This is a genomic window from Pseudomonas sp. GM74 (assembly GCF_000282455.1).
GTDB lineage: Bacteria > Pseudomonadota > Gammaproteobacteria > Pseudomonadales > Pseudomonadaceae > Aquipseudomonas.
This window is the reverse complement of the sequence record NZ_AKJG01000041.1, coordinates 115344-294898: the sequence shown is the minus strand read 5'-3', so window position 1 is coordinate 294898 and position 179555 is coordinate 115344. Positions and strand designations below refer to the sequence as shown.

The 179555-nt window shown below is 61.0% G+C and carries 150 protein-coding genes, 2 tRNA genes, 2 pseudogenes and 1 riboswitch (1 of these 155 only partly in view); of the genes and pseudogenes, 61 read left to right on the top strand and 93 right to left on the bottom strand.

What is annotated here, in order from left to right:
- A partial coding sequence (locus PMI34_RS29250; protein WP_238538771.1) for a hypothetical protein occupies positions 1-326 on the top strand: 326 nt, incomplete at its 5' end.
- A 13-nt stretch (positions 327-339) separates the two neighbouring features.
- On the opposite strand, the gene PMI34_RS19895 is transcribed toward PMI34_RS29250, so the two are convergent.
- The 8 genes from PMI34_RS19895 to amaB form a co-directional block, all read right to left on the bottom strand.
- Positions 340-588 carry a hypothetical protein gene (locus PMI34_RS19895; RefSeq protein ID WP_008048120.1) on the bottom strand — a complete coding sequence of 83 codons (249 nt, stop codon included), beginning with the start codon at positions 586-588 and terminating at the stop codon, positions 340-342.
- A 295-nt stretch (positions 589-883) separates the two neighbouring features.
- Positions 884-1600 carry an ABC transporter ATP-binding protein gene (locus tag PMI34_RS19900; RefSeq protein ID WP_008048119.1) on the bottom strand — a complete coding sequence of 239 codons (717 nt, stop codon included), beginning with the start codon at positions 1598-1600 and terminating at the stop codon, positions 884-886.
- Positions 1597-2469, bottom strand: a complete 873-nt coding sequence (locus PMI34_RS19905) for an ABC transporter ATP-binding protein (protein WP_008048118.1) — start codon at positions 2467-2469, stop codon at positions 1597-1599. Before PMI34_RS19905 ends, PMI34_RS19900 begins: the two co-directional genes overlap by 4 nt.
- Positions 2466-3749, bottom strand: coding sequence for a high-affinity branched-chain amino acid ABC transporter permease LivM (gene livM / locus PMI34_RS19910; protein WP_008048117.1), 1284 nt, complete (start codon positions 3747-3749; stop codon positions 2466-2468). Before livM ends, PMI34_RS19905 begins: the two co-directional genes overlap by 4 nt.
- A gap of 3 nt (positions 3750-3752) precedes the next feature.
- Positions 3753-4667 (bottom strand): ABC transporter permease subunit, encoded by a 915-nt coding sequence (locus tag PMI34_RS19915; RefSeq protein ID WP_008048116.1) that lies wholly within the window; start codon positions 4665-4667, stop codon positions 3753-3755.
- A gap of 238 nt (positions 4668-4905) precedes the next feature.
- Positions 4906-6039: an ABC transporter substrate-binding protein gene (locus PMI34_RS19920; RefSeq protein WP_008048115.1), complete on the bottom strand. Its 1134-nt coding sequence runs from the start codon at positions 6037-6039 to the stop codon at positions 4906-4908.
- Between the two features lie 362 nt (positions 6040-6401).
- On the bottom strand, positions 6402-7685 hold the full coding sequence (amaA, locus tag PMI34_RS19925; RefSeq protein WP_008048114.1) for an L-pipecolate oxidase: 1284 nt from the start codon (positions 7683-7685) through the stop codon (positions 6402-6404).
- Positions 7686-7839: 154 nt separating this feature from the next.
- Positions 7840-9330 (bottom strand): L-piperidine-6-carboxylate dehydrogenase, encoded by a 1491-nt coding sequence (gene amaB, locus PMI34_RS19930; protein WP_008048113.1) that lies wholly within the window; start codon positions 9328-9330, stop codon positions 7840-7842.
- A gap of 174 nt (positions 9331-9504) precedes the next feature.
- Here amaB and PMI34_RS19935 point away from each other — a divergent pair, with 174 nt between their 5' ends.
- The 3 genes from PMI34_RS19935 (at position 9505) to nadE (ending at position 12696) form a co-directional block, all read left to right on the top strand.
- Positions 9505-10416: a LysR family transcriptional regulator gene (locus PMI34_RS19935; protein WP_008048112.1), complete on the top strand. Its 912-nt coding sequence runs from the start codon at positions 9505-9507 to the stop codon at positions 10414-10416.
- A gap of 221 nt (positions 10417-10637) precedes the next feature.
- Positions 10638-11864, top strand: a complete 1227-nt coding sequence (gene pncB, locus PMI34_RS19940; protein WP_008048111.1) for a nicotinate phosphoribosyltransferase — start codon at positions 10638-10640, stop codon at positions 11862-11864.
- A gap of 4 nt (positions 11865-11868) precedes the next feature.
- Complete coding sequence (nadE, locus tag PMI34_RS19945) at positions 11869-12696, top strand: ammonia-dependent NAD(+) synthetase (RefSeq protein ID WP_008048110.1); 828 nt, start codon at positions 11869-11871, stop codon at positions 12694-12696.
- Positions 12697-12779: 83 nt separating this feature from the next.
- On the opposite strand, the gene PMI34_RS19950 is transcribed toward nadE, so the two are convergent.
- Positions 12780-13976 (bottom strand): hypothetical protein, encoded by a 1197-nt coding sequence (locus PMI34_RS19950; RefSeq protein WP_008048108.1) that lies wholly within the window; start codon positions 13974-13976, stop codon positions 12780-12782.
- A 190-nt stretch (positions 13977-14166) separates the two neighbouring features.
- Positions 14167-14613 (bottom strand): azurin, encoded by a 447-nt coding sequence (azu, locus tag PMI34_RS19955; RefSeq protein ID WP_008048105.1) that lies wholly within the window; start codon positions 14611-14613, stop codon positions 14167-14169.
- A 344-nt stretch (positions 14614-14957) separates the two neighbouring features.
- Between azu and PMI34_RS19960 the strand changes: the two genes are divergently transcribed.
- The gene (locus tag PMI34_RS19960) at positions 14958-15545 is read left to right on the top strand and encodes a TIGR00730 family Rossman fold protein (RefSeq protein ID WP_008048102.1); all 588 of its coding nucleotides are present in this window, start codon (positions 14958-14960) and stop codon (positions 15543-15545) included.
- Between the two features lie 68 nt (positions 15546-15613).
- Positions 15614-15793, top strand: coding sequence for a hypothetical protein (locus PMI34_RS19965; RefSeq protein WP_007973286.1), 180 nt, complete (start codon positions 15614-15616; stop codon positions 15791-15793).
- Positions 15794-16018: 225 nt separating this feature from the next.
- Here the strand turns inward: PMI34_RS19965 and PMI34_RS19970 are convergent, their stop codons facing one another.
- From PMI34_RS19970 to rnr, 11 genes are all read right to left on the bottom strand, one after another.
- A complete protein-coding gene (locus PMI34_RS19970; RefSeq protein ID WP_008048096.1) occupies positions 16019-16909 on the bottom strand; it encodes a transglutaminase family protein in 891 nt (296 codons plus the stop codon).
- Entirely contained in the window at positions 16909-19395 is a 2487-nt protein-coding gene (locus PMI34_RS19975; RefSeq protein ID WP_008048094.1) for a circularly permuted type 2 ATP-grasp protein, read from the bottom strand. Before PMI34_RS19975 ends, PMI34_RS19970 begins: the two co-directional genes overlap by 1 nt.
- 88 nt (positions 19396-19483) lie before the next feature.
- Complete coding sequence (locus tag PMI34_RS19980) at positions 19484-22756, bottom strand: transglutaminase family protein (RefSeq protein WP_008048092.1); 3273 nt, start codon at positions 22754-22756, stop codon at positions 19484-19486.
- A 364-nt stretch (positions 22757-23120) separates the two neighbouring features.
- Positions 23121-25424, bottom strand: a complete 2304-nt coding sequence (locus PMI34_RS19985) for a YgiQ family radical SAM protein (protein ID WP_008048090.1) — start codon at positions 25422-25424, stop codon at positions 23121-23123.
- Between the two features lie 230 nt (positions 25425-25654).
- Positions 25655-27052, bottom strand: a complete 1398-nt coding sequence (gene dnaB, locus PMI34_RS19990; protein ID WP_008048089.1) for a replicative DNA helicase — start codon at positions 27050-27052, stop codon at positions 25655-25657.
- Positions 27053-27185: 133 nt separating this feature from the next.
- Positions 27186-27632: a 50S ribosomal protein L9 gene (gene rplI / locus PMI34_RS19995; protein WP_007973276.1), complete on the bottom strand. Its 447-nt coding sequence runs from the start codon at positions 27630-27632 to the stop codon at positions 27186-27188.
- Between the two features lie 19 nt (positions 27633-27651).
- Entirely contained in the window at positions 27652-28545 is an 894-nt protein-coding gene (locus PMI34_RS20000) for a hypothetical protein (protein WP_008048088.1), read from the bottom strand.
- 36 nt (positions 28546-28581) lie between these two features.
- On the bottom strand, positions 28582-28812 hold the full coding sequence (gene rpsR / locus PMI34_RS20005; protein ID WP_002551829.1) for a 30S ribosomal protein S18: 231 nt from the start codon (positions 28810-28812) through the stop codon (positions 28582-28584).
- Between the two features lie 28 nt (positions 28813-28840).
- Positions 28841-29263 carry a 30S ribosomal protein S6 gene (gene rpsF / locus PMI34_RS20010; protein ID WP_008048087.1) on the bottom strand — a complete coding sequence of 141 codons (423 nt, stop codon included), beginning with the start codon at positions 29261-29263 and terminating at the stop codon, positions 28841-28843.
- Between the two features lie 241 nt (positions 29264-29504).
- On the bottom strand, positions 29505-30269 hold the full coding sequence (rlmB, locus tag PMI34_RS20015; RefSeq protein ID WP_008048086.1) for a 23S rRNA (guanosine(2251)-2'-O)-methyltransferase RlmB: 765 nt from the start codon (positions 30267-30269) through the stop codon (positions 29505-29507).
- Positions 30266-32893 carry a ribonuclease R gene (rnr, locus tag PMI34_RS20020; RefSeq protein WP_008048085.1) on the bottom strand — a complete coding sequence of 876 codons (2628 nt, stop codon included), beginning with the start codon at positions 32891-32893 and terminating at the stop codon, positions 30266-30268. Before rnr ends, rlmB begins: the two co-directional genes overlap by 4 nt.
- Before the next feature lie 225 nt (positions 32894-33118).
- Between rnr and PMI34_RS20025 the strand changes: the two genes are divergently transcribed.
- The 4 genes from PMI34_RS20025 to PMI34_RS20040 all read left to right on the top strand — a co-directional run bounded on the left by PMI34_RS20025 (position 33119) and on the right by PMI34_RS20040 (position 36395).
- Positions 33119-33205: transfer RNA gene (locus PMI34_RS20025), tRNA-Leu, on the top strand.
- A gap of 167 nt (positions 33206-33372) precedes the next feature.
- Positions 33373-33459 (top strand) — tRNA-Leu (locus PMI34_RS20030).
- A 369-nt stretch (positions 33460-33828) separates the two neighbouring features.
- Positions 33829-34839: an extracellular solute-binding protein gene (locus PMI34_RS20035; RefSeq protein WP_008048083.1), complete on the top strand. Its 1011-nt coding sequence runs from the start codon at positions 33829-33831 to the stop codon at positions 34837-34839.
- Positions 34839-36395: an ABC transporter permease gene (locus PMI34_RS20040; RefSeq protein WP_008048082.1), complete on the top strand. Its 1557-nt coding sequence runs from the start codon at positions 34839-34841 to the stop codon at positions 36393-36395. The genes PMI34_RS20035 and PMI34_RS20040 overlap by 1 nt, the downstream gene beginning before the upstream one ends.
- 120 nt (positions 36396-36515) lie before the next feature.
- Here the strand turns inward: PMI34_RS20040 and PMI34_RS20045 are convergent, their stop codons facing one another.
- The 12 genes from PMI34_RS20045 to PMI34_RS20100 all read right to left on the bottom strand — a co-directional run bounded on the left by PMI34_RS20045 (position 36516) and on the right by PMI34_RS20100 (position 51521).
- A complete protein-coding gene (locus tag PMI34_RS20045; protein ID WP_008048080.1) occupies positions 36516-38450 on the bottom strand; it encodes a methyl-accepting chemotaxis protein in 1935 nt (644 codons plus the stop codon).
- 150 nt (positions 38451-38600) lie between these two features.
- On the bottom strand, positions 38601-39890 hold the full coding sequence (locus tag PMI34_RS20050) for an adenylosuccinate synthase (protein ID WP_008048078.1): 1290 nt from the start codon (positions 39888-39890) through the stop codon (positions 38601-38603).
- A gap of 54 nt (positions 39891-39944) precedes the next feature.
- Entirely contained in the window at positions 39945-41132 is a 1188-nt protein-coding gene (locus PMI34_RS20055; protein WP_008048076.1) for an ATP phosphoribosyltransferase regulatory subunit, read from the bottom strand.
- Between the two features lie 313 nt (positions 41133-41445).
- Positions 41446-42315, bottom strand: coding sequence for a protease modulator HflC (hflC, locus tag PMI34_RS20060; protein ID WP_007973264.1), 870 nt, complete (start codon positions 42313-42315; stop codon positions 41446-41448).
- A complete protein-coding gene (gene hflK, locus PMI34_RS20065) occupies positions 42315-43490 on the bottom strand; it encodes an FtsH protease activity modulator HflK (protein WP_008048073.1) in 1176 nt (391 codons plus the stop codon). The genes hflC and hflK overlap by 1 nt, the downstream gene beginning before the upstream one ends.
- A 96-nt stretch (positions 43491-43586) precedes the next feature.
- A complete protein-coding gene (hflX, locus tag PMI34_RS20070) occupies positions 43587-44888 on the bottom strand; it encodes a ribosome rescue GTPase HflX (protein WP_008048071.1) in 1302 nt (433 codons plus the stop codon).
- Between the two features lie 12 nt (positions 44889-44900).
- Positions 44901-45161 (bottom strand): RNA chaperone Hfq, encoded by a 261-nt coding sequence (gene hfq, locus PMI34_RS20075; RefSeq protein ID WP_007902656.1) that lies wholly within the window; start codon positions 45159-45161, stop codon positions 44901-44903.
- Between the two features lie 93 nt (positions 45162-45254).
- Positions 45255-46226, bottom strand: a complete 972-nt coding sequence (gene miaA, locus PMI34_RS20080; RefSeq protein ID WP_008048069.1) for a tRNA (adenosine(37)-N6)-dimethylallyltransferase MiaA — start codon at positions 46224-46226, stop codon at positions 45255-45257.
- On the bottom strand, positions 46226-48136 hold the full coding sequence (gene mutL, locus PMI34_RS20085; protein WP_008048066.1) for a DNA mismatch repair endonuclease MutL: 1911 nt from the start codon (positions 48134-48136) through the stop codon (positions 46226-46228). The genes miaA and mutL overlap by 1 nt, the downstream gene beginning before the upstream one ends.
- Positions 48133-49563, bottom strand: a complete 1431-nt coding sequence (locus PMI34_RS20090) for an N-acetylmuramoyl-L-alanine amidase (RefSeq protein ID WP_008048064.1) — start codon at positions 49561-49563, stop codon at positions 48133-48135. Before PMI34_RS20090 ends, mutL begins: the two co-directional genes overlap by 4 nt.
- A complete protein-coding gene (gene tsaE / locus PMI34_RS20095) occupies positions 49564-50034 on the bottom strand; it encodes a tRNA (adenosine(37)-N6)-threonylcarbamoyltransferase complex ATPase subunit type 1 TsaE (protein WP_008048062.1) in 471 nt (156 codons plus the stop codon).
- Positions 50022-51521, bottom strand: coding sequence for a bifunctional ADP-dependent NAD(P)H-hydrate dehydratase/NAD(P)H-hydrate epimerase (locus PMI34_RS20100; RefSeq protein ID WP_008048061.1), 1500 nt, complete (start codon positions 51519-51521; stop codon positions 50022-50024). Before PMI34_RS20100 ends, tsaE begins: the two co-directional genes overlap by 13 nt.
- Positions 51522-51584: 63 nt before the next feature.
- Here PMI34_RS20100 and queG point away from each other — a divergent pair, with 63 nt between their 5' ends.
- Positions 51585-52664, top strand: coding sequence for a tRNA epoxyqueuosine(34) reductase QueG (gene queG / locus PMI34_RS20105; protein WP_008048060.1), 1080 nt, complete (start codon positions 51585-51587; stop codon positions 52662-52664).
- Here the strand turns inward: queG and PMI34_RS20110 are convergent.
- Together PMI34_RS20110 and orn are read right to left on the bottom strand one after the other, a co-directional pair.
- The gene (locus PMI34_RS20110) at positions 52646-53257 is read right to left on the bottom strand and encodes a trimeric intracellular cation channel family protein (RefSeq protein ID WP_008048059.1); all 612 of its coding nucleotides are present in this window, start codon (positions 53255-53257) and stop codon (positions 52646-52648) included. The two genes, queG and PMI34_RS20110, sit on opposite strands and share 19 nt — an antisense overlap.
- 120 nt (positions 53258-53377) lie before the next feature.
- A complete protein-coding gene (gene orn, locus PMI34_RS20115) occupies positions 53378-53920 on the bottom strand; it encodes an oligoribonuclease (protein WP_008048058.1) in 543 nt (180 codons plus the stop codon).
- A gap of 106 nt (positions 53921-54026) precedes the next feature.
- Here orn and rsgA point away from each other — a divergent pair, with 106 nt between their 5' ends.
- From rsgA to PMI34_RS20135, 4 genes are all read left to right on the top strand, one after another.
- The gene (gene rsgA / locus PMI34_RS20120; protein WP_008048057.1) at positions 54027-55058 is read left to right on the top strand and encodes a small ribosomal subunit biogenesis GTPase RsgA; all 1032 of its coding nucleotides are present in this window, start codon (positions 54027-54029) and stop codon (positions 55056-55058) included.
- Between the two features lie 198 nt (positions 55059-55256).
- Positions 55257-55664, top strand: a complete 408-nt coding sequence (locus PMI34_RS20125) for a TIR domain-containing protein (protein ID WP_008048056.1) — start codon at positions 55257-55259, stop codon at positions 55662-55664.
- Between the two features lie 2 nt (positions 55665-55666).
- On the top strand, positions 55667-56626 hold the full coding sequence (locus tag PMI34_RS20130; protein ID WP_008048055.1) for a caspase family protein: 960 nt from the start codon (positions 55667-55669) through the stop codon (positions 56624-56626).
- Positions 56626-57117, top strand: a complete 492-nt coding sequence (locus PMI34_RS20135) for a toll/interleukin-1 receptor domain-containing protein (RefSeq protein WP_008048046.1) — start codon at positions 56626-56628, stop codon at positions 57115-57117. Before PMI34_RS20130 ends, PMI34_RS20135 begins: the two co-directional genes overlap by 1 nt.
- Positions 57118-57431: 314 nt before the next feature.
- Here PMI34_RS20135 and dinD read toward each other — a convergent pair whose 3' ends face one another.
- From dinD to motA, 4 genes are all read right to left on the bottom strand, one after another.
- Positions 57432-58298, bottom strand: a complete 867-nt coding sequence (dinD, locus tag PMI34_RS20140) for a DNA damage-inducible protein D (RefSeq protein WP_008048045.1) — start codon at positions 58296-58298, stop codon at positions 57432-57434.
- A gap of 143 nt (positions 58299-58441) precedes the next feature.
- The gene (locus tag PMI34_RS20145) at positions 58442-58711 is read right to left on the bottom strand and encodes a hypothetical protein (protein ID WP_008048043.1); all 270 of its coding nucleotides are present in this window, start codon (positions 58709-58711) and stop codon (positions 58442-58444) included.
- A gap of 411 nt (positions 58712-59122) precedes the next feature.
- The gene (motB, locus tag PMI34_RS20150; protein ID WP_008048041.1) at positions 59123-60169 is read right to left on the bottom strand and encodes a flagellar motor protein MotB; all 1047 of its coding nucleotides are present in this window, start codon (positions 60167-60169) and stop codon (positions 59123-59125) included.
- A gap of 3 nt (positions 60170-60172) precedes the next feature.
- A complete protein-coding gene (motA, locus tag PMI34_RS20155) occupies positions 60173-61024 on the bottom strand; it encodes a flagellar motor stator protein MotA (protein ID WP_008048039.1) in 852 nt (283 codons plus the stop codon).
- 167 nt (positions 61025-61191) lie between these two features.
- Here motA and PMI34_RS20160 point away from each other — a divergent pair, with 167 nt between their 5' ends.
- Genes PMI34_RS20160 through asd form a run of 3 tightly spaced genes read left to right on the top strand, consistent with a single transcriptional unit; the run spans position 61192 to position 64466 of the window.
- Positions 61192-62730, top strand: a complete 1539-nt coding sequence (locus PMI34_RS20160; protein WP_008048037.1) for an HDOD domain-containing protein — start codon at positions 61192-61194, stop codon at positions 62728-62730.
- 41 nt (positions 62731-62771) lie between these two features.
- The gene (locus tag PMI34_RS20165; RefSeq protein ID WP_008048035.1) at positions 62772-63596 is read left to right on the top strand and encodes a rhodanese-like domain-containing protein; all 825 of its coding nucleotides are present in this window, start codon (positions 62772-62774) and stop codon (positions 63594-63596) included.
- A gap of 9 nt (positions 63597-63605) precedes the next feature.
- Positions 63606-64466, top strand: a complete 861-nt coding sequence (gene asd / locus PMI34_RS20170) for an archaetidylserine decarboxylase (RefSeq protein WP_008048034.1) — start codon at positions 63606-63608, stop codon at positions 64464-64466.
- Between the two features lie 112 nt (positions 64467-64578).
- Here the strand turns inward: asd and serB are convergent, their stop codons facing one another.
- Positions 64579-65793 carry a phosphoserine phosphatase SerB gene (serB, locus tag PMI34_RS20175; RefSeq protein WP_008048033.1) on the bottom strand — a complete coding sequence of 405 codons (1215 nt, stop codon included), beginning with the start codon at positions 65791-65793 and terminating at the stop codon, positions 64579-64581.
- Between the two features lie 135 nt (positions 65794-65928).
- Here serB and PMI34_RS20180 point away from each other — a divergent pair, with 135 nt between their 5' ends.
- A complete protein-coding gene (locus PMI34_RS20180; RefSeq protein ID WP_008048032.1) occupies positions 65929-67446 on the top strand; it encodes an AhpA/YtjB family protein in 1518 nt (505 codons plus the stop codon).
- 249 nt (positions 67447-67695) lie between these two features.
- Here the strand turns inward: PMI34_RS20180 and PMI34_RS20185 are convergent, their stop codons facing one another.
- The 9 genes from PMI34_RS20185 to PMI34_RS20225 all read right to left on the bottom strand — a co-directional run bounded on the left by PMI34_RS20185 (position 67696) and on the right by PMI34_RS20225 (position 77125).
- Positions 67696-68409 (bottom strand): PqiC family protein, encoded by a 714-nt coding sequence (locus PMI34_RS20185; protein ID WP_008048031.1) that lies wholly within the window; start codon positions 68407-68409, stop codon positions 67696-67698.
- Positions 68410-68584: 175 nt separating this feature from the next.
- Entirely contained in the window at positions 68585-70852 is a 2268-nt protein-coding gene (gene parC / locus PMI34_RS20190) for a DNA topoisomerase IV subunit A (RefSeq protein ID WP_008048020.1), read from the bottom strand.
- 7 nt (positions 70853-70859) lie between these two features.
- Complete coding sequence (locus tag PMI34_RS20195) at positions 70860-71384, bottom strand: retropepsin-like aspartic protease family protein (protein ID WP_008048019.1); 525 nt, start codon at positions 71382-71384, stop codon at positions 70860-70862.
- Positions 71381-72370 (bottom strand): esterase-like activity of phytase family protein, encoded by a 990-nt coding sequence (locus tag PMI34_RS20200; protein ID WP_008048018.1) that lies wholly within the window; start codon positions 72368-72370, stop codon positions 71381-71383. Before PMI34_RS20200 ends, PMI34_RS20195 begins: the two co-directional genes overlap by 4 nt.
- The gene (gene parE, locus PMI34_RS20205) at positions 72370-74274 is read right to left on the bottom strand and encodes a DNA topoisomerase IV subunit B (RefSeq protein WP_008048017.1); all 1905 of its coding nucleotides are present in this window, start codon (positions 74272-74274) and stop codon (positions 72370-72372) included. Before parE ends, PMI34_RS20200 begins: the two co-directional genes overlap by 1 nt.
- Positions 74275-74324: 50 nt before the next feature.
- Entirely contained in the window at positions 74325-74933 is a 609-nt protein-coding gene (locus PMI34_RS20210; RefSeq protein WP_008048016.1) for a YqiA/YcfP family alpha/beta fold hydrolase, read from the bottom strand.
- A 203-nt stretch (positions 74934-75136) separates the two neighbouring features.
- Complete coding sequence (gene cpdA, locus PMI34_RS20215; RefSeq protein ID WP_008048015.1) at positions 75137-75952, bottom strand: 3',5'-cyclic-AMP phosphodiesterase; 816 nt, start codon at positions 75950-75952, stop codon at positions 75137-75139.
- A gap of 112 nt (positions 75953-76064) precedes the next feature.
- Positions 76065-76517: a DUF1249 domain-containing protein gene (locus tag PMI34_RS20220; protein WP_007977461.1), complete on the bottom strand. Its 453-nt coding sequence runs from the start codon at positions 76515-76517 to the stop codon at positions 76065-76067.
- The gene (locus PMI34_RS20225) at positions 76508-77125 is read right to left on the bottom strand and encodes an NUDIX domain-containing protein (protein ID WP_008048014.1); all 618 of its coding nucleotides are present in this window, start codon (positions 77123-77125) and stop codon (positions 76508-76510) included. Before PMI34_RS20225 ends, PMI34_RS20220 begins: the two co-directional genes overlap by 10 nt.
- A 225-nt stretch (positions 77126-77350) precedes the next feature.
- Here PMI34_RS20225 and PMI34_RS20230 point away from each other — a divergent pair, with 225 nt between their 5' ends.
- On the top strand, positions 77351-78097 hold the full coding sequence (locus PMI34_RS20230) for an RsiV family protein (RefSeq protein ID WP_008048013.1): 747 nt from the start codon (positions 77351-77353) through the stop codon (positions 78095-78097).
- Here the strand turns inward: PMI34_RS20230 and cytX are convergent.
- Positions 78066-79358 carry a putative hydroxymethylpyrimidine transporter CytX gene (cytX, locus tag PMI34_RS20235; protein WP_008048011.1) on the bottom strand — a complete coding sequence of 431 codons (1293 nt, stop codon included), beginning with the start codon at positions 79356-79358 and terminating at the stop codon, positions 78066-78068. The genes PMI34_RS20230 and cytX overlap by 32 nt on opposite strands.
- 106 nt (positions 79359-79464) lie before the next feature.
- Positions 79465-81354, bottom strand: coding sequence for a phosphomethylpyrimidine synthase ThiC (gene thiC / locus PMI34_RS20240; RefSeq protein ID WP_008048009.1), 1890 nt, complete (start codon positions 81352-81354; stop codon positions 79465-79467).
- Between the two features lie 165 nt (positions 81355-81519).
- A riboswitch (TPP riboswitch) is annotated at positions 81520-81625 on the bottom strand.
- Between the two features lie 204 nt (positions 81626-81829).
- Here thiC and PMI34_RS20245 point away from each other — a divergent pair.
- The gene (locus PMI34_RS20245; protein ID WP_008048007.1) at positions 81830-83269 is read left to right on the top strand and encodes a TolC family outer membrane protein; all 1440 of its coding nucleotides are present in this window, start codon (positions 81830-81832) and stop codon (positions 83267-83269) included.
- Positions 83270-83367: 98 nt separating this feature from the next.
- Here the strand turns inward: PMI34_RS20245 and waaA are convergent, their stop codons facing one another.
- Together waaA and PMI34_RS20255 are read right to left on the bottom strand one after the other, a co-directional pair.
- Positions 83368-84645 carry a lipid IV(A) 3-deoxy-D-manno-octulosonic acid transferase gene (gene waaA, locus PMI34_RS20250; RefSeq protein WP_008048006.1) on the bottom strand — a complete coding sequence of 426 codons (1278 nt, stop codon included), beginning with the start codon at positions 84643-84645 and terminating at the stop codon, positions 83368-83370.
- Between the two features lie 11 nt (positions 84646-84656).
- Positions 84657-85559, bottom strand: coding sequence for a LysR family transcriptional regulator (locus PMI34_RS20255; RefSeq protein ID WP_008048005.1), 903 nt, complete (start codon positions 85557-85559; stop codon positions 84657-84659).
- A gap of 103 nt (positions 85560-85662) precedes the next feature.
- Between PMI34_RS20255 and PMI34_RS20260 the strand changes: the two genes are divergently transcribed.
- The 4 genes from PMI34_RS20260 to PMI34_RS20275 all read left to right on the top strand — a co-directional run bounded on the left by PMI34_RS20260 (position 85663) and on the right by PMI34_RS20275 (position 89097).
- A complete protein-coding gene (locus PMI34_RS20260; RefSeq protein ID WP_008048004.1) occupies positions 85663-85995 on the top strand; it encodes a DMT family transporter in 333 nt (110 codons plus the stop codon).
- A gap of 116 nt (positions 85996-86111) precedes the next feature.
- Complete coding sequence (locus tag PMI34_RS20265) at positions 86112-87287, top strand: NAD(P)/FAD-dependent oxidoreductase (RefSeq protein WP_008048003.1); 1176 nt, start codon at positions 86112-86114, stop codon at positions 87285-87287.
- On the top strand, positions 87284-88096 hold the full coding sequence (locus PMI34_RS20270; protein ID WP_008048002.1) for an aldo/keto reductase: 813 nt from the start codon (positions 87284-87286) through the stop codon (positions 88094-88096). Before PMI34_RS20265 ends, PMI34_RS20270 begins: the two co-directional genes overlap by 4 nt.
- Positions 88097-88128: 32 nt before the next feature.
- Entirely contained in the window at positions 88129-89097 is a 969-nt protein-coding gene (locus tag PMI34_RS20275) for a hypothetical protein (RefSeq protein WP_008048001.1), read from the top strand.
- Between the two features lie 109 nt (positions 89098-89206).
- Here the strand turns inward: PMI34_RS20275 and hldE are convergent, their stop codons facing one another.
- The 3 genes from hldE to msbA form a co-directional block, all read right to left on the bottom strand.
- A complete protein-coding gene (hldE, locus tag PMI34_RS20280; protein WP_032829477.1) occupies positions 89207-90628 on the bottom strand; it encodes a bifunctional D-glycero-beta-D-manno-heptose-7-phosphate kinase/D-glycero-beta-D-manno-heptose 1-phosphate adenylyltransferase HldE in 1422 nt (473 codons plus the stop codon).
- Positions 90629-90772: 144 nt separating this feature from the next.
- A complete protein-coding gene (locus PMI34_RS20285; protein ID WP_008047998.1) occupies positions 90773-91477 on the bottom strand; it encodes a sulfotransferase family 2 domain-containing protein in 705 nt (234 codons plus the stop codon).
- A 184-nt stretch (positions 91478-91661) separates the two neighbouring features.
- Entirely contained in the window at positions 91662-93464 is a 1803-nt protein-coding gene (gene msbA, locus PMI34_RS20290) for a lipid A export permease/ATP-binding protein MsbA (RefSeq protein WP_008047996.1), read from the bottom strand.
- Between the two features lie 154 nt (positions 93465-93618).
- Between msbA and PMI34_RS20295 the strand changes: the two genes are divergently transcribed.
- Positions 93619-95481 carry an O-antigen ligase family protein gene (locus tag PMI34_RS20295; RefSeq protein ID WP_008047995.1) on the top strand — a complete coding sequence of 621 codons (1863 nt, stop codon included), beginning with the start codon at positions 93619-93621 and terminating at the stop codon, positions 95479-95481.
- Positions 95481-96704, top strand: coding sequence for an acyltransferase family protein (locus PMI34_RS20300; protein WP_008047993.1), 1224 nt, complete (start codon positions 95481-95483; stop codon positions 96702-96704). Before PMI34_RS20295 ends, PMI34_RS20300 begins: the two co-directional genes overlap by 1 nt.
- Before the next feature lie 68 nt (positions 96705-96772).
- Here PMI34_RS20300 and PMI34_RS20305 read toward each other — a convergent pair whose 3' ends face one another.
- The 14 genes from PMI34_RS20305 to glnE all read right to left on the bottom strand — a co-directional run bounded on the left by PMI34_RS20305 (position 96773) and on the right by glnE (position 114785).
- Complete coding sequence (locus PMI34_RS20305; RefSeq protein WP_008047990.1) at positions 96773-97657, bottom strand: glycosyltransferase; 885 nt, start codon at positions 97655-97657, stop codon at positions 96773-96775.
- Positions 97654-98808 (bottom strand): glycosyltransferase family 4 protein, encoded by a 1155-nt coding sequence (locus tag PMI34_RS20310; protein ID WP_008047988.1) that lies wholly within the window; start codon positions 98806-98808, stop codon positions 97654-97656. The genes PMI34_RS20305 and PMI34_RS20310 overlap by 4 nt, the downstream gene beginning before the upstream one ends.
- Positions 98805-100247, bottom strand: a complete 1443-nt coding sequence (locus tag PMI34_RS20315) for a PIG-L deacetylase family protein (protein WP_008047980.1) — start codon at positions 100245-100247, stop codon at positions 98805-98807. Before PMI34_RS20315 ends, PMI34_RS20310 begins: the two co-directional genes overlap by 4 nt.
- 8 nt (positions 100248-100255) lie before the next feature.
- Entirely contained in the window at positions 100256-101152 is an 897-nt protein-coding gene (locus tag PMI34_RS20320) for an antimicrobial resistance protein Mig-14 (RefSeq protein ID WP_008047979.1), read from the bottom strand.
- The gene (locus PMI34_RS20325) at positions 101152-102282 is read right to left on the bottom strand and encodes a glycosyltransferase (RefSeq protein ID WP_008047978.1); all 1131 of its coding nucleotides are present in this window, start codon (positions 102280-102282) and stop codon (positions 101152-101154) included. Before PMI34_RS20325 ends, PMI34_RS20320 begins: the two co-directional genes overlap by 1 nt.
- Positions 102266-104023: a carbamoyltransferase family protein gene (locus PMI34_RS20330; protein WP_008047977.1), complete on the bottom strand. Its 1758-nt coding sequence runs from the start codon at positions 104021-104023 to the stop codon at positions 102266-102268. The genes PMI34_RS20325 and PMI34_RS20330 overlap by 17 nt, the downstream gene beginning before the upstream one ends.
- A gap of 556 nt (positions 104024-104579) precedes the next feature.
- Positions 104580-106031 carry a lipopolysaccharide kinase InaA family protein gene (locus PMI34_RS20335; RefSeq protein WP_008047976.1) on the bottom strand — a complete coding sequence of 484 codons (1452 nt, stop codon included), beginning with the start codon at positions 106029-106031 and terminating at the stop codon, positions 104580-104582.
- Positions 106031-106783: a lipopolysaccharide kinase InaA family protein gene (locus PMI34_RS20340; RefSeq protein ID WP_008047975.1), complete on the bottom strand. Its 753-nt coding sequence runs from the start codon at positions 106781-106783 to the stop codon at positions 106031-106033. The genes PMI34_RS20335 and PMI34_RS20340 overlap by 1 nt, the downstream gene beginning before the upstream one ends.
- Positions 106780-107514, bottom strand: a complete 735-nt coding sequence (locus tag PMI34_RS20345; protein WP_008047973.1) for a lipopolysaccharide kinase InaA family protein — start codon at positions 107512-107514, stop codon at positions 106780-106782. Before PMI34_RS20345 ends, PMI34_RS20340 begins: the two co-directional genes overlap by 4 nt.
- Positions 107514-108320 carry a lipopolysaccharide core heptose(I) kinase RfaP gene (gene rfaP, locus PMI34_RS20350; RefSeq protein ID WP_008047971.1) on the bottom strand — a complete coding sequence of 269 codons (807 nt, stop codon included), beginning with the start codon at positions 108318-108320 and terminating at the stop codon, positions 107514-107516. The genes PMI34_RS20345 and rfaP overlap by 1 nt, the downstream gene beginning before the upstream one ends.
- Positions 108321-109442: a glycosyltransferase family 4 protein gene (locus PMI34_RS20355; RefSeq protein ID WP_008047970.1), complete on the bottom strand. Its 1122-nt coding sequence runs from the start codon at positions 109440-109442 to the stop codon at positions 108321-108323.
- Positions 109442-110503 carry a lipopolysaccharide heptosyltransferase I gene (gene waaC / locus PMI34_RS20360; protein WP_008047969.1) on the bottom strand — a complete coding sequence of 354 codons (1062 nt, stop codon included), beginning with the start codon at positions 110501-110503 and terminating at the stop codon, positions 109442-109444. The genes PMI34_RS20355 and waaC overlap by 1 nt, the downstream gene beginning before the upstream one ends.
- Position 110504: 1 nt before the next feature.
- Positions 110505-111539, bottom strand: a complete 1035-nt coding sequence (waaF, locus tag PMI34_RS20365; RefSeq protein ID WP_008047968.1) for a lipopolysaccharide heptosyltransferase II — start codon at positions 111537-111539, stop codon at positions 110505-110507.
- A gap of 306 nt (positions 111540-111845) precedes the next feature.
- Positions 111846-114785, bottom strand: a complete 2940-nt coding sequence (glnE, locus tag PMI34_RS20370) for a bifunctional [glutamate--ammonia ligase]-adenylyl-L-tyrosine phosphorylase/[glutamate--ammonia-ligase] adenylyltransferase (protein ID WP_008047967.1) — start codon at positions 114783-114785, stop codon at positions 111846-111848.
- A gap of 383 nt (positions 114786-115168) precedes the next feature.
- On the opposite strand from glnE, the gene aceE reads away from it, so the two are divergent.
- The 5 genes from aceE to msrA all read left to right on the top strand — a co-directional run bounded on the left by aceE (position 115169) and on the right by msrA (position 125116).
- Positions 115169-117814: a pyruvate dehydrogenase (acetyl-transferring), homodimeric type gene (gene aceE, locus PMI34_RS20375; protein WP_008047965.1), complete on the top strand. Its 2646-nt coding sequence runs from the start codon at positions 115169-115171 to the stop codon at positions 117812-117814.
- 11 nt (positions 117815-117825) lie between these two features.
- Positions 117826-119781, top strand: a complete 1956-nt coding sequence (gene aceF / locus PMI34_RS20380; protein ID WP_008047964.1) for a dihydrolipoyllysine-residue acetyltransferase — start codon at positions 117826-117828, stop codon at positions 119779-119781.
- A gap of 273 nt (positions 119782-120054) precedes the next feature.
- Positions 120055-121449, top strand: a complete 1395-nt coding sequence (locus PMI34_RS20385; RefSeq protein WP_008047963.1) for an alkaline phosphatase D family protein — start codon at positions 120055-120057, stop codon at positions 121447-121449.
- Positions 121450-121684: 235 nt separating this feature from the next.
- Positions 121685-124399 (top strand): putative bifunctional diguanylate cyclase/phosphodiesterase, encoded by a 2715-nt coding sequence (locus PMI34_RS20390; RefSeq protein ID WP_008047962.1) that lies wholly within the window; start codon positions 121685-121687, stop codon positions 124397-124399.
- 66 nt (positions 124400-124465) lie between these two features.
- Positions 124466-125116, top strand: coding sequence for a peptide-methionine (S)-S-oxide reductase MsrA (msrA, locus tag PMI34_RS20395; RefSeq protein ID WP_008047961.1), 651 nt, complete (start codon positions 124466-124468; stop codon positions 125114-125116).
- 83 nt (positions 125117-125199) lie between these two features.
- On the opposite strand, the gene PMI34_RS20400 is transcribed toward msrA, so the two are convergent.
- The 3 genes from PMI34_RS20400 to putP form a co-directional block, all read right to left on the bottom strand.
- Entirely contained in the window at positions 125200-126036 is an 837-nt protein-coding gene (locus PMI34_RS20400) for a 23S rRNA (adenine(2030)-N(6))-methyltransferase RlmJ (protein WP_008047960.1), read from the bottom strand.
- Between the two features lie 114 nt (positions 126037-126150).
- Positions 126151-126411 (bottom strand): hypothetical protein, encoded by a 261-nt coding sequence (locus PMI34_RS0127140; RefSeq protein WP_008047959.1) that lies wholly within the window; start codon positions 126409-126411, stop codon positions 126151-126153.
- Between the two features lie 103 nt (positions 126412-126514).
- Entirely contained in the window at positions 126515-127999 is a 1485-nt protein-coding gene (gene putP, locus PMI34_RS20405) for a sodium/proline symporter PutP (protein WP_008047958.1), read from the bottom strand.
- Positions 128000-128461: 462 nt separating this feature from the next.
- Here putP and putA point away from each other — a divergent pair, with 462 nt between their 5' ends.
- The gene (gene putA, locus PMI34_RS20410; protein ID WP_008047956.1) at positions 128462-132412 is read left to right on the top strand and encodes a trifunctional transcriptional regulator/proline dehydrogenase/L-glutamate gamma-semialdehyde dehydrogenase; all 3951 of its coding nucleotides are present in this window, start codon (positions 128462-128464) and stop codon (positions 132410-132412) included.
- Between the two features lie 256 nt (positions 132413-132668).
- On the top strand, positions 132669-134471 hold the full coding sequence (locus PMI34_RS20415; RefSeq protein WP_008047954.1) for an acyl-CoA dehydrogenase: 1803 nt from the start codon (positions 132669-132671) through the stop codon (positions 134469-134471).
- Between the two features lie 117 nt (positions 134472-134588).
- Here PMI34_RS20415 and PMI34_RS29710 read toward each other — a convergent pair whose 3' ends face one another.
- The 4 genes and pseudogenes from PMI34_RS29710 to PMI34_RS0127135 all read right to left on the bottom strand — a co-directional run bounded on the left by PMI34_RS29710 (position 134589) and on the right by PMI34_RS0127135 (position 137156).
- The gene (locus PMI34_RS29710) at positions 134589-135320 is read right to left on the bottom strand and encodes a methyl-accepting chemotaxis protein (RefSeq protein ID WP_443216123.1); all 732 of its coding nucleotides are present in this window, start codon (positions 135318-135320) and stop codon (positions 134589-134591) included.
- 132 nt (positions 135321-135452) lie between these two features.
- Positions 135453-136481: pseudogene (locus PMI34_RS29705) on the bottom strand (HAMP domain-containing protein); the annotation flags it as partial.
- A gap of 145 nt (positions 136482-136626) precedes the next feature.
- Positions 136627-136929 (bottom strand): cell division protein ZapA, encoded by a 303-nt coding sequence (locus tag PMI34_RS20425; RefSeq protein WP_007981180.1) that lies wholly within the window; start codon positions 136927-136929, stop codon positions 136627-136629.
- On the bottom strand, positions 136926-137156 hold the full coding sequence (locus PMI34_RS0127135) for a hypothetical protein (RefSeq protein WP_007971835.1): 231 nt from the start codon (positions 137154-137156) through the stop codon (positions 136926-136928). Before PMI34_RS0127135 ends, PMI34_RS20425 begins: the two co-directional genes overlap by 4 nt.
- Before the next feature lie 274 nt (positions 137157-137430).
- Here PMI34_RS0127135 and PMI34_RS29700 point away from each other — a divergent pair.
- The 6 genes and pseudogenes from PMI34_RS29700 to trxC form a co-directional block, all read left to right on the top strand.
- A pseudogene (locus tag PMI34_RS29700) lies at positions 137431-138201 on the top strand (MCP four helix bundle domain-containing protein); the annotation flags it as partial.
- Complete coding sequence (locus PMI34_RS29695) at positions 138184-139056, top strand: methyl-accepting chemotaxis protein (protein WP_443216122.1); 873 nt, start codon at positions 138184-138186, stop codon at positions 139054-139056. The pseudogene PMI34_RS29700 and the gene PMI34_RS29695, both read left to right, overlap by 18 nt.
- Before the next feature lie 273 nt (positions 139057-139329).
- On the top strand, positions 139330-141072 hold the full coding sequence (locus PMI34_RS20435) for a potassium/proton antiporter (RefSeq protein WP_008047945.1): 1743 nt from the start codon (positions 139330-139332) through the stop codon (positions 141070-141072).
- Between the two features lie 34 nt (positions 141073-141106).
- Positions 141107-144457, top strand: a complete 3351-nt coding sequence (mscK, locus tag PMI34_RS20440; protein ID WP_008047941.1) for a mechanosensitive channel MscK — start codon at positions 141107-141109, stop codon at positions 144455-144457.
- Between the two features lie 48 nt (positions 144458-144505).
- Complete coding sequence (gene selO, locus PMI34_RS20445; RefSeq protein ID WP_008047939.1) at positions 144506-145969, top strand: protein adenylyltransferase SelO; 1464 nt, start codon at positions 144506-144508, stop codon at positions 145967-145969.
- A 73-nt stretch (positions 145970-146042) separates the two neighbouring features.
- Positions 146043-146477 carry a thioredoxin TrxC gene (gene trxC, locus PMI34_RS20450; RefSeq protein WP_008047937.1) on the top strand — a complete coding sequence of 145 codons (435 nt, stop codon included), beginning with the start codon at positions 146043-146045 and terminating at the stop codon, positions 146475-146477.
- A gap of 41 nt (positions 146478-146518) precedes the next feature.
- Here the strand turns inward: trxC and PMI34_RS20455 are convergent, their stop codons facing one another.
- Entirely contained in the window at positions 146519-147289 is a 771-nt protein-coding gene (locus PMI34_RS20455; RefSeq protein ID WP_008016979.1) for a ParA family protein, read from the bottom strand.
- Between the two features lie 356 nt (positions 147290-147645).
- On the opposite strand from PMI34_RS20455, the gene PMI34_RS20460 reads away from it, so the two are divergent.
- From PMI34_RS20460 to PMI34_RS20550, 20 genes are all read left to right on the top strand, one after another.
- The gene (locus PMI34_RS20460) at positions 147646-148371 is read left to right on the top strand and encodes a beta-ketoacyl synthase chain length factor (protein ID WP_008047934.1); all 726 of its coding nucleotides are present in this window, start codon (positions 147646-147648) and stop codon (positions 148369-148371) included.
- Positions 148347-149156 (top strand): lysophospholipid acyltransferase family protein, encoded by an 810-nt coding sequence (locus PMI34_RS20465; protein WP_008047932.1) that lies wholly within the window; start codon positions 148347-148349, stop codon positions 149154-149156. The genes PMI34_RS20460 and PMI34_RS20465 overlap by 25 nt, the downstream gene beginning before the upstream one ends.
- On the top strand, positions 149137-149397 hold the full coding sequence (locus tag PMI34_RS20470) for a phosphopantetheine-binding protein (RefSeq protein WP_008047930.1): 261 nt from the start codon (positions 149137-149139) through the stop codon (positions 149395-149397). The genes PMI34_RS20465 and PMI34_RS20470 overlap by 20 nt, the downstream gene beginning before the upstream one ends.
- 9 nt (positions 149398-149406) lie before the next feature.
- Positions 149407-149661: an acyl carrier protein gene (locus PMI34_RS20475; RefSeq protein WP_007992314.1), complete on the top strand. Its 255-nt coding sequence runs from the start codon at positions 149407-149409 to the stop codon at positions 149659-149661.
- Entirely contained in the window at positions 149658-150203 is a 546-nt protein-coding gene (locus PMI34_RS20480) for a hypothetical protein (RefSeq protein WP_008047928.1), read from the top strand. The genes PMI34_RS20475 and PMI34_RS20480 overlap by 4 nt, the downstream gene beginning before the upstream one ends.
- Positions 150200-151879: an acyl-CoA synthetase family protein gene (locus PMI34_RS20485; protein ID WP_008047925.1), complete on the top strand. Its 1680-nt coding sequence runs from the start codon at positions 150200-150202 to the stop codon at positions 151877-151879. The genes PMI34_RS20480 and PMI34_RS20485 overlap by 4 nt, the downstream gene beginning before the upstream one ends.
- 173 nt (positions 151880-152052) lie before the next feature.
- Positions 152053-152787 (top strand): glycosyltransferase family 2 protein, encoded by a 735-nt coding sequence (locus tag PMI34_RS20490; protein ID WP_008047923.1) that lies wholly within the window; start codon positions 152053-152055, stop codon positions 152785-152787.
- The gene (locus PMI34_RS20495; protein ID WP_008047921.1) at positions 152784-153725 is read left to right on the top strand and encodes an LpxL/LpxP family acyltransferase; all 942 of its coding nucleotides are present in this window, start codon (positions 152784-152786) and stop codon (positions 153723-153725) included. Before PMI34_RS20490 ends, PMI34_RS20495 begins: the two co-directional genes overlap by 4 nt.
- Positions 153706-155250, top strand: coding sequence for an HAL/PAL/TAL family ammonia-lyase (locus PMI34_RS20500; protein WP_008047919.1), 1545 nt, complete (start codon positions 153706-153708; stop codon positions 155248-155250). Before PMI34_RS20495 ends, PMI34_RS20500 begins: the two co-directional genes overlap by 20 nt.
- Positions 155243-155668, top strand: a complete 426-nt coding sequence (locus PMI34_RS20505; RefSeq protein WP_008047917.1) for an acyl-CoA thioesterase — start codon at positions 155243-155245, stop codon at positions 155666-155668. Before PMI34_RS20500 ends, PMI34_RS20505 begins: the two co-directional genes overlap by 8 nt.
- Positions 155665-156369, top strand: coding sequence for an outer membrane lipoprotein carrier protein LolA (locus PMI34_RS20510; protein WP_008047915.1), 705 nt, complete (start codon positions 155665-155667; stop codon positions 156367-156369). The genes PMI34_RS20505 and PMI34_RS20510 overlap by 4 nt, the downstream gene beginning before the upstream one ends.
- Positions 156353-158692 carry an MMPL family transporter gene (locus PMI34_RS20515; protein ID WP_008047913.1) on the top strand — a complete coding sequence of 780 codons (2340 nt, stop codon included), beginning with the start codon at positions 156353-156355 and terminating at the stop codon, positions 158690-158692. The genes PMI34_RS20510 and PMI34_RS20515 overlap by 17 nt, the downstream gene beginning before the upstream one ends.
- On the top strand, positions 158689-159849 hold the full coding sequence (locus PMI34_RS20520) for a hypothetical protein (RefSeq protein ID WP_008047911.1): 1161 nt from the start codon (positions 158689-158691) through the stop codon (positions 159847-159849). The genes PMI34_RS20515 and PMI34_RS20520 overlap by 4 nt, the downstream gene beginning before the upstream one ends.
- Entirely contained in the window at positions 159836-161083 is a 1248-nt protein-coding gene (locus PMI34_RS20525; RefSeq protein WP_008047909.1) for an NAD(P)/FAD-dependent oxidoreductase, read from the top strand. Before PMI34_RS20520 ends, PMI34_RS20525 begins: the two co-directional genes overlap by 14 nt.
- Positions 161080-161805, top strand: coding sequence for a class I SAM-dependent methyltransferase (locus PMI34_RS20530; protein ID WP_008047905.1), 726 nt, complete (start codon positions 161080-161082; stop codon positions 161803-161805). Before PMI34_RS20525 ends, PMI34_RS20530 begins: the two co-directional genes overlap by 4 nt.
- Entirely contained in the window at positions 161805-162452 is a 648-nt protein-coding gene (locus PMI34_RS0127130; RefSeq protein WP_008047903.1) for a hypothetical protein, read from the top strand. Before PMI34_RS20530 ends, PMI34_RS0127130 begins: the two co-directional genes overlap by 1 nt.
- The gene (locus PMI34_RS20535; RefSeq protein WP_008047901.1) at positions 162449-163645 is read left to right on the top strand and encodes a beta-ketoacyl-[acyl-carrier-protein] synthase family protein; all 1197 of its coding nucleotides are present in this window, start codon (positions 162449-162451) and stop codon (positions 163643-163645) included. The genes PMI34_RS0127130 and PMI34_RS20535 overlap by 4 nt, the downstream gene beginning before the upstream one ends.
- On the top strand, positions 163642-164100 hold the full coding sequence (locus PMI34_RS20540) for a hotdog family protein (protein ID WP_008047899.1): 459 nt from the start codon (positions 163642-163644) through the stop codon (positions 164098-164100). The genes PMI34_RS20535 and PMI34_RS20540 overlap by 4 nt, the downstream gene beginning before the upstream one ends.
- The gene (gene fabG, locus PMI34_RS20545) at positions 164100-164828 is read left to right on the top strand and encodes a 3-oxoacyl-ACP reductase FabG (RefSeq protein ID WP_008047897.1); all 729 of its coding nucleotides are present in this window, start codon (positions 164100-164102) and stop codon (positions 164826-164828) included. The genes PMI34_RS20540 and fabG overlap by 1 nt, the downstream gene beginning before the upstream one ends.
- On the top strand, positions 164828-166054 hold the full coding sequence (locus PMI34_RS20550; protein WP_008047894.1) for a beta-ketoacyl-ACP synthase: 1227 nt from the start codon (positions 164828-164830) through the stop codon (positions 166052-166054). Before fabG ends, PMI34_RS20550 begins: the two co-directional genes overlap by 1 nt.
- Before the next feature lie 93 nt (positions 166055-166147).
- On the opposite strand, the gene PMI34_RS20555 is transcribed toward PMI34_RS20550, so the two are convergent.
- Both PMI34_RS20555 and PMI34_RS20560 read right to left on the bottom strand, forming a co-directional pair.
- Complete coding sequence (locus PMI34_RS20555) at positions 166148-166363, bottom strand: DUF6124 family protein (protein ID WP_008047892.1); 216 nt, start codon at positions 166361-166363, stop codon at positions 166148-166150.
- A 511-nt stretch (positions 166364-166874) separates the two neighbouring features.
- The gene (locus tag PMI34_RS20560) at positions 166875-167777 is read right to left on the bottom strand and encodes a LysR family transcriptional regulator (RefSeq protein WP_008047890.1); all 903 of its coding nucleotides are present in this window, start codon (positions 167775-167777) and stop codon (positions 166875-166877) included.
- A gap of 118 nt (positions 167778-167895) precedes the next feature.
- On the opposite strand from PMI34_RS20560, the gene PMI34_RS20565 reads away from it, so the two are divergent.
- Positions 167896-169176, top strand: coding sequence for an MFS transporter (locus PMI34_RS20565; RefSeq protein ID WP_008047888.1), 1281 nt, complete (start codon positions 167896-167898; stop codon positions 169174-169176).
- Here PMI34_RS20565 and gspM read toward each other — a convergent pair.
- The 13 genes from gspM to gbpA form a co-directional block, all read right to left on the bottom strand.
- Positions 169169-169600: a type II secretion system protein GspM gene (gene gspM, locus PMI34_RS20570; RefSeq protein ID WP_008047886.1), complete on the bottom strand. Its 432-nt coding sequence runs from the start codon at positions 169598-169600 to the stop codon at positions 169169-169171. The genes PMI34_RS20565 and gspM overlap by 8 nt on opposite strands.
- Complete coding sequence (gene gspL, locus PMI34_RS20575; RefSeq protein WP_008047884.1) at positions 169597-170703, bottom strand: type II secretion system protein GspL; 1107 nt, start codon at positions 170701-170703, stop codon at positions 169597-169599. The genes gspM and gspL overlap by 4 nt, the downstream gene beginning before the upstream one ends.
- Entirely contained in the window at positions 170700-171551 is an 852-nt protein-coding gene (locus PMI34_RS20580) for a type II secretion system protein GspK (RefSeq protein ID WP_008047881.1), read from the bottom strand. The genes gspL and PMI34_RS20580 overlap by 4 nt, the downstream gene beginning before the upstream one ends.
- The gene (locus PMI34_RS20585) at positions 171548-172090 is read right to left on the bottom strand and encodes a type II secretion system protein GspJ (RefSeq protein ID WP_008047880.1); all 543 of its coding nucleotides are present in this window, start codon (positions 172088-172090) and stop codon (positions 171548-171550) included. Before PMI34_RS20585 ends, PMI34_RS20580 begins: the two co-directional genes overlap by 4 nt.
- Positions 172083-172466: a type II secretion system minor pseudopilin GspI gene (gene gspI / locus PMI34_RS20590; RefSeq protein ID WP_008047878.1), complete on the bottom strand. Its 384-nt coding sequence runs from the start codon at positions 172464-172466 to the stop codon at positions 172083-172085. The genes PMI34_RS20585 and gspI overlap by 8 nt, the downstream gene beginning before the upstream one ends.
- Positions 172459-172926 (bottom strand): type II secretion system minor pseudopilin GspH, encoded by a 468-nt coding sequence (gene gspH / locus PMI34_RS20595; protein WP_081498051.1) that lies wholly within the window; start codon positions 172924-172926, stop codon positions 172459-172461. Before gspH ends, gspI begins: the two co-directional genes overlap by 8 nt.
- Before the next feature lie 3 nt (positions 172927-172929).
- On the bottom strand, positions 172930-173385 hold the full coding sequence (gene gspG / locus PMI34_RS20600) for a type II secretion system major pseudopilin GspG (RefSeq protein ID WP_008047876.1): 456 nt from the start codon (positions 173383-173385) through the stop codon (positions 172930-172932).
- 3 nt (positions 173386-173388) lie between these two features.
- The gene (gspF, locus tag PMI34_RS20605) at positions 173389-174597 is read right to left on the bottom strand and encodes a type II secretion system inner membrane protein GspF (RefSeq protein ID WP_008047875.1); all 1209 of its coding nucleotides are present in this window, start codon (positions 174595-174597) and stop codon (positions 173389-173391) included.
- 3 nt (positions 174598-174600) lie between these two features.
- Entirely contained in the window at positions 174601-176073 is a 1473-nt protein-coding gene (gspE, locus tag PMI34_RS20610; protein ID WP_008047874.1) for a type II secretion system ATPase GspE, read from the bottom strand.
- A gap of 3 nt (positions 176074-176076) precedes the next feature.
- On the bottom strand, positions 176077-177996 hold the full coding sequence (gene gspD, locus PMI34_RS20615) for a type II secretion system secretin GspD (protein WP_008047873.1): 1920 nt from the start codon (positions 177994-177996) through the stop codon (positions 176077-176079).
- A gap of 7 nt (positions 177997-178003) precedes the next feature.
- On the bottom strand, positions 178004-178543 hold the full coding sequence (locus PMI34_RS20620; protein ID WP_008047872.1) for a type II secretion system protein N: 540 nt from the start codon (positions 178541-178543) through the stop codon (positions 178004-178006).
- 7 nt (positions 178544-178550) lie between these two features.
- The gene (locus PMI34_RS20625) at positions 178551-179099 is read right to left on the bottom strand and encodes a cytochrome b (RefSeq protein WP_032829481.1); all 549 of its coding nucleotides are present in this window, start codon (positions 179097-179099) and stop codon (positions 178551-178553) included.
- Between the two features lie 77 nt (positions 179100-179176).
- A protein-coding gene (gbpA, locus tag PMI34_RS20630; RefSeq protein ID WP_008047870.1) for an N-acetylglucosamine-binding protein GbpA crosses the window boundary here: on the bottom strand, positions 179177-179555 show its end. 1088 nt of this gene lie beyond the right edge of the window; the window shows 379 of its 1467 coding nt (coding positions 1089-1467); the start codon falls outside the window, past its right edge; the stop codon is at positions 179177-179179.

Here is a 179555-nt window from a genome sequence, read left to right as displayed (position 1 = left end):
GTACCGCGAACTCTGATTTTACGACTGCTGCGCAGCCGGACGCAGCCTTCGGCAGCTGCTACAGATTGCGTTGTGGCTTAACTGATCGGCAGCAGGCAGCATGCCCGGCCTTGTTCACAGCGGCAACCACCGTTCAACCTGTTCAAAAAACGCTCAATCCAGGCAAGCCCTTGACCAACGTGGCCTACAGCCATGTGCGCGCACGTTATCCACAGGCCGGTCCACAGTCTTTGGGGGCAAGTGGAAAAGCTGCAAGCCGCTATCCACAAGGCTTTGCGCGGGGTTTTGAAACTTTTTTGCTTGACCCTCAACCGCCTGCTGTGTAGCCCTTGGCCATTTTCATGACTGACGGGTCAAACCAACGATGGCGCCAAGCCAGTAACCACGGCCTTCAGCCGAGTCTTTCCAGAGTTTAATCACAGACTTATCCACAGGCTTGTCCACGTCGATTTCACGCACTTGCGCCCCGAACAAAAAGGTTGACAAAGCGGCCTGCAAGCTGCGCAAAAACACATGATCAAAAAACAACCACAGCTCTGCAAGCCACGGTTTAAAAGGCCTGCAGCCAGCTACTCCCACGTTATTCACAGCCGGCTCCACAGCAAACGGGGACAAGTCAAAACCGTGACAAAACAACTATTTGCAGCGGCTTTATGTCGCGCTTTACGAGCTTGGGAATATTGTTTTCCACAATTTCTTTAAAGCGCATCGAGCCCCCTGTGGGAGCGGGCTTGCTCGCGATAGCGGTGGATCTGTGCTGATGATGTTGAATTTGACGCCGCATTCGCGAGCAAGCCCGCTCCCACAGGGGAATTGCGGTGTTTTGGAGATGTAAAAAAGCCCCGGCGATTGCGCGCCGGGGCTTGTGCATATCAAAGCAGACTCAGTGCCCGCCGAGATAGGCGTTACGCACATCCTCGTTGACCAACAGCTCCTTGCCGGTGCCGGTCATGCGGATCTCGCCGTTGACCATCACGTACGCCCGGTCCGACAACCGCAGGGCGTGGTTGGCGTTCTGCTCCACCAGGAAGATGGTCATGCCGGTCTTGGCCAGTTCCCGCAGGGTGGCGAAGATCTGCTTCACCACGATCGGCGCCAGGCCCAGGCTTGGTTCATCGAGCAGCAACAACTTGGGCCGGCTCATCAGGGCACGGGCGATGGCGAGCATTTGCTGCTCGCCACCGGACATGGTCATCGCCCGTTGGGTACGCCGCTCTTCGAGCCGAGGGAACAGCTCGAACATGCGCTGCATGTCCTCCTTGGCGTACTTGTCACCGATAGGGATGGTGCCCATCAGCAGGTTCTCCTCGACAGTCATGTCAGGGAACACCCGCCGCCCTTCCGGCGACTGCGCGATGCCGTTGGAGGCGATGTAGTGGGACGACTTGTGGGTAATGTCCACGCCCTGATAAAGGATCTGCCCGTCGGCGGCCCGTGGCTGGCCGAAGATCGACATCAGCAGGGTTGACTTGCCAGCACCGTTGGAGCCGATCAGGCTGACGGTTTCCCCTTCGTTGATGTGCAGCGAGACACCTTTAAGGGCCTGGATCGGGCCGTAAAACACGTCCAGATCCTTGAGTTGGAGGATGGGTTGGGTCATACCACCTCCTCTTCTTCGGCGCCCAGGTACGCGGCAATCACTTTCGGGTCGTTGCGGATGTCGTCGGGGCCACCCTCGGCAATGACGATGCCGTGGTCCAGCACCACGATGTGGTCGGAGATGCTCATAACCATGCCCATGTCGTGTTCGATCAGCACCACGGTCAGATCGTGCTCGTCGCGCAGCAGCCGGATCATCGCGCTCAGCGCTTCGGTTTCCTGAGGGTTGAGGCCGGCGGCCGGTTCGTCGAGGCAGATGATCTGCGGACGGGTGCACATGGCCCGGGCGATTTCCAGGCGGCGCTGCTGGCCGTAGGACAGTTCACCGGCCAGGCGGTTGGCGCAGTCCACCAGGTCCACCACTTCCAGCCAGTAGAACGCGTGGTCCAGCGCATCGCTTTCGGCCTTGCGGTAGCCCTTGGTGTTGAGGATGCCGGCGAGCATGCTGCGGTTGACCCACATGTGCTGGGCCACCAGCAGGTTTTCCAGCACCGACATTTCCTTGAACAGGCGAATGTTCTGGAAGGTCCGCGCCAGGCCGGCACGGTTCACCAGGTGGGTGCCGCCGAATGCCTTGTAGAACAGTCGACTGGCGAAGGATTTCGGCGAAACGAAATCCGTTGGCTTGAACGGCTCGCCCAGCAATTTGATGACGTTGGTCTGTTGCCCACGGATGTTGAGTTCGATCTTGCCGCCGGAGGCTTTGTAGAAACCGGTCAGGCAGTTGAACACCGTGGTCTTGCCGGCGCCGTTGGGGCCGATCAAGGCGAAGATCGAGTTGCGGTGCACTTTCAGGCTGACATCGCTCAACGCCTTGATGCCGCCGAAGTGCATCATCAGCTTTTCTACACTGAGTACGACTTCGCTCATGGCGCTACTCCTTTACGCGGGGTCACACCGGTACGGCTGATCCGAATCAGGCCACGCGGTCGCCAGATCATCATCAACACCATCAGGATGCCGAACAGCAGCACGCGGTACTCGGCGAAGCCACGCAGCAGTTCCGGGGCGACGGTCAGCACGAAGGCTGCGATCACCACGCCTATGGTCGAACCCATGCCACCGAGCACCACGATGGCGAGGATCAGTGCCGATTCGAAGAAGGTGAACGAGGTCGGGTTGACGAAGCCTTGGTAGGTGGCGAAGAACACCCCGGCCAGACCGGCCGTCGAGGCGCCGATGGTGAACGCCGAGAGCTTGACCAGCACGTGGTTCAGGCCCATGGAGCGGCAGGCGATTTCGTCTTCGCGCAGGGCTTCCCAGGCGCGGCCGACCGGCATGCGGGTCAGGCGATGCTTGATGTACAGCACGGCCAGCACCACCAGAAACAGCACTGCGTAGATGAAGTAGTACTTCACGTCCGGGTTGTAGGCGATGCCGAAGAACTCATGGAACGGCACGCCGCCATCCTTGGCCCGCTTGCCGAACTCCAGGCCGAAGAAGGTCGGCAGCGGTGCCGGCATGCCGTTCGGGCCGCCAGTGAGCGACAACCAGTTGTTGAGGATAAGGCGGATGATTTCACCAAAGCCCAGGGTCACGATCGCCAGGTAGTCGCCGTGCAGGCGCAGCACCGGGAAACCGAGGATGCAACCGGCCAGGCCGGCGGTAATCGCCGCCAGCGGCAACACCGTCCAGAAGCCCAGCCCAAGGTACTGATAACCGAGCGCCAGGCCGTAGGCACCGATGGCGTAGAACGCCACGTAACCGAGGTCGAGCAGACCGGCCAGGCCGACCACTATGTTCAGCCCCAGCCCCAGCAGCACGTAGATCAGCCCGAGGATGACCACGCCCAGCAGGTAGGAATTGGAGAAAAACGGCAGCACCACGGCGATGACAATCATCAACGGGATGATCCAGCGCAACCGTGACTTGTAGTCCGGCGCCAGCACATGCACCCCGGAGCCAGTCGTTTCAAAGCCCTCGAGGATTCTCAGGCCCTTGGCTGTCTGCAGGAACATGCTCAGGGCAAAGCGGCCGGCCATGACGATCGCCACGATCCACGCCACCCGGGTGGTTTCCAGGTTGAAGCCATAGCCATCGAGAACGACGCCGACAATCGGCCCGAACACAATCAGGGCAATGAGGCCGGCAAGAATCGCGTCAACCAGACTTTTTTTGATATCAATGGTTTTTTTAGTGGTTGAAGACATCGCTTACACCTTCGACACAAGAGGACGGCCGAGCAGGCCTTGAGGCCGAAAGACCAGAACGAGGACCAGCAACGAGAAGCTGAAAACGTCTTTGTAGTCCGAGTTCACCAGACCGGAAAACAGCGACTCGGAAATCCCCAGAATGATCCCGCCAAGCATCGCGCCGGGTAGCGAGCCAATCCCGCCGAGCACCGCGGCGGTGAACGCCTTGATCCCGATGATGAAGCCGGCATAGAAGTCGAATGTGCCGTAGTTCATGGTGATCAGCACGCCGGCCAGGGCCGCCATCGCTGCACCGATGATGAACACGTAGGAAATCACCCGATCGGTGTTGATCCCCAGGATCGAAGCCATCTTGCGGTCTTGCTGGGTTGCACGGCACATGCGGCCGAGCTTGGTGTACTTGATGATGTAGGTCAGCGCGGCCATACCGACGAACGCGGCGACCAGAATGAAGACCTTGGTGTAGGTCAACTGAACGAAACCGGTACCGATATCAACGCGCCAGGCACCCGAGAGCAGAGTCGGAACGCCTTGTTGCTTCGCGCCCTGGGAGATCTGTGCGTAGTTTTGCAGGATCAGGGAGATACCGATCGCACTGATCAGCGGTGCGAGTCGGGTGGAGTTACGCAGGGGTTTGTAGGCGACACGCTCGATGACCCAGCCATACACCGCCGTGACGACGATGGTGAAGATCAGTGTGCCAAGCATCAGCAGCGGGAAAGATTCGATACCGAAGTAAGCCAGCAGAGCCAGACTGATTGCCGCGAGGTAAGCGGAAATCATGTAAACCTCGCCGTGGGCGAAGTTGATCATGCCGATGATGCCATAGACCATTGTGTAGCCGATGGCGATCAGGCCATAGACCGACCCGAGGGTCAGGCCATTGACCAGTTGCTGCAGGAAAATACCATCCATAACGCAATCTCACGCAATGAGAACCTGCACATGTGGCTGTGCGGTTCTTCTAAGAAAATACAGATATACGTCGGAGCAATGACAACCACGATCAGGCTGGCCATCACCGCCCCTGTGGGAGCTGGCTTGCCAGCGAAAGCGGTGTATCAGCCAACATTGATGTCGACTGATCTGGCGCATTCGCGAGCAAGCCCGCTCCCACAAGGGGTCAGCGGGGTTCAGATGATCGAGTCAGCCCTTACTTCTGTTTTTCCAGCTGGTGGTATTTGCCATCCTTGTCCCACTGGTAAACCACGTAGTCGGAGATTTTCAGGTCGCCCTTGCTGTCCCAGGTCTTCTCGCCCATGACGGTCTTGACCGGGTTCTTCTTCAGCCATGCAGCCGCTTCTTCGCCCTTGTTGGACTTGGCGCCGTTGAAGGCCGCCGCCAGGGTCTGGACCGAAGCGTAGGCGTACAGGGTGTAGCCTTCAGGCTCGGTACCGGCCTTGCGGAAGGCGTCTACCACAGTCTTGCTGTCTGGCAGCAGGCGTGGGTCGGCGCCGAAGGTCATCAGCACGCCGTCAACGAATTGCGGACCGCCAGCGGTGGTCACCAGTTCGTCGGTCACGATGCCGTCGTCGGACATGAACTTGACGTCTTTGAGGCCTTGTTCACGCAGTTGACGCACCAGAGGACCGGCTTCCGGGTGCAGGCCGCCGAAGTAGACGACGTCAGCGCCGGCACCGCGGATCTTGGTCACGATGGTGCTGAAGTCTTTCTCGCCACGGGTCAGGCCTTCATACAGCACAGGCGTTACGCCGCGCTTGACCAGTTGAGCCTTGGTGGCATCTGCCAGGCCCTGGCCGTAGGTGTCCTTGTCGTGCAGCACGACAACCTTCTTGCCCTTGAGCACGTCGACGATATAGTCGCCGGCCACGATGCCTTGCTGGTCGTCACGCCCGCACATACGGAACATGGCGCTCAGGCCACGCTCGGTCACAGCCGGGTTGGTGGAGCCTGGAGTGATGGCGATGATGCCCGCTTCGTCGTAGATCTCGGAGGCCGGGATGGTCGACGAGGAGCAGAAGTGACCGACCACGCCGGCGACTTTCTGGTTGGTCAGGTCTTTGGCAACCGTCACAGCCTGTTTCGGCTCGCAGGCGTCATCGCCCTTGACCAGTACGATTTTTTCCCCGTTAACCCCGCCCGCCGCGTTGACCGCATCGGCCGCCGCCTGTGCACCCTTCATGTACTGTTCGCCAAATGCCGCGTTGGCACCTGTCATTGGTCCCGCTACGCCGATCTTGATGTCAGCCTGAGCAAACGCAGAAACACCCAGCGCAGTTGCCACTGCGAGGGCCAGAAAGCCTTTCTTGTAAAACGTCTGGGACATGAGGTGATGCTCCTTGGTTTTTTTAATTGGCACTACGACTTCACTGAATGCTCAGAGCAAGGGCCGTGCCATCGGTTTTTTATTCTGAAAAAAGTCGCTGCTTTCTTGTTATTTCGACTGTTTCGATCCCATTTTCATTGGGCGTGCAACCGTCTAGACCGCGGAAGGTAAAACCATTATTTTTTTGAGGCGCAACCCGACCGCGCCATCATTGCAACCTCGGCTTTAAACGACGTGCAACCAGCCTGTAACAACGTGCGTCACCGAAGTGCACACTGCTGGTGCGAGACTGCTACAACCCGCACCACTACAGGCTAGCTGCAGATCGAAAAAGCGCCGCTTCCCACTGCAAAAATCAGCCGTCAGATCACGATCCGCAGGCACTGGCCTGCGTGATACAGCGAGAATCCCGCCTCATACAGACAGCTGCGCAACCCCACCCCGGCCAATGGCTGCATGGGTGCGAAAGGAATCGGTAGTGCTTGAGGATTTCCGTTACACAGGTAATCGGCAAAGGCCTTGCCGACCACTGTCCCCGTGGTCACGCCCCGGCCGTTGTAACCGGTGACTGCCACTAAACCGGGCGCGGGTTCGAACAGACGCATCAAATGGTCGGGGGTAAAGGCGATGCAACCGGTCCAGGTGCACTCCCACTCCACCGGTTTCAGGTAAGGGAAGTAATGTTGCTGCACCCGGTCGGCCCAGGCCTTCAGGAACCAGGCCGGTTTCTGATTGCCGTTACCCAGACTGCCAAGCAACAGGCGACCGTCCTTGTCTCGACGGATACTGCTGAGCACTTGGCGGGTGTCCCAGGAACCCTGGCCACCGGGCAGGATTTGCCGGGCGGCCTCTTCGGTCAGTGGGGCCGAGGCCACCTGATAGTAATAACCGGGGAAGAAATTGCGCCGCAGTTCGGTCCAGTCGCCTTCGGTGTAGGCATTGGAGGCGATCACCACTTTCTCGGCCATGACCGAGCCCTGGGCGGTTTGCACAGACCAGCGCTGGCCCTGGCGTTCGAGTCGGGTGACCGGGGAATGATCGAATAATTGACCGCCCAGGCCGATGGCCGCCTTGGCCAGCCCCGTGGTATAGGCCATCGGGTTGAGCGTGCCGGCACGGCGATCGAGCAGTGCGGCGGCGATCTTTTTCGTGCCGGTGGCTTGCTCGCAAGCTTGCCCGGTGAGCAGTTCTACCGGTGCACCGCGACGTTTCCATTGTTCTTCACGACTGCGCAAGTCGGCTTCGCCACGGGCATTGTGCGCCATGTGCAGCGTGCCTTCACGGCGCAACTGGCAATCGATGTCGTACTTGTCCACAAGGCTGAACACCAAGGAAGGTGCCGCCCCCAACATGCGGTTGAGTTGGCTGCCGACCGCCTCGCCAAACCCGGCTTCGATCTCGTCCGGGGGAATCCACATCCCGGCATTGACCAGCCCGACGTTGCGCCCCGAACCACCATGGCCGGCGCGATGGGCTTCCAGCACACAAACGGTCTTGCCTTGCTCCAGCAGATGCACCGCCGCCGACAAACCGGTAAACCCGGCGCCGATGACGCAGACATCCACCGTGACCTCGCCCTTGAGGGCCGAATTATCCGGCCTTTGCGGAGTCAGTTTTTCCCACAGACATTCTTCGCGTAACGGCATTGCCAGACTCCAACAGAAACCTAACAAACACATTCATTCAATGTGGGAGCGGGCTTGCTCGCGAAAGCGTCGGCACATCCAGCATCAATGTGACTGATAAACCGCTTTCGCGAGCAAGCCCGCTCCCACAGGGGATCACTATCCGACTCGAGAATCAGTCAAACGTGATGCCCTGCGCCAACGGCAACTCCAGCGAATAGTTCACGGTGTTGGTCTGGCGGCGCATGTAGCCGCGCCATGCATCTGAGCCGGACTCGCGGCCGCCGCCGGTTTCTTTCTCGCCACCAAACGCGCCGCCGATTTCCGCGCCGCTCGGGCCGATGTTGACGTTGGCGATGCCGCAGTCGCTGCCCACCGCCGACATGAACTGCTCGGCTTCACGCACGTCGGTGGTGAAGATGCACGAGGACAGGCCTTGTGGCACGGCGTTGTTCAGGCGCAGGGCTTCCTGGAAATCGCTGTATCCGACTACATAAAGGATCGGCGCAAAGGTTTCATGGCAGACCACATCGCTCTGCTCCGGCATTTCGACGATGGCCGGCGACACGTAGTAGGCATTCGGGAATTTGTCTTGCAGCTGACGCTCACCGCCAAACACCCGGCCGCCTTCGCTCAAGGCCTGCTCCAGAGCGTCCTGCATATTGTCGAAGCTTTGCTTGTCGATCAGCGGGCCGACCAGATTGCCTTGCAGTGGATGGCCGATGCGTACTTTCGAGTACGCGGCTTTCAGGCGAGTAACGATTTCTTCCTTGACCGATTCATGGGCGATCAGGCGGCGCAAGGTGGTGCAACGCTGGCCGGCGGTACCGACGGCGCTGAACAGGATCGCACGAACGGCCATGTCCAGGTCGGCGCTTGGGCCGAGGATCATTGCGTTGTTGCCGCCCAGTTCCAGGATGCTGCGGGCGAAACGCGCGGCAATTTTCGGCGCCACTTCACGGCCCATGCGGGTGCTGCCGGTGGCGCTGACCAGCGCGACACGCGGATCATCGACCAGGGCTTCGCCGGCATCGCGACCGCCAATAATCACCTGGCTCAGGTGCGGTGGCGCATCGCTGAAGTTCTTCAGCACCCGATCGAACAGCGCCTGGCAAGCCAGCGCGGTCAGCGGGGTCTTTTCCGACGGTTTCCAGATCACCGGGTTGCCGCAGACCAGCGCCAGTGTGGCGTTCCAGGCCCAGACCGCGACCGGGAAGTTGAACGCACTGATCACGCCGACGACGCCCAGCGGATGCCAGGTTTCGCGCATGTGGTGGCCAGGACGCTCGGAAGCGATGGTCAAACCGTACAACTGACGGGAAAGGCCGACGGCGAAGTCGCAGATATCGATCATTTCCTGAACTTCACCCAGGCCTTCCTGGGTGATCTTGCCGGCCTCCCAGGACACCAGTTCGCCGAGGTCGGCCTTGTATTCACGCAGGATGTCACCCAGTTGCCGCACCAGTTCGCCACGGCGCGGTGCCGGAACCTTGCGCCACAGTTCGAACGCATGATCTGCGCGACTGATGTGCTGCTCGACTTCAGCGGCGCCTTCCCAGTTCACGGCGGCAATCGTGCTGCCATCGATCGGCGAATGCACCGGCACTTTGCCGTTCTGGTACAGGGCCGGGTTCACACCTAGACGATCAAGCAATGCGGCAACCATGGGTCACTCCTCAAGCAAAAGACAGAACACGTGCAGCCGGAAATTCACGGCTGATCAGACCTGTAGTTTTAGCTGCCCGGAGGTTACTCAACAAACGACCTTTAAGAGAGATATCATTCCGTTTATTCATGCTGTGCATTGCTGGCAATAAGAAACAAGAACCAAGGACCGCCCATGCTGAATAAACGCTACTTGCCATCGATCGCTGCATTGCAGTGCTTCGAGGCCGTCACCCGGCATTTGAGCTTCACCCGGGCCGCCGAAGAGTTGAACCTGACCCAAAGTGCCGTGAGCAAACAGGTCGCGCAACTCGAAGAGCTGTTGCAGCACCTGTTGTTTCGCCGGGTACGCCGCCGCCTGCAGATGACGCCGGCTGGCGATCTGTACCTGGTTGAGGTGCGAAAAATCCTCACGCAGGTCGAGATGTCGACCCATTACCTGCGTTCCTACGGTGGCGAAACAGAAGTCCTGCGGGTTTCGACGCCTCCCACCTTCGGCGCACGCTGGCTGGTGCCGCGCCTGAAAGGCTGGCGCCTGCGGCATCCATCGATCCATCTGGACCTGTGCAGCGAGCAGGAAGCCGACGATCTGCTGCAAGGTCGCAGCGACCTGGCGTTCTACTTCGGCCAGGGTTCACGGCCCGGCACCGAATGCCTGAAGCTGTTCGGCGAAGAACTGGTGCCGGTGTGTGCCCCCGGCAGCCTGCCGGATACGCCGTTTACCGATCCGACGCAACTGACTGACCTGGTTCTGCTGCAAAACGCTTCCCGCCCCCAGGCCTGGCATGACTGGTTCGACCACCAGGGTTACCACACCGAGCACAGCTACCACGGCCCGCGCTTCGAAACCTTTTATATGTGTATCCGCGCCGCCCAGGTCGGTTGCGGCGTGGCGTTGTTGCCGCGTTTTCTGGTGGAAGAGGAACTGGCTGACGGCAAGCTGGTCATTCCCTGGCAGCATGCAATGCCCAGCAGCGACGCGTACTACCTGGCGTATCCGGAGCATTCGGCGGAAGTGCCCAAGGTGCGGGACTTTGTGAAGTGGATGCTGGAGCAGATCGATAGCCCTGACTTGGCACCTGTTTAAGGTTGCACATATACCCTGTGGGAGCTGCGGTGCGGCGATCCGACTTGCCAGCGAAGAGGCCTGCACATTCAATATCAATGTTGACTGTACTTCCGCCTTCGCGGGCAAGCCCGCTCCCACAGGGATCTAGAGTGAGCCAAGAAATCGCTGGCAATCCAGCCCTCTGATATGCGCCACTAGCGCCATTGATCAATACCGCTGCAACGCTGGAGATTCCCGTTATGAGCGAGAGTGTGTTTGCCGATCGCATCGTGCAGAACCTGCTCGACACCGACTTCTACAAACTGACGATGATGCAGGCGGTGCTGCACAACTACCCGAACGTCGAAGTCGAATGGGAGTTTCGCTGCCGTAACGGCGAGGACTTGCGCCCCTACCTGGCGGAGATCCGTTTCCAGATCGAGCGCCTGGCCGAACTGAGCCTGAGCGCCGACCAGTTGAGCTTCCTGGAGCGCATCAGCTTTCTGAAGCCGGACTTCCTGCGCTTTCTCGGTCTGTTTCGCTTCAACCTGCGCTACATCCACACCGGCCTCGAAAACGGTGAACTGTTTATCCGCCTGCGGGGCCCCTGGCTGCATGTGATCCTGTTCGAAGTGCCGCTGCTGGCCCTGGTCAGCGAGGTGCGCAACCGCTATCGCTACCGCGAAGTCGTGCTGGAGCAGGCCCGCGAGCAGCTCTACCGCAAGTTCGACTGGCTGAGCGCCAACGCCAGCAGTGATGAATTGTCCGAATTGCAGGTGGCCGATTTCGGCACGCGCCGTCGCTTCTCGTATCGGGTGCAGGAAGAAGTGGTGAATGTGCTCAAGCACGATTTCCCCGGACGCTTCGTCGGCACCAGCAACGTGCACCTGTCCCGGGAACTGGACATGAAACCCCTGGGCACCATGGCCCACGAATGGATCATGGCGCACCAGCAACTCGGCCCGCGGCTGATCGACAGCCAGATCGCCGCACTCGATTGCTGGGTCCGCGAATACCGTGGCCTGCTGGGGATTGCCCTGACCGATTGCATCACAATGGATGCCTTCCTCGGCGATTTCGATCTGTTTTTCGCCAAGCTTTTCGACGGTTTGCGCCACGATTCAGGCGATCCGGTGGTCTGGGCGGAAAAAGCCATCGCCCACTATCACAAGCTCGGCATCGACCCGATGAGCAAGACGCTGACGTTCTCCGACAGCCTGACCCTGCCCAAGGCGCTGGAGATATTCCGGGCACTGCGTGGTCGGATCAATGTCAGCTTCGGCATCGGCACCAACCTGACCTGTGACATTCCGGGTGTCGAACCGATGAGCATCGTGCTTAAAATGGTCGCCTGCAACGGCCAGCCGGTGGCGAAGATCTCCGACGAGCCAGGCAAGACGCACTGTAAAGATCCTAATTTCGTCGCTTACTTGCGACACGTTTTCCAGGTTCCTGCCGCCCTTTCAAGTACATCAAGCAAGGAGTGAATTCATGCAAGCCGTACAGCGTGAGATTGCTGAACAGCTCAAGGTCCAGCCGCCATTCGCCGACGAAGCCGCCCTTGAGGCCGAAGTCGTCCGGCGGGTGACCTTCATTCAGGACTGCCTGGTCAATTCCGGGCTCAAGACCCTGGTACTGGGCATCAGCGGTGGTGTCGACTCCCTGACTGCCGGCCTGCTGGCCCAACGGGCCGTCCGTGAACTGCGCCAGCGCAGCGGCGACGCCGCCTACAAATTCATCGCAGTACGCCTGCCCTACGAAACCCAGTTCGATGAGCACGACGCCCAGGCTTCGGTGGACTTCATCAAACCGGACGAACGCCACACCGTGAATATCGGCCCGGCGGTCAAGGCCCTGGCCAATGAAGTGGCGGCCTTCGAAGGCAAACATGCGGTGTCGGTGGACTTCGTGCTCGGCAACACCAAGGCGCGCATGCGCATGGTCGCCCAATACACCATCGCCGGCGCGACCCATGGCCTGGTGATCGGCACCGACCATGCGGCGGAAGCGGTGATGGGTTTCTTCACCAAGTTCGGTGACGGCGCCTGCGACCTGGCGCCACTGAGCGGCCTTGTGAAAAACCAGGTCCGCGCCATCGCCCGCAGCTTCGGCGCACCGGAGTCGCTGGTGGAGAAAGTCCCGACCGCCGACCTTGAGGATCTGTCGCCGGGCAAACCGGACGAAGCCTCCCACGGCGTGACCTACGCCGAGATCGACGCCTTCCTGCATGGAAACCCGGTGCGTGAGGAAGCGTTCAGGATCATTTGCGACACCTACAACAAGACCCATCACAAGCGTGTGATGCCGTATGCGCCTTGATTGGTGATTGAATGAAAAAGCCCGCTGAAGTGTTGAGCTTCAGCGGGCTTTTTCTTTAGCGAATATTTAAACAATAACACCTGTCACTTTACCGGTTCGATTACCCGGACAACCCATGGCTCAGAGGTCAAACCACTTCCCATGACCACTCGGAATGTATGAAAAGCTACCGCAAGGTCTTTTACTTGAACAGACCAAGCGCCACTAGCATCCGTTACAAACTCCTCAAGCGTGCCTGAGTAATCGACAAGCTGTCCCGCCGCACCAGAAGTCGCGCGTCCCTCCAGCGTTACGCTGGTGCCGGTCGTGCTACCGCCGTTACCGATCGGATGACCCATGGAATCTTTTACGAGAAGGATTTTGGGGGCTATCTCCGGCATCACCGTAACGACCCACGGCGCTGATCCTTTGCCATCGTCGGATACCGCCAGAAACTCGTGTGTGCCGCTATTCAAACCGTCGAGCCGAGCACTCCAGTGGCGGTTAGCATCTACGTTGACGGTCGCTCTCAATTCACCGCGATCAAACAGCTTCAATCTCTGATTAGCCCTCGCACTTCCGACAAAAGACAATGACGTATCGGTGGTTATACCGTGGTTCGGAACAACGCCATTGGAATCTTGGATGTATTCAATGAGAGTGTCCTGTGATGCCACTACGAAAACGGTCCATATCGGTGACGATTGACCGTCAGATGTCATCACCTGGTACTCATGAAGGCCATCCTCTACTTCATCAAGCTGACCGTGCCAATCACCGTTTTCGTTCAGGCAAGTGACGATTTTTAAGAAGTCGCCGTCAAAAAGCTCTACCACTTCATTGTGAGGGTCCGCAGTTCCGGAAAAACGCAAACTCCTATCATCGGTGACACCGCCGTTTTCGATAATTTTACCCCGTGAATCGACCACCTTATCAATCATGGGTGCAGACGCTTTTTTTACGTGAACAATCCACAGCGGCGAGTGCTTACCATCAGAAGTGACTGCTGCAAATGCATGGGTCGTCACATCCAGATTATTTACAACAGCACTCCAATGACCGGTGGCATCTACGTTGACGGTAGCCAGTTCATCAGGCCCGTCAAAAATACGCACCTTTCCGTTGGCCTGTGCCACACCGACGAAACTCAATGAAGTTTCGCTGGTAGTCCCTCCAGAAGGGATGCTGACCCCCGCCAACGTCCTTACCTCCAGGATGACGGGCGTGAACCTGGGACTCGGGCGACTGGGGAGATGAGAACTCGATGCGGGACGGTGGGGAGCGATGGCTATATCGTTCATGAAAAACTCCTTTTTCCATAGTGATCGCACACCGATGTGCGACCTCAGACCATCTGACTCCTCATCCGTTTTACCGTCTACTGTCAGAAATAACAGGTGAGACCTACTATACGATCAGCGGTATAAAATTTGAGCCCAAAAAAACGCCGCTGCGGAATCCTTGCAGCGGCGTTTTCTTGACTGGAAACGGTCACTTCAGAGTAACAGTGCCTTTCATCATCGAGATGTGGCCAGGGAACGAGCAGAAGAACCCATATTTCTCGGCAGCATTGAGCTTCGACACATCGAAAGTTACCGAATCGGTTTCCTTGGCGCCGATGATCTTGGTGTGGGCGATCACGCGGGCGTCGCCTTCTTTCAGGTAGTTCTTGTCGATGCCGGCGCTCAGACCGTCAGTGGCGATCGGCTGCATGTCGGCTTCTTTGCTCAGCACCCAGTTATGGCCCATGACGTTCTTCGGCAAGCTGCCGGAGTGCTTGAGTTCCACGGTAAACGTCTTGCAGCTCTTGTCGATTTCAATCGCCTTCGTGTCGAAAGACATCTGGTCGGTGGAGTCGACGGTGACTTTGCACTCGGCAGCCATCAATTGGCTGCTGGCCAGCGTCAACAGGGATACCGCAACAAGTTTGGCAAACATGGTGAATCTCCAAGGCAGGGTTAACGAAATCGCGAATAAACAGAAGACTGCCTGAAAACTTCGCAAGTTCATATGACTTGAATCAAAAATTGTATACAACTTTCGGGCTATGACGCCGATGCAAATTATCTACCGCCCAAGTGTCTGGCCCGGGCCTATCATCAGGCCGTCCCCCTTCAAATGGAACGCCTGTCATGTCGATCAATAGCCTGTTGTGCAGCTTGCTCGCCGCCTATGCCTGCGGCGCCAGCGGTACGTACGAAACGCCAGAACTCGAAGTCTAGCCCTTGGAGTGCCGGGCGCCTGCCTTTACTCTGTGGCCGTGATCGACCATGGAGCAAGGCATGTCTTTAGCATCTGTTTGTGTATTTTGTGGTGCCAGCACCGGCACCAACCCGGCTTATCGCGAAGCCGCCGTAGCCCTTGGCCGGGCGTTGGCCGAGCGCAAGCTGACCCTGGTGTATGGCGGTGGCGCCGTGGGCCTGATGGGCATCGTCGCCGATGCGGCCCTGGCGGCCGGCGGTGAAGTGATCGGCATCATCCCGCAAAGCCTCAAGGACAAGGAAATCGGCCACAGCGGCCTGACTCGCCTGGAAGTCGTCGATGGCATGCACGCGCGAAAGGCGCGGATGGCCGAGCTCAGCGATGCCTTTATCGCGCTGCCCGGCGGCCTTGGCACCCTCGAAGAACTGTTCGAAGTCTGGACCTGGGGCCAGCTCGGCTACCACGGCAAACCGCTGGGTTTGCTGGAAGTGAACGGTTTCTACAGCAAATTGACGTCTTTTCTTGATCACATCGTCGGCGAAGGCTTCGTTCGCGGCCAGCACCGTGACATGCTGCAAGTGAGCGAATCACCGCAAACCCTGCTCGATGCTCTGGATGCCTGGCAACCGTCCGTAGCGCCAAAATGGGCCGAGCAAAAACCCAGCTAACGGCTCGGCACCGATACAGGGCAGAATATGCGCCGCTCAACCTCACCTTCGACCCCAGAGGATCGCCCATGGCTAAACCTAATTATTCCTTCGCCAAACGTCAGAGAGACTTGGCCAAGGAGCAGAAGAAAGAGGAAAAGCTTCAGCGCAAGAAAGCTACAGCTGAAGAAGCGGCACTGAACCCTGAGGGTGAAGTGGCGGCAGAAGACGATGTTGATGCACCGAAAGACTCGGCGCCCGACGCCTGAGAACCTCCGGGCCGGTTGATCTGATCTGGCCCACCGGATCTGTGTCCAGGGTTGGCAGCTTTGCTGCCGACCCTCACAGGCCAATCGTATGACTCCCCACTCTCGAATCAAAATGCAGTTCCCTGTGGGAGCGGGCTTGCTCGCGAAAGCGGTTTCACATCCAAAAATGATGTTGCCTGATACTCCGTCTTCGCGAGCAAGCCCGCTCCCACATTTTGATCGTTGTTATTCCAGTGGCATCACGGTTACCCGAACTTCCGGGTCGTGGTTCCCTCCTCCCAGAATCACCCCCCGCAACGGCGACACATCGGAAAAATCCCGTCCCCAGGCCAGGGTGATGTGCTCCAGCGCCGGTTGCACATTGTTGGTCGGATCGAAATCCACCCAACCCAGCACCGGACAAAACACCGAGACCCAGGCGTGGGACGCATCAGCACCGATCAGCCGTGGCTGGCCCGGCGGTGGCTGGGTCAGCAAGTAGCCGCTGATGTAGCGCGCCGCCAACCCTCTGGAACGCACGCAGGCGAGCATCAGGTGAGCAAAGTCCTGGCAGACCCCGCGCCGGCGCTCCAGCACCTCCACCAGTGGCGTCGCCACCTGGGTCGCTTCGGCATCGAAGGTGAACTCGCTGAAGATTTTCTCCATCAGCGCCTGCACGCCGAGCAGCAGCGGTCGACCCGCCGGGAAGCAGCTCTCGGAAAACTCGACGAAGTTTCTCTTCAAATGCACATACGGCGATTCAAACCGGTATCGGCAGGCTTCGAGCATTTCAGGCGACAGCGGTTGGCTGCTGTAGGTCAGCGCGCTACGGGTGTCTTCCCACGCCGGTGACAGATTGAAGTCCAACGCAGGCCGGGGCAGCACTTCAATGGTCAGGCTGGCGTTGACCAGCAATTCGTCGTGGGGACGCTCGAACGCCAGCCGGGTCAGTGGATTACCGAACACATCCAGTTCATCGCGACGCGAGGTCGGCCGCGGGCTGATCTGCAATTGCCGGTCGGTGCAGCGCTGCCAGGCACAAGGCCGTGGCCACAAATGCGCCAGTTGCTGGGCCAGGGACACCGGGCTGTCGTAGTGATAATGGGTATCGTGGAAAATCTGGTAATGAGCACTCATCAGACGGACACCGTGCGCTGGCTGACATCATCGACATGGGCGAAGTGCCGCAGCGCCAGGCGATCGGAAACCTGCCCGCTGGCGTCGGCGATCTCTTGCAGCAGCGCGGCCAGCCCTTCAATGGCGGCGCGAACACTGGCGTCGCCGAACAGCGGGTTTTCCAGGCAGCCCAGATCGAATCGCGCCAGACGCTCGACCAATTGCGGCAGCGCTGCTTCACGCGGCACGCCAAAATCATCGTTGAGGCGTTTGAGGGTGCCGGTCACCAGTTTCAACTGGAACAACACGGCGTGAGGGTTCTGCTCGTCGAGCAATAGCAGGTCGAGCACGGGGATCAATTGCGCCACCGCCAGGTATCGAGAACGGTAGGTGATGCTGCTGTTGCCCAGTTCCAGCAACCATTCCAGCCCGGCCTGATCGAAGGCCCCGGCGCCCCGCAGGAATGCCGCCAGGCTGCCGCTGAGAAACTGCAGGCGCTCGATCCGCCGGCCAATCATCAGGAAACGCCAGCCTTCGTCCCGGGTCATGTCGTCCAGGGCAAAGCCGGACAGCGCCGCCAGGGACATCACCAGACGGTTGAGGAAATCCAGCAACTCGCCGAAATCCGGCTCTTCGGTTTCCAGCTCCATGGCTTCGCGCTGCAACTCCACCAGCGCCTGCCAGTTTTCCCGCGAAAGTTTGCCGCGCACCTGTGAAGCGGCCCACTGCAAGCGTTGCAGGTTGGAACGCAGGCTGAACGGCCAGTCATCGCCGAGCAACGCCGCCAACAGGCGCTCCGGCAACTCGCCCTCCTCGGGCAGCAGCATCAGCCGTTCGCCGAGATCCACCGCGGCCTGCAGGGCTTGCGGGTCGTCGCCGTCGACATAGCGCGCCAGCATGATGCGCAGCAAACGGGCGCTGTCGTCGCAACGCTCGCAGTAACGACCGAACCAGAACAGGTTTTCCACCACCCGCGACGGCAGGTACGGATCGCGCCGTACCAGATCATGCACGCCGATGTTGCGCTGGGCCTTCCATTGTTCGCCACTGGGCGCACGCTCGCCCAGTACCCAGGTGTCCTTGCTGGCGCCGCCGCGCTGCATCGACACCACCTCGGCATCCGCTTGCGCGGCGACCCGGGTCAGGCCACCGGGCAAGACCCGATAACCCTCACGGCTGGCCACCGCATACACGCGCATGCCGATGGCACGGGGTTGCAGTTGACCGTCCTCGGCTTGCCAGATCGGCGCCTGGGACAATTGTGCGAGTTCTTGCGCCACATAGGCGTATGGACGCGCCTGCATGCGCTCGGCGAGTTCCTGGCGCTGTTTTTCACTCAAATCACGGCCAAATACCGGCGCAAAGCTCTGGGACGGAAACGCCGGCTTGATCAGCAACTCCGGAAGTTTCTCCAGGGCCTGGGCCAGAACCGGCGCTTCACCGCACCACCAGGTAGCGATGGATGGCAGGATCAGTTCTTCGCCAAACAGGAATTGATTGATTTTCGGCAGGAAACCCAATAAACCGGGGGATTCCAGCACTCCGCTGCCGAGGGCGTTGGCCACCAGCACCCGCCCCTGCCGCACGGCTTCCAGCAGGCCAGGCACGCCCAGGGCGGAGTCGGTTCGCAGCTCCAGCGGATCGCAGAAGTCATCGTCGAGCCGCCGCATGATCGCGTGGACCCGACGCAGACCACTCAGGGTTTTCAAGTAAACCGTGGCATCGCGCACCGTCAGGTCGCCGCCCTCCACCAGCGGATAACCGAGCTGGCGAGCCAGATACAGGTGTTCAAAATAGCTTTCGTTGAAACGCCCCGGTGTCAGCAGCACCACCAACGGTGCGTCTCCGTCACTCGGGGCCTGACGGGCCAGGGTTTCCTGCAAGGTACGAAAGAACCCGGCCAGGTGCTGCACTTTCAGATCGCGGTACAACTCGGGAAAGGCCCGGGACACAATCGTGCGGTTTTCCAGCGCATAGCCGGCTCCCGACGGCGCCTGGGTACGGTCCGCCGTCACCCACCAGCGACCATCGGGTGTGCGCGCCAGATCCACCGCATACAGATGCAGAAAGGCTCCGTCAGGCGGGCTGATGCCCTGGCAGGGCCAAAGGAAGTTGTTGTGACCGAACACCAGCTCGGCGGGCAGCAGACCTTCGGCAATCAACCGTTGCGGACCGTAAAGGTCAGCCAGCACGGCATTGAGCAAGCGCGCCCGCTGAGCGATGCCGGCCGACAACTGTTGCCACTCGTCAGCCGCGATGACATGGGGCAGCAGGTCCAGCTCCCACGGCCGGTCCGCGCCCTTGGGGTCGGCATAGACGTTATAGGTAACGCCGTTTTCCTGAATCTGCCGGGTCAGCAGGGCCTGACGCTGCACCAGTTGTGCCGGCGTGCTGCGTTGCAACTGCTCGAACAGCCGGCGCCAGTGCGGGCGCACGGCGCCACTGTCGTCGAGCAGTTCGTGATAGGTGCCCGCCGTCAGCGGGTAGCGGTCTAGCAGGTCAGGCATGGAAAGCTCGGCAAACAGCAATGAACGGTCAGACTAACGCAGGCTCGTGACACCCGGATATACGAAAAATCCGAGCGTCGCGTACGGTTTAGAAACGTCGCAAATCGAGTGTCATCGGCAGCTCGTCGCTGATTTCCATATTGGGCATAGGAAGTTTCCCTGGCGTGTGTCCGATGCGGAAGAAACGCGCCATTCGCCGGCTCTCCGCCTCATTGGCGTTCACCGGCAAGCTGTCGTAGTTGCGCCCGCCCGGATGGGCGACGTGGTACTGGCAACCGCCCAGCGAGCGCTGCATCCAAGTGTCGAGCAGGTCGAACACCAGGGGCGCATGGACCGGGATGGTCGGTTGCAGACAGTTGGCCGGTTGCCAGGCACGAAATCTCACGCCCGCGACGAATTCGCCTACACGCCCGGTGGACTGCAATGGCACCGGCACGCCGTTGCAGGTCAGCAGATAACGCTGGGGCGGCAAACCGCTGAGCTTGACCTGCAAGCGCTCCAGCGACGAATCCACGTAACGCACCGTACCGCCCATGGCGCCCTCTTCGCCCAACACGTGCCAGGGTTCAAGGGCCTGACGCAGTTCCAGCGCAATGCCACTGACGGCGTAGTCGCCAACCTTGGGGAAACGGAACTCGAGATGCGCGGCGAACCACTCGGCCCGCACCGGATAACCGGCGGCGTTGAGGTCGACGATGACATCGGCGAAGTCTTGCTCGATAAAGTGCGGCAACAGGAAGCGATCGTGCAGCTCCGTGCCCCAGCGCGCCAGCTTCGGCGGTGCATAGGGCTCGCGCCAGAACCGCGCGACCAGCGCCCGCAGCAACAGTTGTTGCGCCAGGCTCATGCGCGCATGGGGCGGCATCTCGAACGCACGCAGCTCCAGCAATCCGAGGCGCCCGGTGGCACCGTCCGGCGAATAGAGTTTGTCGATGCAGAACTCGGCGCGGTGGGTGTTGCCGGTCACATCGATCAGCAGATTGCGCAGCAGTCGATCCACCAGCCATGGCGGGCATGCCTCACCCGGTTGTGGCATCTGAGCGAAGGCGATTTCCAGTTCGTACAAGGCATCGTTGCGCGCTTCATCGACACGGGGCGCCTGGGACGTCGGGCCGATGAACAATCCGGAAAACAGGTAGGACAAGGACGGGTGGTTATGCCAGTAGCTGATCAGGCTGCGCAGCAGATCCGGACGACGCAGAAACGGCGAGTCCCCCGGAGTCGCCCCACCCAGCACGAAATGGTTACCGCCGCCCGTGCCGGTATGCCGGCCGTCGATCATGAATTTCTCGGTGGTCAGCCGGGTCTGGCGCGCTTGTTCGTAGAGGAATTCGGTGCGCTCGACCAACTCATCCCAGGTCGCGGACGGCTGCACGTTGACCTCGATCACCCCCGGGTCCGGAGTGATGCGCAAGTTGCTCAGGCGCGGATCGCTCGGCGGCTCATAGCCCTCCAGCAACACCGGGCACATCAGCTCTTCAGCGGTGGCTTCAATGGCAGCGACCAGTTCGAGGTAGTCCTCGACCCGCTCCAGCGGCGGCATGAACAGATACAACCGGCCTTCCCGCGCCTCCGCACAGAAGGCGGTGCGGGTCAGCCAGTCGGCGGATTCGTCGATTTTTGGCGCACGGTCTTCTGCGACTGCTGCGCCTTGGCTCTGAAGTTGTTCTGTTTCGGGCAGCGGCGGGAAGTCTTGATTCGGGTCCTGCGTATGGATGAACGGATATTCCGCCGCTTTCACCCAAGGCTGTGACCCCAGCGGCAAGCGATAACCCAGCGGCGAGTCCCCCGGCACCAGACGGCAGTGCTCGTCGCGCAGATACCAGCGCCCGCTCTGCCACTGGTCGCCCTTGGCGGTGCGAGCCAGCGGCAGGACCTGGCCGATGACCTTGCCCAAGCCTTGACTGAAGACCTTGCGCAAACGCTCACGCTCCAAAGGCTCCTCCAGACGTGAGTCTTCGGCGCTGACGTTTTGCGGCAGCATGCCTTCGCGCCAGAGGTAATAGAAATTGTCTTCGTAGGCTGGGAACACAAAGCGTGTCGGAATCTTCAGGCGTTCGGCGACACTCGCCAGAAAACGCCCGGCCAGTGCTCCGTCGGCGCCATAGTCTTCCTGCTCGTCGGCGATCAGCGCGCTGTTGTGCCAGATCGGCACGCCGTCACGGCGCCAATAGCAATTGAGCGACCAGCGTGGCAGTTGCTCGCCGGGGTACCACTTGCCCTGCCCGAAATGCACCAGCCCCTGGGGCGCGTAGTGTTTGCGCATGCGCCGGAACAGTTCGGCGGACAACCGTCGTTTATCCGGCCCCAGTGCGGCGGTGTTCCACTCGGCGCCGTCCGGGTCATCAATGGACACAAAGGTCGGCTCGCCGCCCATGGTCAGGCGCACATCGCCTTCCAGCAAGTCGGCATCGATCTGCCGGCCGAGTGTCTGGATCGCCAGCCACTGGTCGTCGGTGTAGGGCTTGGTGACCCGTGGCGCTTCCCAAATCCGCTCCACGGACATTTCGTGGCTGAATTCGCACTCGCAGGGTTCCACCAAGCCACTGATCGGTGCCGCAGAGGACGGATCGGGACTACAGGCCAACGGAATATGTCCTTCACCGGCAAACAGCCCGGAAGTCGCATCCAGGCCGATCCAGCCGGCGCCGGGCAAGTACACCTCGCACCAGGCGTGCAGGTCGGTGAAATCCACCTCGGTGCCGGACGGACCGTCGAGACTTTTGACATCGGCGGTCAGCTGGATCAGGTAACCCGACACGAAACGCGCCGCCAGCCCCAGGTTGCGCAGTAGTTGCACCAGCAACCACGCGGAATCGCGGCACGACCCGGAAGCCTGGTCGAGGGTGTGTTCAGGTGTTTGTACGCCAGGCTCCATGCGGATCAGGTAGTCGATGTCTTCGCTCAGGCGCTGGTTGAGCGCGACAAGAAAGTCCACGGCGGGCAACGGCGTGCGGTCGATGCCGTCCAGGTAGGCCTTGAACTTCGGCGTCAGGGGCAGGGTTTCCAGGTACGGCGCCAGCTCCTTGCGCTCATCCGCGGCATAGGCGAAGGGGATTTTTTCCGCGTAGGGCTCGAGGAAGAAGTCGAACGGATTGAAGATCGCCATCTCTGCCAGCAGATCGACTTCGATTCGCAATTCTTCGGTTTTTTCCGGGAACACCAACCGCGCCAGGTAATTGCCCTGAGGGTCCTGCTGCCAGTTGATGAAGTGCTGTTCAGGGGAGACTTTCAGCGCATAGGACAGAATCCGCGTGCGGCTGTGGGCGGCGGGACGCAGGCGGACGATCTGCGGGCCGAGTTCGACAGCGCGGTCATAGCGGTAATGCGTGACGTGGTGCAATGCGACATGAATCGACACGGCGTGCCTCCTGCGAGCCTTGAGCGTATGGGAAAGCGCGCAAGACTTATGCCATTCAGCAAGTGCTGGCGCTTTCTTCGGTTGCCTGAGGCAGTACAGCACCAAAATCGGGCGATGCAGGGAAATGGTTGAAGGCGATTGCACGTATATGTGGCAGCCAACTACGAAGTCGTCGCCTGAGTCGACCCCTTCGCGAGCAAGCCCGCTCCCACAATGTCCGAGTCGAATACAAATTTTGCGAACGCCTCTAAACCTGTGGGAGCGGGCTTGCTCGCGAAGAAGCCAGCAGCCCTCGCATACCTTTCAAGCCCGGAATGCAAAACGCCAACCCGAAGGTTGGCGTTCTGTTCAGCTCAAACGAGGCTTAGCGCGGCACGACCGGTTTGCGGGTCGGCTTGGGGCCCTTGCCCTTGGCCGCGTCCTTGCGCTCCTTGGCCGCCTGCTGGTTACGGGCAAACGCCGCAGCCTTGGCCTGTTCACGCTTGTCCCACGGGTTGCCGCCATCGCTGGCGCGCGGTGGCAGGCCGGTGTGCTGAGTCAGGATCTTGGTAGTCTTTTCCCCTGCAACCTTGTGGCTGCCGGCCGGCGTCGAGTTCTTGCGACGGGCGCTCTGGTAGCTGTCAGTCGACGGCTGGTGCAAAGGAATCAACTGGTTCTTGCCCGGCCCGATCAGGTCGGCGCGGCCCATGCGGGTCAACGCCTCACGCAGCATCGGCCAGCCTTTCGGGTCGTGATAACGCAAGAACGCCTTGTGCAGACGACGCTGCTCCTCGCTCTTGACGATAGTCACCGCGTCACTCTTGTAGGTGACCTTGCGCAGCGGGTTCTTGCCCGAGTGATACATCGCGGTGGCGGTGGCCATCGGCGACGGGTAGAACGCCTGCACCTGGTCGGCACGGAAGCCGTTGCCCTTGAGCCACAGGGCCAGGTTCATCATGTCTTCATCGGTGGTGCCCGGGTGGGCGGCGATGAAGTACGGGATCAGGTACTGCTCCTTGCCCGCTTCCTTGGAGTACTTCTCGAACATGCGCTTGAACTTGTCATAGCTGCCGATGCCCGGTTTCATCATCTGGTTGAGCGGACCTTCCTCGGTGTGTTCCGGGGCGATCTTCAGGTAACCACCGACGTGGTGAGTCACCAGTTCCTTGACGTACTCCGGCGACTCGACCGCCAGGTCATAGCGCAGGCCGGAAGCGATCAGGATCTTCTTCACACCCGGCAACTCACGGGCACTGCGGTACAGCTGGATCAGCGCCGAGTGGTCGGTGTTCAGGTTCGGGCAGATACCGGGGAACACGCACGATGGCTTGCGGCACGCGGATTCGATTTCCGGGCTCTTGCAGGCGATGCGGTACATGTTCGCGGTCGGGCCGCCGAGGTCGGAGATCACGCCGGTAAAGCCCGGGACCTTGTCACGAATCTCTTCGATTTCGCGAATGATCGACTCGTGGGAACGGTTCTGGATGATCCGGCCCTCGTGCTCGGTGATCGAGCAGAAGGTGCAGCCGCCGAAGCAGCCACGCATGATGTTCACCGAGAAGCGGATCATGTCGTAGGCCGGGATCTTCTCCTTGCCGTACGCCGGGTGCGGAATGCGCGCATAAGGCATGCCGAACACGTAGTCCATTTCTTCGGTGGTCATCGGAATCGGCGGCGGGTTAAACCAGACGTCCACTTCACCGTGCTTCTGCACCAGCGCACGGGCGTTACCCGGGTTGGTTTCCAGGTGCAGCACGCGGTTGGCGTGGGCGTAGAGCACCGCGTCGTTACGGACCTTTTCCACCGACGGCAGACGGATCACGGTCTTGTCGCGGGTCATGCGCGGGCTGGCCAGGATCTGCACGACCTTGGCTTCCTGCGGATCGTCAACCGGGCCCTTCTCCTGCTCGATGGCGCAGGCCTGGGTGTCCTGGGTGTTCACGTACGGGTTGATGATCTTGTCGATCTTGCCCGGACGGTCAATGCGCGTGGAGTCGACTTCGTACCAGCCTTGCGGCGTGTCGCGACGAATGAACGCGGTGCCGCGCACATCGGTGATGTCTTCGATCTTGTGACCGTAGGACAGGCGCTGGGCGACTTCGACAATCGCACGCTCGGCGTTGCCGTACAGCAGGATGTCCGCGCTGGCATCGATCAGGATCGAGTTACGCACACGGTCCTGCCAGTAATCGTAATGCGCGATGCGGCGCAGGGACGCTTCGATGCCGCCGAGCACGATCGGCACGTGCTTGTAGGCTTCCTTGCAGCGCTGGCTGTAGACCAGGCTGGCGCGGTCCGGACGCTTGCCGGCCAGGCCACCAGGCGTATAGGCGTCATCGGAACGGATTTTCTTGTCGGCGGTGTAGCGGTTGATCATCGAGTCCATGTTGCCGGCCGCGACACCGAAGAACAGGTTCGGCTCGCCGAGCTTCATGAAATCGTCTTTGGACTGCCAGTTCGGCTGGGCAATGATCCCGACGCGGAAGCCCTGGGACTCCAGCAGCCGGCCGATGATCGCCATGCCGAACGACGGGTGATCGACATAGGCATCACCGGTGACGATGATGATGTCGCAGGAATCCCAGCCGAGCTGATCCATCTCCTCCCTGCTCATGGGCAGGAACGGCGCTGGCCCGAAACATTCGGCCCAGTACTTGGGATAGTCAAATAACGGCTTGGCTGCTTGCATGTCGATAACCGGTGTTGGCTTTCATTGAATTTCGCGGGCGCGAAATATAGCACAAATTTTGACCAATTCCGACGGCTATGGTCGGAAATTGCGACGCCCCCATCGCTGGCAAGCCAGCTCCCACAGTGATTTATGGTGTACCTGCTAGCTTGGTATCACACAGCCCCCTGTGGGAGCGGCGGTGCGACGATTCGACTTGCCCGCGATGAGGCCCTGGCAGGCACTACAACTTACTCGTCATCATCGAAGTTATAGCTACCCGGCGCCAGGTTCTCGAAGCGGGTGTACTTGCCGATGAACGCCAGGCGGATAAAGCCGATCGGCCCGTTCCGCTGCTTGCCGATGATGATTTCGGCAATGCCCTTGTGCTCGGTTTCCGGGTGATACACCTCGTCGCGGTAAACGAACATGATCACGTCGGCGTCCTGCTCGATCGCTCCGGATTCCCGCAAGTCGGAGTTCACCGGGCGCTTGTTCGGCCGTTGCTCCAGGGAGCGGTTGAGCTGCGAGAGCGCCACCACCGGGCAGTTGAATTCCTTGGCCAGGGCTTTGAGGGATCGGGAGATCTCGGAAATCTCGTTGGTCCGGTTGTCACCGCTGGAACCCGGGATCTGCATCAGTTGCAGGTAGTCGATCATGATCAAACCGACGTCGCCGTGTTCACGCACCAGACGGCGGGTCCGGGCGCGCATTTCCGACGGGCTGATGCCGGCGGTATCGTCGATGAACAGCTTGCGGTCGTTGAGCAGGTTGACCGCCGAGGTCAGGCGCGGCCAGTCGTCGTCTTCAAGCTGACCGGAACGGACCTTGGTCTGGTCGATACGGCCAAGGGAAGACAACATACGCATGATCAGCGATTCGCCTGGCATCTCGAGGGAGTAAACCAGAACCGCCTTCTCGCTGCGCAACACGGCGTTTTCCACAAGGTTCATCGCAAAGGTGGTTTTACCCATGGATGGACGGCCGGCGACGATGATCAGGTCGGACGGTTGCAGGCCGCTGGTTTTCTCGTCGAGGTCGGTGTAGCCCGTGGACAGGCCAGTGATGGCGTTGTCGGTGTTGAACAAGGTGTCGATGCGGTCGATGGCCTTGGTCAGCAGGTCGTTGACGCCCACCGGGCCACCGGTTTTTGGCCGGGCCTCGGCGATCTGGAAGATCTGCCGCTCAGCCTCGTCGAGAATCTCGGCGGCAGTGCGCCCCTCAGGATTGAAAGCGCTGTCGGCAATCTCGGTACTGATACCGATCAACTGGCGCAACGTCGCCCGCTCACGAACGATCTGCGCATAGGCCTTGATGTTGGCGACGGACGGGGTGTTTTTCGCCAGTTCGCCGAGGTAGCCGAGGCCGCCGACTTGCGACGTCTGACCTTCCTTGTCCAGTTGTTCGGACAGGGTCACGACGTCGATCGGCATGTTCTGATCGGCCAGCTTGGCGATCGCACGGAAAATCAGACGGTGGTCATGCCGATAGAAATCGCCGTCGGAGACCTGATCGAGCACGCGTTCCCAGGCGTTGTTGTCCAGCATCAGACCACCGAGCACAGCCTGTTCGGCCTCGATGGAATGCGGCGGCACCTTCAGCGCGGCGGTTTGCAGGTCGTATTGCTCGGGAGCTAAGATTTCGTTCATGGCCACTTGGTTTTTTTTTGAAAGCAGGAATGTAAAAACTGGGATGCCAGAAAGACAAAGGGCACGACCTGTAAACAGGATCGTGCCCGATGTTACCGGCAAGCACCCGAGGGTGCCAGCCGACAAGTGCTGCTTAAGCTGCTACCACGACAACGCGTACGGTGGCTTCAACTTCGGCGTGCAGGTGCACGGCTACGTCGAATTCGCCTACGTTGCGGATGGTGCCGTTCGGCAGACGAACTTCGCTCTTCTGCACTTCAACGCCGGAGGCGGTCAGTGCATCAGCGATGTCGTGAGTACCGATCGAACCGAACAGCTTGCCTTCGTCGCCAGCGGTGGCAGTGATGGTCACTTCCAGCTCGGCCAGTTGGGCAGCGCGGCTTTCAGCCGATGCTTTGCGATCTGCTGCAGCTTTTTCCAGCTCAGCGCGACGCTCTTCGAACGCAGCCAGGTTGGCTGGGGTCGCAGCGGTAGCTTTGCCGTAAGGCAGCAGGTAGTTACGACCGTAACCAGCCTTAACGTTCACTTTGTCACCCAGGTTGCCCAGGTTGGTGACTTTTTCCAGAAGGATCAGTTGCATGTGAAAATCCTCTTAACTTTTAACCTTCACCGTTCGCGTTATCGGCATCTTTCGGTGCCGAACGACCGCGAAAATCAATCAGGCTGTCGACGATGGCCAGGACCACCAGCAACGGATAGATCAGTTGCATGAACAGCAACAGCGTCACGTACAACCCCACCAGCCAGAACCTGGCCAGTCGCTTCTGCGCCACCAGCCCGTGAATCAGGGCCAGCCCGGCGAACACCAGCGGTACGCTGCACAACGGCGTCAACATTGCCATCTGTGAACCGAGATTCGGCCCCAGAAGCATGCACACCAGCAGCAACATCGCCGGCAACAGCGGGAAGCGGATGGCGCGAAACTCGCGACCAAAACCGCCAGGGTTGTACAACAACGCCTGCCAGTAGCGCCCGACAAGCAGGCTCAGCAAGCTGACGATTTGCAACAACGCCGCAATCAGGCCGGTCAGGACCGGTGCAATCAGGGACGCGAAACGCGCTTGTTCGTCTACCGACAACTTCTGGTAGACATCGCCGAGTAGCGACGGCATGACTTTGATCAAAGCCTGCGCCAGCATCTCGATCTGGGGAGCAAAAGCTGTCCCCAACACCACTGAAAACACCACTCCCATCGCTATGCTGACCAGCAGCACGCGGTTCCAGGACTCGCTTGCGCGCAAAACCAACGCAAGGCTCGCAGACCCCAGCAGCACCAGAAGTGCCCGTGGGTCGTCGGAGTACAGCCACCAGGCCAATGCCGGCAGCAGTCCCAGAGCAAGAACGCCCAGGGCGTCCCTCAATCCGCGCCGCAGGAGCACAAGGCATCCGGCGGCAGCACCCAACCAATACAACAACGGCATCGCCGCGCATCCAGCCACTACGAGAGTGGCCTGCATACGGCCGCGCATGATGAACTCAGCTATGGCCCGCATGCATTCAATCCTTTGCTACGTGTCGACTGCCCGGTCTCAGCGGCCGTGGCTGTCGGTGTAGGCCAGCAGGGCCAGGAAGCGGGCGCGCTTGATAGCGGTGGCCAGCTGACGCTGATAACGAGCTTTGGTACCGGTGATGCGGCTTGGAACGATTTTGCCGGTCTCGGATACGTAGGCTTTCAGAGTGTTGAGATCTTTGTAATCGATCTCTTTCACGTCTTCAGCGGTGAAGCGGCAGAATTTACGACGACGGAAGAAACGTGCCATGTAATTGGCTCCTTAAAAGGTCCGTGGATTACTCGTCAGCGTTATCGCTGTTGTCGCTGTCATCACTATCAGCGCTTTCAGCGCCTTCGTGCTCAGGACGGTCGCGACGCTCACGGCGCTCACTGCGGTTTTCTTCAGCCTTGAGCATCTCGGACTGGCCGGTAACGGCTTCGTCGCGACGGATGACCAGGTTACGGATCACTGCATCGTTGTAGCGGAAGTTGTCTTCCAGCTCGGCCAGGGCCTTGCCAGTGCACTCAACGTTCAGCATCACGTAGTGAGCCTTGTGAACATTGTTGATTGCGTAGGCCAGTTGACGACGGCCCCAATCTTCCAGACGGTGGATTTTGCCGCCGTCTTCTTCGATCAGCTTGGTGTAACGCTCAACCATGCCGCCGACTTGCTCGCTTTGATCCGGGTGGACCAAAAAGATGATTTCGTAATGACGCATGAATGCTCCTTACGGGTTGTAGCCTGCCGCTCAAAAGCGGTCAGACAAGGAGTGAATGACACTTATGGACTTGTGGACGCTAGACACGTTGGTGCCTGCCATCACAGCAAGGGGCGCAATTGTAGAGAAGGGGCGAGGGAGGCGCAAGGTAATTGGTGAATATTTGAACAACAGCAGCTACAAGCTTCGAGCCTCAAGCTGCAAGCAGACCGCTTTTAGCTTGAGGCTTGCAGCTTGACGCTTACGACTTGCGCGAAGCCGCGGCTTTGACACTGCGCTGACGCTGCGCTTCAAACAGGCAAACACCGGTCGCCACGGAAACGTTGAGACTGCTGACGCTACCGGCCATCGGCAGGTTCACCAGGTAGTCGCAATGCTCGCGGGTCAGGCGACGCATGCCCTTGCCTTCGGCGCCCATGATCAGGATGGTCGGGCCGGTCAGATCCTGGTCATACAGGCTGACCTCAGCCTCACCGGCCGTGCCGACAACCCACAAGCCGCGCTGCTGGAGCTTTTCCAGGGTGCGCGCCAGGTTGGTCACGGCAACCAGCGGAATCACTTCCGCGGCGCCGCAGGCGATTTTTCGTACAACCGGAGTCAGGGTCGCCGACTTGTCCTTCGGCACGATCACTGCCAGCGCACCCGCCGCATCGGCCGAACGCAGGCAGGCGCCGAGGTTATGGGGATCGGTCACGCCGTCGAGCACCAGCAGCAACGGCGCGCCGTCGGTGCGATCGAGCAGCTCGTCGAGCATCGCCTCGCCCCAGACCTGGCTCGGACTCACGTCCGCGACCACACCCTGGTGCACGCCTTCAACCCAGGCGTCCATTTCACGGCGCTCGGCCTGGCCGACCTGGACCCGGTTTTCGTTCGCCAACTCGATCAGCGTCTGGACCCGAGGGTCATTGCGACCTTCGGCCAACCAGATCTGCTTCACGCGTTTCGGGTGGTGACGCAACAACGCTTCTACGGCATGCACGCCGTAGATCTTTTCCAACTGACTCATGGCTTGGCCTTAGGTTTACGCGCCCCGCCACTCTTGGCTGGAGCCGAGCCCGCTTTTGGCGGGCCTTTACGATGTTTGCTCGGTTTGGCTGGCTTGCCGCCGACGGCCTTGTCAGGCGTCGACCGGCTGGTCTTTCCCGCAGACGCCGCTTTACCGCCGCTTTTCGCACCGGCCAGCAGCGCCTGTTTCATTTCACGACTTTTGCGCACTTCGGCGTTTTTTGCCGCCGCATCGCTCGGACGATAGGCCTCGACAGCCTTTTCCTTGGCAGGACGACGACCGGTTTTCGCCGGGGCCGGTTCTGCCTCGACTTTCGCGGCAGGCGCTGTGGTTTCGGCACCGCGCTTCTTGCGGCCGATCGGCGCGCTGATGGTTTTTTCGGCCATCTCGAAGTCGATCTTGCGTTCGTCGAGGTCGACGCGCATGACCCGCACTTCCACGGTGTCGCCCAGGCGGAAGCTGCGACCGGTACGCTCACCGGCCAGGCGGTGGTGCACAGGATCGAAGTGGTAGTAATCGCCCGGCAGCGCGGTGACGTGCACCAGGCCTTCGACGTAGATATCGGTCAGCTCGACGAACAGACCAAAACCGGTCACGGCAGTGATCACACCCGGGAACGACTCGCCCACGCGGTCTTTCATGAACTCGCACTTGAGCCAGTTCACGACATCGCGGGTCGCTTCGTCGGCACGGCGCTCGCTCATCGAGCACTGCTCGCCGAGCTGCTCCAGGGCCGCTTCGTCGTACGGATAGATGCGCGCCTTCGGAATAGTCATCGCACCGGCACGACGAACGTGCGGGGTGTCCTGCTTCGAATGGATCACACTGCGAATCGCCCGGTGCGTGAGCAAGTCCGGGTAGCGGCGGATCGGCGAAGTGAAGTGCGTGTACGCCTCGTAATTCAGGCCGAAGTGGCCCTGGTTATCAGCGCTGTACACCGCCTGGCTCAACGAACGCAGCATGACGGTCTGGATCAGGTGGAAATCCGGGCGATCCTTGATACCGGCCAGCAGTGCCTGATAATCCTTCGGCGACGGGCCGTCCTTGCCTTTGTGCAGGGACAGGCCGAGCTCGCCGAGGAAAGCGCGCAGCTTTTCCAGTCGCTCCGGTGGCGGACCATCGTGAACGCGGTACAACGCAGGGATTTCGTGTTTCTTCAGGAATTCGGCGGTGGCCACGTTGGCCGCCAGCATGCATTCCTCGATCAGCTTGTGCGCATCGTTGCGCACGGTCGGACGGATTTCGGCGATCTTGCGCTCGGAACCGAAGATGATCCGGGTTTCCTGGGTTTCGAAATCGATCGCGCCACGTACGTGACGGGCCGCCAGCAACACCTTGTACAGCGAGTACAGCTGCTTGAGGTGCGGCACAACGTCGGTGTATTCACCGCGCAGCTTGCGCCCTTCGGTGGCTTTCGGAGTTTCCAGCATGGCGCTGACCTTGTTGTAGGTCAGACGGGCATGGGAGTGGATCACCGCTTCGTAGAAGCAGTAGTCGGTCATTTCGCCGGATTTGGAGATGGTCATCTCGCAAACCATGGCCAGGCGATCGACTTGCGGGTTCAGCGAGCACAATCCGTTGGACAGTTGCTCAGGCAGCATCGGGATCACGCGTTCGGGGAAGTACACCGAGTTGCCGCGAACCTGCGCTTCGGCATCCAGCGCCGAACCGAGCTTCACGTAGCTGGATACGTCGGCAATCGCCACGTACAGCTTCCAGCCGCCCGAGAACAGGCGCAGCTTGCCCGGACGGGCCTCGCAATAGACCGCATCGTCGAAGTCGCGGGCATCTTCGCCGTCGATGGTGACGAACGGCAGATGACGCAGGTCGATGCGCTTCTCTTTGTCTTTCTCTTCGACTTCCGGCTTGAGCTTGCCGGCTTCCTTGAGCACGGCGTCAGGCCAGACATGAGGAATGTCGTAGGTACGCAGGGCGACATCGATTTCCATGCCCGGCGCCATGTAGTTGCCCACGACTTCAACCACGTCACCTTGCGGCTGGAAGCGTGGCGTCGGCCAGTGAGTGATCTTCACTTCGACGAACTGACCGATCTGCGCGTTGGCGTTACGACCTGGCGTCACCAGCACTTCCTGCTGGATCTTCGGATTGTCGGCAACCACGAAACCGATGCCGCCCTCTTCGAAGTAGCGGCCGACGATGGTTTCGTGAGCGCGTGACACCACTTCGACGATCATGCCTTCGCGGCGACCACGACGGTCCAGGCCGGAAACCCGGGCCAGGGCACGGTCACCGTCGAACACCAGACGCATCTGTGCCGGGCTCATGAACAGGTCGTCGCTGCCGTCGTCCGGCACCAGAAAGCCGAAGCCATCGCGGTGACCGCTGATGCGACCCAGGATCAGGTCGAGCTTGTCCACCGGCGCATAAGTACCACGACGGGTATAGATGAGTTGAGCATCGCGCTCCATGGCGCGCAGGCGGCGGCGCAGGGCTTCGATCTGGTCTTCCGTGGTCAGACCAAACTCTTCGACCAGCTGCTCGCGGTTAGCAGGCGAACCTCGATCAGCAAGGTGCTGAAGGATCAGTTCACGGCTAGGAATAGGGTTTTCATATTTTTCCGCTTCACGAGCGGCCTCGGGATCGAGGGACTGCCAATCGGCCATTAGAGAGTTTTCACCTTGTCTATATGCGGGTTAGTTTGGCATAGGCGTAATGAAACGGGAAATTTCAGGCTAAGACGACCCATCTAAAGCCCTGTATCGACACCGTAAAGCTGTTTTGAAGACCGCTGGTGAAATTTTCCAGGTTTTTTTGACACTGGGGGTTTACAGTTAAAAAGACGCTCCGTATAGTGCGCGCCATCGACGACGGACAACGTTGCCGATACTGCCCAGATGGTGAAATTGGTAGACACGCCAGCTTCAGGTGCTGGTGACCTTACGGTCGTGGAAGTTCGAGTCTTCTTCTGGGCACCAATTTCGAGCTTGAGATTAGTTCAATTTCAAGGCTCACACAAAAACCCGCGAAAGCGGGTTTTTGCATTTTTGAGCACTGGTTTATTATTTTTAGAATCAGGGGTTTACAGATCAAAATGCTCTCCGTATAGTGCGCCACATCAACAGCGGCAACGCTGAAGATGAATGCCCAGATGGTGAAATTGGTAGACACGCCAGCTTCAGGTGCTGGTGACCTTACGGTCGTGGAAGTTCGAGTCTTCTTCTGGGCACCAATTCAAATTCAAGGTTACGACCTTGGATTTCACAGAAACCCGCGAAAGCGGGTTTTTGCGTTTCTGGCATTCGAAAAATCAACACATTCCCTGTAGCAGCTGGCGAAGCCTGCGTTCGGCTCGGTCCGCGCTCGGGCGCAGCAGTCGTAAAATCAGGCGATGGAGTGTGTCAGGATGACCTTGCACTCAGGATTGGCGACTGCTGCGCCCGAGCGCGGACCGAGCCGAACGCAGGCTTCGCCAGCTGCTACATGTGATGGCGTCGAACGCTCTAGCAAACCCTCGCCAACCTCGCAAGGCGCATTTGAGAAGCAGTATCGTTTATCATTGTTGCAAGTTTTTGCAATGCGACAGTGAGGAACCCTGCGAATGATGTTTCGAAATACCCTGCGCCGCGGCTTGACCATTACCCTGCTAGGCCTGGCACTCGCCACTCCCCTCACCCAAGCCGCCGATCCGGTTGCCCTGACCCTCTACAACGGCCAGCACAAAGAAGTCGGCGACGCGGTCGCCAAGGCCTTCGAAGCCAAGACCGGGATCCACGTCAATGTGCGCAAAGGCAGCAGCAACCAGCTCGCCAGCCAGATCGTCGAAGAAGGCAATCGCTCCCCCGCCGACGTGATCTACACCGAAGAATCCCCACCCCTGAACAAACTCGGCGAACAAGGCCTGCTGGCCAAGGCTGATGACGCCACGCTGGACGTTCTGCCCAAGGAATACGTGGCCGGCAATGGCACCTGGATTGGCGTGACTGCCCGGGTGCGCGTCGTTGCGTTCAACCCCAAGCTGATCGATGAAAAAGACCTGCCGACCTCGGTGATGGAATTCTCCGATCCAAAATGGCAAGGCAAGGTCGGCTTCGTACCCACCAGCGGCGCCTTCCAGGAGCAAGCGGTAGCGATCATCAAAGTGCACGGCATGGACGCAGCCGAAGAGTGGCTGACCGGCCTGCGTGCATTCGGCAAGACCTACAGCAACAACATGGTTGCATTGAAAGCGGTGGAGAATGGCGAAGTCGCCACCGTGCTGGTCAACAATTACTACTGGTTCGCCCTGCAGCGCGAAAAAGGCCAGCTCGATTCCAGGCTGCATTACTTCACTGGCGGCGATGTCGGTGGGCTGATCACCGTTTCCAGCGCTGCAGTCCTGAAATCCAGCAAACACCCAAAAGAAGCCCAGCAATTGCTCGCCTACATGGCCAGTGAGGAGGGCCAGCGCGTGATCACCCGGACCACCGCTGAATACCCACTGCACAAAGGCATGGAGTCTGATCGCGGGCTCAAGCCGTTCAGCGAACTGGAAGCACCAGAAGTCACGCCTGCCGACCTCGGCAACGCTGAAGAAGCGCTGGACCTGGAACGTGACGTTGGCCTGAATTGATGGGTGCCTCACTGTCCGCGCATCACGCGTACGCACCACGGCGCAAGCGACCGTCCATCTGGCTGATATTGCCTGTGTTGCTGCTGGTGGCGCTCAGCCTCCTGCCTTTGCTGTACGTCGGCCTTAAGGCTTGGCAAGCAGGCTGGGCAGAAGCGCTGCACTTGCTGTGGCGACCTTATGTGTTCGGCTTGCTGCGCAACACCCTCGCATTGATGATCGGCGTCACCGTTGCTTGCGGTGTAATCGGCCTGTCGCTGGCCTGGTTGCTGGAGCGCAGCAATCTGCCGGGCCGACGATTGTGGGGCGTGATCCTCTGCTTGCCGTTCGCCGTTCCGGCCTTTGTCAGCAGCTTCACCTGGGTTTCCCTCAGCGCTCATTTCGAGGGACTTGGTGGGGCTATCCTGGTGATGAGCCTGTCCAAATACCCGCTGATTTTCCTGCCCGTGGCGGCAACGCTGCGCAACCTTGACCCGTCCCTCGAAGAGTCCGCGCGCACGCTGGGACAGAATCGTTGGGGCGTATTTTTCAAGGTCACCCTGCCCCTGCTCTGGCCTTCGCTGCTGGCGGGTTCGTTGCTGATTGCCCTGCACATGCTGGTGGAGTTCGGCGCCTTGTCGATCATCGGCCTGCAAACCTTCACCACGGCGATCTATCAGCAGTTCGAACTGGAGTTCAGCAATGCCAACGCGGCGATGCTCTGCGCCGTACTGCTGATGCTGTGCCTGGCGCTGTTGTGGCTGGAGTTGCGCGTGCGCGGCAAGGGTCGACACGTGCGCACCGGCCAGGGCGCGGCGCGACGCGCGGAACAGGTTCAACTGGGACGCTGGGCCGTGGCGGGACAGTTCTATTGCCTGCTGCTGGCAATCATTGGCAGCGGGATTCCGCTGGGTATGCTGGCCTACTGGCTGGCGGCGGGATCATCGGCAGCCTTTCCCGTGACGGCTATCGGCGAAGCCTTGCTGTCATCCCTCGCCCTGTCGCTGGGTGGCGCGGCGCTGTGCCTTGTGCTCGCGGTGCCAGTAGGCCTTCTGGTCGTGCGCCACAAAGGCCAACTGGCGATCTGGGCCGAGCGCCTGCCGTATCTGCTGCATGCGCTGCCGGGACTGGTCATTGCCCTGACCCTGGTGTATTTCGCCCTGCACTACGTGCCGACGCTTTACCAGACTTCGGCATTGCTGCTGATCGCCTATGCCCTGCTGTTTCTGCCGCTGGCCCAGGCACCGATCCGCACCGCACTGAACAAGGCGGCGCCACAGCTTGAGGAGGCGGCACGCACATTGGGCGCCTCGTCATTCAGCGCTTTCTGCCGAGTGACGCTGCCGATTATTTTCCCGGCACTGGGGGCGGCTTTTGCCCTGGTGTTCCTGGATGCGATGAAGGAGCTGACGGCGACCTTGCTGTTGAGTCCGACAGGGCTTAATACATTGGCAACGGAAGTTTGGGCGCATACGGCGAACGTGGAGTTTGCGGCGGCTGCGCCTTATGCAGCGCTATTGATATTGGTGTCGGGGTTGCCGGTCTATCTGCTGACGACCCGGATGTATCTGAGCCGCTAAAACCGTATTCGCGAGCAAGCCCGCTCCCACATTGGCCCTTTGTGAACATCATATTTGTGTTCGACAGAGGACCACTGTGGGAGCGGGCTTGCTCGCGAAGAGGCCGGTACCAACAACCAATCAAGCCCTGAACTGTCCCAGACTCGCCTTCAACTGCGCCGCCAGACCATCGAGCACCTTACCGCTCGCCGTGGTCTCCACGACAGCCTGCGCCGCTTTCTCGGCCTGGGCATGAATGGTCTGGACCCGCCCCCGCACCGCCTGCGCGCCCTGCGCCTGATGCGCCGCCGCCTGGGTGGCCAGACCGATCGCCGCATGGACCTGCTCGACCGATGCCTGCACCGACTGCTGCAAACGCGCACTGTCACGCAGCACCAGCAAGCCTTCGTTCGCCTGGCGCCCGGCCTGACCAATCGCCGCCACCGCCTCACGCGCGCCCTGCTGCAACGCCACGATGTGCGCCTGAATATCGCCGGTGGAGCTTTGCGTCTTGCTCGCCAGCGCCCGCACCTCGTCAGCCACCACGGCAAACCCGCGCCCGGTCTCGCCGGCACGCGCCGCTTCAATCGCCGCGTTCAGCGCCAGCAGGTTGGTCTGTTCGGCAATCCCGTGAATCACCGTCAGCACCACCTCAATCTGCTCACTTTGCTGCGCCAGGCGCTCGATCACCTGGGCGCCAGTATTGACCTGACCCGCCAGCTCCTCAATCAGGCTGCCGACTTTCGCCGAAGTCCGGGTGTTTTCGTCAGTCGCCTGACGAATATCCACCACCTGCTTCAACGCCGCCTGCATGGCATGGCTTTCCGACTGGGCTTCATCAGCCATTTGCGACAGCGCGCGCAAACTCTCCGCCACCTCATCACGCTGCATGCCCGCCGCCGCATCCGCACCGGCGTTGCGCAAGGTCATGGCACCGATTTCCACGCCGGTACGCTGGGCCACATCGCCTGCCTCACGCACGATCGGCTGCAACTTATCCACAAAGCGATTGACCGCCGAGGCCATGTCGCCGATTTCATCCTTGCTGTTGATCTGCACACGCTTGGTCAGATCGCCCTCGCCCGCCGCCAGGTCATCCATGGCAACGATCAGCATTTTCAGGCGATTGACCACTCGGCGACCGAGCACCACCGCCAACAACAGCAGGACACCGAAACCCACCACCGCCAGACACACGCCGATGCGCCAGCGCAATGTGGTAGCAGCTTCCTGCACGGTGCTGGTGGTATTGGCCTTCATTTCAGCAGCGGTGGATTGCGCCGACTGCAGACGCGAGCGCATGGCCGTTGCGCTGTCGGCGGCCGCGCCTTTGAGGCTGTCACCCACCAGTTGATCGCTGCTGGCGATCAACGCCGAGAAGCGCTTGTCGAGGGCCGCCAGATCAGTCTCCACCGAAGCAGTCGAGACGCCCATCAGGACCTTGCCGATTTCTACGCCGTTAGGATTGATCGGGGCCTCGATGTAGAACACCGACGGATCGTTCTTTGCCGCATCCAGCACCTTGTCCAGTGCACGCTCGCCCTGGCCTTTTTCCAGCAGCGCCTTGTTGATCGGGTTTTCCCGATTGAGGTAGCGCGTCAAGTGCTGGCCTGTGGCGTCGTCATACACCACGAACAGCACATTGGGATTGCGCTGGGCCCGGCGGGCGAATTCGGAAAGTGTCGGAACGTCGTTGTCCCACATGGCGCGGGGCGCAACGGAGGCCAGAAGCTGCGCCATATCGCTGGCGGAGTCCTTCAGGTCCTTTTCCAGGGTTGAACGCAATTGCGCCTGCTCTTGCTCAAGACGCGAGGACAAACCAGCCGTGAGGCGCTGACGCGTACTGGTGGAGAGGCTATCCAGACTGGATGTGACTTCGCGCCCAGCCTGCTCAAGCTCAGCGGAAAGCTTTTGACTGTCCGCCCCCAGGCGCATGCCCAGATCGGCCTCCAGCGCGGTCACCGTGCTCCGGGTCAGAGCAACAGCTACCAGCACCTGCACCAAAAGGGCGATACCAAGGGTAACGAACACGGGCCGCAACAAACGGCTTTGTAACAACGAGAGAACGGCCGACATCTGAAATCCCTCTGCTTTGGCGCCATTAAATTGATAGCACGCCGGAAGCAATGCTTTTTTTAATGTTCACAGCAAAGGTCATGCCGTCCGACAGGCATAAACGACAAAGGCCCCAATTAAGGGGCCTTTGTGTTTTACATCAACGACTTATCAAGCAAACGGATGGCGCAGGACGATTGTTTCGTTGCGGTCCGGGCCCGTCGAAATAATGTCGATCGGCGCACCGATCAGCTCTTCAACGCGCTTGATGTAGGCACGGGCGTTAGCCGGCAGCTCTTCCAGGGTTTTGGCACCCACGGTCGACTCGGTCCAGCCTGGCACTTCTTCGTACACAGGCAGCAGGCCCACGTAGCTGTCAGCATCAGTCGGGGCAACGGCCTTGCCTTCTGCATCTTTGTAGCCGACGCAGATGTTGATGGTTTCCAGACCGTCGAGCACGTCCAGCTTGGTCAGGCAGATGCCCGAGATGCTGTTCACATCGATAGCGCGACGCAGGATGACAGCGTCGAACCAGCCACAACGACGAGCACGGCCGGTAGTCGCGCCGAACTCGTGACCTTGTTTAGCCAGGTGCGCACCGACTTCGTCGAACAGCTCAGTCGGGAATGGACCCGAACCTACACGCGTGGTGTAAGCCTTGGTGATGCCCAGGATGTAGTCCAGGAACATCGGGCCAACACCCGAACCGGTAGCTACGCCGCCAGCGGTGGTGTTGGAGCTGGTCACGTACGGGTAGGTACCGTGGTCGATGTCCAGCAGGGAGCCCTGGGCGCCTTCGAACATGATGTCTTTGCCAGCGCGACGCAGGTCGTGCAGCTCGGCAGTCACGTCCAGCATCAGCGGCTTGAGCAGCTCAGCGTATTCTTTGCACTCGGCCAGGGTCTTGTCGAATTCGATGGCTGGCTCTTTGTAGTAACCCACCAGCATGAAGTTGTGGTAATCCACCAGTTCACGCAGCTTGTCTTCAAAGCGCGGCATGTTGAGCAGGTCGCCCACACGCAGGCCACGACGTGCAACCTTGTCTTCGTAGGCCGGGCCGATGCCGCGACCGGTGGTGCCGATCTTCAGCTCGCCACGGGCCTTTTCACGGGCCTGGTCCAGCGCTACGTGGAAGGACAGGATCAGCGGGCAGGAAGGGCTGATACGCAGGCGCTCGCGCACCGGTACGCCTTTTTCTTCCAGCTTGGTGATCTCGCGCAGCAGGGCGTCAGGTGCAACCACCACGCCGTTGCCGATCAGGCACTGCACGCCTTCGCGCAGTACGCCCGACGGGATCAGGTGCAAGACAGTTTTTTCGCCATCGATCACCAGAGTGTGACCAGCGTTGTGGCCCCCCTGGTAGCGCACTACGGCGGCAGCATGTTCGGTCAGCAGATCAACGATCTTGCCTTTGCCCTCATCACCCCATTGGGTGCCCAGGACTACGACATTCTTACCCATAACACTTGTCCTCATTCGCGCAAACTTGGTGCCGGCGGCGGCCGGCAGGAAAACTCAAGAAGCCAGTGGCGATACTTGCCAAAGCCCGTTCTGCTGAATCAATTGCCGGTCGCAGTCCGCTTCACGGGCGGCGGCCAAAGGTTGCCCAGGCAAAGCCTGAACGACACGCTGACCCTCACTGCGCAACTGGCAAACCTGCTGCCAGAGTGCCGCATCCGTACTGTCAGGCATCCAGATACCGCCAGACGGTAGCTCGATCTCAGCACGCCCCAGGGTCACCAGGGTTTTCAAATCGGTAGAGAAGCCGGTTGCCGGACGGGCGCGACCGAAGTCGGCGCCGATGTCGTCGTAACGACCGCCCTGGGCAATGGACTGGCCAACGCCCGGCACGAACACGGCGAACACCACACCGGTGTGGTAGTGGTAGCCACGCAGCTCGCCCAGGTCGAAATACAGCGGCAACTCCGGGAAACGCACGGACAGCCGCTCGGCAATCGCCAGCAAGTCGTCCAGCGCCGCCAGAACAGGGGCCGGCGCCTTGGCCAGACGCTCGCGGGCAGCGCTCAATACTTCACGACCGCCACACAGGTCGACCAACGCCCGCAGCATGCCCGACAGATCGGCAGGCAAGCCTTCGGTCAAGGTAATGACCTCGTCGATCGCCTTGCGTTGCAAGGCATCGAACAACTGCTGCTCGACTTCACCGGACAAACCGGCCGCGCGGGCCAGGCCACGGTAGATACCGACATGGCCGAGGTCCATGTGCACATCCGGCACATCGGCCAGTTGCAGCATGGCCAGCATCAGGCTGATGACTTCGACGTCGCTGCTCGGACTGCCGTCGCCGTACAACTCGGCACCCAGTTGAATCGGGCTGCGCGAGGACGACAAGGCGCGAGGTTGAGCGTGCAGGACACTACCGGCATAGCACAGGCGGCTCGGGCCTTCACGACGCAGGGTGTGTGCATCGATGCGCGCCACTTGCGGCGTGATGTCGGCACGAAAACCCATCTGACGGCCCGATTGCGGGTCGATGACCTTGAAGGTGCGCAGATCCAGGTCCTGGCCCGCGCCGGTCAGCAGGGATTCCAGGTACTCGATATGGGGAGTCACGACAAACTCGTAACCCCAGCTCTGGAACAGATCCAACACCTGACGACGCGCGACTTCAATACGCGCAGCTTCCGGTGGCAGTACTTCTTCGATGCCATCTGGCAGAAGCCAGCGGTCTACCGTTGCCATTACGCCTTCCCCTATCTCCGGGCGACCAGCCTGTCGGCGAGCCTTGAGTGAAGCAGAAAATGATCAGCTTGTGCACAAACCACGCGCATGAGCGACGGAGCGAAAAGCCCTTCTACCGGCTTCGCCAACCACTTTCCTCGAAAAACCGTCGAGCCAATCGGCCCGGCATCTGCTTTAAAACAGCAATCAAACATGCAGACGCAAAAAAGCCGGGAATTTCCCGGCTGCCGCATCATACACACGTTTTCCCAAAGGATCACCCCGCCAGAGGTTTTAGCCGCCCGGCGGGGGGACAAATCAGGTCAACGCCGTATCAAGGCTTGGCTTTTTCCAGGTAGTGGAAGAAGTCGCTGCTTGGGTCGAGGACCATGACGTCGGATTTGTTCGCGAAGCTTTCACGGTAGGCGCGCAGGCTACGGTAGAACGCGTAGAACTCCTGATCCTGACCGTAGGCCTTGGAGTAGATCGCAGCGGCCTGGGCATCGCCGTCACCGCGAACCTCTTCGGATTCACGATAGGCTTCAGCCAGCAGCACGCGGCGTTGACGATCGGCGTCGGCACGGATGCCTTCGGCCAGCTCGTTACCCTTGGCGCGGTGCTCGCGAGCTTCACGCTCACGCTCGGTGCTCATACGTTCGAACACGCTGCGGTTCACTTCTTTGGGCAGGTCGATGGTCTTGACCCGAACATCGACCACTTCGATTCCCAGCTCTTTCTCGGCCATCTTGTTCAGCGAGGCCGTGATATCCGCCATCAGCGCATCACGTTCACCCGACACCACTTCGTGCAGGGTGCGCTTACCGAACTGGTCACGCAGACCCGATTCCAGACGACGGGACAGACGCTCGTCGGCGATCTGCTTGAGGCCGGAAGTCGCGGTGTAGTAACGCTCTGCGTCCTTCACGCGCCACTTGGCGTAGGCATCGACCATCACGGCTTTCTTTTCCAGCGTCAGGAAGCGTTGTGTCGGTGCATCCAGCGTCATCAGGCGTGCGTCGAATTTACGCACCTGGTTAACGTAAGGCACTTTCACATGCAGGCCTGGCTGAACATCGGTCTGGACCACGCGACCGAACTGCAGCAACACCGCACGCTCGGTCTGAGCCACGATGTAGAAGCAGTTCCAGGCAGCGATCGCCACGACGACGCCGACAATAAGGGCGATCAGCGATTTATTGCTCATCAGCGACTCTCCCTGGTACGTGCTGGCTGTTGCTGCAGATCAGCTGCCGCACGCGCATTCGCTTCATTGCTGGTGGCTGCCGCACTGCTCACCTGGGTGCTGGTGCCGCGACCACTTTCGACCATCTTGTCCAGCGGCAGGTACAGCAGATTGCTCTGGCCGTTCTTGTTGCCGGTCACGAGGACCTTGCTGGTGTTGCTGAAGACTTCCTGCATGGTGTCCAGGTACAGACGCTGGCGGGTGACTTCAGGGGCCTTGCGGTACTCGGCGACCAGCTTGGTGAAGCGATCGGCCTCACCCTTGGCGCGCGAGACGGTCTCGTCACGGTAACCATTGGCATCCTCAAGGATGCGCTGGGCCTGACCACGAGCTTCCGGCACGACACCGTTGGCATAGGTTTCGGCCTGGTTACGCGAGCGCTGCTCGTCTTCCCGGGCGCGGATCACGTCATCGAAGGCTTCCTGGACTTCGCGCGGTGCCGCTGCGCTCTGAACGTTGACCTGGGTAACGGTGATACCGGTGCGATAGGTGTCCATGAAGCGTTGCAGACGCTCCTTGATCTCGCTGGCCATCAACTCACGACCTTCGGTCAGTACCTGGTCCATCGCGGTGGAACCCACCACATGGCGCAAGGCGCTGTCGGTCGCGTGCTGCAGGCTGATTTCCGGCTGATCGACGCTCAGCACGAAGTCCTGCAGGTTGCTGATCTTGTACTGCACGGTCAGCGGCACTTCGACGATGTTCTCGTCTTCAGTCAGCATCTGGCCCTGCTTGGTGTACGCACGCTCACGCGTGACGTTTTCCATGTACTTCTTGTCGATCGGCGGGAAGTAGATGTTCAGGCCCGGACCCACGGTTTCGTAGTACTTGCCGAAGCGAAGCACCACTGCCTGCTCCTGCTCGTCGACGACATAAACCGCGCTGTACAGCCAAACGGCGGCCAGCACGACCAGGCCGATGCCGAGCAGGCCGCCAAAGCCGCCACTCTTGCCCGGACCACCGCCGTCGTCGCCACCACGTTTCTTACCGCCACCGAACAAACCGTTCAGGCTTTCCTGCAGCTTTCGGAAGGCCTCGTCGAGATCCGGTGGCCCCTTGCGGTCGCCGTTGTTACGACGTTTGCCACCCCAAGGATCCTGATTATTCGAGTTGCCACCCGGCTCATTCCAAGCCATAGCGCTCTCCATCTGATAAAGCAAAGACGCACCCACGGCGCGCCGACCAATGCTACAGAATGCCTGTCACCACGGCACAACCGCTTTCTCAGGCTTTTATTGCAAAGTGTGTTGCTCGATGAATTCCATCGGCTGCAATCCCTCGCGGCTTACCAGTCGATTCAACTCGACCCGGGGCAAACGAACGGCCAGCAAACTGATGCCTTCTTCGTCGTGTTCTTCTTTCTGCACCGCACCGAGTTCGAAGAACTGCGCACGCAGTCGAGCGAATCGTTGCGGCAAGCGCAAGGTACCGACAAACAAATCACTGCCCAGTAACTCGGCAATGGCTTGTTCAAGCAATTCCAGACCACTGCCATCACGTGCCGACAGCCAGACCCGTTGGGGCTTGCCGTTTTCGTCGCGCTGGATTTGTGGCTCAACGCCTTCAAGCAAATCGAGTTTGTTATAGACCTCGAGGATCGGCAAGTCCTGAGCACCAATCTCGCCGAGCACCACCATTACCTGCTCGATCTGCAACATGCGATCGGGTTCGGCCGCATCGATCACGTGCAACAACAGATCGGAGTTGCTCGACTCTTCGAGGGTAGACCGAAATGCTTCGACCAGCTTGTGGGGCAAGTGGCGAATGAAACCCACAGTGTCCGCCAGGACAATCGGCCCCAGATCGTCTATATCCAGACGACGCAGGGTCGGGTCCAGCGTGGCAAACAATTGGTCAGCTGCGTAGACGTCGGATTTCGTCACGTTATTGAAGAGCGTGGACTTGCCGGCGTTGGTGTACCCCACCAGCGACACGGTAGGAATATCCGCACGCGATCGGCCACGGCGCGACTGTTCACGCTGGCTGCGCACTTTCTCCAGCCGACCCTTGATCTGCCGCAGGCGAACCCGCAGCAAACGGCGGTCGGTTTCCAGCTGGGTTTCACCCGGGCCACGCATACCGATACCGCCACCTTGGCGCTCAAGGTGAGTCCAGCCACGAACCAGCCGGGTGCTCATGTGGTCAAGCTGGGCCAGTTCGACCTGGAGCTTGCCTTCATGGGTACGAGCGCGCTGGGCGAAAATATCGAGAATCAGACCGGTACGGTCGATCACGCGACACTCGAAAACACGTTCGAGGTTACGTTCCTGACTGGGCGTGAGGATGTGATTGAAAATCACCAGATCGGCCTGTTCGGCTTTGACCAGGTCGCGCAGTTCCTCGACCTTGCCACTGCCAATCAGGGTCTTGGCGGTTGGCCGATGACGCGGCACGTTAAAAAACGCGACGGTCTCGGCACCCGCCGAATTAGCCAATTCCTGAAACTCCTGCGGATCTTCGCGCGCCTCAGGGTCCTGTCCATCCAAGTGAACGAGGATTACTCGCTCACCACCACCGTGGCGCTCAAAGAACAAAGGAGACTCCTATCAGGCGTTACCTGGCTCAGCGTCACCTGCTTCGGATTCGGTTGCGCTAGGCAGACGAATTGGACGAACCGGCACCACTGTAGAGATCGCGTGTTTGTAGACCATCTGGCTTACGGTGTTTTTCAGCAGGATAACGAACTGGTCGAAAGACTCGATCGTGCCTTGCAGCTTGATACCGTTGACCAGGTAGATGGACACCCCAACTTTCTCTTTACGTAAAGTATTCAAGTAAGGGTCTTGTAGCGAATGCCCTTTTGACATGTGCCGCACTCCTTTAAGGATTCAATATAAAAAATAGGTAATCAGATGGCTTTGGCCGCCACACCCCCAAGGATAGACGGCAATTGCAAGGACTCAGCTCAATATGGAGATGGCCCCGAGGTATTTCAAGGCGCGCGGCAGATTGTCGCAATCGAGACTGTCCAGCCAATGCAGATCAGTCCAACTGCGCAGCCAGGTGAACTGGCGTTTCGCCAATTGGCGCGTGGCAATGATTCCACGCTCCTGCATCTCGGCTGACGTCAGTTTGCCATCCAGGTAGTCCCAGACTTGGCGGTAGCCTACTGCACGTATAGACGGCAACCCGGCATGCAGGTCACCTCTATTACGCAGGGCTACGACCTCGTCAATGAATCCCTGTTCCAACATTAAAGTGAATCTTTGTTTAATTCGCTCGTGCAGTACCTGGCGATTTGCCGGAGCAATGGCCAAGTTCGCGACAGTATAGGGCAATTGTTGCAGTCCCGAAGCGGCTGCTTCAGCACTTTGCACAGATTGTTGCAAACGCAGGGCGGTCATGCTTTGACCGCTGACACGATAAACTTCCAGCGCTCGACTCAATCGCTGGGGATCGTTCGGATGTATTCGCGCCGCGGACTCCGGGTCGATCACCGCCAATTGTTCGTGCAAGGCTTGCCAGCCAAGGCGTGTAGCCTCTTCTTCGATTTGCGCGCGGACCTCGGGATCGGCGGCCGGCATATCCGCCAGACCTTCGACCAAAGCCTTGTAATAGAGCATGGTACCGCCCACCAGCAGCGGAATTTTTCCGCGCGCGGTGATATCGGCCATGGCTTGCAGGGCGTCACGGCGGAAATCCGCGGCCGAATAGCTCTCGACCGGGTCGAGAATATCGATCAGACGGTGCGGATATTGCGCCAGCAGCTCTTTGGAAGGCTTGGCGGTGCCGATGTCCATGCCACGGTAGACCAGCGCCGAATCGACACTGATCAACTCGCAAGGCAGGACCCTGGTGAGTTCGATGGCCAGGTCGGTCTTGCCGGCGGCGGTCGGGCCCATCAGGAAAATCGCAGGTGGGAACTGGCTCATCAACGACCGCGCAAGAACAGTTTGTCCAGATCGTCCAGTCCCAGTTGGGTCCAGGTCGGTCGGCCATGGTTGCATTGACCGCTGCGCTCGGTGTTTTCCATGTCACGCAGCAGGCCGTTCATTTCCGGCAAGGCCAGGCGCCGATTCGCACGAACCGCGCCGTGGCAGGCCATGGTCCCGAGCAATTCGTTCAGGTGCGCCTGAATACGGTCGCTGGTGCCGAACTCCATCAGATCAGCCAGGACGTCGGCGACCAGCCGGTTGGCCTCGGCCTGCTTGAGCAGTGCCGGAATCTGCCGGATCGCCAGGGTTTCCGGGCCCAGACGCTGCAATTCAAAGCCCAGGCGCTGGAACCAGGCGACATGCTCCTCGGCGCAATCGGCTTCACGCTGACTGACGGCCAGGGACTCCGGCACCAGCAACGGCTGGCCGCTCAGGCCTTCGCTGGCCATCGCCACCTTCAAACGCTCATACATGATCCGCTCGTGGGCGGCGTGCATGTCCACCAGCACCAGGCCCTGGGCATTTTCCGAAAGAATGTAGATGCCCTTGAGTTGTGCCAGCGCATATCCGAGCGGCGGGATGTCGTCCTGCCCGGCCGGCAGCGCGACGGCATTGGCCTCGGGCAGCGGCGCAAAAAACTCGCGATAGGCGGCCTGAGCTTCGGCGACAGGCACACCGGACTGCGGACGCGGCGTGTATTGATACTGATAACCCGCGCCAGCGCCCGAACCCGCCGGCGCATTGAACGACGGCTGAGCCTGGGGCTGTTCCAGCAACGCATTGGCGGCCAGGCGCATTTCGCCCTGGGGCCCGAATTCACCGGCTTCGAGGCCGGTAGGCCGGACGATGGCCGTGGCGACCGGCGCCGCCAGTTGATCGTCGGGGCGCACATCGCCCAAGGCGCGGTGCAAGGTGCCGTAGAGGAAATCGTGAACCATGCGCCCTTCACGGAAGCGCACTTCGTGCTTGGTCGGGTGCACGTTGACGTCGACGCCGGTCGGGTCGACTTCGAAAAACAGCACGAAGGTCGGGTGCCGACCGTTGAACAGCACGTCGCGATAGGCCTGGCGCACCGCGTGGGCCACCAGTTTGTCGCGCACGGCACGGCCATTGACGAAGAAATACTGCAAATCGGCCTGGCTGCGGTTGAAGGTCGGCAAGCCGACCCAACCCCATAGATGCAGACCGTTGCGCTCGATTTCGATCGGCAGTGCCTGCTCCAGGAAACCCGGACCGCAGATCGCCGCCACGCGCCGGGCACGGGCCGCATCATCATGGGCTTCGTGCAGGCTGAGGATGGTCTTGCCATTGTGGCGCAGATGGAACGCCACATCGAAGCGCGCCAGGGCCAGGCGCCTGATCACTTCTTGCAGGTGATCGAATTCGGTTTTTTCGGTCTTGAGAAACTTGCGCCGCGCCGGCGTGTTGAAGAACAGGTCGCGCACTTCCACCGAAGTGCCCACCGGGTGGGCCGCAGGCTGCACGCGGGGCGCCATGTCTCGGCCCTCGGTCTCGACCTGCCAGGCCTGATCGGCGTCGCGGGTGCGGGAGGTCAGGGTCAGGCGCGCTACGGAGCTGATCGATGCCAGGGCCTCGCCGCGAAACCCCAGGCTCATGACCTGTTCGAGGTCCTCCAGGTTGCGGATCTTGCTGGTGGCGTGACGGGCCAGGGCCAGCGGCAGGTCATCGGCGGAAATGCCGCTGCCATCGTCGCGCACCCGCAGCAATTTGACGCCGCCCTGCTCCACATCGACGTCGATGCGTTTGGCACCGGAGTCCAGGCTGTTTTCCAGCAGCTCCTTGATCACCGAAGCCGGGCGCTCGACCACCTCACCCGCGGCAATCTGGTTCGCCAGTCGCGGGCTTAACAGCTCGATTCGCGCGCCGTTGTTCACGACCTGATTCATTCTTTGGCCGCCAATTCAGTGCCCGGAATGGTCAGGTGCTGACCGATCTTGAGCTCATCGCTCGACAGGTTGTTGGCACTGCGCAGGGTGGCGGGCGACACCTGATAGCGCACGGCGATCATCGCCAGGGTCTCGCCCGGGTTGACGCGGTGGTCACGCGGTCCCTGCACAATCTTGCCGGAGTCGCGCAGCCAGGCAATGTAAGTGCCCGGCGGCGGGTTCTGCTGGAAGAACTGGCGCACGCCGCTGCTGATCGAACGCGCCAGCGCCTGCTGGTGGCTCGACGCGGCAAGCTTCGAGGCTTCGTTGGCGTTGGAGATGAACCCGGTTTCCACGAGGATCGACGGAATATCCGGCGACTTCAGCACCATGAACCCGGCCTGCTCAACCCGTTGCTTGTGCAGCGGTGTCACCCGGCCGATGTTGCTCAAGACTTTCTGGCCAACGTTCAGGCTGGAGGTCAGGGATGCCGTCATCGACAGGTCGAGCAGCACGCCAGCGAGCATGCGGTCCTTGTCATCGAGGCTGACGTTGCCGGCACCACCGATCAGGTCGGAACGGTTTTCGCTGTCGGCCAGCCAGCGGGCGGTCTCGGAAGTCGCGCCGCGATCGGACAGGGCAAATACCGAAGCACCGAAAGCGGCGGCAGAAGGCGCGGCGTCGGCGTGGATCGAGACGAACAGGTCGGCGCCTTTCTTGCGGGCGATTTCGGTACGGCCGCGCAACGGAATGAAGTAGTCGCCGGTACGGGTCAGTTCGGCGCGGAAACCTTTCATGCCGTTGACCTGCCGTTGCGTTTCGCGAGCAATCTGTAGCACCACGTCTTTCTCGCGCTGGCCTCGGGAGCCGGAAGCCCCCGGATCTTCGCCACCGTGACCGGCGTCGATCACCACTACGATGTCGCGTTTGCCAGCCGGGGCTGGCGGCAATTTGATTGCAGGTTCCGTCGGCGTGACCGGCACGGCGGGCACCGTGGCGACCGACGGTGTCGGCGCTGGTGGAGGCGCGGCGTCTGCGGCGTTATCGAACAGATCGACCACCAACCGATTGCCGTACTGGGCGTTCGGCGCCAGGGAGAAGCTTTTCGGCGTCACGGCCTTCTTCAGGTCGATGACCACCCGCAGGTCGGTCGGCGTGCGTTGAGCCGAGCGCATGGCGGTTATCGGGGTATTCGAGGTGTTGACGTTGAGCGGCGCACCGAGGGTCGCGCCATTGATGTCGATGACCAGACGATCCGGAGCCGTCAGGGTAAAGACGCTGTGTTGCACCGGGCCGGTCAGGTCAAACACCAGTCGTGTGTTGTCCGGTGCCCGCCACAGACGAACACTGTTGACCTTCGAATCGGCCACAGCGTCGACGGTCACCGCCAAAAACAACACCCCTACGGCAGCCACCAACGCGCGAAAGCGCATACCTAACCCCATCATCTATTTGGATTCCAATGCCAAAGCGGCACACCAGGACTCGCCACGCGAACCCTGGGATAAAATTTTCAGCGAACGCCCGCTGTCTTGCGGGCTAATGGTAATGGTCAGGTCAGGCTTTGGCAAAAAGCCTGCACCTTTATCGGGCCATTCGATCAGACACAGGGCATCGTCTTCGAAGTAGTCGCGGATACCGAGGAACTCTAGCTCTTCCGGATCGACCAGACGGTACAAATCGAAATGAAAGGCGCGAATGTCACCGATCTCGTAGGGCTCGACCAGGGTGAAGGTCGGGCTTTTGACTGCCCCGACATGCCCCAGACCGCGGATGATGCCTCGGGACAACGTGGTTTTTCCCATCCCCAGGTTGCCCTCAAGGAAGATCAGGCCATGGCCTTGGGTGATTCGGGCAATGCGTGCGCCAAAGTCGCTCATGGCCTGCTCATCAGCCAGGTACAGGGTTACTTCAGACACGGTGCTTGCTCCTCCAACAACTGACGAATGACTGGAATCAGATCACTGGCCGCCAGCCCACGGCCCGATTTTCCTTGTTGCTCGCCGGCATTGGCGTGCAGCCAGACCGCCAGGCAGGCTGCGTCGAAAGGTTCCATGCCCTGGGCCAGCAATGCGCCGAGCACACCGGCCAGCACATCGCCCAGACCGGCGGTGGCCATCGCCGGGTGCCCCTGATGACACAGCGCCAGACGCCCATCGGGATGGGCGATCAGGCTGCCGGCACCTTTGAGGACGACGACAGCTGTATATTTTTTACTCAAGGCATGGGCTGCGGCGGGACGGTCAGACTGAACGTCGGCGGTGCTCACCCCAAGCAAACGTGCCGCCTCCCCCGGATGCGGGGTGATCACGCACCCCTTGGGCAGATTGACCTGCCCGCCAGCCAGCAGATTCAAGGCATCGGCGTCCCAGACTTGCGGCAACGGCGCATTGGCCGCAGCCGACAACAGGCTGCGCCCCCACCCTGCCTGGCCCAGACCCGGCCCGACCACCAACACCGATACCTTCTCAAGCAGCCCCATCAGTTGATTGGCCGACGACGTGCCCAGCACCATGGCTTCCGGAATCCGAGAAAGCGCTGGTGAAACATGTTCCGGACGGGTGGACAGCGAAACCATGCCCGCACCGCTGCGCAGTGCACTTTGCGCACTCAGCAAAATTGCCCCACCGTAACCGCGATCTCCACCAATGAGCAGCACATGGCCGAACTTGCCTTTATGGGATGCCGGCGCCCGGGTCGCCAGACGCGGCAGGTTAGCGATACTCAAGCGCCGAGCCGCGAACGCAGTGCCGTCGAGCAACTGCGGATCAGCCTGCAAATCGTTGAACACCAGCTCACCCGTCACATCCGCGGCATCACCGGTGAACAACCCCACCTTCAAGCCAATGAACGTGACCGTAAGGTCGGCATGCACGACACAACCAAGGATGCGGCCCGTATCCGCGCACAACCCTGACGGAATATCCACCGCAGCAACCGGCAGTCCGCTGGCATTGATTGCGGCGATGGCGCTGGCATACGGCTCACGGACATTACCGCTCAGGCCGGTGCCAAGCAAAGCATCCAGCACAATGCCGCGCAATCCGGATTGTGCCGTCCAGGGCTCGACGAGCACGTTTTCGGACACCGCCTCGGCATGGGCCAACGCCGCATCACCCTGCAAGCGCTGCGGATCCCCCACCGCCAGCACCCGCACCGACCAACCGGCGCGCTGGGCCAACACGGCCACCAAATACCCGTCGCCTGCGTTGTTGCCATGTCCGGCCAGCACGCTCAGTTCGTTCGCTGTCGGCCACTGCCGCACCAGCGCGCGCCACGTCGCCCGTGCCGCGCGCTGCATCAATTCGAAGCCCGCCGTACCGGCTGCGATCAGGCTCGCGTCGAGTGCTCGCACCTGGGCGGCGCTGTACAGCACGTCGGGTAATTCATCTTTAGTGTGTGGCATGCGTCTTCGGGCTCCGATGTCTGGCAGAATTATACGCATCTCAGTTCCGGTTTCTCTCGCCTCATGCCTGCTATTACCACAGACCTGTCCGCCCTCGCCCAATCCATCAAGGACTGGGGCCGCGAGCTGGGCTTCCAGCAAGTCGGCATCAGCGGCCTCGACCTGGCCGAGCATGAACAGCACCTGGAACGCTGGCTCGAAGCCGGCTACCACGGCGAAATGGACTACATGGGCGCCCACGGCAGCAAGCGCTCGCACCCCGAAGAGCTGGTACCGGGCACTTTGCGCGTGGTGTCCTTGCGCATGGATTACCTGGCCGGCGACACCCAAATGGCGAAAGTGTTGGCCCAACCGGAAAAAGCCTACGTCTCCCGTTATGCCCTGGGCCGTGATTACCACAAGCTGATCCGCAAACGCGTGCAGCAACTGGCGGAAAAGATTCAGGCCGAGATTGGACCGTTCGGCTTCCGTGCTTTTGTCGACAGTGCCCCGGTGCTGGAAAAAGCCATCGCCGAACAGGCGGGGCTTGGATGGATCGGCAAAAATACCCTGGTCCTCAATCGCAAAGCCGGCAGTTACTTTTTTCTCGCCGAACTGTTCGTCGACTTGCCGCTGCCGGTCGACCCGCCCCACGCCACCGAACATTGCGGCCGTTGCAGTGCCTGCCTCGACATCTGCCCGACCAACGCCTTCGTCGGCCCCTATGTACTGGACGCCAGACGCTGCATTTCCTACCTGACCATCGAACTCAAAGGCGCGATCCCTGAAGACCTGCGGCCACTGATCGGCAACCGGGTGTTCGGCTGCGATGACTGCCAGATTGTCTGTCCGTGGAACCGCTTCGCCCGCCCGTCCGGTGAGGGTGACTTCAAGCCGCGACACAACCTGGATAACGCCGGGCTGGCGGAACTGTTCATGTGGGATGAAGAGAGGTTTCTCAGCAGCACCGAAGGCTCGCCGCTGCGCCGGACCGGTTACGAAAACTGGTTGCGCAACCTGGCGGTGGGCCTGGGCAATGCGCCTTCAACGATTGCGGTGCTGGAGGCGCTGAAGGCGCGACGGGAGCATCCGTCGGAACTGGTGCGTGAACATGTCGAATGGGCGTTGCGGCAACACGCTGAACGTCAGGTTTCGTCGTTGTAGACGAACTTGGGCATTTCCCAATGAAAACGGATCGCCAGCAAGCGCAGCAGAAAACCGCCGAACAAAGTGATCAGAATCGATTGTTCACCGGGCAATTGCAGGTAGATACACAGCATGTAACACCATGCCGCCGCAAACGAAACGCTGGCATAAAGCTCACGCCGAAAAATCAGCGGAATATCGTTGCAGAAAATGTCCCGCAGGATGCCGCCGAAAACGCCGGTGATCACGCCGCTGACCGACGCCACCAACATGCCATGCCCCATTTCCAGGGCAGTGATGCAGCCGATCAGGGTGAACGCCACCAGGCCCATGGCGTCCAGCACCAGGAACAGTGAACGCAGATGCCGCATCCAGCGCGCCGTGAACACCGTGATCATGGCGGCAGCCGTGGTCAGCACCAGGTATTCCGGGTGTTTGACCCACGTCAGCGGGTAATGCCCGAGCAGCACATCGCGCACCGAACCACCCCCCAGTGCAGTGACGCAAGCGATCAGCACCACGCCAAACCAGTCCATGCCACGACGCCCGGCAGACAGGGCGCCGGTCATGGCTTCGGCGGTGATGGCGATCAGGTAGAGCATCAGCAACATGGTGGCGGTCCTTGCGAAAAGGCGCGCAGTCTACTCACTTCGCCGAGGCACCAAAAGAGGGCGCTACCCGACCACCGGTGGCGACTGTGCCTACGCCATCGTCGGAACGCCGCCCGTGAATTAGAACTTGATGAAATGCTTGCGGTAGTGCTGCAACTCGGCGATGGATTCACGGATGTCGTCCAGCGCCAGGTGGGTGCTGCCCTTCTTGAAGCTGTCACGCACGTCCGGCGCCCAGCGCGCGGCCAGCTCTTTGAGCGTGGACACGTCGAGGTTGCGATAGTGGAAATAGCTTTCCAGGGATTTCATGTGGGTATAAAGGAAGCGACGGTCCTGGCAGATGCTGTTGCCGCAGATCGGCGATTTGCCCTTCGGCACCCACTGCTCCAGGAAGGCGATGGTTTCGGCTTCGGCTTCGGCCATGCTGATACGGCTATCGCGAACCCGCTGGGTCAGCCCCGAACCGCCATGTTGACGGGTGTTCCACTCGTCCATGCCGGCGAGGATTTCGTCGCTGTGGTGAATGGCGATCACCGGGCCTTCGGCCAGGGTGTTCAGGTCACTGTCGGTGACGATGGTGGCCATTTCGATAATGACGTCGGTATCAGGGTTCAGACCGGTCATTTCCAGGTCGATCCAGATCAGGTTCTGCGGATTTTGCATGTTCGGCTCCTAAGCAATGCTGCGCAGTTTAGCCTAGGCCGGTGGCCGGGCGTGCTAAACTCGCGGCCGTTTTACCTAATCGCTGCATTCTTTATACGGAACACCCATGGCCAAACGCCAACTCAATCGCCGCCAAAACTGGCGCATCGAAAAGATTCAGGGCGAACGCGCTGCCCGCGCCGCCAAACGCGAGTCCTCGGCTGTCGAGGCACTTGAGGGCGGCGATCTGGGCCCGGAACAGCACGGTCTGGTGATCGCGCACTTCGGTGTGCAGGTTGAGGTCGAGGCCTGCGACGGCGAGCTCGCCGGTCAGGTGTTCCGTTGCCACCTGCGCGCGAACCTGCCGGCACTGGTGACCGGCGATCAGGTGGTGTGGCGCGCCGGCAACCAGGGCATCGGCGTGATCGTGGCGCAACTGCCGCGCAACACCGAGCTGTGCCGCCCGGACAGCCGTGGTCAGCTCAAGCCTGTGGCGGCCAACGTCGACATGATCGTCATCGTGTTTGCACCACTGCCCGAACCCCACGCCAACCTGATCGACCGCTACCTGGTGGCGGCCGAACATGCGGGCATCAAGCCGCTGCTGCTGCTGAACAAATACGACCTGATCGACGAAAACAACGCCCCTGCGCTGAATGCCTTGCTCGCCGTATACCGCACTCTCGGTTACCCGGTGCTGGAAGTGTCGGCGCATCACGGTAACGGTATGGAGCAGTTGCAGACGCAACTGGACGGACGCATCAGCGTGTTCGTCGGCCAGTCCGGTGTGGGCAAGTCGTCGCTGGTCAACAGCCTGCTGCCGGATGTCGAGACCCGCGTCGGCCCGCTGTCCGAGCTGTCCGGCCAGGGTACCCACACCACCACTACCGCGCGGTTGTTCCACTTCCCCGGCGGCGGTGAGTTGATCGACTCCCCGGGTATCCGCGAATTCGGCCTGGGCCACGTCAGCCGTGCCGACGTCGAAGCCGGCTTCATCGAGTTCAACGACCTGCTGGGTACCTGCCGCTTCCGCGACTGCAAGCATGACCGCGAACCCGGTTGCGCCCTGCTCAAGGCCCTTGAAGATGGCCGCGTGCAGCAGCAACGGATGAACAGCTACCGCTCGATCATCGCCAGTCTGCCGGAAAACGGCTACTAAACAGACATGCCGACCGCCCAGCTTTACGCGGGGTGGTCGGCGGCTGGATCTTCCCCCGCTTAAACATCAGACCTTTCTGTAAGGCGCCAGCGCGCGCACCTGTAGGACATTTCTCTTTCCGCTTCGGCCTCTTGTAGCCGACCTGTAATCGCCTAGTTTCAAACCCTCTTCGCACTCCAGCGACACCGAGGGACACCCATGCAAACCTACCATCTGTTCATCAGCCACTCGTGGAACTACTCCGACGCCCACGACAATCTCGTGCGCCTGCTCAACGCCAAGCCTGGTTTCACCTACAAGAATTTTTCGGTGCCGCCGGACAACCCGATTGTCGGCGCGAAAACCGACAAACAACTTGAGGAGGCCATCGAAAACAAGATCCGCCCGTGTTCGGCGGTATTGATCATGGCCGGGATGTACTCCACCTACAGCAAGTGGATCAACAAGGAAATCGAGATCGCCAAGCGCATGGGCAAGGTGATCATTGCGATCAAGCCGTTCGGCGCCGAGCGGATTTCCACGGTAGTACGTGAGGCGGCACATGCCGAGTGTGCGTGGAACACCAACAGCATCATCGATGCGATTCGCAAGCATACGGCGGTGTAACCATGCGCAAGGGACTGTTTATCGGCATCAACGACTACACCCATGTGTCGCGCCTGAGCGGTTGCAGCAATGACGCCATGGCCATGGCCTCGGTGCTGAAGACCGACGCCAATGGCGATCCGAACTTCAAGAACATCGTACTGACCTCTGCCGAGGACTACCTGAGCCGGGAAAAACTCGAAGACCAGATCCGTGAGCTGTTTGCCGGGGACTGCAATGTCGCGCTGCTGTATTTCGCCGGCCACGGCAGCTTCGACACCGACACCGACGAAGGCATGTTGATCCCGCAGGATTACAAGAGCGCCAAGGACGGGATACGCCTCAGCGACATTCTCAACTGGGCGAGCAAGGCCACGAAGATCAAAAACAAAGTGATCATTCTCGACTGTTGCCAGAGCGGCTCGGCCGGTGAACTGCGCGCCTTGCGCAGTGAAGGCAGCGTGGTCGGTGAAGGCATGACCATTCTGACCGCCTGCAAAAAGGAAGAGCCGGCAATGGAGGGCGCGCAACACGGCGTGTTCACCGGACTATTGCTCCAGGCCCTGCATGGTGGAGCAGCGAACATCCTGGGCAAGATCACACCCGGCAGCCTCTATTCGTTTGTCGACAACGCCCTCGATGCCTGGGAACAGCGCCCGGTGTTCAAGACCAACGTCTCGCAGTTCATTTCCCTGCGCGAAGTGTCGCCGCTGATTCCCAAGGAGATCCTGCGCAAACTCCCCGAATGGTTTGCCGAAGCGGAGTCGGTGTACCCCCTCGCCCCCAGCTTTGAGCCCACCGAGCCTGAATTCAACCCGGAGCACGGCGACGTCTTCGCCCAGTTGCAAAAGTGCAACCGCCACAGTCTGGTCGAACCGGTGGACGCCGAACACATGTACTACGCCGCCATCCACTCCACCGGCTGCCGCCTCACCGCCCTCGGCGCCTATTACCGCGAACTCGCGATCAAGGGACATTTCTGATGCCAGTGTTTATCAGCTACCGCCACATGGACCGCGCCCACGCGGTCAAGATCAACGCGCGCCTGATCCAGGCCAACATCAAGACCTACCTCGATGTGCTGGATGCCGAATCCCAGACCACCGACGACATCACCGGGGTGATTACCCGCAACATCAGCGAATGCACGCACCTGCTGGCAGTGGTCTCGGAGAAAACCGCCCTGTCCTGGTGGGTGCCGTTCGAAATCGGCGAGGCGACGATCACAAATCGGCGTATCTGCTCGTTCAAGACCGGCCCGACCGAGCTGCCGCTGTACCTGGACAAATGGCCGAAGCTGACCAGCGACCGGGACATCGACTTCTTTATCGATGCCTATCGCAACGAAGCAACGCTCAAGCGCTCGATGTCACTGGAGTCCATAACCGGTAACGAGTCGGTGCGCAGCGTCAACAAATCCAATGCGGATCGCTTTCACGCCGAGCTCAAGACCCGAATCATCCGCGGCTTCTGAGTCACTCCGCTCCCCGATCCGTCCTCTTGACCGGTCGGGGTTTCTCTCACCCGTCATCTGTAGGAACCAGCTTGCTGGCGATGGACTCCAGTACGCCGAGTGGATTCAGACAGCACGCGTTATCGTTGACGACCATCGCCAGCAAGCTGGCTCCTACAGGGGATCGTGCCCCTGCCGGCCTTCAAACCAGTGAAAGCCGCACAAAAAAGCCGACATCGCTGTCGGCTTTTTTGTCGGTCATGCTGACCAATCAATCGACACCCGAGGGAATCGATTCACTATTGCCAATTCAGTTAGCCTGGTAAGACTCAAACTCAACCATCGGTTGAATCATCTGCAGGAAGCTTGGTCGCCTGTTTCGCAATATTTTTCTCTTCGGATTTCACGCGACGTTCAAGCTTTCTTATGTCCTCTTCAGCGGGCAGCTCCTCGGGCTTGATGCCGCGCTGTTCCAACATATCTCGGACGCTCAAATTATTCTGGACATGCTCCTTGGCAATGGCCGGCTCGCCTTGCAGGTCCACCTGCAGCACGTTGTGATTAGTTATCTCATTAGCCAGGTTTTTGGCAGCAATAGTCAGCGTCGGTAAAAAATCAGCCAATGGACGGCTCTTAACGATGCCATACCTGTCCTTCATCGCCTGCGTGGTCTTGCCTCCGAACAATGCGGCATCTCCTCGGGAGCGAATACGGGCAAATCCTTCATCATCTACACCACGTTCGTAGATGTTCTGCGATAGTTCCTTCTCCGACTCACGCAAACGATCTCGAGCATCGAAGCGGGCCTGTAATCGCATTCGGTCTTCGATCAACTCCTGCTTGCGCGTTTGCAATGCGAAGTAGCTCTGAGCGAAAGCGATCGCTTGTTTACGCGGATCACCATTTTGGGCAATCAAGTAGCAGGCATAACGCGTGAGCATGAAGTCTTCGACAGGGCGCTTACCACCTTTGCCCACCTCGATCATTTTCGTGACGTCACGAAAATGATCGGAAGCCTCAACTCCTGTCGCTTCACAGGAGGCTATGGCACGCCTGATGGCGGTCAAAAAATTATCCCAGCGTGCGTAACCCAAGGGGGCCTGCAACTCGCGAGCGAACCAGAATTCGATGCCTTCATCAGGCACGCGATGTACCAGCGCGTCGAAACGCTGCTGCAGCAGTGGTAGTGATTGATTATCCATGGCAAATTCCGGGGCAGTCAGAGGGCGTCGATCTCGAAAGCTTTTCGACAGTAAATATCTGTCTGATAGTGATGGGCAGATTTCCGACCGCATAGCCTCAAATGTGTGACAAAAAAGCCGCGAACATTGCGGCTTTCCTGTTTTCAGCGTGCGGTCTTTTCCAGCTTCCAGCCCAGCGCATCCAGCGCGTCACAGCCCTCCTGTATCAGTATGTGTGCAGCACTGGCGAAATGTTCCAAATCGTGACCTTCAGCATCTTTCACGCACAAGCAGGTGACACTGTTGAGCAGGTTGCGTGCGGCCTTGATTCGGTGGGTGGCGGTTTCAAGAAGATCGGAAGCTCGAGCTTCAGTGTCGATGTACAGCGTGGTCCCGACGCTGAAGTTGCTTTGGAGCGGGTGGAATTGGGGCATGGTTTGAATTCCGTCTGAAAGATGAAACTCCCACCCTTTTCGCGGCTAATCGAATGGGGTGGCAGCTGTACGCGGGTTAGCCGACCGGTCAGAGGAACCCGGCACACCCGAAGGTGTCCCACGCACAGCCACCATAGACATATAGATGCCAGGCAGCAAAAAGCGCCGCGATTATACGGGCGCTTGTGCATTCCTCTCAAACGACCGGCTAAGGTCGATCACCGATTCGTCGGCGACAGGCGAACTGTACCTAGGCCCCAAGCGAAGTAAAACCCGGTTTACGGGTCTCAGACCCGTCCTACACAATTTTCGGACCAAACCTCATTTCTTGAGTTTTCTCGCAATGCAGTGGATCTGAATTCATTCTTACAAGCACAAAAAAGCCGACATCTCTGTCGGCTTTTTTGTCGGTCACTGCTTGGGCGCTTCAGCCGGTTTGGCTGGCTCACCCGCTTTCGGTGCCGGGTCGTCGAACAGGTTCAGACGCTCGCGCAGTTCGTGGACGGGCAGCGGTTCCTTGTCCGCCGGCAACGCGTTCGGGTTGACCGGCGCGGTCGGTGCTGCGTCTGGTGCAGCCGAACCTTGCGGTGCATCGGGAGCTGGCTCCGCGCCTTGCGAACCTTCGATCGCACGCTGGGCTTTCTTGGTCAGCACGACGATGTCGATACGGCGGTTGACCGGGTTGAACGGGTGCTCGCGATCAAACAACGCCGACGAGGCATAACCGACCACGCGCGCCACCTGTGCATCCGGATAGCTGCCCGCCACCAGCGCACGACGTGCGGCGTTGGCACGGTTGGCCGAGAGCTCCCAGTTACCGAAATCACCGGTGCCGGTATATGGCTTGGCATCGGTGTGGCCGCTGATGCTGATCTTGTTCGGCACCGCCTTGATGGTGTCGGCCATGGCCAGCAGGATGTCTTCGAAATACGGTTTCAAGCGGGCAGAGCCCGAGTCGAACATCGGACGGTTTTCCGCGTCCATGATCTGGATGCGCAGGCCGTCCGGGGTAATTTCGAACAGGATCTGGTCCTTGAACTTCTGCAACTGCGGATTCTCATCAACCTTGTTCTGCAGTTCCTGCAGCAACAGTTCGAGGCGTTCCTTTTCGACCTGCTCGGCCATGCCTTCGACCTGGTCGGTATCCACAGTGACCTTGTCCGGCTGCGGCTGGGACTTCACCTCGGGGTTGAGGGTGTTTTCCGGCGCCATGGTCGGCGTACCGCCCAGATCGATGATGTACGGCGTGCCGCTTTCGGAAAAGCCGATCGGGTCCTTGAAGTAACCGGCGATGGCGATCTTCTGTTCCGGCGTGGCGGTGGACAGCAGCCACAACACCAGGAAGAACGCCATCATCGCCGTGGCGAAGTCGGCGAAGGCGATTTTCCATGCGCCCCCGTGGTGCCCGCCGGCAATGCGCTTGACGCGCTTGATGATTATCGGCTGATTATTTTCCATTTCTTAACGACCGCGAACCGCTTGTTCCAGCTCGGCGAAGCTTGGACGGTGCGCCGGGTACAGAACCTTGCGCCCGAACTCCACGGCCAGCGATGGCGGCATGCCGGAAGCCGAAGCCACCAGCGAAGCCTTGATGGCTTCGTAGACGTTCAGCTCTTCCTTGGCATCGTGGGCCAGGGAATGGGCCAGCGGGCCAAAGAAACCGTAGGCGGCGAGAATACCGAAGAAGGTACCGACCAGTGCCGCACCGACGTGCAGGCCGATGGACTTCTGGTCACCTTCACCCAGCGAAGCCATGGTCACCACGATACCCAGTACCGCCGCGACGATACCGAAACCGGGCATGGCGTCGGCGATGCCGTTAACCGCGTGGGAGGGGTGTTCCAGGTCTTCCTTGAGGCTGAACAGCTCCATGTCGAACAGGCCTTCCAGCTCGTGCGGGGCCATGTTGCCGGAGGACATGATGCGCAGGTAATCACAGATGAACGCGGTCATGCGCTCATCCTTGAGGACCGTCGGGTACTTGGCGAAGATCGGGCTCGCGGCGGCATCTTCGATGTCGCCTTCGATGGCCATCATGCCTTCGCGGCGACTCTTGTTGAGGATCTCGTAGATCAGGCCCAGTACTTCAAGGTAGAAGCCGTGGTTGAAACGCGAACTGAACATGCTCAGGGACTTCTTGAGCACGTGCATCGTCATGTAGCCGGGGTTGGCCTGCAGGAAGGCGCCGAGGGCCGCACCGCCAATGATCATGACCTCGAAAGGCTGGATCAGGGCGGCAATCTTGCCGTGGGAAAGCACGTATCCGCCAAGCACGCTCGCGAATACGACGATGATGCCGATAATTTTAGCCATAGGTTAGGAGAGCACTTACTGAGTCGGGTTCAAGGTCATATTCGGAAGTTAAAAAATCTCTTCTTCTACTTATCGGCAAAACTGCGCCAGACTATAGCCAGTTCAGGCGAAAAGCTAATTTGACCCCTTCCGGGCACAGGTAATGTTGACGATGATCGCCTCCCACCATGGTTAACGAAACGAACGCTCCAACCCCGAAACCGACGACGCTCGAAGGCTGGGTCAAGCTTCTCGATGGCGTGCGCCTGCCGGTTCCGCAAGCCAGTCTCGACCGGGTCTGCAAGGCCATCGGCGACAACCGCAGCTCGCTGCGCGATATCGCCGACCTCATGCAAGGCAGTCCGGCCCTGGCCTTGAGCGTGATTCGCGAAGCCAACCGGCATACCCATGGCGGCATGACCGAGCCTGCGGAAAACCTTGAGGTTGCGATCAATCGCCTCGGCCTGAAGCGCACCGAAGAACTGCTCGCGCGATTGCCCGTCGAACCCCAGTCCGAGATCCCCAAAGCCCTGCGTCAGTTGCAGATGATCAGCCAGCACGCCACGCAACAGGCCAACGGTTTTTTTGCCAGTCGCCTGGCGCGGCTGTGGCAGGACATCCACTGGGGCAGCCTGCTGTTTCTATCGCCCCTGTGGCCGCTGGCGCTGACCCATCCAAAACTGCTCGAAGACTGGGAGCTGCGGGTCATCCATAAAGGTGAGTCGGCACGTAAAGTCGAAAAGCAATTGTTTGGCGTACGCCTGCTGGACATCGGCCAGGCGCTGGTCGAGGTCTGGCGCTTGCCGATCTGGGTGCAGCAGGGCTATAGATTACTGCTTACTGAACAGCGAGAACTGGTGAAGGTCCTGCGTATCGCCCGTGACAGCGAACATCCACTGCGCCAGCAGAACCGCCTCGACGACGATCCGACCCTGCGCCGCTGGCTCAATCAACCTGCCAATACGGTGCTGCTGGCCAACGGGCTGGCGCTATCGGCGCAACACGCCTGGGACAGCCCCCACAGTGAGCGCTGGCAGTACCTGACCAGCCTTTACCTGCAAATGCCGATGGATGAGGTGCAACAACAACTGCACCAGCAAGCCGCCAACAGCGCGCGCCATCACGCCATGCCCGACCTCTGGCACCCCGCCGAATCGCTGATCTGGCCGTGGGGCATGAACCGTGTCCACTCAGGTTTGCTACCGGCCGCCGGACCCACTGCCGAAGATCTGGCGAAGTGGCGCAAGCAATGCGCCGAACTGCTGGTCGAGCCGAGTCGCTTCACCAACGCCATGCACTTGACCATCGCTGCCCGGGACGCCCTCGTGGCCTGCGGCATGCGTCGGGTGATGATCCTGATGGCCGACCGCACCCACGCCAACCTGCGCGTGCACCAAACGGCCGGCCTGCCGAAGGACGCGGCCGGGCTGAACTTCGTGGTCAGCCAGAGCAACGTGTTGCAGCGCCTGCTCGCGCAACAGGCCCAGGTGCGCCTGACGCCAGCCAACAACGCGCAATTCTCGGCCCTGCTGCCCAACAGCCTGCGTTCACAGTTCAGCGGCGAACACCTGCTGCTGCGTTCGCTGGTCAACAATGGCCGGGTGATCATGATCATCGTGGCGGATCAGGGCGGCGGGCCGTTTTCGGAAATTTCCGTACAGGCCTTCGGCAAAACCGCGCAGTGCATCGAAAAAGCCCTGCACAGCTTTAGCCACCGAGGCCAATAAGCTGCGTTACAATCTTCCCTTTTGTGCTCTGGAGACCTCACATGTCTGACTTCTCTGGCTTGCCGCTGGTGATCGAGCCGAGCGACTTGCTCCCTCGCCTCGACGCCCGCGAACTGATTCTGGTGGACTTGACCAGTCCCGCCCGCTACGCCGAAGGGCACATTCCCGGCGCGCGCTTTGTCGATCCGAAACGCACGCAGCTGGGGCAGGCACCCGCCCCGGGACTGATGCCCCCGCAGGCAGCACTCGAAACGCTGTTTGGCGAGCTGGGACACAATCCCGATGCGGTCTACGTCGTGTATGACGACGAAGGCGGCGGTTGGGCCGGGCGCTTCATCTGGCTGCTGGATGTCATCGGCCACAGCAAGTACCACTATGTCGACGGCGGCCTGACGGCCTGGCTGGCAGAAGGTTTGCCCATGTCGATCCAGATCCCGCCAGCCGTGGGCGGCCCGGTTTCTCTGACCTTGCACGACGAACCCACCGCCACCCGTGAGTACCTGCAAAGCCGTCTCGGTGCCGCCGACCTGGCCATCTGGGACGCACGCGGGCCGCTGGAGTATTCCGGCGAGAAGGTCCTGGCGGCCAAGGGCGGGCACATTCCCGGCGCGGTCAATTTCGAATGGACCGCCGGCATGGATCAGGCACGCCATCTGCGCATCCGCACTGACATGCCGCAGATCCTCGAACAACTCGGGATCAGCAAAGACAAAGAAGTGATTACCCACTGCCAGACACACCATCGGTCTGGCTTCACCTATCTGGTGGCCAAGGCTCTCGGTTATCCGCGGGTCAAGGGCTACGCCGGCTCTTGGGGCGAATGGGGCAACCATCCCGATACCCCGGTAGAAATTCAAGATTTTTAAGGACTGTTAATGAACAAGCGTCTGTTTCTCCTCGGCCAGTACCTGCTGCCCCACAACTTGCTCTCGCGACTGGCCGGCTGCATCGCCGAATGCCGCGTGCGCTGGTTCAAGAATGCCTTTACCGCCTGGTTCGCCAAGCGCTATCAAGTGGACATGTCCCAGGCGCTGGTCGAAGACCTGACCGCCTACGAGCACTTCAACGCGTTCTTCACCCGCGCGCTGAAAGACGGTGCCCGCCCGCTGGACGAGACTCCGGGCGCGATCCTCAGCCCGGCCGACGGCGCGATCAGCCAGCTTGGCCCGATCGAGCACGGCCGTGTGTTCCAGGCCAAGGGCCACAGCTTCAGCGTGCTGGAACTGTTGGGGGGCGATGCGGCGAATGCTGCGCCGTTCATGGGCGGTGACTTCGCGACCATCTACCTGTCGCCGAAGGACTACCACCGCGTGCACATGCCGCTGGCCGGTACCCTGCGCGAGATGGTCTACATCCCGGGTCGTCTGTTCTCGGTCAACCAGACCACCGCTGAAAACGTTCCGGAACTGTTCGCCCGCAACGAGCGCGTGGCGTGCATTTTCGACACCGAGCGCGGGCCGATGGCCGTGGTGCTGGTGGGCGCGATGATCGTGGCGTCGATTGAAACCGTCTGGGCCGGGCTGGTCACACCGCCGAAGCGCGAGCTGAAAACTTTCCGCTACGACGAAGCCGCGCGCGCGCCGATCCATCTGGAAAAAGGTGCGGAACTGGGCCGCTTCAAGCTGGGCTCGACCGCCGTCGTGCTGTTCGGGCCGGATCAGGTGAAGTGGGCTGAAGAAATGACCGCCGGTACAGCGGTGCAGATGGGTCAGGGCATGGGCTCACCGAAAGCCTGACCTGTTGAAGATCTGAATGTGGGAGCGGGCTTGCTCGCGAAAGCGGACTGACAGTCAACATAGATGTTGAATGTAACGACGCCTTCGCGAGCAAGCCCGCTCCCACATTGCTTTACAGCTGGCCGTCGCGATCGCGCAAGCCCAGCAGATACAGCACGCCATCCAGACCCAGCGTCGAAATTGCCTGCCTGGCCGACTGCTTCACCAGCGGCTTGGCACGGAACGCCACGCCCAACCCGGCAATCGCCAGCATCGGCAAGTCATTCGCACCGTCGCCGACCGCAATGGTCTGCTCCAGGCGCAAGCCTTCCTTGTGTGCCAGTTCCTTCAGCAAATCCGCCTTGCGCTGCGCATCGACGATCGGCTCGACCGCCACACCGGTGACTTTGCCGTCGACCACTTCCAGTTCGTTGGCGAACACGTAGTCGATACCCAGCTTGGCCTGCAATTGCTTGGCGAAGTAGGTGAAGCCGCCCGACAGAATCGCTGTCTTGTAGCCCAGGCGCTTGAGTTCGGCGAACAGGGTTTCGGCGCCTTCGGTCAGGCGCAGCGAGGCGCCGATGGAGTCCAGCACATTGACGTCCAGACCTTTGAGCAAGGCCAGGCGCTCCTTGAAGCTGGCGCGGAAGTCCAGTTCGCCGGCCATCGCCCGCTCAGTGATTTGCGAAACCTTGTCACCCACGCCAGCCGCCTTGGCCAGTTCATCGATCACTTCGGCTTCGATCAGGGTCGAGTCCATGTCGAACACCGCCAGGCGACGGTTGCGACGGAACAGCGAATCTTCCTGGAAGGCGATATCGACGTTCAGTTCCTGGGCGACGCTGAGGAATTCGGCACGCAGCGCCTGCGGATCAGCCGCTTCGCCACGCACGGAAAACTCGATGCAGCCCTTGCCCTTGTCGGCCGGGGTGTCCAGCGGCATGCGCCCGGACAGACGATCGATGTGGTCAATGTTCAGGCCATATTTGGCGGTGATCGAGCTCACGGCCTGCAACTGCCCGGCTGTCACCTTGCGGGTCAACAGGGTCACGATGTGGCGCTTTTTGCCCTGGTTACCGACCCACTGCTGGTAATCCTGTTCGGACACCGGCGTGAAACGCACCTGTTGATCGAGCTCGTAGCCCTTGAACAGGATGTCCTTGAGCACGGACTTGCCTTGCTCGGTGTCGGGAATTTCAACCAGGATGCCGAACGACAAGGTGTCGTGGATCACCGCCTGACCGATGTCGAGAATGTTCACACCACCCTGGGCCAGAACGCCGGTAATGGCCGCAGTCAGACCCGGACGGTCGACTCCCGTGATGTTTATCAGGACGATTTCGCGCAAGGCGCACCCCCGCAGGTGGAAAAAAACCGCATTCTACCCACTTTCAGTGACCATCGGGCACCGTGAGCGCTTTGACGGTCTAGGGCCTGTCGCTATACTGCGCGTCAACTTCACGGACAAAAGAGCCGAGCTCAAGTGAACCGGCCTACGCCAGTAAAAACCGATAACTTCTTCCTGCTGATCTTCCGGGCACTGCGCCACCGCCGTGTACCGATTGCATTGCGCATCGCCAGCCATAACGTGATCCTGGTCGCCCTGGCCCTGGTCATCTATGCCGGTGTGATGGGCCTGCAGTTCAAGCAGGCCATGCACGAGCAGGCGGATGCGCTGGGCGAAAGCCTGACGACGCAGACGGCCACTTCGGCCACGGAGCTGTTGGTGTCCAACGACATCCTCAGCCTCAATGTGCTGCTCAATAACCTGACCAAGAACAAGCTGGTGGCCCACGCCGCCATCTACAGTCCGGACAACCGCATCCTTGCCGAATCCGGCCAGCGTCCCAAGCATGGCCTGCTGGGTGAAGCCGAGGGCATGTACCAGAGCAAGATCACCTTCCAGGACGTGACTGCCGGGCAATTGCGTATCAGCCTGGACATGGACCAGTTCCAGCAGCCGATGACTATCAGCCTGCAAAGCATGGGCATTCTGAGCGCCATCCTGCTGGCCCTGTCCCTGGCCCTGAGCCTGCGCATGGGGCGCTATCTCTCCACTCCACTGCTGCAACTGCGGGTGTGGCTGCGCAATATCGATGAATACACCCCGGCCACCGACCGCCAGGACGAAATCGGCGACCTGGCGCGCCAGTTGCACGCCAACTTCGCCCCGGAACCCGCCCCTGTGCCGGAGCCGGAACCGGAATTCGACGACATGGATGACGAGGCCGACCCGGCCTTCGAAGTCCGTAACCTGCGCGACCCGAGTTTCGACGAGAGCCGCCCGGTAGCGGCGCTCAAGCCAGCGCCACGGCAGATCGTCAGCACCGTCGAAGACGACGATGATGAAGACCCGTTCGCCGACCTGCGCGACGAGTCGCTGGACAGTACCCCACAACCGGTGATTCGCAAGGCCACGCCGAGCGTGCCGCAACACAGCGCGGTGCTGGCGGTGCAACTGGGCTCCCAGGAGCAACTGCGACGCCTGCCGCGGGCGCGACTTGAAGAGCTGCTCGAACGCTATCGCGACTGCCTCGACCAGGCCGCTTCGCTGTATCAAGGCGAAGTGGAGACCTTGAACGATGGCAGCACGTTGATGCTGTTCCACACCGAAGACAGCGGCGACGACTACCTGACCAACGCCATTTGCTGTGGCGAGCTGCTGCGGGCCTTGGGCCACCAGTTGCAGATCGAAGTCGCGGACAGCGGCATCACCCTGCAATTGCAGCTGGGCCTGACCCTGGGCGATGAGCTGTTCGGCCTGAGCCAGATCGACCTGCTGCTGACCGACCCCGCCCAGGACGCCCTGGCCCTGTCGCAACACAGCCGTAACCTGCTGCTGGTGGAGCGCAAGATCAGTGACGACGCGTTGATCCGCCAGCGCGCACGGATCCGCCCGATCGCCAGTCCAGAGGGCGCGTGCTGCGTGGAGCGGTTGATGGAGCCGTATCCATCGATGCTGGAACGGCAATTGGCGCGGATGCACGAGCGTCGGGCTTAAACCTTGGCCCTGATGTGAAGAAGCCCGCAGATGAGCGATCGTCTGCGGGCTTTTTTGTTGCCTGTACCTACGCCTTCGCGGGCAAGCCCGCTCCCACAGGTTCAGGGGCGTTCACTTGATTTGTGTACGACACGGACACTGTGGGAGCTGGCTTGCCAGCGAAGGGGTCGGGACAGGCACTAAAGCTCTCCACCTTGCAGAAACGACAAAGCCCGCACAAGGCGGGCTTTGTATGGACTCAATCAAGACTTAGAAGCGGAACACTTCCATATCCGTACGAATAGGCGCGGCCATCGGGATCTTCGGCTGCTTTTCCTGCTCTACCGCAGGTGCTGGCGCCTTGGCTGCCGGTTTGCGCGGAACTTCGGCGATCGGCGGCTGATTGGCCAGGGGCTTGAGCGCCACCGACAGTTGTTCGGCCAGTCGTTGCAACAACACACCCTGTGCCTGGACCTGCGCCGCGGTGGTACCGGCATGCTGTTCCTGCAAATGGATGATGCGGTTGTCGCGGACCTGCCCGCGACGATCGATCAGGCGCCATTGCGCGTCGAGAATCGCCGGTTGCTTTTCACCCGAGTCCAGCCGCGTGATGGTCAGCAGTACCTGAACATCCGGGGTGAAGCCCACTGTCGCCGGGGCCAGCACTACGCGCTGGCTGTCCAGATGACCAGCGACCTGACGCAGCAGCAGTTGGTCGATATCCGACGAAAGGCTGCCGGCCCAACGACCGTCCGTCGAGGCTTGCAGGCTGCCATCGGGCTGACGCTGCAACAGGGTTTCGCGTTGCAGGTAGTCGGCCACGGTGACCGGCCCCAACAATACCGCCATGCCTGCGTTCTGTGCAGGCTGAACCGGACTTCCAGCGTCCAGCTGATACAACGACACCGGTTGGTGAACGCTGCAACCCGCCAAGCCAAGAACGCCGGCGAGCAAAAGAATAAAAGGAAGGCGCAGAGCAGTCATCGTCCCATCCAGGTGATCGCAAAAAGGCTGACCACAGTAAAAATACTCAATAAATATGAAGAACGCGCGGCAGTGCCGGCGCTTGAAAGGCCATATCATCCGTGAATATGCGTTCCGACTCCAGCGCAAAGCGCCGAACTACGGGTTAATTCGTAGTTCGGCGCTTCTATGTCGCCTAATTTTGGTTTTCGACGAGCAGCGCATCTACCCGCTGGAAACCACGCGGCAATTTATTGCCACGACGGCCACGTTCACCCTTGTAGTGCTCGAGGTCGTCCGCTTTCAGTGACAAGGTACGTTTCCCGGCCTGCAACACCAGTGTTGCACCGTCCGGCAATACGGCGATGTCCGTCACATACTCTTCGCGACTGGCCACTCGCTCACCGGGAATCCCGATGATCTTGTTGCCTTTGCCCTTACCTAATTGTGGCAGGTCGCTGATTTTGAAGATCAGCAGGCGACCTTCGGTCGTCACCGACGCCAGCCAGTTCTGCTCACGATCGGCCACAGGGCGCGGCAGCATGACCTTGGCGTTGTTCGGCAGGCTCAACAGCGCCTTGCCCGCCTTGTTCTTGGCCTGCAGGTCTTCACCCTTGACCACGAAACCGTAGCCGGCGTCGGAAGCGATCACGTACAGCGCATCGTCTTCGGGCATCAGCACGCATTCGAAACTCGCCCCTGGCGGCGGCGTCAGGCGACCGGTCAGTGGCTCGCCCTGGCCACGGGCCGACGGCAAGGTGTGGGCGGCCACCGAATAACTGCGACCGGTGGAGTCGATAAACACGGCAAACTGGTTGGAGCGCCCGGCTGCCAGCGCCTTGAAACCGTCCCCGGCCTTGTAGGAAAGCCCGGTGGCGTCGATTTCGTGGCCTTTGGCGGAGCGAATCCAGCCTTTTTCCGACAGCACCACCGTCACTTTCTCGTTCGGCAGCAGATCGTGCTCGGTCAGGGCCTTGGCTTCGGCACGCTCGACGATAGGCGACCGGCGGTCATCACCGTAGGTTTCAGCGTCCTTGATCAGTTCGCTGCGCACCAGTTTTTTCAACTTGGCTTCGCTGCTCAGCAGGGCTTGCAGCTTGGCTTGTTCCTTGAGCAGTTCATCCTGCTCGGCACGCAGCTTCATCTCTTCCAGTCGCGCCAGCTGACGCAAACGGGTGTCGAGGATGTAGTCGGCCTGGATCTCGCTCAGGGCGAAGCGTTCGATCAGTTTGGCCCGTGGCTGCTCCTCGGTACGGATGATGTGGATCACTTCATCCAGGTTGAGGTAGGCAATCAGCAAACCGTCCAACAGGTGCAGGCGACGCTCGACCTTGTCGAGGCGAAATTGCAGGCGACGACGCACGGTCTGCACCCGGAACTCCAGCCATTCGACCAGCAGCGCCCGCAGGTTCTTCAGCTGCGGCTTGCCGTCCAGGCCGATGATATTGATGTTGACCCGGTAGCTCGACTCCAGCTCGGTGCTGGCGAACAGGTGCTGCATCAGCGCATCGTGGTCGAAGTTTTTCCGCGCCCCCGGAATGATCACGATCCGGCACGGGTTTTCGTGGTCGGATTCGTCACGCAGGTCGGCAATTTGTGGCGCCTTGGACGGTTTGGCCTGCATCATCGCGGCGATCTGTTCCAGCACCTTGGCGCCCGAGACCTGATGCGGCAGCGCCGTGACGATGATGTCGCCGTCTTCGATGTGATACACGGCACGCATGCGCACCGAACCGCGACCGGTTTCGTAGATTTTCAGCAGGTCGGCGCGCGGGGTGATGATTTCCGCTTCGGTCGGGTAGTCCGGGCCCTGGATGTGTTCACAGAGCTGTTCGACCGTGGCCTTGGGCTCGTCGAGCAAGCGCACGCAGGCCGTAGCGACTTCCCGCAGGTTGTGCGGCGGAACGTCGGTGGCCATGCCCACGGCGATACCGGTGGTGCCGTTGAGCAGAATGTTCGGCAGGCGGGCCGGCAACACCAGCGGCTCGTCCAGCGTGCCGTCGAAGTTCGGGCCCCAGTCCGCAGTGCCCTGGCCCAGTTCGCTGAGCAGCACTTCGGAATAACGCGACAACCGCGCTTCGGTGTAACGCATGGCCGCGAAGGACTTGGGATCATCCGGCGCACCCCAGTTGCCCTGGCCGTCGACCAGCGTGTAGCGATAGCTGAACGGCTGGGCCATCAGCACCATGGCTTCGTAGCAGGCCGAATCGCCGTGGGGGTGGAATTTACCCAGCACGTCACCGACGGTACGCGCCGACTTCTTGTGCTTGGAATCGGCGTCCAGCCCCAACTCGCTCATCGCATAAATAATGCGGCGCTGTACCGGTTTCAGGCCGTCGCCGATATGCGGCAAGGCACGGTCCATGATCACGTACATGGAGTAGTTGAGGTAGGCATTTTCGGTGAAGTCAGCCAGTGACCGGCGTTCTACACCGTCCAGGCTGAGATCAAGGGAGTCGCTCATGCGGGCCTCATCGGTTCGTTGTCTGGCGCAGCAGCATGGTGCCACCGCGCTGGGTAAATTCAAGTTTGTTCAGTGCGCTCATGCCGAGCAACACCTGATCGCCGTGCAGCCCCGGGGCCACCAGTGCGCGTACATCCCGCAGCACGATGTCGCCCAGTTGCAGGCGTTCGATACGGGTGCGATAGCCCTGGCTCAGGCCATTGGCCGTGCTCAGGGTCACGCCGAATCCTTCTTCGAGCTTCAAGCGCTTGGCCAGGTCCGCCGGAATCGACACATCGGTCGCCCCGGTGTCGAGCATGAAGTCCACCGGCTGGCCGTTGATCTGACCGCTGGCGACGAAATGCCCTTGAGCGTTGCTCACCAGTTTCACCTCGATGAAACCTTCGCCCTGCTCCGAACTGACCACCACATTCGGATTTTGCTGACGCGCTTCCCACTGGGCGAAAAATCGCGTGGCCAGAAACAGCGCCGCACACCAGGCCAGCACCATGAACACCCGGCCGATACGCTGCCCCGGGCGTTGTTGCCTCATGGCTTGGCACTCCAGCCACCTTCCGGTGCGGCGAAGCGCCAGACCACCGGGCGGACTTCGCCATCGGCGCGCGCGCCGAAATTATTGTCGACACCGATCCAGGCGCCATCGGCATCCACGATCAACGCTTCTTCCAGCCCGTAATTCTGTGAATAACGACGGTTTTCCTGCAACAACTCGGCGGCGTACGACCAGCAGCGCTCGACCTTGGCCGTCTGCGCATCACGGCGGCAGATCTGGAAGGCATTGCGTTCAAGGGTGAACAGCTTGCCGTTGAACAGCGACAGGTCAGAGAAGTCCCGCGGGACAGGCTTGGCACGGGGAAACTGCTCGGGCTGCATTTCCATGCCCGCCTCGCTCAGCAACACGCAGCCACCGTCACAATCCCACAACGTCTGCTTGCGTTTGATCATCAGCAGTCCCCGGCCTTGACGTTCGGCGGCGAGCCACATCTGATCCCCCGCCGAATTGATCGCCAGCCCTTCGAACAGCGCATTGAATTGCAACAGCAGGCCTCTGGCCCGTGCCTCGCGAACCATCATCGGCGAGATTTTCAGCCAATTTGTGGGTCCCATCAGTGGCACTTGCAAGACAGCAGCATGGCCTTCGCTGACGATGTAGCGATTGCCGGCGTTGTCGCAGGTGATGCCTTCGAAGTCCAGATCACCGCCGCGCACGAATGAAGCCCCCCAGACACGAGTCTTCAGCCCCCAGGGCAAACCGCTGTCGGGCACCGGCGGTACGTCGATGTGCACCGTTTGTGCCCGCCACACGGATTCGCGGGTATCGAGGCGATAGATCTGGTCATCGTCGCGGTCGGAAACCGCCCAAAGGTCATTGCCGCACTGCGCCAGCCCGGACAGGTTGCCGCCGCGCATACCGTCGATGGCATGCCCGGACAACACGCGCAGCTGTGGCGCCGGCTCGGCGGATACCGTAATCGACGTCAGCAGCAACCCACAGGCCAGGGCAAAGCCCAGACGCATCAGCCCAGCACCTCGGCCAGGTTGCCCTTGGACTCCAGCCAGGTCTTGCGGTCACCGGCGCGTTTCTTCGCCAGCAGCATGTCCATCATTTCCGAGGTCGCCTCGAAATCTTCCAGGGTCAACTGCACCAGACGCCGGGTGTTCGGGTCCATGGTGGTCTCGCGCAACTGCGGCGGGTTCATTTCGCCCAGCCCCTTGAATCGGGTGACCTGCGGCTTGCCGCGCTTCTTCTCGGCCACCAGGCGATCGAGGATGCCATCGCGTTCGGCTTCATCGAGGGCGTAGTAGATCTCCTTGCCCAGGTCGATGCGGTACAACGGCGGCATCGCGACGTAGACGTGACCGGCATCCACCAACGGGCGGAAATGCTGGACGAACAAGGCGCACAGCAAGGTCGCAATGTGCAGACCGTCGGAGTCGGCGTCGGCGAGGATGCAGATCTTGCCGTAGCGCAGCTGGCTCATGTCCGCCGCGCCTGGATCGACGCCGATGGCCACGGCGATGTTATGCACTTCCTGGCTGGCCAGCACTTCGCTGCCGTCGACTTCCCAGGTGTTGAGAATCTTGCCGCGCAACGGCAGGATCGCCTGGAACTCCTTGTCCCGCGCTTGCTTGGCCGAACCACCGGCGGAATCACCTTCCACCAGGAACAGTTCGGAACGCATCGGGTCCTGCCCGGCACAGTCGGCCAGCTTGCCCGGCAGCGCCGGGCCTTGGGTAATGCGTTTGCGCTCGACCTTCTTGCTGGCCTTGAGGCGACGGCCGGCGTTGTTGATCGCCAGTTCCGCCAGCAGCATGCCGGTTTCCGGGTTGGCGTTGAGCCACAGGCTGAACGCATCCTTGACCACACCGGAGACGAACGCCGCCGCTTCACGGGACGACAGGCGCTCCTTTGTCTGGCCGGAGAACTGCGGTTCCTGCATCTTCATCGACAACACGAAGGCAATGCGTTCCCAGACGTCTTCCGGCGCCAGCTTCACGCCACGCGGCAACAGGCTGCGGAATTCGCAGAATTCGCGCATGGCGTCGAGCAGGCCTTGGCGCAAGCCGTTGACGTGGGTACCGCCTTGGGCGGTCGGGATCAGGTTGACGTAGCTTTCCTGGACCGCGTCGCCACCTTCGGGCAGCCACAGCAGCGCCCAGTCCACCGCTTCCTTGTTACCGGCAAAGGCGCCGCAGAACGGTTCGTCCGGCAGGCGCTCGAATTCGCTGACCGCATCCACCAGATAGGAACGCAGGCCATCTTCGTAATGCCATTCGACTTTCTCGCCGGTGGCCTTGTCTTCAAAGCTGACCAGCAGCCCCGGGCACAACACGGCCTTGGCCTTGAGCACATGCTTGAGGCGGCTGATGGAGAATTTCGGGGAGTCGAAGTATTTCGGGTCCGGCGCAAAGAACACGCTGGTGCCGGTGTTACGCTTGCCGACGGTGCCGATCACTTCCAGCTCGGTCTTTTTGTAACCGTCAGCGAAAGTCATCTGATATTCGTTGCCGTCACGCTTTACACGCACCCGCACTTCGGTGGACAAGGCGTTGACCACGGAAATACCCACCCCGTGCAGACCGCCGGAGAACTGGTAGTTCTTGTTGGAAAACTTGCCACCGGCATGCAGCTTGGTGAGGATCAACTCGACACCCGAAACGCCTTCCTCGGGGTGAATGTCCACCGGCATGCCTCGGCCGTCATCGCTGACTTCCAGGGAGTGGTCGGCATGCAGGATCACCTGCACCGATGAGGCATGCCCGGCCAAGGCTTCGTCGACACTGTTGTCGATGACTTCCTGGGCAAGGTGGTTCGGCCGACTGGTGTCGGTGTACATGCCGGGGCGTTTGCGCACCGGGTCGAGGCCCGAGAGGACTTCGATGGCGTCTGCGTTATAAGAGCTAGCGCTGGGAGTGGCCATGGGGTCTCGTCGTCAGTGTTCGGTGAAAAAAGAATTCATGGGGCTATCGCTCACAATGCGGTGAAATCGATTGCCTGATACGAATCGGCGCCAATGCCGGCAAAACTCAACATGGCCGGCAGTCGCGTGGCAAATCCCTGGAAACTGTGGTCGCCGCCAGCCTGGATACGCAAGGCGCAAGCCCGGTAATACTGCTGGGCGAGGCGATAGTCCAGCGTTTCGTCAGCCGTCTGCAACCATACCTGATAACGCTGTGGATCCTGGGGCGCCGGCACTTCCAGTTCGGCCAGGGCCGTCACGTGGTCGTGGGTCATTTCCCAGGTCTCTTCGGTATACAGGTTTTTCTGCGTCCCCAGAAAGCCGTCGAACATCCGGTGCGGGCTGACGGCAGGGTTGATCAACAGGGCTTTCAAGCCAAGGCGCTCGGCCAGGTGAGTGGCATAGTAGCCGCCGAGCGAGCTGCCGACCAGCAGTGGCCGCCCCAACTCGGCAATCGCCTGCTCCAGCTGCCCGATAGCCTGGCGCGGGTGGTGGTGCAATGCCGGAACGCGCAAGTGTTCGCTCAGGCCCAGACGCTCCATCACCTCGACCAACTGACAGGCCTTCTTCGACAACGGCGAGCTGTTGAAGCCGTGGATATAAAGGATCGAACCGGACATTTGAGCTCCCTGTGCGTCGGCTAAAGAGGCGGAGTTTACAGGGACTCTGGGGAATCGGGGATATCCGCGAAACTCAAGGTGTCTGTGTAGACGCCTTCGCGAGCAAGCCCGCTCCCACAGGGGATTTGTGACCGACGCCAATCCCCTGTGGGAGCGGGCTTGCTCGCGAAGGCCGCGCCCCGGTTTTCCAGCAAAATGAAGAATCAGTAGCCGTTGGAGCCATAATCCACGGTGAAATCAAACCCGGTAACCCGCTCCACCCCGGTTTCCAGCCGCCCGTCGGGCAGCAGTCGCAACCAGCGATAACCCGGTGCCTGTTCCCCAACCTTGAAATCCTCGCTGCCCGGTTCGAACTGAATGCAGGTCGACGGCGAGGCGATCAGACGCACGCCGTTACGTATTTGATCGATTTCCTGATGCACATGTCCCCACAGCACGGCACGCACCTGTGGAAAACGATCCAGCACTTCAAAAAACGCCTCGGGATTGCGCAGACCGATAGGCTCCATCCACGCGCAACCAATCGAAACCGGATGATGGTGGAAGCACACCAGATGATGACGCTCCGGCGCTTCGCTCAACGCGCGGGCGAGCAACTGTAACTGTTCATCCTCCAAATAACCCGGCACCGAGCCTGGCACCGCCGAATCGAGCAACGTGACCCGCCAGTTGCCGATATCCACCACAGGTTCGAGCAATGCGCTCTGCACCGCCGCCTCGGCCATGATCCGCGGCTCATCGTGATTGCCGGGAATCCAGCGCGCCGGCGCATCGAGCTTGCGCGACATGTCGCGAAACTGCTGGTAGGACTCCAGCGTCCCGTCCTGAGAGAGGTCGCCCGTGGCCAGGATCAAGTCAATCCGCGGCTGTTGCCCGCGCACCAGCTCGATGACCCTTTGCAGGCTGTCGCGGGTGTTCATGCCCAGCAACGCGCCGTCCGCTTCGGCAAACAGGTGGCTGTCGGAGAGTTGCACCAGCAACGCCGGATCGGCGGTGGTCAATGTGGATACGCTCGGCAAGGCGTTCTCCCAGGGCGTGATCACGGGGATGGGTAAGTGCCGCAATTATGCTGGGGGATGATCGAAAGAGGAAATCTGTGAACCTGACGCAGTTCACAACTGCGGCTCACAATTAACGCACTACTTCGTACTCATGCCCCAGCGCCAGGCAATGACTCAGCCATTCGCCCAGAAACATGTTCAGCTGGGCCTTTTCGTCCGGCTGGTGCATCGAGGCATTCGGGTAAGGATAGATGCCGCGAAAGCGTCGTGCATGTTCGGCGCTGACCACTTCGGCCATGCGCGCGTCGTGATAGACCTGCACCTCCAGTTGCGGCACCGGCAGCCAGGGCAGGCTGTGTTCCTGACGCACTTGCAGGGTCGTGGTGTAAGGACAGGTCAGCAGTACCTCCAGAGCCAGTACACCGAGCATCTGGTCGCCATGGGTCACGGCGATGCGCCGCGCGGCAGGCTCGCTGCGCATGTCCGGCAGCAGTCGCATCAAGCGCGCGTAGTTCGCCTCGCAGGATGCTTGCAGCCCCACCAGGTCCACTCGATAGCGATCGCGCAGCTTGTTTACAACCATAGCCCCCTCACTTCAACGCGGTTCAAAGCCAGCCATTGCAAGGCAATGATGCTCGCCGCGTTGGCAATACGCCCGTCGCGCACGGCTTGCAGGGCATCTTCGAAAGCCCAGACCGTAACGCGGATGTCTTCTGCCTCTTCCTCCAGCCCATGCAGGCCGCCAACCCCGGTAGTGTCGCAACGCCCCAGGTACAGATGCACGAATTCGTTGCTGCCGCCCGGCGATGGAAAGTATTTGGTCATTGGCCAGAGCGCCCCGATTTCAAGCCCAGCTTCCTCCTGCGCCTCGCGGTGAGCAACAGCTTCCGGCACTTCATCCTTGTCGATCAGACCAGCGACCAGTTCGATCAGCCACGGGTTGTCGGTCTTGTCCATGGCGCCGACGCGAAACTGCTCGATCAGCACCACTTCATCGCGCAGCGGATCGTAAGGCAGCATGCATACCGCGTCATGACGAACGAACACTTCACGATTGATTTCGCGGCTCATGCCCCCGGCGAACAATTCGTGGCGCAAGTGCACGCGTTCGAGTTTGTAGAAGCCCTCGTAGCACTTTTCGCGCCGCACGATATCAACGGCGGTCGGAATGGCGTTGGTAAAATCCGTCATGACTATCCTCTTTTACTGCAAATCCTGTTCGAGGCTGCTTTTTCCCTGGGCCTCGACTTCGCGCCATCCTAACGCGCCCGTGACGTTTGATGCAGCCCCTTTCCCGTCAGCGGGATGGACGGTGAGGGCGAAACCCACTCTAATTAGCTTAGTGGCGAACTGACTGCTTTGTTGAGAGTCGAAGCCGGTAACTTTTTGCCTTCCCCTGTTTCAGAAAGGACGCTCATGTCGCTTTTCAAAATCGCCTCCGTGGCCGCTATCGCCCTGACCCTGGGCGCTTGCGCGAGCCTGTTCCAGCCCAATTACCGGACGCCGCTGGAAACCACCCGCGATGCCTCCGAGCAGCTCAAGCCCGGTTGCAGCAACCCGGATTGCCCGCTGGTCAACATCGATACCGTGCACTTCCCGGCCGAGCCTGCACTTGACGGCATCATCGAAAAACGCCTGCTGCAAATGACCCGTACCTCGCCCGACGCCCCGGTGGCCCCGACCCTGGCGGCCTATCGCGAAGAGTTTTTGCGCACCGCCGGCCCGCGCAACAGCAGCTATCTGCAAGCAAAGGTACGTGAGCAGCATGACGGCTTGGTGATCGTCGAATTGTCCAGTTACCTGGACACCGGCGGCGCCCATGGCACCCCAGGTCGAGGTTTCATCAACTATTCGCGCCAGCAGCATAAAGTGCTGACGCTGTCGGACATGTTGGTGCCCGGGCAGGAAGACGCGTTCTGGAAAGCCGCGCAGGTGGCACACAACAACTGGCTGATCAGCACCAAGCTCGATCAGGAACCGGAGTTCGTGAAGAGCTGGCCGTTCCAGAAAACCCGGAACGTGGCGCTGACCTACGGCGGGGTGATCCTCAAGTACGAAACCAGCACCATCGCGCCTTACGCGCTGGGCCATGTCGAATTGAAGATCCCCTACCCTCGCCTGAACGGCATCATCAAGCCCGAGCTGTTTCCCGGCCGTAACTGAAGGCCCGGCCCAGCACGAGCTGGAGCAACCCTGCCACTACCAATGCCGGCAGGGTTGCGCCGATATCCGGATACAGGTTGGCCAACAAGTGATAGGTGCTGACCCCGCCCAGCCAGGCGAGCAGCGCCGGCCAGCGCAGTGCAGTTGACGCCACCTGGGCGCTACGCTTGCGCAGGATGAAGTGGTCCACCAGCACCACGCCGAACAACGGCGCAAACACCGAACCGATCAGCAGCAGGAAATTCTGGTACTGGGCCAACGGCGCCAACAGGGCAATCAGTGTGCAGATGACGCCGATGGCCAGGGCCAGATGCTCGACTTTGGCACGCAACAGAATCCCGCTGGACACCGCCGCCGAGTGAATATCGGCAAAGGCGTTTTCCGATTCATCCAGAAGAATCAGCAACAGCGGAATCCCCAGGCCGGCGCCGGCCAACGCCAGCAGCAAGGCATTGACTTCACCGCTCGGCGCGAACGCCAGGGTGTAGGCCACGCCCAGGCTCATCAGCCAGAAATTACCGATGAAGAAACCGATGGCGGTGCCACCGAAGACGTTTTTCGCCCGCTTGCCGAAGCGCGAATAGTCGGCGATCAGTGGCAACCACGAGAGCGGCATGGCAATGGCGATGTCGAAACCCACGGCGAACGGCATCGAACCATCACCGGCCTGGGCCCACAACGCGGCCAGGTCAGCCTTGGCGAACAGGTTCCAGGTCAACCAGACGCATGCAGCCAGCAGCAACCAGATGCCCCATTTGCGCAAGATCTTGCGCACGAAAGTCAGCGGACCGCTGACGGCCAGCAAGGTCGCCAGTGCGCCGAAGAACAGCGTCCACAGCACCGGACTGGACAGCAGGCTGCCTTCGCTGAAGGCCTTTGCGCCCAACAGACTGGCGGCATCGCGCATGACGATGATTTCGAACGAACCCCAGCCGATCAATTGCAGCAGGTTCAGCACCGCCGGCAGGCTCGCGCCTTTGGCACCGAGGCTGAGCTTGAGTGCGGCCATCGACGACAGGCCGGTGTCACTGCCGATCACGCCGACCGCAGCCAGCAGCAGAACGCCAACCAGAGTGCCGAGAAAAATGGCCAGCAACGAACCGGACAGACCCAGGCCCGGCGCGAGCAATGCACCGGTCTGCAGGACCATCAGGCCGATGCCGAGGGAGAACCATAAGGAAAACAGGTCACGACCGCCGAACACACGCTTGTCGGTCGACACCGCGATATCGGGGGAGTAAGTGCTGGGTTGAATGCTCAAAGGTGTTATCTCAATAGGGCAGCGGCAAGCTTCAAGCTGCAAGCCACAAGTTAAAAGCCAGTGCAAACCTGCTTTTTCTTGCAGCTTGTAGCTTGCCGCTTGCGGCTTAGACTTTTTGGTACAGCTGACTGCCTTCCTGCTTGAAGCGCTCGGCCTGTTCGGCCATGCCTTGGGCGACATCCACGTCGACCGCTTCGATCCGTTGGTTGGCCGCATACTCGCGGACTTCCTGGGTGATTTTCATCGAGCAGAATTTCGGCCCGCACATCGAGCAGAAATGCGCGACCTTGGCCGAATCCTTCGGCAGGGTTTCATCGTGATACGAACGCGCGGTGTCCGGATCGAGGCCCAGGTTGAACTGGTCCTCCCAACGGAATTCGAAACGCGCCTTGCTCAAGGCATTGTCGCGGATCTGTGCACCCGGATGCCCCTTCGCCAGATCGGCGGCGTGGGCGGCGATCTTGTAGGTGATGATCCCGGTCTTCACGTCATCCTTGTTCGGCAGGCCCAAGTGCTCTTTCGGCGTCACGTAGCAGAGCATGGCACAGCCGAACCAGCCGATCATCGCCGCACCGATGCCGGAGGTGATGTGGTCGTAACCTGGTGCGATGTCGGTGGTCAGCGGGCCGAGGGTGTAGAACGGCGCCTCGTCGCAGCACTCCAGTTGCTTGTCCATGTTCTCTTTGATCAACTGCATCGGCACGTGGCCCGGGCCTTCGATCATGCACTGCACGTCGTGCTTCCAGGCAATCTTGGTCAACTCGCCGAGGGTTTCCAGTTCGCCGAACTGCGCTTCGTCGTTGGCGTCGGCAATCGAGCCCGGACGCAGGCCATCGCCCAGCGAGAAGCTGACGTCGTAGGCCTTCATGATTTCGCAGATGTCTTCGAAATGGGTGTAGAGGAAGTTCTCTTTGTGGTGCGCCAGGCACCACTTGGCCATGATCGAACCGCCACGGGAGACGATGCCGGTCACACGCTTGGCGGTCATCGGCACGTAGCGCAACAGCACGCCGGCGTGAATGGTGAAGTAGTCGACGCCCTGCTCGGCCTGCTCGATCAGCGTGTCGCGGAACAGCTCCCAGGTCAGGTCTTCGGCCACGCCGCCGACTTTTTCCAGGGCCTGGTAGATCGGCACCGTGCCGATCGGCACCGGCGAGTTACGGATGATCCACTCGCGGGTTTCGTGGATGTGCTTGCCGGTGGACAGGTCCATGACCGTGTCCGAACCCCAGCGAATGCCCCAGGTCAGTTTCGCCACTTCTTCTTCGATGGACGAACCCAGCGCGCTGTTGCCGATGTTGCCGTTGATCTTCACCAGGAAGTTACGGCCGATGATCATCGGTTCCAGTTCGGTGTGGTTGATGTTGGCCGGAATGATCGCGCGGCCACGGGCGATTTCGTCACGGACGAATTCAGGGGTGATGATTTTCGGCACGCTGGCGCCAAAGCTGTGGCCGGCGTGTTGCTGGTCCAGCAGGCCGGCGGCGCGGGCCACTTCCAGCTTCATGTTTTCACGGATGGCGACGTATTCCATCTCGGCCGTGATGATGCCTTTGCGCGCGTAGTGCATCTGGCTGACGTTGGCACCCGGCTTGGCGCGGCGCGGGTTGTTCACGTGGGCGAAGCGCAGCTTGGTCAGCTCCGGATCGGCAAGGCGCTCCTGGCCGAAATTCGAGCTCAGGCCGCTCAGGCGCTCGGTGTCGCCACGGGATTCGATCCACGGCGAACGCACATCGGCCAGGCCTTTGCGCACATCGATGACGACATTGGGGTCGGTGTATGGGCCCGAGGTGTCATACACCACCACCGGTGCGTTGACCTCGCCGCCGAAGTCGGTCGGCGTCACGTCCAGGCTGATTTCGCGCATCGGCACGAGGATGTCCGGGCGAGTGCCCTGAACATGGATTTTCTGCGAGCGGGTAAACGGCTGAACCGATTGCTGATCGACCTTGGCCGAGTCACTCAGGTTGGTGGCGATTTTTGCTTTTGTAGTCATCACGGGTTCTCCAGACACACATCCAGGCAGTGGATTTTTGTCGGAGCGAACCTGTAAACGAATGGACGCACGGGCGCTGGGAAAACCAGCTGTGCTGTGCTCAGTGCTCGAGGGGTGTTCGATTGTCGAACAACATCCCGGACGAAGCACAAGAGGACTCGCCGGGTGACGAGAAATCTTGTTCCCTACGCAGGCGCTAACCTGATCAGGTTCAACGGGATCCGAAATTATTCGATCTCAGCCTCATAGCAAGGCACCCCGACAAGAACCCGGCCAGTCTAGACACAACTGGCAAAGAACGCCAACCCCACTGCAAATACCGTGATGAATGGCGTATTTACACGCAGTATCAGGATTGTTGCCGCCCCAATGCACATCTACACTCGCTACGCTGAGCCGGCATTGACGCTGTCAAAGCGGGGCCTTAGCCTTGGCGCTCAAATTACCTCTGTAATATCAATTCTAGGGATCGTCTATGCTGCGCAAACTCTCACTGGCCCTTGCCGTGTCTTGTGCGTCCAACGGAATGGCCTGGGCAGCAGATGCGCCCTTATCGGCCAAGACGGACCTGGTCAGCGTTTATCAGGAAGCCGTCAACAACAACGCCGACCTGGCGGCTGCCATCGCCCAATACGGCGCGCAGAAGGAAGTCGTGCCCCAGGCCCGCGCCGGGCTGCTGCCAAACCTCTCGGCCGGCGCGAATATTTCCGAGGTGCGTACGGATCTCGATCAGCCGTCGGCCACGTCCAACCGCGACGCTCATTCCTACCAGGCCACTTTGGCGCAGCCACTGTTCCGGGCTGATCGCTGGTTCCAGTTCCAGGCCGCCAAGGAAGTCAACGAACAGGCCGCCCTGCAACTCTCGGCGACCGAGCAAAACCTGATCCTGCAAACCGCTGACAGCTATTTCAACGTGCTGCGCAGCCAGGACAACCTGGCCTCGACCAAGGCCGAAGAAGCGGCGTTCAAACGCCAGCTCGATCAATCCAACGAGCGTTTCGATGTCGGCCTCTCGGACAAGACCGACGTATTGAACTCACAGGCCAGCTACGACACCGCACGCGCCAACCGGATCGTTGCGCAGCGCCAGGTGGACGACGCCTTCGAAGCATTGATCACCCTGACCAACCGCCAGTACAACTCGATCTGGGGCATCAGCCATAACCTGCCGATCCTGCCGCCGGTACCGAACGACGCCAAGGCCTGGGTCGAAACCGCGGGCAGGCAGAACCTCAATCTGTTGGCCAGCAACTATGCCGTCAGCGCCGCCGAGCAGACACTCAAGCAACGCAAGTCCGGGCACTTGCCAACGGTTGACGCGATCGCCAAGTATGAGAAAGGCGACAACGACGCACTGGGCTTCAGCAACCCGAACAACCAGCCCCTGCCGTACGGTGGCAATGTCGAGCAAACGACCGTTGGCCTGCAACTGAACATCCCGATCTACAGCGGTGGCCTGATCAACTCCCAGGTGCGTCAGTCCTATGCACAACTGGACCAGACCGAGCAGCAACGCGAATCCCTGCGTCGCAGCATCGTGGAAAACACCCGCGACCTGCACCGCGCGGTGAACACCGATGTCGAGCAGGTCCAGGCGCGCAAGCAATCGATCATCTCCAACCAGAGCGCGGTGGAAGCGACTGAAATCGGCTATCAGGTGGGCACGCGAAACATCGTCGACGTGCTGGATGCGCAACGCCAGCTCTACACCTCGGTGCGCGACTACAACAACACCCGCTACGACTACATCCTCGACAACCTGCGCTTGAAGCAACAAGCCGGCACGTTGAATCCGGGGGATCTGCAAACCCTGGCGCGCTGGCTCAATCCGAACTACAACCCGGACAAGGATTTCCTGCCACCGGACCTGGCCAAGGCGGCAGAGGAGCAGTTGAAAGCGCGACCGGAGCAATAAAGCAAAAGATCGCAGCCTGCGGCAGCTCCTACAGGATGAACATCAATCCGTGTAGGAGCTGCCGCAGGCTGCGATCTTTTTCTGCCAGACGACTCGGTCTACCGGTCGATCAACCGCCCCAACCCATCCAGCAAGCGTTGCAATGCCCCCTGATTGGTGCGCATCACTTTCAAACCGGCCTCTGCCATGCGCTGCGCATCACGGGGCAGCTCGAACAGCCGCTGTACCGCCACCGCCAGCCCTTCGGCATCCTCCACTTCCTGCAACGCCCCGGCACTGCGCAACTGCGCGGCGATTTCGAGGAAGTTGAAAAGATGTGGCCCGCTTAATACCGGTTTAGCGAGGGCCGCTGGCTCCAGCAGGTTATGTCCGCCATTGGGCACCAGGCTGCCACCGACGAATGCACTGTCAGCCAGGGCGTAGAGAAACAGCAACTCGCCCATGGTGTCGCCCAGCAGCACTGAAATATTCGCGCTGACCACATCGCCGCTGGAACGCCGGACCGTGGCAAAGCCTTGTTGCTGGCACAACCCGTACACCGAATTGAAGCGTTCCGGATGACGCGGTACCAGAATCAGCAGAGCATCGGGGTGACTGGCCAACAACTGACGATGAGCCGCCAGTACCACCTCGTCTTCGCCGTCATGGGTACTGGCCGCGATCCACACCGGTCGTTCCAGCGCCTGCCATTGCCCGCGCAGTTCAACAGCGCGTTTCAACAGTTGCGGGTCGATGGTCAGGTCGAACTTGATCGAACCGGTCACTTCGACGGTATCCGTCCGTGCACCCAGGTCGCGCAAGCGCTGGGCCTCGGCTTCGGTCTGCACCGCGAACAGGCTCATCTCAGCCAGCATCGGCCGGGTCAGCCTGGGGAACCGGCCGTAACCCCTGGCCGAACGCTCGGACAGCCGCGCATTGGCCAGCGCCACGGGGATCCCGCGTTTGGCGCATTGATGGATATGGTTGGGCCACAGCTCGGTTTCCATGATCACCGCCAGTTTCGGCCGGACCCGATCGAGGAAACGCCGGGCAGCGCAAGGCAGGTCATAAGGCAGATAACAGTGCTGGATGCGCGGCTCATTGGCGAACAGTGCATGGATGCGTTCCGAACCGGTCGGGGTCATGCAGGTCACGGTGATCGGCAGATCCGGATAACGCGCCAGCAAGGCACGAATCATCGGTGCCGCTGCAATGCTTTCGCCCACCGACACGGCGTGCACCCAGATGCCGCCCGGTTTCATCGCCGGCATCCCGTAGGAGAAGCGCTCGCCGATGCGCCTGGCATACGCCGGCGCCTTGCGCGCGCGCAGCCAAAGCCGAATCGCCACCAATGGCAGCCCCATATAAAACAGCGCGGTGTAGAGAGTTCTATTCATGGCGGCGGAGTTTATCGGCTTTTTTCGCCTATCGTCTGCAAGTGCACGGCAAAACGTTCGGCGAGCCAGCGCGCGGCCGGACCGAGCGGCTCATCCCGGCGCCACACCAGTTCCACCACCAGGGCCGGCGGGGTCCATTCGCTGACCAGTTCGACCATCTGATTCTGATAGGTCGGGTACTGCACCACGTGACGCGGCAACCAGGCCCAGCCCAGGCCACGCACCAGCCATTCGGCCATCACATAGAAGCTGTCGGCACGCCAGACTTGCGGGCTGGCCGGGTCACTGCCGGGATAAATGCTCGACTCCGTGGACATCAGCAACTGCCGATGCTGCGCCAGTTGTTGGTCGTCCACTGCGCCTTTGCGCGCCAACGGATGATCCTTGCCGCACACCGTGACCATTTCCACGCTGCCCAGCACCCGCCGCTCAAGTGCCTCAGGAATCTGATCGTGAAAAAACAGCAGACCCAGATCGGCGCGCCGCTCCACCAGCTTGCGCGCGACATCACCTTGGGCGGCGCTGGTCAGTTGCACTTCAAGACTGGGGAATTTTTCCGCCAGGGCTTCGAAGCTTTCGATGATCGGCTGATAAGGCATCGCCTCATCCTGCGCCACGCGCAGACGCGCTTCCTGCCCGCGCATCATCGCCAGCGCCCGGCCGTTGAGCCGTTCGCACTGGCGCAACACTTCCCGCGCTTCGTCCAGCAAAGCCGTACCAGCCTCAGTGAGTTTCGGCTGACGGCCGCTGCTGCGATCGAACAGGCTCACGCCCAGGTCTTCCTCCAGCAACGCTATCGAGCTGCTGACCGCCGACTGCGCCTTGCGCTGATCCCGCGCCACGGCAGAAAACGACCGCTGCTCCGCTACGCTGACAAACAACCGCAGCTGCTCCAGATTCCATTGCATGCTCATGGCTAAACCCATCTTCAAAACAGATAGGTAATGACTTTACCGCATCTGGCGAATCTCTAGAATGCCGACCTCAGAGAGCAACACTTCACACGAGGATTGACCCATGACCGCTTACTACTACCTGGCCATTGCCATCTGCGCCGAAGTGATTGCCACTGTTTCGATGAAAGCCGTCAAAGGCCTCAGCACTCCGCTGCCACTGGTGCTGGTCATCATTGGCTACGGCATTGCCTTCTGGATGCTGACCCTGGTGGTGCGCAGCGTTCCGGTGGGCGTGGCGTACGCCGTGTGGGCCGGCATGGGGATCGTGATGGTCAGCGTCGCGGCGCTGTTTATCTATGGGCAGAAGCTGGACGTGCCGGCGATGCTGGGGATGGCGCTCATCGTCCTTGGCGTCGTGGTCATCCAGCTGTTCTCCAAAACGGCCGGTCACTAAGCCCGAAGCGAGGTCCATTGTGGGAGCAAGCCCGCTCCCACAGGTTCTGCGTTCACCTCTCCCCTGCACTTCGAGTCTGTATACTGCGCCCTCGTCTTGAACACAGAGGTCGCTGCATGCCATCCGTTATTTCCACCGACATTCTGATTGTCGGCGCTGGTGTCGCCGGCCTCTGGCTGAACGCGCGCCTGCGCCGCCAGGGTTTTTCGACTGTGCTGGTGGAAAGCGCCAGCCTCGGCGGCGGGCAGAGTGTGAAGTCCCAGGGCATCATCCACGGCGGCGCCAAATACGCGCTGCATGGCGCACTGACCGGTGCCTCGGAAGCCATCGCCGACATGCCGCGCCGCTGGCGTGAAGCCTTGGCCGGTGACGGCGAGCTGGACCTGTCCGGCGTGCGCCTGCTGTCCGAGGCCCATTACCTCTGGTCCCCCGGCACCCTGGCCGGCAACCTCACCAGTTTCTTTGCCAGCAAAGCCGTGCGCGGTCGCGTCGATCAGGTCAAGGGCGAGCAATTGCCGCCAGCCCTGCAGGACAAGCGCTTCAAGGGCAAGGTCTATCGCCTGGCGGAACTGGTGGTCGATGTGCCAAGCCTGATCCAGCGCCTGGCCGATCTGGCTGGAGATGGCTTGCTCGCCGGGCAGAAGATCGAGCCGCTGCTCGAAGGCGGCGTGCTGGTCGGCCTGAAGGTGGACGAACGCGAGATCCGCGCCCAGCGCATCGTCCTGAGCGCCGGTGCCGGCACCGCGGCATTGCTTGAAACCCTGGGCCTGAGCCAACCCGCCATGCAACGCCGCCCGCTGCACATGATCATCGCCAAGGGGCCAAGCCTCAAACCGCTGTACGCCCACTGCCTGGGTGGTGGTACCAAACCGCGCATCACCGTGACCACCCACCCGGCGGCGGATGGCCAATGGGTCTGGTACCTCGGCGGCGATATCGCGGAATCCGAAGGCGTGACCCGTGAGCCCGCCGAGCAGATCGCCACCGCACAGAAAGAACTCGGCCAGTTGCTGCCATGGATCGACCTGAGCACGGTGCAATGGGCCACCTTGCGCGTGGATCGCGCCGAACCCTTGCAATCAGGCCTGACCCGTCCCGACAACGCCTTTGTGGCCGAGGAAGGCCGACTGCTGGTGGGCTGGCCGACCAAACTCGCCCTGGCGCCGGACTTCGCCGACCGTGTGATCGCCAGCCTGACCCGCGACGGCATCCAGCCAAGCCACCCGGCCGCGCTGCCTGAACTGCCGAAGCCGCCGATGGGCGTACCTGCCTGGGAGCAACTGCTGCCATGAACCAACCGACCCTGCACGACCTGCATCGCCCGCTGGGCAGCACCGGCCTGCTGGTTTCACCCCTGGGCCTGGGCACGGTAAAACTTGGCCGCGACCAAGGGGTGAAGTACCCCAACGGCTTCCAGATTCCCGATGACGACGAAGCACGCATGCTGCTCAAACTCGCCCGCGACATGGGCATCAACCTGATCGATACCGCCCCGGCCTACGGTCGCAGCGAAGAACGCCTCGGCCCGCTGCTGCGTGGTCAGCGTCAGGATTGGGTGATTGTCAGCAAGGTCGGCGAAGAGTTTGCCGACGGCCAGTCCCGTCACGATTTCAGCGCCGCGCACACACGTATGTCGGTGGAACGCAGCCTGCAACGCCTGGAAACAGACTTCATCGACCTGGTGCTGGTGCACTCCGATGGCAACGACCTGGCGATCCTCAATGACTGCGAAGTCTACGACACCCTCGCCAAGCTCAAGGCCGAAGGCAAGATTCGCGGTTTCGGCTTTTCCGGCAAAACCGTCGACGGTGGCCTCAAAGCACTGGAGCAAGGCGATTGCGCGATGGTCACCTACAATCTGAACGAACAAAACGAGAAGGCCGTCATTGACTATGCTGCTGCACACGGCAAAGCCATTCTGGTCAAGAAAGCCCTCGCCAGTGGTCATGTTTGCCTGAGCCCGGGCGTGGATCCGGTGCGCGCCAGTTTCGAGTTGTTGTTTGAACATCCGGGTGTTGCCAGTGCTATTGTCGGGACCATCAATCCGCTGCACCTCGCCCACAATGTCGCGACCGTTGCCCAGGTCCTACGTAGCCACTGACGCCGCCCACGCGGCCTTAAGCAGGAGCCGACATGTCGCGTACGCTCATCAGAAAGAACCCGAGCAACTTCAAGACCCTGCCGTTATTCGTCGAAGCGACCCCCGAAGGCCTGGCTTATCAGAGCGTCGGCAGGCCGCTGAATTTCTCCCAGACCCTGCAACGTCGTCGCCCGGTGACGGTTGGCGACAGCGAACGGTTTGCCCTGGAACTGGCCAACCTCGGGGTTTCGGTGCGCCTGACCCTGCATTGGCAGAATCGCGACTATTGGGTGCTGGTGCGCCAACGCCGGCAGGACCGTGGCGATGTGGTGCTCAAGCTGATCTCGGGGTACGTGCCGGCCCATGAACTGAACCTGCCCTTGCATACGGCAATCCAGGAGATAGCCGAAGAATGCCTGCTCGAAACCCCGGAAGGCTGGCTCGGTGGGCGGTTCAACGACACCTGGCTGCCGGCGCCCTACTCGGCCGCCCTGCATTACCGTGAAGCCCTGCCGTTTCGCTTGTCGCCACTGTCCGGTTCGGCGCGGCCGGTACGTTGCGCCAACCTGATGCTGATGGAGCGTCCGCGGGCTTACGTGCATTTGCCAACGGCCTCGCTGCAACTGATCTACGACTTGCGCCTGGACGTCCCCAAGGATGCCAAATCCCTGAGCCTGTTCCATGTCGACGAACGACTGGAAGGCGATCAACTCGTCGCCCGCCTCGACCGCAAGCGCCCCGATCTGTACTTGATGCCCTTGCAGGACGGCCACCCGATGGCTGAGTTGTACACCCTGAAAAAGGATCAGCTATACCCCGCCAGCACTCGCGGACTGTACCTGGCCGAGAGTTTTGCCCGACAGGAAGGCTGGCTGGTTCGCGACGAGCGAATTCGCTGGAAGGACTGGGTGAGGCAGCAGGGTCTGACCCCGCCGGGGAAGGATTCGGGCCTGGCGCGGTTGCGCGGCAAGGCCAAATTGCTGCTGAAGAAAATCGTCCCGCGTAAAAAGGTAAGCTCTTAAACGCAAAAGATCGCAGTCTGCGTACTCCATGCAGGAGCTGCCGCAGGCTGCGATCTTTTGATTTTACGAGCCCCTGGCCACCTGAATAGATCGCAGGCTACGCCAGCGCCTACGACTTGCGGATCTTCTCGACAATCGCGGTAGTGGAGCTGTTTTCCACCAGCCCCAGCACTTTCACGGTACCGCCATAGGCCGTCACGATGTCCGCACCGACCACCTGGTCGATCCCGTAGTCGCCGCCCTTGACCAACACGTCCGGCTTGACCGCGCTCAGCAGGTTTTCCGGGGTGCCCTCCGAGAAACTGATCACCCAGTCCACCGCACCCAGGCCGGCCAATACGGCCATGCGCCGGTCGACACTGTTGATCGGACGGCCCGGCCCTTTCAGGCGGCTGACCGATGCATCGTCGTTGATTGCCACGATCAGTCGATCGCCCTGGGCCCGCGCCTGTTCCAGATAGGTCACGTGACCGGCGTGCAGGATGTCGAAGCAACCGTTGGTGAACACGATCCGCTCGTTGTGCGCGCGGGCGTCATCGACCGCCAGCAACAGCTGCTCAAGACCCAGCACACCGCGCTCGGACCCCTCCTCTCGCTGAATCGCACGACGCAGTTCCGGCGCACTGATGGCCGCCGTACCGAGCTTGCCGACCACGATGCCCGCCGCCAGGTTGGCCAGAGCCACCGCATGGGGCAGTTCTTCGCCAGCGGCAATCGCGGCCGCCAGGGTGGAAATTACCGTATCGCCGGCACCGGTCACGTCGAACACTTCACGGGCCCGGGCCGGCAAGTGCAGCGCCGGATGATCCGGGCGCAGCAAGGTCATGCCGTGCTCACCACGGGTCACCAGCAAGGCACCGAGGTCCAGGTCGTGCATCAACTGCGCGCCCTTGCTTACCAATTCGTGCTCGTCGGCGCACCCACCGACGATGGTTTCGAATTCGTTGAGGTTTGGCGTGATCAGGCTCGCACCGCGGTAGATCGAGAAATCCTTGCCCTTGGGATCGGCCAGCACCGGAATGCCACGGGCACGGGCGGCCTGGATCAGCGCCTGATGGTTTTTCAGCGCGCCTTTGCCGTAGTCGGACAGCACCAGCACCTTGATACCTTCGAGCAACTCATCGACCTGCGCGACCAGCGCCAGCGCGTCGGTGGCGAAGGGTTCTTCGAAGTCGATGCGCAGCAGCTGCTGGTGACGGCTCATGACCCGCAGCTTGACGATGGTCGGCTGGTGCGCAATACGCTGGAAGATGGCACGTACGCCAGCGCCCTTGAGGCTGTTGACCAGGCTGTTGGCGGCTTCATCGTCGCCGGTGACACCGACCAGCGAGGCCGGAGCCCCCAGGGCGGCAATGTTCAAGGCAACGTTGGCAGCACCGCCCGGGCGGTCTTCGATGTGATCGACCTTGACCACCGGCACCGGTGCCTCAGGAGAAATCCGTGAGGTACCACCATGCCAGTAACGGTCGAGCATGACATCGCCGACTACCAAGACAGGGGCTTGATCGAATCGCGGCATGGACAACTTCATGGTGCAACCCACATACAGAATGAACAGGGGCGCGATATTAACACAGGGTTGGTGTCGGCTTGTGCGGTGGCTGCAACCGGATGATTCGCCGGGGTTTATTGCTCATTTTTTGAGCAACAAACCGGGAGAGAATACGCTTCGACTTCATTCATATCCAAGCATCTCGTAATCACGCCGATAGACCCGCCGCACCAGCCTGCGGGTACGTACCGTGCAGAACTCGCGCGCCAGCATCGGGCGCCGCTGCTGCGACCGGTTCACGTGGGGCAATTCCACCGGATAGCCCAATTGCTCGCAAACCAGCCTGAAATCCCGCTCCAGGTGTTCCTGGTAGCCAACGAAGTCCAGCGCCAGATGGCCCATGGAATCCGTCAGGAAATCCGTTTGCGCGGCGAAGTGCAACTGTCGCTGGATCGTCTCCGGATGCAACCAGCGGCCGACGAAATCATCAAAGTCACGGTAGTGGTTGACCAGTTTCTGCGCCGCGTGATCCCGTTTACCCAAGGCGTTGCCCCGCAGGAATGCGTAGGCCGAGTAGGCTCTTTCCAGGGGATCGCGGACGAACGCGAACTTGAAACTGGCGGCAAACTGCTCGGGAAATTGCTGCTCGTACCAGTACAACGGCAAGTGGCCCGGGCTCCAGTCGTCAAACATGGCTGCACAGACACTGCTGCCGGCACATTTGGGGACGTGGATGAACAGACAGGAACGCTGCTCGAAGGGCTCGGGGAAACTGACGTTGGCCGACATCGACTTGTTCACCACTTGACGGTCCACGACCGACAGGCGCCCCAGCAGAAAAGCCCGTTGCGACTTGGGCAACAGCTTCCAGAGATAACGTTGCAACATCCAGACACCCGCGGGAAAGGGATGGCCCTCTCCATTCAAGTCAAAGTTCGTTCAGGAACCTTAACAAGCAAGTTGCCGAGATTTATTCCGGTTTGGTCAAGAAGCGTAAAGGACTGGATACAAATCACCGGGCGCGTTGCGCGCCTGGTGTGCGAAAGGGCGAGCCACGCTCGCCCTTTCGGGGTCAGGCGATGTCTTCGGCCGGGGCGTCGAGGCCCATCGCGTTGAGGCGCGAGTAGTAGCCGTTTTGCGCCAGCAGTTGTTCATGGGTGCCGCGCTCGACGATTTTCCCCTGATCCATGACCAGGATCAGGTCGGCCTTCTCGATGGTCGACAGGCGGTGAGCGATCACCAGCGTGGTGCGACCTTTCATGACCTGATCCAGGGCTGCCTGGATATGCCGCTCGGATTCGGTATCGAGTGCCGAAGTCGCCTCATCGAGAATCAGCAGCGGAGCATTCTTCAACAGTGCCCGGGCAATCGCCAGGCGCTGGCGCTGGCCACCGGAAAGCAGCACGCCGTTTTCCCCGACCTGGGTGTCCAGGCCTTCTGGCAATTGAGCAATGAAGTCCATCGCGTAGGCATCCTTGGCCGCTTTTTCGATGTCTTCACAGGGGGCGCCAGCCAGGTCGCCATAGGCAATGTTGTTGGCCACGGTATCGCTGAACAGGGTCACATGCTGAGTCACCTGGGCGATATGCCGACGCAGGTTCAACAGCTTGTACTGCTCCACTTCGACGCCATCGATGAGGATTTCGCCCTTGTCGTGGTGATAGAAACGCGGAATCAGGTTGGCCAGGGTCGACTTGCCGCTGCCCGAACGTCCCACCAGCGCCACCATTTGCCCGGGCTCGACCGAGAAACTGATGTCATTGAGCACCTGACGCTCGGTGTCGGGGTAGGTGAAGCTGAGGTTGCGCACGTCCAGCCGACCGCTGACGGTATCGCGCTCGACGGTGCCGGAATCGACTTCAGGCTCGACATCCAGTTGCTCGAAGATACTTTCGGCACCGGCCACGCCCTTCTGGATGGTCGAGCTGACTTCGGACAGCTGGCGAATCGGCTTGGGCAGCAGGCCGGCCAGCGTGATGTAGGCCACCATGTCGCCAGCGGACGCATCGCCACGCAGGAACAGCACCAGGAACATCAGTACGGCCATGGCGGTGTAGATCACCAGTTGCAGCAGCGGCGTGTAGATGGCGCCGGTGCGGGTCATGCGCAGTTGTTTGTCGGTATTACCCTGGCTGGCGTCGAAGAAGCGTTTCTCTTCGTATTTTTCACCGCCGAAGCTGCGCACAACGCGATAGCCCTGGATCGTTTCGGACGCCACATGCGTCACGTCCCCCATGGCCAGCTGGATTTTCTTGCTCTGCTTGCGGAATTTCTTGCTGGCCGTGCGCACCATGAGGGCGATCAGCGGCAGGATGGCGACCATGACCAGCGTCAGGCGCCAGTTCATGTACAACAGCGAGGCAAACAGGAAGATCACCGTCATGCCTTCACGGATTACGACCTTGATCGCATCTGTTGCCGCCCCCGTGACCATGGTCACGTTGAAGGTGATACGTGAAATCAGGTGTCCCGAGTTATGCTTGTCGAAATACCGGTTTGGCAAAACCAGCAGGTTGTTGAACAACTGGACCCGCAAGTCATGGACCAGACCCAGGGAAACCTTGGCCAGGAAGTAGTTGCCCAGGTACGACCCCAACCCCTGCCACGCGGCGATCAGGATGATCAACAATGGCACCGCCTGCAGCAGTTGCAGATCCCGCAGGTAGGGCACGGTTGGAAACAGCACCGCTTCAGGGTTGGATAGACCGTCGACGAAGTACTTGAGGATGTAGCCCAGCATTGGCTGCGTCGAAGCGAAAATCAGGAAACCGACGATGCTGATCAGAAACAGACTGATATACGGCCGGACATAGCCGAGCAGACGGAAGTAGATTTTCAAGCTTGATGGGCTTGCGCAGAGACTGGAGTCGGTCATATCACGCGAATGTCGATGAAAAGGACGCTGACTTTACCACAGCTTCCCCAGGGTTCTGGCAATCGCATAAAGTCTGTGTATTGTGGCGCGTCAAATAGCTACCAGTTGTCCCTGCCTTGGTATGGTCGCTCAATTCAGGAATAAGTTACCCAGCATGCAATTAAACGCTTTGAACAGCACATCCAACAGAATCTTCGATTTCATTTGCTTGTGGATCCTTCCGCTCGGTTATTTATTACTGCTTTGTGCGCTGTTTTTCCTGCCGGGGCGCAGTGTGCATCACAAACTTTACTACGGCCTGTTCAGCATTCCCGCACTGATCGCACTGTGCCTGCGTCCACGGATCGGCAAAGAGCTGCTGCACGAACCGATCGTCATTGCAGCCCTGCTGTTTGTGGCGTGGGCACTGTTGAGCTTGCGGTGGGGGCCGGGCGACGACATCGACTTTGGTCAGTTCAAACCGCCATTGCATACCCTGTTGCTGTTCGTTGGCTGCTACCTGCTGGTGCGCTTTCGCAGTGAAATCATCCAGCCCCTGCTGTTCTGCGCCGCAATGGTGGCGCTGGTCCTCTCTGTCTACAACCTGTACTGGTTCGACCTGGTGTATCAACCGGAAATGCGTCTGATCGGCCTGGGCGCTTTCGACAATCCGTTGCTCAGTTCCCACGTTTTCGGTTTTTTCTGTACCTACTGGCTGAGCCTGAGCATGACCTGCAAGCGACGCCAGATACTTTGGCTGAGCGTACCGGCGATGGCGATCATGTTCGCCACAGTGCTGGCCACTGGCTCCAGGACGCCACTGGTTGCACTGACACTGGCTGCGCTTTGGCTGTGCTTCATCTGCTGGAATCGACGCTCGGCCTTCATGCTTGGCGCCATATTCTTCGCCGGTTCCGCAACTTTCGCGTTATTTGCCGACAAGATCATCGAAAGAGGCAGCTCCTTCCGCATCGAGCTCTGGCAATTGACCCTGGGCAAGATCGCGGAGCACCCGTGGATCGGACATGGTTACAACGCCAGGCTGACCCTGGACCCCGGCGTCGGTTACAGCCTTCAGGAACCCCATAGCTTTGCCTTGGGCGTGCTCTACTACGTCGGCATTATCGGCCTGCTGCCATGGTTGTTCTTTCTCGTATGGGGCTTCATCAGCAGCCGACGCCATCGCGTGCAACCGCTGTTCATCATTGCCTCAGCCTGGCTGGCCTTCGGTATCGGTGCAGGCCTGACCGAAGGTGGCGGGATCATCTCCCGCCCCAAGGAGCACTGGTTCCTGCTGTGGATCCCCTTGGCGCTGATTGCCGCATTGAGCATCAATCAACGGGCCCGGCGCCTGCTGGACATGCCGATCAAGACCGCGACGCCAAGCGCCCTGCAACAGCTGACAGCCGATGCCCGAGTCATCGAAGAGGATGGTCTTGGCCCCAAGGTCCTGCGTCTGACCGATGGCAGCTTTCTTAAGCTGTTCCGGCGCCGCCGCTGGTATACCTCGGGCAGTTTCACGCCCTACTCCGATCGCTTTGCCGTCAATAGTGTGCAACTGCGTAACATGGGCATCCCGACGCCGCACATCCTCGACCTTTACCGGTTCGAAGACGGCAGCACCGCTGTGCATTACTCCCCGTTGCCGGGCAACACGCTGCGCCAGATCCTGCAAGGCATCACCGCCCCGGCGGTGCGCCAGGCACTGGTGGAGCGTTTCGGCAAATTCATGGCTCAACTGCACCAGCAAGGGGTCTACTTCCGCTCCCTGCACCTGGGCAATGTGCTGGTGCTGGAGGACGGCGAGTTCGGCCTGATCGATCTGGCCGACCTGCGAATTTACCCTTCATCGTTGAGCCCTTCCCTGCGTCGGCGTAATCTGCGCCACATGCAGCGGTACGCATCAGATCGCCACTGGCTGTTCGAGGATCACTTCGAAGCACTGCTGCAGGGATACGCTGCGGCGGCTTCGAAAGCCGACGTGGATCATTTGCACAGGCACGTGCTGGCCGGGAGTCCTCCGGCCCAGGTTCACTGATGATAGAAACCAGCCCGCTTATCGCGATGACGGCCTACCTGCTCGCCATCGCGACCGCTGCGCTACTGTTGCGCAGCGTGCCGAGATTCACCCGACAGCTGGAGCATTCGGGCGAAAGCCGCTTTGCCGGCATCGACGGCTTGCGCGGGTACCTGGCCTTCGGCGTGTTCGTGCACCACTCGATCATTACCTGGATCTTTCTGCAAACCGGCGTGATCGATTTTCCGCCGAGCAATTTTTACTCGCAGCTCGGCCAGGGCAGCGTCGCCCTCTTTTTCATGATCACCAGCTTTCTGTTCTGGGACCGCTTGCTCACCCACGGGCGGCAACACGACTGGCTGGCATTTGCGGTATCGCGGCTGTTTCGCCTCTATCCGCTCTACCTGCCGCTGATGCTGACCGTATTTGTCTGTGTGTTCTATTTGCAGGACTGGGAACTCAATGACTCCGGCGCCCAGGTCATCGGCCAGGCTCTGGCCTGGCTGACCTTCGACCGGCCAGACGTCAACCAGTACCACCAGACCGGCATGCTGATCTCCAACGTCACCTGGACGCTGGGGTACGAGGTGTTTTTCTACCTGGCCCTGCCACTGGCCGCCATGGTGTTCATATATCGCGCAGGCTGGATGCAGACGGTGCTGTGCCTGATCGGCATCTACACCCTGTACCAGGTGGTCGGCTGGGAACACTCGTTGAAGAAGCACTTCCTGGCCAGCTTCCTCGGCGGCATCGCTGCGGCGTACTGGATTCGCCGTCCACAGTTCGTCGCCTGGAGCCTGTCTCCGCTGGCAGGCATCATCGCCCTGCTCGCCTTGGCGATCGCCTTTACGGCGTTCAACCGGGCATTCAACCCGGGAGCGCTGCTGCTGCTTTCACTGTTCTTTGTGATCGTGGCGTCCGGCAACACCCTGTTCGGTGCCCTGAGACCACGCAGCATCCGCTGGCTGGGGGAAATCAGCTACAGCACGTATTTGCTGCACGGTTTCGTGCTCTGGGTACTAGTGCAGCGACTGCCGCCGATATTGCACCTGGACGCCCGGCAAGCCGGGGTCTTCCTGCCGTTGCTGGCCGTGTGCAGTTGCCTGCTGATCATCATCAGCAGCCTGACTTACCTGTACATCGAAAAGCCCGGTATCAATGCCGGCAAGAAAACCCTGCACTGGTTGCGTCAGAACAGGAAGCCGAGCAAAGAACTTCCGGAGGAGACGGCTCAACAACGCTGAGCAATCACCAGGGCAAGTCGCCGAGGACAATGCCCCGCCTTTTATCCCCCCCTGATCCAGCCTTTGGCTCAGCCTTTCTCCAGCCGCGAGAAGAACATACGGCCCAACCCACGCCAGGTTTTCTTGTTCCAGGCCTTGAGCGGAATCTGCGCCAGCAACTCCCGCGCCAGCTTGCGATCACGGTTGGCGGTCTTGAGGAACATGGAATTGAGAAACTTGTAGCGCACCTCGTCATACAGCGGGTGATCGCTGAAGAGCGCGTAGGTGCGCAGGATGCTGTCGATCATGAAGCGGTGGTTCTTGTAGGAATTGGTGGAGTGCTTGCGATAGCGCGCCATCAACATATTCAGACCATCGATGAAGTAACCGGCGTGAGTCACCTTCAACTCGATCAGCAAGTCTTCCAGGCGAATGGTCGGGTCGAAACCGCCCACCTTGTCCAGCGCTTCGCGGCGGATCATCAGGGTGGGTGCCGGAGGATAGGGCTTTCGCTCCAGGAACATGTCATCGAAGTCCAGACGACGGAACGGCACATCCCGGCGCTGGCGCTTCTCTGGGTAGAGATTGCCGTCGGCATCGATCAGTTCGATGTTACCGGCGCAAATGCCGACCTCGGGCTTGCCGTCCATATGCGCGACCTGGGCGGCGATTCGCTCCGGCAGCATGATGTCATCCGAACCGAACGGCACGATCAGGCCACCCTTGGCCCGGGCAATCGCACCGTTGAGGGTGTTGGTCAGCCCCTGGTTTTCCTGGACCCGGAAGTCGAAACCATGGATGGCCTGCAACGCCTTGATCCGCTCAACGCTGTCATCCTTCGAGCCATCGTCGATCACCAGCAACTCGATGTTCCGATAGGTCTGGTTGAGGACGCTGAGAATGCTTTCCTCGATGTAAGGAGCGTGATTGTACGACGCGATAATGACCGTGACGATGGGCTGCGCGTCGTTCATGGCTGTTCCTTGCGGGCCTGTTCCAGGCCGGAGTCGATCAGGTTGAGGTATTCGCGACGGAACTCCTCGATGTCATGGTGTTGTTGCAGATAACGGAAGGCCTGCTCGCCCTTGGCCTTGAGCTCGTCATCCGAAAGGCCAAGGTAAGTGTCCAGCGCCGCCTGTAGCGTCGGTACATCCTTCGGCGTAATCGCCAGGCCACCGGCACCCTCGATGAGCGGCAGCATGGCCGGCACGTTCGAGGCAATCACCGGCAAATGTCCGCTCATGCCTTCAAGCAGCGCCAACCCGAGGCCTTCGGCCAAAGAAGGCATGGTCCAGATATCGAAAGCGCGAATGTACTGCAGGGCAATTTCCTTGAACCCCAGTAAATGGGCGCGACCGCTAAGGCCGAGGCGGTCGATTTCCGCCGCCAGGCGCGACTCTTCGCGGCCGGCACCAATGATCGCCAGCTGGGTATTGGGGTATTTGTCCTTGAGCGCGGCAAAGGCCTGCAGCAAATAGACATGGCCCTTGACCGGCACCAGTCGCCCCAACGCACCGATCAGCCGCACCGACGGATCGATGCCCAGCATTTCACGGGCCTTTTCGCGGCTGTGTTGCAGGCCTTCGGCTTGCTCGATGTCGATGGCATTAGTGATGGCGTAGGTGTTCTGGTCGGTGAAGCCGCAGTCACAGTCCAGCAGATACTGCTTCACCGCTGGCGACACACCGACGAAACGCCAGTGACGATCGATCAGGCGCTGAGTCTGGCGGCGCCGGTAAAAACGGTCGTACTCGCCAAAGCCGTGGGAAATGCCGATGCACAATGGCACCTTCAACCAGCGGTTGAGCGCCAGCATCATGTTCACCGGCTTGAAGCGGTTGCAGATCACCACATCGAATTTTTCCCGACGGCAGAACTTGTACAGCTGCCACATGGCCCGCAGGCGCATTCCCTTGAGGGACTTGTCGGAAAACTCGAAGTACACCGAACGGTCGGCCCGGCTCACCGCTTCGTCCGGCCCGGGCTTGCCGCGCAGAAACGCAGCGGTCACCTCATAGCGATCACTGGGCAGGGCCTTGACGATTTGCTCCGCGAGGTCGGCGAAATCATGGGCTTTGACGTTGTAGTCAGGCTGCAGTTGCAGGACCTTTGACCGCTGACTCATAACTCTCCCCGCTGAGAAACATTGCCTGGTGTGTGCTTGATGGACCACAAAAGCTCGTGGCGCCGGACTGCCTTGCGAAAGAATTCGTTCTCGCCATAGGTGGGCGGCAACCGGCCGGCCAACAAGCGTTGTATCAACCGGCGCAAGCGACGCTTGAACGGCATCGCCGGTTGCAGGTCGTGCATCATGCCCAACGCCATGGCCTTGTCTCTCTGTTGCTCAAGCGGCAAGGGCAGGCAATAAGGCTGCATCGGTTGGGCCGGATCGAAGGCAGGCGGCAAGGCGATGCCATCACCGGTATCGCCCATCGGCCAGCTGTCGTTGTCGTGCAGGTGGTTGGCATAGCCCAAGAGCGTGGTCGGCTGCCAGTCCAGGCCTTGCAAGGCTTCGAGGACTGCCGCCTGGGCGCAGATATGATCGGGATGCGGATCCAGGGTCGGATGCGGCAGGACGATGACTTCGGGCCGGGCCCGCAGCAGCAACTCTCGCAGATCCGCCAGCAGATTGTTCCAGGTCGGCGCGCCATCGGCATCGCCCGGCAGCGTGAAAGGATTCAACTGACGGAACAGCCGGATGTCGCTCAAGTCCGCTTCCCGCGACCCCGCCGCCACCGCAGGCGCGGCCTGCATGCTCGCCAGCTGCAGGCAGAAATAACCCAGCTGTACGCAGCGGGACTCGGGGACACCGGCCCAACGTGGCACGGCGATGCTGTCCCAGGTGCGCAGGCGGCCTTTCAAGCGGGCCGCGTCGACCTTGTTCAAGCCCATCTGCTGATAATGTTCGGCTTCGATTTCACCCGCCGTCAGCGTGACGATCCAGGTTTCGTCGGCCTGGCTGTACAAACCGTAGGCCGCCAGCTCGGCGTCATCGGCGTGGGGCGCGATGACCATGACCCGCTGACGTCGGAAATCCGGATGTTCCAGTGCCCACAGCACAGGCTCACCGAACACGCGACAGAAACGCCCGCGCAAGCGCAGGTCACCACGGGACAGCGCCCGAGCCTGACCACTGAGATTGAGGTAACGCAGGCCGTTCACGCCCCGTTCGAAGGTTTGTCGGTCAGGGTTTTCGCCCCCCGCCAACTCGACCACCGGATCGAGAAAACGACCCAGCCAGGTGCTTTTCACCCGCAGGGCCAGCACCAGCGTCGCATCGTCGACCAGCATCACGCCCTCGTCCAGCCGCAAATGTTCACCGTTCAGGTGCACCTTGGGCTGGGGCGTGTAGGGGGGAAAGCTGTACTGGTAATCGTCTTTCGGTGAGTAGAACAGATGGTCGGCAAACCAGGCTTCGTGGGCAACCCAGCCCAGAACCGCGAGCACCAGCGGTAACCACCAGGCCACCACTACACCCATGACGATCAACAGCACCAGCGCAATCAGCAGGCCGATACGTTTATTGCGCCGATGGCGCTTGAGCAGTTGCTGTTTGCGGCTCATGACTTGGCTCATACGGTGAAGACCGGCACGGGGTTGCACCAGCGATCCTTGTATTCACGGTCGGCGCGACCGAAGGAAAAGCGTAGCGGCTTGTCCTGCGCCCGGGCATGCTCCCAGGCGCTTTGGGTATTGAGGAAACTCAACACACTGCCAGGGCTGAACTCGCGAGTTTCGGGATCGACCCCGCCGTTGATGTACTCGACGCTGATCCACTGCGGGGTTTCGACGCGGTACACCAATTGAATCGCAATCGGCGCATCGTTGAGAAAAATCACCGAGCCGATCAGCAACTCGCGCAACAACTCGATGACCTCGGCCATGCGTTCGGCACCCGTCGCCGGGAAACCCCAGCGGCGCTGGAACAGATCGCAGTAAATCGCCGCCAGCTCAGTGCTGGAGAATTCGGACACCGGCCGCACCACGCCACCGGCCTCTTCCAGCAAGCGCAATTCGCGGCGCTGGTTGTAGCGAAACTTTTTCGACAACTCTTCGGGAGTGCGGGCCATGGCCAGTTGTTCGGCCTGCAACTTGATACCCGCGAAACGGCCTTCATTCAGCGCCGACAGATACCGCGCTCGATGGCGCAAAGGCGCCTGGGTATCGGCAGCGGCCGGCAGGATGATTTCGGCGTTGCCCAGGTCGAACAGACCTTTCTTGCCGCGACGCTTGAGCACGTCCTTGGACAAGGCCAGGTCGCGGCCCCAGGTCGGGATCGCCGCCCTGACCTCGTCGCCCTGCACCCAGGCCAGGTAACGCACCGGAATGTCAGCCAGTTGCGCCAGCCGCTCGACCACCATGGGATGAGTCGCGACGCTGCCGCCATAACGCTGCCAGGTTTCGGCGTAAGTCGAGGCGTCGACGACCGCCCAGCCACGCTCGCGCCAGCCTTGAAATCGGTTGAGCATCAGCCCCTCTGTGCCAGTTCGGTAACATGCGGCAAGTGCCAGAAAGCATCGCGCACTGCGCGATCGGAGAAGCTTTCGCGCAAGCGCTCGAGCATCAACTCGGCACACTGCCGGCGTTGCTGATCATCCATGCCGGCCAGATGTTGCAGCCCCTGGGCCAGACGCTCGGCATCGCCCAACGGGAACAGGATGCCCACACCTTCAACCACCTCTTTCGCTCCGCCGCACGCCGTGGCCAGCAAAGGCACGCCAGCGGCCATGGCCTCCAGCAGCACCATGCCGAACGGTTCGTGATCGGAACTCAGGGCGAACACATCGAAGGCACGGAAGTAGTTACGCGCATCCGGCACCTGACCGAGGAACAGAACCCGGTCACCGATGCCCAGCTCCCGGGACTGGGCCTTGAGGTTTTCCTCCAGGCGCCCCTTGCCGAGAATCACCAGCTGGCTGTTGGCGGGCAACCCCGGCAACGCCTCGGCGAAACCCTGCAGCAGCGTGGCCTGGTCCTTGTCCGGATGCAGTCGGCCAACGTTGCCGACAATCCACGCATCCGCCGACAAACCGAGGGTTTCCCGGGCCTCGCGAGCCGACACCTGGGTCGCCTGCAAGGCGTCCACATCGATACGGTTGTACAAGGTCTGGATCCGCGAAGCCGGCCACTTCGGCAGGCATTGGCGCATGTCGTCGCGCACGGCGTCGGACACACCGAGCAGACTCAAACGCTTGCGGAAGATATGCGCGAACAGTTTGCGGCTGCCACGTTTGTAATCGTCAAAAGCGTGATGCACGCCAATGACCGGCAACGACGTGCCGAGCAAGGCGATATAGATCGGCTTGAAGCGATGGGCGATGCAGAAACTGAAGTTGCGCGACGCGGCGATCTTGCGCAGATCGCCGATGGCACCCAGCTTCAGGCCACGAATGGCCTTGGAGCTGTACTCCATGAACAGCACTTCATCGGAAGCGCAGCCCGCAGCGACTTCGGCATCGGCAACCCCGGTGAGAAACACCGTGGTCACTCGATAACCGGTCCCCGCGAACAGGCTGGCGTACTGCCGTGCGCAGTCCAGGAACGGCCCGTCATAGCCGTGGCAGAACTGCAGCACATGGCGTTCAGCCGAACGTGTCATAGGCGTTAGCGCCCTCTTTGACCACCAGGATGTCTTCCATGATCAGATACTGTAGATCCGAACCGAAGAACATGTTCAGGGCGTCGGTCGGCGAGCAGATCATCGGCTCGCCGCGACGGTTGAGCGAGGTGTTGAGCGACACACCGTTGCCGGTGAGTACTTCCAGTGCTTTCATCATGTCGTAGTAACGCGGGTTGTATTCGCGCTTGAGCACCTGGGCGCGGGAGGTGCCGTCCTCGTGGACGACTTCCGGCACGCGGGTCTTCCATTCTTCCGCCACTTCGAAGGTGAAGGTCATGAACGGAGCCGGGTGATCGATCTTGATCATCTGCGGCGCCACGGTGTCGAGCATCGACGGGCAGAAAGGCCTCCAGCGCTCGCGGAACTTGATCTGGTGGTTGATGCGGTCGGCCACGCCGGGCACGCTCGGGCAACCGATGATCGAACGCCCACCCAGTGCACGCGGACCGAACTCCATGCGCCCCTGGAACCAGGCCACCGGGTTGCCATCGACCATGATCCTGGCGATCTGCTCCGGCATGTTGTCGAGCTTGCGCCAGGTCGGCTTGTTCTCGTGACGGGCGCATGCGGCAATCACGTCTTCGTTGCTGTACGACGGGCCGAGGTAGACGTGTTCCATCTTCTCGACCGGTACGCCGCGGGCGTGGGACACATAGGCCGCTGCGCCGACTGCGGTGCCGGCGTCACCGGACGCCGGCTGTACGAAAAGCTCTTTGACGTCGTCGCGGGCGATGATTTTCTGGTTGAGCTTGACGTTCAACGCACAGCCACCGGCGTAGGCCAGTTTGCCGGTTTGCTTGAGCACATCGCCCAGGTAGTAGTCGATCATCTGCAACGCAATTTTTTCGAACAGCGCTTGAATGCTGGCGGCGTAGTGGATGTAAGGCTCGTCGGCGATGTCGCCTTCGCGCTTGGGACCCAGCCACTCGATCAGCTTCGGCGAGAAGTAGTAACCCTTGCCCTTCTCTTTGTAGCGACGCAGGCCGATGACGTTGGCGTAGTCGGTGTTGATCACCAGCTCGCCGTTTTCGAACGAAGCCAGGCGCGAGAAATCGTATTTGCTGGCGTCGCCGTACGGCGCCATGCCCATGACCTTGAACTCACCGTCGAGCATGTCGAAACCGAGGAACTCGGTGATCGCGCCGTACAGGCCGCCGAGGGAGTCCGGATCGAAGAATTCCTTGATCTTGTGGATCTTGCCGTTTTCACCATAACCGAAGAAGGTCGTGGCGTACTCGCCCTTGCCGTCGATGCCCAGGATCGCGGTTTTCTCTTTGAAACCGGAGCAGTGATAAGCGCTGGAGGCGTGGGCCAGGTGGTGTTCGACCGGCTCGATCTTGATCTTCTTCGGATCAAAACCCAGTTGCTCCAGGCACCAGACGATCTTGTTGCGATAGCGCTTGTAGCGACGGTTGCCCATCAGGATCGCGTCGAGGGCGCGGTCCGGGGCGTACCAGTAACGCTTGGCGTACTGCCAGCGGGCCTTGCCGAACAGGCTGATCGGTGCGAACGGAATCGCGACCACGTCAACGTCGGACGGCTTGATACCGGCCTGTTCCAGGCAGAATTTCGCCGATTCGTAGGGCATGCGGTTCTTTGCATGTTTATCGCGTACGAAGCGCTCCTCTTCAGCCGCCGCGACCAGCTTGCCGTCGATATACAGGGCTGCGGAAGGATCATGGCTAAGGGCGCCGGACAGGCCAAGAATCGTCAATGCCACAGGGGTCTAGCCTCTTTAGTCTGCATGCAGGCGCAAGCGCCTCAAAAATTAATGTGCCCTCGCAAGGGGCGAGAGACAGCTAAAGGGCGGGATTATAGCGTAAAAGCGGCGGCAAACCTCTAGCCGCAAGCGGCATGCAACTACGGCCGGGGCCTCGCGGCGCATTCAATACACAGAAGTCGTAGGCCAGACCGCGGTAGACCCGGGGGATGGATTGGCAATAGGTCTTTTGCCGGCGCAGCCCCTGCGCGGCTTCGGCTTCATCCTGCAGGACGGTGGCGACGGTCCCGCAGCCCGTTAGCGACACTGATAAAACACCCGATGAAACTGCCATTTTGATCGTCACAGCCTGCCCTCCGAGAACGTCAGGCAAACTAGCATCGGGGCGATTTCGGCCACAGTTCATGGCTTCCCAAGATCGCGTAGGACGGTTCACAAGAACTTGTCTGCTTTCTCGGTTGGCTGTTCGGGCCTCTTCGCGAGCAAGCCCGCTCCCACACTGGAATGCAGTCAAATGTGGGAGCGGGCTTGCCCGCGAAAGGACCGAAGGTCCGATTCAGTCAACGCTGGAGATGTCTTTGGGCAACCGCTGATCGATGACCTGGTAAAGGGCACTGCCTTCAGGCCAGTTACGCATGAACCGCGCGCGATCCCTGGCATACGCCGGGGCGAAGCTGCCAAGCGAGCCGTGCTGGCACATCGAATCGAGGTCGATCAACGCCCAGCGATCCTGCTGCCAGAACAGATTATGCCCCTTGAAGTCGCCATGGCTGATGCGTAGACGAATCAACTCGGCAAACAGATGATCCAGTGCCGCCAGCTCGGTTTCCGGTGCGTCACCGCTTTCAACATAGGGCGCAAAACGCTCGATGATGTCCGGGCCCGACAGGTACTCGGTGATCAGGTAAGCCCGGCTGCGCAGCCACAGGAAACGCTTCTCCAGCAACGCCAGCGGCTTGGGCGTGGCAATGCCGAGGAACGCCAGGCGGTTGCCTTCGCGCCATGAATACCAGGCCCGGCTCGGGCGCCAGAAACGCTTGAGCCAGTGGGCAAAACCCTTGATGTTGTAGCGCTTGATCACCAGCGTGCGGCCATCCACTTCGACCCTGCCAACACTCGCCGCGCCGCCGGTCTTGTACAGATGCCCCTGATCGAGCAAGGCATCGGCCTGCTCCAGTACCGGCACCATCGACGGGACTTCCTCGCGGCGAATCGCCCGCAGTCCGAAGGCCCCGCGCTGGACGCTGAACAGTGTGCACTCGCGGCCGACCTTGATCAGGAAGTCCTTGAGGCGCCAGCTGCGGACTTTATCGATCTGCTTCTGCAACGCTTCCATGGGCAAGGCGTGTTCGCCATTGCTTAGCAGGTAGTACACCAGCAACTCTTCAATGAAGGGCTCGATCGACTTCGGCAACTGGGCGAAGAACACCCCGAGGTTTTCCAGGACTTTCTGCCGCGACAGCGGCTGGCCAGGCGTCTCGCAGCTGATGCCCGCGCCATCGATCAGGTACAGGCGCCCGCCCTGGCGCAGCAAGTTGTCCAGGTGCAGGTCTTCCTGCCACAGGCCCTTGCGATGCATCTGGCCGATCGCGCCCAACGCCTCGGCCAGCACCGCCCCTTGCCCATCGGACAGTACGGGCTGCTGCTCAACCTGCTTCCAGGTGTCGCCCAGGCTTTCGGCCTGCTCAAGGAAATCAAACAGCAGCCAGCCACCCTCGCCATCCTTCAGGCCATCGGCCAACAGCTGCGGCGTGGTCAGCCCTTGGGCAGACAGCAGGCGCACGCCGTCCAGTTCACGCTGAAAATGCCGTGCGGCCTTGCTGCCGACCAGCAATTTGGCCAATACCGGCCGGCCACGCCAGACGCCGGCACCGACATAACGCTGCCCCGGCAACACTCGCAACAGGCTCAGCAGTTGCAACTCGGCGGGGCCGGCGGCGTCGGCCAGCGAAACGCTCAGCGGTAAGCTCGGGGCACGGCCGGCAGACTTCAGTTCGGACAAACGCATCAGCGCGGCCCCTTCTGGCTGCGCCGCGCGGTCAGACGCTGCAGCCAGCTGTCGATCAGCGAGCTGTCCTGCGGCTGATCCAGATAGGCGGCCAACAATTGCCGCAGTTGCAACTCGCCCCACTCGGGCGCGCGCCGCGTCAACGGTTCCAGATCCTTGATTCGGTCACGCTGTCCGTACAGCAGCGGCCGGGTCTTTTCCAGGTCGATCAATTGCGCCTGATAGCCGTTGCCGGTGGCGCGCATGAAAATGTGCTTGGGGTAGAAGCACCCATGCACCTGGCGTGCGGCGTGCAGCTGCCGGGCCAGTTCGCCACTGGCCTTGAGGATTTCCGAGTGCTGCTCAGGGCTCAGTTGAGCCCAGCGCTGCAACAGCGAGTCGAGGTCGTCCCAGCCGTCCAGGGCACGAGTCATCAGGATCGCGCGGACTTCGCCATTGACCTTGCGCTCACCGTAGAACACCGCGTCCAGCGCCGGAATGCCCATCTTCCGGTAACGGGAGATGTTGCGGAACTCGCGAGCGAAGCTCGGCTCGCCGAACGGGGCGCGCAAGGTGCGGGTCAGGTAGTTGCTTTGGCGCTTGAGGTAGAAACCATGACCTTCCAGATCCAGCCGAAACACGCTGCTCCAGCCGCCGCGACCGGTGTTGGGTTCGTCCACCGCATCGAGCTGCTTGGCCCAGAGTGCCTCGAACGTGCCGAGGCCATGGCGCTCAAGCAGCGCACGGTCCTCAGCGGCCAGAAAATCAGTCATTCGCGTCCCTCGAAAAATCTCACCACATGCCGGATACGTTTTTTGTCCGCGGCGTTGAGCCGGGTCCGGTTGCGGTATTGCAGGTAAAAGCGCAGGCGCTGGGTAGCCGACAATTGATACTTGGCGACCTTGTCCAGGCACGCCAGATCCTTGGTAATACGGTACTTGAGCCAGAAACCGCGCCAGAAATCGCCGTTGGGGCAGTCGATCAAAAACACTCGAGCCTCATCGTCGATCAGCAGGTTGCGCCACTTCAAATCATTATGGGTGAAGTGGTGGTCGTGCATGGTCCGGGTGTATTGGGCCAGCTGACGGCTGACGGTATCGACCCAGACGCGATCCGACAGTTTCGGGTCGCGGCGCTCGGCCAGTGCCGACAAGTCTTCGGTACGCGGCAGTTCCCGGGTAATCATCGCACCACGAGCGTAAGCCGCACCGCGCCGTTCCAGTCCCCAGGCCACCACTTCGGCAGTGGGGATGCCCCACTTGGCGAACCGCTTGAGGTTCTGCCATTCCATCTTCACCCGAGGCTTGCCCAGGTAACGCCGCAAGCCTTTGCCAGCGCCCACATACCGCTTTACGTAATAGTTGACGCCATTGCGCTCGACACGGATGACCTCCGAGAGCACGTCACTGGTCAAACGCTCGCCTTGCAGCGCAAACACAGCCTCGAGGCTGCCAAAGTCATCGGCCAGCTCGCTGTAGGCCGGATCCAGTTTCCAACCCGACATCAGAGCGCATCCCCGTATCGCTGTTTACGCTCGTAGAGCTTGTTGGCCTTGCCGTCGAGCCATGCCAGCAAAGACGCCTCTTCAATCAGGATCTGACGCAGCGGCTGCTGGAAATAGCCTTTGAGGAAACGCAGCTTGTCGCGGCGGGTCAGGCCGATGTCCAGCGCGGAAAAGTACAGCGCCGCCAGATCCTTGTTGCGCCAGCGCGAGGTAATCGCCGGGCGGGTCTGGGCGCGGTGCAGGTCAATCACCGAGAGCTTGAAGTCATCAAAGGTCACCGGCTTGTCGGTGTGCAGCAGGAAATGGCAGATGTAGCAGTCGCGGTGGTTGACCCCGGCGCGGTGCATCATGCCGGTCATGCGTGCGACTTCGGCGATCAGCGCACGCTTGAGTTTTGGCTCGGGCGGCTGTCGGGTCCAGTTGATGCTGAAATCTTCCAGGCTGACCGTCGGCGCCAGCTCCTGGGTGACGATGAACGAGTGCTGGTCGGCCGGGTTGCTGCCCTTCTCGCCATACGCGACGGCGGTCATGGTCGGCACCCCGACTTCCTGCAGGCGCTGAATCGCCTTCCACTCCTGACCGGCACCCAGTACAGGAAGCTTGGCAGTGAGCAGGTTCTTGAAGATTTCGCCCCAGCCGATGCCACGGTGGATTTTCACGAAAAACCCGCTGCCGTCGACTTCCGTGCGTAATGTCCGGCGCGCTTCCAGCTCGCGGTACACCTCGCCCTTGAGCCCCTCGACTTCGGCGAACGGGTCGCGTCCGGCCCAGAGGCTCTTGAACGGTTCAGCCAGCATCAACTTCATTTAAGCGTGCTCCGCCAGAATCACATCGGCCGCGTGCTGCGGCATGCTGTAGAGGTCGGCCGTTTCGGCGAAGGCCAGACCATTGCGGCTCCAGGCCGCCCTTGCTTGAGCGTCGTTCAACATGCCGGTCAGGTATTGCGTCAGTTGTGCCTGATCGAACGGTTCGTCCAGCACCAGGCCCGCATCGGCCTCGGCGATGTAATGGGCGTAACCGCACACCGCACTCACCAGCACCGGCAGACCGGCCACCAGGGCTTCGAGCAAAACCGTGCCGGTGTTTTCGTTGTACGCCGGGTGGATCAACAGGTCGGCACCCAACAGGAAACGCGGAATGTCGCTGCGCCCCTTGAGGAACGTGACGTTGTCGCCCAGCCCCAATGTCGCACTCTGCATCTGGAATAACTTGGGGTCATCCTGGCCAATTACAAACAGCCGGGTGCGTTTCTTGAGATCAGCGGGCAATGCCGCCAACGCCTTGAGGCTGCGATCGACACCCTTGGTCTTGAACCCGGAGCCGATCTGCACCAGCAGCAGTTCGTCGTCCTTGAGATTGAACTCCGCGCGGAACCCTGCACGAATTTCATCGGCATCCGCCGGCCGGCGACGGTCCTGGGCGATGCCCGGTGGCAGCAGGTGGAAGCGCGCCAGCGGCGTGTCGTAATGCTTGATGAACAGCGGCTGCTGGACCTCGGAAATCATCAACACTTCGGTCTTGGCGCCCCTGGCGAACACCGCCCGCTCGTATTCGGCGAAGTGGCGATAGCGTCCCCAACGGCGATACAGCGAGTTACGCAGGTTCTGCGCCTTGTCTTCGAAGCAGCCGTCGGCGGCGTAGTAGACGTCCAGGCCCGGCATCTTGTTGAAGCCGATCAGGCGGTCCACCGGGCGTTTGGCCAGGTCCGCCTCCATCCATTCGCTGAGTTTTTCGTTGCGCCGATGGTTGAAGAACGCCTTGACCGGCGCCACCAGCACTTCGAAACCCGCAGGGACGTCGCCTTCCCAGATCAGCGTGTAGACACGAATCTGATGGCCGCGTTTCTGGCACTCCAGGGCGATTCGCATGAAATCGCGCTGCAAGCCGCCAAACGGAAAATACTTGTACAAGACAAATGCCAATTGCATCAGCGCAGCTCCTCAGCCATTAACAACGTGCTCAGTCGGCTGGCGACACGCTCGGGATTCAGTCGCGTGAAGCACAATGGCCACTCGCGTTTCAGGTCAAACTGACGGGCATCTTCGGCCGTCGGTTGGTAAGTGCATTTCTTTTGCAGGCACGGCGCGCAGGGGAAATCGCTGGCCAGGTGAATCTGCACCTTGCCATAGGCACCGGTCAGGCCCGGGTTGGTCGGGCCGAACAGCGACAGCGTCGGCACATCCAGCGCGGCGGCCAGATGGCCCAGGCCGGTGTCTACCGCTACGCAGGCCTGTGCGCCCGCCAGCACCTTGCCGACACCGGCCAGGTTCAGTTTGGGCAACACTTCGGCGTGTTTGAAACCGGCAGCGATGCGCTCGGCCCGTGCTTTCTCCAGCGCGTTACCCCACGGCAGCTTCACCCCGACGCCCAGGTAGCCGACCCGCTCGGTCAGTTCGCGCCAGTAGGCTTCGGGCCAGTGCTTGGTGTCCCAGGTGGTGCCGTGCAGAAACACCACGTATGGATTCTTGCGCGGCAACTCCACCAGGCGCTCGATATTCAGGCCGTAGTCACCCAGGCCTTTGGGCAAGTCATAGCCCAACGCGATGGCGAACAATTGACGCACTCGCTCCACCGCATGCTGTCCGCGGGCAACGGCCAGGCGGCGATTGTAAAAGCGCGCGGCGATGGGCTCACGCGCCGAGCTTTTATCGAAGCCGGCCACCGGCGCCTTGACGTAACGGGTCAACCAGGCGCTTTTCAGCAAGCCCTGGGCGTCGATCACCAGGTCATATTTCGTGGCGCGAACACTTTGCTTGAAGCGCTTCCACTCACCGCTCTTGATGGTCTGCCAGATGTTTTTGCGCCAGCGACGGATCGCCACCGGAATCACCTTGCCCACCGCCGGATGCCAGGTCGGAATCTCGGCAAAGCCTTCTTCCACCACCCAGTCGAATTCGATGCCGGGAATCGCCCGCGCAGCGTCGGTCAACGCCGGCAACGCATGAATGACGTCGCCCAGCGAAGAAGTCTTGATCAACAGAACCCGCAAGCTATTTGACCTCGACCACAGTGCCTTGCAACCGTTGCAAGGCTTCGTTCACTGCCTGCGGCATGAGCTGGCGCAGGCAGTTGTAATGGCCGAAACGGCAGGTTCGGTCGAAGCATGGGCTGCACTCGATGCCCAGGCGAACGACTTCGACGTGCTCGGCCAACGGTGGCGTGAAACCTGGCGACGTCGAGCCGTAGACCGCCACCAACGGGCGATTCAGGGCGGCGGCAACGTGCATCAATCCAGAGTCGTTGGACACCACGGCATCGGCGCAGGACATCAGGTCGATGGCTTCGGCCAGCGAGGTGCCGCCACTGAGGTTCACTGACTCCTCACGCAGACCGGGAATCAGCCGCGCGCGGATGTCTTCGCCCACGGCGTGATCGTTTTTCGAACCGAACAGCCACACTTGCCAGCCTTCGCGGATCTTCGCCTCGGCAACCTTGGCGTAATGCTCGGACGGCCAGCGCTTGGACTCGCCAAACTCGGCGCCGGGGCACAGGGCCAACACCGGGCGGTCGAGGGTCAGGCCGAACTTGGCCAGTGCCGCTTCGCGGGTAACCGGGTCGATCTGCAGCGTCGGGCGCGGATAGGGTTTTGGCAACTCGACGCCCGACTCGTAAGCCAGGGCCATGAAGCGCTCGATCATCAGCGGATAACGATCCTTGTCCAGCGTGCGCACGTCGTTGAGCAGGCCATAGCGGAATTCGCCACGCCAACCAGTGCGTTTCGGGATGCCGGCAAAGAATGGCACCAGCGCCGACTTCAGGGAGTTGGGCAACAGGATCGCCTGGTCGTACTGGCCAGCCAGGGATTTGCCGATGCGCCGACGCGTTGCCAGCTCCAGTACACCGTGGCCGAGCGGAAAGCTCAAGGCCTGGCGAACTTCGGGCATGCGCTCAAGAATCGGCCGGCTCCACTCGGGGGCCAGCACGTCGATTTCGCAATGCGGGTGGCGTTGTTTCAGACACTGAAAGAGTGTCTGCGCCATCACCATGTCACCGACCCAACTGGGCCCAACGATCAGAATTTTCATGTGGTTTCCATAAACGAACCGGGGAGGCCTACGCCTCCCCGCCTCGAAAATCTCTGCGGGAGCATGGTGGCTTGCGATGGGTCATCACCTTCAACATTGCTGTCGACTGTCACTCCGCTATCGCGAGCAGGCTCGCTCCCACATTGGGTATTGGTGTACTTCGATCGGCATGACACTGCAGATCTACTGTGGGAGCGGGCTTGCTCGCGAAGGGGCCATCACATTCAATATCTCTATCGACTGACACTCCGCCTTCGCGAGCAAGCCCGCTCCCACATTTGAATCCAGTTGCTCCAATGACGCGTTTCAGCTTAGCCCCAGCTCACGCCAGATCCGCATGACCTGCCGCCGTTCGTCCGCGAACTGGTCACCCGGAATCACCCCCGGGTCCTTCTGCAAGGCCTGCCGGTGGGCGGCGGAACGGTACGCTTTATACGCTTCACGCAACAGGCCGGCATCTTCGACGGGCATCAGCCCTTCATGCTCCAGCTCTTCCAGAATGCGGATGTTGTCCGTCCAGCGCAGCAATGGCGGGTGTGTTTCGGACCACGCCAAGGCCGCGTATTGCACCATAAATTCAATATCGACGATACCTCCGGCGTCCTGCTTGATATCGAACGGCGCCGTGGCTTCGAAGGCATTTGCCCCGGTGCCGGCCGCGGTGCTTTTGCTGCCCAGGTTATCGCGCATCTTGGCGCGCATCTCGCTGACCTCCTGGCGCAGGGTCGGCAGGTCACGCGTCTTGCCCAATATCGCGGCGCGGACTTTCTCGAAGGCCTGGCCGACATCCTGACTGCCCACCAGCACCCGCGCCCGTACCAGCGCCTGGTGTTCCCAGGTCCAGGCCTCGTTCTCCTGATAACGGGCAAACGCGCCCAGGGAACTCACCAGCAAGCCCGACGCGCCGGATGGCCGCAGACGCATGTCCACTTCATACAACTGCCCGGAGTTGGTCTGTGCCGTCAGCAAGTGAATGATCCGCTGCCCCAGCCGGGTGAAGAATTGCGCGCCATCGATGGGTTTGACGCCATCGGTCTCAGCCTGCGGATCGCCGTCGTGGATGAACACCAGGTCCAGGTCCGAACCATGCCCGAGTTCCAGGCCGCCGACTTTCCCATAACCGACAATGATGAAGCCGGGATCGCACAAGGTGCCGTCGGTGCGCAGCGGCGTGCCGTACTTGGCCACGGTCTGGCGCCAGGCCAGTGCCAGCACTTGCTCCAGGATCGCTTCGGCGAGCCAGGTCAGGTAATCGCTGACTTTCATCAACGGCAGGCTGCCGGCGATTTCCGAAGCGGCCACCCGCAAGCGGTGCGCCAGCTTGAAGTGACGCAGGGCTTCCATTTGCTGTTCGAGGTCGTCCTCGGGAATCCGTGTCAGGCGCTCGCGCAATTCGGCCGCCAGTTCTGGCGCCAGCGGCGGTTTGAACAGCCGGCCTTCGTTGAGCAATTCGTCGAGCAACAGCGGGAAACGGGTGATTTGCTCGGCGATCCACGGGCTCGCCGCGCACAGTGTCAGCAGCCGCCGCAACGCACTGGGGTTCTCGGTCAACAGCACCAGGTACGCCGAACGACGAGCCACGGCTTCGACCAGCGGCAGCACCCGTTCCAGTACCAGGTCCGGATTGTCATGCTCCACGGCCTGTGCCAGCAATCGCGGAATAAAAGCATCGAGACGTTCGCGCCCCAGACGCTGCATCGCCCTCAATTGCGGGCTGCCGCGCAAGCCGGCCAAGGCTTTCAAGGCTTTTGGGGCATCCTTGAAACCACCCTCCTCCAATTGGCGGCAGGCGGCCTCATCGTCCTGAGCCTCTTCCCACAGCGGCAACCACTCACCACCGACCACCACTTCGTTTTCGGCGCCCTGCTCTTCATCGGGATCGGCGATCACCTGCCCGAAGTGCCAGGCGATACGGCCGCGCCAGTACATCAGTTGCTCGTGGAACGCCGTCCAGTTGGCGAAACCCAACATAAAGGCAATACGCGCCTGATCCTGCTCGCCATCGGGCAACATTTGCGTCTGGCGATCGGCAATCGCCTGAATTGCGTGTTCGGTGTAACGCAGGAATTCGTAACCTTCACGCAGCTCGCCGATCACGGCCGGCGGCAGGTAACCCTGACCTTCCAGCGTGCTCAGTACCTTTAATAGTGGGCGCTGCTGCAAGCTCAGATCGCGGCCGCCGTGGATCAACTGGAACGCTTGGGCAATGAACTCGACTTCGCGAATACCGCCGGAACCAAGCTTGATGTTGTCGGCCATGCCCTTGCGCCGCACTTCCTGCTGGATCAGCTGCTTCATGGTGCGCAGCGCTTCGATGGCGGAGAAGTCCAGGTAACGCCGGTAAACGAACGGGCGCAGCATCTCTTGTAATTGCGCGCCGGCCACCTGATCGCCGGCCACCACCCGCGACTTGATCATCGCGTAGCGTTCCCAGTCGCGGCCCTGGTCCTGGTAATACTGCTCCAGTGCGTTGAAGCTCAGCACCAGCGCGCCCGCCGAACCGTAGGGACGCAAGCGCATGTCGACGCGGAATACAAAGCCGTCGACAGTCATCGGGTCCAAGGCCTTGATCAGCCGCTGGCCCAGACGAATGAAGAACTCCTGGTTATCCAGCGCGCGTTTCACGCCAACGGTTTCGCCACCCTCGGGATAGGCGAAAATCAGGTCGATGTCCGACGACAGGTTCAATTCCACGGCACCGAGCTTGCCCATGCCGAGAATGACCATCTGCTGCGGCTCGCCGCTGCGCCGTCCGGTCGGCACGCCGAACTGCTGACAATGCCGCACGTACAACCATTGATAGGCCTGATCGATGCTGGCATCGGCCATGTCCGAAAGGTCGCGGCAGGTCTGGATCAAATCGGCCTGGCGGGTCAGGTCGCGCCAGATGATCCGCACCTGATGGCGTGCGCGCTGGCGGCGCAGGGCGCGGCCCAATTGGTCGTCGGTCTCGGCCACGCTCACGGCGACCGCAATCTGCGCGCACAACTCACCCGGCGCGAAGCGGCGGTCCAGTTCGCCGGACTGCACCAGCTCCAGCAACATCAAAGGGTCACGAACACACTGTTCAATCACGAAATCGCTGGCGGCGGTGACGCGGGAAAATTGCGCCCAGCGCTCCGGCGTCCAGGCAGACAGACCGTGGTCATTGTCCAGAGCGGCGACGGCAGCCCGGAACGACTGCTCGGCGCGGGAGACAAACGGCAGGAGAATGGCGGGCAGTTCAGCAAACGAAGGGAGGCTCATGGTCTATCCTTGATCGGCGTACAACGGACTGCATGTAGTGGATTGCAAAAACCCACTACCTGAGGGACTGTCGAACAAAAGTTAGAAATAGCTGAAATTTCTTTAATTTTGGCAGCCAGCATCAAGCTTTTACCTTTTGTAGTTGCAAAAAGACCAACCTTAACGATTATTCTCACAACGCAGCCGGGGGCCACAAGCCGCTCTTCTGTAGTTTTACTACTCGTATATACATTAGCCGGGCTGAAATGCCGGAAGATTTGTAGTAAAACTACACGCCGCCGGAACAACCTGTCGGCAATCCAAGAATTCATAACGTCTGCCCACAAGGCCAGTCGCTAACTCAGGCAACCGATTCTGGTAGCCTTTCCGCCCTGGAGCAAGCCATGCAAGACCTCGATCCCGTCGAAACCCAGGAATGGCTGGACGCCCTGGAATCGGTTCTCGACAAAGAAGGCGAAGACCGTGCTCACTATCTGATGACCCGTATGGGTGAGCTGGCGACCCGCAGCGGTTCGCAGTTGCCTTATGCCATCACCACGCCTTACCGCAACACCATCCCGGTAACCCACGAAGCACGCATGCCTGGCGACCTGTTCATGGAACGCCGCATTCGCTCGCTGGTACGCTGGAACGCGATGGCCATGGTAATGCGTACGAACCTGAAAGATTCTGACCTCGGCGGTCACATCTCCAGCTTCGCTTCCAGCGCGACCCTGTATGACATCGGCTTCAACTACTTCTTCCAGGCCCCGAGCGACGAACACGGCGGCGACCTGATCTACTTCCAGGGCCACACCTCGCCAGGCGTTTACGCCCGTGCATTCATGGAAGGCCGCATCACCGAAGACCAGATGAACAACTTCCGCCAGGAAGTCGACGGTCAGGGCCTGTCGTCCTACCCGCACCCTTGGCTGATGCCTGACTTCTGGCAGTTCCCGACCGTATCCATGGGTCTGGGCCCGATCCAGGCGATCTACCAGGCACGCTTCATGAAGTACCTGGAACACCGTGGCTTCATCCAGCCAGGCAAACAGAAAGTCTGGTGCTTCCTGGGCGACGGCGAGTGTGACGAGCCGGAATCCCTGGGCGCGATCTCCCTGGCAGGCCGCGAGAAGCTGGACAACCTGATCTTCGTCATCAACTGCAACCTGCAGCGCCTCGACGGCCCGGTTCGCGGCAACGGCAAGATCATCCAGGAACTTGAAGGCGTGTTCCGTGGTGCTCAGTGGAACGTGACCAAAGTCATCTGGGGCCGTTTCTGGGACCCACTGCTGGCCAAGGACGTCGACGGCATCCTGCAACGCCGCATGGACGAAGTCATCGACGGCGAGTACCAGAACTACAAAGCCAAAGACGGCGCGTTCGTGCGTGAACACTTCTTCAACACGCCGGAACTCAAGGCGATGGTCGAAGACCTCTCCGACGACGAGATCTGGAAGCTCAACCGTGGCGGCCACGACCCGTACAAGGTCTACGCGGCGTACCACGAAGCGGTCAACCACAAAGAACAACCGACCGTCATCCTGGCCAAGACCATCAAGGGTTATGGCACCGGTGCCGGCGAAGCGAAGAACACTGCGCACAACACCAAGAAAGTCGATGTCGACAGCCTGAAGTTGTTCCGCGATCGTTTCGACATCCCGGTCAAGGACGACGAGCTGGAAAACCTGCCATTCTTCAAACCGGAAGAAGGCAGCGCCGAAGCCCGTTACCTGAGCGAGCGCCGTACCGCGCTGGGCGGCTTCGTACCTCAGCGTCGCGCCAAGAGCTTCAACATCCCGACCCCGCCACTGGAAACCCTCAAGGCAATCCTGGACGGCTCGGGCGACCGTGAAATCTCCACCACCATGGCCTTCGTGCGGATCCTCGCGCAACTGGTCAAGGACAAGGAAATCGGCCCGCGCATCGTGCCGATCATCCCGGACGAAGCCCGTACCTTCGGTATGGAAGGCATGTTCCGTCAGCTGGGCATCTACTCCTCCGTCGGCCAGCTCTACGAGCCAGTCGATAAAGACCAGGTGATGTTCTACAAGGAAGACCAGAAGGGCCAGATCCTCGAAGAAGGCATCAACGAAGCGGGCGCCATGAGCTCCTTCATCGCTGCCGGTACTTCGTACTCCAGCCACAACCAGCCGATGCTGCCGTTCTACATCTTCTACTCGATGTTCGGCTTCCAGCGTATCGGCGACCTGGCCTGGGCCGCTGGCGACAGCCGCACCCGTGGCTTCCTGATCGGCGGCACCGCCGGCCGTACCACACTGAACGGTGAAGGCCTGCAACACGAAGACGGTCATAGCCACCTGCTGGCCGCGACCATCCCGAACTGCCGCACCTACGATCCAACCTACGGCTACGAGCTGGCGGTGATCATTCAGGACGGCATGAAGAAGATGACCGAAGAGCAACAGGACGTCTTCTACTACATCACCGTGATGAACGAGTCGTACCAGCAGCCAGCCATGCCAGCCGGTGCCGAAGAAGGCATCAAGAAGGGCATGTACCTGCTCGAAGAAGACACCCGCGAAGCGGCGCACCACGTTCAGCTGATGGGCTCCGGCACCATCCTGCGCGAAGTCCGTGAAGCGGCGAAGATCCTGCGTGAAGAGTTCAACGTCGGCGCCGACGTGTGGAGCGTTACCAGCTTCAACGAACTGCGTCGCGACGGCCTGGCCGTTGAGCGCACCAACCGTCTGCACCCTGGCCAGAAGCCTAAGCTGAGCTACGTCGAAGAGTGCCTGAACGGCCGTAAGGGTCCGGTCATCGCATCGACCGACTACATGAAACTGTTCGCCGAGCAGATCCGTCAGTGGGTACCGTCCAAGGAATTCAAAGTCCTGGGCACCGACGGTTTCGGCCGCAGCGACAGCCGCAAGAAACTGCGTCATTTCTTCGAAGTCGACCGTCATTTCGTGGTGTTGGCAGCCCTGGAAGCACTGGCTGACCGTGGTGACATCGAACCTAAAGTGGTGGCCGAAGCCATCGCCAAGTTCGGTATCAACCCGGAAAAACGCAACCCACTGGACTGCTGAGGAGAGATTCTGTGAGCGAACTCATTCGCGTACCTGACATCGGCAGCGGTGAAGGTGAAGTAATTGAACTGTTTGTGAAGGTCGGCGACCGTATCGAAGCCGACCAGAGCATCCTGACGCTGGAATCGGACAAGGCGAGCATGGAAGTGCCCGCGCCTAAGGCCGGTATCATCAAGAGCTTGAAAGTGAAGCTGGGCGATCGCCTGAAAGAAGGCGACGAACTGCTGGAACTGGAAGTCGAAGGTGCCGCTGCTGCGGCCCCTGCGGCTGCCGCTGTGCCAGCCGCCAAGGCTGAAGCCAAACCGGCTGCCGCACCTGCCGCCGCCCCCGCTCCTGCTGCGCCGGCTGCCGCCAGCGTTCAGCAAGTGCACGTGCCGGACATCGGTTCGTCGGGCAAGGCCCAGATCATCGAGATCCAGGTCAAGGTCGGCGACACCGTCGCGGCTGATCAGTCGCTGATCACCCTGGAATCCGACAAGGCGAGCATGGAAATCCCATCGCCTGCCGCTGGCGTGGTCAAAGCCATCAGCGTCAAGCTCAACGACGAAGTCGGCACCGGCGACCTGATCCTGGATCTGGAAGTGGCGGGGGCTGCGGCACCGGCTGCCGCTCCGGCCCAGGCAGCCGCTCCGGCACCTGCTGCTGCACCTGCACCTGCGGCAGCCCCGGCTGCTCCAGTGGCCGACAGCGTTCAGGATATCCACGTTCCGGACATCGGTTCGGCGGGCAAGGCCAAGATCATCGAAGTCCTGGTCAAGGCCGGCGACACCGTTGTGGCCGACCAGTCGCTGATCACCCTGGAATCCGACAAGGCCAGCATGGAAATCCCGTCGCCAGCCGCTGGCGTGGTGGAAAGTGTTTCCATCAAGCTCGATGACGAAGTCGGTACCGGCGATCTGATCCTCAAACTGAAAGTCAAAGGCGCCGCTCCGGCCGCTGCACCGGCACCTGCCGCTGCTGCTCCGAGTGCTCCTGCTCCAGCCGCTGCTGCTCCTGCCGCCGCTGCACCTGTTGCTGCCCCGGCTGCTACTCCAGCCAAGCCTGGTGCAAAAGTTCACGCCGGCCCTGCCGTGCGTCAACTGGCCCGCGAATTCGGCGTAGAGCTGAACGCAGTGGGTGCCAGCGGTCCGCACGGTCGCATCCTGAAAGAAGACGTGCAGGTTTACGTCAAGGCCATGATGCAGAAGGCCAAGGAAGCACCGACCGCTGCTGCTGGCGCAACCAGTGGCGCGGGCATCCCGCCGATTCCAGTCGTGGACTTCAGCCGCTTCGGTGAAATCGAAGAAGTGCCGATGACCCGCCTGATGCAGGTCGGCGCCGCCAACCTGCACCGCAGCTGGCTGAACGTGCCGCACGTAACGCAATTCGACTCGGCGGATATCACCGAACTCGAAGCGTTCCGTGTTGCCCAGAAAGCCGCTGCAGAGAAGGCCGGCGTCAAGCTGACCATCCTGCCGTTGCTGCTCAAGACCTGTGCGCACCTGCTCAAGGAATTGCCGGACTTCAACAGCTCGCTGGCGCCAAGCGGCAAAGCGATCATCCGCAAGAAGTACGTGAACATCGGCTTCGCCGTCGACACCCCGGATGGCCTGCTGGTACCGGTCATCAAGAACGTCGACCAGAAGAGCCTGCTGCAACTGGCCGCCGAAGCTGCTTCCCTGGCTGAAAAAGCCCGGACCAAGAAGCTCTCGTCGGACGAGATGCAAGGCGCCTGCTTCACCATTTCCAGCCTCGGCCACATTGGCGGCACCGGCTTCACGCCGATCGTCAACGCGCCGGAAGTGGCGATCCTCGGTGTTTCCAAGGCAACCATCCAGCCAGTCTGGGACGGCAAAGCCTTCCAGCCGAAACTGATGCTGCCGCTGTCGCTGTCCTACGATCACCGTGTGATCAACGGCGCCGCTGCTGCACGCTTCACCAAGCGTCTGAGCGATCTACTGGGCGACATCCGCACCATGCTCCTGTAACACCGACCGGCCCTCCTTCACCGGAGGGCCTGTTGCGTTCCACGTTTCCGAGCGCCACGCTCGTACCTCAACCCCGCCAATTTGGCGGGGCTTTTTTTGCCTGAATGTTTTACTTAAAACCTCTTCCTACATTTGTGGCTGATATTGCCCACAACTCGAATCCATTTCTGCCAGATATTTTTTCGGGCCAAATAACTAGCCTTGATTGAAAGACTACTTATTACATCCGAAACAACCATCTAACTAATTTGTAAGCAGCGAATGGACTCAAACATGCTTAAACCAACTGTTGGCCCTATTATTGGTCACACCACAACTAATCACGCCCGTATTTTCTTGCGCGGCGAACACAATAAAAACATGTTGGTATTTGCCGGCATTCGTTATAGACGACAAGGCGAAGACCAATGGTCAAAAGGCATCTTTGCGAAACTCGAACCCAAGCACGACATGTGCGAAGTCTTTGCACTAAATAATCTGTCCGCCGACTCCTACTATGAGTATCAGGCCGGGTGGTTCAGCCCGGCCGGGCCGGCGCACACCGTCGACACGGTGAAGGAACTGTCGTTGCAATGGCCATTGCAGATATATCACCTGCGGACCCGCTCCAGCCAGGCCGACCTGCCAAGGGCCTACATTGTCGGTTCCTGCCGATATCTGCGCATGACCGCCGGCATTGCATCGGCCCCTCACTTGGGTGACAGAATCTTCGCTTCAATTTCACGACTGGTGGAACAAGCCAGTCCTCCCGTCAGTGCGCTGGTGATGACGGGCGACCAAATCTACGTCGATGATTTGAACATCATTGCCCCGGATCGGGAACTCAAGGAAATCCTGCATAAATATCGCGTGGCGTTTTCGCAGATAAATATCGCCAGACTAATGTCCAACCTATCCACTTACATGATCCTTGACGACCACGAAATAGAAGACAACTGGCCCGCCAACAAGAGAGAGTCTGATGACCACTTATATACAAACGCAATCATGGCCTATGAATTGTATCAGGCCAGCCATAGTCCGGCCCATGCACTAACCGATGGCGGACTTGTAAATAAACGGCTGGATAAATACTGGTATCAATTTACTGAAGGTGATACCGAATGGTTTGTTACCGACAGTCGAACCCGACGCAATCTGTCGGCCGCTGACCGACGCATTCTCGATGCCGACCAGGAACAGGCCTTGTGCGACTGGCTGATCCACAGCCCGGCGCGGGTCAAATTCGTGGTCACCAGTGTCATGTTCTACCCTGACCAAAAACGCTCGGATGATGACGCCTGGCAGGCCTTCCCCGAACAACGGCTGCGGTTGCTGGAGACCATTCGCACACGCTGCATCAAGAACGTCGTGTTCATTTCCGGCGATGTCCACGGCTCATTGACCAGCCGGTTGACCCACAGCGAGGACCCGGACTTCGAAGTCCACACCATCGTCTCGTCACCGCTGTGCAACAGCAGAATGTTGCCCTACGCCACGGCCTCCACGTTCGCCCTCGACCAACCCCTGGTCCGCACCGCCTCCGGCAACTATCGGCATGAGTTGACCAGCAACGTAATCAGCCAGGATAACTTTGCACACCTGGTCGTCGATGCCGGGCAGTTCCAGGTGAATTATCACGACCGGGAAGGCAAGCTGTTGCAGTCCATTGGCATCCCGTTTCGCTGACCCGGAAACGGATCGCAGCCAATAGCAATACTTGCAAAACTGCGAACTTTTCAGTGAATAGCATTACTTTTTGACACCGACTGAAGAAAACCCGTCGTCTGCCGACATATTCTTATAGCACTTGGCCTTCATCTCTCTTGTCAGTCGGTGTCGCAATGATGCAACCTTGCCGCAGGCAACAGTAAAGAGGGCGAGAGCCCGGCGCGTTCAGCATATTCGAAGCGAGTTTCCCTCCATGAAAAGCCAACCCGATGCCGCCAGCCGTATGGTGGCCGAGGTAGTGACGCAGTTGCCTGTGCCCTCGCGGCTCGGCATGCTGCGTTTCGAACGGCTTAATGAACCCAGCTGGGCGCTGCTGTTTCTCGATCCCAATTGCGAACGCCAGTTCGGCCTGCCAGCCGTTGAGCTGTGTGCGCTGGTGGGCTCGCCCTACGCCAGCCTGATGGAGCCGCAAGCGCGCTATGAACTGCACGACGCGATCCAGCAGCAACTGAGCGAAAGCACGCATTACCTGATCCGCTACACCCTGCACACCGCCTCTGGCTCCCTGAGCCTGCTGGAGCTGGGCGAAGCCTACAAACAACACAATCGACACCTGTTGCGCGGCTACCTGCTGGTCATCGACGGCCTGTTCGAAAATGACCCGCTGCAACCGGCCCTGGATCTGGAAACCCAGAACTCGCGCCTGCAAATCGCCCTGGAACTCAATCAGCGTGCCCAGCAGGAGCAACTGCTGCACCTGGAGCGGGTGCGTGCCCAGCAGGACCTGATCCTGCTGCTCACCCGTCAACGCTACAGCAGCAACAACTCCTTGCGCGAAGCCGCCGAGCTGATCACCCGCAGCGCCTGCGACATCTACGAAATCGACAGCGCCAGCCTGTGGCACCTCGAAGGCTCGATGCTGGTGCCGATCTCGGCTTATCACCGCACGAATCAGGAATACCTGCTGCCGCAACCGATCGACGTCAGCGTTTTCCCCGATTACCTCGACGCCCTGCACACCGGCCGTGCCATCGACGCCCATAACGCCATGCGTGACCCGCGCACCCGGGAGATGGCCGAAAGCCTGCGCCCGCGCGACGTCAATGCAATGCTCGACGCCAGTATCCGCGTCGACGGCCAGGTGGTCGGCGTTTTGTGCCTGGAGCAAACCGGGGCGACCCGCGCCTGGCAGTCGGATGAAATCGCCTTCGCCGGAGAACTGGCAGACCAGTTTGCCCAGGTCATCAGCAACCACAACCGGCGAACCGCCACCAGCGCCCTGCACCTGTTCCAGCGCGCGGTCGAACAAAGTGCCAACGCCTTTTTGCTGGTCAATTGCGACGGCGTGGTGGAATACGTCAACCCGAGCTTCACCGCAATCACCCAATATTCCACCGAAGAAGTGCACGGTCAGCGCCTGTCGGAACTGCCGGCCCTGGAGAACCTCAGCGAACTGCTGTTCGATGCGCCTTCGGCGCTGGCCAAGAGCAACAGTTGGCAAGGTGAATTCAAGAGCCGCCGCAAAAACCTCGAACCCTACTGGGGCCAGTTGTCGATCTCCAAGGTTTACGGCGACAACCGCGAGCTGACCCACTACATCGGCATCTACGAAGACATCACCCAGACCAAGCTCGCCCAGCAACGTATCGAGCGCCTGGCCTACACCGACAACCTGACCAACCTCGGCAACCGCCCGGCGTTCATCCGCAACCTGGATGAACGCTTCGCCCGGGACAGCGACGCGCCGATCAGCCTGTTACTGGTGGACATCGACAACTTCAAGCGGATCAACGACAGCCTCGGCCACCAGACCGGCGACAAGCTGCTGATCAGCCTGGCCCGGCGCCTGCGCAACAGCCTGATCCCGAGCGGCAGCCTGGCGCGATTCGCCAGTAACGAATTCGCCGTGTTGCTGGACAACAGCGACCTCACGGTGGGCCAACAAGTGGCCAACCAATTGCTGGCGACCCTCGACAAACCGATGTTCGTCGACAACCAACTGATCAGCGTCACCGGCTCCGTGGGCCTGGCCTGCGCGCCGCTGCACGGGCGCGACCCGCAAACCCTGATGCGCAATGCCGGGTTGGCGCTGCACAAGGCCAAGGCCAACGGCAAACACCAGGTGCAAGTGTTCACCGAAGCGCTGAACGCCGAGGCCAGCTACAAGCTTTTTGTCGAAAACAACCTGCGCCGCGCCCTGACCCAGAACGAACTCGACGTGTTCTACCAGCCAAAGCTGTGCCTGCGCAGCGGCCGCCTGCTGGGGATGGAAGCACTGCTGCGCTGGGACCATCCGGAAAAGGGCATGATCCGCCCGGACCAGTTCATCAGCGTCGCCGAAGAAACCGGGCTGATCATTCCGATCGGCAAATGGATCGCCCGCCAGGCCTGCCGCATGAGCAAAGCGCTGACCGCCGCCGGCCTGGGCAACTTGCAGGTGGCGATCAACCTGTCGCCCAAGCAGTTCTCCGATCCGGACCTGGTGGCCTCCATTGCCAACATCCTCAAGGAAGAAGCCCTGCCGGCTCATTTGCTAGAGCTGGAGCTTACCGAAGGCCTGTTGCTGGAAGCCACCGAAGACACCCACCTGCAACTCGACCAACTCAAGCGCCTGGGCCTGACCCTGGCCATGGACGATTTCGGCACCGGTTACTCGTCGCTCAGCTACCTGAAAAAATTCCCCATCGACATCATCAAGATCGATCGAAGCTTCATCCACGAAATCCCGGACAACCAGGACGACATGGAAATCACCTCCGCGGTGATCGCCATGGCTCACAACCTGAAGCTCAAGGTGGTGGCTGAAGGCATCGAAACCGCCGAGCAGCTGTCGTTCCTGCGCCGTCACCGCTGCGACGTCGGCCAGGGCTACCTGTTCGACCGTCCGATCCCGGGCAACGAGCTGATCGACAAGCTCAAACGCTACCCGCGCGGCCCAATCGCCCGCTCCCACCTTGATAGTGCTTAACCGGCAGTATTTGGGCACACTGGCAGTCTGTTTATTTACAACTCAACCTGACTGAGAGGACTGATCATGGTTCTGCGCTCGGAAATTCTGGTGAACAAAAACGTGCTCCCGACTAAAGAACAAGCTCTGCCTGGCCGCGAAACCCCGATGAACTTGCCTGAGAAGCACTTTGTCTTCAAAGACACCCCTCTGCTGGGTCCATTCTTCGAGGACGTCGAGTTCGCGATCTTTGGCCTGGGCTGTTTCTGGGGTGCGGAACGCCGCTTCTGGCAGCGCGACGGCGTAGTCAGCACTGTTGTGGGTTACGCGGGCGGCTTCACGCCGAACCCGACCTACGAAGAAGTCTGCTCGGGGCTGACTGGCCACGCCGAAGTAGTGCTGGTGGTGTATGACAAGGCCAAGGTCAGCTACCAGGAGCTGCTGACGATGTTCTGGGAACTGCACAACCCGACTCAGGGCATGCGTCAGGGCAACGACATCGGCACCCAGTACCGCTCGGTGATCTACGCCACCTCGCCGGAACAACTGGAAGCCGCGCTCAAGAGCAAAGAAGCGTACCAGGCTGAACTGTCCAAGGCCGGCCTCGGTGAAATCAGCACCGAAATCGACCAGGCACCGACCGTCTACTTTGCCGAGACGTATCACCAGCAGTACCTGGCGAAAAACCCGGAAGGCTATTGCGGGATCGGCGGTACCGGCGTGACCTGCCCTATATAAGCAGTGACAAGCTGCAAGCCTCAAGCTGCAAGCCCTGTGTTCGCAACTTCAACTTGCAGCTTGTAGCTTGAAACTTGCAGCTGCTACTCAGCAATCAACCAATCCATCCGCCACCCACCCTGGGTCTGTCCAAGCTTCTCGGACAACCACGGCAGCAGCTCACGCAACTCTTCCTCCAGCCCCCACGGCGGATTGGCAATCGCCAACCCGGAACCGTTCAGGCTGTTCGGCGTATCCAGCGGATGCACCAGCAACTCCACCCGCAACAACTTCGGCGCACCGGTACCGGCCAGGTCCTGATAGAAGCGGCGCAGCGCGCGCTGATCCTTCACCGGGTACCAGATCGCCGCCACGGTCTGACGCATCCGGCCAATCGCTTCCTTGAGCGACGCGGCACAACGCTGCATCTCGTCGAGCTTCTCGAACGGCGGATCGATCAACATCACCGCACGCTTCTCCGGCACCGGCAGCAAGGCCCGTGACACATGCCAGCCTTCACCCAGGTGCACCTTGACCCGACGATCACCGGCCATGTTGTCCTTGAGCAAAACGCCGTCTTCCGGATGCTTCTCGTTGAGCAACACACGGTCCTGCGGGCGAGTCAGGCGCCGCGCCAGCTCCGGCGACCCCGGGTAATAGCGCAACTGGCCATCCGGATTCATCTCGTGCAGCACCTGCATGTAATCGGCGGTCAGGATCGGCAGATCCGGCTGACCCCACAAACGCGCAATGCCTTCCAGGTACTCGCCGGTACGGTTGGCCTGATCACCCTGAAGGTCATACAGACCGATGCCGGCGTGGGTATCGAGATAGGCAAACGGCTGTTCCTTGCGCGACATCAGGGCGATGAGGCGGGTCAAGGTCAGGTGTTTGAACACATCGGCGTGATTGCCGGCATGGAAGGCGTGGCGATAATTCATGGCTGCTCCTGCGAAGGCCGGGAAGTTTACCTTTTACCGGCCGGCAAGTCAGGGGTTCACGGCTGAGTGGCCAGTTGAGGCACTACACCCCCCTAACCACAAAAGCCCTATGTGCTACGCCGAAGGCCCCGCCCGCAACCGCCGCCCAACCACATCCAGCACATCACAGCCATCACGCAATGGTATAGCGCAGAGCAAGGCGAAATCGCTGAGGATGAACGACTCGCACTCAATCGAACCGCGCATCGACAGGTTCTCAAGCACTTGGGTAACTGCGCGGATTCTGTAGTTGGCAGCGTCGGTGAGGATGTCGAGTGGCGCGTGGGTGTCGACGAACAGGGTGGGCATGTCGTTGCAGTTGCTGGTCAATGCCATGAAGCGGTTGTCGGGATGGGGGAGAGGCAAAAAAAACGGCCCGCACCATAAGGCTGCGAGCCGTTCTTTTATCAGGGATGGGAAGCGTTCACCCCATCACTCATCACTTGTTCAGGCGGTAATCATTCTCTGCAGCAGCAAAACGCTGGAACATGCCGGCAGTCGGCGTGCCCATCTTGCTGACGAAGTAGATCGCCAGGCTGGCGAAGATGAAGCCCGGGATGATTTCGTACAGGCCCAGCAGTTCGAAGTGTTTCCAGACGATCACGGTGATCGCGCCGACCAGGATACCGGCCAGTGCGCCGTTGCGGGTCATGTCTTTCCAGATCACGGAGATCAGCACGACCGGACCGAATGCGGCACCGAAACCGGCCCAGGCGTAGCTCACCAGACCCAGTACACGGTTTTCCGGGTTGGCTGCCAGGGCGATAGCCACCAGGGCAACCAACAGCACCATGGCACGGCCGACCCACACCAGTTCCAGCTGCGAAGCGGATTTACGCAGGAAGGTCTTGTAGAAGTCTTCGGTCAGGGCGCTCGAGCACACCAGCAACTGGCAGCTCAGGGTGCTCATGACGGCAGCCAGAATGGCCGACAGCAGGATACCCGCGATCCATGGGTTGAACAGGATCTTGGCCAGCTCGATGAACACACGCTCGTGGTTCTCGGAGACTGCGCCAGCCACGTCCGGGTGCGCCGAGAAGTAGGCGATACCGAAGAAGCCCACAGCCACGGTGCCGCCCAGGCACAGGATCATCCAGGTCATGGAGATGCGACGGGCGTTGGCGATCGATTTGACCGAATCGGCAGCCATGAAACGCGCCAGGATGTGCGGCTGACCGAAGTAGCCCAGCCCCCAGCCCATCAGCGAGATAATGCCGATGAAAGTAGTGCCCTTGAGCATGTCGAAGTTGGCGGGATCTTGCGCTTCGATGGCCAGGAAAGTGGTGTCGACGCCGCCGGTGGCCAGCAGCACGATAACCGGCGTCAGGATCAACGCGAAGATCATCAGGGTGGCTTGTACGGTATCGGTCCAGCTTACGGCCAGGAATCCACCGATAAAGGTGTAGGCAATCGTCGCCGCAGCACCGGCCCACAGCGCCGTCTCGTAGGACATGCCGAAGGTGCTTTCGAACAGACGGGCACCGGCCACGATGCCGGAAGCGCAGTAGATGGTGAAGAACACCAGGATCACGACCGCAGAGATGATCCGCAGCAGGCCGCTCTTGTCTTCGAAACGGCTGGCGAAGTAGTCCGGCAGGGTCAGTGCATCACCGTTGTGCTCGGTTTGCACGCGCAGACGGCCGGCGACGAACAGCCAGTTCAGGTAGGCGCCGACGATCAGGCCGATGGCGATCCAGCTTTCGGAAAGACCGGACATGTAGATTGCGCCGGGCAAGCCCATCAACAACCAGCCGCTCATGTCGGAGGCACCGGCGGACAGTGCAGTCACGACGCTGCCCAGGCTGCGACCGCCCAGAATGTAGTCGGAAAGGTTGTTGGTGGAGCGATAGGCCATCAAGCCGATCAGCACCATTGCTGCGATGTAGATCACGAACGTGATCAGGGTTGGATTGCTTACGCTCATTAAGTTACGCCCTGGCTTTGTTTTTATGTAGCGGCGGCTGGTGAACCGCTGGCAAACGCATACGTTCGACAGACGATCCGGAATCCCGCGCATTTATGACTGATGTTTCCCCAGGAAAGCCATCAGCCGGTGCACCTGGATTTTGTCCTGGTTGCACCTTGGGCGCGAATGCTATTCAACAAAGCAAATAAGGTGCAACCAGTTTCTTGAGAATAAGTTGCACCTAGTCGGAAATAAATATCAAACACCGGTTTTTGCTCCTTTTCGGAGCAAGAACCAGAGCCAACCGCATTAAAAATGCACCAAGCAGATGCGGCACATCCGTACCAGAATTTATTTCCTGACGAGCTGCGTAATATTCCGACAAAAAAAGGGTTGCACCCGGTTGCACCTCAACAGTCGCACGGCTAATCTTGCCGCCAGCTGATGCCACGCAGTCGTGGCAAACATGAGGATAAAAATATGGCTACCACCACCCTTGGGGTCAAACTTGACGACCCGACCCGCGAACGCCTCAAGGCCGCCGCGACCTCGATTGATCGCACGCCGCACTGGCTGATCAAGCAGGCAATCTTCAATTACCTGGAAAAACTCGAGGGTGGTGCAACCCTGTCCGAGCTGAACGGTTTGACCAAGGATTCCGACGACAGCGTCGACGCACCTCTGGATCACGCCCACCAGTGCTTCCTCGAATTCGCCGAAAGCATCCTGCCGCAGTCGGTACTGCGCGCCTCGATCACCGCCGCCTACCGCCGCCCTGAGCCGGAAGTCGTGCCGATGCTGATCGAACAGGCTCGCCTGCCGGCACCGATGGCCGAAGCCACCAACAAACTCGCCGCCTCGATTGCTGAAAAACTGCGCAACCAGAAGAGCGCCGGCGGCCGTGCCGGCATCGTCCAGGGCCTGCTGCAGGAATTCTCCCTGTCGTCCCAGGAAGGCGTGGCGCTGATGTGCCTGGCCGAAGCGCTGTTGCGCATCCCGGACAAAGGCACCCGCGATGCCCTGATCCGCGACAAGATCAGCACCGGCAACTGGCAGCCGCACCTGGGCAACAGCCCGTCGCTGTTCGTCAACGCCGCCACCTGGGGCTTGCTGCTGACCGGCAAACTGGTGTCCACGCACAACGAAGCCGGCCTGACCTCGTCCCTGAGCCGCATCATCGGCAAGAGCGGCGAGCCGATGATCCGCAAGGGCGTCGACATGGCCATGCGCCTGATGGGCGAGCAGTTCGTGACCGGCGAAACCATCGCCGAAGCCCTGGCCAACGCGAGCAAGTTCGAAGCCAAAGGCTTCCGTTATTCCTACGACATGCTGGGTGAAGCCGCGCTCACCGAGCACGACGCCCAGAAGTACCTGGCCTCGTACGAACAAGCCATCCACTCGATCGGCAAGGCCTCCCACGGTCGCGGGATTTATGAAGGCCCGGGCATTTCGATCAAGCTGTCCGCCCTGCATCCACGCTACAGCCGTGCGCAGTACGAGCGCGTGATGGACGAGCTGTACCCGCGCCTGCTGTCGCTGACCCTGCTGGCCAAGCAATACGACATCGGCCTGAACATCGACGCCGAAGAAGCCGACCGCCTGGAGCTGTCGCTGGATCTGCTCGAGCGCCTGTGCTTCGAGCCGCAACTGACCGGCTGGAACGGCATCGGTTTCGTGATCCAGGCTTATCAGAAGCGTTGCCCGTACGTGATCGACTACGTGATCGACCTGGCCCGCCGCAGCCGACATCGCCTGATGATCCGCCTGGTGAAAGGCGCGTACTGGGACAGCGAGATCAAGCGCGCCCAGGTCGAAGGCCTGGAAGGCTACCCGGTCTACACCCGCAAGGTGTACACCGACGTTTCCTACATCGCTTGCGCCCGCAAACTGCTGTCGGTGCCGGAAGTCATCTACCCGCAGTTCGCCACGCATAACGCCCACACCCTGTCGGCCATTTATCACATCGCCGGTCAGAACTATTACCCGGGCCAGTACGAGTTCCAGTGCCTGCACGGCATGGGTGAACCGCTTTACGAACAGGTTGTAGGCAAAGTTTCCGAAGGCAAGCTGAACCGTCCGTGCCGTGTGTACGCTCCAGTCGGCACCCACGAAACCCTGCTGGCCTATCTGGTGCGTCGCCTGCTGGAAAACGGCGCGAACACTTCGTTCGTCAACCGCATCGCCGACCAGTCGATTTCAATTCAGGAACTGGTGGCCGACCCGGTAGCCAGCATCGAGCAGATGGCGACCGTGGAAGGTGGTTTCGGCCTGCCGCACCCACGCATCCCGCTGCCGCGTGACCTCTATGGTTCCGAGCGCGCCAACTCCAGCGGCATCGACATGGCCAACGAACATCGTTTGGCGTCGCTGTCCTGCGCCCTGCTCGCCACCGCGCACAACCACTGGAAAGCCGCACCGATACTCGGCTGCGCATCCAGCAACGAAGCCCCGGCTCCGGTGCTGAACCCGTCCGATCTGCGTGATGTGGTCGGCCATGTACAGGAAGCGACCGTCGAAGACGTCGACAACGCCATACAGTGCGCCCTCAACGCTGCTCCGATCTGGCAGGCCACACCGCCCGCCGAACGCGCCGCGATCCTGGAACGTGCCGCCGACCTGATGGAAGCCGAAATCCAGCCGCTGATGGGCCTGCTGGCTCGCGAAGCCGGCAAGACCTTCGCCAACGCCATCGCCGAAGTGCGTGAAGCCGTGGACTTCCTGCGTTATTACGCCGTGCAGGCACGCAACGATTTCACCAATGACGCTCACCGTCCGCTGGGTCCAGTGGTATGCATCAGCCCGTGGAACTTCCCGCTGGCGATCTTCAGTGGCCAGGTGGCTGCTGCGCTGGCCGCCGGTAACCCGGTACTGGCCAAGCCTGCGGAACAGACTCCGCTGGTTGCCGCCCAAGCCGTGCGCCTGCTGCTCGAAGCCGGTATTCCGGAAGGCGTGCTGCAACTGCTGCCGGGCCGTGGTGAAACCGTCGGTGCCGGCCTGGTCGGCGACGATCGCGTCAAAGGCGTGATGTTCACCGGTTCCACCGAAGTCGCTCGCCTGCTGCAACGCAACATCGCCGGCCGCCTGGACAGCCAGGGTCGTCCAATCCCGCTGATCGCCGAAACCGGTGGCCAGAACGCGATGATCGTCGACTCTTCGGCACTGACCGAACAAGTTGTCATCGACGTGGTTTCGTCGGCGTTCGACAGCGCCGGCCAGCGTTGCTCGGCTCTGCGTGTACTGTGCTTGCAGGAAGATTCCGCTGACCGCGTCATCGAAATGCTCAAGGGCGCGATGGCTGAAAGCCGTCTCGGCAACCCTGAGCGTCTGTCCGTGGACATCGGCCCAGTGATCGACGCCGAAGCCAAGGCTGGCATCGAGAAGCACATCCAGGCCATGCGCGACAAAGGTCGCAGCGTGTACCAGGTGGCCATCGCCGACGCCGAAGAAGTCAAACGCGGCACCTTCGTGATGCCGACGCTGATCGAACTGGAAAGCTTCGACGAGTTGCAGCGGGAGATCTTCGGCCCGGTGCTGCACGTGGTTCGCTACAAGCGCAAGGACATCGATCAACTGATCGGCCAGATCAACGCTTCCGGCTACGGCCTGACCCTGGGCGTGCACACCCGCATCGACGAGACCATCGCCAAGGTGATCGACAACGTCAATGCCGGTAACGTCTACGTCAACCGCAACATCGTGGGCGCAGTTGTAGGCGTGCAGCCATTCGGCGGCGAAGGCCTGTCGGGTACAGGCCCGAAAGCCGGTGGCCCACTGTACCTGTACCGCCTGCTGTCGACCCGCCCTGCGGATGCGATCGAACAATCCTTCGCTCGCGGCGATGCTGCCGTAGCACCGGACGTTCGTCTGCGCGACGCCATGAGCAAGCCGTTGACCGCCCTGAAAGCCTGGGCCGACAAGCACAAGTTCGCCGACCTGAGCACCCTGTGCGTGCAGTTCGCAGCGCAATCGCAAAGCGGCATCACCCGCGTCCTCGCCGGCCCGACCGGCGAGCGCAACAGCTACGCGATCCTGCCACGTGAGCACGTGCTGGGCCTGGCGGAAGTCGAAGGCGATCTGCTGACTCAATTGGCGGCGGTATTGGCAGTCGGTGGTTCGGCGGTATGGCCGGAAGCCGACATGACCAAGGCCTTGTTCGCACGCCTGCCGAAGGACATTCAGGCCCGCATCAAGCTGGTTTCCGACTGGAACAAGGACGAAGTGGTGTTTGATGCAGTTGTGCATCACGGCCATTCCGACCAGTTGCGTGCGGTGTGCCAGCAGGTGGCCAAGCGTGCCGGCGCCATCGTCGGCGTGCAGGGTCTGTCCCAAGGCGAAACCAACATTGCGCTGGAGCGTTTGGTGATCGAGCGTGCGTTGAGCGTCAACACCGCTGCGGCGGGTGGTAATGCCAGTTTGATGACCATCGGCTAAACCCGATAAGCCGGGCAGCCACGATAGCTGCCTGGCAATCAAATCCCTGTGGGAGCCGGCTTGCTCGCGAAAGCGGACTGTCAGTCAACTTAAATGTTGAATGTGACGACCTCTTCGCGAGCAAGCCCGCTCCCACAATTGTTTTGTGGTGCCTGTTAAGTCGGCGCTCTGCCCTACCATCACGCTCATCAATCATGCTATTCAGCATAAATTCACAAGACTAGACTCGGCCCATCCCAACAAAAGGTAGGCCGCCATGTCCGAGACGCTGCTCAGTTCCCGCAATCTGGCTTTCGAGCTGTATGAAGTCCTCGATGCCGAGGGTCTGACCCAGCGTGAGCGTTTCGCCGAGCACAACCGCGAAACCTTCGATGCGGCCATTGGCACCGCCCGCAGCATCGCCGAGAAGTTCTTCGCCCCGCACAACCGCAAGGGCGACGAGAACGAGCCACGCTACGAGAACGGTCAGGCGATTCTGATTCCGGAAGTGAAACCGGCGGTAGACGCCTTCCTCGAAGCCGGCTTCCTCAACGCCGCGCGCAGTTTCGACGCTGGTGGCATGCAGCTTCCTACACTGCTTTCCCAGGCCTGCTTCGCGCACTTTCAATCGGCCAACGCGGCTTCGACGTCATACCCGTTCCTGACCATGGGCGCGGCCAATCTGATCGAAAGCTTCGGCACCGATGAGCAGAAACGCCGCTTCCTGCAGCCGATGATCGATGGCCGCTTCTTCGGCACCATGGCCCTGACCGAACCCCACGCGGGCTCGTCGCTGTCGGATATTCGTACCCGCGCAGAACCTGCGTCTGACGGCACTTATCGCCTAAAGGGCAACAAGATCTTCATCTCCGGCGGCGATCACCCGCTGTCGGAAAACATCGTGCACATGGTGCTGGCCAAGCTGCCGGACGCACCGGCCGGGGTGAAGGGCATTTCGCTATTTATCGTGCCCAAGTTCCTGGTCAACGACGACGGCAGCCTCGGCAAGCGCAACGACGTACTGCTGGCCGGGCTATTCCACAAGATGGGCTGGCGTGGCACCACCTCTACCGCACTGAATTTCGGCGATAACGGCGAGTGCGTCGGCTATCTGGTGGGCAAGCCGCACCATGGCTTGAGCTACATGTTCCAGATGATGAACGAAGCGCGGATCGGCGTCGGCATGGGCGCGGTGATGCTTGGCTACGCGGGCTATCTGTATTCGCTGGAGTACGCCCGCGAGCGTCCGCAGGGCCGCGTGCCGGACAGCAAGGACCCGAACACCGCGCCGGTGGCGATCATTCAGCACGCCGACGTCAAACGCATGCTGTTGACGCAAAAGGCCTACGTCGAAGGCTCGTTCGACCTCGGCCTGTACGCGGCGCGGCTGTTCGATGACACCACCACCCTTGCGACCGAAGCCGAACGCAAGCAGGCCCATGAACTGCTGGATTTGCTGACACCAATCGTCAAATCCTGGCCATCGGAGTTCTGCCTGAAGGCCAACGAACTGGCGATCCAGATCCTCGGCGGCCACGGCTACACCCGCGAATACCCGGTGGAGCAGTACTACCGCGACAACCGCCTGAACCCGATCCACGAAGGCACCCACGGCATTCAATCACTGGACCTGCTGGGCCGCAAACTGGCACAGAACGGCGGCGCCGGGCTCAAGCATCTGATCCGCCTGATCGCCGACACCGCCGAACGCGCCCAGGCATTCGAGTCGCTGACGCCGCTGCGCGAGCCGCTGGAGAAACTGGTGGCGCGCCTGCAAGCCGTGACCATCGGACTGCTGACCGATCTGGCCCAAGGCAAGATCAACAGCAGCCTGGCGAACTCGGCGCTGTACCTGAAGGTGTTCGGTCACACCGTGATCGGCTGGCGCTGGCTGGAACAGGCGATCCGCGCCGAGGAAGGCCTGGCCAAGGGCAATGCGGCGGATGTCGCCTTCTATAAAGGCAAGCTGCAGGCGGCGCGCTACTTCCTGACGTGGGAAGTGCCGGGCTGCCACCATGAGCTGGCGATTCTTGAGGCGCGGGACGATGTGTGCCTGGGGATGCAGGATGAGTGGTTCTAGCCTCAAATACTTGTAGTGCTGCTTAGATCCATTCGCGAGCAAGCCCGCTCCCACAGGTGAATGCATTTCAAATGTGGGAGCGGGCTTGCTCGCGAAGGCATCCACACAAACGCCACATCACCCCAGCTTGAACCCACCCATCTGCCGCGACAGATCATCCGCCAACCGCTGCAACGTCTGGCAGTCCTCACGACAAGCCCTGACCTCCCCCGCTGTCGCCCGGGCCAGATCGGAAATGCCCTGCACGTTACGGTTGATCTCTTCGGTCACCGCCGATTGCTCCTCCGTCGCCGTCGCCACCTGATGGTTCATGTCGCTGATGCGCTCCACTTGCCCGGTAATCGCGGTCAACGAAGCCCCGGTACGCTGGCTCGACTCGACCCCCGTGCCCGTCGCGGCTTGCCCGGATTGCATCGACGACACCGCGTTTTCCGCCCCCTGCTTGAGGCTGCCGATCATCTGCTGGATTTCATCAGTTGACGCCTGCGTACGCCGCGCCAAAGTCCGCACTTCATCGGCCACCACGGCAAACCCACGCCCCATGTCCCCGGCCCGCGCCGCTTCGATAGCAGCGTTGAGCGCCAGCAAATTGGTCTGTTCGGAAATCCCGCGAATCACCGCCAGCACCTGATCGATGGACGCCACCTGATGGGCCAACTCACCCACAGCGCTGGCGGCGACACCGATTTCATCCGACATGCTTTCAATATGGCGGATCGAGCCACCCACCACTTCCCGTGCCTGCATCGCCTCATCCCGAGCCGTTTGCGACGCGACCGCCGCGTTGCCGGCGTTCTGGGCGATTTCCTGAACGGTCAGGCCCATTTCATGGACTGCTGTGGCCACCATGTCGGTCATTTCCTGCTGGCGGCCGGAGCGTTCAGCGGTGTTATCCACAACCCGTGCAACCTGGCCGACAGCGGTGCGCAGTCGCTCGCTGGTGGTCAGCACTTCACCAATCATGTCGCGCTGGCTGTCGAGAAAGCGATTGAACCCACGAGCCAGATCGCCTAGCTCATCGGCTCGACCGGAATCTAACCGGTGGGTCAAATCTCCACCACCGCTACCGATGGCAACCAGTGCCGCTGTTACCTGACGAATCGGTCGTACCAACCCACGGGCCAGCAACACCACCAGCAACAGGCACACCAGCGCTACGGCCAGGCCGATGCCGCTGCTCATCCACATGGCGCGGCGGGCTTCGGCGTAGATCTGCGATTGCGGCACTTCGGCCACCAGGGTCCAGCCGAGATCACGCAGCGGCAAGCTCAACGCCAGATAATCTTCGCCATCACGCACAAAGCTACTGTGGGTGGCGTTATTTTGACCCATCACCGCTTGTGCCGCCGCATCGCCAATCTGCTCGTTCAAGGTGCGCTTGCCGCTCAATTGCGCCTCTGGGTGAACCTGGATCAAACCGTCGGAACGCACGAGATAGACCTTGCCGCGCTCCCCGAAGCTGAAATTGTGGATCAGCTCAGACAGCTCTTTCATGCTCAGGCCAAGCCCGGCAACACCCACGACTTTGCCGGCCTGCTCGACTTTGAAGTCGATGAACAGCGCCAATTCTCCGGTGGCCGTGTCGTTATCGATATTGAGGGTGCGCGGCTGGTTGCTGTCGAGAAACGAGTAGAACCAGGCGTCTTTCGGATTGGAACGACTGAGGGTCCGGTCCAGGCCTTTTTCGGTGAAGTAATGGTTGGACGCGGTGCCGACAATAATCGCGGTAAAGGCCTTGTGCTCGGCGCGGATGCCTTCGAGATAGGTAGTAAAGGTGCCGGCCCGGGCACCGTCTTCACCCCCGGCCAGCCAGTCGCGCACCATACTGTTGCTGGCGATGTCCTTGGCGGCGGTGAGGGGTTGAACGAGGATCCGCTCGATGTCGTTGCGCATCGCTTCGATGCTCGACGGCAAGGCTTGCTCGACCAGATAGCTCTGGGCGAGGCGGTTGACCACCAGGGTATAAATGCCAACCACGATCAGGATACTGACGAGCAGAGCGGTGCCCATGCTCAGGATCAACTGCCATTGAATACTGCGTCGCCAGAACTGCATGGAGCACCCCCAAAGAATAAGAGGCTGAAACACTGCAACAGCCGTGCCGATTGTATACAACCCAACCGACAATCTATTCTTTGGTTGTGCGCAAAGCCGATCAGGCCTGATTGATCGTCTTGGAAATCACTTCAACCGTGGCGCTGACTTGCTCTTGGTAACGGTCGAGTTCGAGCTTGTGCTGTTTCTGCATTTCGATCTGCTGGGAGCACAGATTCATCGCCGCCAGCACCAGCAGTCGGTCACCGATCAGCGTCGGGTACTTCCTCTTGGTTTCGGCCAGGGCTGCCTTCAACATCATCGCGGCGTCCAGCAGGGTCTGTTCTTCCCCGGCCGGTGCCTTGATCGAATAGTCCTCCCCCAGGATCGAGACGACTTTTACCCCTGCGGCGTTGTAACTCATGCGCTGACAGGGCCTGCGCTGACGCGCTCAACCAGGGCCTGGATGCGAGCCGCCGTAGCACCTTGCTTCTCTTCCTGCTCCATCAGGCTCAGTTGCAGGCTTTCGTTTTCATCCTTGGCCTGGGCCAGTTCTGCGGTCAGGGTCTGGTTGGTGCCGAGCAACGTCTGGTTCTGTTGCACCAGGTCACTGACCAGTTGTTCCAATTGGCTTAGGGATGCTTCCAACATTTTGATTTTCCGGGCTTTTTCAAAGGGCGCGTACGATAAAGAAAAGTCACCCTGGATGCCAGGGTTATACAGGCGCAAAGCCTTGATTTTGCTGACGGGCAACCTTCCTCGCGAGTTTTAAAGACTGTGATTGGCCAATCTGGTTCCTGCACTTCGTCGCCACGAGGTGCAACCGGCTGAAACACGGGGGGCTCAAGACTTCAGCCAGGCGACCGATAAGTCATCCATACAGCAGCCTCAGCCCCGCACGGATGCGCTCTTTTCGGTGATCGCCATGTCCCTTCGTAATATGAATATCGCCCCTCGGGCGTTCCTCAGCTTTGCCCTGATCGGCGGCTTGATGATGGTTCTGGGGGTGTTTGCCTTGAATCAGATGAGCAAGATCCGCGGCGCCGCCGAGAACATCACCAACAACAGTGTGCCGAGCATCAAGAGCCTGGACGAGTTCACCCAACTCACCTTGCGCCTGCGTGTGCTGTCCTACCGCTTGCTGGTGAACCGCGAGCCGGACGTGCAGCAGAAAACCATGGAACTGCTGGAAATGCGCAACCAACAGATTCGCGCCGCCCAGGCGACCTACGAAAAGCTGATCGCCAGCCCGCAGGAACGTGCGACCTACGATCAATACGTACAACTTCTGGGTCAGTACCGCCAGATCGAAGACCGGATGAAGACCCTGTCGCGCAACAATCAGGTCGATGAACTGCGCAGCTTGCTCAACACCGATTTGCTCAACAATTCCGAAGCGGTCAACACCGTGCTGAACCGGCTGCTGGAAATCAACACCCAGCAGAGCCACGACACCAACCAGCAGGCGGCGGATCAATACGATTCGGCATTCAACCTGGTGATCGTCCTGCTGGTGATCGCCACCGCCCTGACACTGCTGCTCGCCTGGTTGCTCACCAACAGCATCACCCAACCGATCGCCAATGCCCTGGGCGCCGCCGAACAGATTGCCGAAGGCAACCTGACGCGCCCGATTACCATTGACGGCCAGGATGAAGCCGGCCGTTTGCTGCTGGCCATGTCGAAGATGCAGGACAAACTGCGCGACACCCTGCAGCGGATTTCCGGCTCGGCCACGCAGTTGGCATCGGCTGCCGAAGAACTCAACAGCGTCACCGACGAAAGCGCCCGTGGCCTCACCCGGCAAAACAACGAGATTGAACAGGCCGCCACCGCAGTCAACGAAATGACCAGCGCCGTGGAAGAAGTCGCGCGCAACGCAGTCAGCACGTCCGAAGCCTCGAAGAACGCCACCACCTCCGCCGGCGACGGCCGTGACCTGGTGCAGGAAACCGTCAGTGCCATCGAACGCATGAGCGCCGATGTGCAGAGCACCGCGACCTTGATCGGCGACCTGGCCAACGAATCCCGCGACATCGGCAAGGTGCTGGACGTGATCCGTGGCCTGGCCGACCAGACCAACCTGCTGGCCTTGAACGCTGCCATCGAGGCCGCGCGCGCCGGTGAGGCCGGTCGTGGTTTTGCGGTGGTGGCCGACGAGGTACGCGCCCTGGCCCACCGCACCCAGCAGTCGACCAGCGAGATCGAACGCATGATCGGCAGCATCCAGAGCGGTACCGAGCACGCGGTGGATTCAATGCGCAACAGCACCGAACGCGCGGAATCGACCCTGAACATCGCCCGCGGTGCCGGGATGTCGCTGGACACCATCAACAGCGCCATCGTCGAAATCAACGAGCGCAACCTGGTGATCGCCAGCGCCGCTGAAGAACAGGCGCAGGTGGCCCGTGAAGTGGATCGCAACCTGGTGAACATCCGTGACCTGTCGGTGCAGTCGGCCACCGGGGCGAATCAGACGAGTGCGGCGAGCAATGAGCTGTCGCGCCTGGCGGTGGACCTGAACACTCTGGTTGGGCGGTTCAGCCTCTAACGGCCACGCCCCCTGTAGCAGCTGGCGAAGCCTGTGTTCGGCTGCGAAGCAGTCGTAAAATCCGAGTCCTCGAATCACCTGAAACACCGCGGTATCAGATTCAGCGACTGCTTCGCAGTCGAACGCAGGCTTCGCCAGCTGCTACAGGGATAACCAGCGTTCGCCTTAGTGAAAAGCTTTTTGACAGCATCACATTTCAACAGGTTAGAATCGCTGGCACGCAGACTGCATGGTCAGTTTGCGCCCGCCTTTCAGCTTTCTGGAGTACTGCCTTTGAATGCGACGACCATCAACAGCCTGTTCTTGATCGGCGCGTTGCTGGTAGGTGCGAGCATTCTGGTGAGCTCACTTTCGTCCCGTCTCGGCATCCCGATTCTGGTGATCATCCTGGCCGTCGGCATGGCGGCCGGTGTCGATGGCGCCGGCATTCTTTTTGATAACTACCCCACGGCTTATCTGGTGGGCAACCTCGCGCTGGCGGTGATCCTGCTCGACGGCGGCCTGCGCACCCGGGTGTCGAGTTTCCGCGTGGCTTTATGGCCGGCGCTCTCTCTGGCCACGGTCGGAGTGCTGATTACCACCGGGCTGACCGGCATGGCGGCCGCATGGCTGTTCAACCTGAACCTGATCCAGGGCCTGCTGATCGGCGCCATCGTCGGCTCCACCGACGCCGCCGCGGTGTTCTCGCTATTGGGTGGCAAAGGCCTGAACGAACGGGTAACCGCCAGCCTTGAAATCGAATCCGGCAGCAACGACCCGATGGCGGTGTTCCTCACCGTCACCCTCATCGACATGCTCGCCAGCGGCCAGACCGGCCTGCACTGGAGCCTGCTGACCCACCTGATCCGCGAATTCGGCATCGGTGGCATCATCGGCCTGTGCGGTGGCTGGCTCATGCTGCAACTGGTCAATCGCATCAACCTGGCCACCGGCCTGTATCCGATCCTGGTGATTGCCGGCGGCCTGGTGGTGTTTGCCCTGACCAACGCCCTGCACGGCAGCGGCTTCCTGGCGGTGTACATCTGCGGCCTGGTGATCGGCAACCGGCCGGTGCGCAGCCGCCACGGCATCCTGCACATGCTCGACGGCATGGCCTGGCTAGCGCAGATCGGCATGTTCCTGGTGCTGGGGCTGCTGGTGACGCCCCACGACCTGCTGCCTATCGCCTTGCCGGCACTGGCCCTGGCGCTGTGGATGATTCTGTTTGCCCGGCCACTGTCGGTGATGGTTGGCCTGCTGCCGTTCAAGGCGTTCCATGGTCGCGAGAAGGCGTTCATCTCCTGGGTCGGTCTGCGCGGCGCGGTCCCGATCATTCTCGCGGTGTTCCCGCTGATGGCCGGCCTGCCCAACGCCCAGCTGTACTTCAACCTCGCGTTCTTTATCGTGCTGGTGTCGCTGCTGGTTCAGGGCACGAGCCTGCCGTGGGTCGCCAAACTGCTGAAGGTGACGGTGCCCCCGGAGCCTGCGCCGATCTCCCGGTCGGCCCTGGAAGTACACGTCACCAGCGAATGGGAGCTGTTCGTCTATCGCCTCGGCGCGGAAAAATGGTGCATCGGTTCGCCCCTGCGCGAACTGAAAATGCCCGAAGGCACCCGTATCGCCGCCCTGTTTCGTGGCCAACAATTGCTCCATCCGTCGGGTAGTACGGTGCTGGAAGTCGATGATTTGCTGTGTGTTATCGGCCATGAACACAACCTGCCGGCCCTCGGAAAACTCTTCAGCCAGGCGCCACAACGGGGCCTCGATCTGCGTTTCTTCGGCGACTTCGTACTCGAAGGAGACGCCCAGCTGGCCGCGGTTGCGGCCCTCTATGGCCTGAAGGTCGAAGGCATCGATCCGGACATGTCCCTGGGGCACTTCATTGCCCAGAAGGTTGGCGGCGCGCCGGTGGTGGGTGACCAGGTGGAATGGAACAACACCATTTGGACCGTGGCCGTCATGGACGGGAACAAGATCGGTAAAGTGGGCGTCAGATTCCCCGAAGGAAGTCGCCCCGGCCCCGGACTCTTCCTCTAAACTGCTTCCACTATCACTTGCTTGACCGGTCTTTATGCCTAATCTGCGCTCCATCTTCGCCATCGCCCTGCTGGGCTTGAGTCTCTCTGTCAGTACTTTGCAAGCGGCCGAACCGCCCTCCAGCGAAGCCGTGCAAGCGAGCCTGGACAAGATCGCCGACCGCAAACTGCCGGAAGCCGATCAGAAGGCCCTGCAATCGGTCCTGCAAGGCACGCTGAGCCAGCTCAACAACAAGCGTGACTACGAGCAGAAGCTGGCCGCGCTCAAGCAGCAATTGAGCAATGCGCCCAAACAGACCATCGAGAACCAGCGTGAACTGACCCGCCTCAAGGCCAGTACGGTGGTGCCGGTGGCGCAGCGTTTCGCCAAGGAACCGATCCAGCAGCTGGAACAAATGCTCACTGAGCGCTCCACCCAGCAAAGCGACCTGCAAAAAGCCCTGGCCGATGCCAACAGCCTGATCATCACCGCCCAGACCCGCCCCGAGCGCGCCCAGGCGGAGATTTCCAGCAGCCAGACACGCATTCAGCAGATCAACACCACCCTCAAGAACGGCAAGGACGCCGGCAAGACCTTGAGCGCCGAGCAGCGCGACCAGCTCAATGCCGAGCTTGCAGCGCTGAACGCCCTGATCCCGCTGCGGCGCCAGGAACTGGCCAGCAATACCCAATTGCAAGACCTCGGCAACAGCCAGCATGACCTGTTGTCGGAGCGATCCGACCGCCTGGATCAGGAAATCCAGGAACTGCAAACCCTGATCAACCAGAAGCGTCTGGCGCTGTCCCAGGAAACGGTCACCCAGCAATCCATCGAAGCGCAGAAGGCCGGCGGCAGCAGCCTTTTGGCCACCGAAAGCGCGGCCAACCTGAAGCTCTCGGACTACCTGCTCAAAAGCACCGACCGCCTGAACGAAGTTACCCAGCAGAACCTGCAGACCAAGCAGCAACTGGACAGCCTGACCCAGAGCGATTCGGCGCTGGACGAGCAAATCAACGTGCTCAAAGGCAGCCTGCTGCTCTCGAAGATTCTCTACAAACAGAAACAGGCGTTGCCGCGCCTGCGGCTCGACCGCAACCTGGCCGATCAGATCGCCGACATTCGCCTGTATCAGTTCGAAGTCAGCCAGCAACGGGAATTGCTGAGCAATCCGGCCACCTACGTCGAAAACCTGCTGTCGACCCAACCCCCCGAACAAGTCACGCCTGCGCTGCGCAAAAGCCTGATGGAACTGGCCACCACCCGCGCCGACCTGCTCGAGCGGCTCAATCGCGAACTGAGCGCAGTGCTCAATGAATCCATCACCCTGCAACTGAACCAGAAGCAACTGCTCAGCACCGCGCAAAGCCTGCGCGCGACCCTCGATGAGCAGATGTTCTGGATTCCCAGCAACAAGCCGCTGGACCTGGAGTGGATTCACAGCGTACCGGATCGCCTCCAGCGGCAACTCGATTCACTCCCGGTACTTTCAAGCCTGAGCGAACTGACCGACGGCTTGACCCAACGCCCGCTGCTGTTCCTGCCATTGGCGCTGCTGATCGGTGCGCTGCTGTGGCGGCGCAAGAGCCTGTACGCACGACTGAACAAGGTTCACCAGGACATCGGTCACTTCAAACGCGATAGCCAGTGGCACACCCCGCAGGCGATTCTGATCAACATCCTGCTGGCGATGCCGGTTTCCCTGGGCCTCGCATTGTGCGGGCTGGCCCTGCAAATCGACGCCCGTGGGCAGAACGCCAATATGGGCGCGGCGCTGCTGCAAATGGCCGGGGCCTGGCTGGTGTTCTACACCGCCTACCGGATCCTCGCACCGGGTGGCGTGGCAGAACTGCATTTCCGCTGGGAAAAGCCCCAGGTGGAATTCCTGCGCAGATGGATCCGCCGCCTCGGCATCGTGGTGATGGCATTGGTAACCGTCGTGGCCGTTGCCGAACTGCAACCGGCGGCGCTGGCCGATGACGTGATGGGCATGCCGGTGGTGCTCACCTGCTACGCCTTGATGACCTTGCTGCTCAGCCGCTTGCTGATCAGCAGCCCGACCCACGAGAACGCCTCGCTGTTCCGCAAACTGGTGGGGATCCTGTTCACCGCCCTGCCCGTCGCGCTGTTCGTGGCGGTGTGCTTCGGCTACTACTACACCGCGCTGAAGCTCAGCGACCGCTTGATCAACACCCTGTACCTGCTGATGTTCTGGCTGGTGATCGAAGCCACCTTCGTGCGCGGCCTCAGCGTGGCGGCCCGGCGGCTGGCCTACCAGCGCGCCCTGGCCAAACGTCAGGCGGCGAAAGAGGCCGGAGACGGCGAGGGGGTGATCGAAGAGCCGAGCATGGACATCGAGAAGGTCAACGAACAGTCCCTGCGCCTGATCCGCCTGGCGCTGCTCGGCGGCTTCATGGCGGCATTGTATTGGGTCTGGGCCGACCTGATTACGGTGTTCTCGTACCTGGACAACGTCACCCTCTACGAATACACCAGCGGCACCGGCGCCAATATGAGCATGGTGCCGATCAGCATCGGCGACATGCTCGGTGCGCTGATCATCATCGGTATCACCTTCGCCCTGGCGCGCAACTTGCCCGGCCTGCTGGAAGTCTTCGTACTGTCCAAGCTCAACCTCGCCCAGGGCAGCGCCTACGCGACCACCACGTTGCTCTCGTACGTGATCGCCGGCGTCGGTTTCGTCTCGACCCTGTCGACCCTCGGCGTGAGCTGGGACAAGTTGCAATGGCTGGTGGCGGCGCTGTCGGTCGGCCTCGGTTTTGGCATGCAGGAAATCTTCGCCAACTTCATTTCCGGCATCATGATCCTGTTCGAACGTCCGGTTCGGATCGGTGACACCATCACCATCGGCAACCTGTCGGGCACGGTGAGCAAGATTCGCATCCGCGCCACGACCATCACCGACTTCGACCGCAAAGACATCATCGTCCCGAACAAGACGTTCATTACCGGGCAACTGATCAACTGGTCGCTGACCGACACCATCACCCGGGTGACCCTCAAGCTCGGCGTCGACTATGGCTCGGACCTGGACCTGGTGAAAGAGCTGTTGCTCAAGGCTGCACGGGATAACCCGCGCGTGTTGAAAGACCCGGAACCGCACGTGTACTTCCTGAACTTCGGCGAAAGCACCCTCGACCACGAGTTGCGCATGCACGTGCGCGACCTCGGCGACCGCAACCCGGTGCTCGACGAGGTCAACCGCTTCATCAACCGCGAGTTCAAGAAGCAGCACATCAACATCTCGTTCCGGCAGATGGAGGTCTACCTCAAGAATCTGCACGGCCAGGAATACAAGATGGTGCCGATCGAGCCGGAAGCGAAAACCATCGTGCCGATCGTCGACGGCAAGCCGGCGCAAGAACCGCCCGCGGCCAAACTCGACTAACCGGCCATTCCCCAGCAGAATGCTCGGACATTCTGCTGGAGCCGGCCCTTGAAAGCCCTCGACGAACTCACCTTCGATAATCGTTTCGACCGCCTGGGCGACGCGTTTTCCGCCCATGTGCTGCCCGAGCCCATCGACAATCCGCGCCTGGTCGTGGCCAGCCCCGCCGCCATGGCGTTGCTGGACCTCGACCCGGCCGCGGCCGAAACCCCGGAGTTCGCCGAGCTGTTCAGCGGCCACAAGCTCTGGGCCGACGCGATTCCAAGGGCGATGGTCTATTCCGGGCATCAGTTCGGTTTCTACAACCCGCAACTGGGCGACGGTCGCGGCCTGTTGCTCGGCGAGGTGTACAACGAGGCCGGCGAACACTGGGACCTGCACCTCAAGGGCGCCGGCCAGACGCCGTTTTCACGCATGGGCGACGGCCGTGCGGTGCTACGTTCGTCGATCCGTGAATTCCTCGCATCCGAAGCACTGCACGCGCTGAATATCCCGACCACCCGCGCCCTGTGCGTGATCGGCTCCGATACCCCGGTGTGGCGCGAAAAGCAGGAGCGCGCGGCCATGCTCTTGCGTCTGTCGCCGAGCCATGTGCGCTTCGGGCACTTCGAATATTTCTACTACACCAAGCGCCCCGAGCAGCAGAAAGAGCTCGGTGATCATGTGCTGGCCATGCATTTTCCCGAGTGCCTGGAACAACCGGAGCCGTACCTGGCGATGTTCCGCGAAGTGGTGGAGCGCAATGCCGAACTGATCGCCAAATGGCAGGCCTATGGCTTCTGCCACGGCGTGATGAACACCGACAACATGTCGATCCTGGGCATCACCTTCGATTTCGGTCCGTTCGCCTTCCTCGACGACTTCGACGCCAACTTCATCTGCAACCACTCCGACGACCAAGGGCGTTACTCCTTCAGCAACCAGGTGCCGATTGGCCAGTGGAACCTCAGCGCCCTGGCCCAGGCCCTGACGCCGTTCATCAGCGTCGAAGCCTTGCGCGAAACCCTCGGCCTGTACCTGCCGCTGTTCCAGGCCCATTACCTGGACCTGATGCGCCGCCGCCTCGGCCTGATCACGGCGGAGGATGACGACCAGAAACTGCTGGAGAACCTGCTGCAACTGATGCAAAACAGCGGCGTCGACTACAGCCTGTTTTTCCGCCGATTGGGTGATGAAGCGCCGGAGCAGGCCATCGCTCGCTTGCGTGACGACTTCATCGACCTCAAGGGCTTCGATGCCTGGGGCGAACTCTACGTCGCCCGGGTGGCCCGTGAAGGCACGCTTGATCAAGAGCAGCGCCGCCAGCGGATGCACGCGGTCAACCCGCTGTACATCCTGCGCAACTACCTGGCGCAAAAGGCCATCGATGCGGCGCAGAGCGGCGACTACACGGAAGTCCGCCGACTGCACGCCGTGCTGAGCAACCCGTTCGAGGAACAGCCGGGGATGGAAAGCTATGCCGAGCGACCACCGGAATGGGGCAAGCATCTGGAGATCAGTTGTTCGTCGTGAGGCACTGTACGATTGAAAATCTGGAGTCATGTCTCCAGATAAGGATCATTCGCTTTTGACTGGACGATTTGTCATGACCGACCCACTACTCATCCCCTGCCCCCACTGCAACGGCCTCAACCGCATTCCCGCCGAGCGGCTCAACGATCTCCCCAAATGCGGACGCTGCAAGGCCGAAGTCCTGCTGAGCAAACCGTTTGAATTGAAGCAAGGCGACTACGCCAGCCAGATCAGGGGCGATCTGCCGCTGCTGGTGGATGTGTGGGCGGACTGGTGCGGGCCGTGCAAGTCGTTTGCACCGGTGTTCGAGCAGGCGGCAGGGCAACTGGCCGGCAAGTGTCGGCTGGCCAAGCTGGACAGCGAGGCGAACCAGCAGTTGTCGGCGCAGCTGGGGATTCGCTCGATTCCGAGCCTGATCCTGTTCAAGAACGGCCGGGAAATAGCCCGGCAGAGCGGGGCTTTCCCGTTGCCGCAGTTGATCGCCTGGCTGCGTAGCCAGGGCATCTGAAACACCACGCTCCCACATGGGTTTTGTGTTGGCAGCCAGAATCAGGCGTTTTCCAGGAGGTTATGCAGCTCGACGAATTGCTGGGTCAGCTTGTGCCGCGGGTCGAGATGGATCAGCGGCGTATTGGCCTGGTGGGATTCACGCATGCGTACCGAGCTGGCCAGGTACACCGGCAGCACCGGCAGGCCTTCGGCGATCAGCTCATCGAGAATTTGCTGGGGCAGGCTGGCGCGGGCCTGGAACTGGTTGACGACGATGCCTTCAACTTCCAGGCCTTCGTTATGGTCGTCCTTCAACTCTTCGATTTCCGCCATCAGGCCGTACAGCGCCTGGCGTGAAAAGCTGTCGCAATCGAAGGGGATCAATACACGATCAGCGGCAATCAACGCCGAAACCGCATAAAAATTCAGCGCTGGCGGGGTATCGAGGTAAATCCGGTCGTAGTCTTCGCTCAGTTCTTCCAGCAACTTACGCAGCTTGTTGATCTTGTGCTTGGCTTCAAGCTTTGGCTGCAAGTCCGCCAGTTCGGCGGTGGCGGTAATGACATGGAGGTTATCGAACGGGGTTTCGTAGATGTCGACCTGATTCTTTTTGGAGAACGGCCCGGAAGACAGCGTCTGCTTGAAGAAATCGGCGATGCCCATCGGAATATCGTTACCGGTGAGCCCCGTCAGGTACTGAGTGGAGTTGGCCTGGGCATCGAGATCCACCAACAAGGTGCGAAAACCCTCGCTGGCACTGACCGCCGCCAGATTGCAGGCAATGCTGGATTTGCCAACGCCACCTTTCTGATTGAACACCACGCGCCGCATGACAAAACCTCCGTGTATCAAAGAATGACCGAGTGTAGTGGGCCACGGTATGGCTACGCTACCTCACCAGTGCAAGGACTACACAGTCAGTTGTCTTCTCCTGCTTGAAAAGCCCTGTACACCCCGGCGATTCGACGCCAGAACCGACAGACGGAGTCATAATTCTGTGAATAATTACCAATCGTTCAAATTTTGAGAGCCAGCCGCTTCATCTTGCCGAGCAGAATGTATCCAGCATTTGCTACACGTTCCCGGCACCGGGATAATGCGCGCCACTCGGCGCCAAACGCCACGCAGGGTAAGTCTCGGCCATCGGCCGCTCCCCCGCGTCAAGTAAGCCCGTGAGGGTGGGATGAATGTCTGTGATCAACTTCAACATCGCCCAATGGCGCGCCTGGGCCCCGGGGCTTGATAGCGTGTCCGACTGGCAGGCCTGGTGCCGACAACCGGTCGTGCTGCCGGACAGCGATGCCGCTCCCGACGTTTCCTTTCTGCCGGCCATGCAACGTCGGCGGCTCAGCCGTCTGGCGCGCATGGCATTCAGTGTCGGCTGGCCATTGGCCGAAGGTCGGCAGGATCTGCCATTGGTCTTTGTTTCCCGTCACGGCGAAACGCCCCGCACGGTCGAGATTCTCAGCGACCTGGCCACCGATCAGCCGCTGTCGCCAACCCGGTTCAGCTTGTCGGTGCATAACGCAATCATTGGCTTGTGGTCGATCATGCGTGGTGAAACCAGCGAAATGACCGCCCTGGCCGCCGCAGGCGATGGCCTGGAACATGGCATGCTCGAAGCTGCCGCGCTGCTGGCTGAAGGCGCTGGCGCGGTACTGCTGGTGATCACCGAAGAGCGGCCGCCCGAGGCTTACTCGACCTGGATCGACGACGTGCCGTTCCCTTATGCCGTCGGCCTGCTGATTACCCCAGGTACCGACTGGCAGTTGTCCCTGAACAGCCCCTCGGATGCGTTGTCCAACTCCCGTTGGCCCCACGCGCTGAATCTGTTGTGTGCGTTGCTCGGCCAGCAAACCACCTGCCAACATGCCTGGAAAAATCGTGTATGGACCTGGCAACGCAACCTGTGACCGAAAAAAACCGCGACGCCTACTACTGGCGTTTGCTGGCCACCGCCGCGAGCTTTGCCCTGTTCGGGCTGGGCGGGCTGTGCCTGCGCCTGGTGATTTTCCCTGTGCTGAACTGCCTGCCCGGCGACGCCCGGACCCATCGGCTGCGGGCCCGGCAAACGGTCAGCCGCTGTTTCTGGATTTTTGTGCGCTTCATGGCCCGTACGGGGGTGCTGACCTACAGCATTGAAGGCGCGCAAAAGCTCGGTCGTCCCGGGCAAATGATCATCGCCAATCACCCATCGCTGATCGACGTGGTCTTCCTGATCGGCCTGGTGCGTCACGCCAACTGCGTGGTCAAGCAAAGTCTCTGGGAAAACCCTTTCACCCGCGGACCGCTGCGCTGCACCGAGTACATCAGTAACGACGGCAGCATGGACATGCTCGACGCCGCCGCCGACGCGCTGAAAGACGGCCAGACCCTGATCATTTTCCCGGAAGGTACGCGCACCCGACCCGGCCAGCCGCCGGCCTTTCATCGGGGCGGCGCGGCAATCGCCCTGCGTGGTGCGAAAATCCTCACCCCGGTCATTATCAAGGTCAGCCCGACCACATTGACCAAGGCCGAGCCCTGGTATCGCATCCCCAAGCGGCGCGTGCACTTCAGTTTCCGGGTCGGGGCCGATATAGACCCACAGACCTTCGCCACGCAGGGGCCGGCTCCGCAGGCCTCGCGCAAGCTCAACGATTATCTACATTCTTACTTTATTAAGGAGCTCGCCGAAGATGAGCGATCTGCACCGTGATATCAAAATGCTTATCATCGACGCCCTTGGCCTGGAAGACATCAGTGCCGACGACATCGGCAATGACCAGACCCTGTTCGGCGAAGGCCTGGGCCTGGACTCGGTGGACGCCCTGGAACTGGGCCTGGCCATCCAGAAAAAGTACGGCATCAAAATCGACGCCGATGCCAAGGACACACGCAACCACTTCAGTAACGTGGCGAGCCTTGCGGCGTTCGTCACCGCAAAACAGGCAGCTTGAGACCGGACCATGCAAACTCGTGACGACATTTTCAACACCCTGCGCGATGCCTTGGTCGAGCTTTTCGAACTGGACCCTGAGCGCGTGAGCCTGGAATCCAACCTGTATCAGGACCTGGAAATCGACAGCATCGACGCGGTCGACCTGATTGATCACATCAAGCGTCAGACCGGCAAGAAAATCGCCGCCGAAGAATTCAAATCGGTGCGTACCGTCAGTGACGTGGTCGAGGCGGTCTACCGTCTGGTTCAACCGGCCGCATGAATCGACTGATTGGCCTCGGCCTGCTGCTGGCGGGCCTTTTGTATCCCTTTGCGGTGTATTTCGGCATGGAGCATTTCGCCCCGTGGCAGTTCGGGCTGCTGCTGGGCGGGCTGTGGCTGGCCCGGGCGCTGACCGGCAAACGACGGCCTGGCAGCCTGTGGATGGCCACCGCGGCCATTGTGTTCTGCCTGTTGCTGGCACTGTTCGACAGCCCGGCGCTACTGCGTTGGTATCCGGTGTTGATCAGTAGTTTCATGCTGGTGCTGTTCGGATCGAGCCTGGCATTCGGCCCACCGATAATCGAACGCCTGGCCCGGGTACGCGAGCCACAACTGCCGGCCGAGGGCATTCGCTATACCCGTCAGGTGACCATCGCCTGGAGCGTTTTTTTTCTATGCAACGGTTTGTGTGCCGCCGCCCTGACCCTTTGGGCGCCGCTGAGCTGGTGGACGCTGTACACCGGCCTGATTTCCTACGGATTGATAGGCCTGATGTTTGCCCTTGAATGGCTCATACGACAAAGGGTACGAGGCCGCCCATGAATTGGATAAAACTTGAGCACCTGCTGCTCAAGGCTCAGCCGGAGCGCGCCGTAACGACCGCCCCGGCACTGGATCACGCCCGACTGTGCGAACAGGCGCTGCGCTTGGCCGCCGGCCTGCAAGCCCGGGGTGTCCGGCAGATGGCCGTGCACCTTGAGGATGCCGCCGACCTGGCGATTGCCCTGTTCGGCGCCTGGCGTGCCGGGGTCAGTGTGCTGCTGCCGTCTGACCTGCAACCCCAGACCCGCCAACGCTGGTCAGGCGAAGTTGATCTGTGGCTGAGCGATCAGCCCGACGATGCGCACCTTGGCGACCTCCAACAGCCGCCGCTCAGTGCCGCCGCGCTGGACCTGGATAACTGCCGCCTCAGCCTGTGCACATCCGGCTCCAGTGGCGAACCCAAGCGCATCGAAAAAAACCTGCGCCAACTGGCCAATGAAGTCGAAGCCCTGGAGCAGCTGTGGGGCGCCGACCTGGGCCCGGCGTGCATCATTGGCAGCGTCGCCACCCAGCACATCTACGGCCTGCTGTTTCGAGTGCTGTGGCCGCTGTGCGCCGGACGCCCGTTCCTGCGTCGGCAGTTGGCCTTTCCGGAAGACCTGCAACGCGCCAGCCGCGAGCACCCGGCCTTCGCCTGGGTGGCCAGCCCGGCGCTGCTCAAGCGCATGGGCGACAACCTCGACTGGCCTGCCTTGAGCTCCGTACGTCGGGTGTTTTCCTCCGGCGGCGCATTGCCGGTCGAGGCCGCACAGAGCCTGCATGAGCGTCTGGGGCAATGGCCAACGGAAATCTTCGGCAGTTCGGAAACCGGTGGCATCGCCTGGCGTCAGGGCGCGGAACTCTGGCAGCCCTTTGCCGATGTCACGCTGACCCAAGACAGTGAGGGTGCGCTGCTGATCGCTTCGCCGTATTTGCCCATTGGCCTTGTCGAACACACTGCCGATGCCGCGCGCATCTCTGTCGACGGGCGCTTCGAGTTGCTTGGGCGACTGGACCGGATCGTCAAGCTGGAAGAAAAACGCATCTCGTTGCCAATGCTGGAACAGGCGCTGACGGCCCATGAATGGGTCGTCGAAGCGCGGCTCGGTGTCGTTCAGGAAAAACGCGCCTCCCTGGGGGCTTTGCTGGTGCTGAGCGAGGTTGGTTTGCATGTTCTACGCAATCAGGGCCGACGCAGCCTCACCGAGCAATTGCGCCAGCACCTGAGCCAACACTGCGAAGCCCTGGCCCTGCCAAGACGCTGGCGCCTGCTGCGACAACTGCCGCTGAACGCTCAGGGCAAACTGCCCCAGGCCGACGTCGACACCCTGCTGCTGGCGCCGCGCCCCATAGCGCCTGAGGTGCTGGAGCAAGTCGAAAGCAATGGAGAGTGGAGCCTGCAACTGGCCGTGCCACCGGACCTGGCCTATTTCAGCGGTCATTTCCCCAAGGCCCCGGTGTTGCCTGGCGTGGTGCAGGTGGAGTGGGCGCTGAGCCTGGGCCAGCAACTGATGAACCTGCCGAAAAAATTCGCCGGCATGGAAGTCTTGAAGTTCCAGCAACTGGTGCGCCCGGGGGATGAAATCCAGCTGCACCTGCGCTTCGACCCGGCGCGTGGCAAATTGTATTTCGCCTATCGCAACGAAACCGCCACTTGCTCAAGCGGGCGGATCTTGCTGGAGGCGGCGCATGTATAAGCTGTGGCAAATAGGCTATTTGTGGCGAGGGAGCTTGCTCCCGCTGGGCTGCGAAGCGGCCCCAAACCCTTTGTGCACGCGCTTCATGGCGAGTGCTTCGCACTCGAACGGGAGCAAGCTCCCTCGCCACAGCAAGCTCCCTCGCCACAAGGGTTTTGCAGGGAGTTCAATCAATGCATAGCCCCTGCGCCATCGTCCCGGTGTACAACCACGAAACAGCCATCACCACGGTGGTCGATGCGCTGATCGCCAGCCATCTGCCGTGCATTCTGGTGGACGATGCCAGCAGCCCGCGCTGCGCCCGGGTGCTCGATCGCCTGGCCCAGCGTGAAATGGTTTACCTGATCCGCCTGGCCGAAAACCAGGGCAAGGGTGGCGCGGTCATGACCGGTCTGCGCGAAGCTTCGCGCCTGGGTTTCAGCCATGCCTTGCAGGTGGATGCCGATGGCCAGCACGATTTGCAGGACGTCCAACGCTTCATCGAACAATCACGCCGCCACCCTCGGGCGGTGATTTGCGGTTATCCGCAATATGACGCCAGCGTGCCGAAAGGTCGTTTGTATGCGCGCTACCTGACTCACGTCATGGTGTGGATCAACACCCTGTCGTTGCAGATTCGCGACTCCATGTGCGGTTTCCGGGTCTACCCATTACCGCCGGTCCTTGCGCTGATCGAGTCAGCGAAAGTCGGCAAACGCATGGACTTCGACTCGGACATCCTCGTGCGCCTGGCCTGGCGCAATCAGCCGATGCAGTGGCTGCAGACCAAAGTCCACTACCCGCTGGACGGCGTTTCGCATTTTCGGATGTTCCACGACAACGTCCTGATTTCCAGCATGCATACCCGGCTGTTCTTCGGCATGTTGCTGCGTGCGCCAGTGATCCTCTGGCGACGGTGGCGGGCATGAGCGCAGACAAGCAGCATTGGGCCGACCGCGAAGAACGGGGCAGTTTCTGGCTGATGAAGCTCACCGCCTTCGGCGCCAAAGTGCTGGGCCGTCGAGTACTGAGCCCAGTGTTGTACGGCATCGTCCTGTACTTCTTCCTGTTCGGTCGCAGCGCCCGACACAGTGCCTGGCAATACCAGCAACGCCTGACCGACTGGAGCGGTCGCAACGAATTGCGTCCGAGCCATTGGCGGGTGTTCGGCCAGTTCATGGCCTTCGCCGATTCGATGCTCGACAAACTCGACGTCTGGAACGGCAAGCTGAGCATCGAACAAATCGAAATCATCGACCCGGCGCTACTGCGTGACCAGTTGCGCGGTGCCCGCGGGCAGATGCTGGTGGGCGCACACCTGGGTAATCTGGAAGTCTGCCGCGCACTGGCGGAGATCGGCGAGAAAGTCACGATGAACGTGCTGGTGCACACCAAGCACGCCGAACAGTTCAACCGTTTGCTGGGCGAAGCCGGGGCGACCAATTTGCGCCTGATCCAGGTCAGCGAGCTCGACCCCGGGATCATGCTGCAACTGAGCGAGCGCCTGGAGCGCGGCGAGTGGCTGGCGATCGCCGGCGACCGCGTGCCGTTGCATGGCGGACGCTGCGCGACCGTGGACTTCCTCGGTCATCCGGCCAGGTTCCCCCAGGGCCCGTGGCTACTGGCGGGTCTGCTGAAGTGCCCGGTCAACCTGCTGCTGTGCCTGAAAAAGCCCGACGGCGACTATCGACTGACCATTGAACCCTTCGCTGAGGCAATCACCTGGAAGCGCAGCGACCGCGAACAGGTCATTCATCAGTGGGCCTCCCGCTACGCCGAACGCTTGGGTCACTATTGCCTCGAAGCGCCCCAACAATGGTTCAACTTTTACCCTTTCTGGAAGACCGATGACGACGCCAACGCTTGAGCCGGTAATCTTCGGCGAACGCCCTTTGCACATTGAAGACGTGCTGGCACTGGCCAACCGCAAGGTGCCTATGCAGTTGCAAAGCGATCCCGCCTACCGCGAGCGCATCGCCAAAGGTGCGCGTTTTCTGGACTCTCTGCTGGACAAGGAAGGCGTGATCTACGGCGTGACAACCGGTTACGGCGATTCCTGCGTGGTCGCGGTGCCGCTGCATCACGTCGAGGCGCTGCCCCGTCACCTGTACACCTTCCACGGCTGCGGCCTGGGCAAACTGCTCGACGCCCAGGCCACCCGCGCGGTGCTGGCGGCGCGTTTGCAGTCGCTGTGCCACGGTGTTTCCGGGGTGCGCGTGGAGCTGCTGGAGCGCCTGCAAGCGTTCCTTGAGCACGACATCCTGCCGCTGATTCCAGAAGAAGGTTCGGTGGGCGCCAGTGGTGACCTGACGCCGCTTTCGTACGTGGCCGCCACGCTGTCCGGTGAACGCGAGGTGATGTTCCGCGGCGAGCGCCGGCAGGCTGCCGATGTGCACCGCGAACTCGGCTGGCAGCCACTGGTGTTGCGTCCGAAAGAAGCCCTGGCGCTGATGAACGGCACCGCGGTGATGACCGGTCTCGCCTGCCTGGCCTACGCCCGCGCCGATTACCTGCTGCATCTGGCCACACGCATCACCGCGCTGAACGTGGTTGCCCTGCAAGGCAACCCGGAGCACTTCGACGAGCGCCTGTTCGCTGCCAAGCCACACCCGGGGCAGATGCAGGTCGCCGCCTGGTTACGCCAGGATCTGGCCATCGACGCGCCGACCGCACCGCTGCATCGCCTGCAAGACCGCTATTCCCTGCGTTGCGCCCCCCATGTGCTGGGCGTACTGGCCGACAGCCTGAACTGGCTGCGCTCGTTCATCGAAATCGAGCTCAACAGCGCCAACGACAACCCGATCATCGACGCCGAAGCCGAGCGCGTGCTGCACGGTGGGCACTTCTACGGTGGGCACATCGCCTTCGCCATGGACAGCCTGAAAAACCTCGTGGCCAACGTCGCCGACCTGCTGGATCGGCAACTCGCGCTGCTGGTGGACGAGCGCTACAACCATGGCTTGCCGAGCAACCTGTCCGGCGCCACGGCTGACCGCGCCATGCTCAACCACGGCTTCAAGGCGGTGCAGATCGGCACCAGCGCCTGGACCGCCGAAGCGCTGAAGAACACCATGCCGGCCAGCGTCTTCTCGCGCTCCACCGAATGCCACAACCAGGACAAAGTGAGCATGGGCACCATCGCCGCCCGTGATGCGATCCGCGTATTGGAACTCACCGAACAGGTGGCGGCCGCCACGCTACTGGCGGCCAACCAGGGCGTCTGGCTGCGTGGCCAGGCCGAAGATGCACGCCCCCTGCCACCCGCCTTGGCCGCCATGCATGAAGCCTTGACCAAGGACTTCCCACCGGTCATCGAAGACCGCGCGCTGGAGGCCGAATTGCGTCTGTGCCTGCAACGCATCGCCAAACAACACTGGGGGCTGCATGCGTAGCAAGGGATTTCTCTACACCGACACGGAAATCGTCGTACCGTTCTTTGACGTCGACAGCATGCACGTGGTCTGGCACGGCCATTACGTCAAATACCTGGAAGTGGCCCGCTGTGCGCTGCTGGACAAGATCGGCCACAACTACACCGCGATGAACGAGTCCGGCTATGCGTGGCCGGTGATCGACCTGCAATTGCGCTACGTGCGCGGCGCGGTGTTCGGCCAGACACTCAACGTGCGCGCCAACCTGGTGGAGTGGGAGAACCGCTTGAAGATCAACTACCTGATCAGCGACCTGCAAACCGGCGAGCGCCTGACCCGGGCCATGTCGGTACAAGTCGCCGTCGATCTCTCCAGCCGCGAGATGCAACTGGCCTCGCCGAAGGTGTTCACCGATGCGGTAGAGAGGGCCCTGCCATGATTTTCTGCCATCCACGTTCCCCTGTGGGAGCGGGCTTGCTCGCGATGGTCGTTAACGATGACACTGGGCACCTGACAGTCCGCGGTGCCCTCAGGTTTTTCGCGAGCAAGCTCGCTCCTACAGTGTTCTGTGTGTTACTGGGCATTCCAGGGCTGGCCAACGCCTTCGACCTGCAGCAACTCAGCGATCAACTGGCCAGGCCCGAGGTGATCCACGGCAACTTCATCCAGGAAAAACACCTGCGCGCCCTGCCCCAGCCGCTGACCAGCAAGGGCACGTTCGTCCTGGCGAAAAACCACGGCCTGTTGTGGTTGCTCAAAACACCGTTGCAACAGGACTATCGCATCACCGCCAAAGGCATTGCCCGGCGTGACGGCATTGTCTGGCAAATGCTGCCGGGCAAAAGCGCCGGTGCCGAGCAGAACCGTTTGTTCCTCGCTGTGCTGCAAGGCGACAGCAGTGGCCTGCAACGGGATTTCGAGCTGTCCCTGAGCGGCGACGCGCAGAACTGGAAGCTCACGCTGCTGCCGCGCTCGATGCTGCTCAAGCAGGTGTTCAATCAGATCAACATTACCGGTGCAGATCTGGTGCACAGCATCGAACTGCTCGAGACCCAGGGCGACAGTACGTTGTTGCGCATGCAGGACAGCACCAGCGCCCAACCGTTGAGCGACGCGGAGCAACATGACTTTGCCGAGTGAACGGTGGTTGCCACGGCTGTTCCTGATCCTGCTGCTGGCAGTACTGACGCTCGCCGGTTGGCAATGGCGTGACGCCCCGCCGCTGTCGGCCAACCTGATGGACCTGGTGCCCGGCACGGCGCCCGATGCCCTGGAACTGCGCGCCGAACAACGCATGCAGGAACCGCTGAATCGCGAAATGCTGGTGCTGGTCGGCCACGCCGATCGCCAGCAGGCCGTCGCCATGGCGCAAACCCTCGGCGAGCAGTGGCAGGCCAGCGGCTTGTTCGAAAAGGTCCAGTGGACCCTGCAAGCCGACTTGCCGGCGTTGCGCACGCAATTGCTGCAAGGTCGCCTGGCGATGCTCCAGGCGGCGGATCGACGACTGCTGATCGAGCACCCCGACACCTTTATCCAGCAACGGGTGCAGGCGTTGTTCGACCCTTTCAACGGTTACAGCCTGGTGCCGAGCCAGGACGATTGGCTGGGTCTGACCGCGCGCATCCAGAACAGCCAGCCGCAACGCGGTTCGGTGCAACTGGACATCGGCAGCGGCGCCCTGGTCGCCGATGCCGATGGCAAGAGCTGGGTGCTGCTGCGCGCGCGCACCACCGGCAACGCCTTCGACATGAACCTGCCGCTGCAAGTGGCCGACCTGCTCGAGCACAGCCGCGAAGAGGCTGCGCAGCACGACGTGCAACTGCTCGCCGCCAGCGGCCTGTTGTACGCAGCCAGCGGGCAACAACAGGCCGCCCGGGAGATGACCTGGGTCGGCGGCGGTGCCACCGTCGGCATTTTGTTGCTGCTGCTGTTGGCCTTCCGGCGCTGGCGCGTGTTGCTGGCGTTCGTGCCGGTGCTGGTGGGCATGCTCTTCGGCGCGGTGGCCTGCGTAGCGCTGTTTGGCCATATGCATGTGATGACCCTGGTGCTGGGTTCGAGCCTCATCGGTGTTGCGGTCGACTACCCCCTGCACTACCTGTCCAAAAGCTGGAGCCTGAGACCCTGGCACAGCTGGCCTGCCCTGCGCCTGACCTTGCCTGGCTTGACCCTGAGCCTGATCACCAGCGGTATCGGCTACCTGGCCCTGGCCTGGACACCCTTCCCGGCGCTGACCCAGATTGCCGTGTTCTCTGCCGCCGGTTTGCTCGGTGCCTATCTGTCCGCCGTGTGCCTGCTGCCAGCATTGCTCAAGGGCGTAGACCTGCGCCCGGCGCAATGGCCATTGCGCGTTTGCGAGCTTTTGCTGGGCTGTCGTGAAGCGCTGCTCAAACAGCTGAAAACGCCTGTCTTGCTGGCGCTGCTGATCGCCTTTTGCGTGGGCGGCCTGTTGCAACTGGGCAGCAAAAACGACATCCGCCAGTGGATCAGCGCGCCGCCACAGTTGACCGAGGCAGCCCAAACCATTGCGCGGATCACCGGCTATCAACCCACCAGCCAGTTCTTCCTGATACGCGCCGCCAATCAGCAGCAACTGCTCGAACGCCAGACCGCCCTGAGAGAGCGGCTGGATCAATTGATTGGCCTGGAAAAACTCCAGGGTTATCTGTCGCTCAATCAACTGGTCAGCCCGCCGAACGAACAGCAACAGGTGCGCGAAGCGCTGAACAAACTGCCTTCGTTCTGGCAACCCTTGCTCGACATCGGCGTACCGGCCGAGGCGCTGCAAGCCGAGTTGACGAAGTTACAGGCACTGCCGACCGTAGACATCGACGCAGCGCTCAGCGGCCCGTTGGCAGAACCCTACCGGCCCCTGTGGCTGGGGCCGACCGATGACGGCGTGGCGGCGATGGTCAGCCTGCAAGGCATCAACAACCCGGCCCTGCTGCGGCTCCAGGGTGAGGATTTACCCGGCGTGACACTGGTGGATCGACTGGGTGAGTTGAATAACGTCTTCGCGGCCACCCAAATCAGTGCCGCGAAACTGAAACTCGCCTCCTGCGTGTTGATCGTGCTGGTGCTGATCTTGCCGTTCGGCCTCGGCGGTGCGTTGCGAATCGTGTCCCTGCCTCTGCTGGCGGCATTGTGCAGCCTGGCCAGCCTCGGCTGGCTGGGGCAGCCGTTGACCCTGTTCAGCCTGTTCGGCCTGCTGCTGGTAACGGCGATCAGCGTCGATTACGCAATCCTGATGCGCGAACAGGTCGGCGGCGCGGCCGTGAGCCTGCTGGGCACCCTGCTGGCGGCGTTGACCACCTGGCTGTCGTTCGGGCTGCTGGCGGTGTCGAGCACCCCGGCGGTGAGCAACTTCGGACTGTCGGTGAGCCTGGGCCTGATCTTCAGCTTCCTGCTCGCGCCGTGGGCCGGTCGCCAGGTGCATGAGCCCACGGCCGTGGAGCGGGCAACATGATGGTCGTTCTGTTCTGGGCGATGGCGCTGGTGTTGTTCGCGGTGGCGACCCGTGTCGGCCGGCATTTCGGCCTGATTCCCATCGTCAGCCAGTTGTTGCTGGCGACCCTCGGCTTGCCGCTGTTGATGTATTTCTGGATCGAGCCCCAATGGCAATTGAGCGGCGCGCTGCTGGTGTCGCCGGGCTGGCTGAAGAACCTCTACAGCCTGAGCTTTGCACTGTTGCTGGGATACATCCTCAGCGATGTGATCGACCTGCAACTGGATCGCCAAAGCCTGAAAATCGCCCTGCCCAGCTTTTGCATTCCATTTGCCAGCGGCCTGGCCACGGCGGTCTGGTTGTTGCCGGCGCAACCGTGGATCAGCTCGCTGGCCGTCGGCCTGTTGTTCGCCATCACCGCGATCCCGGTGTTGTACCTGTACCTGCGGCACATCGATTACCCACCCGCCGCCACCCGACGACTGGTGCAAACCGCGATCCTCATCGATCTCGCCTGCTGGACACTGTTCGGCATCGCCCAGGGCAGCCTGCACCTGAGCAGCCTCTTGCTGCCACTGGCCGGCGCGTGCCTGCCGGTGCTGCTGCGGTTGCTCGGTTTGCGCCAGACATGGCTCTACAGCCTGAGCTTTTTCGCCCTGCTGGTCGTCGCCGAACACTTCAAGCTCAATGCGCTGATTTTCGGCATCGGCTATGTGTTGATCATGGCCGCGCTAAAAGCGCCCCTGGTGCTGCCGTTGCCGGCCATCTGGATGAGCCGTTTGCAGACGTACATCGCCATCCCGTTGATCCTCACGTTCGGCATCGTGCAGATCAACGTGCACAGCGCGATGGACAGCCTCGGCTGGGTGCAACTGGCCGCCCTGCTGCTGTTGCCGATGCTGAGCAAACTGCTGGGCAACTGGCTCGGCCTCGGCTGGGCCGGGGCCTCGTTCCAGGGCGCCAGCCGCTGGCGGGAAAGTGTGCTGCTGAACATCCGCGGCTTGAGCGAGATCGTCTTTCTCAACCTGTTGCTGCAACAGCAACTCATCAGCCCGCCGCTGTACTTTGCGCTGATGCTGATGGGCTTGATCGCTACACTGCTGCCGGCCCTGACCGGCATGCACCGAATCCCCCTGAAAGCCGCTGTCCCGGCAAGGAGCCCTCATGCCAACCGTTGAAATGGAATGCCGCCAGGTCGTGGTTATCGGCGCCGGTCCATCCGGTGCCATCGCCGCCGCGCTGCTCAAGCGCAAGGGACACGATGTACTGGTGATCGAGCGTCAGCGTTTCCCACGGTTTTCAATCGGTGAAAGCCTGTTGGCCCATTGCCTGGATTTCGTCGAAGAAGCGGGCATGCTCGACGCCGTCAACGCCGCCGGCTTCCAGCTGAAAACCGGCGCCGCCTTTGCCTGGGGCGAACGCTACAGCGCGTTCGATTTCGGCGAGACATTCAGCGACGGCAAATCGACGACCTTTCAGGTCCAGCGCGCCGACTTCGACAAGCTGCTGGCCGACCAGGCCACGCTGCAAGGCGTGGAGATTCGCTATGGCGAAACCATCGTCAGCGTCAACAATGCCCCGGGAAAACCGCAGCTCGGCGTGCGTCGCGAGGACGGCAGCGAGTACCGCATCGAGGCCGGCTTCCTGCTCGATGCCAGTGGCTACGGCCGTGTACTGCCGCGCTTGCTCGACCTAGAGGCGCCGTCGAACTTCCCGGTGCGCCAGGCCGTGTTCACCCACGTCGAAGACCGTATCGACCACCCGGCCTTCGACCGCAGCAAGATCCTCGTGACCACTCATCCGACCTTGCGCGACGTATGGTTCTGGACCATCCCGTTTAGCAACGGGCGCTGCTCGGTCGGAGTGGTCGCCGCCGAGGAACGTTTCGCCGGCCGCAGCGACAATCTGGACCAGTGCCTGCGCGACTTTATCGCCGAGACGCCAAGCCTGGCCGGCGTGTTGACCAACGCGCACTGGGATACCGCAGCCCGAACCATCGGCGGTTACTCGTCCAACGTCAAAACCCTGCACGGTCCGGGCTTCGCGCTGTTGGGCAATGCCGCGGAATTCCTCGACCCGGTGTTTTCCTCCGGCGTGACCATCGCCATGCGTTCGGCAAGCATGGCCGCCGGGGTATTGCACCGCCAGCTGCAAGGCGAAGCCGTCGACTGGCAAACCGAGTTCGCCGAACCGCTCAAGCGCGGCGTCGACACGTTCCGTTGCTACGTCGAAGGCTGGTACGCCGGGACCTTCCAGGACGTGATTTTCCATGAAGGCAGCTCGCCGGAAATCCGCGGGATGATCAGCTCCATACTTGCCGGATACGCCTGGGACCGACGCAACCCGTTCGTCAGCGAAGCCAGGCGCCGGTTGAAGGTGATATCGGAGTTCTGTGCAAGGGACGCGTCGTGAACTACTTGAGCGACCACTACGTCGAAGAAACCCGTTTCGGGTTGTGGTTCCTGCGCAGCCGGATCTGGCAACACTATGTGCTGCGGTTGGCGATCGACGATTTGCGCAATCTGTTCAGCGAAGCGCTACCGGTTAGCCCGGTACTGCTGGATGCCGGTTGCGGCCAGGGCAAGTCATTCCCGCTGCTGCGCCAGGCCTTTTCACCCGGTCGTCTGATTGGTGTCGATGCTGATCCCCAGAGCCTGGACCAGAGCCGCGCAGAAGCGGCCCGCCAGGGCATGGAAGTTGAGTTGATCGGCGGCGACTGCGCCAGCCTGAATCTGCCGGACGCCAGTATCGACCTGCTGTTCTGTCACCAGACCTTCCATCATCTGGTGGAGCAGGAACAGGCACTGGCCGAGTTCTACCGTGTGCTCAAACCCGGCGGTTATCTGCTGTTCGCCGAATCCACCGAGGCTTACATTGATACCTGGGTGATCCGCTGGTTGTTCCGCCACCCGATGCACGTGCAGAAAAGTGCGGCGCAGTACCTGCAAATGATTCGCCAGCAGGGCTTCGAATTTAGCGCGCAAAACGTGTCTTATCCGTACCTGTGGTGGAGTCGCGCCAAGGATTTCGGCCTGCTCGAACACTTGGGCGTGTGCAAGCCAAAACCTTTTGGCCAGCGGGAAGAAACCCTGGTCAATGTGGTGGCGCGCAAACCTTTTGAAGGAACTGTGTGATGTTCATTGCCAACCGCTTGAAACACCAAACCTGTGGGAGCGGCGGTGCGACGATTCGACTTGCTCGCGAAAGCGGTGGGTCAGCCGACATCAGTGTTGAAAGCACTACCGCCTTCGCGAGCAAGTCGAATCGTCGCACCGCCGCTCCCACAGGGGTAGTCGGTGTGTTGCGATTTCTGCTATTTGCCGTGGCACTGCTTCTGAGCGCCTGCACCAGCCGGGCGCCATTGCCCGAACAAAATCCGGATCTGCCGTTGCCGCTGCAATTGCATATCCAGCTATTGAAGCCCGACGACCGTCTGGACTGGGTGCTTGTGATCCAGCATGAAGAAACGGGCATTCGCTGGTCGATGATGGACCTGCTGGGCATTCCCCAGGCCCGCCAGCTATTGAACGATAAAACCTGGCACGCCGACGGCCTGTTGCCACCCAACCCGCAAGCCCGGGAACTGTTCGCGGCGCTGCTGTTTGCGCTGACGCCGCAAGATGAACTGGCGGCCAACTATCCCGGCGCCTGGCAGCACGGCAGACAACGGTCCCTGCCCGAGCGCTGGGACGTCCGCTACACACAACCGCAGAATTTTGAATTGATGATTGCGAACGGTGCGACCTATCAAGTCACCCCCCTGAGCGGTGAAACACCATGACGGCTTACCTCAATGCCCTCGGACTGGTCTGCGCGCTGGGCCGCGAAAAGCAGGAAGTTGCCCGCAACCTTTTTGCCGGCGACTGCGGCGGCATGCGCGAACAAGCCGGTTGGGTACCGCAACGCACGCTGCCGGTCGGTGCGGTCCAGGGCAACCTGGCAACCCTTCCGGCCGACATGTCGCGTCATCACAGTCGCAACAATCAGCTGTTGCTGGAAGCCACGCTGCAAATCCGCCCGGACATCGACAGCGCCATCCAGACTTACGGCCGCGACCGCATCGGTGTCGTGCTCGGCACCAGCACCTCGGGTATCGACGAGGCCAGCCAGGGCCTGGCGCATTACCTGCGTGAAAAGCAGTTCCCTGCCGAGTACGACTATCAGCAACAGGAACTCGGGGCGCCGGCGAACTTCCTCACCGAATGGCTGCAATTGAGCGGGCCGGCCTATGTCATTTCCACGGCTTGCACCTCCAGCGCCCGAGCCTTGATGAGCGCCCAGCGTCTGTTGGACCTGGGCATTTGCGACGCGGTGCTGTGTGGCGGTGTCGACACCTTGTGCAAGCTGACCCTCAACGGTTTCTCCGCGCTCGAAGCGGTCTCGGAACAACGCTGCAATCCGTTTTCGGTGAACCGCAATGGCATCAATATTGGCGAAGCCGCGGTGCTGTTCCTGATGACCAGGCGTGCAGGCGACAGCCAAGCGATTGCCTTGCTCGGCAGCGGCGCCAGCTCCGATGCGCATCACATATCCGCCCCCGAGCCGAGCGGTCGTGGCGCCCTGCAAGCGATGCGCAAAGCCCTGGGCCGCGCCAATCTGCAACCGGAGCAGATCGCTTATCTGAACCTGCACGGCACCGCCACCCAGCACAACGACGCCATGGAAAGCCAGGCCGTGGCAACGCTGTTCCCAGCCGGCGTACCCTGTTCGTCGAGCAAACCCATGACCGGCCACACCCTCGGCGCCGCCGGGGCGCTGGAAGCGGCGTTCTGCTGGTTGAGCCTGAGCCCGGACAATCGCGGGCATGCCCTGCCGCCCCACGTCTGGGACGGACAACCAGATCCCGAACTGCCGCCGCTGCAATGGGTGACCCCGGCCACTCGCCTGACGTCCATTGCACCCCGCTACCTGATGAGCAATTCCTTTGCCTTCGGTGGCAACAACGTCAGCCTGATAATCGGAGACGCCCCATGATTGACTGGCCGCTCGCCGAACTGCTGCCCCACGCTGGCGACATGATCCTTATCGATCAGATCCTGGCGTTCGATGAAGAGCAGATTCACACGCGCCTGACCGTCAAGCCCGATGGCCTGTTCAATCTCCCCGACGGCAGCCTGCCGGCGTGGGTCGGCATCGAACTAATGGCGCAAAGTGTCGCCGCCTTCGCCGGTTGCCATGCGCGCCAGCGCGGTGATGAAGTGGAGTTGGGCTTCCTGCTCGGCAGCCGTAAATTCGAATGCAACGTTGAAAGTTTTCCGGCCGGCACAGAGTTGACCATCCACGGGATTCGCTCCCTGGAAGACGAAAACGGCATGGGCGTGTTCGAATGCCACATCAACGCCCCCGGCATACACGTCACCGCTCGTCTGAACGTGTTCCGCCCACCCCAGGCCGCTCAATATCTCCATGAACCCGAAGGAGTCCAGTGATGACTGAATCCGTACTGGTCACCGGTTCCAGCCGTGGCATCGGCCGCGCCATCGCCTTGCGCCTGGCCCAGGCCGGGCACGACATCGTGTTGCATTGCCGCAGCGGCCTGGCCGACGCCGAAGCCGTCAAGGCCGAAGTCGAAGCCTTGGGCCGTCGTGCGCGAATCCTGCAGTTCGATGTGGCCGACCGCGCCCGCTGCAAGGAAGTTCTCGAAGCCGACGTGGAAACCCACGGTGCCTATTACGGTGTGGTGCTCAATGCCGGCCTGACCCGCGACGGCGCCTTTCCGGCCCTGAGCGAGGACGATTGGGATGAGGTGATGCGCACCAACCTCGACGGCTTCTACAACGTGCTGCACCCGGTGATGATGCCGATGATCCGGCGTCGCGCCGCCGGGCGGATTGTCTGCATCACCTCGGTATCGGGACTGATCGGCAACCGTGGCCAGGTCAACTACAGTGCTTCCAAGGCCGGGCTGATCGGCGCGGCCAAGGCATTGGCGATCGAGCTGGGCAAGCGCAAAATCACCGTTAACTGTGTCGCCCCCGGCCTGATCGACACGGCCATGCTCGATGAAAACGTGCCGGTGGAAGAACTGATGAAAATGATCCCCGCACAACGCATGGGCACCCCTGAAGAGGTGGCCGGCGCGGTGAATTTCCTGATGTCGGCGGAAGCCTCGTACATCACCCGGCAGGTTCTGGCCGTCAACGGAGGCCTGTGCTGATGAAGCGCGTCGTCGTCACCGGCATGGCCGGCATCACCTCACTGGGCAGCGACTGGGACACCATCGCCGGCAACTTCGCGGCCAACCGCAGCGGCATCCGCCGGATGGACGAGTGGGATCGTTTTACCGAGCTCAACACGCGCCTGGCGGGCCCTATCGATGACTTCAAGGTGCCGAGCCACTGGACCCGCAAGCAACTGCGCAGCATGGGCCGGGTCTCGCGGCTTGCCGTGGGCGCCGCCGAGCAAGCGTTGGCCGACGCCGGCCTGTTGGGCGACGAATCGATCAAGGACGGGCGCATGGGCGTTGCTTGCGGCTCTTCCACTGGCAGCACCGACGAGATCAAGGCATTCGGCAACATGCTGCTCAACTCGGTGGCCGAGGGTCTGAACGCCAACTCCTACGTGCGCATGATGCCGCACACCACCGCGGCGAACATCAGCATCTTCTTCGGCCTCACCGGTCGCCTGATTCCCACCTCCAGCGCCTGCACCAGCGGCAGCCAGGGCATCGGCTATGCCTACGAGGCCATCAAGTTCGGGCGCCTGCCGCTGATGCTCGCAGGCGGCGCCGAGGAGCTGTGCCCGACTGAAGCCATGGTCTTCGATGCGCTCTACGCCACCAGCCTGAAAAACGACACCCCACAACGCAGCCCACGCCCTTACGACACCGCACGCGACGGCCTGGTGATCGGCGAAGGCGGCGGCATGCTGGTACTCGAAGAACTGGAACACGCCCTGGCCCGTGGCGCGCGCATCCATGCCGAGATCGTCGGTTTTGGCAGCAACGCCGACGGCCAGCACACCACCCGTCCTGAACAGATCACCATGCGCCGGGCCATGGAACTGGCCCTGGAAGACGCCGGGCTGAAACCTTCGGACATCGGCTACGTCAACGGCCACGGCACCGCCACCGAACAGGGCGACATCGCCGAAACCCTGGCCACCAGCAGCCTGTTCGGCGAACACATGCCGATCAGCTCGCAGAAAAGCTTCCTCGGCCACACACTCGGCGCCTGCGGTGCGCTGGAGTCCTGGTTCAGCATCGAAATGATGAACCGCGACCTCTACGCCCACACCTTCAACCTCGACGAAGTCGACCCGCACTGCGGCAAGCTCGACTACCTGCGCGGCGAGTTTCGGCAGATGAGCAATCAGTATGTGATGAACAACAACTTTGCGTTTGGCGGGGTGAATACTTCGCTGATTTTCAAGCGCTGGTCGTAAGCAACGTCAAAAGATCGCAGCCTTCGGCAGCTCCTACAAGAAACCTGTAGGAGCTGCCGAAGGCTGCGATCTTTTTGATGTGCGATGTAGTTATCAGGGCGGATCAAGGTTATCCAACACCCGATTCACCGCCATTTCCCCCAGCATGATCGACTGCTGGATGCCCAGCAGGGTATGGCCCTGCGATCCCTTCAGGTCTCTGGCGAAGTCACTCGCCATAACGTTTGCCGAGGCCAGCGACACGCAGGCGTATTCCAGCAGGGTGTGGTTGTCGATGTCGGGGGCGATGAGGAAGATTGTACTGGTCATGATTCAGCGTCCTGAAAGTGGGCGGCCACGCCGAATCGTTGCTGATCATAAGGGTGGCAGCTGTACGCAGGTTAGCAGACCGGACAAACCGAAAACCGGCGCGCCCGAAGGCGCCCTGCGCACAGCCACCGTCAAGGGCAGGTATGGACATACCTGCCTATCAGGAGCGCAAATGCGCTTAGGTTTGCTACGGGCTGCTAAACCCGATCACTGACGATCAGTGACGCGAATCAAGTTATCGATGGCCCCCAAAGCGCACAAGCCGGCGGATTCTGGAGTAGTTGTAGGCAGCGCCGCAAGGCGCTGTAGCCTGTCCGAGGGATTTCGGAAATGTCCCACGGCCGGCGGTAAAGCTTCCTGCTGGCTTGGGATACAGCGGGTCTTTTTGGTGTTCTTGCGGACGCCTTCGCGGGCAAGCCCGCTCCCACAGGGTTTCCCGGCGCTACCAAGATTGTGTTCACTGCGCTGAACCCTGTGGGAGCGAGCTTGCTCGCGATTGACGGCGCAGCCGTCACGGCTTCAGTGGCTCAACCTTACGCGTCAGCAGTTCAACAAACGCCTTGGCCATCGCCGACTTCTGATCCTTGCGCTGCACCAGCCAAACCGCCGACACCGCCGCCGGATCCAACAAAGGCCGATAGACCACACCATCAATACGCATCCGCTGATAAGACGCCGGCAACACCGACACACCGAGCCCCGCCGCCACCAGCCCGATGATGGTCATCGCCTCGCCGGCCTCTTGGGCGAAGTGCGGGCTGAAGCCTGCGTCCCGGGCCAGGCTGAGCAGCTGCGCATACAAGCCACTGCCATAGCTGCGCGGAAAAAACACAAAGGGCTCAAGGGCCAGGGCTGACAGAAACAAACCCTCCTCGCTGCCCTCTACCAACGGGTGCTTGGAACTGAGCACCGCGACCAGCGGCTCACGCATCAGTTCGACCACGCTGAGGCAGTCCGGCAGTCCGAGCGGGCGCATGATCCCGACCTCGATCGACTCGTCCACCAGCGCATCGGCCACCTGGGTGCTGCTCATTTCCCGCAGGTTCAGGTGTACCGCCGGGAAACGCTGGCGAAAAGAGAAAATCGCCTGGGGAATGGTCGAGTTGAACGGGGCCGATGAAGTGAAGCCAATCTTCAATTCACCCAACTCACCCAGTTGCGCCCGGCGCGCGACATCCGCCGCTTTGTCGACCTGCGCCAGCACCAGCCGCGCCTCTTGCAGAAACAGCCGACCGGCCTCGCTCAGCTCGACCCGACGATTGGTACGCTCAAACAGCCGTGCGCCGACCTCCTGTTCCAGTGCCTGGATTTGCTGGCTCAGCGGCGGCTGGGAGATGCCCAGCACCTGTGCGGCGCGGCCGAAGTGCAGTTCTTCGGCGACGGCGATGAAGTAGCGCAGATGACGCAATTCCATGAAAACCCCATTAGGTCGTAAAAGCTATCAAACAGGTCGAACAATATATTGGATTGAATCATTAGCCAGCTATATGCTTTTTTCATTGCCTGACCGGCTGCGTCCTCCGAGGTCCCCCGTGAAAACTGCTGTCGCTCCACTCGCCCATGAAGTTCCTCCCGCTGCAAAGGACGCTATCGCCGTTGAGCTGGCGGAGATCTACATCGAAAAAGGCACGCCGGCGTTCATGCGCACGGTGCTGGCACTGTTCTGCGGCGGCTTTGCGACCTTCGCCCTGCTGTATTGCGTGCAACCGATGCTGCCGCTGCTGTCTCAGGAATATTCCATCAACGCGGCGCAAAGCAGCCTGATCCTCTCGGTGGCTACCGGCATGCTCGCGTTCGGCCTGCTGATCACCGGCCCCATCTCCGACCGCGTCGGGCGCAAACCGGTGATGGTCGCCGCGCTGTTCGCCGCGGCCCTGTGCACCCTTGCCAGCGCGATGCTGCCGAGCTGGCACGCGGTACTGGCGATGCGGGCGCTGGTAGGCCTGTCATTGAGCGGGCTGGCGGCGGTCGCCATGACCTACCTGAGCGAAGAGATCCATCCGCAGCACATCGGCCTGGCGATGGGCCTGTACATCGGTGGCAACGCGATCGGCGGGATGAGCGGGCGCTTGATCACCGGGGTACTGATCGACTTCGTCAGTTGGCACACGGCAATGCTGGTGATTGGCGGCCTGGCCCTGATTGCGGCGGCGGTGTTCTGGAAAATCCTCCCCGAATCACGCAACTTCCGCTCCCGCTCGCTGCACCCGCGCAGCCTGCTCGACGGCTTCACCATGCACTTTCGCGACGCCGGCCTGCCGCTGCTGTTCCTCGAGGCCTTTGTGCTGATGGGGGCGTTCGTCACGCTGTTCAACTACATCGGCTATCGCCTGCTGGCCGAGCCGTATCATATGGAACAGGCGTTCGTCGGGATGCTCTCGGTGGTGTACCTGTCGGGTATCTACAGCTCGGCGAAAATCGGTGCCCTGGCCGACAAGCTCGGTCGACGCAAAATGCTCTGGAGCACCATTGCACTGATGATCGCCGGCCTGGCCTTGACGATGTTCACACCGCTGTCGCTGGTGATCATCGGCATGCTGGTATTCACCTTCGGTTTCTTCGGCGCCCATTCGGTGGCCAGCAGCTGGATCGGCCGCCGCGCCACCAAGGCCAAGGGCCAGGCGTCGTCGCTGTACCTGTTCAGCTACTACGCCGGGTCGAGCATTGCCGGCACGGCGGGTGGCGTGTTCTGGCATCTGGGTGGCTGGAACGGGATCGGGCTGTTCATCGGTGCGCTGCTGGTGATTGCGCTGCTGGTCGCGTTGAAGCTGGCGAAGTTGCCGCTGTTGCCACAACACACCTCGGCTACCTGAGTACCAGCCGCGCCTCCAAAGCATCGTCACGTTTTTCCAGGGTTAGCGACTGCAACGCGACACCGTTGCGCTCCATAGCGTCGAGCCACTGTATCAACGGTTGCACGTTGCCATTGAGGGTCAGGCGCAGCAGGTCGCTGTCGCTCTCCATCTGAAGGATTTCCAGCCCCGCTGCCGCTGCGCTTTCACTGATGCGCAGCGATAGTGGCTGACCAGTGTCGGCGGGGACATGACTGCGCGGTGACGCCCGTTGCAGTTGCGCGGCCAGCGCCACCTGCAGCTGATACTGGCGTTCGACTGCTTCCAGGCGCTGCCGGTTCGGTTGCCAGATCAGGCTGAAAGCCACAACCGCCAACAAGAAGGCGCCCAACACCTGCAACAGCCGTTGTTCGCGCACAGAAATGCGCCGCCATGCCTGGATCATGCCTCGTCCTCCACGGTGAGGGTGGCGTGCACCCGGTCAGCGGCTTTGCTCGCGCTATCGAGCCGGATGGGCATGCCTTGTTGGCGTCCGTGCTCACGTAATTGCTCCAGCTCGGCAAAGCCGCTGGCGGTCAGCTGGATTTTCCAGCCTTCACCTGCTCTGAACTCGATGCGCCGGACCTCGACCGGGCTGGCGCCGATCACCTGCTCAATCAATCGGACCAGCCCCGCAATGCGGGTGTTTTGCGATTCGACAGGCTGGCTTTGCAGGGCCTTGAGTTGCGCTGCGATGTCGACGATGCGGCCTTGTTCCGGGTAAAGCGCCTTGAATCGCAGTTCATTCTGGCTGGCGAGGCGGCGGGCCTCGCTGTCGATAAAGCGAATCCGCGTCTCGCTGGCCCCCCAGGTCAACAGCGCCAGCATCACCATCACCCACTCGCCGGCACGCCAGGGCAGACGCTTGCCGCGCGGGGCAAATGCGCCTTGCAACAGGTTGATGGCCCGAATCGGGCGGTGGGTCAGGCATTGGTCGATGACAGCGGGATCCTCACGTTCGTCCAGCCATTGCATGTCTTTGGGCAATAAAGGGGTGAGCTGCGCCAGGTGGTCTTGCGACAACGCCATGCGTGCCAAAAGGCTTCCGCCCAACAGCCAACGACCGAACCACCATGCGCCGCACGGCTGATCACCTGACAATACATCGGCATCAACGAACACCCCGCGCACCGCTATACCCCTCTCGCGCAGCAGGGCGAGCACGGCGGCCAAGCGTTCCCGGCCGATGACCATGGCCGGGTAGCAGCCGTCGCGATCACGAGCGCCAACACCCAGATGCACAACGTCCAGCGCCTCGCTCAGTTGATCTTCCACGGCGAAGGCTATGGCCTGGGCCTCGGGTTTACGCCGCGCCGGCCATGGCTCGCTGCGTACCCAACTGCACATTTCCATGGGCAGCAGCACATCGACCGACTTCCCCTGCAATGCCGAGGCCGCCTGACTCAGTGGCATCGGCTGGCGTTGGCCGGTGGGGGACCACAGCATGCAGGGCCAGAGTGCGGATGGCGCATCCCGGCCCTCGGCGGTCAGGTAAAGCCAAGTGTTCATCGCGGTCTCTCGTGGCTACTGTTGGGAAGAAAACGTCGTTGCAGCACCGTCAGCTGTTGAGTCTTGGGGTCGTGCCCGACATCCGTGGCCAGATGCAATTGGCGCCCGTCCCGGATCACCTGCACGCCGATCCGATACCAGCGGCTATGGGTGCCAAGGCCGTGGCTGCTCAAGCCCTGCCCGGAGAGCAACGGGTCCAGCGTAAACGCCTGGACACTCGCCCAGGGCGTTGTTGCGGCCTGAAGCACCAGCGCATCGGCGGTCGCGGCGTCCACCTCGCCGAGGGTTCTCAACACCAGCGCCGGTGCGGTGTTGATGTTCAAGGTGACGTCGGTGGGCAGCAGTGCCACCCAGGGCTCCAGTCGTTGCAGCAGGCGAGCGTCAATGCCGGGAAGCAAGCGCAGCTGGCTCAGTTCCCGCAGCGGCCCGACCTGGCTCAGTTGCACAGGAGGAAGCTCGAGCAGCTCAAGCAGGCGCGCCCACCGGTTGAGGGTGACCTGATCCACCTGGCCCTGGCGTAACAAAGCGTTGAGATTGAAACGCCCGGCGAGGTCATCGATATCGATGCGGATCTGCGCCTCTTCAACGTCGAAACCCGGCGCCATGGCCGTCCAGCCCTGAAACCGCTCGACGGGTTTTTCCGTGTCCTGTAGCGCGTCGCGCAACAGCAGCAACGCCCAGCTTTCCCCACCCGATGCGAGTTGACGCAGGTGTATCTGCTGCAACTGTTGCCCGCTGCTTTGCAGCGACAGGTGATGGCTGCGCAACAAGCCACCGGTGATCAGCAGCGCCAGGCTCAGGACCAGCAAAACACTGATCAACGCCATGCCGCGTTGAGGCCCGTTCATGGCAATGCACCCGGCATCGGCAACACTCGACGAATCGATTCGAAGCGACCGACCGAGACCTGCACCTCCAGCGCCAGGGGCGCCTTCGCGTCCTGTCCGGGCGACCATTGAGCGACCCAGCCGAACTGGCTGTCGAACAGACGCCAATTCAACTCGCGAACGTCCTCCAGCAGTTTTTGCCGCTGCACGAGTTCTGTGCCTTCGCCCTGGCTTTCGCGCCACAGCACGCCACCGTCGAGTCGATAGGTCAGCGCCTGAAGTTCGCTGCGCGGCTGGTCCAGAGGATTGCGCCAGTGACTGCGCCGGAACTGCAAAAGCGGCGGTGCGAGCACCATCGGCTGCGCAGTGACATGCAGCAGATCCCGCTCGATCACCGTCACCGCGCGCTGCAGGTTTCTGAGTTCTCGTTCATGGGTCGTCACGCCCCGTTGCACCCGCACCACGCTATCGAACAAGCCCCAACTGGCCAGCCCCAGCACGGCGAAGATCGCCAGGGCGATGATCAGCTCCAGCAAGGTGAACCCGCGCTGCTTATTCATGAACCGCGAGTATCCAACCGCTGGCACGATGCAAGGCGTGCGTACTGTTTGCCGGGCTGACTTGAATGTCGACCTGGAGCAAACGTGGATCACCGGTGACGCTGATGTGTTGATGCAACACCCAGTCGCGCTGATCCATGGACACCACCTGTTGATGCTGCCCAACCGCCAAGCCGGGTTGCAGGCGCAATTCGTTCAACCGGTTGTCCGCCAGCCATGCCGCGAACAGTCGCGCCTCAATGGCACCACGCTGTTTGACCACGTATTGGCTGGCTGACAGCACGGCAGCCGCCAGTGTCGCGAAGATCGCCAGGGCCACCATGATTTCCAGCAGCGTGAAACCGCCCATGGCGGGTCGGGATCGCGGGCTAGCCATCGATCTCCACCTCGCCAAGGCCATCGCCGGACAGGCTCAGCCAGGTCCGGTTGCCGGACTCGAATATCAGGGTGAAGACGCTGGTCTCATCATTGCTGAATATCAACAACTGCGGCGGTCCTTCATCAGCACCCAGGTCTACCGCATAGCCGTCATGCCGAAAACGCACCCGCACGCTCAGGGGCCAGTCAGTAAGCTCCACCACCGGCTCCCATCCGTGAATACCCTTGCGCATCGCCCGGTGGCCATAGGTACTCAGCCGCAAGCCATAGTCCTGCCCCTCGAATACCGCTCGCTCGCGCAACTGATGGATCACCTGCACCATCGCCTCAGCCTCCTGCCTGATCTGGCGCGCGGGATTGCCCCCACCGGCAAAGCTCACCATGCCCAGCAAAAAGCCGACCATGACAATCACGATCATCAACTCCAACAACGTAAATCCCCGACAACGGTAGCCCACGGTTCAATGACCCCAATTGCCGATTTCCGCTGCAAACCCTTCACCGCCGGCTACGCCATCGGCCCCCAGGGAATACAGGTCGTACGTGCCATCCGTCGATCTCACACCCGGATTGAGGTACTGATAAGGCGTGTTCCACGGGTCGACCGGCATGCTCTTGAGGTAACCCTGAGGGTTCCAGCCACGCGCCGCGGGCAGTCCGGAGGGACGTTTGACCAACGCTTCCAGGCCTTGCTGGGTCGAGGGGTAATGGGCGTTGTCGAGGCGATACATTTCCAGGGCGGTGGCGATGGCCTGGATATCGATTCTGGCGGCGGTCACCTTGGCCTGGTCGGGGCGGCTCATGAACTGCGGCACCACAATGGCCCCCAGCACACCGATGATGACTACCACCACCATGATTTCGATCAGGGTAAAACCGCGTTGCACGCGGGAAAGGCTTTTGCGGACAGGTCGCATGGATCAATTCACCAATTGGTTGAGGCTGAGAATCGGGAGCAGGATGGCCATGACGATCAGCAGCACAACGCCGCCCATCAGCACCAGCATGGCCGGCTCGAACAGGCTCACCACCAGCGCGATGCGCGCGGCGAGGCTGCTTTCCTGTTGTTCGGCGGCCCGGGCCAACATGCGGTCGAGTTCGCCGGCACGTTCACCGCTGGCGATCATGTGCAGCATCATCGGTGGGATGTCGCCGCTCAGTTCCAGGCCGCGGGTGAGCGTTCCGCCTTCGCGCACGGAACGGGCGACATCGACCATCCGCGCGCGAATGGTCAGGTTGCCGATGACCGAGGCGGAAATTTCCAGTGCGTCCACCAAAGGCACGGCACTTTTGCCGAGGATCGCCAGGGTGCTGGCAAACCGCGCGGCTTCCATGGCCCGCAGCACTTCACCGATGACGGGCGCACTCAGCAGCCAACGATGCCAGCGCAGACGCCACTGCGGCTGCTGCCAGCTCAAGCGCCACAGGCCGAACAGCATCACCAGTACGCCTATCAACAACAGGAAATGGTTGCGCAGTCCGTTGCTCACGCCGATCAGTGCCTGGGTCAGCCAGGGCAACGGCTGGCCGCTGTCGACGAAGATCTTCACCACATCCGGCACCACGTAGCCGAGCAGAAAACCGACGATTGCTGCGCTGGCCAGCATCAGGATCAAGGGGTACACCAGGGCCATCTGGATCTTTTGCCGCGAGGCCTGGCGGGCCTGTGTGTAGGCCGCCAGTTGCTCCAGCACATGGCCCAGATGCCCCGAGCGTTCGCCGGCGGCCACGGTGGCGCGGAACAATTCGGGGAAGGCCCTGGGAAATTGTCCCAGGGCCGAGGCCAGGGCGTGGCCTTCCATCACCCGGCTCCTGACCGCCGAGAGCAGGCCCGCGACCTTGCGCTTCGAGCTCTGTTTCGCCACCGCCTCGAGTGCTTCTTCCAGAGGCAGCCCGGCCTGAACCAGCGTTGCCAGCTGCAAGGTCAACAACGCCAGATCAGCCGCGCTCAGGCCTGCGCCGCGAGTTTGCCTGCCTGTATCGCTGCCGACCCGGACCTCGATCAACACACGCGGCCACACGCCACGGTCACGCAACAGCTGTCGCGCATGACGGGGTCCATCGGCCTCCAGGCGTCCCTTGCAGGATCGGCCTTGGGCATCAAGGGCGCGGTAGTCGAAGGTAGGCATCCGTCAGTGCTCCTGGGTCACGCGCAGCAACTCATCGAGGCTGGTCAAGCCCGCCAGCACCCGCTGACGCCCGTCCTGGAACAGGCTGCGCGAGACCTTGCGCGTTGCGTCGACGAGGATTTGCTCACTGGCGCCCTGATGGATCAGCGCCGAGACGGCGGGCGTCACGCTGATCAGTTCGTAGATGCCGATGCGCCCGCGATAGCCGTGCTGGCACTGCGCGCAGCCCGAGGCTTTGCACAGGGTGTGCGACGTGGCCGTGTCGAGCCCCAGGCGCTCACAGGCTGCCGCATCGGCGGTGTACGAAACCTTGCAATGGGGGCACAGGGTGCGCAGCAGGCGCTGGGCCAGAATGCCCACCAGCGAAGACGCCAGCAGGTAGGCATCGACGCCCATGTCGACCAGCCGCGTGACGGCGCCGACCGCACTGTTGGTGTGCAAGGTCGACAGCACCAGATGCCCGGTCAAAGACGCCTGCACGGCGATCTCGGCGGTTTCGCGGTCGCGGATTTCGCCGACCATCACCACGTCCGGGTCCTGGCGCAGAATCGCCCGCAGGCCGCGGGCAAAGGTCATGTCGACTTTCGGGTTGACCGGCATCTGGCCCACACCCGGCAGGTGATACTCGATCGGGTCTTCGACCGTGAGGATGTTGCGGGTCTGGTCATTCAGGCTGCTCAACGCGGCGTACAGGCTGGTGGTCTTGCCGGAGCCGGTCGGCCCGGTCACCAACAGGATGCCGTGGGGTTTGCCCAATAACTGGCGCAGGGCCGCGAGGGTATCGTCCGGCATGCCCAGCCGATGCAGGTCCAGGCGCCCGGCCTGCTTGTCGAGCAGGCGCAGCACCACCCGCTCACCGTGGGCCGAAGGCAGCGTCGAGACCCGCACATCGACTTCATGCCCGGCCAGACGCAAGGCCATTCGCCCATCCTGGGGCACGCGTTTTTCCGCGATGTCCAGGCGCGCCATGACCTTGATCCGCGACACCAGCAGCGTCGCCAGTTCGCGCTTGGGCCGGAGCATTTCACGCAGTTGGCCATCTACCCGCATTCGCACCGACAGGTAGTGCTCGAAGGTTTCCAGGTGCACGTCCGAGGCGTGTTCGCGCACGGCTTCACCGAGCAACGCGTTGATCAGACGAATGATCGGCGCATCGCCCTGTTGCTCAAGCAGGTCTGCGGTTTGCGGCACTTGATCGACCAGGCTGAGCAAGTCCAGTTCTTCGTCCAGCCCTTGGGCTACCTGCTCCACCGCGCTTTGCCCCTCGCGATAGGCTGCCGCCAGGCGTGAGGCGTATTCTTCGGCGTCGACGATGACGAACGGCAGCGTCGATCCGCACACCCGGCGCGCCTCTGACAATGCGCTGAGCGGTGCATCACTGCGCAGGGCAAGACGCAGATCGTCGTCGTCACGCTCCAGCAATACACCAAAACGCCGGGCGAAGCCGAAGGGCAATTGCTCGCTGAATTCGCCCATGGGTTACTGCGCCTTGCCGCGCAAGTCGAACACTGGCGCGTCGCTGGCCGGTTCAAACAACCCGCGTGCCTCGGATGGCAGCAACAATGAGTTGTTTTCCCCCGCCCCTGATTTGCTCAGATCACGCAGCGCGTTGTAACGCTGCTGGCTGACCCGGGACAGGCCCTCCTTGCTGCGCACGATGGTCGGGCGCAAGAACACCATCAGATTGCTTTTGGTCTGAGTGTCGCGGCTCCAGCGGAACATCGCGCCGAGGTAGGGAATGTCACGCAGCAGCGGCACGCCGCTTTTCTGAGTGCGCACGCTGTCGCGGATCAGGCCGCCGATCACGATGATTTCGCCATCGTCGGCGAGGATGGTGCTTTTGAGCGCCCGCTTGTTGGTGATCAGGTCCGAGGAGTCGATGCCCGACACCGAGGGGGCGATGTCCGACACCTCTTGCTCGACCTCCAGGCGCAACGTCGAGCCTTCGTTGATGTAAGGCTTGATCTTCAGGCTGATACCGACGTCCTTGCGCTCGACGGTGGTGAACGGATTTTCCGCGCCGTTGCTGTTGGTGGCGTAGGAGCCGGTCTTGAACGGCACGTTCTGGCCGACGATGATTTCCGCTTCCTGATTGTCCAGGGTCAACAGGCTCGGGGTGGACAGCAGGTTACTGTGGGTGTTGCTGGCCAGTGCCGAAATCAGTGCACCGAAGCGGTCGCTGCCCAGTTGCAGGATCGCCCCTTCCGGTGCCGATCGTTTCTCGTCGAACTTCAACCCGCCGACAATCGGAATGTCGGTGCCGGGAAAGTTGATGAAGCCCTTGGCGTCGCCGGTGTTGAGGTTCCACTGCACTCCGACCGCCTCGGCGATGTCGCCGGAGATTTCGACGATGGCGGCATGGATCAACACCTGGGCCCGCGGCTGATCCAGCTGGCGCACGATGCTTTCGATGGTCCGCACCTGTGCCGGATCGGCAATCAGCACCAGCGCGTTCTGGCTTTCGTCGGCCTTGATCATGAAGGCTGCGCCGCCCGATATGTCCTTGGCACTGCCGGTGGCGGACGCCTGTTTTCTGCCCTGCCCCATCGACTCCAGAATCTCGGCCAACTGCTTGGCATCACTGTGACGCAGGCGAATCACCCGGGCGTTGTCGAGGGTCGTGGTGGCTGGCGTATCGAGCCCTCGGGCCAGTTCGATCAAACGCTGGCGAACGACCGGCGGGCCAATGAAAATCAGGCGATTGGTCCGGGTGTCAGCCAGTACCTGTATCGCCGACTCGGCATTGCGCTTGCCCATGGAGGCCTCGATCACCGGCGCGACATCGCCCGCCTGGGCATGCTTGAGCTGAAGCACCGCGTGCAGGTTGTTCTGCCCCGAGTCCAGTTCACGGATCACCCGGGCGATGCGCTTCACATTGGCGGCCGTATCGGTCAGCACCAGCGCGTTGGCCGACACCGAGGGGCCGACATAACCGTTGGCAGAAACCAACGGTCGCACCAGCCCGGCGATATCGGTGGCACTACCGGTGTTCAACCCGATGACTTCGGTCACGAACTGCGACGCTGTGGTGGTTTTTACCGTGCCCTGACCGGCCCGGGTCCTGGCCTCGGCAACCGGGGTGATGAGAATCCGGTCGCCCTCATCGATCACCGTAAAATTGTGGGCGTCGAGCACTGAATAGAACAACCGGCGCACCCCTTCACGATCGAGGGCCTGCCGGGACATGACGGTGATACGACCGGAGACCTTGGGGTCCAGCACTACCGTGGTCCCGAGAATGCTGGAGATCTCTTCGACGATGTCGCGCAGCTCTGCGTTGTTCATCGCCAGTTGCCATTTTTCTTCGGCGCCCTGAACGGCGCCGTGGAAGAGCGTCAACACCATGGCGACGCAAAAAAGCACAGGTCGCAGTGCGCGTGCACCGGGAACGGTATTCATGACTTGATCACTCTGACGGCCCGGCAAACGGGCGTAGAAAACGCGGAGAAGTACTGGACGTTAGCGGCTTGTCGTGGGGGGGGAGCCGTTGCAGAAAACCGCTGACGGAAGGTTGCAGCATCAGCAACTCCTCTCGGCCCTTGTTCCACAACACTGCATGATTGACTTCGATACGCCGCAAGACACTGCCACCCGGCAAGCGCTCGCCGACCTGGTACAGGCGCGCGCCTTGCGAGTCCGCCAGCAACGCCCGCGACAAACCCTGGGTAACGACGAAGCTTGCTTGCAGGGTCAAAGGTTCGGCGCTTGGCAGCAGTTCGTCGCCAGCGGTCAGGCCGAGTACCGTTGCAACCGCTGTCGCATTGAGCGCTTGGCGGGCTGCCGGGGTCGCCCGCGTTGTTTCGACCGGCATTGGCAAGGCCAAGTGTTGACGAAAGCGCCACTCCTGCCAGACCACAAATGCCCCATAGACCAGCGGCACAATCAGCAGACTCGCCTTGCACAGTAGCAACGCGAGCCCGGTCAAGCGCTCCTGCGAATACTTCATCGTCGGCTCACTCGAGCCGCTCGGGCGCAGGCTTGCCGCACTGCCGCAAGGACATCCGTCGCAACACCCGGTGATTACAGGCCTCATGCACGATGACCGCGCCGATGTGCGCGGTCAGCAGCAGCGATAGCACCACACATGCCCACATGTGGACGGTGGCGAACAGAGCGGTCAATCGTGGATCGTTCAAGGGTTGGCCGAACTCGACAACCCCGAAGACATCAATCGGGCGATCCATCATCAATACGCCGGTCACCAGCACGGCACCGACGATGAGGTAAATCAATGCGTGTACAAACAACGCGAGCGCTTCTACAGGCGCCAGGGAACTCATGCCCGAAAAACGGGTATGGGTGAAAAACAGAAACAGCCGCCACACATAAAACGGTATGAACACCGTAGTCAGCGAAACATTGAAGAATGCAACCGACTCCTTGATGTGCGTAGACACCTCGAAACCGGCCACCAAAAACCCGGACAGCAAGGTCCACAGGATCACCGCTGCCGACAACCAATGCAGCAGCACACGCTGTCTGGAATAAGACGAAACCGACATGTTCAACTCGATCGACATCAGAGGAATTAACCTTCAGGCGATCGGCTACCGATCGCCTGAAGGGCTACAAGAGGGACTTACAACTTGTCCCACGCCATGTGCGAGTGAGCACCGACACCCGGTTCAAAACCGTTGGCGGTGAGGGTGTACTGCTTGCAGTAACCCGACGCAGGGAATGGCTTGCACTCGAAGACTTCGTCGGTCTTCGGTTGCAGCACCTTGGTGCCGGCGGTGTAGTCGCTGAGGCCTTCAGGGAACACGAAGTCGTATTCGATGCCCGCGCCTTCACCGGTCAGTTGGGTTGTCTTGGTGTCCTGACGGGTGGTGCGGCCGTCCAGGGTGGTGCCGACCAGGGTCAGCGTGTGCGCGCCAGGATTGCTGCGCACATCCAGGGACAACGAGGTGGAGCCGGTGGCCACTTGTGCCGAGGTAGTGCCTACCGGTTTGTTGTTCTGG

Excerpts from the sequence above, each read along its gene's own strand:
- PMI34_RS20475 (WP_007992314.1), top strand. The coding sequence starts at position 149,407 with ATGCAAACTCGTGACGACATTTTCAACACCCTGCGCGATGCCTTGGTC.
- PMI34_RS20425 (WP_007981180.1), bottom strand. The coding sequence starts at position 136,929 with ATGAGTTACAACGCCGCAGGGGTAAAAGTCGTCTCGATCCTGGGGGAG.
- PMI34_RS19920 (WP_008048115.1), bottom strand. The coding sequence starts at position 6,039 with ATGTCCCAGACGTTTTACAAGAAAGGCTTTCTGGCCCTCGCAGTGGCA.
- pncB (WP_008048111.1), top strand. The coding sequence starts at position 10,638 with ATGAGCGAGAGTGTGTTTGCCGATCGCATCGTGCAGAACCTGCTCGAC.
- rlmB (WP_008048086.1), bottom strand. The coding sequence starts at position 30,269 with ATGAGTCAGTTGGAAAAGATCTACGGCGTGCATGCCGTAGAAGCGTTG.
- PMI34_RS19965 (WP_007973286.1), top strand. The coding sequence starts at position 15,614 with ATGGCTAAACCTAATTATTCCTTCGCCAAACGTCAGAGAGACTTGGCC.
- PMI34_RS20585 (WP_008047880.1), bottom strand. The coding sequence starts at position 172,090 with ATGAATAAGCAGCGCGGGTTCACCTTGCTGGAGCTGATCATCGCCCTG.
- rpsR (WP_002551829.1), bottom strand. The coding sequence starts at position 28,812 with ATGGCACGTTTCTTCCGTCGTCGTAAATTCTGCCGCTTCACCGCTGAA.
- PMI34_RS20340 (WP_008047975.1), bottom strand. The coding sequence starts at position 106,783 with ATGACTGATTTTCTGGCCGCTGAGGACCGTGCGCTGCTTGAGCGCCAT.
- PMI34_RS20335 (WP_008047976.1), bottom strand. The coding sequence starts at position 106,031 with ATGCGTTTGTCCGAACTGAAGTCTGCCGGCCGTGCCCCGAGCTTACCG.
- PMI34_RS20535 (WP_008047901.1), top strand. The coding sequence starts at position 162,449 with ATGACGGCTTACCTCAATGCCCTCGGACTGGTCTGCGCGCTGGGCCGC.
- PMI34_RS20055 (WP_008048076.1), bottom strand. The coding sequence starts at position 41,132 with ATGGCAACGGTAGACCGCTGGCTTCTGCCAGATGGCATCGAAGAAGTA.
- PMI34_RS20295 (WP_008047995.1), top strand. The coding sequence starts at position 93,619 with ATGCAATTAAACGCTTTGAACAGCACATCCAACAGAATCTTCGATTTC.
- PMI34_RS20505 (WP_008047917.1), top strand. The coding sequence starts at position 155,243 with ATGCGTAGCAAGGGATTTCTCTACACCGACACGGAAATCGTCGTACCG.
- PMI34_RS19900 (WP_008048119.1), bottom strand. The coding sequence starts at position 1,600 with ATGACCCAACCCATCCTCCAACTCAAGGATCTGGACGTGTTTTACGGC.
- PMI34_RS20255 (WP_008048005.1), bottom strand. The coding sequence starts at position 85,559 with ATGAGCATGCAATGGAATCTGGAGCAGCTGCGGTTGTTTGTCAGCGTA.
- hfq (WP_007902656.1), bottom strand. The coding sequence starts at position 45,161 with ATGTCAAAAGGGCATTCGCTACAAGACCCTTACTTGAATACTTTACGT.
- putA (WP_008047956.1), top strand. The coding sequence starts at position 128,462 with ATGGCTACCACCACCCTTGGGGTCAAACTTGACGACCCGACCCGCGAA.
- PMI34_RS19975 (WP_008048094.1), bottom strand. The coding sequence starts at position 19,395 with ATGCCTGACCTGCTAGACCGCTACCCGCTGACGGCGGGCACCTATCAC.
- PMI34_RS20260 (WP_008048004.1), top strand. The coding sequence starts at position 85,663 with ATGACCGCTTACTACTACCTGGCCATTGCCATCTGCGCCGAAGTGATT.
- motB (WP_008048041.1), bottom strand. The coding sequence starts at position 60,169 with ATGGAAAATAATCAGCCGATAATCATCAAGCGCGTCAAGCGCATTGCC.
- gspL (WP_008047884.1), bottom strand. The coding sequence starts at position 170,703 with ATGAACACTTGGCTTTACCTGACCGCCGAGGGCCGGGATGCGCCATCC.
- PMI34_RS20185 (WP_008048031.1), bottom strand. The coding sequence starts at position 68,409 with ATGACTGCTCTGCGCCTTCCTTTTATTCTTTTGCTCGCCGGCGTTCTT.
- PMI34_RS20515 (WP_008047913.1), top strand. The coding sequence starts at position 156,353 with ATGACTTTGCCGAGTGAACGGTGGTTGCCACGGCTGTTCCTGATCCTG.
- PMI34_RS20230 (WP_008048013.1), top strand. The coding sequence starts at position 77,351 with ATGTCGCTTTTCAAAATCGCCTCCGTGGCCGCTATCGCCCTGACCCTG.
- dnaB (WP_008048089.1), bottom strand. The coding sequence starts at position 27,052 with ATGAACGAAATCTTAGCTCCCGAGCAATACGACCTGCAAACCGCCGCG.
- gspF (WP_008047875.1), bottom strand. The coding sequence starts at position 174,597 with ATGCCTACCTTCGACTACCGCGCCCTTGATGCCCAAGGCCGATCCTGC.
- gspD (WP_008047873.1), bottom strand. The coding sequence starts at position 177,996 with ATGAATACCGTTCCCGGTGCACGCGCACTGCGACCTGTGCTTTTTTGC.
- PMI34_RS20460 (WP_008047934.1), top strand. The coding sequence starts at position 147,646 with ATGTCTGTGATCAACTTCAACATCGCCCAATGGCGCGCCTGGGCCCCG.
- livM (WP_008048117.1), bottom strand. The coding sequence starts at position 3,749 with ATGTCTTCAACCACTAAAAAAACCATTGATATCAAAAAAAGTCTGGTT.
- PMI34_RS20275 (WP_008048001.1), top strand. The coding sequence starts at position 88,129 with ATGTCGCGTACGCTCATCAGAAAGAACCCGAGCAACTTCAAGACCCTG.
- PMI34_RS20100 (WP_008048061.1), bottom strand. The coding sequence starts at position 51,521 with ATGCCACACACTAAAGATGAATTACCCGACGTGCTGTACAGCGCCGCC.
- waaA (WP_008048006.1), bottom strand. The coding sequence starts at position 84,645 with ATGAATAGAACTCTCTACACCGCGCTGTTTTATATGGGGCTGCCATTG.
- PMI34_RS19960 (WP_008048102.1), top strand. The coding sequence starts at position 14,958 with ATGTCTTTAGCATCTGTTTGTGTATTTTGTGGTGCCAGCACCGGCACC.
- waaF (WP_008047968.1), bottom strand. The coding sequence starts at position 111,539 with ATGAAAATTCTGATCGTTGGGCCCAGTTGGGTCGGTGACATGGTGATG.
- PMI34_RS20400 (WP_008047960.1), bottom strand. The coding sequence starts at position 126,036 with ATGAATTATCGCCACGCCTTCCATGCCGGCAATCACGCCGATGTGTTC.
- PMI34_RS20465 (WP_008047932.1), top strand. The coding sequence starts at position 148,347 with ATGGACCTGGCAACGCAACCTGTGACCGAAAAAAACCGCGACGCCTAC.
- PMI34_RS20315 (WP_008047980.1), bottom strand. The coding sequence starts at position 100,247 with ATGAGCCGCAAACAGCAACTGCTCAAGCGCCATCGGCGCAATAAACGT.
- PMI34_RS20520 (WP_008047911.1), top strand. The coding sequence starts at position 158,689 with ATGATGGTCGTTCTGTTCTGGGCGATGGCGCTGGTGTTGTTCGCGGTG.
- PMI34_RS20625 (WP_032829481.1), bottom strand. The coding sequence starts at position 179,099 with ATGTCGGTTTCGTCTTATTCCAGACAGCGTGTGCTGCTGCATTGGTTG.
- PMI34_RS19950 (WP_008048108.1), bottom strand. The coding sequence starts at position 13,976 with ATGAACGATATAGCCATCGCTCCCCACCGTCCCGCATCGAGTTCTCAT.
- parC (WP_008048020.1), bottom strand. The coding sequence starts at position 70,852 with ATGAGCGACTCCCTTGATCTCAGCCTGGACGGTGTAGAACGCCGGTCA.
- asd (WP_008048034.1), top strand. The coding sequence starts at position 63,606 with ATGAACAAGCGTCTGTTTCTCCTCGGCCAGTACCTGCTGCCCCACAAC.
- miaA (WP_008048069.1), bottom strand. The coding sequence starts at position 46,226 with ATGAGCCAGTTCCCACCTGCGATTTTCCTGATGGGCCCGACCGCCGCC.
- PMI34_RS20225 (WP_008048014.1), bottom strand. The coding sequence starts at position 77,125 with ATGACGGATTTTACCAACGCCATTCCGACCGCCGTTGATATCGTGCGG.
- PMI34_RS20620 (WP_008047872.1), bottom strand. The coding sequence starts at position 178,543 with ATGAAGTATTCGCAGGAGCGCTTGACCGGGCTCGCGTTGCTACTGTGC.
- rfaP (WP_008047971.1), bottom strand. The coding sequence starts at position 108,320 with ATGAAGTTGATGCTGGCTGAACCGTTCAAGAGCCTCTGGGCCGGACGC.
- PMI34_RS0127130 (WP_008047903.1), top strand. The coding sequence starts at position 161,805 with ATGTTCATTGCCAACCGCTTGAAACACCAAACCTGTGGGAGCGGCGGT.
- PMI34_RS20220 (WP_007977461.1), bottom strand. The coding sequence starts at position 76,517 with ATGGTTGTAAACAAGCTGCGCGATCGCTATCGAGTGGACCTGGTGGGG.
- parE (WP_008048017.1), bottom strand. The coding sequence starts at position 74,274 with ATGGCCACTCCCAGCGCTAGCTCTTATAACGCAGACGCCATCGAAGTC.
- trxC (WP_008047937.1), top strand. The coding sequence starts at position 146,043 with ATGACCGACCCACTACTCATCCCCTGCCCCCACTGCAACGGCCTCAAC.
- amaB (WP_008048113.1), bottom strand. The coding sequence starts at position 9,330 with ATGGTTGCCGCATTGCTTGATCGTCTAGGTGTGAACCCGGCCCTGTAC.
- dinD (WP_008048045.1), bottom strand. The coding sequence starts at position 58,298 with ATGGATAATCAATCACTACCACTGCTGCAGCAGCGTTTCGACGCGCTG.
- hflC (WP_007973264.1), bottom strand. The coding sequence starts at position 42,315 with ATGAGCAATAAATCGCTGATCGCCCTTATTGTCGGCGTCGTCGTGGCG.
- azu (WP_008048105.1), bottom strand. The coding sequence starts at position 14,613 with ATGTTTGCCAAACTTGTTGCGGTATCCCTGTTGACGCTGGCCAGCAGC.
- rnr (WP_008048085.1), bottom strand. The coding sequence starts at position 32,893 with ATGGCCGATTGGCAGTCCCTCGATCCCGAGGCCGCTCGTGAAGCGGAA.
- PMI34_RS20560 (WP_008047890.1), bottom strand. The coding sequence starts at position 167,777 with ATGGAATTGCGTCATCTGCGCTACTTCATCGCCGTCGCCGAAGAACTG.
- PMI34_RS20415 (WP_008047954.1), top strand. The coding sequence starts at position 132,669 with ATGTCCGAGACGCTGCTCAGTTCCCGCAATCTGGCTTTCGAGCTGTAT.
- amaA (WP_008048114.1), bottom strand. The coding sequence starts at position 7,685 with ATGCCGTTACGCGAAGAATGTCTGTGGGAAAAACTGACTCCGCAAAGG.
- mscK (WP_008047941.1), top strand. The coding sequence starts at position 141,107 with ATGCCTAATCTGCGCTCCATCTTCGCCATCGCCCTGCTGGGCTTGAGT.
- gspM (WP_008047886.1), bottom strand. The coding sequence starts at position 169,600 with ATGATCCAGGCATGGCGGCGCATTTCTGTGCGCGAACAACGGCTGTTG.
- PMI34_RS20325 (WP_008047978.1), bottom strand. The coding sequence starts at position 102,282 with ATGACACGTTCGGCTGAACGCCATGTGCTGCAGTTCTGCCACGGCTAT.
- msrA (WP_008047961.1), top strand. The coding sequence starts at position 124,466 with ATGGTTCTGCGCTCGGAAATTCTGGTGAACAAAAACGTGCTCCCGACT.
- motA (WP_008048039.1), bottom strand. The coding sequence starts at position 61,024 with ATGGCTAAAATTATCGGCATCATCGTCGTATTCGCGAGCGTGCTTGGC.
- PMI34_RS20355 (WP_008047970.1), bottom strand. The coding sequence starts at position 109,442 with ATGCAATTGGCATTTGTCTTGTACAAGTATTTTCCGTTTGGCGGCTTG.
- PMI34_RS20040 (WP_008048082.1), top strand. The coding sequence starts at position 34,839 with ATGGGTGCCTCACTGTCCGCGCATCACGCGTACGCACCACGGCGCAAG.
- PMI34_RS19985 (WP_008048090.1), bottom strand. The coding sequence starts at position 25,424 with ATGCAAGCAGCCAAGCCGTTATTTGACTATCCCAAGTACTGGGCCGAA.
- PMI34_RS19915 (WP_008048116.1), bottom strand. The coding sequence starts at position 4,667 with ATGGATGGTATTTTCCTGCAGCAACTGGTCAATGGCCTGACCCTCGGG.
- PMI34_RS20110 (WP_008048059.1), bottom strand. The coding sequence starts at position 53,257 with ATGTTGCTGATGCTCTACCTGATCGCCATCACCGCCGAAGCCATGACC.
- glnE (WP_008047967.1), bottom strand. The coding sequence starts at position 114,785 with ATGAGCCTCCCTTCGTTTGCTGAACTGCCCGCCATTCTCCTGCCGTTT.
- rpsF (WP_008048087.1), bottom strand. The coding sequence starts at position 29,263 with ATGCGTCATTACGAAATCATCTTTTTGGTCCACCCGGATCAAAGCGAG.
- PMI34_RS20145 (WP_008048043.1), bottom strand. The coding sequence starts at position 58,711 with ATGCCCCAATTCCACCCGCTCCAAAGCAACTTCAGCGTCGGGACCACG.
- PMI34_RS20135 (WP_008048046.1), top strand. The coding sequence starts at position 56,626 with ATGCCAGTGTTTATCAGCTACCGCCACATGGACCGCGCCCACGCGGTC.
- PMI34_RS20310 (WP_008047988.1), bottom strand. The coding sequence starts at position 98,808 with ATGAGTCAGCGGTCAAAGGTCCTGCAACTGCAGCCTGACTACAACGTC.
- PMI34_RS20470 (WP_008047930.1), top strand. The coding sequence starts at position 149,137 with ATGAGCGATCTGCACCGTGATATCAAAATGCTTATCATCGACGCCCTT.
- PMI34_RS20195 (WP_008048019.1), bottom strand. The coding sequence starts at position 71,384 with ATGAGGCAACAACGCCCGGGGCAGCGTATCGGCCGGGTGTTCATGGTG.
- PMI34_RS20580 (WP_008047881.1), bottom strand. The coding sequence starts at position 171,551 with ATGAACGGGCCTCAACGCGGCATGGCGTTGATCAGTGTTTTGCTGGTC.
- PMI34_RS20550 (WP_008047894.1), top strand. The coding sequence starts at position 164,828 with ATGAAGCGCGTCGTCGTCACCGGCATGGCCGGCATCACCTCACTGGGC.
- PMI34_RS20210 (WP_008048016.1), bottom strand. The coding sequence starts at position 74,933 with ATGTCCGGTTCGATCCTTTATATCCACGGCTTCAACAGCTCGCCGTTG.
- rsgA (WP_008048057.1), top strand. The coding sequence starts at position 54,027 with ATGGCCAAACGCCAACTCAATCGCCGCCAAAACTGGCGCATCGAAAAG.
- PMI34_RS20035 (WP_008048083.1), top strand. The coding sequence starts at position 33,829 with ATGATGTTTCGAAATACCCTGCGCCGCGGCTTGACCATTACCCTGCTA.
- PMI34_RS20245 (WP_008048007.1), top strand. The coding sequence starts at position 81,830 with ATGCTGCGCAAACTCTCACTGGCCCTTGCCGTGTCTTGTGCGTCCAAC.
- PMI34_RS20510 (WP_008047915.1), top strand. The coding sequence starts at position 155,665 with ATGATTTTCTGCCATCCACGTTCCCCTGTGGGAGCGGGCTTGCTCGCG.
- PMI34_RS29710 (WP_443216123.1), bottom strand. The coding sequence starts at position 135,320 with ATGGTGGCCACAGCAGTCCATGAAATGGGCCTGACCGTTCAGGAAATC.
- PMI34_RS20540 (WP_008047899.1), top strand. The coding sequence starts at position 163,642 with ATGATTGACTGGCCGCTCGCCGAACTGCTGCCCCACGCTGGCGACATG.
- PMI34_RS20385 (WP_008047963.1), top strand. The coding sequence starts at position 120,055 with ATGCTTAAACCAACTGTTGGCCCTATTATTGGTCACACCACAACTAAT.
- PMI34_RS20485 (WP_008047925.1), top strand. The coding sequence starts at position 150,200 with ATGAATTGGATAAAACTTGAGCACCTGCTGCTCAAGGCTCAGCCGGAG.
- PMI34_RS20045 (WP_008048080.1), bottom strand. The coding sequence starts at position 38,450 with ATGTCGGCCGTTCTCTCGTTGTTACAAAGCCGTTTGTTGCGGCCCGTG.
- PMI34_RS20525 (WP_008047909.1), top strand. The coding sequence starts at position 159,836 with ATGCCAACCGTTGAAATGGAATGCCGCCAGGTCGTGGTTATCGGCGCC.
- PMI34_RS20300 (WP_008047993.1), top strand. The coding sequence starts at position 95,481 with ATGATAGAAACCAGCCCGCTTATCGCGATGACGGCCTACCTGCTCGCC.
- PMI34_RS20130 (WP_008048055.1), top strand. The coding sequence starts at position 55,667 with ATGCGCAAGGGACTGTTTATCGGCATCAACGACTACACCCATGTGTCG.
- aceE (WP_008047965.1), top strand. The coding sequence starts at position 115,169 with ATGCAAGACCTCGATCCCGTCGAAACCCAGGAATGGCTGGACGCCCTG.
- PMI34_RS19905 (WP_008048118.1), bottom strand. The coding sequence starts at position 2,469 with ATGAGCGAAGTCGTACTCAGTGTAGAAAAGCTGATGATGCACTTCGGC.
- msbA (WP_008047996.1), bottom strand. The coding sequence starts at position 93,464 with ATGACCGACTCCAGTCTCTGCGCAAGCCCATCAAGCTTGAAAATCTAC.
- PMI34_RS20320 (WP_008047979.1), bottom strand. The coding sequence starts at position 101,152 with ATGCTCAACCGATTTCAAGGCTGGCGCGAGCGTGGCTGGGCGGTCGTC.
- PMI34_RS20285 (WP_008047998.1), bottom strand. The coding sequence starts at position 91,477 with ATGTTGCAACGTTATCTCTGGAAGCTGTTGCCCAAGTCGCAACGGGCT.
- PMI34_RS20160 (WP_008048037.1), top strand. The coding sequence starts at position 61,192 with ATGGTTAACGAAACGAACGCTCCAACCCCGAAACCGACGACGCTCGAA.
- PMI34_RS20390 (WP_008047962.1), top strand. The coding sequence starts at position 121,685 with ATGAAAAGCCAACCCGATGCCGCCAGCCGTATGGTGGCCGAGGTAGTG.
- PMI34_RS20000 (WP_008048088.1), bottom strand. The coding sequence starts at position 28,545 with ATGCGGGCCATAGCTGAGTTCATCATGCGCGGCCGTATGCAGGCCACT.
- PMI34_RS20555 (WP_008047892.1), bottom strand. The coding sequence starts at position 166,363 with ATGACCAGTACAATCTTCCTCATCGCCCCCGACATCGACAACCACACC.
- PMI34_RS19935 (WP_008048112.1), top strand. The coding sequence starts at position 9,505 with ATGCTGAATAAACGCTACTTGCCATCGATCGCTGCATTGCAGTGCTTC.
- PMI34_RS20125 (WP_008048056.1), top strand. The coding sequence starts at position 55,257 with ATGCAAACCTACCATCTGTTCATCAGCCACTCGTGGAACTACTCCGAC.
- hldE (WP_032829477.1), bottom strand. The coding sequence starts at position 90,628 with ATGAAGTTGTCCATGCCGCGATTCGATCAAGCCCCTGTCTTGGTAGTC.
- gspG (WP_008047876.1), bottom strand. The coding sequence starts at position 173,385 with ATGCGACCTGTCCGCAAAAGCCTTTCCCGCGTGCAACGCGGTTTTACC.
- nadE (WP_008048110.1), top strand. The coding sequence starts at position 11,869 with ATGCAAGCCGTACAGCGTGAGATTGCTGAACAGCTCAAGGTCCAGCCG.
- rplI (WP_007973276.1), bottom strand. The coding sequence starts at position 27,632 with ATGCAACTGATCCTTCTGGAAAAAGTCACCAACCTGGGCAACCTGGGT.
- PMI34_RS20265 (WP_008048003.1), top strand. The coding sequence starts at position 86,112 with ATGCCATCCGTTATTTCCACCGACATTCTGATTGTCGGCGCTGGTGTC.
- PMI34_RS20480 (WP_008047928.1), top strand. The coding sequence starts at position 149,658 with ATGAATCGACTGATTGGCCTCGGCCTGCTGCTGGCGGGCCTTTTGTAT.
- PMI34_RS20305 (WP_008047990.1), bottom strand. The coding sequence starts at position 97,657 with ATGAACGACGCGCAGCCCATCGTCACGGTCATTATCGCGTCGTACAAT.
- thiC (WP_008048009.1), bottom strand. The coding sequence starts at position 81,354 with ATGACTACAAAAGCAAAAATCGCCACCAACCTGAGTGACTCGGCCAAG.
- PMI34_RS0127140 (WP_008047959.1), bottom strand. The coding sequence starts at position 126,411 with ATGGCATTGACCAGCAACTGCAACGACATGCCCACCCTGTTCGTCGAC.
- PMI34_RS20270 (WP_008048002.1), top strand. The coding sequence starts at position 87,284 with ATGAACCAACCGACCCTGCACGACCTGCATCGCCCGCTGGGCAGCACC.
- PMI34_RS20165 (WP_008048035.1), top strand. The coding sequence starts at position 62,772 with ATGTCTGACTTCTCTGGCTTGCCGCTGGTGATCGAGCCGAGCGACTTG.
- PMI34_RS20090 (WP_008048064.1), bottom strand. The coding sequence starts at position 49,563 with ATGATGGGGTTAGGTATGCGCTTTCGCGCGTTGGTGGCTGCCGTAGGG.
- PMI34_RS20050 (WP_008048078.1), bottom strand. The coding sequence starts at position 39,890 with ATGGGTAAGAATGTCGTAGTCCTGGGCACCCAATGGGGTGATGAGGGC.
- queG (WP_008048060.1), top strand. The coding sequence starts at position 51,585 with ATGCCTGCTATTACCACAGACCTGTCCGCCCTCGCCCAATCCATCAAG.
- putP (WP_008047958.1), bottom strand. The coding sequence starts at position 127,999 with ATGAGCGTAAGCAATCCAACCCTGATCACGTTCGTGATCTACATCGCA.
- PMI34_RS20495 (WP_008047921.1), top strand. The coding sequence starts at position 152,784 with ATGAGCGCAGACAAGCAGCATTGGGCCGACCGCGAAGAACGGGGCAGT.
- gspE (WP_008047874.1), bottom strand. The coding sequence starts at position 176,073 with ATGGGCGAATTCAGCGAGCAATTGCCCTTCGGCTTCGCCCGGCGTTTT.
- hflK (WP_008048073.1), bottom strand. The coding sequence starts at position 43,490 with ATGGCTTGGAATGAGCCGGGTGGCAACTCGAATAATCAGGATCCTTGG.
- PMI34_RS19970 (WP_008048096.1), bottom strand. The coding sequence starts at position 16,909 with ATGAGTGCTCATTACCAGATTTTCCACGATACCCATTATCACTACGAC.
- PMI34_RS20200 (WP_008048018.1), bottom strand. The coding sequence starts at position 72,370 with ATGCGTCTGGGCTTTGCCCTGGCCTGTGGGTTGCTGCTGACGTCGATT.
- PMI34_RS20500 (WP_008047919.1), top strand. The coding sequence starts at position 153,706 with ATGACGACGCCAACGCTTGAGCCGGTAATCTTCGGCGAACGCCCTTTG.
- orn (WP_008048058.1), bottom strand. The coding sequence starts at position 53,920 with ATGCAAAATCCGCAGAACCTGATCTGGATCGACCTGGAAATGACCGGT.
- PMI34_RS29695 (WP_443216122.1), top strand. The coding sequence starts at position 138,184 with ATGTCGAAGATGCAGGACAAACTGCGCGACACCCTGCAGCGGATTTCC.
- PMI34_RS0127135 (WP_007971835.1), bottom strand. The coding sequence starts at position 137,156 with ATGTTGGAAGCATCCCTAAGCCAATTGGAACAACTGGTCAGTGACCTG.
- PMI34_RS20455 (WP_008016979.1), bottom strand. The coding sequence starts at position 147,289 with ATGCGGCGCGTGGTGTTCAATCAGAAAGGTGGCGTTGGCAAATCCAGC.
- fabG (WP_008047897.1), top strand. The coding sequence starts at position 164,100 with ATGACTGAATCCGTACTGGTCACCGGTTCCAGCCGTGGCATCGGCCGC.
- mutL (WP_008048066.1), bottom strand. The coding sequence starts at position 48,136 with ATGAATCAGGTCGTGAACAACGGCGCGCGAATCGAGCTGTTAAGCCCG.
- gspI (WP_008047878.1), bottom strand. The coding sequence starts at position 172,466 with ATGGCTAGCCCGCGATCCCGACCCGCCATGGGCGGTTTCACGCTGCTG.
- PMI34_RS20490 (WP_008047923.1), top strand. The coding sequence starts at position 152,053 with ATGCATAGCCCCTGCGCCATCGTCCCGGTGTACAACCACGAAACAGCC.
- PMI34_RS20345 (WP_008047973.1), bottom strand. The coding sequence starts at position 107,514 with ATGTCGGGTTGGAAACTGGATCCGGCCTACAGCGAGCTGGCCGATGAC.